Source organism: Streptomyces graminofaciens (genome assembly GCF_030294945.1).
GTDB classification, from domain to species: Bacteria; Actinomycetota; Actinomycetes; order Streptomycetales; family Streptomycetaceae; genus Streptomyces; species Streptomyces graminofaciens.
This window is the reverse complement of the sequence record NZ_AP018448.1, coordinates 2518467-2749152: the sequence shown is the minus strand read 5'-3', so window position 1 is coordinate 2749152 and position 230686 is coordinate 2518467. Positions and strand designations below refer to the sequence as shown.

Genomic DNA, 230686 nt, shown 5'->3' with positions numbered 1-230686 from the left:
TCAGCAGGTCGTTGATCCAGATCGTGGAGGCGCGGAGGTGGAGGCCGGCGAGGTGGCTTTCGGGCGTCTTGTCGTATCGAGTCGCGATGCCCCGCCATGCTTTCAGCTTGTTGATCAGGCGCTCGACGGTGTTCCTCGAACTGCGGGCTGTCGGCGGCCTGTCCTGCGGTCAGGAGGAACGACAACGGACGGCACTTGCGGTCTTGCAGCAAGATGAACCTTGGACGCCGCGCAGGTGACCGCCACCGTCGTGCGTGCCTTCGGGCAGGGCCGCGGACTGGTTCTCACGTCACTGGGCCGGCGTCGGCCGGGCGACTGCTTCCGCGGCCTCCCGTTCTTCGGCCGGTGGGCCGCCTTCGCCCCGTCGTTCAAGGGCAGTGACGCCCTCTGGGAGACCCTAGGAGTTCCGGAGGCCGGTGTATGGAGGACGCGGTCCGGGTTGTCAGGGACGTAGCCCGCGAGGCGAGGGAGGAGCGGGACGTGCGGGCGCCGCTCGACGCCGAAGCCGAGACGCCGGGTGTCCGGCGCGGGGCCGGCGCTGTCAGTCACGGGCCGCGGTGTGTGGGGGAGGGCTCACCGACAGCGGCGCGCACCCAATCGTGAGCACTGCCGGGGTCGAGGATGGCGAGAAACTCTGTGAGCGGGCCATCCCAGCTCTCGTCCGCACGTGTCGCCGCCGCAGCGGCGACCATCTGCCGCGTGTCCGTGTCCCTGCAGCGAATCAGCGTGACGGCGGCATCGGGGCCGGCTTCCGCAAGGATCCTGTGGGCTTGCTGAGCGTCGGATCCGACGTGACCTTTGCGCACTCCAGCGGCGTGGGCCCCGACCCTTGCCCCTTTCAGTGTGGCGAACAGACCCATGAATCCGGCCATCCATGCGAGGGAGACGCGGAACAGGGCGTTCATGAAACCGTTGGCCGTCAGTACGCGGGACTGGGTCACCCTCAGCGAGCCGTCGGCGTTTCCTCTGATCACCACAGCGGTCGTGCCGCCCGTGCGGGCCTTCCGGCGGAAGCCTCGTCCGAGCGACACCAGCATGCGTTCGGCGCGATGGCGATTGTCGAAGCTGGCGATGACTACCGAATCCTGCCCGGATTGCGCGACCGAGGTGGTCTCCGGCGTCATGGGGAGCGTCCTTTGCAGCCGAGGGACCGAGATCAAGACCTGGCTGAGGGCACAGCCACGCCTGCCCGATGGGCTTAATATCCCATATTTAGCTACTCAGAAGCCCTTCGCTCTATCGATCATGATGAGCGCGGGTTCGAGTGTGGTGGCTCGGCCGGGTGCTTCTCGCGCTGATCGACACATCCACGGCGCTGAGGGAGCTCGGTGTGGTCGTGACCATCAAGGCGGTTGAGGGGAACTTCCTGCAATCGTTCAGGTCAGCTGACCCGGGTGCCGCCGTGGCTGCCAGAGCCATCGTCAGCTACGTCACCCGGGTGCCGCGTCCTGCTGGTACGGCCGGCCAGCTTGGCTGACGCTGGACGGGAAAGTGCCGGCGAGGTGGGAGAGGCCATGGAACGCCAGAGCAACCGATGTGCTGTTGTTGGGATGGCCGTCATGCTCGGCTGGGCCGGTCTGACCGGCTGCTCGTCGGACGACGAGTCTTCGACCTCCCCGCTTCCTCGGCAGCTTCCGTGGTGAAGTCGGGTGCGTCCGAGCTTGCCTCTGCGGCCAGCAGCGCGGCAGCGTCCGCGGTGGCTTCTACGGCCGCTTCCGCGGAGGCGGCCGCCTCGTCCGCGCTGGATGAGGTGAAGGGCGGCCTGGACCCAAGTCGGACGTCACCCTCGGCAGCGTCGCGACGGGCTCCGACGGCAAGGCAGAGGTCCCGGTGACCATCGCCAACCACGACTCGAAGTCAAGGAGCTACATCGTCGTGGTCAATTTCAAGGACCAGTCGGGCAACCTGGCCGACGTGGCCGTCCTCGACGTCTCCCAGGTCGCCGCAGGCAAGACCTCCAAAGCCACAGCTCGGAGCAACCGGGACCTGACCGGCACGGTGACCACCGAGGTCCGCGACGCATTGCGGTACTGACGCCACACGGCCGAGGCCGAGAACGGAAAGGGTCTCGATGGACCTTGGTGGCATGGTGGCGCGGTCCCCACCCGTGAAGCGGATGCGGCGGGAGGTCAGCGGACCTCGGTGGCGGCCTGCTGGACGGCCCTGTCGACGTCCTTGATGTCCGCCCGGGACATGCCGCGCCAAAGGTGCCCGCTCACGCCACCGACGGCAGCACCGACGGCAGCCTTACCGATAACCGCCGGAGGGAACAGCAGGCCGACGACCGCACCGGCAGCGGCGCCGCCCCACGCCCCGTGCCGGGTGGCCGTCTCGTCCTTGTTGACGTGGACCTTGCCGGCCTCGTCCTTGGTGACGACCGATGCGTCGTAGGCACCGACCGCACAGACCGCATGAAGGTCCTTGAGGACGTCGTAGTCGGCTCGCGCGTCAGGTCCGCTCGGGTAGATGCCGATGTAGATGAAGACGTTTTCGCGAATCCGCCCATATCACCATGCTGCGCGCCTCATGGATCATTGGCATGCGCACCAGCCGCGTCGGGCGGTGACGCAGGCGGGCCCGCGACGCGTGTCGGTGCCGCCCTCGGGGTCCGGCCTCGCACCACACTGATCCTTGATCGGCCGTCGCGGTGCCCGAGGCTCCGATGCCCCGTGCAAGAGGCAGGTGCGAGGTGAGCGGGTCCGCGCAGCGCGCTTCCTCTGCTCCGTGGCCAATGGCTGTGCGTTGCGACAGGAAGCGTGGGATGTCATGAGTGGTGGCAGCGCCTGGACCGGAGCGGCGGTCGCGGCCGTCACCGATCTGGCCCGCTTCGTCGAGCGGCCCGAATCGCTGCGCTGACCAACTGACTGTGGCGCTACGAGTCGTCAGTGGCGAGCGCTGTGCTCAGCCGGGACGTGACCTGTGCCGTTGCGGCCCTCGTGGCACCATGTTGTCCGCCCCCATGAGGCCCCCGCTATAGGGGCGTGACACGGCGAGGCTCCTCAGAAACCGTTCCGACGGGGACCTCCGCGCGGAGCCGTGAGACGCCGAAGCCGCACCGAAGCGCTCCGGCGCGGCTTCGGCGTGAGATCGGTTGCGCTCTCACGAATGGTTCCCAGGAGCGGTGCAGGAACGCCTGCCCGAGCAGCCGACCCGCCGCAGGAAGGCACTCTCCGGTGCGAAATACTCTCCCGATGAGTTCACGCACTTCCCCGATCAGCCAGTCGATCACCATACGGAGGGCAGTCGCGAAGGATGCCAAACGGCTCACGCGGCTCGTGCGTGGCTCAGGTGCCTACGAGGGTAAGTACGCAGCCGCAGTCGAGGGCTACCGGGTCGGTCCTGATTACATCGAGGCCCACCGCGCCTTTGTGGCCGTCGGCGCTGACGAGCATGGAGGCCGGGTCCTCGGGTTCTACTCGCTCGTCCTCGCGCCACCGGAGCTCGACCTGCTGTTCGTTGCCGACGAAGCGCAAGGACGGGGTATTGGACGGCTGCTCGTGGCGCACATGCAGTCCGAGGCCCGTGCCGCCGGGCTCGACCGTCTCAAGGTCGTGTCGCATCTTCCCGCCGAGGACTTCTACCACCGCGTTGGTGCGGTGCGGACCGGGACCGCGTTTGCGAACCCGCCCGCCGTGCCGTGGGACCGTCCCGAATTCGAGTTTCGCATTCCTTCGGAATGACGCGGTGTGCCGGTTGGCAGGGCACCGGTTTCGCCAGCATGGTGGCTGGCATGCAGGAGCCGCTGGACGCCGCGCGCTCCGTGTGTGCCGTCGCCTCTGCCCTGGCGGGGTGATCGTGCCGGTGCGGGCCAGACCGCTGAACGCGCTGAGGTCGCGCGGCGGTGAGAGGCGGTCGTCGAGCAGGCTCCCGAGGAAGAGGTTGTAGTGGATGCCGGCCACGGTCGCCGTCGCACCCTCCACCACCGCGCTCCACTCGTGGAGCTGCCTCCTCTCTTCGGTACCGGCACTGCTGCGGTGACGGAACAGGTCGGTCGAGACCGCCTTGCGCCACATCGCGTGGACATCGGTGCCCTCGGGGCCGTCGTCAAAGAGAGCTCCAGTGAGCCTGGCGCTGTCGAGATCCGGGTGAGAGCCGATCACGGGATGGGTGTTGATCATCATGTCCGGACCAACGATCCGACCTGCGAGCGTGTGGGGTGCTGCATCCACGCATCGATGACCGGCATCAGATTCCCTGCCAACTCTTGCGCACCCACGCTCGCGCCCCTGTGCGCGGTCGACATCGTCGAGGGCGGACGCGTGGCGCGCGTGGCCACCGCGGCCCCCAGTCATGCCCAACGAGACCTGCTCGCCTCTCACATCCCGGTCTACGACGCCGCCGTTGGCCGCGTCCTGGCCTGCGGCACGAGCGAGGGCGCCCGCGGCACACCCACCGGGCCAGGCCCCTGGCGCGACCTCGCCCGTTACCGACTAGGACAGGCTTGCCATCGGCCGACCGGAACGCACTTCCAGACATGAATGCGCGTTCACGCAGGAGAGATCAGCGTGCTGTGGTGGAAGCCAAGACGCGGGTCGTGTCTCCAAGGGAGGCCGTCGACATACTGCTGCAGTTGCGGCATGCGCACCCGCTGCCGGACAGTGTTGGCCGGATAGTCGTAGACGGTGACGGTATTGAGTCCCCGGTTGGCGGTGAACAGCAGACTCTGGTCGGCGGAGAGCTGACAGGCGTACACCGAATCGAGCAGCGTTCCGCGCGAGACCCGCAGCGCTGCGAGGAAGTGCCTGCTGCTCGCGGCCGGCGAGCCGCGGGTGAAGGCGTCGGTCACCTGGTGCATTGCCTGCCGGCCGGCGAGCAGCTGCTCGGGCAGGCCGGGGCGCTCGTCGATGATCCGGTGGGTGGAGAAATCGTCCAGGTCGATCATGACGATGGTGCCGCTGCCGCCGTTGCAGTAGATCAGTTCGCGATCGGAGACGCAGACGTCCGAGTTGATGTGCGCCGGGGTCTCACGCGGGGCCGTCCAGTGGCGCAGGACCTGTCCGTGTTCGGCGTCGATCTCGAAGACGTACTCCTTGAGGTAGGCCATGGCCCACTCGTGCCAGTCGTGTCCTTCCTGGGGGAGGACACGGAAGGAGAGGGCGTAGAAGCGGTCTTCGCGGGGATGAACGGCCACATGCCAGCAGGTGGCCGGTAAGTCGACGCGGCGGGCTGTGCCCGTGCGCAGGTCGAAGATGCCGACCTCGCGGGCCTCGCCTCTACCGGGGTGGTCCATGCCGCCGTAGACGAGGTATCGGCCGGAGGCCGTGGTCTTCATGGCGTGGGGCAGCTTCAGGCCGTGCGGGCCCAGGCGCTCGGGACGGCCGAGCTGGTCGATGTCGAACCGCCACAGGTGCTCGCCGATCGCACCGACGATCTCCTGGTTTCCCAGCCAGGCGATGTGCGTGGTGCCTTTGATGGACGAGTCGGTGGGCTCGATCCGCAGGGTGGACAGGCGGTCGGTCTCGGCGAGGGCCGTGGTGTCGTAGAAGAGCAGGTGTTGGCCGGTGTTGCCGAGGAACCCGAGCGAGCGGTCCGGGCTGACGCTGACGGCATGACCGCCGGCGATGCCGTCGTAGTACTCGATCTTGTACGCGTACCGGCCGGTGGCGGGGTCGTAGCGGAAGACGCAGACGCCTGCCCGGCCTTCCAGGCCGTTGAGGCCGTTGCCGTCGAGGGCGATGTGGAAGGCGTACGGGTACTCGTGCGGCAGGGTGGTGAGCGGGGTCAACGGGGCTGCCTCTCGGGCCTGAAGTGACGGAAGCCGGAACTGTCGGTGTACTCGGGCCGTGTCGGCCTCCACGGGGCCAACCCGGCCAACGGGTTCAACGGCTCGGCCACGCGGGCGACGGCGTCCCGGAGCGAGAAGTCGGCGCCGGCCGTCTCCGCGACCGGACCCGTGCTGCCCTGCCCGTGTGCCGCGATGGTATTCAGGGTGGTGTGGAAGGACCTGCGGTAGGCGTCCTCCACCAGAGCGCGCCGGACCGCGGGCCACAGCGTGGGGGCGATCGCCCGCCACAACGGTGGGAGGGCGAACTGCTGATAGGCGCAGATGGTTACTCTGGTGCCGCCCGCGGTCCGGGCGAAGGACACCGAGCCGTCGTCCTGAAGCACGGAGGCGTTCTCGCTGTGGACCTGCCGCCAGCGCAGCAGTTGCTCGTCCGGGCCGTAGTCGATGGTCTCCAGCTTGCAGACGTCCAGTACGTCGGCGCCGCACAGCGCGAGGTAGGCAGGCTGGGCCCGGTTGATGCTCCGCTCGAGCTGCCGAATCGGCCTTCCGGCCTCATCGCGGGCCTGGACATCCGTGCAGCCCGCCAGATGGCCGCTGGTCAGACCGATGACCTTGCTGATGTCGAGGCGTGTGGTGAACTCGTCGAACGGCGTCGGCACTTGCCTCTCGCAGCGGAACAGGACGGCTTCGTCCAGGTAGCGCCACCGCATCCCGTCGGCACTCGGCGGGACGGACGCGATCAGCCGGTCCAGCGGTTCCAGATGGCGGGCCACGGCCTCGAACTCCGCAGGCTCGAACGCCAGTGCATCGACGCCGAGCGGTGTCGGCGCGGTGCGGGTCGGGGCGTCATTCGGTCGGCTACGAAGGGCGGACGCCAGCTCTGTCGCCAATTCCGCTGTCTGGTCGACGACCGTCAGTAGCCTTCGCAGCGCCACTCCGGCCAGGGGGATGTCGGGCATGGTTCCGCACTACCCGGTGCCACAACCTCCCATACCGGACACGCCCGCAACGTGCGCGACGGGGCGACCGGCCCGGACCCGATCGATCAGGAGTCGTTGGCCGCGCACCTCAGTCGGGTATTGGGATGGGACCTCTACCACGAGACTCTGGCCTGTGCCGTCGCCGACCACCTGGCCATCGAGACCGGTGAGCGTGTGGTGTGTCGGTGCGAACACTTCCTGTCGTCAGGGGGCGTCAGTTGTCGAGTGGTCCCGCCCAGGACTTGTCCGGTCGATCATGTTCGGAGCCAGATGGTGAGGGATGCGGCGGTTGCGGTGCCGACTCCAGGACAGGCTTGAACTGGGTGCAGTCCGCCTGCTGGCCTGGTGTGACGATCAGGGACAGCGGGCGGCAGCGGCCGTCGGCGCTCAGATGGAGTTTGGTGGTGAACCCGCCGCGCGAGCGGCCCAGGCCCTCACCTCCCGCACGATGGTGGAGTCGACCGAGATGTCCCAGTCGATTTCACCCGCCGCATCGGCGGCGGCCTGGACTTGCCGGAGCAGACGCTCCCACGTCCCGTCGCCCGACCACAGTCGGTGGCGTTCGTAGACGGTCTTCCACGGACCGAACCGTTCGGGCAGGTCACGCCACTGCACGCCGGTCCGCACCCGGTGCAAAATGCCGTCGATCACCTACCGGTGGTCCCGCCACCTGCCACAACGCCTGTTGCTGACCGGCAGGAACGGCCGCAGCCGTTCCCACTCGGCATCACTCAGATCACCCCGCCCCATGTCCACATCAACGACCCGGACACGGAGTGGTCACATGATCGACCGGACAAGTCCTAGTGGATCCTCTGCTGCTCCAACCACTTGAGGACGTCGGTCTTCTTGTAGAGAACCTTGGCATTCCTGCCACGACCCAGCTTGTAACCCTTCAGCCCAAGCTTCGAAGCTCCTCTGTAGACCCAGCTGGTGGACATGCTGAGCAACCTTGCAACCTCGGACGTGTCGATGAGAACAGGCTCCACTCGGCGGCGATCGGCCGGCGGAATGGATCGAAGGGAGACTTCGTCGGCAGCGTTGTGTGGCTTCAAGGTCGGCTTGCTCCTTGACATCGGCCGGAAGTGCAATCGGGACTTCGGCTCGACATTTGTTTCTCGTGGGTTGGGTGGCGCCTTGTTCGACCTGATGTTCGGCTGGTCGAGCCCTGCTGTGGCGATCGTCACGAAGGTCTTCGGGGGTCGTTGCGTACGCTGATCGTGGCCGTTCGTGAGGGACGCCCCCGGGACGTTAGGGCGCCCCTGAGCGCCCCTCCCAGCGCCTGAAGTACCGTCAGAAAAGTCAGCGTTCGGTCAGCATGAGTCCTGAAAAACCCAGCGAAAGCTGCCCGAACGTGCGACTCGTTGCAGAGTGTGGAAACAGCCCTTGACCTGCAAAAACGCAGGCAGGGAGCCTATTTGTGGGAGTGTCCCGATGTTGCGTACCATGTTCAAGTCCAAGATCCACAGAGTCACCGTCACCCAGGCCGACCTGCACTACGTGGGATCGGTGACCATCGACGCGGACCTCCTCGACGCCGCCGATCTGCTGCCCGGCGAACTCGTCCACATCGTCGACATCACCAACGGCTCCCGCCTGGAGACCTACGTCATCGAGGGCGAGCGCGGCTCGGGGGTCATCGGTATCAACGGCGCCGCCGCCCATCTCGTCCACCCCGGCGATCTGGTGATCATCATCAGTTACGCTCAGGTGACCGACGCCGAGGCGCGGGCCCTCAAGCCCCGGGTGGTGCATGTGGACGGGGACAACCGGATCACGGCCCTGGGCGCCGACCCGTCCGAACCGGTGCCGGGCTCGGACCAGCGGCGCAGCCCGCAGGCGATACCGGCCTGACCCCCGGACCCGCTGTTCCGAACCGACCAGGAGCTGCCCATGAGCGACACCGAGATCCGCGACGACCGGGCGGCGGGCCGCCTGGAGGCCCTGGCCGGTGAGGAACTGGCCGGCCACATCGCGTACTTCGTCCTCGAATCGCCCGCGCGAGCCCTGGTCCCCGTGCACACCATCGTCGAGCCCGCGCACGAGGGGAAGGGCGTCGCGGGCTCGCTCGCCCGGGAGCTGTACGCCATCGCCGAGCGCGAGGGCATCGTGGTCGCCCCGCTCTGCCCCTACGTCGTGAAGTGGGCCGAACGCCACCCCGAGGAGGCCCCGGCCGCCGCCCCGGAACTGCTGAGGGCCGCGAAGGACTGGCTCAGGGCCCACCCCGAGGGCTTCTGAGGGCCCTTGCTCCGCTCTGTCGGAGAGGGCCGGTGCGGCCGCCGCCCGGGTGAGTGCGCGTGCGAGTGCCGGGTACCCGTGGGACAAGTCCATGGCCGACGTGACGTACCGACTGGCTGGAGGACCCCATGACCCACCCAGACCCGGACCCCGTGAAACCGGGCCCCACCCCCGGCCCGGGCCCCGACCGCCCGGACCCCTACCCGTCCCCCGAGCCGTTCCCCGACCCGACCCCGTCCCCCACCCCTCCACCACCCCCGTCCCCGATCCCGAAGCCCCCGGGCCCGGAACCCATCCCGGGAGAACCCCAGCCAAGACCACTGGAGTAACCCCGAACACACCAACGGCGGCCGGCGTGGACTCTCTCCACGCCGGCCGCCAGGTCTTTCAGGGGCGCGGGGCACTGCGCGAGAAGCCACGACGCACCCGCAGCCGCCAACGCACCCGCAGTCCCCCCAAAGACCGCCTAGCTCTCGCTCAAAGACCGCCTAGCTCTCGATCTCCGAGCGGTCGCCACCCCACAACGTGTGGAACGACCCGTCCCGGTCGACCCTGCGATACGTGTGCGCCCCGAAGAAGTCCCGCTGTCCCTGCGTAAGCGCCGCAGGCAACCGCTCGGCCCGCAACGCGTCGTAGTACGCCAGCGCCGCCGCGAACCCGGGCGTGGGGACACCCTGGCGCGTGGCCGCGACAAGCACCTCGCGCCAGTCGTCCTGCGCCGCCGCGATCTCCTGGGCGAACCCCTCGTCGGAGAGCAGGCTCGGCAGGTCGGGCCGGGCGTCGTACGCGGCGCGGATCCGGTCCAGGAAGGCCGCGCGGATGATGCAGCCGCCCCGCCAGATCGAGGCGACCTTGCCGAGGTCGATGTCCCAGTCGTACTCGTCGCGGGCCGCGTCGATCTCGTGGAAGCCCTGGACGTACGACACGATCTTGGAGGCGTACAGCGCCTGCTCGACCCGGTCCGCGAAGGCCCCGGCCTCGGCCGCGCTCAGCGGCGTCGCCTTCGGCCCGGCCAGCGAGCGGGAAGCGTCCCGCAGCGACGCGTGGCCGGAGAGCGAGCGCGCGAACACGGCCTCGGCGATGCCGGACACCGGAACGCCCAGGTCCAGCGCGATCTGGACGGTCCAGCGGCCGGTGCCCTTCTGCTCGGCCTGGTCCACCACGACATCCACGAACGGCTTGCCGGTCGCCGCGTCCACGTGCGCCAGCACCTCGGCGGTGATCTCGATCAGGTACGAGTCCAGCCGGCCGGTGTTCCAGGTGCGGAAGATCTCCGCGATCTGCGCGGGGGAGTACCCGGCGACATCGCGCAGCAGCTGGTACGCCTCGCCGATCAGCTGCATGTCGGCGTACTCGATGCCGTTGTGGACCATCTTCACGAAGTGCCCGGCGCCGTCAGGACCGACATGCGTGACACAGGGCGCCCCGTCGGCCGCCTTCGCGGAGATCTTCTCCAGCATCGGGCCGAGGGACTCGTACGACTCGGCCGGGCCGCCCGGCATGATGCTGGGCCCGTTGAGCGCGCCCTCCTCGCCGCCGGAGATGCCCGCGCCGACGAAGTGGATGCCCTGCTCGCGCAGCGCGGCCTCCCGGCGGCGGGTGTCCGCGAAGTGCGCGTTGCCACCGTCGATGATCATGTCACCGGGCTCCAGGAGCGGCGCGAACTCCTCGATCACCGCGTCCGTCGGGCCGCCCGCCTTCACCATGACGACGAGGCGCCGGGGCCGCTCCAGCGCCTGCACGAACTCCTTGGCGGTCTCCGCCGCGATGAAGTCGCCCTCGTGCCCGTGCTCCTCCATCAGCGCGTGGGTCTTCGCCGCGGAGCGGTTGTGCACGGCGACCGTATAGCCGTTGCGCGCGAAGTTACGGGCGAGATTGCTCCCCATGACCGCGAGTCCCGTGACGCCGATCTGGGCTGTTGTGCTCATACGGTTGGCTCCTATGGATGGATCCTGGAAACGGTACTGCCGGTAGGTCCTGATATCGGTGGTGCCGTTCGTGCTTGCCAGTATTGCCCTCCCGGCCATCCTGACGTGCACCGGCCCCGTCCGCACCGCGCGGCCTGCCGGGTTTGAGTACGCAGGAAGGGCCCCACCTGCCTCAATGGGGCGCACAACCCGGTCGTTTGCGCGCCGTCCCCGGTCACTCGCGCGCCGGACAGGGGCACTTACGCGCCGGAGCACGTCGCTAACCCGCCACTCACGTGGCTGGAGCGGCTGATTTTTCGTCTTGTCATGGCCGGTTCGCGGCGCTTACTTTTGCGGCTCATGGCATATGCGAGGGGGGCTTCTCCATGGCCGTACGCGGCCGGCACCGCCGGTATCAGCCGAACAGACTCAACCGCGCCTCACTCACCGTCACCGCCGGCGGCGCCGGGATGGCGCTCCCGCTGATCGGCACCGGGGTCGCGGAGGCCGCCGACGTCGAGACCTGGGACAAGGTCGCGGCCTGTGAGTCCACCAACGACTGGGACATCAACTCCGGCAACGGCTACTACGGCGGCCTGCAGTTCACCCAGTCGACCTGGGAGGCGTACGGCGGCACCGCCTACGCAGCCCGCGCGGACCTGGCCACCAAGGACCAGCAGATCGCGATCGCCGAGAAGGTGCTCGAAGGGCAGGGCCCCGGCGCCTGGCCGGTGTGCTCGGTGCGCGCGGGGCTCACCCGGGGCGGCGACACCCCGGACATCGACCCCAAGGGCGGCGGCTCGACGCGCACGATCAAGGACGTGAAGCCGCAGACCACGCCGCAGTCGCAGGCCGGCAACGTCGAGATGTACACGGTCGTCCGGGGCGACACGCTCTCGGAGATCGCCGACACCCGTGAGGTGCAGGGCGGTTGGCGGAAGCTCTACACGGCCAACAAGAAGACGATCGGCGGCGACCCGAACCTGATCGTGCCGGGGCAGCGGCTGAGTCTGCGCCCTGCGTCGACCGACGACTCCCCGGCGGACAAGGCCGAGGAGCACACGGAGAAGAAGAAGGAGAAGAAGAAAGAGAAGCGGCAGGAGGAGACCGCCTCCTTGGTCGCCCCGGTGAGCGGCTCGCTCGGCACGCCGTACCGCGCCTCCGGTTCCTCCTGGTCGAAGGGCTATCACACGGGTGTCGACTTCCCTGTGCCGACCGGCAGCGCCGTGAAGTCCGTCGCGGCCGGCAAGGTCGTCACGGCGGGTTGGGGCGGCTCCTTCGGCTACCAGGTGGTCATCCGGCACTCCGACGGCCGCTACTCGCAGTACGCCCACCTGTCGGCGATCTCCGTGAAGTCCGGCCAGAGCGTGGGCGTGGGCCAGCGCATCGGCCGCTCCGGCACCACGGGCAACAGCACGGGCCCGCATCTGCACTTCGAGGTGCGGACGGGGCCCGACTTCGGCAGCGACGTCGACCCGATCGCCTATCTGCGGGCGGGCGGGGTCCGGCTCTGAGGCACTGACACACGGCACAGCGACGGGAGGCCCGGTGCGCGGGCCTCCCGTCGGCACGTGACCGTCAGGACACGCGAGTGCTCAGGAGACGTGGATGCTCACGACACGCGGGTGCGATGCCGGTCGGCCATCGGCAGCTCGAGGTAGGAGTCGGGGGAGAACGGCCCGAAGCGGGACGTGACCAGACTCGGCGGAGCGGCGTCGCCCTCGTACGTGTCCCGGGCCGCCGGAGCCGGTATGAGCACAGCCGCGTCCACCCCCGACTCGGCCGGGATCCGAGTCCGCGGTCCCGCGAGGATCTCCTCGACGGTGACCGGGCCCGCTCCGGCCGGCTCGGCCGGTACGTCCACCAGGTCGCCCGCCACCGGTGCGGGCAGTTCGTCCGCCACCGGCTCGTGCCAGTGCCGCACACCGTCGCCGAGTCGCTCCGTCGTCAGCAGGATCAGACCGCCCGCTGCCACGACCCCGCAGCCCAGCGCGAGGGCGGTGCCGGTGGTGCCGTAGCGGAACGTCTCACCGAACATCGTGATGCCCACGGCGGCCGCCACCACCGGGTTCACCACCGTCAGTGTGGCGAGCGGGGCCGCGAGGCCGCCGCTGCGGTACGAGGCCTGCGACAGCATCAGGCCGGCCGAGGCGAAGACACCGATGACCGCCAGCGTCGGCAGGTCGGAGACGGCGATGCCGTCCGTCCAGTCGACGGCGACCGTCTTCGTGAACACCGAGGACATACCGAACGCCACACCGGAGGCGACGGCCAGCAGCATGCTGCGCGCCGCCGGGTGCCGGTGCGCCGCGCGCGCCGCGACCATCAGCGCGGCGACCGCCCCCGCACTGATCACGGCCACCACCACCCGTTGAGCGGTGTCCAGGGACTGCGAGTCGACCGAGCCGACCAGGGCGAGCAGACCCGCGAGGCCCACCGTCGCCATGATCGCGCCCCGCCACGCCGTCGCCCCCGCCCTGCGGCCGACGAACAGGGCCGCCATCGGCAGCGCGAACACGATCGTCAGCGCGCCCAGCGGCTGCACCAGACTCAGCGGCCCGTACGCCAGCGCCACCACGTGCAGCAGACCACCGAGGCCGTTCAGCCCGACCGCCACCCACCAGCCGGGCCGACGCAGCGGCGCGTAGGTCTGACCGGGCGAGGACACCGCCACACGCTCCTGCACGATCGCCCCGCCCGCGTACGCGACCGCGGAGACGAACGACAGCAGAACGGACAACGCGAGGGCGCTCATGAGCGTCTCCTCTGCGACGGACGGGACCCCTGGGCCCGGCGTGGCGAACGGTCGGCTTTCATACTGACCACGATGCCTCGCGAAAGTGTTCGCGTCGTCGTACCTGAGCAGTCATTGAGTCCTACTGCCGATGGAGTACGAAAGGCGCCCACTCATCCCCAAGGTGGGCGACACGGAGTGCACCCCTCCGCTCAACCCGGCCCGTGTGGCCTGGTACTACTCCTCCTCGTGGACCTCGACCCCGACCTCACCGCGCTGCACGCGCTCGGCGGATTCTTCCTCCTACGCACGGGAGAACCGCGCTCTCGCCCGCCGCAGACGCTCGCCCGGGCCTACGTGGCACGGGATGCCGAGGGGGAGAACGATGTTTATGAGAATCCGATAATTTTCCGTGTCCGGAAGGTAGCGGAGAGCGTGCGGGCCCCGGAAGCGCGGGTCGCGGCCTCCATCGCCCACCTCGGTTTCGCGGCCCGGCTCTGGTCGGTCGCGCTCGGCACCGCCGCGCTGTACGGCCACATCCCCGACCTCGACCCGCGCCTCCTGCGCTGGGACCCGGACGCGAGCGCCCCCGACGATCTGTGGCTGACCGAGGTACGGGCCCTGCCCGCCGAGCGGCTCGGCGAGGTCGTACGGGACGGCCACCTCGTACCGCTCGCGGCGGCCCTGCGAGCGCACATCCCCGTCTCGGACCGCCTGCTCCGGGGCAACGCGGCCTCCGCGCTGATGGGCGCCGTAAGACAGCTCGACCACTGGGCGCGCGTCAACCGCCGCCCGGAGGTGGGTGCCCGGGCCCGCGCGCTCGCCGCCGAGATGTTCACGCACCCGGACCTGTCCGACACCCTCGACCCGGCCACACACCGGCGCCGCAGCTGCTGTCTCTACTACCGGCTCCCCGGCGGCGGACTCTGCGGCGACTGCTGCTTCGACCGGCCGCCGGGCCGCCCCTGACGGAGAGCCCGCGCCCGTAGCTCTCACCCCGGCGCGCAATCGCGGTCTTCCCCAACTGCCCCTTGTGGGTGACCATGTGGGAACCAGCCACGTGAGACAGGGGGTTCCGGGTGCGAGTCGGCCTGTTGACCCGGGAGTACCCGCCGGACGTCTACGGTGGCGCGGGGGTCCATGTCGAGTTCCTCGCCCGGGAGTTGAGATCCCTCGTCGAGCTGGACGTGCACTGCTGGGGCGAGGGCGCCGCGGGCGGCGTCGTACGCCACCGGCCCTGGTCCGCCCTCGACACCGCCAACGACGCGCTGCGCACCTTCTCCGTGGACCTCTCCATCGCGGCGGGCCTCGCCGGCCGCGAACTCGTCCACTCGCACACCTGGTACGCCAATCTCGCCGGCCACTTCGGCAAGCTGCTGCACGGCATCCCGCACGTCATGACCGCCCACTCGCTGGAGCCGCTGCGCCCCTGGAAGGCCGAGCAACTGGGCGGCGGGTACGCCCTGTCCAGCTGGGCCGAGCGCACGGCCATCGAGTCCGCCGACGCGGTGATCGCCGTCTCCGGCGCCATGCGCGAGGACATCCTCGGCTGCTACCCGGCCCTGGACCCCGACCGGGTCCGCGTCGTGCACAACGGCATCGACACCTCCCTCTACCGGCCGGACCACGGCACCGACGTCCTCGACCGCGTCGGCCTCGACCCGAGCCGCCCGTACGTCCTGTTCGTCGGCCGCATCACCCGTCAGAAGGGCGTGCCCCATCTGCTGCGCGCGGTCCGGGACATCGACCCGGCCGCGCAGGTGGTGCTGTGCGCCGGCGCGCCCGACACCCCGGAGATAGACCAGGAGTTCCGCGACCTCTTCGAGGAGCTGAGCCGCGCACGCGAGGGCCTGTTCTGGATCCCGCAGATGCTGCCGCGCCCGGACGTCATCCAGCTCCTCACGCACGCCGCCGTGTTCGTCTGCCCGTCGGTGTACGAGCCGTTGGGCATCGTCAACCTGGAGGCCATGGCCTGCGGTACGGCCGTGGTGGCGTCGCGGGTCGGCGGGATCCCGGAGGTCGTCGAGGACGGTGTGACGGGGCTGCTGGTCTCGGTCGACGAAGGCGAGGGGGCCTTCGAGGCGCGGCTGGCGAACGCCCTGGACTCGGTGCTCGCCGACCCTGACACCGCCGTGCGCATGGGCGAGGCGGGCCGGCAGCGGGCGGTGCGCGAGTTCGGCTGGGACGCGGTGGCCCGGCGCACGGTCCAGCTGTACGAGGAAGTCCTCAAGCAGGGGTAGGCGGCACACGGGGGCAGGCAGAGAACGGCGTTTGGCACAACCGGGCGTAGAGGGGCGGCGGTATGCGGCGCGGTGGACCTTCGGTGCTGGGAATCGTACTGGCGGGCGGCGAGGGCAAGAGGCTGATGCCCCTCACCGCCGACCGGGCGAAACCAGCGGTGACCTTCGGCGGGACATACCGCCTGGTGGACTTCGTACTCTCGAATCTCGTCAACGCGGACATCCTGCGCATCTGCGTGCTCACGCAGTACAAGTCGCACTCGCTCGACCGGCACATCACCACGACCTGGCGGATGTCGAGCCTGCTCGGCAACTACGTCACGCCGGTCCCGGCCCAGCAGCGGCTCGGCCCGCGCTGGTACCTGGGCAGCGCGGACGCCCTCCTGCAGTCACTGAACCTGGTCCACGACGAGCAGCCCGACTATGTGGCGGTCTTCGGCGCCGACCACGTGTACCGCATGGACCCGAGGCAGATGCTCAACCAGCACGTCGAGGGCGGCGCGGGCGTGACGGTGGCGGGGATACGCATACCGCGCACGGAGTCCTCCTCCTTCGGCGTGATCACCCCGGGCTCGGACGGCCAGACCGTCGAACGGTTCCTGGAGAAGCCGGCCGACCCGCCGGGCCTCGCCGACGACCCGGAATCCGTGTTCGCGTCCATGGGAAACTACATTTTCACCACGAAGACGCTGGTGGAGGCGCTCCAGCGGGACGCCGAGGACGAGACCTCCGTGCACGACATGGGCGGCTCGATCCTGCCCCAGCTCACCGACCGGGGCGAGGCGCAGCTGTACGACTTCAGCGCCAACCACGTGCCCGGCGAGACCACCCGCGACCAGGGGTACTGGCGGGACGTGGGCACCCTCGACGCGTACTACGAGGCCCATATGGACCTCATCGCCGAGCGCCCCAAGTTCAACCTCTTCAACCGCAGCTGGCCCATCTACACCCACTCGGGTCAGCTCTCCCCGGCCCGTTTCAACGCGGGCGGCATGGCCAGCGAGTCGATCATCAGTGCTGGGTGCCTCATTCGGGGGCAGGTCACGCGGTCCGTGCTGTCGCCCGGAGTGGTGGTCGACCCCGGGGCGGTCGTCCAGGGCTCGGTGCTCCACGACAATGTCCACATCGGCCGGGGCGCGGTGGTGCGCGGCGCGGTCCTGGACAAGAACGTGCAGGTCCCGCCGGGTGCCACGATCGGAGTCAACCCGGAACGCGACGGGGAGCTGTACACCGTCTCCAAGGGCGGAGTGATCGGCCTGGGGAAGGGTCAGCAGGTGTCGTAGACACCCTTCCGGATCACATATGCACCATGAGTCCCGCCTCTCTCCGCGAGGCGGGACTTAATCTGTTGTTAACTGTGGGTAGCTTGATCGTACTTGACCGTAATCGGGCACCGGCGATTGACTGCAGGCTCACCCGTCGTCGACGCGAGGCAAGCACTTGACTTCTGACCGGCTCGCACCTTTGGACCTGGCGTTCTGGAACATCGAGTCCGCCGAGCATCCGATGCACCTGGGCGCCCTCGGTGTCTTCGAGGCGAACTCACCCACCGCGGGCGCCCACGCTGCCGACCTGCTCGCCGCCCGCGCCGCCGCCGTGCCCGGCCTGCGGATGCGGATCCGCGACATCTGGCTCCCGGGCGGAGGGCTGCCGCTGGCGTTCGGCGGCGCGACGCGGGAACCGGTCTCCGACTTCGAGCCCTTCGACCATGTACGGCTGCACGCGCCGAGCGCCGACTTCCACGAGGCGGCCGGGCGGCTGATGGAACGCCCGCTGGAGCGCGGCCGACCGCCGTGGGAGGCACATGTCCTGCCGAGCGAGGACGGCGCGACCTTCGCCGTCCTCTTCAAGTTCCACCACGCGCTGGCCGACGGACTGCGGGCGCTGACCCTCGCCGCCGGAGTCATGGACCCCATGGACCTCCCCCAGCCCCGGCCGCGCCCCGCGGAGCCGCCGCGCAGCCTCCTGCCCGACGTACGCAGCCTTCCCGACCTCGTCCGCGACACGCTCTCCGACCTGGGCCGGGCCCTCGACATCGGTGCCTCCGTCGCCCGCACCACGCTCGGCGCGACCCTGGCCGCGCGCTCCTCGGCCGCACTGAGGTCCGAGCCCAGCGGCACCCGGCGGATCGCGGGGGTGAACGTGGATCTCGACGAGGTGCACAAGGTCCGCAAGACCGTCGGCGGCACCGTGAACGACGTTCTCATCGCCGTCGTCGCGGGTGCGCTGCGCCGCTGGCTCGACGAGCGCGGCGACGGCAGCGACGGGGTCGTGCCGCGCGCCCTGATCCCCGTCTCCAAACGCCGCCCACGCACCGCGCACCCCCAGGGCAACCGGCTCTCCGGCTACCTCGTGAACCTGCCCGTCGACGACCCGGACCCGCTCGGCCGACTCCGTACGGTCCGCACCGCCATGGACCGCAACAAGGACGCCGGACCGAACCGGGGCGCGGGTGCGGTGGCCCTGCTCGCCGACCACGTCCCGGCCCTCGGCCACCGCCTCGGCGGGCCGCTGGTCAGCCAGGCCGCGCGCCTCTGGTTCGACATCCTCGTCACCAGCGTGCCGCTGCCGAGCCTCGGCCTGAAACTGGGCGGCTGCCCCCTCGCCGAGGTCTACCCCCTCGCACCCCTGGCCCACGGCCAGTCCCTCGCGATCGCCGTATCGACGTATCGCGGCCGCGTGCACTACGGCCTGGTGGCCGACGCGAAGGCGGTACCGGACCTGGAGGCGCTGGCGAAGGCGGTGGCGCGGGAGGTGGAGATCCTGCGGGAGGCATGCGACGGCTGACGCCCTTGGGGTGCGTGGGCGCGTGCAGGTATGCCGTGGTTGCTCGAGCAGTTCTCCATGCCCCTTCAGGGGTACGCAGAACTGCTCGACAAGCCCCCACCGGCCCGCAGCCGACATGCATGCCCGGGGTCTCGGTGGCGCGGCCCCCAACTCGTTTTTGGTCCCCAGCCCCACCGCTCCGTAGAATCCCCCGTTCGAAAGCAGGCGCGGTCCGAGCGCCGCGGGTGATCAGGGAAACGGCAGCGCGATGACGGTGACAGAAGACGGCTCGGCGATCAACGACGAAGTCGCGTACGGCCCCGGCATCGACCCCGAGCGACTCGCCGTCTGCCTCGGCGTGCTCGAGGAACTCGACAAGCTGGAGGTCGACCACCCCGACGCGATCGCGGTCCGCCGTGCCACCGCCGGCGTCTACCGCACGGTCAAGCAGCGCCGCCGTCAGGAACGCCGCGCCGCCAAGACCGCCCACGACAAGGCGGTCACCGAGGCCACCGCCACCGGCTCCGCCCAGCGCATCGACGACGAGACCGAGGGCATCCTCCCGTCGTCGGTCACCGAGCAGGGCCAGATCGCGGGGATACTCCAGCGCCCGCGCTCCTGCTACACCTGCAAGACCCGGTACGTGGAAGTCGACTACTTCTACCACCAGCTCTGTCCCGACTGCGCCCGCCTGAACCGGGCCAAGCGCGACGCCCGCGCCGACCTCACCGGCAAGCGCGCCCTGCTCACCGGCGGCCGCGCCAAGATCGGCATGTACATCGCGCTGCGGCTGCTGCGTGACGGCGCGCACACGACGATCACCACACGCTTCCCCAAGGACGCCATCCGCCGCTTCAAGGCCATGGACGACTCGGCCGACTGGATGCACCGCCTGGAGGTCGTCGGCATCGACCTGCGCGACCCGGCGCAGGCCGTCGCCCTCGCCGACCAGCTCGCCGAGGCGGGCCCCCTCGACATCCTGATCAACAACGCCACGCAGACCGTACGTCGGCTGCCCTCCGCCTACGCCGCCCTGGTCGACGGCGAGAACGCCCCTCTGCCCGCCGGTGAGCTGCCCGCCCACCACGTCATCGGCGCCTTCAACTCCGGCGCGGTGGACGGCTTGGCCGGGACGGCCGCGCTGCCCGTCGGCACCAGCGGCCTCGACGCCCAGAAGGTCGCCGACCTCGCCCTGGTCGCGGGCAACGCCAGCGTCGCCCGGCACCTCGACGGCACCGCCATCGACGCGGGCGGCCTCGTCCCCGACGTCGTCGACTCGAACACCTGGGTGCAGACCATCGAGCAGATCTCCCCGGTGGAGCTGCTGGAGACCCAGCTGTGCAACTACACGGCACCGTTCATCCTGATCAGCAAGCTCCGCCCGGCCATGGCCGACGCGGCCGGGAAGGCGACGAGCGGGCGCGCGTACGTCGTGAACGTCTCCGCGATGGAGGGCGTCTTCGGCCGCGGCTACAAGGGCGCGGGCCACCCGAACACGAACGCCGCCAAGGCCGCGATGAACATGGTCACGCGGACCAGCGCCCAGGAGATGTTCCAGACCGACGGCATCCTCATGACCTCCGTCGACACCGGCTGGATCACCGACGAGCGCCCGCACTACGACAAGCTGCGCCTCGCCGAGGAGGGCTTCCACGCCCCGCTCGACCTGGTCGACGGCGCGGCCCGCGTCTACGACCCGGTCGTGCGCGGCGAGGCCGGCGAGGACGTGTACGGCGTCTTCCTGAAGGACTACGTGCCCGGCAAGTGGTGAGACGGGTCCACGGGCCGGGCAGGCGGTACCAGGGGCCGTAGGAGGCCACCCATCCGGCGCGGGGCGAAGGGTCAGGCGCCCGGCGGGTGGGACGACGCGTGTGAGGGCGACGGCCGGGCCGCCACCAGCTCCAGCACCGTGCGCCAGTCCTCCAGGACCCCGGCGTCCACCCCGGCGGTCCGGCTCGCCTCCTTGGCCTGCCGCAGCGTCAGCACGTCCTCGACGATCCCGGCGTCCGCCCAGCCGCCCGCGTGCAGCCGTACGAGGTCGTCCGGGCCCAGGGCGTGCAGCCGTACGAGGCGGGCGACCCGTTCGCCGAGCAGCGGCCGTACCGCGTCGGCGGCCAGCTCCCCGTGGCCGGTGTCGTCACCCGGACCGAGCAATGCCCCGATGGCGTGTACCAGGCCCGCCACCTGGAGTTCCTTGTCGGCGGGCCGCCCCCGGCGCAGCAGCGCGGCGGTCTGTAGCGCGTGCTCGTGGGGATCCGCGCGTTCACCCGGACGGCCGTCCGGGCCGCCCCGGCAGCCGTGCAGCAGGTCCATCAGCTCTTCGACGCTACGCAGCTCCATGCCGCCGCTCCTCCCGAGTCCGCCCGTGAGAAATGCCGTTGCGGGCCTCACCAGATCATGGTCGGCTTGCGGCTCGGCCAACAGGACCTGAACTGCGTGTCCAAGGCATCCGTCCGACGGCTCGGTCTGCCGACGCGGAGCGAGCGCTGCGCCGAACGGGTGGTAACAAAAGGGTCTCAAAGGGTCAAATCCCCACGCTGCAGAGCGTTGTGGGTGAGGAACGACTCAAGACAGTTACCTCTTGTTTTCAGCCCCATCGAGCGGGCGCCCGCTCATTTGGTTACTCTGTACCGGACGGACAGCCTTAAATGGGTTCCACCCACACCCACGGTCCGTCCCGGGACACGCCGGTCACCCGGCCTGCTCTCATCCGAGAAAACCGGCGCCACCGCGTCCGAACTGACATCGACTCAGACCCGAGCGGACGTCAGGCGCTCAGCGGCAGGCTGGGGTCGTACGTCCCGAGGGTGACCGACACATAAGGAGTGCGCGGTGACACCAGAGAAGACGAATCGCGATCAGGGCCCCGAGGAACGTACGGAGCGCGCGGGCCGTGGGCCCAAGAAGGAGCTCGGCAGCCTGGACGTGTGGGCCAGGTCCGCCCCCATCCGTCTGGCGGGCTACGAGGACGACCTCGCCGAGCCCCACATCCTGCCCAGCGTGGACTGACGGGAGCCGTCGGATCCCACCGGTAACCATCGGCTCCCACCGGGGGCCACCGGCACCGGCCGGGCAGGAAAGTCGTGATCGTCGTCTGCATGGGCGTGCCGGACTCGGCGCCCATGCGGATCAGAGAAGTCACCGCGGGGACTGGCAGCGGATCTGGCCGTTCCGGCACCGCGTCGTCGCCGCCAGAGAGAGCTACGGCTGGGACCGGGACACCTCAGAGGAGGCCGCCCGCGCCCCGCGCCCTGTGAATGGCCCTGGTCGAACGGGTGTACGTCGCGAGGGCGAGACGGGGGCCGACGCCGAGACCAACCCCGCTGTACGCCACCGTCGGCGGCGGGGCCGCCGAGGCGGTCGGCGCTCGCCCGGTTTCGATGCCGAGGCCTAAGAGGGCGATATGTGAGTTGACAGGTGATTTGTCGTCACCTGAACGTGTGGGACTGCGGCATCCCTGCCGGTCGGAGGGCTCGGGCGTGCTGGGCTGAGGACCGTGAGCGAGTGCAAGCCGTGCAAGACCGACCTGTCCGACGTGCAGTGGGCGCTGATCGAGCCGGTGATTGTCGCGTGGAAGGCCGCACACCGTTCGGTCAGCGGCCACCAGGGCCGGTACGAGATGCGGGATCGTCAACGCGCTCCTCTACCAGGGCTGCACCGGCTGCCAGTGGGACCTGCTTCCGCACGACCTGCCGCCGCGCGGCGCGGTGATGTACTACTTCGCCAAGTGGCGCGACGACGGCACCGACCAGACCATCCACGACCTGCTGCGCTGGCAGGTGCGGGAGAAGGCGCGGCGGAAAGCGGACCCGAGCCTGGTGGTGCTCGACACCCAGAGCGTGCACGCGGCGGCCGGGGTGCCCGCGGAGTCGACGGGGTGTGACGCGGCAAAAAAAGTACCGGGCCGCAAGCGCAGCCTGGCCGTTGACGTGTTGGGCCTGGTGATCGCGGTGGTGGTGCTCGCCGCGTCCGTGCACGACAACGCCGCCGGCATCGGGCTGCTGGACAAGGTCGCCGCCGACACCGACACCGTGCAGAAGGCCCTGGTCGACCAGGGCTTCAAGAACGCCGTCGTCGCGCACGGGGTGCAGGTCGGCATCGAGGTGGAGATCGTCGAGCGCAACCCGGCGCAGACCGGGTTCGCGCCGATCCCCAAGCGGTGGATCGTGGAGCGCGCCTAGGGGGGGGCTTGATGCTGCACCGCAGGCTGGTGCGCGACTACGAGCACCTGCCGCGCAGTTCGGACTCGAGGGTGTACTGGGCGATGACCGCAGTGATACTGCGCCGGCTGACCGGGGCCACCGCTGCGGCCTGGCGCAGCACATGACCGGCGGGGAGCTGACCCTCGGGGCGGTGCTGGCCCGGCTGGAGGAGCGGGAACGCGAGATCGCCGCGCAGGCCGAGACGACGGGAGAGCAGATCGAGCAGCTGACCGCACGGCTGGACGAGCTCGGCAGGGCCGCTGAGGAGATCCGGATCACCCGCAAGACACTGCTGGAACTGCCCGATCCGCAGCCACCCGCGCCGCCGGCGCCGAAGCTGCCCGACCATCCGGCCTACCAGCAGATCCTGGCAGTATTCACCGCGGCCGACGCTCCACTGCGGGCGCGGCAGGTGTGCGAGGCGATGGACCTGGAGGTCGCGCCCAACAACATCAACAACACCCGCCTCAAACTCAAACGGCTGACCGAGCGCGGAATCCTGGTCGAGACCGAGCAGGGCTTGTTCACCCAGCCACGGCCATAGCCGCCCGGCAACCCCGCGGTCAGCCCGCTTGCCCCCTCCCGAAAGACAGAAACGGACATCAACCCACGTACCGCCCTGTGACAGAGCGGCCCTGAAGTGAAGGGCCCGAGCGCGGAGTACAGGACGTGCGGGCGGCAGGCTTGCGAGGACGTACCGGCCGATGGCGCCGACGCGAACCCCGTACCGGGCCGAGCGCCGAGAGGCAGGCGCCGTCCGGGCGGCGGGTCAGGACGGGCATTCGGCGGCCGTTCTTGATCCGGACCACGACCTCCGGCCTCCGGAAGCTTCCCGCGCAGAACTTCCGGCAGTCCGTCCCGTTCTTCTTCCTGGTGTCCCCGTCCGCCTCGATGTTCTGCTGTACACCGTCAAGCAGCCGCGTCCACAGAACGGAGCTGATCCGCGACACCGGTCACCGCGGGCCTACTCGACATCTCGCCACTCGTTGTGGCTTTCCGGCTGCGCCCTGGTGCTTCGTCCAAGCAGCACCGCGCACGTACCGCTCCTTCAGCGTGGTCGGGGTCCGGTGATCACAGCCGTAGTGCCGGACCGACCCAAGGCAGCGCACGGGCGCCCGCGCGTGGATTCTCATGCCGGCCTTTGTATACGCGGGAACCACCGCCCGGCCCGCACATGGTCCGGCCACGGCCGAGTGCCCCGCTCCGTCAGCACGTTCGAAGGCATTCATCTATGGGAAGTTCGATGACCAAACGAACCACGGACACGCTTCATGCCACGACGGACAGCGTGCAGAGCCCGCCCCCGGAGCTCCTGCGCCGCCTGGAGCACGGCCTGCGGGCCGACCTGTCCGCCATGCGCATCCATACCGGGCCGGCCGCCGACCGCCTCGCCCGCAGCCTGGGCGCCGAGGCATTCGCCAGCGGATCACACGTGTTCTTCCGGCGAGGCGCCTATCGACCGCACTCCCCGTCCGGGTTCCGGCTGCTGGCCCACGAAGCCGCCCACCTCGTCCAGCAGGCCCGCGGTGAGGTCGGCGGAACCAGACGCGGAAGGTGGACCGTCAGCGTGCCCGGCGACCCCTGGGAGCAGGAGGCCGACGGCTGGGCCGACGCGGTGGTGCAGGGGCGGACGCGCAAGGGAGCCCCGGTGGTCGTGCCGCCGGGCTGCTCCACGGCGGTCCAGCGGCACGTCTCCTTCGAACACCGCATCCTCGGCGACGCCCCGACCGAGAACCTCGTCGCGATCACCACCAATGCGGGCAACCGCGACGACATCCTCGACGCCCAGATCAAGCTGCAGGACCTGTGGCGCAAGGACCCCGAGTCGGTGACGGCGAAGGACATCGGCGACCTGAAACTGGGGATCGAGACACTCCGTATCGGGCCCGGCGCCGGGCTGCTGGTCACGTACGGCGAGCTCAACGCGCTGCCCGACTACCTCGCCGACGCCGGCGCGTTCGGCACCGTGCCCAAGGAGACCCTCCTCGGGATCCTCCAGTGCATCCGCCAGGAAGGGTTCAACCACCTCACCGGCATCAGGAAGGGAAGCGCCCCGCCCAACGACGCGTTCGCGTACGCCGCCTCGGCGCCGTGGAAGCTCGGCCTGGTGAACGACATCGTCGAGACGCGCGCGCTCGACGCATGGACCTCCGGTATGGGCTTTGTCGGGGAGAACCACTACCAGGGGCTGCTGGCCCGCAACGCCTGCCACTTCGCGCCCTACTCCTGGTACCGCTGGCAGTCGTTCCACCTGGTCGCGAGGAACCTGGCCCAACGCTCGTTCCTGAACAACCAGGACCCCGAACTGGCCCGGCAGGCGCGGATGTACAACGGCTACGCCGACCACTTCCTACAGGACTCGTTCGCCGCGGGCCACCTGATCAACAAGACCCTCATCATGCAGTGGTTCATCGAGTGGGCGGCCGGGAAGAACCTGCTGCCGATCGCCGACTGGGACCGGATCAAGGACATGACCGAGAAGCAGCAGCCCGGTCTGGCGGGTCTCGACGACCTCTACGAACCGGCGTACAACGGGCCGTCGAACGACCCGCAGACGTCCCAGGAGGCGGCCACTCTCGTCCGCCGTATCCTGGGCAGCGGCCTCGTCGCGGACAAGAAACTCGGCCTCGGTGGCACGTACCAGAACTATCTGACGTTCCTCACCGGCGCGGCGGCCCAGCTCGGTTCGAGCATGCTGCACGACTACTACAACTCCACGTCGGTCTACGTGAGTTCGACGGACCATCCGGATCCCTATGCCGTCTGGGGCGACGTCACCCTCCTGACCGGCAAGAACGGCTCGGCCGGCGTCGAGGCCACCAGCACGGCGGCCCAGCAGTCGCAGCAGGCCCTGCGCGAGATCCTCTCCAAAGGGGAGACCGGCATCACGGTCCAGTCCATCCGTGACAGGTTCCCGACCCGGGCGGGAGACAAGCCGGAAGCCATGCAGGATCTGAAGTCCTGGAACACGGGCCAGAAGGAATCCTGCTTCGGTCTGTTCAGCAAATCCATTCCCGCCCTCAAGGAACTGCTGGTAGGACTTGCCAGCCCCCGGCTCGGGGTCGTCTCGCGGGACCAGAACTTCGCCAGCGTCTGGAACCGGCGCCTCCCCAATGCCAGCACGTCGTTTCCCGCGGTTCAGATCGTCGTCGCCGGCGGAAAGGCGTTCACCGGCTCGAACGGCTACGTCTACCAGATCGACCCGACCTCCGGAAAGATCCTGCACAGCCTGCTGGTGACCGACAAGATCGGGGTGGGTGACTACACCACCAGACTGGCCACCGACGGCACCAACCTCTACGCCGGCGTGCACGGCTACATCTACGCGATCAGCATCGGCGGCGATTGGAAGCAACCGCTGTGGGGCACCCCTGTCGGCGGACTGCTGGGCACGAACGCGGTCGACGTCATGGTCGCCGGCGGCAAGCTGTTCGCCGGCTCGGACGGCTACGTCGACCAGATCCACCCGACCTCCGGGAAGATCCTGCACAGCCTGCTGGTGAGCGACAAGGTCGGAGTGGGTGACTACACCACCAGACTGGCCACCGACGGCGCCAACCTCTACGCCGGCGTGCACAGCTACGTCTACGCGATCAGCATCGGCGGCAATTGGAAGCAACCGCTGTGGAACTCCAACGTCGGCGGACTGCTGGGCACGAGCGCGGTCGAGGTCATGGTCGCCGACGGCAAGCTGTTCGCCGGCTCGAACGGCTACGTCTACCAGGTCGACCCGACCTCCGGAAAGATCCTGCACAGCCTGCTGGTGAGCGACCAGGTCGGAGTGGGTGACTACACCACCAGACTGGCCACCGACGGCGCCAACCTCTACGCCGGCGTGCACGGATACGTCTACGCGATCAGCATCGGCGGCGATTGGAAGCAACCGCTGTGGAACTCCGGCGTCGGTGGCGTCCAAGCCTTCAAGTCGGTGAGTGTGAGCGTTGACGCAGGAAGGGTGTTCGCGGGCTCCAACGGCTACGCCTACGAATTCGACCCGGGTTCCGGCAAGGTCCTGAACAGTCTGCTCCTGACTCTTCCCGCCAATACGGGCGGCGACTACAGCACCGAGATTGTCGCCGACGGCTCGCTGTACGCGGGTGTCCACGGCTTTGCCTCCAAGCTGCTGGTGAACAACTCGCAACCGGACGGCATCCTGTACCACAACTGGCAGGACATACAGGGGTCCGGGCACGGGTGGGAGGCGAACTTCAACGGAGCTCCGTCCGAGGTGCAGTCGGTCACCGCAGCCGTAGGCCCCAACGCCAACCTCGAGGTCTTCGCCGTGGGGGACGGCGGCACCCTGTACCACAACTATCTGGACCCGCAGGGATCCTGGCACGGGTGGGAGGCGAACTTCAACGGAGCTCCGTCCGGAGTGCAGTCGGTCACCGCAGCCCAAGGCGCCAACGCCAACCTCGAGGTCTTCGCCGTGGGGGACGGCGGCACCCTGTACCACAACTATCTGGACCCGCAGGGATCCTGGCACGGGTGGGAGGCGAACTACGACGGAGCTCCGCCCGGAGTGCAGTCGGTCACCGCAGCCATAGGCCCCAGCTCCCACCTCGAGGTCTTCGCCGTGGGGGACGGCGGCACCCTCTACCACAACTGGCAGGACAGGAACGGCGACTGGCACGGGTGGGAGGCGAACTACGACGGAGCTCCGCCCGGAGTGCAGTCGGTCACCGCAGCCACAGGCCCCAACGGCCACCTCGAGGTCTTCGCCGTGGGGGACGGCGGCACCCTCTACCACAACTGGCAGGACAGGAACGGTGACTGGCACGGGTGGGAGGCGAACTACGACGGAGCTCCGCCCGGAGTGCAGTCGGTCACCGCAGCCATGGGCTTCGCCAACCTCGAGGTCTTCGCCGTGGGGGACGGCGGCACCCTCTACCACAACTGGCAGGACGGGAACGGCGACTGGCACGGGTGGGAGGCGAACTTCAACGGAGCTCCGTCCGGAGTGCAGTTGGTCACCGCAGCCCAAGGCCCCCACGGCAACATCGAGGTCTTCGCCGTCGCAGACGGCGGCACCCTGTACCGCAGCTATCTGGACACGCAGGGATCCTGGCACGGGTGGGAGGCGAACTACGACGGAGCTCCGTCCGGAGTGCAGTCGGTCACCGCGGCCATGGGCGGCAACTCCCACCTCGAGGTCTTCATCACAGCGACGCCATGAGCATCGGTGGCGGCGACAGCCCGCCCTCGCCACCGCCGCCACCGGTGTCCGCAATTCCACGGCTGTGATCCGCTCCATCCTCCAGCCGGTCGGCCGTACCGGATGTCCGCGCAGGCCTGCCGCCGGCGCGGGCGCCGACAACAGAAACCGCCATACAAGGAGACAGACATGAAGAAGCCGGATGACCGGTCCGCACTGAGTCGCAGGCAGATGCTCAGCAGGGCTGCCGCGGTCGGTGGCGCGGCCACGATCGTGTTGAGTACCGGAGTGACCTCCGCGCCCGGTGCTTCAGCGGCCACTGGGAACGACGTCGGCGAAGCCCTGGGAATCACCGCCGCCTACACCCTCCCCAGCAGTGAGCACGGGTACATCAGGGGCGGGGAGGTGCACCACACCGACTGGGCCGCCGGTACCAACCGGAAGATCGCGGTTCAGTTCCCGACCCTTCCGAAGGGTTTCGCGCACGGCGTGGATGCCGCCTACGTCCTGCCCAACGGCGTCCACGGGTTCATCAAGGGCGGGGAGGTGCACCACACCGACTGGGCCGCCGGCGCCATCCGGAAGATCGCGGTTCAGTTCCCGACCCTTCCGAAGGGTTTCGCGCACGGCGTGGATGCCGCCTACGTCCTGCCCAACGGCGTCCACGGGTTCATCAAGGGCGGCGAAGTGCATCACACCGACTGGGCCGCCGGTACCACCCGGAAGCTCGCCGATCGGTTCCCCACCCTCCCCACTCACTTCGCGGGCGGCATCAGCGCTGCCTACGTCCGCCCCGACTGGGCGTACGTGTTCATCAAGGGCGGCGAAGTCCACCGCACCGATCTGGGAAAGAAGGTGATCAGGAAGATCGCGGACGAGCTCCCCGAACTCCCCGAACCCTGGAAGTCGGAAGGCTGAGGTTGTGCGGTCGGCTCGGGATGCGGTGACGACGTTTGCGTCGTTCCGTTTCCCCGAGCCGCCGACCCGAACCGGACGTGCCTGTCTCCACACGTCCGGCGCTCCCCAACCGGCTGCCGGGGATGCCGTGATTCCTGCGGATCCAGATCGCGACACGGTGCCACGTGTGGCGGTCAACCGAGTAAGCCGGCCCCGCCCGGCGGGCCTTGACCGCTTCCCCCCGCAGCGGCTCCAGCTCGCCCCGCACCGCCACCTCCGGTCCCAGCGCCTCACCGATCTGCCCGGTCGAAATGGAGGGCGGCCGGCAGAGGGCGATTGCCGGTGAGTAACATCCGCTGAGCGGTGCAACACCGGAGTCTTTGCCAGGCTGCTTCGGGCAGGACTCCAACGGATCGTCCTCCGAGGCGGGGGCGGTGTGGGGGGAGCGAGTTGGCGACGTTCGGTGAGATGTTGTTGGTCTTCCGCAAGGCCGCGGAGCTGACGCAGGAGGAGCTTGCCGAGGCCTCCGGGTTGGCGGCCCGGTCCATCCGGGATCTGGAGCGGGGCCGGCGGGCGCGTCCGCAGCGCCGCACGGTGCAGATGCTGGTGTCGGCGCTGGGGCTGGGTGACGCTGACGCCGCCGCGTTGCTCGCGGCGGGCCGCTCCGGCCGGCAGGTGAGTCCTCCTGTCGACGACGGTGCGGTGGGGTCCGGCCTGCTCGGTCGTCAGGGCCAGCTGGTGATGCTGGAGCGTGCGGCCGGTGAGGCCCGGGCGGGCCGGGGCGGCGTGGTGCTGGTCCGGGCGGGCGCGGGGATGGGGAAGACCGCGCTGCTGGATACGTGGGTGGCCGTCCAGGATCCGCGGGAGATCCGGGTGGCGTCCGCGAGCGGGGCGGAGCTGGAGCAGGGCTTCGCCTTCGCGGTGCTGCGGCAGCTGGTCGAGCCTTTGCTGGCCCGAGCCGGTGACGCGGGGCGGGCGCGGCTGTTGTCGGGGCCGGCGCAGTTGGCGTCGCACGCTCTGCGTGTGGAGGGGACCGGTGAATTGTCGCCCGAGGCGTCGCTGGGCCTTCTGCACAGTCTGTACTGGCTGATGGTGCATGTCGCCGATGAGGGGCCCGTCGCCTTGGTGGTTGACGACGTGCACTGGGCGGATGTCCCGTCGTTGCGGTGGCTGGAGTACCTGGCGCGGCGTCTGCGGGGTCTGCCCTTGCTGCTGGTGCTGGTGGGGCGGCCGAACGGCGGGGCCGGGGTCGAGCCGATGCTGGAGCGGATCGCCGGACAGCCGTACTGCCGTCTGGTCGGCTTGCCCGGGTTGGACATCGACAGTGTGACCCACCTGGTGCGGGTGAGCCTGGGGCCCTGCGAACCACGGTTCGTCGCCGCGTGTGCCTCGGCCACCGAAAGCAACCCGCTGCTGCTGCACGAGTTGCTGCGGACCCTGGCCGACAACCAGGTCAGGGCCACCGACGATCAGGCCCATCTGGTGGAGGATTTCCGGGGCCGGATCCTGGGCGGAACCGTGGTCAAGCGGCTGGCCGAGGAACCGGAGCCGGTCCTCCGTCTGGCGCGGGCCCTGGTGGTGCTGGGGGACGAGGCCACCTGGAAGGTCGCGGCCGAGCTGGCGGGGCTGGGCGAGTCGACGGCACGGGAGCTTGGCCGTCGGCTGCGGCAGATCGGTGTGCTGGCGTCCGATGAGCCGGTGCGGTTCGGGCATGCGCTGGTCCGCACTGCTGTTGCCGAAGCCGTCCTGGGGCCGGTGGAGCTGGCCACCGGTCACGCGCGGGCAGCCGAACTGCTGCGGAGCGACGGCGCGGCCGATGACCTGGTGGCGGCCCACCTGCTGCTGGCCGAACCGGGCGGTGAGGCCTGGTGGGTGGACACCTTGAGACAGGCGGCGCGGGCGGCTCGTGGCCGAGGGGCTCCGGAGGTCACCGCTGCCTACCTGCGCCGGGCTCTGCGCGAGCCGGTGTCTGTTGAAGAGCGTGGTCCTCTGCTGCTGGAGTTGGGCAAGGACGAGATGCAGGTCGATGTCGGGGCGGCCAGGCATCATCTGACGCAGGCCTCGACGGCGCTGGCCGACCCGTACGCCCTGGCGGACGCGGCCTCCGCGCTCGGCAGCGCGCTGTTCCTCAGCCATGAGCACGAGCGTGCCGTCGACGTCCTCGCCCGTGCGGTGGAGGACCTGCGGCAGACCGACGACGGTACGGGCCTTGCTCGTGAGGTGTCGTGGTTCCTGCAGGCGCAGATGCTGTTGATCGGTTATGACCACCTGTCCACCCTCTCCGTCGCCCGGCAGCACGCGCGACGGCTGTGGGACCACAAGCTGGCCGGTGACACCCCTGGTGAGTGCATGGTCCTGGCCGCGCTGTCCGCCCCGGCCATCACCGGGGAAGCCAGCGCCCAGGTCGCCAACGACCTCCTCGACCGGGCCCTCCGAGGCGGCCTGGCCGCAGTGGACACTTCCCAGATGCTCGTGACCCTCGCCGGGTTGGCCCTTGCGGCCACCGACCGTCTCGACGACGCGGCAGCGCGATTCGACCGCATCGCCGACACGGGCGGCCGATGGGGCTCATTCCTATTGGTCTCGTCCGCGATGACCTGGCAGTTGCTCATCCAGGCCCGCCGTGGCCGACAGCTCCGGCTCACCGCTGACTTCGGACACCCCGCCACCACGGCCGACCAGGGCTTGGAGCCTCGGGTCAGGCTGGCGTTGACGACCCAGGTGGGCGAATCACTGATCGAGCAGTGCGACCTGACCTCGGCGACGGCAGCGCTCACCGCGGACGCCGACTTCAACCGGGTGGGCTGGACCTGGCAGGGCCCAGTGTTACTCGCACGCAGTCGCCTGCTCGCGGCGCGGGGCAATCCGGCCGCAGCCCTCGCCGTCCTGCACGAGTACGGCGCGGAGGAGAACCGCGCACGGGTCACGAATCTGGCCGGGGCGCCCTGGCGGTCGCGGGCGGCCTTGCTGCACCTCACGCTCGGACAGCGGACGGACGCGCTCCAGCTGGCCACCGAGGAACTGGAGCTGGCCCACCAGTGGGGCACCGAGCGAGCGATCGGGGTGGCCTCACGCTGCCTGGGCGTCATCCACGGCGGCCGCAAGGGACAGGCTCTCCTGCGCGAGGCCGTGGCCCTGCTGAAGCGGTCCCCCGCCCGACTGGAACTGGCCCGCGCCCACTACGGGCTGGGAACCGCCCTCATGCGCGGCGGCGAGGCCGACGAGGCCCGCCAGGCCCTCACCCAGGCGCTCCACCTCGCGGACACCTGCGGCAGCGTCCTGCTGGCCGGCCAGGTGCGCGGAGCGCTCGCCGCGGCAGGAGTGCGCCCGAAGCCGGCACCGCCGGTGGCCCCGAGCCTCTCCCTGACCGAACACCGGCTGGTCGAGCTGCTCCGCGCGGGTCACAGCGACCGTCAGATCGCCCAGGCCCTGCTCCTGACCCCGCACGACGTGACCGGACTGATCGAGCAAGCAGGCCGGAAACTGGGGGTGCCCGGCAGGGCGGAGCTGGCGTCCCCGTCCCCAGCCCAGGACCAGCCCGACCAGTAGACCAGCGGCGAGCAGAGCAGACACGCGGGTACAGGTGTGCGCACGCGCACCTGTACCCGCGGACCCGTCGCCGTCACTGCACCGGGGCCTCCCACGGGAGTGGCCGATCAAGGGCGGATCTGCTGATCGACCGGCCCGGAGTGAGGGGCTCCAGCTGACTGGCCAGAGGCTCATGAAGATCTTGGGTTCTGGCCCTGCCGCGTCAGCGGAAGGGCCGGACTCGTCATGTGGCGATGGGTGAATGGGTCGGCGAGATGGTCGGGCCGGACGTGTGGGGGACGTGCCGGGATCTGATCCCGGCCGGGAGTGTGTTCGCGTTTCTGGCCGAGCGTCGTGGCGAGCTGTTCCCGGCCGAGATGTTCGTGGACATGTATCCGTCGGCGAACGGACGGCCGAGCATGCCGCCGCAGATCCTGGCCGCCGCGATCACCTTGCAGGCCCTGCACGGGCTGTCGGACTTCGAGACGGTCCAGGAACTGCGGTGCGATCTGCGGTGGAAGGCAGGATGCGGGCTGGGCCTTCACGACATGGCGTTCGATCCGTCACTGCTGGCCTACTTCCGCCGCCGGCTGGCCCGTTCCGCCCGCCCGAACCGCATCTTCGAGGCCGTGCGCGAGGTCGTGAAGGCCACCGGTGTCCTCAAGGGCAAGCACCGCCGGGCGCTGGACTCCACCGTGCTGGACGACGCGGTCGCCACCCAGGACACCGCCACCCAGGACACCGTCTCCCAGCGCTGCTTGGGCCGACCATGTGGCCGGGCAGTCGGGGGCCCGCCGTGACAATGTCACCAAGGACCTGGTGGCGCTGACCCGGTTGTGGGCCTTCGACGCGGCCAGCCCGACCCCGGCCGGGATGCCGATGCCGCCGTGGAACCGCCTGGGCGTCGACGACTTCCTCCCCGTCCAGGCGACGGCCGGACGGGGTCACAGGGCGGTACGTGGGTTGATGTCCGCTTCTGTCTTTCGGGAGGGGCAAGCGGGCTGAAGGAGTGGCGCGGCCTGGCCGCGCGAACGGACAAGCTCGTGATCGCCTGCCAGGCCGCGCTCCACCTCTAGTCGAGCGGCGCCGTCCGCCGCCACGGGGCCGACCGCTCCAACTGGCCCGCCACCGCCAGGAGTTCCAGCTCCGAACCGGGGCGGCCCACCAGCTGCACGGCGCCCGGAGCGCCCGACGGCAGTGTGCCGAACGGCACCGACAGCGCGGGCCAGCCCGTCAGGTTCCACACCGGGGTCAGCGGCGAGTAGTACGTGTTGACCAGCAGATTAGGCAGCCAGCCCCGTTCGTGCCAGTTCGCGGCGGCGGGGGCTCGCCGCGCGAGCGCGGGAGTGAGCAGCACGTCGTGCTCGGCGAAGAACGGCTCCATCCGCCGCCGCAACTGATCCCTGCGCCCGCTCTTGCGAACGCCGTTCTCGAAACGGCGCCCCACAGCCGCGTGCACCCGGGTCCGCCGGGTCAGCCGCTGCGGATCGAGGCCCTCGGCGTCGACCGCCGTCCCCGCCGTCCAGTGCGCCAGCGACGTCGTGCCCAGCCAGAGCGGGTACGGCGGATCGGCGGGCCGCACCCGGTGCCCCGCCCCGGTCAGTGACTTCGCCGCCGCGCGGGCGGCATCGGCGTACGGGCGGGTGACGGCGACGCCGGCCAGGGGGCTGCGTACGGAGAGCGCGATTCTCAGGGCTGACGCCGCGTACTCGGACGGCGGTGCGATGTCGGAGCCGGCCTTTCCGGCGGCTTCCGCGTCGCCCGCCAGCACCCGGAACATCAGCTGGGCGTCCTCGACGGTCGTCGCGAGAGGGCCGTTCTCCGTCATCCCGAACCAGTCGCCGTGCCCGACATCCGCAGGGACGACGCCGAAGCCCGGCTTCAGGCCCAGCAGACCGCAGTTCGCGGCCGGTATGCGCAGCGAGCCCATTCCGTCGTTGCCGAGCGCGAGAGGCACGAACCCGGCGGCGACCGCGGCCGCGCTGCCGCCAGACGAGCCGCCCGCCGTACGGGTGAGGTCCCACGGGTTGCGGGAGATGCCGTGCACCCCGTCCGTGGTGCCGAAAACCCCCAGCTCGGGGATGTTGGTGAGGCCCACGACCACCGCACCCGCCGCGCGCAGCCGGGCCACGGTCACATGGTCGTGGTCCGCCGGTGTGTCCGGGGTCGCGGCGGAGCCGTGTCGGTTGGACTCGCCGCGCACCGGGAGATTGTCCTTGACGGCCACCGGCACGCCCGCCAGGGGGAGTTCGGCCAGGTCGGCGCGGGCGGCCACCTCGTCCGCCTCGGCCAGGGCGACCGCCGCGCGGACCGTGCGGAACGCGCCCACGCGCCCGTCGAGAGCCTCGATCCGCGCCAGATGCTCTGCCACCACCGCGCGCGGTGTGATCCGCTTCTCCCGAACGGCGGCGGCTATCTCGACGGCGGTCCGGCCGACCCAGCTGGTCACGGGTGCTCCCTGTCGGTGTGGTGTGCGTGGGAGCACTGTGCCCTGTGGGTCGGCACCACGTCGAGAGTCGACTTCACAGACCGGAACCGGTCATCCGATCACCTCTCTCAACTTGCGTATCCGGCAGCCCCATTGACAGGTGATGGAAACACTTCAAGGATGCAGACATCCGATGCCTTCATCTGCCTGTGAGGTGGAGTGGTATGGCCTGGTCCAGAGTGGTCGGTGTCGTGGTGGGACTGGTGCTGGTCGCGGCCCCTGTTCCCGCGGTGGCTGGGACGGCGGCCGGACCGCCTCCCGTCACGGTGCCTTCGCTTTCCAACTGGACGGCGGGACAGGGCAGTTACGCCTTCAGGTCCGGCGCCCGCATCGTGGCAGGGGACGACGCGGCCGTGGCGGTGGCCCGAACGCTCGCCGACGACCTGGGCGCCGCGGGCCACGGTGGAGTCCCCGTCGTACGGGGTGGCGCGCGGGCCGGAGACATCGTTGTCGACGTCGACCCGTCCGCGGCCCGGCTGGGCGCCGAGGGGTACGAACTCCGCGCGGGCTCCCGCCTGTCGATCACCGGCGGGACCGACACCGGTGCCTTCTACGGCACCCGCACCCTGCTCCAGCTCCTGGCCCAGAGCGACCGCGTACCCGCCGGACGGACCGTCGACGTGCCCCGGTACGCCGAGCGGGGCGTCGGCGTCTGCGCCTGCTACATCCACATCTCCACGGAGTGGCTGGAGAACCTGGTGCGCGACATGGCGTACCAGAAGCTCAACCAGCTCCTGCTGGAACTCAAGGTGAAGAGCGACGCCCACCCCGAGGCCAACACCTGGGGCTACTACACCAAGGATGAGATCCGCCGTCTCGTCGCCCTCGGCGAGAAGTACCACGTCGAGATCATCCCGGAGATCAACTCCCCGGGCCATATGGACCCCTGGATCGAGAACCGCCCCGACCTGCAGCTCACCGACGACGACGGCGACAAACAGCCCGCTCGGCTCGACGTCACCCAGCAGGCCGCCTACGACTACTACACAAGCCTGATCGACGAGTACGCCGAGGTCTTCCCGGCGGCCTCCTGGCACATGGGCGCCGACGAGTACATGCTCGGATCCGACTTCGCCAAGTACCCACAGATCCTCCGATACGCGCGGGCCAGGTACGGGGAGAACGCCACTCCGCAGGACGCCTTCATCGACTTCGTCAACCGCGTCCACACGTACGCGGCGAGCAAGGGCAAGAAGCTGCGGATCTGGAACGACGGACTCACCGGCGCCAACACCGTGCCGGTCACGGCGGGCACGACCGTCGAGCACTGGTTGAACGTGGCCGTGAAACCGAGCCGACTCATCGCCGACGGCTACCCGCTGATGAACGCCGCCTACGCCCTCTATCTCGTGCGCGGCGGCTTCCACACGGACACCAAGGGCCTGTACGACCAGCACTGGGACCCACGCAGCTTCGAGGGCGAGAAGCTCGCTTCCCCCAAGGGCATCACCGGCGCGAAGATCAGCCTCTGGCCGGACAACGGGCGCGGTGAGACCGAGAACGAGGTTTCCACCGATCTCGACCCGGCCCTGCGGCACCTTGCCCAGGCCACCTGGGGCACACCGCACCCGGACGCGACGTACACCCAGTTCACCGCCAGGGCGGCAGTGGTCGGACACGCACCGGGGTGGCGCGACCTGACCCGGGTGCCGGTCACCGACGGGACATACACCTTCCGCAGCGGGGCCGTGACCGCCGACTACACGGTGCGCCGCACCCCGGACGGATACGTGACTCTCATATCCGTCGCGAGCGGCAGATGCCTGGAGACGCGGAGCGGAAGGATCGTTCTCAACGTCCCGCTGGAGCCGGGCAGCGCGGTCACCGAGGAGATCTGCGCCGTCGGTAACACCCTGCAGCGCTGGGTGCTGGAGCCCGGGCCGGCCGGCGGTCACATACTCGTCAACGCCATCACCCGGATGGCCGTGCACATCGCGGACGGGGGACGGCTCGTGCAGTACCCACCGGACCAACAGCCCCAGGCCGTATGGCAGTTGACCGCCCGCTGAACCGAACCGAGGAGCTCTGCACGCATGTCCGTCTCCCGACGCCTCTTCGTCACGGCGGCCGTCGCGGTCGCCTCGTCCGGCGGAACCTCCCTCACCCTCGCGGCACCCGCGTCCGCCACGGGCACCCCCTTTGTACCGCCATCCCCGGCCTTCGTTGAACCCTCTTCCCGCATCCCGGTCGGCCCCGACGACACCGAGGCGGAACTCGTCCGCAAGGCCTCCCAGGTCCGGCCCACCGCACGGCAGATCGCCTGGCAGCGGCTGGAACGCACGGCCTTTTTGCATTTCGGCGTGAACACCTTCACCGGCCTCGAATGGGGCACCGGTGACGAGGACCCCGATGTCTTCCAGCCGGTCGGCCTCGACACCGACCAGTGGGCCAGAGCCCTGCGCGACGGCGGCTTCAAACTCGCCATTCTCACCGTCAAGCACCACGACGGCTTCGTCCTCTACCCCTCCCGCTACACCGGCCACACCGTGGCGTCGAGCAGCTGGCAGGGCGGACGGGGCGACGTACTCCGCTCGTTCGCCGACTCGATGCGCCGACACGGCATCAAGGTCGGCGTCTACGTCTCGCCCGCCGACGAGAACCAGTATCTGCACGGCGTCTACGCCAACGGCAGCGCCCGCAGCGAGCGCACCGTCCCCACCCTGGTCGAGGGCGACGACCGCCCGGGCGGAGGCGCGTCCTTCACGCTCCCCGCCACCGACTACGGCGCCCATATGCTCAACCAGCTCTACGAGGTGCTCACCGAGTACGGGCCGGTCGACGAGGTGTGGTTCGACGGCGCCCAGGGCCGCATCCCGCCGGACAAGGTCGAGAAGTACGACTGGGACAGCTGGTACACGCTGATCCGGACCCTCGCCCCGGACGCCACCATCGCCGTCTCCGGCCCCGATGTGCGCTGGGTCGGCAACGAGGGCGGGTTCGCGCGAGAGAACGAGTGGAGCGTCGTACCCGTCCAGGAGAAGGACAACGGGCGCATGGACTTCGCGCTCTCGTACGACGCGCCCGACATGGGAGGGCGGGCCGCCCTGGTCGCCGCGCGGCCCGTGGCCGACTACCTCCAGTGGTGGCCGGCCGAGGCCGACGTGTCCATCCGCGACGGCTGGTTCTACCACGCAGACCAACAGCCGAAGTCCGTTCAGCAGCTGACGGACATCTACTTCGGCTCGGTGGGCCGCAACGCCGTACTGCTGCTGAACATCCCGCCGGACAAGAACGGCCTTCTCCCCGCCGCCGATGTGACCCGGCTCCGGGAGTTCCGCGAGCGCATCGACCGGGAGCTGCCCGAGAACCTGGCTCTCGGCGGCCGGGTCACCACCTCACCGGGGACGATCACGGTCGACCTCGGCACCGTACGGGAGGTGGACCGCATCCGTCTCGCGGAGGACATACGCGAGGGGCAGCAGGTCGAGGGGTGCGTCGTCGAGGCCGACGGCACGGGCGGCTGGAGCACCGTCGCCACCGCGGGCACGATCGGCGCGAGCCGCATCCTGCTGCTGCCGAGGCCCGTCCGAGCCCGCAGGTGGCGACTGAGAGTGACGAGAACGCGACAGTCCGCGCGCATGGCGGAGTTCGGGCTCTACCGGTCGCGATCATGACGGTCGTCGGGCCGGATCGGGTGCGCCGCCGCCTCCCTGAGTAGGCGTGATCCGACGAATTCGACGGAAATCGGGTGGATCTTGGAGGTTTCGGGTGTTGTGGTGCCAGATAGGTCTGATGAATACTTCAGATGAGCCGAGCTCCTCGTGACGACTGAAAGGGGTTCTGTGTCGTCGACCACCGCCCGCGTCACCGCAGTCGACCCCTACGGCCTCCACGCCAAGTTCGCCATCGATACGACCGAGGATTGGGTCATCGAGTACGTCGACCATCTGCACGACCACTTCCTCGACCCGGTGGTGATCCGAGGGGGTCATCACACGGCACCCACCACGGCACCCACCACGCCGGGCTCCTCGGCCGCGAAGCGACCGGAGTCCATCGCGGAGTTCACGTTCCCCGGCGGCGCCTTCCGGGCCGCCGACCTCGCCGACACGGGCATCGACGCGCAGAAGAGGCAGGCCGCATGAGTGACTTCCAGGGGCTCAAGGCTTTGGTGACGGGTGGTGCCTCCGGCATCGGCCGGGCCACAGCGGAACTTCTCGCCGCGCGCGGCGCCCAGATCGCCGTCCTGGACCTGGACCCGTCGTCGGTCGAGAAGCCGATGCTCGCCCACCGCGCCGACGTCACCGACGACGCCTCCGTACGGGAGGCGGTGGCCGCCGCGGTCGCCGAGCTCGGCGGGCTGGACGTCGTCGTCAACAACGCGGGCATCGGCGCCCAGGGCACCGTCGAGGACAACGACGACGCCGAATGGCACCGCGTGCTCGACGTCAACGTGGTCGGCACGGTCCGCGTCACCCGCGCCGCCCTGCCCCATCTGCGCCGGTCGTCCCACGCGGCCGTCGTCAACACCTGCTCCATCGTCGCCACCGCGGGTCTCCCACAGCGTGCCCTCTACAGCGCCACCAAGGGAGCGGTCCTCTCGCTGACCCTCGCCATGGCCGCCGATCATGTCCGCGAGGGCATCCGTGTGAACTGCGTGAACCCCGGCACGGTGGACACCCCCTGGGTCGGCCGCCTCCTGGACGCCGCCGACGACCCGGCCGCAGAGCGCGCCGCCCTGGAGGCCCGCCAGCCCACCGGCCGACTCGTCTCGGCCGCCGAAGTCGCGGGCGCCATCGCCTACTTGGCCAGCCCCCTGTCCGGCGCCACCACCGGTATGGCACTCGCGGTGGACGGCGGGCTGCAAGGGCTGCGTCTGCGCCCGGTGAGCCGATGAGCGGTCCGCGAGCGAGCCCACCGGGCGGCGGCGACCTGGAGGCCGATCGCTCGGTCGGCATCGGTGGGGAGGCCGGCTCGCCGGGCGGCAGCGGCTCGGTGGCCGATCGCTCGGGCGGCGGTGGCTCAGCCGGAACCGGCTCCGTGCTCCGTCTTCCCGGCCGAACGGCCGAGGAGGGGAAACGATCGGAGCCGGTCCCGGGCGGTGCGCGCCGAGGTCGCGAGGTCAGGCCGCCTGGCCGACCTCGGCCTCGTCGAGGCGCTTGCTCCTGGGGATGAGGAGGACGAGCAGCGTGCCCAGGGCGCAGCATCCGACCACCAGCCAGAGGCCGTTCGTGAAGCCGGTGTCGAGGTAGAACTGGGTGCCGTGCATGATCGCCCCGTGCTGTGCCATCACGACGAAGGCCAGCTGGGAGACGACGATCTGTGCGACGCCCTGGCCGAGGGTCTGGGCGCCGTTGCCCAGGGCCTGTTCCTCGGGGGTGACCACCTCGATGATCATGATGGGCACGATGGCCATCACCATGCCGGTGCCGAGTCCCGCGATGAGGCCCATCCCCACGATCTGGGGGGCGCTGTGGTGCAGTTGGGTGCCGATGCCGTAGCCGAGGACGGTGAGCGCGGAGCCGGTGCCCAGGAGGATCCGTGCGTCCGTCCGGCGGGCCAGGACGCCGGTGCCGACGGCCGCAACGATGATCATGGCGCTGATGGGGCTGGTGACGATGGCGTTGTGGGTCCCTGACCAGCCCAGGCCTTCGGAGACGCCGGGGATCTTCGGCATCAGTATCAGCATCTGGATCACGACGCCGACGGCGCTGAGCGAGCCGGCCGCCACGGAGGCGGCCAGCAGGACGGTCCACACCGGGCGACGCCGGGTCATGGCCGGCGGGAACAGCGGTTCGGCGACCCGGCGCTCGACGAGGACGAAGGCGATCAGCGCGATCAGCGCCCCGGCGACATAGGCGGCGAACTCGGCACTGTCCCAGCCCCAGTGCGAGCCCTGGCCGACCGCGTAGACGAGCGCCGTGATCCCGCCCCCGAGGAGAACGCCGCCGACCCAGTCCATCCGGCCGCCCGCCTCTCGGACCGGGCTTTCGGGCACGAAGGCCGCCACCAGCACGAAGCTCACGGCGGTGCTGACGGCCATGAACCACAGCACGCCGCGGAAGCCGTGGTCGTCCAGGAGTCAGCCGGACAGGAACGGCCCGCCGAAGGCGACGAGGCCGACACCGCCGGCGAGGATCCCGCTGGCGAGTCCGACCCAGCGGCGGGGGAACACGTCACGGGTGATGGCGTAGGCGAGCGGGGCGGTGGCCGCGTAGACGCCGGCGATGCCGCGCCCGATGAGGAGGGTGCGGTAGTCCGTGGCGAGGGCGGCGATCAGGTCGCCGACGAAGCCGAGCCCGGTGGCGACGAGCAGGACGCGCTTCTTGCCGAAGAGGGCCGCGGCCTTGACCGCGAAGGGCAGGAAGAAGGTGCCGGTCAGGAGGGTCATCAGGGTGAACCACGCGATTTCCGTGGTCCGGAAGTGGATCGCGACCTCGGCCTGCGAGATGCCGGACAAGGCGGCCATGAGGGCGACCAGTTGGACGGTCCACACGAGCGCGACGACGACGAGGACGTTGCGGCCGGTGGAGGGGGATCTCTCTTCGGCCGGCGGAGCGGCGGTTCGGGTCTGGGACATCGCGGGCCTTCCATGGGTGAGCGGCGAACCGGAGAGCGGCCCCGGTCCGGGGCGTTGCATGCGGGGGAAGGGGCACCGGCACAGCCATGGGTGATGTCCGTGCGGAGCCTCGATGCGGCTGCCGGAAAGATAGACCCAACGGTCGGTACAATCAATGAGAGGTGTGCAGAAAAAGGGTCCCGCACGTTGACGGGACCTGTGTGAGACCTTCCAATACGCCTGTGACCAGGCTCTTCGTCGCAGTCCGCGGGCAAAGGGCCCTGTGCTGCCCGACCGGCCCGTGTCCCGCTCAGCGGAATGCCCACGACCTCAGGCGCTTGCTGCCGGGCAGAAGGAACCGGCCGGGCCCGGCTCGATCGCCGGGGCCCGACCGGTGGTCCTGTCAGGTCCGCCCTTGGAAACGGGGTTCTACTGGACCAGCTCCCAGTCCTGTGATCCGTCCGTGGCCGCGTTCTGCAGAGTCAGCTGCGCCCCGGCGGAGGCGCCGGTCAGGTAGAGGTTCGGGTTCTTGACGGACTGCAGCTTGTAGAACCCGTCGTCGGTCTTGACGAGGTTCCAGCTGCCCGTGGCGCTGTCGTCCACCCACTGGCCGATCTTCTGGCCGACCGTGGCGTTGCCGGTCCAGATCGCCGCCGCGCGTCCGCCCGCCTTGTTCAGCAGGGTCTTGCCACCGTTCGGCTCGGTCACGACGTGCCAGAACTGCGTGTCCGCGTTCGCCGCCGAACCGGGGGCCTCCAGACGGACGTCGGGCACGTCGCCGTTGCCGAGGTTCGCGTCGTTGGTCTTGTTCCCGGTGCCGATCACCTGGTCGGTCTTGCGGTTCACCAACTGGTAGTAGAGGCCGTCCGAGTGGCCGAGATCGATCTCGGCGAACTTGAGCGTCGACGTGCCCTGGTTGTTGAGTATCGAGATACGGCCGGTGCCCTCGACATACTGCAGGTTGCGGCTGTAGCCGGCCTGCGAGGTCGTCTGGTACTCCTTCCACACGCCGTCGGAGCGTCCGCTCTCGTTGACCCAGACGTTGCCGCTGCCCGCGGCGTTGTAGACCAGGCGCCCACCGGGAAGCCGGATGAGCACCGGGCTGCCGCCCGCCGAGAGAGCGTGGGAACCGGTGTCGACCGGCAGAGAGTTGACCCCCGTGCCGGTGGCCGAGCCGGTGAAGAACTTCAGCGGGTCGTCGGCGATCCGGTACCGGGTGTTGGCTCCGCCGCCCCAGTACTCGTAGGTGATCATCCACTTGCCGTCCGTCGTACGGACGACGTTCGTCATGCCGGGCCGTCCGCCACCGATCTCCGACTTGCCGCCACCCATGTCCTGGGTCAGACCGGCGATGTCGACGACCGGAGCGCTCCACTGCGCACTACGGCCGTCCCAGGTCTTGTGGACCAGGATCTGGCCGAGGGAGTCCTTGGAGGTGTCGTTCGCCGGGTCGAGGGTCGGGACGCCGGTGCTCGCGTCGAAGCCGGTGTAGTCGTTCTCGTCGGAGTAGTAGCAGACGAGCTTGCCCTTGTGGACCATCAGGTACGGCTCCCAGAGGGGATCCACCTGCTTGTTCGTGTTGGCGTTCGCGATGTTCTGGCCGAGCGCGCCCGCGCTGCCGCCCTGCCAGCCGCCGGTCGCGACGACGTTCTGGATTTTCCACGTCGCACCTTCGTCGGTGCTGGAGTACAGGGCGATCGCCAGGTCCTTGCGGTCCCCGTCGTTGGACGGCGCCCAGTTCGGGTCGGCCGCCTTGTGCTCCTTGTAGTAGTAGTCGTCGCCCGACACGACGGTCGCCAGGAGCAGCGTGCCCTGCTTCAGGTCACCGACGTCCTGCGGAAGCGTGTAGAGGTACGGGTTGGTCCAGTTGCTCGTGTACTTCGCGTATTTGGCGTCACTGGAGATGTACGCCGGGGCCTTGACCTCGGCCAGCGGCTGCCACGTCGTGCCGTCGTCGTCGCTCTTGTAGACCGGGAGCGTCTGCTTGTCGGCGCTGCCCGTCTCCGTCACGACAGTGGACTTCTCGAACGCCGCGACCAGCCGCCCGCTCGGCAGCTGCGCCGACTTGGGGTAGACCGCACAGTTGCCCCGCCCCTTCAGACACGGTTCGCTGCCGAGCTGATACAGGGTCCCGCCCGTCGGGCTGTACGCCTGCGCACCGGACGCGGGAACGGCCAGCAACACGGACGACGCGGCGAATGTTCCCAGCGCCTTTCCTAGCCTTCTTCTCTGCACAGTTCCTCCTTCTGGGGATGACCACGGTGATGCCCGGGCTCTCCGACTGCGGGTAAAAAGGGGGTCAGACAGTCATTCCGCGACGAGGACGCGTACGTCCCACGGGCCGAGGTCCAGCACGGTGCCGGCCGGTACGGGATGCTCGTTCAGGGCGTCGGACAGGTCCACCGGGGCCTGGACGCTCGTGGGCTCCCAGCTCCAGTTGTGCACGATGTGGACGCGACGTCCGTCGGGGGAGGTGCCGGTCGTCGCGGTCACGGACGCCGGGAGACCCTGCCACCCGCCGCGGGTGGCAGGAGCCAGCCAGGCGGCCAGTTCCCGGGCGAGGTCGCGCCCTGGCACGGTGCCCACGGAGGTGACGCGACCGGCGCCGTGGCGGCGGGTCGTGACGGCCGGCCAGCGACCGAAGTGCGGGTGGTCGTAGGAGGCCAGCACATCGGCGTCGACGACCGTGAGACCTTCGATCCAGTGCGTCGCCGTCGCGTTCGCGGGCACCTGGAGCGGGCCGCCGGGTACACCGTGCACCCGGACGCCATGGGCGAGGTTGCTGAACTCGTCGTAGGTGACGCCCGCGGCCCCGGCGAGACGCCCGGGGGCCGGGTCGAGCCGGGCACGGGCCTCATGGTCGGCGTACGCGGTGCGCGGGCCGAGCACGAGGTGGCCGCCCGCGTGGGCGTAGGCCGCGAGCCAGTCCAGCGTGGCGTCGTCGACGACGTACAGGGCCGGGGCGACGAGGACCGGATGGCGTCGCACGGCCTCCTCCGCCGTCATGCCCGTCCGCAGCTGCCGGGCGTGGACGATCCGCACCTGGCGGCCGGCGTCGAACGCGCCCCGGTAGAAGGGGTCGAAGATGCGGTGGTACGCGGCGGGGTCCGGTTCGCCCTCGGGCGTCGCGAGCGGCGGGTACTTCTGCATCAGCCACTTGCTCGGCATCGAGTAGACCATCGCGATGTCGGCGTCCGGCTCGATACCGGCGACGAGCGGGCCCGCCTTGTCGAACTCGGCTCCCAGCCGGGCCACTTCGGCGTACGTGCGGCCCGGCTTTCCGCTGTGTGGCAGGACACCGCCCCAGTACGTCTCCGCGCCGAAGCGCAGCGTCTGCCACTGCCAGTACTCGATCATGCGGGCGCCCCGAGCCACATGCGCCCACGCGGCCTGCCGCCACTGGCCGTCGTAACCGGGGCGGTTGTCCCAGGGGAAGCCGATGGAGTTCGCGTTGGTCTCGGTGACCAGGAAAGGTGCCTGGCGGGAGGAGAACATCCAGTCGGCGGTCTGGTACATCGACCACACCCCGGTGGTCTTCCACTTCTGCTCGTGCGCGTCGGGTGTCGGGTCGGGCAGCAGCAGGCCGTCCTGCATGTCGTAGTACGGGTTGCCCGACGCGATGTCGAGGCGGTCGGTCATCTCGTCGTCCTCCACCCCCTGACGGGTGTAGGAGATGCAGGTGGTGACGAAATGCTCGGGCTTGGCGTACTCACGGACGAGGTCGGCCTGCCAGCCGATGAACTCGGTGACCTGCCGGGCCTGGAACTCCCGCCAGGCGACGTCGTACTGGGGCTGCTCGTTGCCGTCCGGCGTCCACAGGTCGGCCCAGGTCGACAGCCGGTGGGACCAGTAGACGAGGCCCCATTCGCGGTTGAGGGTCTCGACGTCGCCGTACTTCTCGCGCAGGTGGTCGACGAAGCGCTGGAAGACACCTTGGTTGTGGAAGAGGTGCAGGCCGGGCTCGTTGTCCACCTGCCAGCCGATGAGCGCCGGGTGGTCGGCGTACCGGGCGGCCATCTTGCGGATCACCCGCTCGGCGTGAAAGCGGAAGGCGGGGTGGGTGAAGTCGACCTCCTGGCGGGCGCCCCAGCCGATGCGCTCGCCGGTGCGCCGCTCACCCGTGATCTCCGGGTACTGGCGGGCCAGCCACGGCGGTACGGCGTACGTCGGGGTGCCGAGCACGACGGAGATGCCGCGCTCGTGGGCGCCGTCCAGGACGGGCTGGAGCCAGTCGAGGTCGAACCGCCCGTTCTCCGGCTCCCAGGTGGACCACACCGACTCGCCGACCCGGATCACGGTGAAGTTGGCCTCGACCATCAGATCGAGGTCGGTCTTCAGCTGTTCGTCGGGCCGCAGTTCGGGGTCGTAGGCGGGCGTGTACTCGTGGTAGTACGCGGCGCCGAAGAGGACACGGGCAGGCAGAGCCGCCATGAGGGGAAACCTCCGAGGAGATGGGGAGATGTACGGGTGGTGCGCGCTACTGCTTGACGCCGCCGGAGGCCAGTCCGCTCTGCCAGTACCGCTGCAGCATCAGGAACGCCACGACGAGCGGGACGATCGAGATCAGGGAGCCGGTCACGACCAGCGCGAACATGTCGCTGCTGGCGCCCGCTCCCCCGTTCTGCGCCTGAGCGGCCCAGGAGGAGAGGCCTACGGTGACCGGGTACAGGTCCGGGTCGTTCAGCATGATCAGCGGCAGGAAGTAGTTGTTCCAGGTCGCGACCAGCGTGAACAGAAGGACGGTCACGAGGCCGGGGCTCAGCAGCCTGAGGACGATGCGGAAGAAGATCCGGGCCTCGCCGGCGCCGTCGATGCGGGCTGCCTCCAGGAGGCTGTCCGGGACGGCGTCCTCGGCGTAGACGCGCATCAGGTAGAGGCCGAACGGGTTGACGAGGGAGGGCAGGATGATCGCCCACGGGGTGTTGACCAGGCCCGCCTTCGCGAAAAGCAGGTAGGTCGGGATCGCCAGGGCCGTGGTCGGCACCATGACGGCCCCGAGCACCAGGTTGAAGGCGGCGCGGTCGCCGCGGAAGCGGAACTTGGAGAAGCCGTAACCGCCGGCGGCGGCCAGGAGTGCGGCGCCGACCGCGCTGACGCCCGCGTACATGACCGTGTTGAGCAGCCAGCGTACGAAGACGCCGTCGTCCTGGGTGAAGGTCTCCTTGATGTTCGTCAGCAGTTGAGGAGCGTGCGAGAACCACAGGCCGAAGCTGTTGAACAGGTCCTGCGTGCTCTTGGTCGAGGCGATCAGCAGCCAGAGCAGCGGGAGGAGGAAGTAGGCGAGGGCGGCCAGCATGGCGATGGTCAGCGGGGTGCTGCGGCGGCGGGCCGACGGCCGGTGCCGCTTGCGGAACTTGCCGGCTGTGCGCTCGGCGGCCGGTGCGACGGCGGCCGGGGGAGTGAGGGTGGTCACGGAGTCCTCCTGCGGTTCGCGGTGAGCAGGACGGCGTAGGAGGCGATCACGATGACGAGGCCGAGGAGGAAGGAGACGGTGGCCGCGTAGTTGACCTGTTGGCCGGTGAAGGCGAGCGTGTAGGCGTAGAGGTTGGCGGTGTAGGAGCTCGTGATGACGTCCGGGGCGATGTTCATCAGCAGCTTGGGCTCGTTGAACAGCTGGAAGCTGCCGATCACGGAGAACAGCAGGGTGAGCAGGAGCGCCGGGCGCAGGGCGGGCAGTTTGATCGACCAGGCGATGCGCCAGGCGCCGGCGCCGTCCATGGCCGCCGCCTCGTACAGCTCGGTGGGGATCGTGCGCAGCGCGGCGTACAGGATGATCATGTTGTAGCCGACGAACTCCCAGGTCACGATGTTGGCCAGGCTGCCGAGCATCCAGCCCTCGCTGAGGAAGTCCGGGACGGGAAGACTCAGCTTCTGGGCGATCTGGGCGAACGGGCCGAAGTCCGGGCCGTACAGATAGCCCCACATGAGCGAGGCCACCACGCTCGGCACGGCGTACGGCACGAAGATGCCCAGCCGGATCACCCGGGCGAGCCGCAGCAGTCCGCTGTCGAGGGCGAGCGCGAACAGCAGCGCCAGCAGCAGCATCAGAGGCACCTGGATCACGAAGAACAGTGCCACGCGGCCGACGCCGTGGAGGAACTGCGGATCGGTGAGGGCCTGGGTGTAGTTGTCGAGGCCGACGAACGCCGTGCCGCCGATCAGGCGCTCCTGGAAGAGGCTGAGGTAGGCGGCGTAGCCGAGCGGCGCGAGGAACAGCAGGAGGAACAGCACCATGAACGGTGCGACGAACAGCGGCCCCGCCGACCGGCGCCGGCTCGCGCCGCCGAGCCCGGGGCGTCTCGGCCCGTCTCGGCGCCGGCCCTTGGGAGAGGCCGTGGTTGTTGCGGTCATCGTCGGCCCTTTCTGAGAGGGATGGTGCTGGTGGGGGGACGGGGCGGGTCCCGCGTCGTGGAGCGGGACCCGGCGGGCCGTCAGGAGTGGACGGTGAAACCCTGCTTCTTGGCGTACGTGGTGAGCCTCGACTGCCAGGTCCCGAGAGCGCGGGCGGTGTCGGTGCCGTCGGCCAGTGACTTGCCGACGGTCTCGGTCCAGTCGGTGGCCGCCTGGTCGAGGAAGGGCGGCCACTGGAAGGAGGAGCTGACCGTGGAGCTGATGTCGGCGAAGACCTGGTTGACCTTCTGACCGCCGTAGAAGGTCGGCGCGTCGCCCACGAATGAGGCGTCGGTGAGCAGGGCCTTGGTCGCGGGGAAGAAGAACTGCTCGGTGGCGAACATCTTCGCGCTGGCCGGGTCGCTGTTGAGGAACTGTGCGAACTGGGCGGCCGCGATGGGGTTCTTGGTGGACCGGATGACCGCGGTGGTCGAGCCGCCCCAGTTGCCCGAACTCGGCTTCGACGCGTCCCACTGCGGCAGCGGGGCCGCTCGCCACTTGCCCGCGGTGGCCTTGGCGGAGCCGGAGAGGAACACGGGGCCCCAGGCGGCGGTGATCCAGGTGGCGTACTTGCCCTTGTTGAGCGCGGAGTACCAGGCGTCGGTGAAGTCGGGTTCGACGCCGATGACTCCTTCCTTCGCCAGGCCGCCCCAGTATGTGCCGAGCTTCTGCGAGACGGCGTCGTCGACGCTGATGGTGATGTCGCTCTTGCCGGAGGTGACGTACGGCTTGCCGCCCGCCTGCCACAGCAGGCCGTGCCATGCGGCGACCTGGTTGGCGGCGAGGTTGGTGAGGTAGACGTCGGGGTCGGCCTTGTGGAGCTTGCGGGCCGCCTCGGCGAACTCGTCCCAGGTGGTGGGGACTTCGATGCCGTGCTTGTCGAAGATGTCCTGCCGGTAGAGCATGCCCATCGGGCCGGTGTCCTGCGGGATCGCCCACACCTCGCCGTTCGTGCCGCTGACCTGTCCCCAGGTCCAGTCGACGAACGTGTTCTTCAACGCGGCGGCGCCGTAGGGCCGCAGGTCCAGCAGACTGTTGGTGATCGTGAACGTCGGGATCGCCTGGTACTCGATCTGGACCATGTCGGGGGCGCCGCTGCCGGCCTTCAGCGCCGTACGCAGCTTGGTGTACTGCGGGGTGCCCTGACCGGCGTTGACGACCTTGACCTTGATCGCCGGGTACTTCTTCTCGAAGAGGGCGACCTCCTTGGCGATGTCCGGGACCCACGTCCAGAAGGTCAGCTCGGTCGGCGTCTTCATCGCCTTGTCGATGTCGGCCTGGCTCACCGGCTTCGCGGAGGCGGAGGAGCCGCCGCCGCTGTCGCCGCAGGCGGTGAGGGCGGCGCCCAGCGAGACCGCTCCCGCTGCGGTGAGGAAGAGCCGGCGGCTCATCTGGGAGGGGCTGGGGGTGGAACGGATTCTGAACATGGTGAACTCCCGCCGATGGCTGAGGGAAGGCACGCCGGACGAGGGCATGCGGAACAAGGGGTGACGAGGGAGAGACAGGGAACGGACGTGGCGGCCAGGACACGGGTCCGACAGGGCCGGGGGTACGTCCTCGTGGCCTCACCCGGCGGGCTTACCGCTGCTGCGGCGGGAACCCGGTGGCCGGGGGAGGCAGGGGAGGGAACGGAGAGGTGCTGCGGCGGGACTGCTGCTCAGCGGCCGCGGGGTTGAGGAGAGGAGGCGAGGTGCGTCCCCGGTGCCGCGGGGTTTCCGCGGTCTGCGGGGACACGTCGGGGAAGGGACGGCAGACGCAGGGACCGGTGCGCGGGCTCGGCCTGCGATCCCGTGCCCGGCGGTGGAGGCTGTCGCCCGGGCTGCCGCGCCCAGGTCAGTTCTGGGCGGGGACCATCGTCTCCGCGGGCGGGGCGGGCCCGCACCCGTCCGGACGGGACGCGGTACGGCGACGACCACGACCCAGGGGTGCCCGGGTGGGGGGCGGCGCGGTCGAGGCGCGGAGGACGAGGTCGACCGGTGGCTCGCTCGCCGGCAAGGGGTCCGCCTGCGGGTTCTCGATGGTGTGCACGAGGCGTTTGATCCCATCCTGCGCCACGACGTCGAAAAGCTGCCGGATCGTCGTGAGCGGAGGAGTCACGTAGGCCGCGACGGGGATGTCGTCGAAGCCGACCACGCTGACGTCCTCCGGCACGCGTCGGCCGGCTTCGGTCAGGGCCCGGATGAGGCCGATGGCCATGTCGTCGTTGGCGGTGAACACCGCGGTCACGTCGCCGTCGGAGGCCAGCCGTCGGCCGGCCGCATAACCGGAGGCCGCCGACCAGTCGCCTTCGATGACCGGCGGCACCGCTCTGCCGTGCCCGACCAGCGCGGAGCGCCAGCCCTGCGCACGGTCCCGGGCGGCGAACCACCGCTGCGGCCCCGCGAGGTGATGGACCGTCACATGTCCCAGGTCCAGCAGGTACTCGGTGGCCGTCCGCGCCATGACGTCGGCGCCGACGCCGGCCACCAGCGACCTGGGCGCCGAGAACGGCGGCGCGCCGAGGACGAGGACGGGTACGTCCACGTCGAGGCGGGCTGCGAGATCTCCGTCCCGCCCGTCGTCGATCGGCTCGGAGATGACGATGCCGTCCACGCCCTGGTCGAGGAGCGAGTCCACGGCACCGACGACTCCGGCGGGGTCGCCTTCCACCGTGTTGACCACACGGAGGGCGTATCCCATGTCCCGTACGGCGCGCTCGACCCCCATGATCAATGAGGCGGGCCCGTACAGGGCGGTCCCCAGCGTCACCACGCCGATCGACCGCGTCCGTCCGGAGGCCAGCGCCCGAGCCGCGTTGTTCAGCCGGTAGCCGAGTTCCTCCGCGGCATCGAGAACACGTCGGCGCAACTCGGCGGAGACATAGGGCTCGTCGTTGAAGACGCGGGACACCGTCTTCTGGGAGACGCCGGCAATCCGGGCCACGTCCACGCTGCGCGGAGCGCCGGTACTCCCGCCCCGTCCTGTGCCTCGCGCCATGGTGTCTCCCGACGATGATGATCCGAAGCAGTGGGCCGGTCGATGCCAGTCTGACTGCGCTGCCATGTCTACGCAGTCATAAGGTGGCCGTCAAGTGTTTGGAACACATTCGTAACCGCGTGCGGGTGGGGATGGGGGGGCGTGCGGGACGGTGCGGCCTCGCTGAGCAGCGTGAACCAGAGCCTTGTTCATGGCGCGGTTGAAGGAGTTGTCCGGGGACGGGACGGTGCCCCACAGCGGAGTGACCGCCGTGTAGCTGCCGCCCTTGCCCGGCACGCCGTCGACCGTCCGGGGCCGCTGGGCGGGGTAGGTGAGGAAGCCGGGGTCGGTCGCTATGTCGGTGCCGCCGGCGACCGACGGGATGTCCGGCTTGACGGCGCTGCTGGGCACATAGGCCGGGAGCGCGGCCTTGAGCCCCTTCTTGGTGTTGGTTCCGCCGGTGCTCTGCCCACCGCCGCCGCACGCGGACAGCAACGGCGCCATCGCAGCGGTACCGGCCACGGCCGCGGCCGTGCTCAGAAGGGTTCTGCGGTTGATCTCGTCGGTCATGGTCGGGCTGCTTTCGCCGATGGGCCTGAGGAAGGGTCTTGGGGCCGCGCGGCCGGGTGCCGGCCGCGCGGCGGTGATGCGGTGGAGCAGGAACCGGGACTGTCGAAGCGCTTCGACAACGGGCCCGGGTCGACCCGCAGAGAAGCGGCGCCGACGAGGTCAGGCGGGCGAGCCGGTCACGGCGCTTCCCGACTTGGTGACGTGGTACGTCGTGGTGGCACCGCTCCAGAAGTGGAAGGTGAGCGTCACCCGGGAGCCGTCCCGCAGGGAGTTGAAGAACTCGGCGGTCAGCTTGATGGAGTCGTTGGTGTACGCCGAGAAGGCGGTGTCCCACTGCTGGTACGAAGTCCAGCTCGCCGGACCCGCGTTGCTCCCGTCGTCGTACCTGGCCTCCATGGTCGCGAGCATGTCGCCCCGGAACTGGGTGGGGATGGACAGGCCGCCGGTGCTTCCCGAGGCGTTCGACAGGACCGGTTTGTCGTAGGTGATCACATCGATCCGCCACGGGACACCGCGGGAGAACCTCGCCTCCAGCGTCGCGTTGACGCCGTACGACCGGTCGCCGGCCAACTCGGTGAGCGCGCCGGCCGTCAGGGTGAGGCGGTTGCCGGAGACGGTGTAGTCCCTGCCCCTCAGGAGATTGCGGGAGCCGTGCCGCAGTCCCTGGAAGTCGGTGCCGTTCGGGTTCAGGGTCAGGTCCTGGCCGGCGATGGCGCCCGACTTCGGGAGGAACACCATGTCGCTGGAGGCGGTCCCGGAACGCGTGGTCCAGCTCGACTTGATCTGGGCGAACAGCTCCGAGTCACGCCATTGCAGGGTGTTGCGGTTCAGGAACTGACCGGCGTCCCAGAGCATCGTGGTGAGTTGTCGCCGACGTGCGTAGTCGCCCAGGAACTCGAAGTACTTGCGCTGTTCGCCCTGTTCGATGATGCCGGGGCGGTTGTGGTCGTAGGCCAGCAGGGCGTACTCGCCGATGACGACGGGGATGCCGCGCGCGGTGAAGGTGTTGTACGCGCGGTCGAAGGTGGCGGTGAGGTCCTGCTCCGAGGTGGCGTCGAACCGGGTGTACCCGGCGATGTTCACGCTGAACGGCCACCAGCCGTAGAAGTGGATCGTCGTGGCCACCATGGGGTCGCGCAGGTCCGCCAGCTCGGTGGCCAGCGCGTCCAGGCGGCCCTGGTCGGCGTTGGTGTACAGGGTGGGCAGCACGAGCAGGCGGTCGGCGTTCCGGCCGCCGGAGTCGCGGACGATCCGATGGGTCGCCTTGTTGAGCTCGGCCAGCAGCCGGTAGTTCTCGTCGTCGCCGGACGTGTTGCTGAACGTGGGCTCATTGATGCTCTCGAACGCCAGCTTGGGCGACCTGTCCCGGAACTCCGCCGCTATCTGGGTCCAGGTGGCGCGGTAGCGGGCGAGGACGGCGTCGTGGTCCGAGGAGAGGTTGTTGACCCACATCCAGGAGTCGTGGTGCATGTTGAGCAGCACGTACAGGTCTTCGTCCAGCGCCATGTCGACTACCTGGCGCACCTTGGCCATCCAGGCCGCATCGATCTTGTAGTCGGGCGCGGAGCCCTGGTGGATGCCCCAGGTGACGGGCAGCCGGATGCTCTTGAAGCCCTGTGACTTGACCTTCTGGAAGAGGGCCCTGGTCACGGGCGGGTTGCCCCAGGACGTCTCGTCGGGGATGGCGTCGTAGGTGTTGCCCAGATTCCACCCGGGCTGCATGGCCGCCACCGCGCTGCGGGCGGCCGGGGCACTGGGCGGAGGAACGGGGGGATCGGCGGCCTGCGCGGCGGCGGGCAGCAGCGGGAGCAGGACGAGCGCCAGGACGAGTGCAGTCAGTCTCCGCGGGGGGCGCGACGACCGGCGTCGTCGCGGAAGAAGTCTTGCGAGTCTCCTCGTCATCACGTGCACCTTCTGGTTGGGGGGTGTGCGACACGTGGGGTCGGTCCGAGACCGACAGAGATACAACTCAGAGAAAGAAACTTTCGCGCTTCGCGGCGGAGAAGTTAACATGAAGATGTGCCCGAGGCCACAGATGCGGCGGTAAGAGATGCCAGAATGAACCGGGCACATCCATACGACGCTGTTCAACCGGCATTCGCGCCAGGCCTGCGCCGGGCGAGGGCGGTTCGACGATCGGGAAGACGACCTTGGCGGACAACGCAGCTGACGGGCCGGTGGACAGGAACGACGGACAGGGCGATACGTCCCGGCCGGTCACGATCGCGTTCATCGCCGAGTCTGCGGGGGTCTCGGTCCCCACCGTGTCCAAGGTGATCAACGGCAAGTCGGGCGTCTCCGCGGACACCCGCGCACGGGTCGAGGCCCTGGTCAACGAGTACGGCTACCGCAAGCCGACGGGCGCCAACCGGAACAACGTCGTGGAGCTCGTCTTCCGCGAGCTCCAGCACATGTGGGCGGTCGAGATCATCCGCGGTGTCGAGCGGGTGGCCCGCCAACACCGCGTGGGCGTCATGGTGTCCGAGTTCGGGCTGCACGACACGGACCTGCCCACCTGGGACGACACCGTCTCCCGGCGCCCGAACTGTGTCCTGTCCGTGGCCCAGCTCTCCGAGGCCGAGCGGGAGCAGCTGAAGGCGAAGGGCATCCCGTTCGTCGTCGTCGACCCGGCCACGGAACTGCCGGACGACGTCCCGTTCGTGGGCGCCACCAACTGGTCGGGCGGCCGGGCCGCGACCCGACACCTCACCGAACTCGGGCACCGCCGCATCGCCATGATCAGCGGCCCGCAGGACCAGCTGTACTGCTGCGCCCGCCTGGACGGATACCGCTCCGCGATGCAGGCGGCCGGCCTGGAGATCGATCCGGAACTCGTCGTGCACACGCCGCTCACCAGTGAGGACGGCTTTCAGGCGGCGCGCTCCCTGCTGGCTCTGCCCGAGCGCCCGACGGCGATCTTCACCGCCAACGACCTGCAGGCGCTCGGTGTCTACCAGGCGGCACGCGAGGCCGGTCTGGGCATTCCCGGCGACCTGAGCGTCGTCGGCTTCGACGATCTGCCGGTGGTGGCCTGGGTGGACCCGCCCCTGACCACCGTTCACCAGCCCCTCACCGAGATGGCCGTGGCCGCGACCGAGCTGGCGCTCACGCTCGGCCGCGGCGAGGAGGCACCCCAGGCCGGGCTGGAGATCGCGACGACCCTGACGGTCCGGGCCAGCACGGCTCCCCCCAAGAGCTGACCCGCGAGGCCATTGACCGCCAGGAGGGCCGTCACTAGCCTGCTTTGGAAACTATCCGTCGTTGGACAAGAAACTTTCGTAACAGCGAAAGGACCGATGAGGGTGTCGAGCGTGCCCGAGACGGGCAACACCGTCAGCAACCCCGTGATCCCCGGCTTCTACCCCGATCCGTCCATCTGCCGGGCGGGCGAGGACTACTACATCGCGTGCTCCAGCTTCGAGTACTTCCCCGGTGTGCCCATCTTCCACAGCCGGGACCTGGTGCACTGGACCCAGATCGGCAACGCCCTCGACCGCCCGAGTCAACTGCGTCTGCCACTGGACTCGGCTTCCTCCGGCGGAATCTACGCGCCCACCCTGCGCCACCACGACGGCCGCTTCTGGCTGATCGTCACGAACGTCAGCGGTGACGGCAACCTGCTGTTCACGGCCACCGACCCGGCCGGCCCCTGGTCCGATCCGATCCGGCTGCCCGGCGTGCACGGCATCGACCCGGACATCGCCTGGGACGACGAAGGCAACTGCTGGTGCACCACCGCCGGAGTCGGCCAGATCCGTATCGATCCCCACACCGGGGAGACGTTCGGTCCGCGCCGACAGCTGTGGTCCGGGGCGCCCGGCGCGAAGGCCCCCGAGGCACCGCACCTGTTCCGGATCGGCGACTACTGGTACCTGCTCATCGCCGAGGGCGGCACCGAGCGCGGCCACGGCGTCTCCATCGCCCGCGGCCTCGCACCCACGGGCCCGTTCGAGCCGTGCCCGGCCAATCCGATCCTGACCCACCGGAGCACCGACCACCCCATCCAGAACACCGGCCACGCCGACCTCGTCCAAGGACCCGACGGTTCGTGGTGGATGGTGCTGCTCGGCGTGCGGCCGGGCGGGGGCACCCCCGGCTGGCACGTACTCGGCCGGGAGACCTTCCTGGCGCCGGTCGACTGGGTGGACGGCTGGCCGGTTGTCGGCGAACTGTCGACCGCCCTGCCCGCACCCCCCTGGCCCCTCCAGCCGCACGACGTGGTGCCGGAGCGCCGGGACGACTTCGACACGACCGAGCTGGCCCCCTGCTGGGTCTCGCTGCGCCGGCGAAGCTCCGAGGACTGCACCACCAAGGAACAGCCCGGCTGGCTGACCCTCCGCGCCCGCGGCGGATCGCTCGACGACGCCGACGTGACATTCGTGGGGCGGCGGCAGCAGCATCCGTCGTGCCGGGTGCGTACCCTGGTCGACGCGGCCGAGGGGCAGGGTGGTCTGGCGGTCCGCCTCGACGAGCGCCATCACTACGCCGTCGAGGTCTCGTCCGGCCAGGTGCAAGTGCGGGCCCGCATCGGCCCGTTGCACACCGTCGTGGCCTCCCGGCCGACACCCCCGGGGCCTGTGGTTCTCCGTATCGAGGCTGCCGCCGTGCACACGGTGAACGATGCGCGTACGGGCCCCGACTTCGTCTCGATCGGCTTCGAGGAGGCGGACGGCACCTTCGTCGAACTCGCCTCGCTGGACGGCCGGTACTTGTCCACGGAGGTCGCCGGCGGCTTCACGGGCCGGGTCTTCGGGATGTTCGCTTCCGCCGGCTCCGTTCACTTCGACTGGTTCGACTACGAGCCGTTCGAGCACTGAGAAACAGAGGGTGCTGCCGGGCTGAGGGCAGCCCGGCAGCACCCTCGTCAGTCGGTCAGCCGGTCCGTCGGTCATCGCGTCGCGCACCAGGGCGGTGTCGACGAACTGTTCGAATCTCTGAATGCCTCATGTGAGGAGCGGGGCCACCGGTCCCTCCACCGGTCGGCCGGTGGCCCCGCCCGTCTTCAGGCCCCCGGGTGCAGTCCGAGCCAGCCGGGCGTCGGGTCGCCCTTGACCTCACCGAAGTACAGGGCGAAGGTCTGCTTCCAGCGCTCGACCGCGGCGCGGTCGGCCATGAAGCGGGGGAAGCCGTTCACGTTCGCGTTCGGGTACTCCCAGATCCGCTTCAGACCGGTCGGCGGAGTGACGTCCGTGCGCACGGACCAGCCGTTGAAGGAGCCGTTCTGCATCTCCTTCGACAGCTGCCAGTTGAGGAAGAGCTGGGCGGCGGTGGAGTTCTTGGCCTGCTTGAGAATGGCCGTGCGCTGGCCCCAGGCCATGAACGGGTGTCCGTCCGGGATGGCGAACGTCACGGGGGAAGAGCTGACCGCGGACCCCGCGGTGCCGACGCCGATCGCCTTCTGCCCGCCGAAGACCGCGTCCCCCGGCGAGTTGCTGCCCCGCGCGAACCGGACGTCCTGGGCGGCGAACCTGGCCACCCAGTCCCAGCCGTACGTGCGGGCGTACAGCGAGAAGAGGTAGAGGACCGCGTCGTCGTCGTGCGGGAACGACGAGGCGATCCCGCCCTTCCACTTCGGGTCGACCATGTCGAGCGGGGTGAGCGGCTTCTTCGAACCGACCGTCGCCGTGTTGTACATGAAGCTGAAGGCGATCGCGCCGGTGGCCACCCACGCGCCCTGCGGATCCTTGAACTCGTCGTAGACCTTGGAGAAGCCGGCCGGCTTGTAGTGCAGCAGGCGGCCCTGCTGCTTCCAGCGGTCGAAGTCCTGCAGGGTCTGGAACTGGACGACGTCCGGCACGAGGGTGTCGGTGGCGAACTGGTTGTCGACCCGCACGTCGTGGTACTTGCTGTAGTCGACGATCAGCGTCAGGTCGAGCTTGGGGAAGCGGTCCTTGAAGGCCGCCTTGGTGCCGTCCTGCTGGGTCGGGGTGTCGCCGCCCGCGTAGACGACGAGCTTGCCGCCCTCGGCGAGCGCGGCCTTGTACAGCTGGTCGAGCGTACGGGTCTCCTCGCGCCCCTCCGCACGGCGGGAGCCCGTCGGCGCGGCCGCGGCCGGACCGGTCGAGGCGCCGAACGCGCCGATACCGAGGGCGGCGCCTGCGCCGGTGGCCAGGACATTCCTTCTGCTGAAGCTGGGCACGCTGAGGAGACCTCTCTGAGGGGGGAGTGAGGAAGCCCGGCGCCTGGCTCTGCCACGGCCGTCGGGCACCCTCATCCTTGCCTCAGCGAGAAGCGATGGGCAACGTTTCCCAAAAGTTCGGTCCAACATTCAACCGAAGGGTTGAACGCCCCCCCCGCATTGTTCGGTGTCGGCCCTCACTCCGCCGGTCGTGCCGTGGACCGGCGCGGCACAAGGCTGGGGGAGAGGGTGACCTTGGCCGACGGGCGGCCGTGATCGGAGATGCGTTCCAGGAGGAGTCGTACGGCGTTCCTGCCCATCTCCTGGCCCGCCTGGTCGACGCTGGTGAGCGAGATCGGGTCGAACGCGGCGAACGTGGTGTTGTCGTATCCGGCCACCGACATGTCGCCGGGAACGGACAGGCCGGCCTCGGAGGCCGCCTGGAGCGCGCCGATGGCGACGATGTCCGCTCCGGCGAAGACGGCCGTGGGCCGGGCGGCGGCCGGACGGGACAGCAACTCCCGCACGCCCTGGTAACCGCCTTGCTGGGTGTAGCTGGTGGAGACCACGTCGATCCACTCCTCCAGCCCGTGCACCCGCATGGCCTGCCGGTATCCGTCGGCGCGCCGGGCGTTGGGCATCTCCGCGAGGCGCGTCGGGTCGGTCTCGTGATGCTCGATGTGGGCGATCCGGCGATGGCCGAGACCGGCGAGGTGACTGACGACCAGGGCCGCGCCCTCGAAGTCGTCGTCGGTCACGGTGTCGTACGCGGGAGAGGATCCGTGGCGGCCGACGACGACGGTCGGTATGGCGGTGCCCACGTGCTCCAGGTGCGCGCGCGACGAGACCGGTGCGACCAGGACGAGGCCGTCCATGCCGCGGTCGATCATCGCCTCGGTGACGCGGGCCTCCTCGTTCTCCCCGTTGCAGCCGGGTCCCAGGAGTACCTGGTAGTCGGTTTCCTCCAGTGAGGCGGTGATGCCGTCGAGGATCTCGGGGAAGAACGGGTTGCGGATGTCGGGCAGCATCACGCCGATGGTGTACGTCTGCCCGCGAAGGGCTCTGGCACCCGCGTGCGGCCGGTAGCCCAGCTCCTCGATCGCGCGGCGCACCCTGGTCTGCATCTCGGGACTGGCCCCGTACGCGTTGCGCAGCACCTTCGACACGGAGGTGACGGACACGCGGGCGTGCCGCGCGACGTCGACGATGGTGACCCTGCGGCGTGTTGCTGGCGGCTCCATCCGGTCCTTGCCTTTCGGGGAGTCGTTGGGCGGCCGAGTCTAGGACGGATTCCGCAGCTCAGCGGGTGACTCGGAGCGGGGGAGGCGCCTTCCTCGTAATGCCCCCGCAGTGTGTGCGCAACGTCTTGACGTCACGCGGGACGCTCCCTAGGGTCTGGCCACACCCTTTGGGAAACGTTACCCACAACCATTCCGGGCCGCCCGGCCCGGCGTCGGGCCCCACACCGCCCCGGCACCGAACTCCAGGATGAAGAGACCGGCGACGCTCCCGTCGAGGCGCGGTCGGAGAGTTGATCCAGCAGTTGGCTTGAATCGTTTCAAGAGAGGAGGTTCGTCAGTGACAGCCACCCCGCTCGAGCAATCTCCGCACATCGACCGGCCCCCGGGCGCGGACCCGGCTCCACGGGTGCGGCGCGCGCGAACCACCCCGCCGTGGTGGTTCACCCTGCCCGCGATGCTGCTGTTCGCCTTCGTCGTCCTGGTGCCGAGTGCGCGCGGTGTGTACTACGCGTTCACCGACTGGGACGGACTCGACCCCGACTTCTCCCTGGTCGGCCTGGACGACTACCACGGCACCCGACGTGATGTCGGTCGGGCCCGGCAACGGCAATCCGGCGACGACATACGTGCTGGCGAAGCCGGGCTATCTGCGCGACCTGTCGGACCAGCCGTGGGCCGCCGAGCTGCCGGACGCGATGAAGTCCGTCGCCCAGTACGAGGGGAAGACGTACAGCGCGGTCTTCGGACAGAACGGCATCGGCGCCGTCTACAAGGAGCAGGCCGTGAAGAAGGCGGGCCTCACCCCGCCGGACACCTGGACGGAGCTGCTGGCCTTCTGCAAGGCCGCGAAGGTTAAGGGAACCCCGGCCTTCGCAGTGGGCAACCAGGACAACTGGGTGACGCAGCTCGTGCTGTACGCGCTGGTCGCCACGACCGTCTACGGCGACGACCGGGACTTCGACCAGAAGATGCAGGCCGGCCGGGCCACCTTCGCCAAGTCCCGGTGGACCACCGCCCTGGACAAGTACCTGACGATGGAGAAGACCGGCTGCTTCCAGAAGAACCCACTGGGCACCACCTACGAAGCCGGCCAGCAACTCGCCGCCACCGGCAAGACCCTCGGCATCGTCCAGGGCAACTGGGTGATCGCCCTGCAAGCAGAAGAATCCCGAGGGCACGTTCACGCTCAAGGCGCTGCCCGCCGCCGACGACGCCTCCCGGACCCTCATACCCGCCGCGGCGGGCGGCGGATACGGCGTCAACGCGAAGGCGAAGAACGAGAAACTGGCGCTGAAGTTCGTGAACTTCGTGATGTCGCCCGAGGGCATGAACGTGTTCGTGAAGAAGCAGGGCGGTCTGCCCGCCCTGCCCGACACGGGCTTCACGGCGGACCCGTCACTCGCCGAACTCTCCGAGTTCATCGGGTCCGACCGCACAGTGCCGTTCATGGATCAGCTCTGGCCCAACCCCAAGGTCCAGCAGACCATGCTCAGCGGCCTCCAGGAGATCTTCAGCGGGCAGTCCACGCCCCAGAAGCTCCTGGACGCAATGGACGCCGACTACAGGTCCGGCTCCTGACCCCCCACATGTGAAACTGAAGGGAACACGGTGTGACCCATGCAGAGCACGACTTATTCGACGCTGACCGAGCCGGCGAGGGCGGCGACCGTCCGGGCGGACCCGCGAATGGAATCCGCCGCCGCAGCGTGCTCGCCGCGACGGCGGGCGCGGTGCCGGTAGTGGCCGGCGGCCTCGGCGGCGCGACCACGGCCCACGCGGCACCTCAGCCCCGGCCGGGCGAGAGCGCGGTGTCCGGCCTGACCGTGGAACACCGCACGGACCCCCTGGGCGTCGACGCCGACCGCCCGCGCTTCGGCTGGCGCATGCGGTCGGCGACACGAGGGCGGGCACAGGGGGCGTACCAGATCCTCGTGGCCAGCGCTCCGGAGAAGCTGACCGCCGCACGCGCGGACGTCTGGAACAGCGGACGCGTCCGTACCTCCGACTCGGTCGCCGTCCGCTACGCGGGCGAGCCGCTCGGCGCCTCGACCCGCTACCACTGGACGGTCACCGTCTGGGACACCGAAGGCCGTCCCGTCGGCGTCGCGGCCCCCTCCTCCTTCGAGACCGGCCTGATGAGCACCGACGGTGTGGCCGGATGGGCCGGCGCGCGGTGGATCGGGATGAAGGGGAAGACCCCGAACTCGCCCGGGGCGCCGATGCTCAGGAAGGAGCAGGCACTCAAGGGCGCGGGCTCCGGAAAGCACCGGCCCCGGGTCCGGGAGGCACGGCTGTACGTCTCGGCCCTCGGCGTCTACGAGGCGTACGTCAGCGGACAGCGTGTGACCGTCTCGCAGGACGGCGGCAGGACGACCGAACTGCTGCCGCCGGGCTGGACCAACTACGACGCGCGCGTCAACTACATGACCTACGACGTCACCGACCTCGTGACGCGCGGACCGAAGGTCACGCTCGCCGTCGTTCTGGGCAACGGCTGGTACAACAGCCGTGTCTCCGACGGCAGCACCTACTACGCGAAGGACGGCCATGCCCTCGCGGTCAAGGCGAAGCTGCTGATCAGGTATGCCGACGGTACGTCCCAGACGGTCGTCACCGACACGGACGGCGGCTGGCGGGCCACCGACACCGGCCCCTACCGGGCCGACGACATCTATGACGGCCAGACGTACGACGCCCGCAGGGAGCTGACGGGCTGGACCGCCGACGGATTCGACGACTCGACCTGGTCGGACGTGGAACGAGTCGCCTTCGAGGACAAGTACCCGGACGTGCGGCTGCTCGCCTACCCGGGAGAGACCGCGCGTTTCGTGCACCGCTGGGACCGACGGCCGCAGTCCGTCACCGTCGCCACCGGTGTGACGGGACAGGACGGCAGCCCCAACGGCAGAGGGCGCGTCGTCGTGGACCCGGCCCGCACGGTGACCGACCCCGCGAAGGCGGCCTCCGCCTCGGTCACCATCGGCAGTGGCGAGACCGCCGTCTTCGACCTCGGCCAGAACATGGTCGGGGTGGCCCGCCACAGCCTGCGAGGCCCGGCCGGCGCCAAGGTCGAGTTCAAGTTCGCCGAGATGCTCAACGACGACAGCGCCGGTGCGGACGGCCCCGAGGGTTCCGTCTACCGGGCCAACCTCCGCAGCGCCAAGGCCACCAGCACGTACGTCCTGAAGGGCGACCCGCAGGGGGAGAGCCATCGGGACTCCCTGACCTTCTACGGCTTCCGATACGTGTCCGTCACCTCGTCGGAGACCGTCACGATCACCCGGCTGACGGGCAAGGTCGCCACATCCGCCACCCGTGAGACCGGCACCGTCACGACGAACGACCCCGACATCAACAAGCTGACAAGCAACATCCGTTGGGGCCAGCGCGGCAACTACTTCTGGGTGCCCACCGACTGCCCGCAACGCGACGAACGCCTCGGCTGGACCGGCGACACCCAGGTCTTCGCCACGACCGGCCTGTACAACGCGGACGCGGGCGTCTTCCTCAGCCACTTCCAGGACACGGTCGTCGACTCCCAGACCATCTACGGCGCGGACAAGGCGCAGTACACCGGGCTCGCACCGGGCGGACGCTTCAACTTCCCCGGAGGCGGCAGCGGTTGGGCCGACGCCGGGGTCATCGTGCCGTGGACCGTGTGGCAGATGACCGGTGACCCGACCGTCGTCGAGCGCAACTGGCCGTCCATGGCCCGCTACCTGGACTGGATCCGCCGGCAGACCGGCGACACCTACGCCGGACAGGGATCCCTCACCGGCGACTGGCTCGCCCCGCAGAAGACCAGCGCCCAGCTGATGAGCGACGTCTACTACGGCTACTCCGCCCAGTTGATGGCGCGGATGGCCCGTGCGATCGGCCGGGCCGGTGAGGCCGAGGAGTACGAGCGGCTCTTCGGACGCATCAAGCAGGCGTTCATCACCAAGTACCTGAGCACCGAGGGCGGCCGCGTCACCGTCAGGTCCGGTCTGGGGCCGGCCTCCCCGATCGAGCCCGGCGCCGACCCCGACCAGAAGACGGAGGACAACAGCCAGAGCGCCTTGCTGTGGGTCCTCAAGCTCGGCTTCTACGAGACCGAGGCGCAGCGCCGTACGCTCGTCGGGCTGTTGGCGGACAACATCGGCAACGACGCGGCCCACAAGGAGGCGCACCCGGAGAGCATCCGGGTCAGGTACGCCGAGAACACGCTGTCCGTCGGCTTCCTCGGCGTCAACGTACTCGCCCCCGTCCTCACCGACGAGGGCCGCGCGGACCTGGCGTACAAGCTGCTGCACCAGGACGCGCTGCCGTCCTGGCTGTTCTCGGTGAAGAACGGAGCCACCACGGTGTGGGAGCGGTGGAACTCCTACTCCGAGGACGACGGGTTCGGCCCGGTCGGCATGAACTCCTTCAACCACTATGCCTACGGCGCGATCATGGAGTGGATGTACGCCTACATGGCCGGTATCGCCCGTGATCCGGACAGCCCCGGCTTCAAGCGATTCCTCCTCCAGCCCCACCCCGACCCCACGGGGAAGGTCACTCAGGTCTCGGGCACCTACGAGTCGCCGTACGGTGAGATCCGGAGCGAGTGGGCGGTCGAGGGCGGGGGCCGGACCCTCGCGTACCATGCGGTCGTGCCCGCGAACAGCGAGGCCACCCTGCGTCTGCCGGCCGCCTCCGCCGATTCGGTGCGCGAGGGACGGACTCCGTTGGCACGAGTGGACGGCGTGCGCCACCTCGGTCACTCGGACGGGGTGTCCTCGTACCGCTTGCCCTCCGGCTCGTACCGACTGACCGCCGACCTCCGCTGAGCCAAGGCGGTTGGCGCACGGCCTTCGGCCTCGGACTTCTCGTCCGAGGCCGTTTGCGTCACGGAGACCACAGGGCTCGTGCAGGTGTCGAGCTCACGGTCCACATCGACCGCGCGCTGCCCCCTGGCCGAGGCGGCCGAAGCCCTCCGCCTCAGCCAGTCCGGACGGGTGCGCGGCAAGATCGTGCTCGACGTCGGCTGACCGGGCCTTCGCCGGAGCGGGCCGGGCCCGCCGACTTCTGGTCGGCGGACCCGGCAGTTGGTGCGGTGTCGGTCCGGTGAACCGTCCCTGTGCGGTCAGTTGATGCGGACGATCTTCCAGAGCTGGTCGTCGAGGGCGGAGCTGTTCCACTGGACCACAGCAGCGCCGTCGGCGGTGGAGGACTGGGCGACGCCCGCGACGAGGGTGCTGTTCACGTTCCGGAGTTTGTAGTAGCCGTTGCCGCCGTCGGTGAGGGTCCACTTCTGGGAGTCGGCGCTGGAGGCGGTGTTCTGGACGACGACGGCCCCGGCGGTGGTGGAGCCGCTGCGGATGTCCAGGTTGAGGTTGCTGTTGACGTTCTTGATGGTCCAGGCCCCGCTGCCGGCGGACTGGAAGGTGAACATCTGGCAGGCGCAGGCGGAGTTGCGCCACTGGCCGACCGCGGTGTTGGTGGCGGTGGAGGCGTTGGGGATGTCCAGGTACTTGCCGCTGTTCTTGTTGACGAGGACGTACTGTCCGGTGCCCAGCGGCGGCAGGGCGGTCTGGGTGGGGTTCCAGCGCTGGCAGGCGCAGCTGGTACCGCTCCACTGAGCCGCGGCGGTGCCGACGGTGGTGGAGGCGCTGGGGATCTCCAGGTACTTTCCGGTCACGCGGTTGGTGATCGTGTAGCCGCCGGCGGGGTGCGGGGCGACGGCCCATTCGTGGTCGAGGGTGCCGTTGTCGTCCCACTGCAGGATCTTGGCGCCGTCGGCGGTGGACTGGTTCTGGACGCCGAGGACCTTGCCGCTGGCGACATTGAAGATCTTGAAGTAGCCGGAGGCCTGCTGCTCGAAGCGCCACTGCTGGTCGGTGGCGTTGGTCGTGGTCTGCTGGGTCGCGTTGGTTCCGTTGGTGGTGGAGCCGCCGGCGATGGTGAGCCTCAGGTCGCTGTTCGCGTTGGACAGGGTGTAGGTGGCGCCGTCGGAGATACCGCCGCCCAGGTCGATGGTGCTGTACGTGACCGGGTTGACGCCGGTGCTGCGTGCGCGGCCCCCGCTGAGCACCAGCAGGCTGTGGCCGTCGGCCAGCGGGAGCATGCCCCGGCTGTACCCGCCGGCGACGTTGGCGTTGATACGCGTCCAGGTGTCCGCGGCGCCGTTCTCGGTGTTGAGGAACAGGTCGTCCGCGCTGTTGGCGCTGACGGCGAGGGTGCCGTTCGGACCGCCGGTGGGCAGCCAGGTGATGTAGGGGGTGCCACGAGGAACCGTGCCGTCCGTCGAACGCAGTGGAATGCCCGTGACGGAGTCGAACGCCTCCGGGTCGGAGGAGATCTTGTAGTAGACGGCGAAGTTGCCCGCAGGAGAGCCGCCGTACTCGTACGTCATGACGTACTTGCCGTTGGGCAGCTTCGCGACGGTGGCCATACCCGGACGCTGGCTGTAGGTGGGCATCGCCACGTCGTCCACGACCGGGCCCCAGTTGCGGATGTCCGTGGAGACCTGGTGGACGAGCTTCTGGCCGTGGTCGGGGTCGCGCTGGTCGGAGTAGTAGACGATCAGCTTGCCGTCGGAGACGAGGAAGAACGGCTCCCACACGGGAGTGTTGCCATTGCCGTTCTGGTCGAATGCCGGGCCGCCGGTGGCGATGTTGCTGACGAAGCTCCAGGTCAGTCCGCGGTCGGTGCTGGCGTAGACATCGATCTTGATGGCTGAGCGGTCGGAGGGGACAGAAGCTCCGGCGGCCAGGATGGTGCCCGCCGGCAAACCGCCCATGGCCTGGGGCAGTTCGAACAGCTCGGGCTGCCAGCGCATGCCCCAGCCGTTCTGGGTGTCGGCGACATCGGAGATCTTCGTCCAGGAGTCGCCGTTGTCGGTGGAGCGGTATATCGGGAAGACCGGTGTGCCCGAGGTGTACTGCTCGAAGGTGGCGAGCAGGGTGCCGTTGGCCGAGCCGTTGTGCTGCATGCGCATCGCCCGCGGGTAGAACGACCCGGGCGAGGGCGCGTTGGACGGCGGGGTGTACATCGTCTGGGACGGGCGGGAGAGGGCGTCCGCCCGGCCCGCGGCGGGCAGCACCAGCGTCGCCGCGGCGACGATCAGGGCGAGCAGCAGGAACAGGAGAGTGGTGGGGCGGGGACGCGGAGCGGCGCCGGGTCTGGCGCCTCGCTGCGCAGGGGACATGTTGCGGCTCCAGCGGAGAAAAGGGGAGGGGAAGGGGAGGGGAAGGGGAAAAGGGGGTGGGTCTGGGTGTCCGACGCGGCCGGGGGCAGTTCCGGCGGAGAGCGGCGGAGTTCGGTGGGCACTGGGCCCGGGGTCCTGGGCGGGTCAGGTGGCAGCAGGTCGTGCCAGGCCCGACGGGGGCGGCGGCGGAGGTGCCGTCGAGCCGCGGACGACGAGTTCGACGGGTGGGTCGCTCGCCGGGGGCAGGGCGGTGTCGGGTTCCTCGATGGCGTGCACGAGGAGGCGGATGCCCTCCTCCGCCGCGGCGTCGAAGGGCTGACGGACGGTGGTCAGGGGAGGGGAGACATAGGCGAAGACGGGGTTGCCGTCGAAGCCGACGACGCTGATGTCATCCGGTACGCGACGTCCCGCTTCCCGCAGGGCGTGGATCAGGCCGATGGCCATCTCGTCGCCCGCGGCGAACACCGCCGTCACGGACCGGTCCGCGGCCAGCGCACGGCCCGCGGCGTACCCGGAGGCCGCGGACCAGTCGCCGTTCAGCAGCGGCGGTTCGTAGGCGCCGCGCTCCGTCAGCGCCGCCCGCCAGCCCTCGATGCGGTCCTTGGTGGCGTACCAGTGCCGGGGGCCGGCGAGGTGATGGACGGTCGTGTGTCCCAGGTCCAACAGGTGCTCGGTGGCGGCGCGCGCCAAGGGGTGGGCGCCCACGCCGACGGTCAGTGTCCGGGTGGCGGTGAAGGCGGGGGGTGCGCCGAGGAAGAGGACCGGCACGTCGATCCGGAGTGCGACGTCTCCTTCCACGATGGGCTCGGACACGACCAGGCCGTCCACACCCTGTTCCAGGAGTGACTCCACGGCACCGGCGATGCTCTTCGGGGCGCCGTCCGGTGTGTTGATCACGCGGAGTGCGTAACCGGCGTTCCGTACGGCCTGCTCGATGCCCATGAGCAGGGAAGCGGTGCCGTAGCCCGCGGTTCCCAGGGCGACCACACCGATGGAGCGGGTGCGTCCGGAGGCCAGCGCTCTGGCGGCGTGGTTCAGCCGGTAGCCGAGTTCCTCGGTGGCGGCGAGCACGCGTTCGCGGGCCTCGTCGGAGACATACGGCTCGTTGTTGAGGACCCGTGAGACCGTCTTGCGCGAGACGCCGGCCAGCTTGGCCACGTCCGCACTGCGCGGCGCGGGGGAGCCCGCGACGTGCTCGACTCCTGGTGTCATGAGGTCTCCCAAAGCCGTGTGTATCCATCTGGCGAGGTCAACGATATGACCACGCGGTCTGACCGCGCGGTCATGTCTACGCACCCACCGACCGCACGTCAAGAGTTCCCGCAATGACACTTGCGGCCCGCGTGGCGATCGGCGAGGCCGACGGGCAAGTGGAACGGGTCGTGCCGGGTGCCTGAAGAGGGCGCGTCCGAGATGAATCCATGCTGGTCAGATGGAATATTCTGAGCGAAGGGCGGATCTGGGGGTCGGCCGGCGAGCCTGGTCCGGCCGCTCGCGTCGGCGGCGTGTGGGGGATCCTGCCGCGACGGCTCACTGAACGCGGAGTCTTGACAGCGAGTCCACGGAGCGTTCACTCTTCCTCGCGTCCGCCGATCGCGTTTGTTCGATCGTGTTGGATTCTGGTCTCCTTGATGGCCACCCTCCGCCATACCTTCTTCGGGCTGACGCGCCACGCCTGTGCGCGACAGCCCTGTCAGGAGTCGAAATGCACGAATCATCCCTTGCTCGGCCCATACCTGGCCCCAGCCGCCGCACCATGCTGCGCGGCATAGGCGGCGCCGCCGCGCTCGGCGCCGGCATTCCCCTGCTCAGCGCCTGTGGTGGCAGTGACACGTCTGCCGACCCGAAGACCGTCACTCTCGGCTCCAACGCCTCGGACGCGGTGCCGAAGAAGGCGTTCGCCGAGATCTACGCGGCCTTCAAGAAGCAGTCCGGGATCACGGTCGACGTGAACACCAAGGACCACAACACCTTCCAGGAGCAGATCAACTCCTACCTGCAGGGCACGCCGGACGACGTGTTCCACTGGTTCGCGGGCTACCGCATGCAGTTCTTCGCGAACAAGGGTCTGGCCACCCCGATCGACGACGTGTGGAAGACCATCGGGGGCAACTTCCCGGACGCGATGAAGAAGCTCAGCCAGGGCGAGGACGGCAAGTTCTACTTCGTGCCGCTGTACACGTACCCGTGGGCGCTCTTCTACCGCAAGAGCGTCTTCAAGGAGAAGGGCTACGAGGTCCCGACCACCTGGTCCGACTTCATCGCGCTGTGCAAGCAGATGAAGAAGGACGGCCTGGTGCCGATCGCGTTCGGTGACAAGGACGCCTGGCCCGCGCTGGGCACGTTCGACCAGATCAACTTCCGTACCAACGGCTACGACTTCCATGTGGAGCTGATGGCGGGCAAGGCCTCCTGGACCGACAAGCGGGTCCGTGCGGCCTTCGACAACTGGGCCGAGATCCTTCCCTACCACCAGGACGGCGCGGTCGGCCGTACGTGGCAGGACGCGGCGCAGACCCTGGTGTCGAAGAAGGCGGGCATGTACCTGCTGGGCACGTTCGTGGGCCAGCAGTTCACCGACAAGGCCGACCTGGACGACCTGGACTTCTTCGCCTTCCCGGAGATCGACCCGGCCTACGGCCAGGACACCGTCGAGGCCCCCACGGACGGCTACATGCTGAGCAAGTCCCCGAAGAACAAGTCGGGCGCGGTCAAGCTGCTGGAGTTCCTGGGCACGCCGGAGGCGGAGCAGATCTACCTCAAGGCCGACCCGAACGTGGTGGCCGCCTCGACCAAGGCCGACACCTCCTCGTACTCGCCGCTGCAGAAGAAGGCGTACGAGATGATCAACGGGGCGAAGAGCCTGACGCAGTACATGGACCGTGACAGCCGTCCGGACTTCACCTCCACGGTGATGCAGCCGGCGCTGCAGAAGTTCATCCGCGACCCCAAGGGCGTCGACAGCCTGCTCTCGTCGATCGAGCGCCAGAAGAAGACGATCTTCGCGTCCTCATGAGCAGTGGAATGAGCACCGACATCAACGCGAAGAGCTCGGAGGCGGCCGCCGTGCCGCTTCCGAGCGGCCGGCCGCCGGAGAACAAGCGGGTCCCGCAGGGACATCGACGCCTGCTGACCCGCCGTGACCGCGTCACGCTCGCCTTCATGGCGGGCGTGCCCACGGTCCTGCATGTGGCCCTCGTCTGGTTCACGGCCCTCGCCTCGATCGCGTTGGCCTTCACCACCTGGGACGGCATCGGCTTCGACTCGATCAAGTGGGTCGGCCTGGACAACTTCAAGGAGCTGTTCAGCACCAACCCCCAGTTCTGGCCGGCGGTCGAGCACAACATCGTCTGGTTCGTCGTACTGATCCTGATCCCGACCCCGCTGGGGCTGTTCCTGGCCGTGCAGCTGGACAAGAAGATCCGCTTCAGCCGCGTCTACCAGACGGCGTTCTTCCTGCCCGTCGTGATGTCGCTGGCCGTCATCGGCTTCGTCTGGCAGCTGGTCTACAACCCGGACACGGGTCTGATCAACAGCGTGATCGGCGCCAACAAGCCGGGCCACTACATCGACTGGATCGGCGACCCGGACCTCAACCTCTGGGCCGTCCTCGTCGCCGCGTCCTGGCGCCACGCCGGCTACATGATGATCCTCTACCTGGCCGGTCTGAAGGGCGTCGACCCCTCCCTGCGCGAGGCGTCCTCGCTCGACGGCGCCAACGAGTGGCAGACGTTCAAGAACGTCATCTTCCCGACCCTGCGCCCGACGAACACCATCGTCCTGGTCGTCACGATCATCGAGGCGCTGCGCGCCTTCGACCTGGTATGGGTCTTCAACGGCGGCGCCCAGGGCACCGAACTGCTCTCCATCCTGGTGACGGACAACATCGTCGGCGAGTCCAGCCGCATCGGATACGGCTCCGCGATCGCCGTCGTCCTGCTGCTGATCTCCCTCGTCGTGATCATTCCGTACCTGGTGTCCACCTTCCGGAAGGAGCGGCAAGCGTGAGCACCACCGCCGCCACCGGCGCTCTCAAGGAGCGCACGTCCGTCCGCCCCGCCCGGATCCTGCTGCACGTCTTCCTCGCCGGTACGGCACTGGCGTGGCTGGCGCCCATGCTGTGGGCCCTCTACGCGGCCTTGCGCCCCTACGGCGAGACCAGTACCAAGGGCTATGTCTCCTGGCCCGACAGGCTGAGCCTGGACAACTTCACGAACGCGTTCACGCAGTCGGACATGACGCACTACTTTGTGAACACCCTCGTCATCGCCGTCCCGGCGGTCCTGCTGACGCTGTTCCTGTCCTCGATGGTCGCCTTCTACGTCAGCCGCTTCGACTTCCGGGTCAACCTGGCGCTGCTCCTGGTCTTCACGGCCGGCAACCTGCTCCCCCAGCAGGTCATCATCACCCCGCTGTACCGCATGTACCTGCTCATCGACCTGCCCGGCATCACGATGAGCGGCAAGCTGTACGACTCCGCGCTCGGCCTGGTCCTGATCCACGTGGCGTTCCAGTCCGGCTTCTGCGCCTTCGTGCTCGCCAACTACATGCGCTCCCTGCCGCACGAGCTGACCGAGGCCGCCCTCGTCGACGGCGCGTCGGTGTGGCGCCTGTACTGGCAGATCGTGCTGCCGCTGTGCCGCCCGGCCATGGCAGCCCTGGCCACCCTGCTCTCCATCTGGATCTACAACGACTTCTTCTGGGCCCTCGTGCTGATCTCCACCGGTGAGAACATGCCGATCACCTCGGCGCTCAACAACCTCTCCGGCCAGTACTTCACCGACCCCAACCTGGTCGCCGCCGGCGCCCTGCTCACCGCGATCCCCACCCTGATCGTCTACTTCCTGCTCCAGCGCCAGTTCGTGAGCGGTCTGACCCTGGGCGCCAACAAGGGCTGACGCCCACTCAAGTCACCCGATCCTGCTATCTCCCGGAGCACCACCAGTGAGCACTGAACGCCACCTTCGTCTGCCCGGCATCGCCTACGGTGGCGACTACAACCCCGAGCAGTGGCCCGAGGAGGTCTGGGCCGAGGACATGCGCCTGATGCGCGAGGCCGGGGTGAACATGGTCAGCGTCGGCATCTTCTCCTGGGCACTGCTGGAGCCCGCGGAGGGCGAGTACGACTTCTCCCGCATGGACCGCATCCTGGACCTGCTCCACGAGAACGGCATCGCCGCCGACGTCGCCACCCCGACGGCCGCCCCGCCCGCATGGTTCTTCAAGACCCACCCGGAGGCACTCCCGGTCGACCGGGACGGCCGCACCCTGTCGTACGGCAGCCGCCAGACCTTCTGCCCCAGCAGCCCCGCCTACCGCACGGCCGCGCTGCGTATCTCGACGGCAGTCGCGGAGCGATACGCCGACCACCCGGCGGTCGCCATGTGGCACATCCACAACGAGTACGGCTGCCACAACCCCGAGTGCTACTGCGACACCAGCGCGGCTTCCTTCAGGAAGTGGCTGCGGGCGAAGTACGGCGACGACCTCGACGCCCTCAACCACGCCTGGGGCACCACCTTCTGGAGCCAGTGGTACTACTCCTGGGACGAGATCCTGCCGCCCCGCGCCACCGCGGCCCCGCCGAACCCCACCCACCAGCTCGACTGGCGCCGCTTCTGCTCCGACGAGCTGCTGTCGCTGTGCACCGCCGAACGCGAGGTGCTCCGGCAGGCCGCTCCGCACCTCCCGGCCACGACCAACTTCATGGTGCTGCGCACCTTCGACTCCCTGGACTACTGGCGTTGGGCACCGGAGCTGGACATCCTCTCCAACGATCACTACCTGATGTCCGACGACCCGGAGGCCGAGATCGACATCGCCCTCAACGGCGACCTCATGCGGTCTCTCGCGGGCGCCCCATGGCTGCTGATGGAGCATTCGACCGGCGCCGTCAACTGGCAACCCGTCAACCGTGCCAAGAACCCGGGCGAGATGCGCCGCAACGCCCTCGCCCATGTCGCCCACGGTGCCGACGGCGTCCTCTTCTTCCAGTGGCGCGCGGCCAAGGCGGGTGCCGAGCAGTGGCACTCGGCGATGCTGCCGCACGCGGGCACGGACAGCCAGATCTGGCAGGACGTCGTACGACTCGGTGCCGACCTGCGCGCACTGGGCGAAGTCCGCGGCAGCACGCACGCCGCCCGGGTCGCCATCGTCTGGGACTGGGACGCCCGTTGGGCCCTGGAACTGCCCTCCCAGCCCAGCGGCGAACTCCGCTTCCAGGATCTGGTGAGGGACTGGTACACACCGCTGTGGCGGGCCGGTGTCGCGGTCGACTTCGTGCGCCCCGACGCCCCCGATCTCGACTCCTACCGGCTCGTCCTCGCCCCCAGCCTGTATCTGGTCGACGACACGGGCGCGAACCGTCTCGCCGCCTACGTCGAACGGGGCGGCACCCTGGCCGTGGGCTTCCACAGCGGCGCGGTCGACGAGAACTGCCATGTGCGGCTGGGCGGTTACCCGGGCGCCTTCCGTGAGATCCTCGGCGTGCGCGGCGACGAGCCGTTCCCCCTGCTGCCCCACCAGTCGGTCGGTCTGACCGGCCGGGTCCCGCAGGGCGCGACCGCCGACCTCTGGACGGAACGCCTCCGGCTCACCGGGGCGGAGGCCGTCGCCACATACGCCGACGGACCGCTGGCCGGCGTCCCGGCGATCACCCGCCACGCGTACGGAAGCGGAACCGCCTGGTACGTCGCCACCCACCCGGACCCCGCAACCCTGTCCGCCGTCCTGGAACACCTCCGCCGAGAAGCGGACGTGCGCCCGGAACACGAGGCGCCGGCCGGCATCGAGGTGGTGCGACGGCGTGGCGCCAAAGCCGACTACCTCTTCCTGATCGACCACGCCGGCCAGGGGGCCGAGATCCCCGCCGAAGGGGTCGAACTCCTCACCGGCAAACCGGTTGTCGGCACGGTCACCGTCCCCGAGGGCGGCGTCGCCGTGGTCCGCGAGCCGAGGTCCACCTCCAGCGGAGAGTGAGGCGAACCGGGGAGTCCGCCCTCGGCGTCGCCACGGTACGGACCGCCGGTGTCGATCGACTGTTGCGAACGACCCGGCGCCGTGACACCTCGACACTTCGGAGTCCGGCTCAGCCGGCCGGCGGCGATGCCGAATATCTGCGTCAGGGGCACAAGCCGGGCGCCGTCACCGTGAAGTGCGGGTGCGGGTGCGGGTGCGGCGCCCGGAGGCCCGAGGCCGGGTACGGCGTGGGGGTGAGCCCTCAGAAACGGTGGGTGGCCCTCGTGGTCGTGGCAGTACTAGTCCCATTTGCCGACTCGGAGTCGGACCGGGGTCTCATCCCGGTACCGTCTCACGCCGTTAGCCTGGGCCATCGGTCTCACGCCCCCGCGCATGCTTCCAGGAGAACGATGCCCGACAGCGGCTACACCTACCTCCGCACGTTCGACGTGTCGAATGCTGGCTGCACGGCTCCCGGTTCGACCTGCGCACCGGAGAGCCGCTCGATCCACCGGCTTCACGGCCGGTCCCCGTCTATCCGGTTCGCATCGACGACGGAAGCGTGTACATACGTGTGGCGGGAGAGGGCTGATGGAAGCACCGGGCTGCATCGCCGCCGACGCCGAACGAGCCGATGCCGCCCGCAACCGCGCCCGGCTGCGGGAGGCCGCCCGCAGCCTGGTCGGTGAGCACGGCGCGGAACGCGTGACCATGGAAGCGGTCGCGAGAGAGGCCGGCGTGGGAAAGGGCACCCTCTTCCGCCGGTTCGGTGACCGGGACGGCCTCCTGGTCGCACTCCTCCGGGACGCGGGAGTCGGCGGCGACCACGACATGCTCGCCCACGCCATGCTCGCCCTCACGACCATCGAGACGGCGGACTATCTGGGCGGCGAGTGCGACATCCCCGTGGAAGGCCTCCAGGCCTCCAGGCCTCCAGGCCACCTGGGCGGACCTACGACTGGTGACCCGACCGGACGGGCGGGACCGAGTGCCGACGTGACGCCGGTCGGATGTGGGATGTGGGATCCGGTGGTCGGGTCGACTGTCCAGAGCGCGACAGCAGCCGCCGCCGATCTGTCATGAGGTCGCTTCCACAGCCAGTCGCTGGTCACGGCGGTTGCGCTGGGCGATCGGGTCGGGGACGGGGGCGGCTGCCACCAGCCGCTGGGTGTACGCGTGCTGCGGCCGGTCGCACACGTCGGTGCTGCGTCCCTCTTCCACGATGCGCCCGTGCTGCAGAACCAGGGTGCGCGCGGCGAACTCCTTGACGACGGCGAGGTCGTGGGTGATGAACAGATACGCGCAGCCCAGTGTGTCCTGGAGTTCGGAGAGGAGTTCCAGGGCGGCGGCCTGGGTGGTGACGTCGAGGGCGCTGGTCGGCTCGTCGCAGATGATGAGCTTGGGCTGCCGGGCGACCGCCCGGGCGATGGCGACGCGCTGGCGCTGACCTCCGCTGAACTGGGCCGGATAGCGGTCGGCCGCGTCCTCCGGCAGGCCGACGCGGCGGAGCAACTCGCTGATGTGCTCCCGCACTTCGTGGCGTGACCGGGTCGAACCGGAGAGCAGGGGCTCGGCCAGCGTCCGGCCCACCGGCAGCGCGGGGTTGAGCGACCCGTACGGATTCTGGAAGATCGCCTGGAGGTCGGAGGACAGCAGGCGGCGGGCACGGCCGGTGAGATGGGTGATGTCCCGCCCGTCCAGCACCACGCGTCCGCCGCTGACCGGGGTGAGGCCCAGTACCGCTCTGCCGATGGTGGTCTTGCCCGAGCCGGACTCGCCCACCAGGGCGACCGTCTCGGCGCGGCCGACCTCGAACGACACGTCCTCGATGACGGTGGTCGGGGGCTTGCGGAAGCCACGGGTCGGGTAGCGGACCGCGAGGCCGTCGATCTGGAGTACGGATGTTCCGGTCACGCGATCCTGCCCTCGGTACGAGCGATGCTGGGTGTGCTCTCGATGAGCTTCTTCGTGTACGGGTGCCGGGGCCGGTAGAAGATGTCCTCGACCGAGCCCTCCTCCACGATCCGGCCCTGCTCCATCACGATCGCGCGGTCGCAGCTGTCGGCCACCACCCCCAGGTCGTGCGTGATCAGGATGATCGCCATGCCGTGCTCGTCGCGCAGCGAGCGCAGCAGGTCCAGGATTCCCGCCTGCACGGTCACGTCCAGTGCCGTGGTGGGTTCGTCGGCGATCAGTACCTTCGGTGACCCGGCCAGTGCCATGGCGATGATGACGCGCTGGAGCATGCCGCCGGACAGTTCGTGCGGATGCCGGCGCGCGACGTCGTCCGGGTCGCGCAGGTGGACGCTGGTCAGCAGTTCACGGATCCGCTGCCGGACGGCGTCCTTTCCGCCCGGCACGTCACCGGTGCGCCGGATGACCTCGGCCAGTTGGGAGCCGATGGTGAAGTACGGGTCGAGCGCCACCATGGGTTCCTGGGACACCAGGGCGATGTCGCCGCCTCGGATGTTCTGTAGTTCCCGTTCCGGCAGGCCGGTGATCCGGGTGCCGGCCAGCCATGCCGAGCCGCTCGTCACGGCCCCGTTGGACGGGAGCAGTCCGAGCAGGGACAGGCCCGTCACCGTCTTACCGCTGCCGGATTCGCCGACGAGACCGAAGATCTCACCGGGGCGGACCGTGAAGCCGATGGAGTCGACCACCGTACGCGGCTCCTGCGCGGTGGCGAAGGCGATCGAGTAGTCGCGCACGGCGAGTACCGCTCCGTCCGCGAGTACCGCTCCGTCCGACGGCCCTGCGGATTCCTGGGAGGCCGTTGCGGGAACCGGCCGCCGCAATCGGCCACCCGTGGCCTGCCGCCGGTCCTGTTCGAGGTCACGCAGCCCATCGCCGACCAGCCCGAAGGACAGGGACATGAGGCCGATCACGCCACCGGAGACGAACAGCAGGTAAGGGTCCTGCTGCATGATCTGCGCGGCCTCTCCGACCATGCCGCCCCAGCTCGGGGCGGGCGCGGGCGTGGCCAGTCCGAGGAATCCGAGGCCGGTCTGGATGGCGAGGGCGTTGCCGGAGAAGAGGAAGATCGGGACCAGCAACTGCCCTGTCAGCCGGGGGAGGATGTGTCGTGCCATGATCCGTGCCGGGCCGAGCCCGGACACCCTGGCGGCGTCCACGAACAGTTCCTCGCGCAGCGCGATGCATGAGCTGCGGATGATCCGGGCGAGGCCCGCGGAGGCGAAGAAGCCGAGCGTGAGCATGGCGGCGACGTTGCTCTGGTAGAAGATCGCGAGGACGGCGAGCGTGATGATGACCGCGGGGACCGAGAGCATGATGTCCAGCACGGCGACGATGACCCGGTCGGTCCAGCCGCGCAGGTAGCCGGCCAGCATGCCCAGCGACATGCCGAAAACGGCGTAGACCAGTACGGCCACCCCCACCCCGACCAGGGTCGGCCGTCCGCCGTAGAGCAGCCGGCTCAGCACGTCGCGGCCGAGGACGTCGGTGCCCAGCGGATGGTCCGCCGACGGACCGGACAGAGTGTGGAGCAGGTCCTGCGCCAGCGGCGGGTGCGGTGCCAGGAGCGGGGCGAGGATCACCGCGACGCTGATCCCGGCGACCACGACGAGCGATGCGGCGGCGACGGGACGGCGCCATATCCCGGCGAAGGGGTTGATCCTCGCCCGCGATCGCGCCTTCGGAGGCGCCTCGACAGTGGTCATTCCGTACGTACCTTCGGGTTGAGGAGGCTGTAGAGGACGTCGACGAGAAGGTTCACCACGATGACCATGACCGTGAAGGTGATGGTGAGGCCCTGTACGACCGGCAGATCGTGCTGGTTGGTCGCGTCCACGACCGTGGTGCCCAGACCGGGCAGGGTGAAGACGTTCTCGACGAGGATCGTGCCGGGTATGAACGTGATCATCATGAGGCCGATCGTGGTCACCACCGGCAGTCCGCAGCCACGCAGTGCGTGCTTCCAGACGATCGAGAAGGGCCGGATGCCGGAGGCCCGCAGCGTTCTGATGTGGTCGAGGCTGAGGGTGGACAGCATCGCGTCGCGAGTGACCTTGGAGATGAAGGCGACACCGCTGATCGAGAGAGAGACCACGGGCAGGACGAGGCCGGCTGCCCATTGCCCCGGTGACTCGGCGAACGGGGTGTACCCGGTGGCGGGGAAGAACGCGAACTTGACCGCGAACACCGCGACCAGCAGCAGCGCGATCCAGAAGTTGGGCACCGCGCTGCCCAGCAGGGACACGATGTCGAACAGTCGGCGGCTGACCCGGCCGCGCGTCGCGCTGTACACGCCGAGTACGACGCCGACCAGGCTCGCGAGCACGGTCCCCCCGATCACCAGCGCCAGGGTGACCGGCAGGCGTTGCCCGATCAGCCCCAGCACGGATTCACCGGTGAACAGCGAGCTGCCGAGGTCACCCCGCAGGATGTCGCGGAGGTACAGCCAGTACTGCACGGCGACCGGCTGGTCGAGGTGCATCGCGGCCTTGAGCGCGTCGTACTGCTCCTGCGTCGCGTTGATCCCGAGCACCGTTCGTGCCGGATCTCCCGGCACGAACGACTCCAGGAGGAAGGTGATCGCCGAGACGATCACAAGGAGCGGGATGGACAGCGCCAGCCTGCGGAGAATGATGGGAAACATCGGCCCTCGTCAGCGGGTGGTCCACAGGGTGTTGGAGGTCAGCTGTGCGCCGCCGTCCGGGAACTTCACCCCGCGCAGCTTGTTGTTGTACATGGCGATCGTGTCGGTACCGGACACCGGCAGGGCGAGCGCCTTCTTCACGATCACGTCGGTGAGATCCTTCGACGCCGCCTCGCTGGACTTCGGGTCCGCCGCGGCGAGCCGGGCGTAGGCGGCGTCGACGTCCGGGTCGGCCACGCCGAAGACGTTCATGATGCCCGTCTTGGTGAATGGCGGCTGTTGTGCGTAGAAGTTGGGCTCGCCACCCGTGCCGGGCGAGAGCACGGTGGCCGCGTACTTCTTCGTCAGCAGGTCGTTGATCCAGGCGCCGAAGTTCGTGGCGGCCCTCAGCTTCAGCTTGACGCCCACCTCGGCGAGCTGGGCCTGCACCGCCTGGACCATCTTGGTCGTTGAGGGGTCGAACGACCCGTAGTTCACCGGGATGGTCAGCCCCTTCCCGTAACCCGCCGCCTTCAGCAGCTTCTTGGCCTTGTCCGGGTCGTAGGGGTACATCTTCGCGGCCTCGGGGCTGTAGCCGTCGTAGCCGGGCATCTGCGGCTGGGAGACCGGCGTTCCGTAGTCCCCGTAGACCGCCTTCGTGATCGCGGAGCGATCGATGGCGAAGTTCAATGCCTGCCGGACACGTTCGTCGCCCAGTCCCTTGACGACGGTGCCTTCACGGTCCAGGAGGAACAGGCCGGCCCAGGTGGTGGGCTTCTGGAGCGTGGTGATCGCCTTGTCGCCCTTGACGGTCGGCGCCACGTCCGGCGTGCCGTACATGAGATCGATCTGCCCGGACTTGAGGGCCTGTACCTGGGAGTTGACGTTCGGCATCACCCGGACGGTGATCTTCTTGAAGTGGATGGCGGACTGGTCGTAGAAGTTCTTGTTCGGGATGTAGACGTAGTGGTCGCCGGAGACCGACTGCTGGGCGCTGTACACGTACGGTCCGGCGCCGAAGGTCGAGGAGGCCAGTTTCTTCGGCACCTTCAGCCCAGCCGGGCTGATGATGGCGCCGCCCGTGTACGGGGGCGTGAACAGGGTGCCCATGTCCGGGTTCGGCGTGGGGCTGGTGATCACCACGGTCGAACTGTCGGGCGTGGAGAACGCCAGGGGTCGGAACCAGGCGGCGGCGGGACCGCTGCCCTTCTGGAAGTACTTGAACGACTTGACGACGTCCGCGGCGGTGATCGGCGTGCCGTCGGCGAACTTCACGCCCTTGCGCAGGTGGAGCTCGAACTTGGTGTTCCCCTTGCCGACATAGCCCCACTTGTCGGCCAGCCCGGCCCCCAGGGTGCCGTCGGCCTTGCGGGTCAGCAGCGTGGCGTAGGCGGGGTCCATGTAGTTGAGGAAGGGACCGACAGCGACCTGGGCGGGGTCGAGGCTGTTGGGCGCGGAGGACAGGGCGATGGTCAGGGTCGTCTGGCCGGAGCCGCTGCCGCTGCCCGTCTGTCCACCGCCGCAGGCGGCGAGCGTGAGCGTCGCGACCACGCCGATCGAGGCCTGGAGTGCGGTTCTTCTCTTCATTGAGGGTCTCCGATGTAGAGGGGGCCGAGGCAAAAAGGAGCGAGCGCGGCTCGCGAAGGGGGGACCGCCGAGGCTGAATGCCCGGCGGGCGGATTTGCAAGTGTTCAGCTGAGGGCTCAACGGAGGAAGCCGCTGAAGTGCCTGGCGGTGCTGGTCCGATGGCCGGGCGGAGCGCGTGAGCGGTCACGCGGCGCCGGGGACGGTGTTCCCCTGCGCCCGACCGGGGCGACCGGTGATGGCGGCAGAGGGATGGCGGAGTCCGCCGTGGTCTAAAGGGCCGGCCCTGTCGACGTACCCGGAGGATCACTCCGTCTCGTGGGTGCCGCAGGCCGTCTGCTTCAATGTCGGCGACTGGATGAGTCGGTAGGGCGTCCCATCGCACAACCTCGCATCATGGCTACTTGGAGTAGCTATAACGTGTCGCTAACACGTTATAGTGGATGTCCGTAAACTAACTGTGTCTCCTGCGTTGCGCAAGAGGTTCGTGGAAGGTGGTCGTCGATGGCACCGCGAAGCGGGAGAGTGACGAGCGCGGATGTGGCCCGTGAAGCCGGGGTGTCACGGGCCACGGTGAGCTTCGTCCTCAACAACACGCAGCATCAGAAAATCACCGAGGCGACGCGTCAGCGCGTGCTGGCGGCGGCCGAGATGCTCGGCTACGCTCCGTCGGCCGCGGCGCGAACGCTCCGGTACGGGCGCTCCGACGTGGTGCTCGGCCTGCTGCCCGACTGGCCGCTCGGCTACGCGGCCGGCCAGCTGGTCCAGGAGCTGACGCTTGCGTTCGCGAAGAGAAATCTCACCTTCGTCGTACATTCCGGTATCAGAGGAGCCCGCTCGCTGGGCGAGATCTGGAAGGCCCTCACACCGGCCGCCGTGCTGGCCTTCGAGCCGTTCTCCGACTCCGACGCGACGGCGATGCGGGCCGCGGGCATCGAGGTGATCGCCGCCCTGTACGACGACGGGGGGCTCGGGTCGGGCGAGAGCGTCACCAGCGCGAACGCGATCGGTGCGGCGCAGGCACGCCATCTGGCGGCCTCCCACCGACGGCTGGGATACGCGTACCCCGACGACGAGCGGGTCGCCGTTTTCGCCAGGCCGCGCCTGGAGGGTGTCCGCCGAGTCTGCGCCGAGCTGGGACTGCCCGACCCCGACGTCCGGACCGTCCCGCTGACACCGAGCGCCGCCGCCGACGCGGTCCGGTCCTGGCTCGGCGCCGATCCCCAGGTGACCGGCATCTGCGCGTTCAACGACGACGTGGCCATGAGCGTGCTGGCCGGTCTGCGGCACCTCGGCCTCGAAGCACCTCGGGACATGGCGGTGATCGGCGTGGACAACAGCCCCGCCGCCGCGGTGTCCTACCCACCCCTGACCACGGTGGTCCAGGACCTCCCCGGGATCGCCGAGCTGTACGCGAACTCGGTGAGTGTCGCGCTCGACGGCGCGCAGGTGCCCGGAAACCCGGTGGAGCCGCAGGTCCGGCTCGAAGTCCGCGACTCGACGTGACGGCCTGAGCTGCCACGGCGGAGGTCCGCCGCAGGGGTGGCCGCAACCGGTGGCGCCGGTTGTCGGCCATCCCGGTTCCGCTGTGCCCCCAGGTACGCCTGCTGCCCCAGGCCCCCGACATCACGAAAGGCGGCCACCATGCCCCTCGACCCCTATCTCGCGGAGAGACTGCATCTCCTCGCCGGCATGGCGTTCCCCGATCTCGCCGACCCGGACGCCCGGTCCCGGTTCGGCGAGTTCATGCGGGATCCGACGCAATGGGCACAACCCGATGTCGTGGTCGAGAACCGTGAGACGGCCGGCCCGCACGGCGCGGTGCCGGTCAGGACGTACACCCCGAGGTGCCCCGCCTCGACCGCCGTCCTGTGGGTGCACGGCGGCGGTTTCCTCGGCGGCGACCTCGACATGCCCGAGGCGCACGTCGTCGCGGCCGAACTGGCGGCGCGGGCCGAGGCCGTGGTGGTCTCCGTCGACTACCGGCTGGCGACGGACGGTGTCCAGTACCCCGTTCCGCTGGACGACGTGTGCGCCGCGTGGCGGTGGCTGAGGACCGAGCTGGCCGGCGACGTCGAGCGCGTGGCTCTCGGCGGGGCGAGCGCGGGCGCCGCACTGGCTCTCGCCGCGGCCCTCCGGGACCGTGACGAGGCACTGCGGCCGGCCGATCTCCTCCTCCTCGCCTACCCGTTCGCGCACTTCCCCGTACCGGCCCTGGACAGCGCCATGGCTGCCGAAATGACGGCCCTCCCGCCGACGATGCGGTTCACCACGGCGGACGTCGAGTTCATGGTGCGGAACTACACCGGCCGGCTCACCGACCTCCCGCGCGACGCCCTCCCCGGCGCGGCCGCGCTGCACGGCCTGCCGCCCGTTCACCTGCTGGTCTCCGAGTACGACGACCTCCGGCCGTCGGCCGAACTGCTGGCGCGGCAGTTGACCGCTTCCGAGACAGAGGTCAGGACCTACCTGGCCGCCGGTATGCCGCACGGCCACCTCAACCGGACCCCGGCACTCGCCGAGGTCGACCGCTCACTCGACTTCTTCGCCGACGCCCTGCGGTGAGGCGGCACGACGCCGCTGCTCGGACACACGGGTGAACGACTTACCTGTCGACGGCCGTCACGGTCGACCACTATCACCGGTTCCGCGACGACGACGCCCTGATGCGCGAACTCGGCGTCGATTCCCACCGGTTCTCGCCGAGCCGGACCGTGCGGGACCGCGAATGGGAGCGGCCCGCTGCGTGTCAGGGAGCAGCGGGCCGCCGTCTGTGAGCCCGGTCTCCGGGACCGGGTGCGAGGGGAACCGAGGTCGGTGGGCTTCGGTTACGCCTCGCTCGTCTTCATCAGCCGATCCAGCGTCTCGGCCGGAATCGGCTTGGGGAGGAACCCGAGGAACTGACGCATCGCCATGGACGACAACAGGCGCAGGGCGCCTTCGTTGCCCTCCAGGACCTCGTCGGACTGTTCCCGGGTGAGCCCGGACGTCATCGCCGCGGTGAGGGCAGGGCCGACCGAGGGATGCCCGAACCACTCGCCGGCGGTGGAGTCGAGGGTGATCGGTCGCGGCACGCTGTCGCCCTTCAGGACGAGCGCGGCGGTGGCGGTGACGTCGTGGGCGTTGTCCGCGAGCTGCACCCGGTACTGCCCGGCGGCGACGGTCCAGTCGTCGCGGGTGATGTCCCAGTAGGCGAAGGCACGGCGGTCGAGGGCGATCTCGACGGTGGTGGACTCGCCCGGCGCCAGAGCCACCTTGGCGAAGCCGCGCAGTTCCCTGGCCGGACTGCTGACCGGGCGCCTGGGCGCGGTGACGTAGACCTGCACCACGTGTTTGCCGAAGCGGTCGCCGGAGTTGGTGACGGTGACGCTCATCGTGGCGGTGTCCGGCCCGGTGGGCGTGACCAGGAAGTCGCTCTGCTCGAAGGAGGTGTAGCTCAGGCCGTGCCCGAAGGGGTAGCGGACGGCGACGTCGGCGGTCTCGTAGTAGCGGTAGCCCACCATGACGCCTTCGCCGTAGCGGACATGGCCCTGCTCGCCGGGGAAGTTGAGGTAGGACGGGTTGTCGCTCAACCGGTACGGGATGGTCTCGGCCAGACGGCCGGAGGGGTTGACCCGCCCGGTGAGCACGTCGGCGATGGCTCCGCCGCCGGCCTGGCCGGGCAGCCAGGCCTCGATCACGGCGTCCACATCGTCGTGCCAGCCCTCCAGGGAGACGACACCGCCGTTGATCAGCACCACCACCGTGCGGTCGGCGGCCCCGGCCACGGCACGGACCAACTCGACCTGCTCGGGCGGCAGCAGGATGTGCTCACGGTCGTAGCCCTCGGACTCGTCGGCCTCGGGCAGGCCGACGACGAGTACGGCGACGTCGGCCCGCGAGGCCGCCGCCACGGCCTCCGCACGCAGTCGCGCGGCGTCGGAAAGGCCGGCGGTGCGGTACCCCTGGGCGAAATCGACCTGGGCGTCGGGCAGTACGGCACGCAGCTCCTCCAGCGGGCTGTCCACCCGGGTGGCGTTGACGTGGGAGCTGCCACCGCCCTGATGGCGCAGGGCCGTGGCGAACTCGCCGATGACGGCGACGCGGCCGGTGGGAGCGAGCGGCAGCGTCCGGTCGCGGTTCCTCAGCAGCACCAGCGAGTCGGCGGCGACCTCGCGAGCCAGCCGGTGGTGCGAGTCGAAGTCCACCGTCACGGGGTCCGCCTGGGCGCGGACTCGCCCGGCGAGGGCGCGCAGCCGGGCGACGGCCGTGTCGACGACGGCCTCGTCCAGCTCACCGGCCCGGACCGCGGCGGCGACCCGCGCATCGGTGTCGCGACGAGTGCCGGGCATCTCCAGGTCGGTTCCGGCGAGCAGTGCGGCGACGCGGTCGCCGACGGCTCCCCAGTCGGAGACGACCAGCCCCTCGAAGCCCCACTGCTCGCGCAGCACCCGGGTGAGCAGCCAACGATTCTGGGCGGCGTAGATGCCGTTGATCTTGTTGTAGGCGCACATGACGGTCGCCGGGCGTGCCTCGGTCACGATCCGCTCGAACGCGGGGAAGTAGATCTCGCGCAGGGTGCGCTCGTCGACGTCGGCGCTCACCCGCATCCGGTCGGTCTCCTGGTTGTTGGCGGCGAAGTGCTTGACGGAGGCGCCCACGCCCTGGCTCTGGACCCCGGCCACATGTGCCGTCCCCAGCACGCCGCTGAGCAGCGGGTCCTCGGAGAAGTATTCGAAGTTCCGGCCGCACAGCGGCGAGCGCTTGATGTTGACGCCCGGGCCCAGCAGTACGTCGACACCCAGGGCCCGGGACTCACGGCCGAGCGCCTCTCCCACCCGCCCGATCAGTTCCGCGTCCCAGCTCGAGGCCAGCGCGACCGCGGGCGGGAAACAGGTCGCCGGGTGACTGTCGTGCAGTTCGAGGTGGTCGGCGTCCGCGCGCTGGAGCCGGACGCCGTGCGGACCGTCGCTGAGGACGAGGGAGGGAATCCCCGCTCGCTCGGCGGGCTTGCTCGACCACATGTCCCGGCCCGAGAGCAGCGCGGTCTTCTCGTCGAGGCCCAGCTCGGCTGCGTCGTGATCGTGGGGGGTCGCCATGGGTGCGGCTCCTTGGGTGGATGACGTCTCAGGAACTGGTGACCGGACGCAGGGACAGGAGATGGCTGCCGGATTCGAGTCGGTCGACGGCCTCCGTGGAGTGCCAGCCCTCAGGGGCGCTGAACCGTCCGGTGGTGCCGGGCGGCAGAACGGCCTCCACCGTGAGGGTGTCGCGGCTGATCGACCAGGCGACGGACGCGGTGCCGTACGGAGTGGTGACCGATGCCTCGGCGGAAGTGAGCGTGCCGCCTGGGCGGGGGGCGAACTCCATCGTGCGATAGCCGGGGGCGACGGGTCGCAGACCGGCCACGGACCGGTGGAGCCAGGAGGCGACCGCGCCGTAGGCGTAGTGGTTGAACGACAGCATCATGCCCGCCTTCTCGACGTCGATGGTGCCGTCGGGACGAATGGCGTCCCACCGCTCCCACATGGTGGTGGCGCCCCGGGCGACCTGGTAGAGCCAGCCCGGGCACTCGGTGTTGAGCAGCAGTCGGTACGCCTCGTCCACATGGCCGGTGCCGGTGAGGGCGGGCAGGACGAACGGAGTGCCGAGGAACCCGGTGGCGATACGGCCGCCGTTGGCGCGCACCAGGCCCGCGAGAGCCTTGCCCACCTCGGCGCGCTCGGTGGCGGGCGCGATACCGAACTCCAGGGCGAGCGCACAGCCGGTCTGGGTGGTGCGGGCGTGGTCGCCCCACTTGCGCCAGGCGGCCTGGGCCGTACGCCGGTGCAGGGCCTCGTACCGTTCGCCGTCGTCGAGGTGGCCCAGTTCCCGGGCCGCGTCGGTGAGCAGCCGGGCGCTGTGCGCGACGAAGGCGGTGGCGACATAGGCGGAGTCGGTGGTGGCGCGCGCCGGGTCCTCCGGTGGCGCGGCGGGGTCGAGCCAGTCACCGAGCTGTGCGTTGCCGCTCCAGGTCCCGTCCTCGTCCAGGTGGTCGACGGTGAACTCGACCCATGCCCGCATCGCCGCGTAGTGGCGGTCCAGCATGCTGCGCCGGCCGTAGGCGTCGAAGAGGGCGGCCGGTACGACGGTGGCGGCGTCGCCCCAGCCCGCGGCGCCGCCCGCGTGCGGAAGCTCGGCCGGCGGCAGCTCGCCGAGCGACACATAGGGGATCACCAGCGGGACCGCGCCGTCCGGTCGCTGTTCGATGCGGAGATCGGTGAGCCAGCTGTCGAGGAAGGATCCGCTGTCGAAGGTGGCGCACGCCGTCGGGGCGAAGGCCATGATGTCCCCGGTCCAGCCGAGCCGTTCGTCGCGCTGCGGGCAGTCCGTCGGCACCGCGAGGAAGTTGCCGCGCTGGGACCGTACGACGTTGGCGTACAGCGTGTTCACGCGCTCGTCGGAGCAGCGGAACTCGCCGATACGGCGCAGGTCGCTGGCCACCACCTCGACCTCCACCGCCTCGACGGTCACGGCCGGTGAGGTGGCGATCTCGGCGTACCGGAAGCCGTGGAAGGTGAACTCCGGCCGCAGTTCGGCCGTGCCACCGGCCAGGGTGTACTGGTCGGTGGCCCGGGCGCCGCGCAGGATGCTCGTCAGCAGACGGCCGTCGCTGTCGAGAACCTCGGCGTGCCGGACGGTCACCGTGCTGCCCGCCGGGCCGCTCGCGCGGAGCCGCAGCCAGCCGGTGACGTTCTCGCCCGCGTCGAGGGCGATGGTGCCGTCGGGCAGGGTCCGCCGCTCGGGCCGGATGACCTGGACGACGCGCACGGGTGGGTGTGCCCGCTGGGTCAGCCCGGCAGGCAGAGGGAGTGTGGCGACCGGTTCCCACTCGCGGTCGTCGAAGCCGGGCAGTTGCCAGCCGTGGGGCTTGCGGCGGAGGTCGCGTTCGCAGCCGTCGTACAGGTCCGCCGCCAGCAGATCGCCGTAACCGCTTCTCCAGCGGCCGTCGGTGGTGATGGTGACGCGGGTCCCGTCGGCCAGGCCGACTTCGAGCTGGGCGAGCAGAGCCGTTGTGTCGCCGTAGACGTCGCGGTTCTTGTGCCAGGTGAGATGGCCGCGGTACCAGCCGTCGCCGACCGTGGCGGAGAGGGCGTTGGTGCCGGGCACGAGCAGGCCGGTGACGTCGTAGGTGGAGTAGAGCAGACGGTTGGGGTAGCTGGTCCAGCCCGGTTCCAGCACGTCGTCGGAGACGGGCTTGCCGTTGATTGCGGTGCGGTGCACGCCCAGCGAGGTCACGTAGAGGCGTGCGGACACCGGCTCCGCCGGGAGGTGGAACTCCCGGCGGAGCAACGGCACGGGGCCGGGGGAGGAACGGCCCCGGTCATCGGGCACATGGACGGGGCGGGCCACCCAGTCCATGTCGTCGAGCAGCGCGGCCTCCACACGGGCCGGGTCGCTCCATCCCGTCCACCCGAGATCGGTGCGGACACGGACACGCCAGTACCGGATCTCGCGGCTGTTCAGCGGCTGCGCCGGCCACGGGTGATCGGTCACCGTGTCGGACTCGACCGCTCCACTGGACGCGCTGTCGGAGAACGACGGGTCGGCCGACACCTCGATCTCGTAGGCGCGCTGCAGGACGCCCGGCCGCTCGCTCGTCAGCGACCACGACAGGCGCGGCTCGGGGTACGGGGTGGCCACCAGACCGGAGTCGTCCGCGGTGCGCAGGCCGGTGACCCGGGTCGTGGTGTCCGTCGCGGGGAGTGCCGCAGTGCTCGACGTCTTCATCGCTGGAGGTGCCTCCGGAAAAATCGCAGCGTGGACCGGTGCAGTGTGGTGCGGTGGGGGACGGTTCCCCAGGCGTGGTCCGCGCCTTCGACGATCTCGAGTTCCGCGTTGCCGTCGTAGTGGTCCAGGTAGCGGCGTACGTACTCCAGGGGAGCGGCCTCGTCCTTGTCGCCGTGCAGGATGTGGACCGGCCCGGTGTACGCGCTGGACCGCCCGTACACGTCGAGACCGGCGATGTCCTCGACGAGAGCGGGGCTCACCCGGTGGCCGTCGGCGTCGAAGTAGCCCTTCGCCGCGATCTGCGGTGCGACGCTGCGGCCCTTGAGGTAGCCCCTGCCGACCTCGAAGGGGGCGACGGCCGCCGGGGACCACAGGCACAGCGCGCCGATCCCGGGCTCCTCCGCGGCCGTGATGCCGGCGACCACGCCGCCCATGCTCATCCCGACCAGGCCGATGCGGTCGGGGTCGACGAAGTCGAGGGCCCGGACCGCCCGCAGGATCGCACGGGTCTCGGCGATCTCCTCGGTGATGGTGACGTCGAAGAAGTCGCCGTCGCTCTCCCCGTGTCCGGAGAGGTCGAACCGGACCGAGGCGATGCCGTCCGCCTGCAACAGCCGGGACATGGCGACGAAGTTCGGCAGTTCGAGCCGGTTGGAGGTGAAGCCGTGGACGAACACGACGGTCGGATGGCGGGTTCCGGCCGGACCTTCGGGGACGTGCAGCGTGGAGCGCAGCGTCAGGCCGTTGTGACGGAAGTCGTGGTGGCGGATCAAGGAGCAGCCTTTTCGGTCGTCTCGGGTACGGGAGCGCCGCTCGGTTCGGCAGGCTCCTCGGGCTGGGCGGCCCTGGGCAGGCGCGGCACCCAGACCAGGCCGATCACCGCCGAGACCGACGTGACGCCGAGGAGCAGGCCGAAGAACAGCCGGGTGTGGCCCAGGGCGAAGGCGGGCGTGCCCAGCGCCGCAAGTCCGGCGAAGGCCCGGGTGAAGGCCATGGTCACGCCGGTCGCGGTGGCCCGCAGCAGGGTGGGGAAGAGTTCCTGGGACCAGATCTTGTAGATGGACTCGCCGGCGAAGGAGTTGCCGAGGCCGGAGATGAGCATGACGGCGACCAGGGTGAACCTGCCGGGCCCGAACAGGGCCGGCAGCGCCCAGGCGATGACGATCAGGGCGGTGCCCGCCGCGAACCAGGCATGCCGGGCCGGCCTATCGATGACCCGCATGAACACCAGTCCGGCGACAAAGCCCACCGGAAGTCCGAGGAGGGTCAGCTGGGAGAACTGCGCGACCTCTCCCTTGGCCAGAGCGGTCCACAGGAAGGTGCCGAACTGACCGAGGGTGTTCGCGCCGAGGTTCCAGGTGGCGTAGTAGAGGCCCGTCGCGAGCAGGGCGTAGCCGGTCGGCGCCCGGAAGAGATCCCGGACGCGGCTGAACTCGATGGTCTCTGCGGTGGTGTTGGGATGTGCGTCGGCGGCCCGGCGGGCGGCTGCCCACTCGGCCGACTCGGTGAGGGTGAGGCGCAGGAGCAGCACGACGACGGCCACGACCAGCAGGTGCGCGAAGAGAATCCGGCCACCGGACATGCCCTGCGCTCCCACGAAGGAGCTGAGCATCAGCACGGCCACGATGCCGGCGAGCCAGAGCATGCTGGAGAACAGCACCATGGTGCCCTTCTTGCCCTCTGGCGCTTCCTCGTTGACGAGGGCCAGCGACACAGGGAGATCCGCGCCGATGGCCAGGCCCGTGGTCACGACACCTGCGAAGAGCAGAGCCGGGCCCGTCGCCACGAGAAGCAGCAGGACACCGACCGCGTACAGCACGAGCGAGAAGGTGAAGATCGCGCGGCGGCCGAATCGGTCGCCCAGCCGGCCACCGAGGAGCGCACCGGCGGCGAACGCCAGGGTCTGCAGTCCCAGCAGGGATCCGATGGTCTCGGGGCCGAGTTGGAGCGGAGCGGCGTAGTAGCCGCCGATGGCGATGCCCGACGTCACCAGGGCGGCGGCGTCCAGGTAGGACGCCATGCCGGCGAGCGTCGCGGTCTTCCACGGGTTGCTCGTGGTGCTTTTCAGGCCAGACATAGGTCCTCTTCGCTGAGTACCGGGGACGGTGGGGGCCCTGAAGCGTGGCGCCTGGGGAGAGTTATCGAATTCCACTACAGAGCGTTACTTAAACGCGCCACTTAAACGTGTAGGTTGACTGAGCGGGTAAGCTAGCCCGCAATCGCGGGGTTTGGCAAGAGGTCTGTCAGAGGGTGGGGTTGCATGGCGGGGACGTCCAGAGGCAGACGGGTGACCAGTGGGGATGTGGCGCGGGAGGCGGGAGTCTCGCGGGCGACGGTGAGCTACGTCCTCAACGACACCCCGCACCAGAAGATCGCCGAGGCGACGCGCCGCCGGGTGTGGGACGCCGCCGCTCGCCTCGGCTACGCGCCCTCGGCCGCGGCGCGCGCACTGCGGACGGGGCGTTCCGACATCGTGCTCGGCGTCCTGCCGGACTGGCCGATCCAGCATGTGCTGGGGCGGCTCATCCAGCTGCTGACCAACGCCTTCGCCGAACACGAGTTGACGTTCCTCGTGCACTCGTCGGCGCAGCCCGCCCGGCCCCTGCGGGAGGTCTGGAGAGCCCTGACACCTGCCGCGGTACTCGCGCTGAACGAGTTTCCCGAGGCCGAGGCCGACGCCATGCGTACGGCGGGCATCGAGGTCGTCATGACGATGCACGGCTCGGCACGGGGAGATGTCCGGTTCCCTCCTGTGTCCGGGGAGCGGGGGGACGTCCGGTCCCCTCTGGTGTCCGAGGAACCGATCGGCGCGACGCAGGCCCGGCATCTCGTCGACTCGCACCGCCGAATCGGCTACGCCTACCCGGACCTGCCCCGGCTCGACGTCCTGGCCCAGCCGCGACTGGACGGGGTCCGCAGGGTCTGCGCCGAACGAGGCCTCCCCGAGCCCGATGTCCGGACGGTCCCGCTGGAGCTGAATGGTGCCGTGGCAGCGGTGAAGTCATGGCTCGCCGCCGACCCGCCGGTGACGGGCATCTGCGCGTTCAACGACGACATCGCCATGGCCGTGCTGATGGCCCTGCAGTCCCTCGGGCTGCGCGCCCCGCACGACCTGGCCGTGATCGGCGTCGACGACATCCCCAGCTCGGCTCTGCTGCGACCGTCACTGACCACGGTCGTCCGCGACACCGAGACCCTCGCCCGGAGTCTTGCCCGCCGAGTCGTCGACGCCCTTGACCAGAAGGAGCTGCCCGCCGACCCCATCGAGGACCCGCTGCGGGTTCAGGTACGCGACTCCGCCTGACCGGTGCCTTCGGCCGTCGACCGGTGGCAGCGCGGGCCGGTACCGGACGCGCTTCCTCGGACGGCCAGGGGCCGCCCCACTGTCGTACCGTCGCCACGCGAAGTGGACGGTGACGCCTGCGGGAGCCCGGGGAAGCCCCGCAGGCCACAGGCCATAGGGCCCCAGCGAGGAGGGGCTGGACGGCGAACGGGGTGTCCGGTTACGGTGCCGCCCGTCTCCTCCGCGAGAGGCGTCCCGGACACTCGAACGAACGCCGAGGCCGCTGCCCGCCGCTCGGCAGGAGACGTACGCACGCGCACGGCCGGGAAGAAGCGAGCGCACTCGGCCGACCCCCGTGTGAGCCCGTACTCCAGGGCCTCGACCCCATCCCCTTCGAGGGGTGCCGCTCGCCCTCGCGGCCCCCCGGCGCTCGACGAACAGCACCATCACCGCATGACTTCGCCGCGCCGCGATGCCTTTCCATCCGGGCCGCGAGCACACCGATGACCGACCCCAGGAGGTCCAGATGACCACGCTCCCTCCGTCCCCTCCGCCCGCTCCGCCCGCTCCGCCCGCTCCGCCCTTCGACCCTGAGCTGGCCGCCGCGCTCGTCGAACTCGGCGATGTGGCTCCGACGTCGGCGACCCCGGAGGACATCCCTGCGGCGCGTGAGCAGATCAACGCCCTGGTCGCGCTCATGACGAACGACGAACTGAGCTGTGGCGGGTTCTTCGAGGTGCAGGAGCGGGCGGTGCCCGGTCCGCCGGGCGCACCGGAGGTCTCGCTGCTGATCTGCCGGCCCACCGCCGCGCCGGGCCCCCGCCCGATCGTCTACTTCACGCATCCAGGGGGCATGGTCGTGGGCACCAACCGGCTGGGCCTGCCCCTCGACTGGGCGAAGGAACTGGGCCTGGTCGTGGTGTCGGTGGAGTACCGCCTCGCCCCCGAGCATCCGCACCCGGCCCCGGTCGAGGACTGCTACGCGGGTCTGCTGTGGACGGCGGACCACGCCAAGGAGATCGGCGGCGACCCGGACCGCATCATCCTGGCAGGGGGCAGCGCGGGCGGCGGACTCGCCGCGGCCCTGGCACTCCTCGCACGTGATCGCCGGGGCCCTCGCCCCATCGGTCAGCTGCTGATGTGCCCGATGCTCGACGACCGCAACGACACCGTGTCCGCCCACCAGATGGCCGGGCTCGGCGTATGGGACCGCACGGCCAACGAGACCGGCTGGAACGCGCTGCTGGGCGAGGCCCGCGGCACCGACGACGTCTCGCCGTACGCCGCGCCGGCCCGCGCGGACGACCTCTCCGACCTCCCTCCCGCCTTCATCGACGTCGGCTCCGCCGAGACCTTCCGCGACGAGGACGTCACCTACGCCTCCCGTATCTGGCAGGCCGGGGGAAGCGCCGAACTCCACGTATGGCCGGGCGGCTTCCACGGGTTCGACGGCCTCGTGCCCCAGGCCGCGCTCTCGGTCGATGCTCAGGCGGCGCGTTTGCGGTGGCTGCGGCGGTTGTTGGGGGAGTGAAGGGTGAGTGAAGGGAGAGCTACGCGCGGATGCGCGTCGACCGTGCGGGCTGCGGGCGGGGCTCCTCGTCAGGATTGTGGGCGTGCGGTCTCGTCCGAGGCCGCTTCCCGGCTGCCGTCGGTGACGGCATCAACGATACGTAGCTCGTCCGGGCCCAGAGAGAGCCAGGCGGCGGAGGCCGAATCGGCTGCCGTCTCCGGGCGTCCGGCGCCGCTGATCGGCAAGAGTGACTCGGAGCGGTGCAGCAGCCGGGCGAGTAGCAATCGGGGGGCGGAGACGCCTCGATGTGCCGCGAGGTCCAGGAGGGGGCGGGCCGAGGCCTCGCCCGCGTCCCATCCTCCCAGCGGTGAGTAGGCCAGAAACGGAATGCCGTGGCGCTCGCATTCGCGCAGGAGTTCATCGTCGCCCCCGTTGTGCACCGAGTACGGGTTCTGAACCGCATCGATCGATGTGACCGTCCGTGCGGCGGCGAGGAGGCCACGGTCGACATTGGAGATGCCGATGGCTCGGATCTTGCCCTCGGCGCGCATCTCGCTCAGAGCACCGACACTCTCGGTGAAAGGTACGTCGGCGTCCGGCCAGTGCAGGAAGTACAGATCGACCGTCTCGCGTTTCAACGCCCGCAGGCTCTGTTCGACGTCTGCCCGCAATGCGGCGGGCCGGGCATCGTTCCTCCATTCCATCGGTCCCGCTCTGAAGTGGCCGCCCTTGGTCGCGACCATCACGGCGCTCCCGTCCTCGCGGGAGGCCAGGACATCGCCGATGAGACGCTCGTTGTGCGCCTCCTCATCGACGGTCGTGTAGGCGCGAGCAGTGTCGAGGAGGTCCACCCCGCTGTCGATCGCCGCGTTGATCGTCGAGGTCGCCGTTTCTCGGCTCAGGTCCGGTCGCAGCGACAACGCCGCTCCTCCGAGGGCGATCGGCCAGACACGGCGTCCAGCCACCGATCTTGTCGCAGGGTCGCCATGACCGTCCGATCGTCCTGCCCGCTTCACCACGCGCGTCCCTTTCCGGCCATTGCGTCGGCGCCTGCCATCGCACTGCGGCAGTACTTCGTGCTTCCGGAGCCTTTCGGATCAACAGGCGACGATACCGAGGCGAGGCCGTGGAACGAGGAGGTGAGGGCCTCCCGGCAGGTCGGAATCGCGAGCGGACCGAGGGCCGGGAGGCCGCGGCGCCACTGTGCATGGTCACAGCCCTGTTCGCGGGGACCGACAGAACCCCGGCCCGTGCGGCAGCGGCCTTGCTCACCTCAGAAACTGGCCGGCCCACCAGCCGTGACGACCACGCCGATGCCGGCGTTGGGGGTCGTCGCCTGCGCGACGTTCACATCGACGACATCCGTGATGCCGACTATGCCTCGACCGGCGGTGATCCGCGGGGTACCCAGTGTGGGGCGGCCGGTCATGAGGATGACCCCATCCAGCGGGATGTCCGTGCGGTCGAATGCTTCCGCGATCCTGCTCATTCGTTCCTCCACTCGAGTGATGTGCCGGATACCTGTCTCTCCGGTCCTCTTCCGTGGGAAACGATGCCCAACCCGGCGGCCTCCCCGCATCGGGGAAAATGCGTAACTCCCGACCGCTCACATGCGCGCGCCCGGGCGGCGCGGACGGTCAGCCGCCGAGCCGGACGTTGATCCGGTCCATCACGGACGCGTCCGTGAGCGTGGTGACGTCGCCGATCTCCCGTCCCTCCGCGATGTCCCGCGACAGCCGACGCATGATCTTGCCGGAACGCGGCGAGTGGCGCTCGTCGGCGATGACCCGCTCAGCCGGCTGCGCCTGCCGGTTGCGGTCATCAACTTCGGTGTGGCCAGGGTCGCTTACAGCCTTGGGAGCGATTGAGTTCGGGGCGTGCTGGCCTGGCGGGTTGGCTGGTGGGTGATCAGCAGGCGGCCTGCCGGGCGAGCACCAGCTCAGTGCTCGCCTTGCGGCGGGTCGCCCGCCGGGCGGAGCGGTCAGAGACCAGGGTGGCGATCGCGAGGTGAGTCTCGGCGTAGGTCTCGCGGCGGCCGGTGAACCGCTGCAGGGGCCGCCACTGCTTGTACTCGGCATTGGTGTGCTCCACACAGATCCGCGCGGAGGACTGGCGGCGTCGCTGCTCGCGCCAGGCGTGGTGCTCGCCCAGCGGCGCGTCGTCCTTCGGCTTCTTCGGCGGGGCACTGACCTGGCCGGGGAACTCGTTGGCCAGGCCCCGGTAGCCCTCGTCGACTACAGCCTTGACCTTGGGGTGCCGGAGGAACTGCTCGGCGATGCCCTCGGTGCGCACGGCGGTCTGGTCGTGCATGCGGCCCGGCCGGACCACGCCGCTGAACAGGGTGCGACCCTGCGGGTCACTGAAGGTGGTGGTCTTGATGGTGTTCTGCTTCTTCTTGCCGGAGACGAACGCCTTGCGGCCGGAGCGGTGGGCGCGGGGGCGGCGGACCTGCACTTCGGTGCCGTCGATGCGCAGGTCAACGCCCTCCGTGCCGGCGTAGGCGAACAGGTCCTCCAGCGTGCGCAGCCGCACCCCCGGCCGGTCCGGGACGGCGAAGCCGCGGGCCGCCAGCAGCGGGCGGACCTCGCGAATCGCTCCGGAGACGGTGGAGCGGTCCACTGCGTACAACTCGGCTAGAGCGGCGTGCGGGATCCCAAGCCGCAGGTGGACCAGCGTGACCAGAAGTCGGTCGACGAAGACCAGGCGCTGCTTGGGCCCGGCGCCGGCCGCCCGTCTCCGGTCTCCGCCACGCCGCTCGTGTAGCGCCGACTCCCGCGCGGCCTGCCATCGGGGCGCGAGTTCTTTGAGCAACTCGCCGAAGTGTGCGCGCGGGACCCCGGACAGGGCAGGATGGGAACAGGCCGCACGGGCCCAAATAAACCTCACAACTTACCCAACCCGTAAGGCCGTTCTCATGTCACGGGCCAGTGCCACAGCACTCTTGATCGTTTACTGAGTGGAGCCTAGGCTCCTGTGCCCATGGAGATGGGGGAACCGGACCGCGGGCGGCGGGCATGGCGCGACGGGCTGGTCAGGCGTCGTGCAGCCGTGGCTCTGCTGGCCGGGGCGGCGGGGCTGGTCGTTCTAGGCACGGTGTTCGTCGTACTGCCGGGTGTGGTGGTCGACCACGATCTCGCCGGGGCGAGCGTCGCCGCACAGGATCGACTGAAGGCGGTGAACGATGTCCGTACGACGCTTCTGCAGGTGGTCGGCGGCCTGGTCGTGCTCTTCGGCGCGTACGCCACCTGGCGGCAACTGCGGGTGAGTCAGGACGGTTTGCGCGCCACCCAGGAGGGCTACGTCACCGACCGATTCAGCCGGGCCGTCGACCAGCTCGGCAGCGACAAGCTGGATGTGCGCATCGGCGGGTTGCACGCGCTGTGGCGGATCGCCGAGCAGTCCGCCCGCGACCGGGAGGCCATCATCTCCATCCAGGCCGCGTATCTGCGTACGCACCTGCCCTGGCCACCCGCCGGGCCGGAATCACCGGCGGCAGACGTGCCCATCAACGACATCGCACCCCTGGAGACTCGCGCCGCCGACGCCCAGGTGGCGCTGACCGCGCTCGGCGTGCTGTGCCAGCACCGGGAGCAGTCCTGGGTCAATCTCAGCATCACCGACTTGCGCCGGGCCGACTGCGACGGACTCTGGTTCCCCGAGGTCAACTTCGACCGCGCTTGCCTGGAGGCCGCGGGCCTGTACCACGCCAATCTGACCCAGGCGTCCCTGGTCTCGGTCAACCTGCGGCACGCCGACCTCACGACTGCGATTCTCCGCCGGGCTCGCTGCATTCTGGCCGACCTACGGGGCGCGAAGCTGGTCGAAACCGACTTGCGTGACGCCGACTTCACTGAGACCGACCTGCGCGAGGCGAACCTGCGCAAGGCCGTCGCCCACGGAGCGGTCTTCCAACGCGCTGATCTCCGCATGGCCGACTTGCGCGGCACCGACTTGAGCACCGCCAACCTTGTCGAAGCACGCCTGACCGGCGCCGTGGCCAGCGAGCACACCCGCTGGCCCGCCGACTTCGACCACACGGCCGCCGGAGTCGTCGACACCGATGACCCTGGCCCCGAGCCCTCGCCCCTACTCCAGCCCCCGGGGATGACGTGGCAGGCGCCACCGCTGCGGTCCACTCCCTGACCAAGACACGCCGGTCAAGACAGCGGCGACCGCGATCCGCCTGACGGCACCACTCCTCCTCAGCGGCGTCCTGATCGCGCAGGGGCCCAGACCGCCAGGCAGATCCGGGGCTGGTATCGCTCCCAAGGTCGTTACTCCCGTCGGGGCGGCCGCCGACTCATGTGAGGATGTGGCCATGGCATGGCTGAGGAATCGCGGTGGGCGGACGGTCGGGCTCGTGGCCGCGGCGAGTGCGGTGCTGGCGCTGACCGCCTGCGGCACAGGTGGCGCCGGGGACGGGGGCTCCGACGACGGGAACTCCGGGGACCGCGAGGCGAAGTACAAGCGCGTCCTGCGAGACCCTCATCCGCGCCCCGCCGACGTCATCGAGATGGCCGGCGCACCCGCCGACGTGGTGCGCGCGGACGACGGCTCGCTGCTCCTGACGTACGACCTCGGCAACGTGGAGGACGACGAGGGGCCGGCCGCCACCGCCTGGCGCATCGTCAGCCGCGACGGCCGTACGGTCGCCCAGCACGCGGAGCATACGGACATGGAGGCGTCGCGGGTCTCGTTCAAGGGGGCGCCGGGGGGCTTCGTGCGGGTGCCGGACGAGGGTGCCAAGGGGGCGTACGTTCTTGATGTGCGCGGCAAGCGGCACAAGTTCGCCGTGGCCGAGAGGCCGTTGGGCACCCGCCGCGGCGACATCCTGCTCTCCGAACAGCCGTCGACCCTCGTCTACCGCCCTGCCACGCGCACGGTGGCGCCGCCGGCCGGTGTGCCGGAGGCCGCCATCGGCTTCGCCGTCGACGAGCGGGGCACGGTCTGGAGCATGGTTCAGCCTCTGACTGAGGAGCCCCACAGTGTCGTGTGGCAGCGTGACGGTCGCACTCTCGGCTCCGAGGCTGTCGCGAAGCCGTACTTGGGGGGTGACCTTGCGGCGCGGGGCGGTACCGCGGCGCTGTCCCTGGCCCAGGTGGTGGGTGAGGACGAGGACGGGCTCGAGGATGTGCGTGTGCGTGGCCTGCTGGTGACGACGGACGGCGGCAGGCACTGGCGGACGCTCCTTGCCGGTGGCATTCCCTGGAAGAAGCTCAATGCGGGGCCGGAGTCGCTGGTCCTGGAGGTGCTGTCGGACGGGCGGCTGCTCGTCGGCGGGACGGGTGGCCGTTACTGGCTGGCCGCCGACCGTGCCAACGGCGTCTTCCGCGAGCTGAGGACGCCGGCGGCGTTCACGTCGTTGACCGTCGAGGGCACGACGCTCTACGGCATCGTGGACGCGGCGACGCCGTCGTACGACCTGGTGAAGGGTGAGGGGCTGTATGTCTCTCGCGACGGCGGACGCGAGTGGCGGCGCCACAAGTAGCTCGGAGCGGTGGAACGGGGCGAGGGATCCACCGGGACCGGGAGCGGTTACGGTCTGCTCCCGGGGTGAACACAGTGGTCGTCGACCGGGCCGTCGCCCACGCACACCGCCCCGGCCTCGGCTGAGACATCTGCCTCCGGCAGTGAGACCCCGGGCGGTGTTCCCGTGGATGTCAGCTCGTCCTGCCGCTCAGCAGGGCGTCGAGCTCGGCGGCGGCGTCGGCGCCGCCGTCTTCGAAGAGGACCTTGTTGAGCAGCGTGGGCAGTCGGCCGGCCGGCAGGTCCAGGAAGGGCCCCAGCCGCCGGGCCAGTTGGGCGGAGTCGTCACCCAGGCCGTGCCGGGTCAGGACGCCGACCGTGCGCCCCCAGAGGCCGGGCTCGTCCATCAGGTCCCGCACGGTGACCACTTCGGGCGGTGCCGGGGCGAGGCAGGGATCGTCGGTGGTCCAGGTGTGCGTGCCGTGGGCCACGGTCACCGGAGGCTGTCCGGAACCGGGCAGGTGGACGGTGGCCCGTGTTCCCACCGGCACGACCGCCTTCAGGTGGAAGCGGCCGTCCTCGCGCCGCCAGCTCACCGATGCCTCGCCGTACGGAGTGAGATGCACGGCCGTGGCGTGGGTCAGTGACCGGTCCGGCAACGGGCGCACGGTGATCTCCCGGTAGCCGGGTGCGGCCGGGGCCAGTCCCGCCACCGTGCGGTGCATCCAGTCGGCGACGGCCCCGAGCGCGTAGTGGTTGAAGGAGGTCATCTGACCGGGGTTGACCGTGCCGTCGGGCAGCAGACTGTCCCAGCGTTCCCAGACAGTGGTGGCGCCCATCGTCACGGGATACAGCCAGGACGGGCAGCATTTCTCCAGCAGCAGCCGGTGGGCGAGGTCCGGGCGGCCGACGGAGGTGAGGGCGTCGGTCATCAGTGGCGTGCCGACGAATCCGGTGGCGATACGGAAGCCGTTCGTGCGGACCAGGTCGGCGAGCCTGCGTCCGGCGGCCTCACGCTGCCGCACCGTGGGCAGCAGGCCCCACTGCAGGGCCATGGCGTAGGCGGTCGGCGAGTCGCCCAGCACCCGGCCCGCCGGCGTGACGAACGCGCGGGCGAACGCCTCGCGGGTCCGGCCGGCGAGCGCGGAGTAGCGTGCGGCCTCCTCGGAGCGGCCCAGTACCTCAGCGGTGCGGGCGACGACGTCGGCGCACCGGGCCAGGCAGGCGGTGGCGACGACGTCCGGCGGCGTGCGGGCGGCGAACGGGTCGCTGGGCGGAGCGGCCGGGTCGAGCCAGTCGCCGAACTGGAACCCGCCCACCCATACTCCGTCGGTGGTGAGTGAGGCGATCTTGTCGACCCAGCCGCGGGCGCTGCTGAACTGCCGCTCAAGGACGCCCAGGTCGCCGTAGCGCTCGTACAGCACCCAGGGCACCACCGGCGCCGCGTCGCCCCAGGCCGCCGCCGTCGGGGCCTCGGTGTCCAGGACGTCGGGGATCACCCAGGGCACCGCGCCGTCCGCGTGCTGGTCGGCGGCGAGGTCGGCGAGCCAGGAGGACAGGAAGCCCGCCGCGTCGAAGAGGAAGGAGGCGGTGGGGGAGAAGACCTGGATGTCGCCGGTCCAGCCGAGCCGCTCGTCGCGCTGCGGGCAGTCCGTCGGTATGTCCAGGAAGTTGCCCCGCGTGCCCCGGACGACATTGTCGTGGAACTGCTCCAGGTCCGGATCGGAGCAGGAGAACCAGCCCGTGCGGCGCAGGTCGCTGCTCACCACCACGGCGTGCAGGTCCTCGGCCGCCAGGTCCGGTACGCCGGTGATCTCGGCGTACCGGAAACCGTGGAAGGTCAGCGAGGGTTCGAGGACGGCTTCCTCGGCGTCGGCCAGGAGGTAGGTGTCGGTGGCGTCGGCCGTCCGCAGCGGCCTGGTGCACAGCTCCTCGTTCTCCAGCACCTCGGAGTGCCGGACGACGACCTCGGCACCGGCCGTGGTGTCACGCACGCGCAGCCGGACCCAGCCGACGACGTTCTGCCCGAAGTCGACGAGCGTACGGCCGGACGGCGACTGCCAGACCTTCGACGCTGGCAGCACCTCGGTGACGCGTACCGGCGGTCCCTCCGGGGCCACGAGCCGGGCCAGGTCGGCCTCCTCGTCGGGCAGCACGTCCACCGGACCGTCGGCTGCGCTCGGCGTGAACCGCAGGTCGGTGCGCTGACCCTGGTAGAGGTCGTCCGCGAGGATTCCGGTGTCCCGGGCCCGCCACTGCTCGTCGGTGCCGAAGATCTCCACCGAACCGTCGGCATAGCGGACCTCCAGCTGCGCGAGCAGGGCCAGTCGGCCGCCGTACAGGGCGCGGGCGCCCCACCAGCCGAGGTGACCGCGGTACCAGCCGTTGCCGAGCACGACCGAGAGGCTGTTCTCACCCTTGTTCAGCAGCGGGGTGACGTCGTGGGTCTGGTACCGCAGCCGGTGGCGGTAGCTGGTCCAGCCGGGGGCGAGTATCTCGTCGCCGACCCGGGTGCCGTTGAGGGACGCGGTGTAGACACCGTGAGCGGTGGCGTAGAAGCGGGCCGAGATCACGTCCTCCCGCAGCGCGACCGTCCGTATGAGCTCTGGGGCGGGCGCGTCCAGGGAGCCGTGCCGGTGGGGGGTGATGAAGCGGGCGGTCCAGTCCTCGGGGCGCAGCAGGCCCGTCTCCATGGTGGCGGGCGCGCTCCAGTCGCTCCAGCGCGTTCCGGAGGCCACCCGGATCCGGACGCTCGCCCGGCCGCGCGAGGCCAGGGGCGCGAAGGGCCACGGCACCAGCACCTGCTCGGCCGACTCGACCCTTGCCGTCGTGCCGCCGTCCAGTTCGACCTCGTACGCCGTCTGCCGCCAGGTGGGGTCGTCGGTGCGGATCTGCCAGGACAGGCGGGGTTCGGGGGTGCCGACGCCTAGTGTGTCCGCGCGGTGCTCGAAGCGGACCGACACCACTTCGGTGCCGGGTTCCGGACGCTCAAGACTCATGCCGGCTCCTTGCTTGTGTGGAACGTTCCACGTTTGAAACGACTCAACCGTGGAGTGAAGGTGCCCGTCGCGTCAAGAGGGGAGAGGGAGTCCGGCGGATCCGAAATCCGTCCGGCACCCGTGTACTCGGTCGGTGTCGGTGTCGGTGTCGGTGTCGCGGTCGTGGCTGTGGCTGTGGCTGTGGCTGTGGCTGTGGTGTGGCCTCGGCCGTGCTCGGGGTGGCCGAAGCGCAGGCGGGTCAGCCGCGTGGTGGTGCGGTACTGCCGCGCGTCACCAGGTGTGGTGTCGAGGCCATGACGACAGCGCGGTCGCGCCGCTTCTCGATCCGCTCCAGCAGCAGCCGGGCGGCGGTTGCGCCCATCATGGCCCCGGCCTGGTCGACGCTGGTCAGGTTCACCGGCGCGAGTGCGGCGACGGAGGTGTTGTTGTATCCGGCGAGCGAGAGGTCGTCGGGGATGCGCAGGCCGAGCTCGGCGGCGGCCCGGAAGACGCCGGTGGCGGCGACGTCCGCGCCGGCGAAGATCGCGGTGGGCGGGCTGGTGGAGGTGAGCAGTTCCATGGCGCCGCGGTAGCCGCCCTCGTCCGAGTACCCGGAGTGCACCACGCGGGTCAGGTCCGCCAGGCCGTGGCGGGTCATCGCCTCACGGTAGGCGGCCCGGACGTGGTGCTCGGGCCGTTGCTCCCACTGGCTGCCGCGCACCGTGGGATGCGATATGTGGGCGATGTCCCGGTGTCCGAGGTCGACCAGGTGGTCGATGACCAGGTCGACGCCGACTCCGTCCTGATTGACCACGCAGTCGTACACCGGGGAGGGGTCGTGGTGGCCGATCACCACCGTCGGCACCTCGGCCGCGACGCGCACCACCTCGGTTCGTGGGACGGCGGGCGCGATCAGGATCAGGCCGTCCATCTGCCGATCCACCATGGCGTGGATCAGCTTGGTCTGGTCCTCCATCTCGGAGGTGCCGCTGGAGCCGAGGAGCAGCGCGTACTCGCCGTCCCGCAGGGTCGCGTTCACACCGTCCAGGAGGTCGGCGTAGAAGGCGTTGCGGATGCTCGCGAGGAGGACGCCGAGCGTGTAGGTGCGGCCCCTCATGCCGCGGGCGGCGGCGTGCGGGCGGTAGCCCAGCTCCGCCATGGCCGACTGCACCCGCTCACGCATCGCCGGGCTCACCCCGTAGGCGTTGTTCATCACCTTCGACACTGCGGAGGTGGACACACCGGCGCTGCGCGCGACATCGGCGATAGTGACTCTCTTCGAACCGCCTGCTGGTTGCACTGGGGGTCCCCACCTCCGTTGGCATGCGCCACTCTGCCCCATTTGGCGTTTCGCGAACGTTACTCGCAGATGGCTTGACGGCTGCTGCCTCTTCGCTTCAACCTTTGGGGCGTCCCTTCGTGGCACGTTACACGAAGGGGTGGAAGCGTCGACTGTGCCGCAGTCAAGGCTGCCCAGAGTCTCAGGGGCGGTCGACTGTGACCGGAGAATCCACAGCTTCCGAGTGCTGTGATCGGCCGACCCGGTCGACTCGGTGACTCCGCTCGTCACGGTGCTCCCAAGCCTGCCCGCGGACATCGACCGCCGGTGTCGCGCCGCCGAATTGAATCGTTTCATCCCCGCTCGAACGAAGGAACGTCATGAGGTCAAGCACTCTCGCCAAGAGAAGGGCGGCTGTCGCCGCAGCCGCCGTTCTGCCGCTGCTGCTCAGCGCGTGCGGCGCGGGCTCTCTCGGCTCGTCCGACGGGGATGGCGACGCCACGACGATCAAGCTGCTGGTCGACAACGCGCCCGACAACCTCCAGGCCGTCAAGCAGCTGGCGAAGGACTTCGAGGCGAAGAACCCGAAGATCAGGGTCAGCGTGGAGACGCGCCCCGGCGGAGCCGACGGCGACAACCTCATCAAGACGCGGCTGCAGACCGGCAGCATGAACGACCTCTTCGTCTACAACGTGGGCTCGCTGTTCCAGCAGATCGACCCGGCGAAAAACCTCACGCCGCTCACCCAGGACCCGTACGTCAAGAACCTCGACCAGTCGTTCGTCAGCCAGGTCACCGCCGGCAGCCAGACGTACGGCGTCCCCCTGGGCTCGGCGCTCGGAGGCGGCGTCCTCTACAACAAGAAGGTCTACGCCAAGCTCGGCCTGACGGTGCCGAAGACCTGGGCGGAGTTCATCGCCAACAGCAAGAAGATCAAGGCCGCCGGCATCGCCCCGGTCATCCAGACCTACCAGGACACCTGGACCTCCCAGCTCCTCGTCCTCGGCGACTTCCACAACGTGGCCGCCGCGGAGCCCACCTTCACCAAGGACTACACGGACAACAAGGTGAAGTTCGCCACCGACGCCAACGCGATCAAGGGCTTCCAGCACCTCCAACAGATCCACGACCTGAAGCTGCAGAACTCCGACTTCGCCTCGGCCACCCTCGTCAAGGGCCTGGAGATGCTGGCCACCGGCAAGGGCGCCCAGTACCCGATGCTCTCCACCGTCATCAGCGGGATCAGGACGAGCAACCCCGACCAGCTGAACGACATCGGGTTCTTCGCCCTGCCCGGCGACGACGCCGCCGCCAACGGCCTGACGGCGTGGTTCCCCAACGCCCTGTACGTCCCGAAGACCACCACGGGCGACAAGCTCGCCGCGGTCAGGAAACTCCTCGCGTTCGCCGCGAGCCCGGCCGGCTGCGCCGCCCAGGCCAAGGCGTCGACTCCCACCGGACCGTACCTGGTCAAGGGCTGCACCCTGCCGACGGACGTCCCGACGATCACCAAGGACGTCGCCGCCTACTTCTCCGACGGCGCCCAGAGCCCGGCGCTGGAGTTCCTGTCCCCGGTGAAGGGCCCGAGCCTCGACCAGATCTCCGTCCAGGTCGGCTCCGGCATCACGAACGCGAAGACGGCCGCCGCCCAGTACGACAAGGACGTCAAGAAGCAGGCCCAGCAGCTCGGCCTGCCGGGCTGGTAGGAACGGAAAGCCAGTGGCTCCCCGCCTCCGCAAGGGGCGCGGGGAGGCACCCGAGAGAGGTCGATCGATGACCACAGTTGTACCGACCGGGCCACCGACGGCCGAGCGGCCGGAGGCGGCGACCGGGAGGCGTCGGTCCGCCAGGACGCACAGCGCCTATCCCACCTGGTTCTACCTGCCGGCGGCGGTGATCTACGGGGTGCTGTTCCTCGTCCCGACGTTCGCGTCGTTCTACTTCAGCCTGACCCGGTGGACCATCTTCAAGTCGACCTTCATCGGGCTGGACAACTTCACCGCGTTCTTCCAGGAACCGGCCCTGGTCAAGGGCTTCGTCAACACCTTCCTCTACGCGCTCGTCACCTCGGGCCTGAAGGTGGTCCTCGGCCTCCTCCTGGGAATCCTGCTGACCAGCCAGATCCGCGCCCGCGGCTATCTGCGCTCGGTGGTGTTCTTCCCCGTCCTGGTCAGCACCGTGGGCGTCGGCATCACCTTCACCGCCTTGATGGACCCCTCCACCGGAGCGATCAACAAGACGCTTTCGGCGGTCGGCATCGACGGTCCGGGCTGGCTGACGGACCCTTCGCTGGCGCTGTTCTCGGTGGCCCTCGTCGACGTCTGGAAAGGCGTCGGCCTGGCCACCGTCATCTACATCGCCGGCATCGTCTCCATCCCGCAGGACTACTACGAGGCGGCGAAGATCGACGGCGCGGGCCCATGGCAGCTGTTCCGCAACGTCGTCCTGCCGCTGAGCTGGCCGGCCACCTCGACCGTCATCATCCTGTCGCTCATCGGCGGCCTGCGGTCCTTCGACCTCATCTGGGCGATGACGCGCGGCGGCCCGGGCTTCAGCTCCGACGTGGTCGCCTCCGTCATCTACAAGCAGTACCAGGCCGGCTTCTACGGCCTGTCGACCGCCGGAAACGTCATCCTCTTCCTCGTCGTCACGGCGGTCATCGTCCCGCTGTCCCGCTTCCTGGCGAGCAAGGAGGTGGAGCGGTGAAGAACCCCGCCCGCACCTGGCTCGCCGTCCTGTCCGTCGCCGCCAGCGTCGTCGTCTTCGTCGTCCCGTTCGCGTTCATCGTGCTCACCGCAGTGAAGGACCCGCAGCAGGCCTCACAGCTCGACTTCTCCTGGCCACACCACTTCCAACTGGTGGACAACCTCGTCCAGGTCGTGGAGGCGCGGGACTACATCCTCGTCATCGCGTTCATCAACAGCGTGATCCTGACCGTCGCCAGCGTGACGGCGATGGTCGTCCTCGGGGCGATGGTCGCGTTCGTACTGCAACGACGGGTCACCCGCTGGACGGGACTGATCAACTTCCTCGTCCTGTCCGGGCTGATCATCCCCCCGGCCGTGGTCCCCACGATCTGGGTCCTGCAGAAGGCCGGCCTGTTCGGCACCCTCCCCGGACTGATCCTCGTGGAGATCGCGTTCGGCCTGTCCTTCTCCATCCTGCTCTTCCGCGCCTTCATCGCGACCATCCCGCGCGAGCTCGACGAGGCCGCCATCATCGACGGGGCGTCACCGCTGCGGCTGTTCTTCCAGGTCATCCTCCCGATCCTGCGGTCGGTGATCGTGACCGTGATCGTCGTGCAGTCGGTCGCCGTCTTCAACGACTTCACCAACCCGCTGTACTTCCTGCCCGGCGAGCAGAACGCCACCGTCCAGCTGACCCTGTTCAACTTCCAGAGCCAGTACAGCACCAGCTACAACCTGCTCTTCATGGACATCCTGCTCATCACGATCCCGCCGCTGATCATGTTCCTTTTCTTCAACCGGCAGATCGTGGCGGGCATGACGGCCGGAGCGGTCAAGGGCTGACCGGAGCCACAGGGCTCTTCGGGGGTCGTGGGGGGACAGCTCGTACCCCGCCTTATCCACAGCGACACAAAGGAGTTTCGCATGCGCGTCCACAACCACCCGGGGCCGCGTCCCGGGATACGCGGGGGACGCGGCCGCCCCGCACTCGCGGCGGCCCTGGTGGCCTTCCTGACCGTCCTCGGCCTGGTCATCGCCTCTCCCGCACAGGCGCTCAGCGGTGACACCCGTATGCATGACCCGAGCGTGATCAAGGTGGGAAGCTGCTACTACGGCTTCTCGACCGGGTTCGAGAACGACTCCCTCAACCCCAGCGGATCCATCACCCTCCGCAAGACGTGCGGCGGCACCGCGGCCTCCGGATGGACGAAGGTGGGGAACGTCTGGGAGTCGACCCCGGCCTGGATCACCGAGAAGCTCGGCGCGACCCCGCCGAACATCTGGGCCCCGGACATCAAGTACTTCAACGGCAAGTACCACCTGTACTACGCCGGTTCCCGCTGGGGCACGAACTACGCCGTGATGGGCCTCGCCACCGCCACGAACATCGAGGGCCCGTGGACCGACCAGGGCATGGTCACGGACGTCAACTACCCCATCGACCCCAACGTCGACTGGGGACCGGACGGCCGGCTGTACATCTCCTGGGGCTCCTGGACCGGCTCCGGCACCTACATGCACGTCCTGGACCAGTCCACCGGCAAGCTGTCCACCACCGACCACAACCTCTGGCGCATCGCCGTCGACATCGAGAACCCGACGATCATCCTCAACGGCGGCTACTACTACCTCTTCGGCTCCAAGGGCCTCTGCTGCAGCGGGACCAACAGCACCTACTACACCGTGGTCGGCCGGTCCACCAGCATCACGGGACCGTACCTCGACCAGAACGGCACCGACATGGCCTCCGGCGGAGGCACGACCGTCCTCACCGGTGCCTACCCGAGGGTGGCCGCCGGTGGCGCCGACGCCTACGACGACGGCACGTCCAAGTACCTCGCCTACCACTACTACGACGGCGACAACGCCGGGCGGGAGACGCTCGACATCCGTCAGGTGACCTTCGCGGGAGGCTGGCCCGTCATCGCCGGTCCGCTCGGGGCCGCGAACAACCATCTGCTGAACCGGAACAGCGCCAAGTGCGCAGACGTCTGGTCCCTGAGCACGGCGGACGGGGCGGCGGTGAACTCCGGCAACTGCAACTCCGGGGCCAACCAGCAGTGGGTGCCCACCGCCGTCGGCTCCAACTACCGGCTGGTCAACGTCAACAGCGGCAAATGCCTGCAGATCTCCGGCGCCTCCACCGCCGACGGCGCGGTGGCCGTCCAGTCCACGTGCACCGGGGCCGCGCACCAGCTGTGGACGAGGACGGCGGTGATCGGCGGCTACGTCACCTTCACCAACGTCAACAGCGGCAAGTGCCTCCAGGTCGCCGGGGCCTCCACCGCCAACGGGGCGGCCCTGGACCAGGCGACCTGCGCCTCCGGCGCGAACCAGCAGTGGATGGTCGTCTGACCCCCGCAGGACACCCCTGGCCGACGGGGGCTCCGGACGGGCCGAAGCGCACCTCGGCCCGCCCGGAGTCGACACCTCCGCACCCCCACGACCACTGACCGCTCCTAGAAGAGACTCCCCGAAAGCAGGAACCCGCGATGCCCCCTGTAACTCGTAGGTCCATCCTGAGCTCGGCCATAGCCGTGGCCCTCGCTCCCACCCTCGGTTCCCTGGCTCTGCCCGGTCTGGCGTCCACGGCGTCAGCCGCGGTGTCCTGGACGGCGAAGTGGATCTGGGCGCCGTCCAGTTCGGCGAATCAGTGGGTGGCATTCCGCAGATCGTTCACCCTTGCTTCGGCACCGTCGAAGGCGGTCACGCAGATCGCGGCCGACTCCAAGTACTGGCTGTGGGTGAACGGCACGCTGGTGGTCTTCGAAGGCGGGCTCAAGCGCGGTCCCAACCGTACGGACACCTACTACGACGAGATCGACATGGCCCCGTACCTGACAAGCGGCAGCAACACCGTCGCGCTGCTGGTGTGGTACTTCGGCAAGCAGGGCTTCTCGCACAACAGCAGCGGCAAGGGAGGGCTGCTGTTCCAGTCGGACATGGAGGTCGGTTCGACGACCACCCGACTGGTCAGCGACACCAGTTGGAAGCACACCGTGCACCCGGGCTACTCGAACAACACCAGCGGTACCCAGGTCAACTTCCGGCTGCCGGAGTCGAACGTCCACTACGACGCCCGGGCCGCCGCCGTCGTGTCGGGCTGGCGGTCGCCCGGCTTCGACGACAGCGGCTGGAGTGCGCCGACCGACTTCGGCGCCGTCGGCTCCGCGCCCTGGAACGCCCTGGTGGAGCGGCCGATCCCGCAGTTCCGCTACTCCGGTCTGAAGTCCTACACCAATGCGTCGTCGTTGCCGAGCACCGGCCAGGGTTCCACGGCGATCTCGGCCAAGCTGCCGTCCAACCTCCAGGTCACCCCGTTCTTGAAGGTGGACGCCCCGGCGGGTGCGGTGATCGGTGTCCAGACCGACCACTACGACGACGGCGCCAACCTGACGGGCATCGAGCCCGGCACCGGCTTCAACATGCGCGCCACCTACGTCTGCGCCGGCGGGGTGCAGGAGTTCGAGTCGTTGGCGTGGATGAGCGGCACGGCCGTGCGGTACACGATTCCGGCCACTGTGACGATCCTGGAGCTGAAGTACCGGGAGTCCGGCTACGACACGGACTTCGCCGGGTCGTTCAGCAGCAGTGACGCCTTCCTGGACACCTTGTGGACCAAGGCCGCCCGCACCATGTACGTCAACATGCGCGACAACTACATGGACTGCCCCACCCGCGAGCGCGCCCAGTGGTGGGGCGATGTGGTCAACCAGCTCAAGGAGGGCTTCTACACCTTCGACACCAAGTCCCACGCCCTCGGCGAGAAGGCCATCGCGCAACTCGCGGCCTGGCAGAAGTCCAGCGGGGCGCTGTACTCCCCGGTTCCCTCGACGATCTGGACCGCCGAACTGCCCACCCAGATGCTCGCCTCGGTGTGGTCGTTCTGGACGTACTACCTCTACACCGGCAACGCCGACGCCGTCACCGTCGCCTACCCGGCGGTGAAGAAGTACCTGAACCTGTGGAGCCTGGACAGCGACGGCCTGGTCAACCACCGTGCGGGGGACTGGGACTGGGAGGACTGGGGCTCCAACATCGACGCCCGTGTCCTGGACAACTGCTGGTACTACCTGGCCCTGGACACCGCCGCCAAGCTCGCCGACCTCAGCGGCAACAGCGGGGACGTGGCCGGGTGGAAGGCCCAGCGGGACAGCGTCAAGGCCAATTTCGACCGCGTCCTGTGGAACTCCTCGAAGAACGAGTACCGCTCGCCCGGCTACAACGGCGACACCGACGACCGCGGCAACGCCCTCGCGGTCGTCGCGGGCCTGGCCCCCGCCTCCCGCCACCGGGCGGTGACGGAGGTGCTGCGTACGCACCTCAACGCCAGCCCGTACATGGAGTTCTACGTCCTGGAGGCGCTGTATCTGATGGGCGCGGCCACCGTCGCCGAGGAGCGGATGCGCAACCGCTTCGCCGCCCAGGTCGCCGACCCCGCCTGCCACACGCTGTGGGAGGTGTGGGACAAGAACGCGGGTACCGACAACCACGCGTGGAACGGCGGCCCGCTGTACGCGCTGTCCGCCTACGCCGCCGGTGTCCGCCCCACCAAGGCGGGCTGGGAGACGTACGAGGTCATCCCGCAGACCGGCACCCTCACGAAGATCAACACGGTGACGCCCACCATCGAGGGTGACATCCGCTTCGGCATTGTCCGTGACGGAACCAAGGTCACGCTGACGCTCACCTCGCCGAGCGGAACGACCGCTCGAGTGGGCGTGCCCACCTACGGCGGATCGCAGCCTGTCATCAAGGCAAACGACACCACCGTCTTCACCGGCGGCTCCTCCACCGGCGGCGTCAGCGGTCTGAGCTATGACGGCAAGGACTCCTCGTACGTCTACTTCAAGGTCCAGCCGGGCACGTGGACGTTCACGGCGACGGGCACCGGCCGCCTCGACAACCTGGCCCTGGGCCGGACGGTCACCAGCAACAACAGCCTGGAGAACAGCAACTGGGGCAGGAACCGGCTGACCGACGGCATCCTCACCAGCGTGAGTGGTGCGAGGGGCTACACCAGCAACGAGTTCTCCTCCGCGGACGTCGGCGCGAACCCGGTGTGGGTGGAGATCGACCTCGGCGCGGACACCGACCTCGACGCCGTACGCCTCTTCCCCCGGACCGACACCCCGGCTGCCGGGGGCGGCACCGCGGGCTTCCCGGTCGACTTCACGATCCAGACCCGCCCCGACGGATCCAGCACCTACACCACCGTCCGCACCCTCACCGGGCAGTCGAATCCCACCGGACTCGTACAGACGTACGGCTTCAGGACGACCACCGCCCGCTACGTCCGCCTGCAGGCGACCAAGCTCGGCACCCCCGCCTCGGACGAGAGCACCAAGTACCGTCTCCAGCTCGCCGAACTGGCAGTCCCGACCGCCGCGACCACCGTCACCGGCAACTACACGCTGGAGAACGGCGACTGGGGCAAGACCCGGGTCCTGGACGGCACCACCACCAGCGTGACCGGGGCGAAGGGCTTCACCAGCATCGACTTCCCCTCCGCCGACGTCAGCGACACACCCGTGTGGATCGAGGTCGACCTCGGCGCCGACCGGGCGATCGGCTCCGTCACCCTGCACCCGCGTACCGACACCGGTGGGGCGGGCGGCGGTTCGGCGGGCTTCCCGGCCGACTTCACGATCCAGACCCGCACGGACGGGTCCAGCACCTACACCACCGCTCGCACCGTCACCGGTGAACCCAACCCGAGCGGAGCCGCCCAGACCTACACCCTCACCTCCACCACCGGCCGCTACCTGCGCCTGACGGCGACCAAACTCGGCAGACCCGCCTCGGACGAGAGCACCAAGTACCGCCTCCAACTCGCCGAGATCCGCATCGGATAACACTCGCCGACGCGACCGACCCGGTGCTTCGCCCGCATGTCACGAAGCACCGGGTCGGGTCCGGCGGCCCAGGATCAGGGGGAAGACGCTGAGGGGCGCGGGCTCTTCGGGGCGCCGTCGGCATGGTGATGGTCGGCGCCCGGAAGACGGTGGCGTTCCGCAGCGGCCGCCTGCGGTGCGGGCCGTTCCAGGTGACGTTCTCTCGCGCGCCGACCGCCGTGAGCAGGGCGAGTTCGGGGTGCGCGGCGTGACAACAGAAGTGGGCAATATCTTCCACTTGGATAGAGTGAGCGCATGACTTCTCCCGCGGTTCCCGGCGACATCCCGGACGAGCAGGCCGGATCGGGACTGCGCGCCGACGCCGAACGCAACCGCTGCCGCATCCTGGCCGCCGCCCGCACCCTCTACGCCAGGGAGGGACTCGGTGTGTCCATGGCCTCGGTCGCCCGCGAGGCCGGAGTCGGTAAGGCCACCCTCTCCCGCCGCTTCCCCAGCAAGGACGACCTGGTCGCCGCGGTCTTCGCCGACCGCATGGACGCCTACGCCACCGCCGTCACCGTCGCCCTCGACGACCCCGACCCCTGGCACGGCTTCACCGGCTACCTCCACGCCATCTGCGCCATGCAGGCCGCCGACCGAGGCTTCGCCGACGTCCTGACCATGACCTTCCCCGCCGCCAAGGCCCTGGAGGCCCGCCGCGCCGAGGCGTACGACCGGCTGCTCGAACTCATCACCCGCGCCAAGGACACCGGGCACCTGCGCGACGACTTCACCCACCAGGACGTCGTCATCCTGCTGATGGCCAACGCCGGCGTCGTCAACGCCGCCGGCGACGCCGCCCCCGACACCTGGCGCCGCCTCCTCGCCCACATGATCCGCTCCTACGCCACCCCCGGCGCACCACTCCCCCCGTTGCCCGAGGCCCCCGCACCCGCCGCCCTCCACCGCGCCATGGTCCGCCTCGCGCAAACCGGCCAAGACCTCTCCTGAAGGTCACTCAGCCCGTGGACCGACCGCCTTCCGGAACGTCTCGTAGACGAACTCGGGCCGGGGTTCGGCGAAGGTGAGCAGGCCCTGTCATCGGCGGACGCCGCCTATGTGATCGGAGCCGGCCTGGTGGTCGACGGAGGACGGAGCGTCATGAAGGAGTCCTCGTGGGCAGCGCGTACCGTGCGGGGACTCCCTGGACAGGACTTGAGCGGAGACGGCGAACGCCTCTACTCCCGCTGGGACTTCCGCGAGGTCATGACCAGCGGCATCGCCGTCGCCCAGCCCGACCTGTCGCACGCCGGCGGAATCTCCGAGGTCCGCCGCATCGCGGCCATGGCCGAGACGTACGACGTCGCCATGGCTCCCCACTGCCCCCTCGGCCCGATCGCCCTGGGGCCAGCGTGCAGATCGCCTTCTCCGTACCGAACTTCCTCATCCAGGAACAGAGCATGGGCATCCACTACCACCAGCGGTGCGACCTGCTGGAGTATGTGATGGACCCCGAGCCCTTCCGTTTCGACGGCGGATACGCCGTCGCCGCGTCCCGCCCAGGGCTCGGCGTCGAGATCGACGAGAAGGCGGTACGCCGTCCGGCCGAGACCGGACACCGCTGGCGCAACCCCGTATGGCGGGGAGCCGACGGGGTGTTCACCGAATGGTGACCGCCGCCCGTGAACCGAACGTGCAAGGAGAGCCCGCTCCCATGAACCTGGTGGAATCGCTCCGCGCCCACCGCCTGTTGGCGATCGTACGCGGCAAGGATCCCGCCGCGGCCCTGCGCACCGTACGCACCCTCGCCGAAGAGGGTGTCGCCGCCATCGAGGTCTCGCTGACCACCGCCGACGCCCTGATCGTGATCCGGCAGGCCCGCGCCGAACTGGGCCCCGAGGCACTGCTTGGCGCCGGAACCGTGCGTTCGTCCGAGCACGCCGCCCGCGCCGTGGACGCCGGTGCCTCGTACCTCGTCACCCCGGCACTCGTCGACGGACTGGAGCCGTACGGCGTACCCGTGCTGATGGGAGCCCTGACGCCGACCGAGATCGAAGCCGCCCTCGCACGGGGTGCCGACGCGATCAAACTCTTCCCGGGTTCGCTCGGCGGACCCGGCTATCTGCGGGCCCTGCGCGACCCGTTCCCCGAGGTGCCCTTCGTGCCCGTCGGGGGAGTGGACGCGCGGGCCGCCCGTGACTACCTGGACGGGGGCGCCCTCGCCGTCGGCGTCGGCTCACCCCTCGTCGGGGACGCGGCCGACGGCGGTGACCTGGGCCGACTCCGGGCCCGCGCGGCCGCTTTCCGCAGAGTGATCGCAGAGGAGACACGGTGACGACACCGGAACACCAGGCCCCGCCCGACGTGGTGACCTTCGGCGAGACGATGGCGGCGCTCCGGGCCCATGGCGCACTGCGGCTGGGCGGCACTCTCGGCCTGTCCGTGGCGGGAGCCGAGTCCAACGTCGCCATCGGCCTCGCCCGCCTCGGGCACCGGGTGCGCTGGGCCGGCCGGGTCGGCGCGGACGAACTCGGCGCGCTGGTACTGCGCACGCTGCGCGCCGAGGGCATCGACACCGGCCACGCGGTCACCGACGACACCGGCCGGCCCACGGGACTGCTGCTGACCGAACCTCGCCTTGGCACGCTGACCCGGGTCAGTTACTACCGCGCCGGATCGGCTGGTTCGGCCGTCTCACCGGTGGACGTACTGGCCGCGCTCGACGCCGGAACCCGCGTCCTGCATCTGACCGGCATCACCCCGGCGCTCAGTACATCAGGGGCCGAGGCCGCCCTGGCCGCCGCCACGACCGCCCGCGACGCCGGCATCACCGTATGCCTCGACGTCAACTACCGCTCCCGGCTGTGGACCGCGGATCGCGCGCGCACGGCCCTGCGCCCGCTGCTGTTGTACACCGACCTGCTCATAGCCTCCGAGGACGAGCTGCCCCTGGTACTGGAACAGCCCGGCGCAGGCGAATCCGAAGCCGTGTCCCGCCTCCTGGCCGCAGGCGTCGACGAGGTGGTCGTCAAGCGTGGCGCACGCGGCGCGACCGCCTTCACCGCCGACGGGGCGACCGACAGCGCCGCGCGACAGGTCGACGCCGTCGACCTGGTCGGCGCGGGCGACGCCTTCGTGGCCGGATACCTGTCCGGACTCCTCGACGGTACGCACATCCCGGCCCGTCTGCACCGAGCGGTCACCACCGCGGCCTTCGCCGTCGCCACCCGCGGCGACTGGGAGGGCCTGCCGACGAAGGACGAACTCGGCCTGCTCGACCAGCCGGACGGCATGACCATTCGCTGAGAACGCAGGAGACGGAACATGACATCAACGACAGGGCTCGCGAGGGTCGTTGTGGACGGAGGGTACGGACTCTGACGCACCTTGAGATCCGCGCGGAATGCGGCATGGCCGTGGCGTGGTCGGTAGAGCCGGCCGGCATCAAATGTTCCGTGGTGGCGCGGTGAATCCTGGCGTTCGCGGAGCGACGGGACGGGACGTGGGTGGCCACTGGACGAGGGAATCGAGCCGTAGACTTCGGCAGTGAACGCCGACGACGTCTGGCCGTTGCGCGCGCTCGCGGGGAGGAAATCGCATGCAGGACCCTTCGGACTCGATGGAGATCGCCGAGCCTGAGGAGAACGGCCGGAGCAATACCGTCGACTCATCTGTTGTGGACGATCCGACGTCCGACTCGGACATGGACTCGTCGACGGCGTCGACGGTCCTGGTGGAGGTGCTCCCAGGGGTGGCACTCGTCGCCGGTGAGGTCCCGCCGGAGCTGAAGCCCGATCTGATCGACTTCGGGATCGTGCCGGCAGCCGACCGCAAGCAGATCTCAGCGATCCTCGCCTCGATCGGGAACGCGGCGACCGTGGTCGGCAATCTCGGAAACGCGTTCGCCGGCGTACAGGGGCTCTACAGGATCGGCGACACGGCACAGGCCCTGCTGAACAGCGGCGCGACGCTCGCCGTCAAGGACGGCGGGAACCTCGCAGCGGTGATGGTTCCTGGCCGCATCCTGCATCAGGCCCGCTTCTACTCCGTGAATGCGGTGAGCAAGGCGCAGACCGCGGCCTCGATCGGGCCGGCGCTGGCCATGGTCGGCCTTCAGATGATGCTGAGTGAGGTCTCGGGCCTCGTCAGGACCAACCTCGCGGTGACAAGTCAGGTCCTCACCACCATCCGCAAGGATCAGTGGGCCGAACTGACGGGGCTCGTCGCCGCCATCGATCGCGCGGTCGACCAGGCGCGAGAGATCGAATCGGTCCCGACATCCTTGTGGGAGGACGTCGCGGGTAGTGGAGCGCTGCTGCAGAAGCAGCTCGAGCTCTACCGAGGGAACGTCCGCGACCACGTCGGGCAGCTCGGTCGGCCCGACGCACGCAGCCACCGTGAGTATCTGCAGACGAACGCCGAGGCGATCGCCTTCGACGCCTACGCCCTCCTGTCCTCCCTCAAGGCATGGACCGGGTATCACGCGCTCCGCGCCGCGAGGGCGAGAGCCGCTGGACGCGAAGACGCCGCCGAGGCGCAGTACGCCGAGGTCATCGCGCGCGACACCCGCGCGGAGTTCGACTCCGCTCTCGCCGAGACGACGAGCCTCGTCGACGCGCTGACGCGGGAGCTGCGGATCACCGCCGAGCTCCCCGGCCCCGACGCATGGCCGCTGCCGGGGAAGCGGAAGGACGTGAAGGCAGCCCGCGAAACCTCCGCCCGTCTTCTGGAGGCGATCGAGCCTCTTGCCGATGCTCTCCATCCGCCGGCCCCTCCGCTCGAGGCTCCGGGCGTCGTCTGCGCACCCAAATCGCTGGATCTCGAGCCGTACCGTCGCATCCTGCGATGGTTCCTCGAGGACGGTGAGACCCTACGTGTCCTCGGCTTCCCCGACCAGCTCGATGCCCTCGGTCCCATTTCTGCGATCCTCGGCGGAGCGAAGGAGAAGTTGGCGGCAGCGAGGGACAAGGCCACGGTAAAGACACTGGTCGCCGTCACGGATCGCCGCATCATCACGGCCAAGACGAACGCATTCCTTGAGCAAGGCGAAATCGGTCAAGACATCCCGATCGACCGAGTGCGATACGTCCGAGCGGCGACCACACCGGACAGAAGCGCGCGCTTGGCGATCGACCTCATCACGCGCGACGAGAACATCCGGTGGCTCTTCCACGCTGACATCGACAACACTCAAGTGGACGCGCTCGCCGCCGTGCTTGCCGAGTCGATGACGATCCCGGACAGTGAACGCGATGAGCTTCAACGGCGGCGCTACGCCCCCATCGAGGCGGGCAAGAAGGACGAAAGCACTGGCACGAGGTCTACGGAACCGACTGGATCCGAGGCCACGACCTGCGATGCCGAGTAGGCCTCGAACCAATTGACGAGGGGCCGCCGCCCCGACCGCACGCACCGAGCCTGGTCACGGGGTCGACCGCGCCACTCTCGCACGCGCCGCGCCAGCGGTGTACGTCTCCTGTATCCGGGCCGTCCGGCCCGGATACCGGCAGGTCGCACCGCTCGGCCGGTCGAGCCAAGATTCCCGAAGCGAAAACATGAAAGCCGCGGTCCCGCCGCCGAGCGGAACCGCGGCCACATTTCACTGGAACTGCCAGACACTCCCGTAAATGGCCGAACCGACACCCTTGCCGTCGTCGTACACGCGCGCCTCCCAGACCGCGTCCGCAGGCAGGTGGGTGCACACGTCGGTGCCCGGCCACGGGTTGGCCTTGGCCGGCCAGTCCTCACAGCGGATCTTCTTGACCGGCTGGGCGCCGACGCGCCACCGGAACTTGTCCGGGCTGACCGTGACCCTCGGGCACGCACCGTCCTTCTTGTAGTCGACCGCGACGTACGCGTTGTACTGCCGGTTGTCGCGGAGCTCCCTCCAGCCGTCCTCGTTCTCGGTGTACACGCACAGCCGGCGGCCGGACTCGGCGTGCGCTGTCCCGGTCACGGAACCCGAGGCGACGGTGAGCGCCGCGAAGGCGACGGCGAGGATCCCTGCATTTCGGAGGGTGCGATTTACGCGGACTGTCCGCATGGCTCTCCTTGAGTCCGTGGGGGGCGGTATAAGCAGGACCGTAAATACTGGAACATCGCGGAGGCAATGGATTTGAGCTTCAGCTGAGGAAAAACAGAGAATAATTAAGAGGTTATGAAAGCCGCCTTGGAGTGACCTCCGGACTACTTCCGGGTAGCGTCAGAATCAATGCGCAACTCCCTTTTCCCGCATTCCCGCTCGCGGCGGGTGCGTAGTGAGGTCGAACTCGGGCGCGGGCGCAACGAGATCCACCACCCGCATGGGTTGCTGACAGCCCCGTCGCATAACCTCGTGCGTGGAGACGTCAGATGCCATGGGTATCCACTTTGAGGAGGCGATGGTGCTCGGTAGGGGCACGAGTCTGTTCGCGGGCGCCTTGATCGTGGCCTGCATGGTGCTGGTCGGCCCCAGCGCGCCGAGCGGTTCCCTCTTCGCCGGGTCGCTGCCGGTCGAAGCCGTCAGGGATGTCGTTCCGAACCGGGTCATGACGTGGAACATCTGCAACCCCTGCGAGGACAGCAACGTTGACCGGGCGGCGGAGATCGCCACGTATGCGCCTCAGGTCATCGGTCTGCAGGAAGCGTGCGTGCGTGATGTCGAGGGAATCCGGAACTACCTGGAGAGCCGCTACGGGCTGGTCTACCACGTCGAGTACGGGACGGTTCTTCAGAACTGGGGCCGCTGTGGGGGAGTGCCGTGGAGTCCGGGGGCCTTCGGCCAGGCGGTTCTCTCGGCGGCACCGATGACAGACGCGGTCACCGTGGAATACCCCGACGGCGGGTCCGAAGACCGCGGGTACATGGCGGTCACCACCACGGTGGGCGGCCGGTCCGTCCGGGTCTTCAACACACACCTTGCCCAGCGACGTCAGGAGGCGGTCCGAGCGGACCAGACGCGCGTACTCGCCGCAGACGTCGCCCGGCACGACCGCGCGATCGTTCTCGGCGACTTCAACGCTGTGCCGGACGCTCCCGAACTCGCCGGGATATGGGCACTGGCTGCGGATGCGGATCCCCAGTGCCGTCCCTCGCCCGTCGGCGACTGCGAGCCGACCACCGACTGGCAGAGCAAGTTCGACTACGTTTTTCTGCGGGGCATCGTCCCGCTCGAGCAACGTGTGCATCCGACCCCGTACTCGGACCACCACCTGGTGCGCACCGACCTGGACACGGCTTGAGGTGAAGAGCCTCCCGACCGCTGGCACCTCGGAGTCAACGAGAACGGCCACCCGTGATCACCAAGGCTTGTCGGATTGTCGCGGTACGGCGTAACGGCGGCGCTCGACGAGGGTGACGTCGCGCCACCGGACGAGGTCGCCTTGGCGTGTGGATGTCCGCACACGCTCTTGTCGGATGGCGCGTCAGTGGTACGCGTGGACGACGGCGTGACCCTTACCGCGGCCGATCATCCACTTGTTGACCGGGGTGGTGATCAGGAAGGCGATGGCGAAGCCGCCCAGGAGTGCCGACCAGAACAGCCCGTCGGACAGATGGGCGTCCATGGCACCGGGGACCAGGGCGATGATGCCGTTGTCGACGAGCTCCATCACGGCGATGGACACCGTGTCGGCGACGAGGGCGACCTTGATCGCGGTCTTGAAGTCCAGGCCGGCCCGGCGGACCGCGAACAGCGTGAACGAGTAGCCGAACACGAAGGCGAGCACGATCGCCAGGACCATGGTCTCGACGTTGCCCCACAGCAGGGCGGTGCCGATGACCATGCCGAGGATCTCGCCGATGGCGCAGCCGGTCAGGCAGTGCAGCGTCGCCTTCGCCGCCATGGACCAGGACGCCCCCGGCGCGTGCGGGCCGGTGTGCCCGCGGTGATGCTGGTCGGCGGCGTGGTCGTGTGCAGTGCTGGTGTGGCGCGTGTCGTGATCCATGACCGTCATCCCCATTCCGGCTCCGGTCCAGTGTGACCCGCCCTTCCGGGTCTCACAGCCTGGAACGGTATACCCCCCTAGGGTATTCCGGGAGATGGGTGTTGTTTCCGCAGGCAGGATGCGGCGGCATGCAACCGCCCGTGTGGCGTCGGCGTGGGCGGATGTGCAGGTGTGGGCAGGGGCTCGGTGTCGGTGGAGGGGTGCGGGAGGAGATCGGCCTGCTGTGCGACGCGGCCGTCGTCCTCCAGCACCTCCACCGCGGCGGCGACGATCTGCGCTGTGCTTACGGCACCCTGAACTCGATCTGGGTGATGGCCGGTCCGTCGCCTGTGACCTGGCCTTCGCTGATCGACTCCGTCCAGGAGCCGTCCTTTTGGAGCTTCGCCAAAACCGCGGGCGAAAGACTGACCGTGATCTGGATGCCGCCCCCGGAAGACGGGGCACGGTCTATGCGAATGTCGTTGCTCATGCCGACGAAGTTACATCCAACGTGCCGGTCGGAATGGGGCGTTGAGGTTTTATCCAAGGTCGTGGGGTTACTGGCTGATCCGTCCTGTCAACAGGATGGCCGTCGTCGATCATCGCCAAGCTCCAGCACCATTTGGCCAGTTCACGGGATACGGCGGCGACGGCAACGTTGGTGCTCTGCTTCCAGGCCAGGAATTTTCCGGTATGCGCATCCCGGAGAAGAATCGTGATCAACTCGCTGTGATCCATTGATCGTCGGGAGACCGACGTCGATACGGGCCCCAGCCGATTGTCCTGGACCGCGAAGAGACGGTCGGGGCGTGTCGCACCCTTCACCGCATGAATGAGCAGTCCTACGCCCGTCCTCAACTCCCCCCTCCGGTTCCCAGCGGAACGAGTCGATAGTCTCGATGGGTGATGAGGGAACCTGTGGCCGAGCTGCCGGAAGTTGAGTACCGCCGCGTCTGGGACCGCTTCCACACGGAGTTCGGCTTCCGGCCCAGCACGAATCCGTTCGAGTGGCCGGCCATCGCGGAGCCTGTCGCGTCGATCACCTGGAGCCTGGCGACGCTGCCCGACGAGCCTCCTTACGAGTTCCTCGACCGTCTGGTCGGGATGGTCGAGCAGGGGCTGACCTCCTGCGTCGGCCCACACGGCACGCTGTTCGCGCTTGATTGGCAGCACACGTCGTATCAGTTCGCCCCGCAAGAGGTCGGTGGTCCGGGGCAGCAACCTTGGCCCCTGAGCCCGTACCCCGATGGTGACTACTACATCTATTTGTCCGAAGACTTCCGCCTGGGCAGCTTTGGGCACCCCTGGGAAGAGTCCCTCTGCCTGTTCGGGCAGGAACTCCTCGACTCCGTGTCCGCTGAGGTCGACAAGATTCTTGGTCCACCGATCCGCAGATCCGGTCAGGCGGTGCGCTCCGTGTAGCGCACTGTTTTGACTCATGGGCCGGTGAGAATCCGCGCCCGCGGCAGGGCGAAAGCCCCGCGGCCATACATGATTCTCTATCTCGCCGGCGGAGGAAGCCGGCGAAGGAGCGGATCGGCCTCAGATCGCAGCGTTCGGCCTGCCCGGCCGGTGTCGTCTGCCCGGTCCGCGCAGCGGGCGTGTCGAAGTCACGCCCCACGTAACCTCTTTCCCGTGCCAGCCTCCCGCCTGCATCGCGTCGCCGTCCTTGTGCTCGAGGGCGCGAAGCCGCTCGATGTCGGAATTCCCGCGCAGGTTTTCACGACCCGCGCGAGCATGCCGTACGAGGTGCGGGTGTGCGGGGCGACACCCGGTCTCGTGACCGGCGGCGATGGCCTCGCGTACCACGTCGCACACGGCCTCGACGCGCTTGCGTGGGCCGACATCGTCTTCGTCCCCGGCTACCGGTTCCCGGACCGCGAGGACCCGCCGCGGGCCGTCGTCGAGGCACTGATCGCCGCCCACGACCGGGGCGCGCGGCTCGCCGCCATCTCGACGGGCGCCTTCGCGCTCGCCGCCACGGGCCTGCTCGACGGCAGGCGCGCCACGACGCACTGGCACTACACGCGGGCACTCGTGGCCAGGCATCCGCTCGTCCGGGTCGACGAGAACGTGCTGTTCGTAGACGAGGGCAGCGTGCTCACCTCGGCCGGCGCCGCCTCCGGCATCGACCTGTGCCTGCACATCCTGCGCGGCGACCTCGGAGTGGCCGCGTCCAACCACGCGGCCCGGCGTCTGGTCGCGGCCCCCTACCGCAGCGGCGGCCAGGCCCAGTATGTGCCGCGCAGCGTCCCCGAGCCGCTCGGCGAGCGGTTCGCCGCCACCCGCGAGTGGGCGCTGCACCGGCTCGGCGAGCCCCTCACCCTCGACATACTGGCGCGGCAGGCGGGGGTCTCGCCGCGCACGTTCTCCCGGCGCTTCGTCGAGGAGACCGGCTACACGCCGATGCAGTGGGTGATGCGCGCCCGCATCGACCTGGCCCGCGAACTGCTGGAGCGCTCGGAGCGCAGCGTCGAACAGATCGCCGCCGACGTCGGGCTCGGCACTGGCGCGAATCTGCGTCTGCACTTCCAGCGGATTCTGGGCACCACACCGAGCGAGTACCGGCGCACCTTCACCCGGGGCGAGTGACCCCGCCCGGCACCGCGTGGCGGGTGTGGCGGGATCCTTTTGAACCATGGCGATCCCGCCACTGTCAGCGGTGTCGGCCGCGGGCGAGCCTGGTGGGGAAGGGAAGGGACCCCACTCATGACTCGCATCGCCATCAACGGATTCGGCCGCATCGGACGCAATGTGCTGCGCGCACTGCTGGAGCGCGACAGCGCCCTGGAGGTCGTCGCCGTCAACGACCTCACCGAGCCCGCCACCCTCGCCCGGCTGCTCGCCTACGACAGCACGGCCGGCCGGCTCGGGCGCCCGGTGACCGTCGACGGGGACGCCCTCGTCGTCGACGGCCGTCGGATCACGGTGCTGGCCGAGCGCGAACCGGCGCAGCTACCGTGGGCCGAACTCGGCGTCGACATCGTCCTGGAGGCCACCGGCCGCTTCACCTCGGCCAAGGCCGCCCGGGCCCACCTCGACGCGGGCGCGAAGAAGGTACTCGTCAGCGCGCCGTCGGACGGCGCCGACGTCACGCTCGCGTTCGGGGTCAACACCGACGCCTACGACCCGGCCATGCACACGATCGTCTCGAACGCCTCCTGCACCACCAACGCGCTCGCGCCGCTGGCCGCGGTCCTCGACGAACTCGCCGGTATCGAACACGGGTTCATGACGACGGTGCACGCCTACACCCAGGAGCAGAACCTGCAGGACGGTCCGCACCGCGACGCCCGTCGCGCACGGGCCGCCGGCGTCAACATCGTGCCGACCACGACCGGCGCCGCCAAGGCGATCGGCCTGGTGCTGCCGAACCTCGAGGGCAAGCTGTCGGGCGACTCGATCCGCGTACCGGTGCCGGTGGGCTCGATCGTCGAACTCAACACGACCGTCGCCCGCGACGTGACGCGCGACGACGTGCTGGCGGCGTACCGCGCCGCGGCGGAGGGGCCGCTCGCCGGCGTCCTCGAGTACTCGGACGACCCGCTGGTGTCGTCCGACATCGTGGGCAATCCCGCCTCGTCGATCTTCGACTCGGCCCTCACCCGCGTCGACGGCCGCCACGTCAAGGTGGTCGCCTGGTACGACAACGAGTGGGGCTTCTCGAACCGCGTGATCGACACGCTCGAGTTCCTCGCCACCCGCTGACCGGACCCCGGGGCGGTACCCCGCCTCCGGCGACCGCTCCGGCCCGCACCTCCTCTGAGCGCTCTGGTTGACCCGTCGGGTCAACCAGAGCGCTCTTCTGCCTGTGCTGCTCTCTGTGGAGCTTTGGTGACGCGCGCGGTTCACCTTCCGGTCATCTCGAATACTCCTGGAATTACCTCGTAATTCTCAGCGCCTTCTCACATCGCACCGGTTTCGTGTGCTGCGTCGCCCGACTGGGCCGTACGACGAAGGAGGCGCATGGTGGCACTACCGGTGACCACACGGCGGAAGTCCCGGAGCCGGGAGGAAGATCAAGTCCCGGCGGAGGAACAGCCGTTGCATGTGGCCAGCAGGCTGCACGCGTTCAACCGGTTCGAGCTGAAGTACCTCGTACCGGTCGAGCAGGCGGCCGAGATCCGGGACGAGCTGGCCGAGCGGATGGACCGTGATCTGAACAGCCCTGTCGGAGGCTACGGCGTCTGGAGCCTGTACTACGACACCCCGCAGCTGCGGTTCTATTGGGAGAAGATCGAGGGCCTGAAGTTCCGGCGCAAGCTGCGCATCCGCCACTACGGCGACCTGGACGGCGTCACAGACGAGTCCCCGGTCTGCGTGGAGATCAAGCAACGCGTCAACCGGGTCACGCAGAAGCGCCGCATCACTCTCCCTTACGGTGCCGCCCGGCAGTTGTGCGACAGCCGTGAGCTGGTGGAGCACTCGCCCAAGGAACGTGCCTTCATCCACGAGGTGCTCGAACTGGTCGTACGGCTCAACCTGCAGCCCACCGCGATCACCGGCTACCAGCGCGAGGCACTGGTCGGCCGGGAGGCGGACACCGGACTGCGGGTGACCTTCGACCGGCGCATCCGCGGCCGGGACCGGGACTTCCACTTCGGCATCGCCGCACCCGAGAACCGGTTCACCATCCCACCCCACATGTCGGTGATGGAGATCAAGGTCAACGAGCGCACCCCGCACTGGATCACGGACCTTGCCGCACGCCGGAACCTCAACCTCATCCGGGTCTCCAAGTACGTGCAGTCCGTCGAGGCGTTCGGGCTGGCACCCCGATCCGTCTTCCACGTCAACGAGGCGGACTGTCCGCCGCCCACCCCCACCGAACAGTCGCTGCCCCGGCAGCGGTCGGCGCCCGAGGCGCCCTTGAAAGCAGGAGCACAGTGAACTTCGATCTGCAGGAACTCAGCGGTACGTTCAGCGTCGCCGACGTGGTCGCGGCCATGGCGCTGTCGTTCATCCTGAGCACGATGATCGGTTACGTGTACCGGTACACGCACCGCAACGTCTCCTACAGCCAGTCCTACGTCCAGACCCTCGTCATCGTCGGCATGATCGTCGCGCTGATCATGCTGGTCGTCGGGTCCAACCTGGCCCGCGCGTTCTCCCTGGTCGGAGCACTGTCCGTCGTCCGGTTCCGGAACGCGGTCAAGGAGACCAGGGACGTCGGCTTCATCTTCCTGGCCATGGCCGTGGGCATGGCCGCCGGTGCCCGTTTCTACACCCTCGCCGCGGTCGCCGCGGTGGTCATCTGCGCCGTCATCATCGTGATGTTCAAGTTCAACTGGTTCGCGCTCAACGTCCAGCGCCAGGTCGTCAAGGTCCAGGTGCCGGCCGGTGAGGACTACTCGTCCGACATCCGCGATGTCCTCATCCGCTACACCAGTGAGTTCGAGCTGGTGAGCACGGAGACGATCCGTGGCGGGGCACTGACCGAGGTGTTCTACACGGTGCGCATGAAGAAGGGCACCGAGCCCAGTGACCTGGTGACCGCGCTTCAGGAGCGGACGTCGGGCCAGCGGGTGACCGTCCTGACCGGTTACGACACGACCGACCTGTGATGTCCGGCCACAACGACACGACCCCACGGCGACGGCGCCTGCGGGACCGGATCCCCGTACGGCTGCGACACCACTGGAAGCCGGCCGGAGCCCTGTGTGCCGGTCTGGCGGTGATGGTCTATTTCTTCGGCGACGCCCGCGTCTCGCCGTACGTCACCTCCTCCTCCCGCGTGGAGGCCGACACCATCACGGAGAACGTCGAAGGCACGGTCGACCTGTACGACACCTCGGTCTCCCACTCCATCCAACTGGAGTACGACCAGACCGACTTCACCAAGATGATGAAGGAGTTCCGCGAGGACGGAACCAAGGACTACATCGAAGCGGACCTCACCATCGACGGGGTCTACCTCGAAGACGTCGGGATCCGCCTCAAGGGCAACTCCACACTGATGTCCCTGCGCGGAAGCGGCCAGGGCATGCCCGGTGGCGGCCGGACCATGCCCGAAGGAGCCGCGCAGGGCGCCCCGGACCTGCCACAGGACGGCGGGACGGGGAGCCGGGACCGCGGCCAGGGCAATGGCGGCGGTCCCGGCGGGGCCGGTGGTGCCATGGGCGGGATCACGCAGTACAACCTCTCCGACAAGAAGCCCGAGGAACTGCCGTGGCTCATCAAGGTGGACGAGTTCATCGAGGGCCGCGCCTACCAGGGCGAGCGCGAGATCTCGCTGCGCCCCGGCAGCAACGGCCAGGTGCCGGTGAACGAGGCGCTCTCGCTGAGCCTGACGGACACCACCGGTCGGAAGAACGAGAGGTACGCCTTCACGTCGGTGAAGGTGAACAGCCGTCCGGTCGCCACCCGGCTGATGGTCGAGAGCCCGGACACGGAGTACGCCGAGTCCATCGGCGACGGCAACGGAGTCCTCTACAAGGCGAGGGCCGGGGGCGGCTTCGAGTACAAGGGTGACGACCCGAGCGACTACGAGAACTCGTTCGAACAGCTCAACAAGGTCGGCAGCCAGGACCTGGAGCCGGTCATGAAGCTCATCAAGTGGGCGAACCAGGCATCGGACGAGGAGTTCGAGAAGGAACTCGACCAGTACGTGGACGTCGAGTCACTGGCCACGTACCTCGCCGCCCAGAACCTGCTGATGAACTTCGACGACATGGCCGGACCGGGCAAGAACTACCTGCTGTGGTACGACCTCGACACCAAGAAGTTCTCGGTCCTGGGGTGGGACTACAACCTCACCTTCAGCGGCGACGCGACGTCGGGTCCGGACGACGACATGGGCATGGGCGGCGCTTTCGGCGGCGGCGGAGGCGCTGCCGACGGGCAGAGCGGCCGAGGCGGCCAGGCCGCCGGTGGTCAGGGGGCGCAGAACATGCCCTCCGGAGCGCCGTCAGGGATGCCCGAAGGAATGCCCGAAGGCATGCCCTCGGGAATGCCCGAAAATCTGCCGGAGGGAATGCCGTCAGGAATACCTTCGGGCATGCCGGGTGGCGGTCAAGGCGGCCAAGGCGGTCAAGGCGAGGGCGGTGGGTTCGGCGGCCTCATGGGGCACCCCCTCAAGGAGCGCTTCCTGGACTCGGACACCTTCGATCCCGTCTACAAGAAGGCGTACAGGGAGCTGTACGAGAAGTTCTACGGCTCCGGGACCGCTCTGAAGGCGCTGAACGACATCGCCGAACAGGCGGGGAAGGCCGGTGCCGACGGCAAGGAGCTGGACTCCGCCGTCGAGAAGCTGCGCAAGACGGTCACCGAGCGCACCGACGCGCTGGCCAAGAACACGGAGGTGACCGGCTGATCTCCGACGCCCGGACGGCAGTGCCCGTGGGACGCCGTCCGGGCGTTCGGCGCACCGCGAATTTCATGACAACAAAGGAATCTCCATGCCCGTTGCGCCGTCGGCGTCCGCGCCGCCCCGACACAACGTGCTTGTCGTCGAGGACGACCCAAGCATCCGAACCCTGCTCACTTCAGCCCTGCACGCCGCCGGATACTCGGTGAGCACCGCTGACACCGGTCGGACCGCCATGTTCGAGGCGGGCCGCAGCCAGCCCGATCTGATCGTGCTGGACGTGGGCCTCCCGGACATCGACGGCTTCGAGGTGACCCGTCACCTGCGCGCGGAGGGCGTCTACACACCCGTACTGTTCCTGACGGCCCGCACCGACGTCGAGGACCGCATCATCGGCCTCAGTTCCGGCGGCGACGACTACGTCACGAAGCCCTTCCACGTACAGGAGGTGCTGCTGCGCATCCGTGCCATCCTGCGGCGCAGCGACATGCCGCCGGGCGTCGGGGCCAGACGGCCGCCGTTGCGATACGCGGATCTTGTGCTGGACGAGCAGACGCACGAGGTGTGGCGGGCGGGCTTGCCGGTCCAGCTGTCGCCGACCGAGTTCCGGCTGCTGGTCTGTCTGCTGGCCCAGCCGGAACGAGTGGTGGGCAAAAAGGAGATTCTGACCGAGGTCTGGCACTACGACTTCGCGGGTGACGCCCGCATCGTCGACACCTACGTACGTAATCTGCGGCGCAAGATCGACCGGTGCGAACCCCAGCTGATCCAGACGATCCGCGGTGTCGGCTACTGTCTGCGGGCCGCCCGTCCCGGGCCGGGAGCGGCGGCGCTGTGAGGCAGTGGCCGAGGCGACTGAAGCCGCGCTCGCTGCGGGCCCGGCTGGTGCTCGGCGCCACGCTGCTGGCCACCTCGGCGGTCCTGCTCTGCCAGGCGGCGGGGCTCGCCCTGCTCCACGCCTGGCTCACGGACCAGGTCGACGGTCGGCTCACCCGATTCCAGCCAATGGCCCGGCTCTACCAGGACGTGGCCGAAGGACGGATGGCGGCAGGGGTGACCACCAGGAACGACACCCTCCCCTCGGACTACCGCGTGTACTTCTACGACAGTGACGGACACAGGCTGGCCGGATCACTGAGTGGCGACGGGGGCGGTGCAGGGCCACGGCTGCCCCGGTCCGAGTCGGCACTCGGTCTGAAGAACGGCCGGCCGGCCACGCTTGCCGCGACCGACGGCGGCGGCACCTGGCGGGTGATCACGCGATCCGGCGCGGACGGCACCAGGGTCGTGGTGGCGCTGCCCCTGAAAGAGGTGGACGAGGCGACCTCCAGGATGCTGTGGTTCAGCCTCACCGTGGGAGTGGCCGTCGCAGTCGGCGTCGTCCTCTTCGGCAACCTGGTGGTGCGACTGGGACTACGGCCGCTGACCCGAGTCGAGCGCACCGCCCGGCGCATCGCTGACGGCGAGTCGCAGCTGAGTGTTCCGGACGGGTATGCCGTCACGGAGGTCGGCCACCTCAGCCGCGCGTTGAACACCATGCTCGACCGGTTGCGCACCGCGTTGCACCGCACCGAGGCGTCCGAGCAGCAGCTGCGCCACTTTCTTGCGGACGCCGGGCATGAACTGCGCACGCCGCTCACCTCCCTGCAGGGCTTCGCCGAACTCCTCGTACAGGAACCGGAGATGAGTCCGCAGCGACGCCAGGAGGCGCAGCAGCTGATCGTGTGGAACGCCGAGCGCATGAGCCGTCTCGTCGACAGCCTGTCCCAGCTGGCCAAGCTGGGTGATGTGCCCGCCATGCGGTGGCAGGCGGTCGACCTGCTCTCTCTGGCCGCCGACAGCATCGCTGCCGTCGCCCTGCAGCACCCCGACCGCGGCATCGGCCTCGGCGCCCTGTCGGACCCGCAGGACGATCCTCACGAAGCCGAGCTGGACGTCGTCGATGTCATCGGCGATCCTCATCAACTGGCGCAGATCCTGTCGAACCTGCTCACCAACGCCTGCGTCCACACCCCGCCCGGGACGCACGTTCAGGTGCGCTTCGGCACCCTCCGCATCCGCCCGCACGGTCGAGGCACGGATGTGCCGGACCGTACCAGCGCCAATCCGCCCCTGGCCCCTGGGACTCTCGCCTGCGCCGTCGAGGTGGCCGATGACGGGACCGGCCTCGCGCCGCCGGACGCGCGGCGGGTGTTCGAGCGCTTCTACCGCGCCGATTCCTCCGAGCGAGCAGCTGCGGGCTCCGGCCTGGGACTGGCGATCGCCTCCAGCGCCGCGGAGGCCAACGGCGGGCGTCTGGAGCTCGACACCCGGCCGGGCGAGGGCTGCATCTTCCGCCTGCTCCTGCCGTTTCGACCCGCCGCCGCGTCCACGCCCGTCCCGGTTTCCAGTACGTGCGGATGACGCCGCTCACGACATCGACGACATCAATGAAGACATCAATACCGAAGGAGTGTCACCGGTGAAGCTCAGTACCGTACGACTGGGACGAGACCGCACATCCGCCGCGCGTCTGCAGAAGAAGCACTGCGTGCTGCTGCCGTACCCGGATGTCGGGGCGTTGATCGCGTCGGGCGACGGCTGGCGGGAACGGGCCGGTGCCGAGACCGGTGAGCGCCACCGGCTGGAGGACGTCTCCTATGCGCCACTGATCGTCCGGCCGGGCAGGATTGTTCGCCTTGATCTCAACTATGCCTCCCGTGCACGGGAGTTGGGGTGGCCCCTTCCCGAGGCTCCGGAATTCTCGGTGTCGTACGGCGGCCATGTCGTCGTGGGTGCCGACGACGACATCTGCCTGCCGGCCGAGGGGCAGGACGTGGACTGGGGCGTGGAGCTCGGCCTGGTGATGGGGCGCCGGGCCCGTGAAGTGACGGCTGAAACGGCCCTGGGTCACGTCGCGGGATACACCGTGACCAGCAACATCACCGCGTGGAGCCGCCCGGACGGCATCCCCGCGCCCAGGGCGTCCGCCACCGTCACCACCCCGACGGGGCCGACCCTGGTCACCACCGACGACGTACCGATGGGCGGTCGCGGCCTGACGATGAACTGCCTCGTCGACGGGCGCGTGACGCAGAAGGCGAACACGTCGGAACTGCTCTTCGACGTCGCGACCGTCATCGCGCACGTCAGCACCGTCGTCACCCTGCGGCCCGGCGACCTGATCACGACGGGAACACCGGCCGGGGCGGGCACCGGCCGTGAGCCCGACGTAGCTCTGCGGATGCGCACCGAAGTGGTCAGTTCGATCAAGGGCGTCGGCGAACTACGCAACACCCTGGTGCGGTAGTGCTCCCGGTGGACCGCGGCAGCACTTTCGGCCATTGATCTGACTCTCCGTCAGTTCTCGGTATTCTCCCCCCACCCCCACAGGCGAGACGGCAACAGTGAGGCCGCGGCCCTCGACCAGGGCCTGTGAGCCGCAGTCTGCCGTCCCCTCATGCCTGAGGAAGCCATGACTCCCACCCCCCACCTCACCGAAATCGCCGCCCGCGTGGAGCGTCCCGCCCCCTTCCAGCCCGTAGAACGGTCGCTTCTCCCACACGCCGGTACCGCGACGGTGGACATCGTCGTTCCGGTCTACAACGAGGAGCGAGCCCTGCCCGGGTGCCTGCGCACGCTCCACGCCCGTCTGTCCCAGGGCTTCCCGTTCCCCTGGCGGATCACCGTCGCCGACAACGCCAGCACCGACGAAACCCTCGCCACCGCCCGTCGTCTCGCGGACGAGCTGCCCGGCGTCGGCGTCGTCCACCTGGACCGCAAGGGCCGCGGACTGGCGCTGCGCACCGTCTGGGGCGCCAGCGACGCGGACATCGTGGCGTACATGGACGTGGACCTCTCCACCGGCCTCGACGGACTGCTCCCGCTGGTCGCGCCCCTGGCCAGCGGCCACTCGGACGTCGCGATCGGCTCCCGGCTGGCTTCCGGAGCACGCACGGTGCGCGGGCCGCGCCGCGAGTTCATCTCCCGCTGCTACAACGGCATCATCCGGCTCACCCACGGAGTCCGCTTCACCGACGCCCAGTGCGGATTCAAGGCGGCCCGCACGGAGGTACTCCGGCCACTGCTGGAAGTGACCCGCGACGACGCGTGGTTCTTCGACACCGAGCTGCTCCTGCTCGCCGAGCACAACGGACTGCGTATCCACGAGGTCCCGGTCGACTGGGTCGAGGACATCGACACCCGGGTGGACGTGGTGAGCACCGCCACGGACGACCTGCGGGGCCTGTGGCGCATGGCGCGGCTCAAGGCGTCCGGTGACGCCCGGGTCGAGGTGCGGCCACGCCCCGAGCCGGCCGCCGAACACCCCGACGCCGTCCTCGCCCCCTCCACGCGACGCGGTGTGCTGTCGTGGGAGGTCGGCTGTTTCCTCGCGATCGGTGTCGTCTCCACGGTCGGACAGGCCTTGCTGTATTGGCTGTTGCGCGGTTGGTGGTCTCCGGCCGTCGCCAACCTGATCTCGCTGTTCGCCCTCACCGTCCTCAACACCGAGGCGAACCGACGCCTCACCTTCCGGCACTCCACCACCCCGCCCGCACGTGCGCACCTCGGTGCCGGAGGTCTGTTCGTCCTCGGCTATCTGGTCACGTCCACGGCGGTGCTGTGGTTCAAGTGGCTCGAACCCGGTGCCTCACCGGCCGCGGAGACCGCCGTCCTCGCCACGGCGTCCGTCGCGGTCACCTGCGTGCGCTTCGCCGCGCTGCGGCTGGCTGTCTTCGCCGCCCCCCGTAGCCGTACCCGTTGACGAGAGCGAATCCTGACATGACCAACTACGCGCACATCAGGCCCGCACCGGCGGCATCGGCACACGACGGGAGGCGCACGAGTACGTCCGTCCGCTCGCTCCCCGCCTGGGCGGCACCCGCGGCGCTCGGAGCCGTCCTCGTGCTCGCTGCCGTCCTGTACGGATGGGCACTGGGCTCCCTGGGGTGGGGCAACAGCTACTACTCGGCGGCAGTGAAGTCGATGGGGAAGAGCTGGACCAACTTCCTCTTCGGAGCCTTCGACCCGGCGGGCGTGATCACGGTCGACAAGCCCCCGGCCGCGCTGTGGCCGCAGGTGATCAGCAGCAAGATCTTCGGGATGCACGGCTGGGCGCTGATCCTGCCGCAGGTCCTCGAAGGTGTGGCCGGGGTGGTGGTGCTGCACCGCACCGTGCGCCGCTGGGCGGGGGAGGGGGCGGCACTGATCGCGGCTCTGGTGCTCACCCTGACGCCCATCACCGTGGCCATCAACCGGGACAACAACCCGGACACGCTGCTGGTCCTGCTGCTGGTGTCGGCGGCGTACGCGCTCACCCGTGCGCTGCAGGCCGAGGGCCGGGCCGAGACCTGGTGGCTGTGCGCGAGCGGCTTCCTCATCGGGTGCGGATTCCTCACCAAAATGCTCGCCGCCTGGATGGTCATTCCCGCGTTCGCCGTCGCCTGGCTCGTGGGAGGAAGCGGCGCCTGGATACCGCGAGTGCGGCGTCTGCTGGGCGCGGGAGCCATCCTGGCGGCGTCCTCCCTGTGGTGGGTCGCCATGGTGGCCCTGTGGCCGGGCGACCGCCCCTACATCGGAGGCAGCAAGGACGGCTCGGCCTGGGACCTCGTGATCGGCTACAACGGGCTGGGGAGGGTCTTCGGCTCCAGCGGCGGAGCATCCCAGACGCCGGGCGGATTCACCGGGGGATTCGGCGGGCAGGCCGGCCTGGGCCGGCTGTTCGGCGAACAGGTGGGCGGTCAGATCAGCTGGCTGCTGCCGGTCTGCGCGCTGGCCCTGGCCGTCGCCGTCGTCGGCCTGGTGCTGCGCCGACGCGGCGGACTGCCCGACTCCGCCGTACTGCCGGCATCCGGCTGGCTGCTGTGGGGAACCTGGCTGGTGGTCTGCGGCATCGTGTTCTCGACCCAGAAGGGCATTTTCCATCCCTACTACACCACTCAGCTCGCCCCGGCGATCGCCGCCCTGTGCGGCGGACTGATGGCTGCCCTCGTCCGCGTCCACCGCGCCGGCCCGCGCTGGGCGCCTCTGGTGGGCGCCGCCGCGGTCGTGGTGAGCGTGTCCTGGGCCGTGACGCTGGTCCGCCGCGCGCCCGACTGGAACGGCTGGCTGGTGTGGCCCGTGCTGTTGGTCGGCTCCGCCGCGGTCGTCCTGCTGGTGCTGTCACGACGCAGTGGCCGACTGCTGACGGTTGCCTGTTGCGCCGCGGTCGCATCGGGTCTGCTGGCGCCGGGAGCCTGGGCGGTGACCGTACCCGGCTCGACCGACATGGGGGGCTCCAACCCGACGGCCGGTCCCCTGTCCGCCGGATTCGGCGGTGGCGGTGGCATGCCCGGGCAACGCCCGAACGGTGGAGGCCTTCCCTCGGGCATGCCGTCCGGGATGCCGTCGAACATGCCGGGCCTTCCCGGCGGTGACGTCTCTTCGGGGCGGTCCGGCCAACCCTCGTCCGGCGGATTGCCGTCCGGGATGCCGTCCGGGATGCCTTCCGGCATGCCCACGCAGGGAGCGGACGGCATGCCCGGTGCGCCCGGAGGTTCGAGCTCGAACGACCGCGGCACACCGTCGTTCCCGGGTGCCGGCTCTGGAAGGGCACCTGGTGGGCGCGGCGGCTTCGGCAGTGGGGAACTCACCGCTGACCAGCGCAAGATCGTTCAGTACGCCGTCGAGCACGCACCCGACGCACGCATCAAGCTCGCCGTCGAGGGCGGCGCCCTCAACGCCAGCGCCTTCATCCTGGGCACCGAGGAGACCGTGATCGGCATGGGAGGCTTCACCAACAGCGACAACGCGCCGTCGGTGGCCCAGTTGGAGAAGTGGACCAAGAACGGCGAACTACGCTATGTCCTGGGCTCCGGCACGAACGGCGGCGGCCTGCCGGGCCTGTCCGGCGGATACACCGAGCAGCGCTCCGACTGGATCGCCGACCACTGCACCATGGTTCCGGCGTCGGCCTACGGCGGCACCTCCGGCACGTCGTCACAGAACAACGGCGGCGGTGCGATGGGATTCGGAGGAAGCAACGTGCTCTACGACTGCGCCGCCAAGTGACCGACGCCCGAGCGACGGTCGCGACACGGCAGAACGGACCAGCAGACGCATGACCGAGCAGCCCGCAGCCGCGCGGCCGCGACATCGGCTCCTCGTGGTCGAGGACGAGCCCAGCATTCGCACCCTGCTGGAGGCGACGCTTCGCCTGACCGGATACGAGGTGAGCAGCACCGACACCGGACAGGCGGCCCTCCTGGAGGTCGAGCGCCTGGAACCGCATCTGGTGCTGCTGGACGTGATGCTGCCCGACCTGGACGGCTTCGAGGTGACCCGCAGGCTGCGGGCGGCAGGCAACGACTGTCCGATCCTGTTCCTGACCGCCCGCACCGGCACCGACGATCGCATCACCGGCCTCAGTGCCGGCGGGGACGACTACGTCGCCAAACCCTTCAGCATCGAGGAGGTGCTGCTGCGCATCGAGGCCATTCTGCGTCGCACGGCGCCGGCCGCCGAACGGCAGGTGGCGCCGAGTGTTCTGCGCTACGCCGACCTCGAACTCGACGAGGGCGCCCACGAGGTGCACCGCGCAGGGCAGTACATCGCCCTGTCGCCAACAGAGTTCAAGCTCCTGGCCTACCTCCTGTCGAACGCGGGCCAGGTGGTGACCAAGGTCCAGATCCTCGACCACGTCTGGAGCTACGACTTCGCCGGTGACTCCCGGATCATCGAAACGTACGTCAGGTACCTGCGCAGGAAGATCGATTGCTTCGAGCCGCCACTGATCCATACTGTGCGGGGCGTCGGCTACTGCCTGCGGCTTCCCCGCGACCACGCAGGGCCGTCGGACCATTGACCCGGTTCCTCCCCCGGCCGCCCAAATCGCTGCGGCGCCGCCTCATCCTCGGCGCCGCTCTGCTCGCCACCGTGGCAGTCCTGACCTCCCAGGCGATCGGCTATGTGGTGCTTCGGTCCTGGCTGCTGGACCGCGTCGACGAGCAGCTGGTCGAGTTCCATCCACCGGCTCCCGCCTTTTACGACGCGCTCCAAGGCAGGCTCCCGCACCCGGGAGAACGGCCGGACGTGCTTCCCTCGGACTTCCACATCTACTTCTACGACTCCTCCGGGCACCGTCTGCACGACTCCCTGGGCTCCGAGACCAAGCCAGGGCCTCGGTTGGCCGATCACGCGGAGGACCTCGGGCTGCAGGACGGGCACCCCGAAACCGTGCCCGCCATCAGTGGTGACGGCCGCTGGCGGGTGCTGCTGAACCCCGGTCCGGACGGCATGAGCGCGGTGGTCACCCTTCCGCTCGACACCGTCGACGGCGCCACATCGAAGCTCCTGTGGCTGAACGCCGTGCTGCTCGCCGTCACGATCGTCGCCCTGATCGCCCTGGGCCGGTGGGTGGTTCGTCTGGGGCTGCTGCCCCTGACCAGAATGGAACGGACGGCTCAGGACATCACCGCAGGCCGGCTCGATCTGCGGTTGGCCGACACCGATGCGCGTACCGAGATCGGACGACTCGGCCGGGTCCTGAACTCCATGCTCGACCGCCTGCAGAAGGCGCTGTTGGCCCGAGAGGCATCGGAGGCCCGCCTTCGCCGGTTCGTCGCCGACGCCGGGCACGAACTGCGCACGCCGCTCACCGCCATCCAGGGCTACGCCCAACTTGCCCTCCGCCCGGAACAGCGCTCGGCCCTCGAACGAAACGAGGCCAACCGGTTCATCGCACAGAACGCGGAACGCATGAGTCTGCTCGTCGACGACCTCCAGTTGCTCGCGACCCTGGACAAGGAACCTTCCTACCGCAGGGAGCGGGTCGACCTGCTGTCCCTCGCGGCGGACGCCGTCAGCGCCGCCGCCGTCCACAGCGAGTCCCACCGCGTCGACCTCGGCCCGCTGCGCACCCCGGCCGATCCCACCGGGGCCGAGGAACTCGACATCGCGGAGACCGTCGGCGACCCGCACCGATTGCGTCAGATCGTGGAGAACCTGCTCTCCAACGCCCGCACCCACACCCCGCCGGGCACCCGCGTCCACGTTCGTGTCGGCACGACCGAGGCGGGTCCCGGAACCGGAGGCACGGACCGACCCGGACGCACCACCGCTTCACCGCCCTTGCCGGAGGGCCTGCCGATCAGCGTGATCGAGGTGGCGGACGAAGGGCCGGGCCTCGAACCCGTCCACGCCGAGCTCGTTTTCGAGCGCTTCTACCGCGCCGACCCCGCCCGCTCCCGCATCCACGGCGGCAGCGGCCTCGGCCTGGCCATCGCCGCGACCATCGCCGAGGGCCACGGCGGCCGCCTCGAACTCGACACGACCCCCGGCCGCGGCTGCACCTTCCGCCTGGTCCTGCCCGCAGCCGCCTCGGGCCAGGAACCCAGCTGATCACGGTTTCCGGCGAGACCTCCCGCAAGACGCGTGATGCGGTAGACAGGTCAGTTCGCGTCGCTGCGGGCAGCCACAGCCTGATCGAGCATGGTCCGGTCGGCCCAGTTGCCGTGGAAGCCGAAGGGCACGCGGCTGGGCAGTCTCACCCGGGCCAGAGGGGTGCGTCGCAGGTCGGCAGCGTCGTGGATGAGGAGTTCGCTCAGGCCGGTCTCGCGGTTCCACCACAGGGTGAGCAGATAGCCGTCGTCCTCGGCGACGGCGTTCTCGCGGGCGACGAAGACCGGCTCGCCGGGGTTGGTGAGGTGGTCCGGTCCCTCGACGACCGTGGTGGAGTCGCGCAGGGCGTCGTGCTTGGCGAGACCGTCGCTCATGGTGTCGTCGGCCAGGTAGCGGGTCGTGACGAAATAGCCGTAGCGATGACGCCGGCCGGTGTAGGCGTCGTTGATCCTCGGGAACTCTCCGGCGACGCCGCCGACCATCTCCTCCGTCGCCCGGCCGGTCGCCAGGTCCACGCGCCAGCGGTGGGGCAGCGACGGCGGGAACCAGGAGTGGGACGTCACCGGCGTCTCCAGCCGGTCGGCCGGTGTGCCGAGGCGGGTGATGCGGTGTCCGTCGATGACGACCTGTCCGTCGTCCTCGTAGGCGTTGTAGAAGTGGGTGTTGGCCCAGTGGCCGCCCACCTCGTGCCGACTGACGGCGTGTGTCTGCCGGTTCATGAGCACGATCTGCACGCCGTGCGGCAGCGACGCCTCGTCCCAGACCACGCCCGGCTCGCCCCGCATGATGTGGTCCAGGCGGAACTGCGCCGGGGTGACGAAGAAGATCGCGTAGTTGTCGCTGACGGCGAAGTCGTGCATCAGCACCGGCACCTTGATGTCGAAGCTGTGGCTGTCGACGACCTGCCCGGTCTTCACGTCCGCCCGGTACCAGGTGATGATCGGCCCGGTCGCGGCGAAGAACAGCATGTCCCCGGTGTCGGGGTCGATCTTGTAGTGGGCGGTGCAGAGGACGTCGATGCCGCCGTGGAAGTCGTAACTGCCGTACGTCTCCAGCGTTTCGGGGTGCATCGAGTACGGCAGGCCGCCCTCGAAGTAGACCAGCAGGTGGTCGTCGAAGATGCCCACGTTGGTGTTGGCGACATTCTTCGCGGGCGGGGCCGCCGCGGGGAGTGGAGCGGTCGTACCGCCGTTGGCGAAGCCGCTGTAGACCGCCTCGCCCTGCTCGACCTCGAACTTCATGGAGTCGGTCATCACCCAGCGGGTGCGGTAGGCGGCGCGCCCGTCACGCAGGTAGAGGCCGCAGACCATGCCGTCGCCCTCCCACCAGTGGTAGCGGTCGGGATCGCGCGGCTGGAAGCGGGGGTTGGAGGAGATGCGAAACAGGGCTCCGGCGAGGTCTTCGGGGATCTGGCCGTCGACCTCCAGGTCGTACGCGCCGCTCTCCTCCGTCCAGGGGGTGAACGGGCCTTCCAGGAACTTGTTTCCGGGCGCCCAGCCGGCGGCGTCCTGGGCGAGCCGTGGGGTCGGCGGGTGCCCGGTGGCACGCGGCGCGATCGTCATGGGATCGGGCAGGGACGGGCCCTGCCGCGAAGGAGGTGTCATCTGGAGCGCTCCAAGTGCGGGTGAAACGTGGGTGAGAGGCCAGGACGGAGATCGGAGCGGGTTCAGAAGGGGTAGTCGGGGATCTCGCCGCGAACGGTGACCCACTGCTGTTCGGTGAAGGCCTCGAGGTTGGCGACGCTCCCTCCGTGACGGGAGCCGTTGCCGGACTCGCCGACGCCGCCGAACGGGATGGTCGCCTCGTCGTTCACGGTCTGGTCGTTGATGTGGACCAGTCCGGTGGGGATACGGTCGGCCAGTGCCAGGCCCTTGGCCACGTCCCGGGTCAGGATGCCCAGCGACAGTCCGTACTCGGTGTCGGTGGCCAGCCGGACGGCCTCGTCGAGGTCACGGAAGGGCACGACCGGGGCGACCGGACCGAAGATCTCCTCCGTGTAGGCGCGGGCGGCGAGCGGCACGTCGGCCAGCACCGTCGGCCGGTAGAACAGCCCCTCGTAGGTGCCGCCGGCAGCCAGACGCGCACCGGCCGCCACGCTGTCGGTGACGATGGCGTGGGCGGCCTGCAGCTGCCGTTCGTCGATCATCGGGCCCAGAGCGACCTTCCCGGTGGCCGGATCCCCGACCGGGGCGGCGTTCGCATGCTGTGCCAGCAGATCGGCGTACTCCTCGGCGACCGAGGCGTGCACCAGGTGGCGGCTGGTGGCCATGCAGACCTGTCCGGCGTGGTGGAACGAGCCGAACGCGCCGGCGGAGACGGCCTTCTCCAGGTCCGCGTCGTCGAGGACGATCAGCGCAGAGTTGCCGCCGAGCTCCAGGTGCACGCGCTTCAACCGTTGCGCCGCCGCAGTGGCGATCTCCTTTCCGGCCCGGGTGGAGCCGGTGAACGCGATGACGGGCACGCGCTGGTCGTCCACCAGCGCGGCGCCGACGTCGGCGCCGCCGGGCAGCATGTGCAGCACGCCTGCGGGGAGTCCCGCCTCCTCGAAGACGCGGGCGATGGTGACACCGCCGCAAATGGCGGTGCGCGGGTCGGGCTTGAGCACGACGGCGTTGCCCAGCGCCAGGGCGGGGGCGACGGCGCGCATGGCCAGCACCATCGGCGCGTTGAACGGGGAGATCACTCCGACCACGCCCACCGGGCGCCGCCGCGCGAACGACAGCCGGTCCTCGACGGACCGCAGGACCTCTCCGTACGGAGCCGCCGCCAGCGCCGCGGCCTCGTAGCACTCCTCGGCCGCCCCGTTCGAGGTCTGGAAGTCGGCGAACGGCCGCAGGGCACCGGACTCCCGCACGATCCACTCCGCGATCTCGGCCTGGTGCTCCTCGAACAGGCGCGCCGCCCGCCGCAGCACCTGGGCCCGCTCGACGTACGGCCGCGCCGCCCAGTCGCGCTGAGCCTGCGCCGCACGCTCCACGGCCCGCTCCAGGTCGGCGGGGGTGGCGGAGCCGACTCGGCCCAACGTCTTGGCGGTGGCCGGCTCGGTGGAGTCGTACGACTCGCCGGCCGCCTTGATCCATTCTCCCGAGAAGATCCGCTCCTGCCAGTCGCTGGCATCCAGAAAAGTCATGATGTCCCCTTCTCTGCAGGACAAGGTATTTGAGTGTCCTGCTTTTCCGGACAAGTGATCTACTATCTAGGACACTCCCGCTTTTGAGGAGATGTCAAGCGCCACATTGACGTGCACTGTACGGTACAGTTTAGTTAGCCGCATGGCTACATCAACCGAGCAAGAGCCACGCATCAACAAGCGTCTCGTCGACCGGTTCCACACCGATGTCTTCGGCGCGAGAAACGCCGACGCGGTCGCCGAGTACGTCGCCCGGGACCTGGTCCAGCACGGTGCCGACGCCCCGGACGGCGCGCAGGCGTTCGCCGATCTCCTGCGCCGTGAGTTCGACCGTGGACCGACGGGGGACCAGGGCGCGGCCGATGCCCCCGGGCGGCGGGACCCGGTGTTCGTCATCGGGGAGAAGGACCTGGTCTGTGTCTGCCACTACGTGCCGCAACCGGACCCGGAGGCCCCCGGCTCCACCTTCGACTACTACGCGTTCACCACCTACCGGATCCGCGACGGACGGATCGCCGAGCGGTGGCCGTCCCTCAACAAGATCGCCCCACCGCGGCCCCCCGCACCGGGTACGCCGACGCGGGCGACCACCGTCTCGTCATCCCCCTCGATCGACATCGAGGCGAACAAGCGCCTGGTGGTGGACTTCTACCGCTGCGTCTTCGACGCGCAGAACCCGGATGCGGTCAAGGACTTCGTCGCCGAGGACTACCTCCAGCACGTCTCCCACTACCCGCCCGGCAGGGCGGGGCTGGAGGAGTTCGTGCGCAGCCGATGGCCGGACGGCCCCGTTCCCCCGCCCGCCGAACCCCTCAACCCGCCCGCGCTGATCGTCGCCGAGGGCGACATCGTCGTCGTCGCCGGACTGCTTCCCCAGGCCGAACCCGACGGAAGCGGCGCGCTCTACCCGTACTACGTCTACGACGCCTACCGCGTGCGCGGGCAAAGGCTCGTGGAGCACTGGAGCGGCATCACCAAGTCCGCTCCGCCCAAGCCCCCCGGCCCTCCGGCCGACGCCCGGACCTGATCGGTCGTCGGCTCCCCGGCCCGGTCGTACTGGAACCCACACATACCCGGAAAGGCTCACCCATGCCGAAATTGCACGTTGTCATCGGAAGTACCCGTCCCGGCCGACTGGGACTTCCCATCGGCCAGTGGGCGGCCCAGGCCGCGAAGGAGCACGGTGGCTTCGACGTCGAACTCGTCGACCTCGCCGAGTTCGGCCTCCCGCTCCTGGACGAGCCCGGTCATCCGCGTGCGGGGCAGTACACCCACGAGCACACGCTCAGGTGGAGCGCCACGGTCGACGAGGCCGACGCCTTCGTCTTCGTCACGCCCGAATACAACTCCGGTCCTCCTGCCGCGCTGCTGAACGCCCTTTCCTTCCTGTACCGGGAGTGGCTCTACAAGCCGGTCGGATTCGTCAGCTACGGCGGCGTCGCAGCCGGCCTGCGCTCCGCGCAGGTGCTCAAGGAGGTCGCGACGGCTCTCAAGATGATGCCGATTCCCGAGGCCGTGGCCATACCGTTCGTCTTCAAGTTCATGGGGGAGGGCGGTTTCCGGGCCGACCAGCCGCTGGAGGCCGCAGCCACGATGATGCTCGACGAACTGCTGCGCTGGACCGAGGCGTTGCAGCCCCTGCGCCTGAACCCGCCGCAGGCCCCCGCCGGGCCGCCGGCGCCGGGAGCGCCCGTGTCGCGGGTCTAGTTCTAGGGCGTGTTTCGAAAGTAGCGTCGTCCGCCCGGAGGGCGGGGCAGACGGGACTTTCGAAAACGTCCTAGCGCCGGCTGGGCCCTGTTGACGCCCGGGAGGGCACGCGCAGCGCGTGCCCTCCCGGGATCTTTTGTGCAGCCGGCGGTTACAGGTTGCTCATGCGGTCGTCGACGCGGCGGGGTTCCGGCTCGCCGGCGTCCGGGCTCGGGGCGGGGCTCGGATAGCGCGGCAGGATGAGCGACAGGGCAAGGACGATCAGGCTCGCGGCGGTGAGCGCGATGAGCGTCGCGGTGTATCCACCGGTGCTCTCCGCGGCTCCCTGCGCCAGCACCGGGAAGACTCCGATGCCGACGAGGCTGACGACGCCCAGCGTGATGCCCTGGATCTGGGCGAAGGCCCGCATGCCGAAGTAGCACCCCACGAGGTACGGCCCGGTGGTGGACTCCGCGCCGGTCACGACACCCAGCAGGCCCATGGTGAGGAACAGGGCCCACATGTCTCCGGTGGCGGCGAAGACCATGATCATGCCGAGCACCAGGCACACCATGAACGGCACGAAGGCGCGTGGGGTGCGCGACCGGTCGAGGACCATGCCGGCGAGGATCTGCCCGGCGACGGATGCCACCAGCATGACCGACACGGACAGAGACACCTCGGTGGCGGAATAGCCCTGCTCGCCGAAGAGTGACACGGCGTTCAGACGCACGCTCATCGCCACACCTGCCGCCACGGTCAGCACCAGCACCGTGTACCACCAGGCCCGGGTCTTCAGAGCCCGGCCCAGGGGGAGGCCGGGCAGTTCCTGGTGCGCCGGCCGGCCCTTTCCCTTCGACGGAACGGCGTTCCCAGGGGCGAGCGGTGCCGACGCGGGCTCGTACATCAGGAAGTACTGGGCAGGGAAGACGATCAGCAGGATGCATCCGCCGATCAGCAGGTAGGTCGTCCGCCAGCCGAAGTGGTCGATGGACAGCTGGCTCAGGGGTGACAGGGCGGCACCGGCAAGGCTGGAGGTCGCGCCGATGAGCAGGGAGTAGCCCAGCCCGCGGTGGTGGGGGAACCACTCCGAGACGACCTTGTAGACCACGCCGAGAATGGAGGTGTATCCCAGAGCCGTGCTCACCAGCAGGACCGAGGTCAGTACGAGTCCGTTCGCGCCTACGAGCGCCACCGCGGCCGTCGAGAGCGCGTAGAGGGCGGTGCCCGGAACGGCGACCGCCCGGGCGCCCCAGCGGTCGACCAAACGGCCGGCCAGGGGGAGTACGAAGGGGGCGGCCACGGTGGGGATGTTGAAGATGGTCAGCGTTTCCGAGTGGGACCAGCCGAAGTCCTTGGCGACCGGGTCGACGAGGAAGGTGACGGCTGTGACGAGAGCCGGGGGACTGAGGACCATGGCGAGCACGCAGGCGATCGCCGCTTTCCAGGCCGGTGTGGGATAGCCGCGCAACGCGGACAAGGACTCCCGCAGGGAGGCGGGGGCAGGGGCATCCGGCTGACCGGGCGGAGCGAATTCCGTGTGGGGCTGGGGCGGGGACATCGTCGTCCTTCCTCACGCAAGGAGGTGGTGGCCGTCGGCTGAGCGGGCGGGGCGGTCTCGCGCGGCCGGTGGCTCGCCGAGGGCGCCGAGCGCCGAGCGGCACTCCGATCGATGAACTGTACGGTCCAGTGCATTCCATAGGTCAAGAGGCCTGCATGAATCGAATTGCCATCGCCGCCCCGAAAGGGGAGCTCGGGAGAGGTCAGAGCGTGCGGGGTCCGGGCATCCCGCAGGAGTGCTCGGGAACGCCGTGGCGCGGAAGGTCCCGTCTTCCGCGCCCGGCGCGTGTCAGGAGCTCGCCCGCGACAGCCAGGGGAAGACCTGGTGGATCGCGGAATCGGGTACATCCGGCCGGTCGTCGGCGCTCAGGCCCCGCAGGAAGATGGCCGTCGTCCATCTGGCGTACGCCGCCAGGTGCTCCGGGTCGCGGTCGGCCTCCAGATCCAGCAGCGCGTCCATCTGCGGTCCGGCCGCCGTCATGCGCACGAACAGTCCGGCGTAGGCCTCCGCGTCGGAAAGGGCATAGCCGCGCTGCCGCGCATCCTCGCGGAGCGCCACGGCCACCAGATCGACGACATGGGGTACGCCGAGGGACCGAATCGTCTCGGTCAGCTCGGGGCGGCGGGCCGCCTCGACCGTCAGGACGCGAATGAAGGCCAGATAGTTCGGGGCGGTCGTGGCCTGGAGGAGCTTCAGGGCGATGCGCGCCAGCCTCTCCTGGGGATCGTCGACGGAGGCCAGCATCGTCTGGTCCAGATCGAAGTCGAGGGAGGCTCCTCCGCGGGCGATCACCGCACGGAACAGCTCCAGCTTGTCACCGAAGTGGGCGTAGACAGTCGTCTTCGAGACACCGGCTTGCGCCGCCACGGCATCCATCGAGGTTTGATCGAAGCCGAGTTCGAGGAACAGCTCGACGGCGGCGTCGAGAATGGATTCCCGCTTGCTCCGCCCACCTGCGCCCGCGCGTTGAGGACGCCCCTGCTCAGCCATTTCACTCCTCGTCGAGTCCCGGCCCCGGTCTGAGCCGGTACGCATCTCATCTCTTGACCTTTCAGTGAACCCTACCGTACGGTTCAACTGGACTGAACGGTGCAGTTCAGTTGAAGCGTTTAGGAGCCCTCATGAGCAAGCCCCCCTCTCCGACCCCTCCCGGTGCCGAGTCGGTCGCCTCGGCGGCCGATCGGCGCCCCTCTCCGCACCTCAGCGACCGCGGCCGGCGGATCCGGGACGAGACACGCGCCCTCATCCCCCTGCTGCGGGAGGAAGCACAGGAAGGGGAAGAGCTCGGAGCCCTGCCTCCCGAGACGCTGAGGGCGATACACGAAGCGGGTGTCTTCAAGACCGCCCTGCCCGTCGAACTGGGTGGCCACGCTCTCGGGGCGCGAGACACCGTGGAGATCATCACGGCGCTCGGCGAAGGCGACGGATCCGCCGCCTGGACGGTCTTCGTGGCCGGCGGCATCCGCAATGTCCTCGGCTTCCCCCAGCAGACCGTCGACGAGATCTTCAAGGAGATCGACACCTGGATCGGTCCTCTGGTCGTCGGTGCCTCCGTGTTCTCCACCAGCGTCGGATCGGCACGCCGGGCGGACGGCGGGTGGCAGGTCTCCGGGAAGTGGGCGTTCGGCAGCGGCTGCAAGCACGCGGCCTGGGCGGCCGTGGGCGTGACCTACGAGGGCTCGGACGGCCGACCGGGCCGGGCGATGGCACTGCTGAGCCGCGAGCAGTACACGATCCTGGACGACTGGAAGGTCATGGGCCTGAAGGCCACCTCCAGCAACAGCATCACCGCCGAGGAGGAGGCGTTCGTCCCCGACCACCGCTTCGTCGACCTGGCCGACTTCCCCGCGGTCATGGACAGCGTGCGGGATCGCTACGCCGGCATCGGGTTCCGCAACGACACACGCGCGCTCATGCTGATCACCTGTCTCAGCAACGTGGCCGTCGCACTCGGCATGGCCCGCGGCACCCTGGACTGCTTCGTCGAGCAGGCGAAGGCCCGCAAGCCGTTCAACCTGCCCTACCCGACCGTGGCGGACATGCCGTCGACCCAGGTGGCCGCCGGTACGGCCCGCGCGATGATCAACGCCGCGGAGGCGACCATCCTCGGCCACGCCGACGAGGTGGACCGCCGCGCCCTGGCCGGGACCGAGTTCACGGGCGCCGAGGAGTCCGAGATCACGATGGACCTCGTCTACGCGGTGCGGCTGTGCGCGGACGCCATCGACAAACTCCAACTCGCCATCGGCTCCTCCACGGTGAGCCTCAAGAACCCGATCCAGCGCTTCGCGCGGGATGTGCGCGTGCTGGCCACCCATGGCGCGATCCGCTTCGACCCGTTGGCCGAGCTGAGCGGCCGTCAGCTCCTCGGACTCGAACCGTTTCCCATGTTCGCCGGAGGCGTGCCCCAGGTGGGCTGAGCCGACCGCCGCACAGGAAGAAGGAACGTGATGACCATGTCGATCAATGAGCACGGGCCCCATGGGCCCCAGGGGCTCATGGATTCGGGCTCCGGCCTCGAGCCGCAGCCCACACCAGTGGCACCGACGGACGCGCAGGCCCTGCGGGAAGCGTTCGGCCGTTTCCCGAGCGGGGTGATCGCGGTGTGCGGAATGGTGGACGATCGCCCCGTCGGAATGGCGGTGAGCTCCTTCACGTCCGTCTCGCTGGCTCCGCCCCTCGTCTCGGTGTGCCTTCAGACCTCGTCCCGCACCTGGCCGAAGCTCAGGCAGCTGCCACGGCTGGGCCTGAGTGTCCTGGGCGAGCAGCAGGGTGAGGTGTGCCGCGGGCTGGCAGGTGCAGAGGAGACCCGGTTCGCCGAGGTGCACTGGGAGGCGACAGGAGAAGGAGCGGTGGTCCTTCCCGGGGCGGTCACCTGGTACACCTGCACGCTCCGCGCCGAACTCCCGGCGGGCGACCACACCATCGCCCTGCTGGAGATAGATCGCCTGTGGACGCTGCCGTCGGCCGAGCCCCTGGTCTTCCACGGAAGCCGCTTCCGGCGGCTCGACGACGGCGACAGGTCGGCTGTCCCCGCCTGAGAGGGGCTGCCGCCAACTCGCCCACCCCTACGGATCAGTTCGTTGTTTTCGCCCCATCTCAATGAGGAGAGCCGATGATGCCCGAGCACACCGCCCCGGAGGTCGGGGCAGTCGAATCGCCGTGGCTGACCGACGCCGGACGTGAGCTGCGCGACCGGATCCGCGACCTCGTCCCGCTCATCCGGTCGCGGGCGCGCGAGGGGGAGCGGATCGGGGCGTTGACTCCCGACGTGCTTCAGGCACTGGACGAGGCGGGCGTCTACCGCATGACGATGCCGGTCGAGTGGGGTGGCAGCGCGCTGGGCGCACGGGACCTCGTCGAGGTCGTCGCGGCCCTGGGTGAGGCCGACGGGTCGGCGGCCTGGAGTGCCTTCGTCGGCGTCGGACTGCGCAACTTCCTCGGGCTCCAGCCGAAGCTGATCGAGGAGATCCGCAAGGACGTCGAGGGCTGGGTGGGTCCGGCTCTCGTCGGCGCCTCCGTGTTCGCGACCACGGTCGGGAACGCCCGCAAGGTCGACGGCGGCTGGATGGTCGACGGCCGGTGGGCCTTCGGCAGCGGCTGCAAGCACGCCCGCTGGGCGATGGTGGGGGTCGCCTTCGACCCCGCGGAGGCCGGAGGCACCGGCCGCGGCGTGGTGGTGCTGGAGCGGGAGCAGTTCGAGATCCTCGACGACTGGCACGTCATGGGGCTCTCCGGAACGTCCAGCAACAGCCTGCGGGTCACCGAGGAGATCTTCGTCCCGGACCACCGCTTCCTCGACCTCGTCGAGTTTCCGCCGAGGCTCGACCGGATCCGACACCACTACAGCGGCGCCGCCTTCCGGCAGAGCGGCCGGGCGCTGTTGATGACCGTGGCGCTCAGCAACACCTCGATCGCGCTGGGCATGGCGCGCGGTGCGCTGTCGTGCTTCGCCGAACAGGCGATCAGGCGCAAGCCGTTCACCCTGCCCTACCCGAGCGTCGCCGAGATGGCGTCGGCCCAGGTGGCGGCCGGGCGCGCCCAGGCGATGATCCTTCTCGCCGGCTCGACGATCGAACGCTACGCGGACCAGGTGGACGCACGCACCGATGCCGGTCTCGAGTTCAGCGACGACGAGGAGTCGGAGATCAGCCTCGCCGTCGCATACGCGGCGAACCTCTGCGAGGACGCGATCAACCTGCTCCAGAAGACGCTCGGCTCATCGACCATCTCGCTGTCCAACCCGATCCAGCGCTTCGTCCGCGACGCGCGCGTGGTCACCTCGCACGGCGCGATCCGCGTGGATCCGCTCGCCGAGCAGAACGGCCGACGCCTCCTCGGACTTGAGCCCTTCCCCATGGTCGGCGCCGCAGTGCCGCAGCGCGGCGTCAACGCCCCCCGCCCTCCACTGGGTTGAGGCCGACGCCTCTGGGTGACCTCGCGCTCTATTTTTCCGACCTGTTCATCTTCATGTCCACAATATGCACTGAACTGTGCAGTACGTATAGAGAAGAGATCGGCTCGTCCACCGTGAGCCTGTCCAACCCCATCCAGCGGTTCGTCCGAGACGTCCGCGTACTCACGTCGCACGGCGCGATCCGCGTCGAACCCGTCGGCGGAGCACAACGGGCGCCGGCTCCTGGGCCTGCCCCGCTTTCATGATCGGCGGCGCGTCCCCGAACGCCGTGCCTCAACAGATTTCTCCCGAGACAAGGAGCCCATCCGCGCATGAACGACTTCAGCATCGTCGACGGCATCGCGCACATCAACGATCCCGCGCTGTACGAGACCTGGCTCGACCACGAGGACTACAAGGCCGCTGTCGCGCAGGCCGACACGCCCGAACGGACCGCCGTCAAGCGTCTGCTGGTCGACTTCGAGGCGGACCTCGCGCGCATGGTGCGCGACGGCACCGTGCAGGAGAACGTCGTCGACGTGATGAAGCGTTACGTCGTCGAGGACTACGTCCAGCACGACCCGAACGCGCCCGGCAACGGCCTGGACAACCTCATCGAGCACTTCCGACACGTTCCGACCGGCAACGGCACTCCGCCGCCGGTGGTGAGCGTGGTCCTGGAGGGCGATCTGGCGTGCGTCATGATGAAGGCGCCGACGCCGGATCCGTCGAGCCCCGGCGAGACCTACGACTGGTACATCCTGACGGTGTTCCGCGTGCGCGACGGCAAGCTCGCCGAGCACTGGAGTGCCTTCCGCAAGATGGCCGCGCCGCTGCCGGGGAACTGAGAGGCGAGCCCGGCCCCGTCGCAGATCATCGCCGCAGCACCCGCTCCGGCCGCGCCGCCCGCTCCCCTCGCAGTGGACGTACAACCGCGCGGCCCGTAGTCGACGCCGCCGGGCCGAGGCGCTCCCTTCCCTGCATCGCGCTCCGCCGCCGCCCGTGCGCCGTGATGAACGCGTCCGGCGATGCCCAAGGATGAAGAAAGAGAAATGAGATGACCATGACGTTGCCCAAAGCGAGCAGGTTCCCCGAGTCGCCCTATCTGAGCGAGGAGGGACGGCGCATGCGCGACGCGGTGCGCGCGGCGGCGCCCGGCCTTGCCGAACGTGCCCGCGAGGGGGAGTTGCGGGGCGCACTCGCACCCGAGACGGTCTCGGTGTTGCACGAGATCGGGGTGTTCCGCATCACCGTCCCGGTGGAGCTGGGCGGGTTCGCATCCGGCGCCCGCGACACCGTGGAGGTCGTACGTGAGCTCGGACGCGTCGACGCGTCGGCCGGCTGGACGGTGATCGTCTCCAGCGCGACCCGAAGCGCGCTCACCTTCAACGACCGTGTGAAGGACGAGGTCTTCGCCGACGTCAAGACCTGGCAGGGGCCACTCCTGTTCGGCGCCACCGTCTTCGCGCCGAAGGTCGGCGACGGCCGCAAGGTCGAAGGCGGATACATGGTGAAGGGGAAATGGTCCTTCGGGAGTGGCTGCAAGATCGCGAAGTGGGCCTCGGTCGGATTCGAGTACGAGGACCCGAACACCGGAGAACGGCGTCGTGCGATGGGACTCCTCACCCCGGACCAGTACACGATCGTCGACGACTGGCACGTCATGGGATTGAGCGCCACGTCGAGCAACAGTGTGCGGGCCGACGAGGAGGTGTTCGTCCCCGAGTACCGGATCATCCACACCATGGACATGCTCGCGCGCATGGAGGCCCTGCGGGGCAAGTACCAGGGACTCGGATTCATGCACTCCTCGATCGGAACCATGGTCGCCACCACGGCGGGGTTCGCGGCGCTCGCCCTGGGCATGGCCGAAGGTGCTTTCAAGGCCTTCGTCGAGCAGGCCGCCAAGCGGCCGCCGTTCAACCTGCCGTATCCGACCATGGCCGACATGGCCTCGACTCAGGTCGTGGCGGGCAAGGCGAGGGCCGTCATCAACACGGCCGCGGCGCTCATCGAGCGGCAGGTCGACGAGATCGACCGGCGCGCACTGGCGGGCGAGGACTTCCACCCGTCGGAGGAACCTGAGATCACGATGGACCTCGTCCATCAGATCCACGCCTGTCTCCAGGTGATCGACGGGCTCCAACTGGCACTCGGTTCCTCGACCGTCGGCCTGTCCAACCCGATCCAGCGCTTCGTCCGGGACGTGCATGTGCTGGCGACCCACGGTGCGTTCCGCATCGATCCGATGGCCGAGATCAACGGTCGGGACATCTTCGGGTTGGAGCCGCTACCGGTGATAGCCGCCCTCGCGTCGCCCCCTCCCGGGAAGATGCCCTCGCACGCGGCCAACGGCAACTTCCCAGGCCCGGTGCCGCGCCCCGCGTGAACCGATTCCACATGAGGGCTGCGGCGATACCGGCGAATGCGAGCACGTGCTCAGCCACACGCTCGTAGTGACGCCGGAGCGGGGTCACCCGGGGGCCCGGTGAGCCGAGCGGCGGTGCCCCGCCGGCCCGACAGCGGCGCGCCACCCGGCCCGAGGTCGGCGCCGGACCGGTCGCGGTGACCGGCTAGTGCATGGGCGGCCTCCTGGCGATGCGCACCGCCGCGGCCCACCCTGCCAGGTGGCCGCCGTCGCCGGATTCCACGGCCCCGTGGGCGCCGACGGGCCGGACAGCCTCGCCACCGCAACCGCGCCCTGCTACTGACGGCGGCCGCCCGACTGGTGGCGGAGCGGGGGGCCGAGCACGTGACGATGCAAGCCGTCGCCGAGGCCGCCGGCGTGGGAAAGGGCACGCTGTTCCTCCGGTCCGGTGACCGTGACGGTCTCCTGCTCGCCCTCCTGGGCGATGCCGAGGCCGAGTTCCACGAGGCGTACACCTCAGGGCCCCCGCCGCTGGGCCCTGGAGCACCCGCGACGGAGCGGCTGACGGCGTTCGGCAGTGCCCTTGTCGAACGCGCCGCCTCCGATGCCGACCTTGGGGCGGTGTTGGGCCGCCAGGTGATCTGCGAACGCCGCCACGCCTCGGACCCGGCCGGCAGCTTCACTGTCACGTCTCCACTCTCGTGCAGGAGGCCGGAGTTGAGGGCGATCACGACATGCTCGCCCATGCCTTGCTCGCCTTCCCGAGCTTCGAAGTGACGGACTACCTGCACAAGGAGCGCGAGGTACCCGTCACACGCTTGCAGGCCACCTGGGTGGACATGGTGCGGCGGATGACCCGACCCGGCGGAGGGTGACCCGAGAGCTCCCCCGGAAGTGTTCGCTGTCTGAGCGGACCCGCACGGTACAGGCGCGGTCGGCCGTGATCGGCAGGTCACGGACGCATCGGCCGATCCCCTCCGACGCGCGGGCTGCCACCGGACAGGGTGCCGTCGACGGGACGGCCCACGTAGCCGGCAGCAGGTTCCTCCGGCGTGGGACGTGATGAACTCGTGGAGAATTGACGAGAGTTGTAAAAGGTGACAAGAATTCAGCTCGCTTCGCTGTGCATGAAGTGAGCGAAGTGACGCGCGTGCTCCGGTCGCGCACGCCTTCGATCGTTTTCCGTTCGTGCGCCTCCCTCTCCTCGCGCTCTGCCACCCCCACATATTCACTTCCGTAGAGGTCATCTTGTCGCGTTCGCAACAATTCAGAAGTCTGTCCGCTCTCGCCGCCACCGCCTTCGTCGCCGCCACCGCTACGGCTCTGCCGCTGCTCGGTGTCGGGACGGCAAGCGCCACGACGTCCGGCGCGTGCGAGTCCGCCACGGTGCAGTACCGCATCGTCGGTGCCGACGGGAACATCGTCGGCGCGGACTGGACCTCCCAGGGCGGGCTCTACCTCTGGAAGACCGCTCCCGGAACCGTCGAGGTCCGGCTCGCTCCCGGCCAGACGGTCCGGGACGGCTGCAAGTACCCCGTCTCCCTCGCCGAATACACCACCGAAGGGCCCGACTGGAACACCTCGGGCCGCCAGACGCTGGTCGACAAGGCCACCGTCTACCTCACCGCCGCGGACGTCGCCGGTGCGGAAGACGCCAAGCGGACCTGGCAGAAGTTGAACGTGAAGACGCCCGACTGCTACGGCCAGATCGACCTGTATGGCGATGACGTCACCTACGACGGCGGGACAGGCGAAGGGCACGGCCCCGCTCCCTATGAGCCCGACGGCGTCGTGACCCCCTACCACCTCATAGCGGCGTGGAACGGGGGCGAAAAGCCGTGCACCCCCAGCAGGCCGGAAAAGCCCACCCCGACCCCGTCGCAGCCGACCCCGAGTTCTCCCGCCACTCCCACCACCCCTGCCGGAGACGAGCCCCCCGCGGAGACGACGACCCCGCCGACCACGCCCAGAACCTCCACGACACCTCCCACGACCCCGGACGTTCCTCCGCTGTCGTCGACGCCGCCCACCACGCCGAAGCCGACGCCCAGTGACAGCACCCCGCCACTGGCGGAGACCGGCTCCAGCGCCCCGGTCGGTCTGATCGCGGGCGGTGCCGCCCTGGTGGTCGCCGTCGGAGCCGGCGCGATGTTCGCGGCCGGCCGCGCGCGCCGCTCATGACGAGGGCACAGCAGGGCACCTTCCTGCCCTAGGGCCTGACGGCTCTGCTCCGGCACTCGTCATGAGCAGAGCCGTCTTCGCCGCCGGCTTCCGCCCACGACCGGCCGATTCCGCGGGGACCATGACAACCGAAGGATGAAATGGCGCATCGGCTCCTGATGGGCTGCCATATCCCGGGTATGGCGCATCGGCTCCGCATCGGCTCAAGCGGTATGACGGGAAGCGCGACCGTGTGATTCGACCAGAAGTAAACGCGACTAGACAAATTCGATCGGGTGGACGCGTCGAAGAGTGAATGTTCCGGCGCCCCGCTGTCAAGACCTCGCTGATGACGTGCCGTGCGGGGCGATCCCTGCGAAGACGCTCGGTCCGACAGTCGCGGCGGGCGCTCAGGGGTGTCGGCCGACGCTGCTCTGTTCGGGTATCCATCGCCTCGCCAGCGGTGATGCGTGACCGGGTGTCGCATCGCGAGTCGGTTGCGACGGCCCTCGGCGCGCGTGCGCCGACCTCCGGAAATGTCGCGTGGACGGAATCGGCGCTGTGCTTTCTCTTGACGGGTGACCATCCGGCTGTCTAGATATGACCGCGCGGTCAGTGACCGCGCGGTCATACTGCTGACCTTGCCTGATGCAGGCATGCGGCCGACAGGAGCTCTCATGGCCCGGGTGGTGGGGCGGCGCGCGGGTGTGTCCGTGCCGCGCGGCGAGGACGTTGCCCGGGTGGCCGCTGTCTCGCGCAAGACGGTGTCGCGGCTCCTCGACAACGAGCCGTATGTCTCCGACGAGGTCCGCCGACGCGTCTTCGACGCCGCTGAGGAACTCGGTTACCGGCTGGATCCGGGGCACACGACCGTTCACCACGTCGCCGGTCCCGGTCGCTGGTACGCGTCCAAGGACCGTACGGAGGGCTGGCGGGCGCCACTGGCGGCGCGGGAGGCGTACGAACCCCCCGTGATCGAGGGGGACTGGTCACTCGACTCCGGCTACGAGGCAGGCCGCCGGCTGGCTGCGGACACCTCCGTGACCGCGGTGTTCGCGGCGGGCGACGAGATGGCCGTCGGCCTGATCCACGCCCTGCGGGAGGCCGGACGCCGTGTGCCGGAGGACATCAGCGTGGTCGGTTTCGACGGCGACCCCGTCTTCGCCCACGTCACTCCACCGCTGACCACCGTGCGTCAGCCCTTCGACGCCGCGGCACGGGAAGGGATCAAGTTACTCGTGCACGCCATCGAGGGGCCGCAGACCGAGCAGCCCGCGGCGAGCGAGCCACTTGTCGAACTCGTCGTCCGCGGCTCGACCGCACCCCCGCCGACCCCGCACGGCCGGACGGTACCTCCGGCCGTCTGAGCAGCACCACCCCCGTCTTCGGCAGGGCACCCGGCCACACGCCCGATCCGCCCTGTGCCGTCCCGACGGCCGCCTCACCGCGCGGCCGTCGGGCGGCATCAACACCGCGACGCCGTCCGCACCCCCGCGTCGCACCGGCTGACGCCGCTCATCGACTCCGCCTCCCCGCCTGGATCACCGCGGGCTACGGCGGGCACCGAAAACACCCCGTCCCTTCCCCTGGGAGCCGCACATGTCCCCTGCGCAGACAGGCGCCAGACCCGGCGCCGCTCCGCGTTCCCGTCCTCTCTCCCTCCTCACATTGATGTTGTCCCTGATCGTCGCGGTAGGGACGCTGGCCCTGCCCGCCGCGGGCCGGGCGAAGGCAGAGGTCCGTCCGTCGCAGACGCTGTACACGCCGCCGTCGGACGCGCCCTCGCCCGGTTCGCTCTATCCGCGGGCGCTGCGTCTGCAGCACAACGGCTCGGCCAACGGCACGATTCTGTCGACGTTCGAGCAGTACACCAACGGCACACCGGTCTTCCCGATCTACCGCAGCACCGACAACGGCAACTCCTGGACGAAGATCTCCGAGGTCGCCGACACCCAGAACGGCTGGGGCATGCGCTGGGAGCCCGAGCTGTTCGAACTGCCCACGGCCATGGGTGGCTTCCCGGCGGGTACCATCCTCGCCGCCGGCGACTCCGTGCCCGGCGACCGGGCGGCAACCAAGATCGACCTCTACGCCAGCACCGACCGCGGGCAGACCTGGAGCTTCGTCACCAATATCGCCACTGGTGGACGGGCGATATCCAGCAACGGCTACACGCCGGTCTGGGAGCCGTTCTTCCTGATCTCCGGCGGCAAGCTGATCGTCTACTACTCCGACCAGCGCGACCCCGACCACGGCCAGAAGATCGTCCACCAGGTCTCCACGGACATCCGCAACTGGGGCCCGGTCGTGGACGACGTGGCGATGCCCACCTACGCCGCCCGCCCCGGCATGCCCGTGGTCACCCGGCTGCCCAACGGCAACTACGTCATGACCCACGAGTACTGCGGCGCGCCCGAGGGCGGCTGCTCCGTGTACTACCACATCTCCGCCGACCCCGAGAACTTCATCTCCGCCCCCGGCCAGGTGCTGCGGTCGACCGACGGCACCATCCCCAGCGGCGCGCCCTTCGTCACCTGGCTGCCCGCCGGCGGCCCGAACGGCACCCTCGTCGTCAGCGGCGACACCCAGGACGATCTGTTCGTCAACACGCAGAACGGCGCGGCGAACGCCTGGACCCGTATGCGTTCCAACGTAGCCAGGGGCTACAGCCGAGGCCTGCTCCCGCTGGCCGACGGCCACAGCCTGATGGTGCTCAGCGGGGGCCGCGGGCGAAGCACCGGCCTCAACCCGGTCACCTACAGCGTCGTCGACCTGGGCGGCGGCATCTCCAGCGGCGCCACCTACACCGTGTCCAACGCGAACAGCGACCTGAAGCTCACCATCGCCGGCGGTTCCACCGCCAACGGCACCGGCGCGACCCAGCAGCCCACCACCAACGGCACCGACCAGCAGTGGCGCTTCGTCCAGCAGGCCTCCGGCTACTTCAAGATCTTCAACGTGGCCAGTGGCAAGGTACTGGGCGTCCAGAGCCAGTCCACCGCCGACGGCGCCAAGATCCTGCAGTGGGACGACAACGGCACCCTCGACCACGAATGGGCCGTCGCCCCGCACCCCGCCGGCGGCTACACGATCACCAACCGCGTGACCGGAAAGTACCTGGAGATCCCGGGTGCCTCCACGGCCGTGGGAACGCAGGCCGTCCAGTGGAGCGGCACCAGCTGTGACTGCCAGCGCTGGGACTTCACCCAGACCGCCCTGCCCCCGCTGGGCACCGGTCAGTACGTCCTGGCCAACAAGAACAGCGGCAGGTACCTCGACATCCCGCAGGCCTCCACCGCCACCGGCACGGCCGTCCAGCAGTGGAACAACTCCGCCTGCTTCTGCCAGCTGTTCACCTTCCAGTCCACGGGCAGCGGAGCCTGGAACATCAAGAACGTCAACAGCAACCTCAACCTGGACATCGGGAGCGGCTCCACCACCGCGGGAGCCGCCGTCGTCCAGAACACGCCCTCCACCGCCGACTCACAGAAATGGACCCTCACCGACGCGGGCGACGGCTACTACAAGCTCAAGAACGTCAACAGCGGCTTCAACGCCGGTGTCGCCGGGTCCTCCACCAGCAACGGCGCTCCGGTCGTCCAGTGGAACGACCTGAGCAACGACGACCAGCTCTGGAAGATCGTCCGCATCAACTGAGCGGCCGCGTCAACCGAGTGGCCGCGTCAATACGTCGCCCGACCGGCCCGATGGGCCTCCTGTCAGCTCGGGATCGCCATGCGAACCGAATGCCAGGAGGCCCTGGCGCCGTCGTCATTCATGGCACCGACGGGACTGCGCAGAGCGGGCGTGAAAGTACGCCCGCTCTCCGCGTCCGGGCCCCTTCTGGGCTCGTTGAAACAGCCCGAACGACGGGGCCGCTGTCGCTCGACTGGTCGAGCCGACATGATCGGTACGGTGGTACCGGGACGACGAGAGGGGCGGCGCGGCCGTGGGCGAGGAAGCGGAGATCAGGACGGCGAAGGAGGCCGCCGACCACGAGCTCGTCCTGGCGTTCGGACGGCTGCAAGGGGCGGCGAACCGGCTGGAGTACATCCTCGGCCGAGCGCTGGAGGTGGAGTGCGGCATCAGCCATCTGGTGTTCGAGGTGCTACTGATCCTCGGCCGGGCGGGGGAGCCGGGGCTGTCGATGCGGGCCATCGCCCAGGAGCAGGTCCTGACCACCGGCGGCGCCACCCGGCTTGTGGATCGTATGGAGGCGGCGGGTCTCGTGACACGCGCGGAATCTCCCGACGACCGGCGCGGGAAGCTCGTGCGGCTCACCCCGCTGGGAGAGGAGACGGCCGTGCGCGCGTCCCTGCTGCACCTGGAGAACATCAAGCGGTACTTCGTGGAGCCGCTCCCCGCAGCGGACCGCGAGAGGTTTGCGGAGGATCTTCGGATCCTCAGTCATACGGCTCGTGACGTCCTGCCCCGGCTGCCTTGACCCTGCGGACCGGCGGCACCGCTGGTGTAATGACCTCAGCCACACCCGTGTGTCCCACTTCACACGAGTCCAAAAGTAACTGACGCATCAGGTACTGTCTTGTCAGATGATCGCTCGCAACCGGCGGGCACGTATTTCTGCCGAGGTCCTCGATGAAGCTCGTCTACGTCTTCGACGCCTACTGCGGCTGGTCCCACGGCTTCTCCGCCACCCTCCGCGAGGTAGTCTCCCGCCACCCCGGGCTGCCGGTGGAGGTGGTATCCGGTGGTCTGTTCACGGGATCGCGCCGGGTGCCGATCCGCGAGTTCGGCTACGTCCAGGGCGCGAACGCCCAGATCGCGGAGGTGACCGGTGCCGAGTTCGGTGAGGCGTACGAGCGGCTGATCGCCGACGGTTCGTTCGTGATGGACTCCGAGGCCGCTGCCCGCGGTGTCGCGGCCCTGCGTCAGGCTGCCCCCGAACGCGCGCCAGAACTCGCCACGGCTCTCCAGCGCGCCTTCTATGTCGACGGCCTCAGCCTGTCGGAGGCGGCCACCTACCGCGCGGTCGCCCAGGCGGCAGGGCTGGACGCCGACGCCGTGGTCTCCGCCTTCGAGGGCCGCGGTGCGCCGAATGCGGCAGCAGGCGACTTCCACCGCACGGCCGAACTGGGCGTCACAGGCTTCCCCACCCTGCTTGCGATGGTCGGCGATGCCGTCACCCCTCTGGCTCATGGCCACGCCACCGCCGACAAGGTCGATCAGCGACTCGCTGTCCTGGCTACCGCCTGACTTCCTTCTTCTGTTCCATCCCCCTCAAGGAGGCTCCGCATGAGCACGCTCGACTTCAAGGTCCTCGACCTGGACTTCCCGGCCGGCAGCAAGAACAAGACCGCCACCCTCGTCACCGGCGAGAACGAAGCCCTGCTGGTCGACGCCGCCTTCACCCGCGCCGACGGCCACCGCCTCGCCGCCGAGATCCTCGACTCCGGCAAGCAGCTGACCACCGTCTTCGTCAGCCACGCCGACCCCGACTTCTACTTCGGCGCCGAAGTCATCGCCGACGCCTTCCCCGACGCCGTCTTCGTCGCCACCCCGATCGTCATCGACCACATCCAGCACTCCTACGAAGGCAAGCTCAAGGCCTGGGCCGCGCTCGGCCCCAACCTTCCCACCCGCCTGGTCGACCTGACCCCGCTGACCGGCGACCTCACCCTCGAAGGCCACCGCTTCGAACTCAAGGGCGGCCCCGCCGCCCTGCCCGACCGCCACTACCTGTGGCAGGCCGAGCACCGCGCCCTCCTCGGCGGCGTCCTGCTCTTCCAGCAGGAACACGTCTGGGTCGCCGACACCCCCACCCCCGGCGACCGCGCCGCCTGGACCGACCTGCTCGACGAAATGGCCGCCCTCGACCCACAGCTCGTCGTCCCCGGCCACCGGCTGCCCGGCACCCCGGCCGACGCCTCCGCCATCACCGCCACCCGCGCCTACCTCCTCGCCTTCGAGGAAGAGCTCGACAAGGCCGCCGACGGCGCCTCCCTCACCGACGCCCTCGTCAAGCGCTACCCCGACCACGGCATGCTCATCGCCGCCCAGATCGGTGCGAAGGTCGCCAAGGGCGAGATGAAGTGGGGCTGAACATGAGCGAGTTCGCCACCTCCACCGCACCCGCCGACGTCGTACGCCGCCAGTACCTCGCCTCCGCAGCCGGCGACCTGGAAGCCCTGCGGGCCACCCTCGCCCCCGACGTGGAGTGGACGGAGATGGCCGGCTTCCCCCTCGCCGGCACCTACCGCACCCCCGACGGCGTCACCGCCAACGTCATGGAGAAACTCGGCCAGGACTGGGACGGCTGGATCGCCCACGACGACACCTACGTCGTCGACGGCGAGAACGTCGTCGTCCTCGCCCGCTACACCGCCCTCAACAAGGCCACCGGCAAACCGATCGACGTCCGCGTCGCTCACCACTTCGTCGTACGCGGCGCACTCATCGTCCGCTTCGAACAATTCGTCGACACCGCCCTCGTGCGCGACGCGATGAGCGCCTAGACATACCACCCGAACCACCGCAAGGCGGGAGATCTCCGTGTCCGCTGCTGACAACAAGGCGCTCGTGATCGCCTTCTACGAGCAGGCGTTCAACGACCACCAGCCGGAGCTGGCCGTTGCCGCGCACCTCGGCGAGACCTATACCCAGCACAACCCCGAAGCGCAGGACGGCCCGCAGGCGTTCGTCGGCTACGTTCACTGGCTGCGCGGGCAGTTCCCCGAGCTGCGCCTGGACATCAAGCGCGCGATCGCCGAAGGGGACCTCGTGGTCACCCACAGCAATCTGCACCTCAAGCCCGGCGACCGTGGCATGGCCGTCGCCGACTTCTGGCGCATCGCCGACGGGAAGATCGTCGAGCACTGGGACGTGATCCAGGAGGTGCCTGAGAAGAGCGCCAACGACAACACCATGTTCTGAGGTCCGTGGAGGCATCCGCGCCGGCACCGGGTGCGGATGCCACCTCCTGCGCCTGCGACGGCCCGCCGTTCAACCGATGTGCACCATGTGGTGTGCATGGGGGCTCATCTCGCGGTGCAAACGACCATGCGCACTCATTGAATCTTCGACCCACTGCGGGAGCGGCTCACCGCCCGCGGCATGGCGTCCCGTGGTGTGCAGTTGCCCAGCAGTGACCCGGACAGTGCCGAGACCCAGGGGCTGACCGAGGCGTCGCGACCGTACGCGCCGAGATGGCTCCGTCGACGGTCCAGTAGTTCTGGCTGCCCACTCCTCGACAGCCGATTTTCGGCGTCGACCCCGACAGGGCCGACGAAGCTGTCGAACGACTGAACCGGCAGGGTGCAGGCGCCTTCACGCGGATGCTCGGCGCCGCCCCCACTCGCCTTCCGCTCCGTCACATCGTGGCCACCGCGGGGCCGGTGCTGCCGTCGGCCGTCCAGGAGGAGTGGGCCGTCCCCGCCGCGCACCGCATCCCTGGGCCCCTCCGGCCACTCACCGAATCTGTCTTCCTGACCTGGTCGCGGCCGTCCCGGCCGAGGCCGCCCTTCGTGCTGCCGGCGCCGCGCAGTACTCCAGCTCTCCGCCGGACCAGCGCTTCTTTCCCCCATCAGAAAGGTTTCCCCCCATGACCAGCCTTCCCAGCCGACGCCGTCTGCTCGTCACCGGCGCGGGTGCCGCGCTCGGCTTAGGCGCGGCCGCCGCCACAGCCTCCCCCGCCGCGGCGTCCACCACCGCCCGGACAGCAGGAGGCGTCGAGGAGACCCGCACGCTCGACGAGCTGTACCAGGCCGCCCTCGCGGAGGGCGGAAAGCTCGTGATCTACGCGGGCGGCGATGTCTCGACGCAGGCGGACGGCCTCCGCAGCGGCTTCAAGAGCCGCTTTCCCGGGATCGATCTGACGGTGGTCGTCGACTACAGCAAGTACCACGACGTCCGCGTGGACAACCAGCTCGCCACCGGCACCCTCGTGCCCGACGTCGTACAACTGCAGACTGTCCAGGACTTCGTGCGCTGGAACGACCAGGGGCGTCTGCTCACCTACAAGCCGGCCGGATTCTCCAAGGTCTACGCCCCCTTCAAGGACCCGCACGGTGCCTGGGTCGCCGTCCAGGTGGCAGCCTTCAGCTACATGTACGGCCCGGCGGCGGTCGGTTCGGACGTGCCCACCAGCCCCCTCGATCTCGTCGACGCCAAGTGGAAGGGGAGGATAGCCTCCTCCTACCCCCACGACGACGACGCGTCCCTCTACCTCTACACGCTCTACGTGCAGAAGTACGGCTGGGACTGGCTGGCCCGACTGGCCGCGCAGGACGTGCAGTTCGCCCGCGGCAGCTTCACTCCCCGAGACGCCGTCACCAGTGGGCAGAAGGCGATCGGCGTCGGCGGCTCCGGCGCGGCCCTGGCCACCGGGCCCGTCAAGTGGGTGCTCCCCGACGAGAAGACGCCGTTCATGTCCTGGGGGCAGCGGGCCGCGATCCTGAAGCAGGCCAAGAACCCCACCGCCGCCAAGCTCTACCTCAACTGGCGGCTGTCCACCGGGGAGCAGCAGGCCGCCACCAACGGCTGGTCGGTCCGCACGGATGTCACCCCGCCGACGGGCCTGAAGCCCGTCTGGCAGTACCCCAACGGAAACCTCGACGGGTTCCCGAAGTTCATGGCCGACCGCGCCGCGATCGAGCGCTGGAAGCAGACCTTCGCTCTCTACCTCGGAGAGGTCAAGGGAGACCCGTCGCCGGGCTCGCTCGGGCTGCACCCGGGAGCCTGACCGAACTCCGGCAGAACCTGGGCAGGCCGTTCCCTCCGGTAGGGGACTGCCTGCCCAGGCAGGTCCGAGTTGCCTCGGCCGCAGCCCGTTCCGTTGCGGACAGCCCCGAAGCCCGGCTGGGGACTGGCCTGGCCCTCGACAAAGCCCTCGCCGCATCGCGCACGGAGCACCCTCGGCAGGACTCCGGCAGGACTCCGGCAGGACTTCGACCTACCGCGCCGCTCGGAGCGGAGAGACAGGGCCCCCGGGCACTCGGATCGTTTCGCGAACCGAGCTGCCCGGAGCCCCTGCCTTCATACGCGGTCCCTCAAGAGATCACGCACCCGGAGCCCCTGTTCTGAGTGCCCCCGTGGGCGCTCACGTCTGCTCCGCGAGGGGTCTCACGGCTCCGCCCTCACCCGCATGCCCCGCCCGAGCCTCCGCTTCAGGTGTGCGGGGAACCAGGCCGATCAGCAGAGCGCCGATGATGCCGGGCACGGCCAGCGCGTAGAAGTTCCACTGGAACGCCAGCCCGGCACCGATGATGAGTCCGAGCAGCGGCGGAGCGAGCATGGAGCCGAGGCGGCCGAAGCCCAGCGTCCAGCCCAACGCCGTGGCGCCCATCCGTACCGGATAGTGCTTGGAGACGTAGGCGAGGACGAACGTCTGCGTTCCCATGGCCCCGACCCCGCCCAGTGCGACGGCCGCGTACAGGACTGTTGTGGGCAACCGCAGGCTGAGCAGGATGACGGCCACGCTGGACACGAGGAAGGTCGTGGTGATGATCGGCTTGGAGCCGAGCCGGTCGGCCGCCAGGGAGATGACGAGCGTGCCCACGACGGCTCCGAGGTTGAACACGAGGAGGAAGCCGAGCGAGGAGCCCGCGGAGTAGCCGGCACGCCGCATGATCTCCGGGAGCCAGGTGTTGAAGCCGTAGATCATGAACAGGCACAGGCACGTCATCAGCAGGAAGCACAGAGTTGCTACGACGTAGCTGCGCGAGAAGAGGGCCCGCACCGGCGACATGCTGTCCGACTCGGTTCCGGACTGGCCTGGCTCGGACGCCGGGACGGCCTTCCGCTCGTCGTCCAAGGTGATGTTCCAGCGGTCGGCGGTCCTCGCCGCCTCGGCGTGCCGCCCTTGCGCCTGGAGGAAGGAGATCGACTCGGGCAGGAGCTTGAAGGCCAGCGGCACGACCAGGAGAAGGGGCAGGAGGCCGAGCAGGAACATCGCCTGCCAGCCGAACCGCGGAATCACGAAGATCCCGGTGAGAGCCGCGATGATGCCGCCGACGGGAAAACCACTGAAGAGGATCGCGAAGACCAGGTTGCGCGACTTGGGGTGCGAGTACTCACCGCTGAGTGCGCTGGCGGTCGGGAGCACGCCGCCGAGGCCGAGGCCGGCGAGGAACCGGAAGAGACCGAACACCTCCGGAGAGGTGGCCGTCGCGCACAGGCCCGTCATCACCGAGAACCAGGCCAGACAGCAGATGAGCATCTTGCGGCGGCCCAGTCTGTCGGTGAGCGTGCCGACCGTCGTAGCTCCGATGAGCATCCCGACCAGGGCGAAGGAACCGATCAGACCCGCCCCGGCGGGAGACAGTCCCCACCCGGGTTCGTGGAGAAGGGACGGAATCACCGCACCGTAGATGACCACGTCATAGCCATCGGAGATGACGGTGATGCCACAGATCGCAAGGACGAGCAGTGTCACGGGAGGCCAGGTGGCGTTGGAGCGACTTCCTCTGTGACTGTTTTCGTGCATGACGGTTCCTCTCACATGGCTTCGCTTTTCGGTGAGGGTTCTTTCGCTTCGGGTGTGCCGGGTGTGCCGGGTGTGCCGTGTGGACGTCTTCGTGAGGGCGTCCGCCGGGGCCACCCGCACGTGCGGGGGTGAAGACATGCCCGCTCGGATCAGCGGGTTCGAATCTTGGATAGGGGCCGCCGGGGCGGCTGGGCGCCTCGGCTCATGCGAGGACGACGGCTCTCCTCGCTCATGTCGCGTCCCGTCCGGAGGGCTCCGGGCCGCGACCGCTGGTTCCTGGCTGCATCGTCCGCGACTCACCTCGCACCGCTAAGTGTGCACAGTATGACGGGCCTGTAAAGGGCTGGGTGCAGGAATCCTGCGTGCAGGTGGTCGAAAACCGCGTGATCATCTCTTGTTGTCGCCGGGTGTGGCCGACCCTTCGGGGTGGTCTCGACTACTGCCTGGGAGGTGGCGCCCATTCAAGGCGTCACATATCGCGATGGCTGCATGAGCGGCGGTAACGCGGCTCGCGCTGCCTGGGAGGTGTGGACAGCGGCGCCGCCTCGGAATTGAGCGCAGGCCTGTGGTCACGCGTTGGCTGCGGAACTCTTCGCGAGGGGGCGGAGTTGGACTGTTCGACTCTGACGGGTCGGTTGCACTCCGGAAGTAATCAAAAGTGTATGCATTTCCGGGCCGGCGTGGCCGTGTGGACCCCGTTGAGCGTTCTCACGTCCCGTCGCCGGACCCCAGGCCCCGGGAGATGCCCCGGCCGGCCAGTACGACCGCAGGCGCGAGCAGATGGGTACGGGCGTCGGCGCCCACCACGGACAGAGCCGCGACCACGCGGCCTTTCGAGTCGGTGACCGGCACCGCCACCGAGATGCGAATCAAAGGCATTCGCAGTTCTCATGCAACGGCCTGGATGAGCTGCCTGCGCAGCCACGCCCGCCCGGGGTCGCCGGCGGTGCGCGGATGCCACACCAGATCCACTCCGAGCTTGGGCAGGGGCACCGGCGACTCCATCACCCGCAGCCCGTTCGGAGCCGCCACCCGCTCCGCGAGCCGGCGCTGCAGCAGCGCGACCATCAGGGTGCCGCTCACCACCGAGGGGATCATCAGAAACTCGAAGACGACGACCCGCACCACGAGATCGGGGATCAGCTGGGCGAGTACCTGCTGGGCGCCGACTCGCACCCCTTCCGACTCGAACACCACGTGCGGCAGTCGGGCGAGGTCGTCGGCGGTCAGTGTCGCGCCGATGCGGTCGTTGTTCGCGTCGGCGACCACGACCCAGTCCTCCTGGTAGAGCCGCTCCCTCGGCAGCGTGGTCGGCACGGCGTCGGGCAACAGCACCACGTCCGCGGTCGACTCGCTCAGGGTGAGGACCGTCGAGGGCTCGAACGCCGTCACATCGAGGCGGACACCTGGTGCGGACGCGGCGAGCGTGGCGCTCAGGGCCGGAAGGACGGTCAGGGCGGCGGCACTGGCCGTCCCGATGCGGAAGGTGCGCTCCGAGGTCGCCGGATCGAACACCGGAGAACTGAGCACCTGGTTGGTCGCGGTCTCCAGGATCAGGTTGACCGGGCCGATCAGCGCGCCGGCGCGCGCGGTGAGTACGTACTCCCGGCCGACCCGCACGAGGAGTTCATCACCCAGCGTGTGCCGCAGGCGCCTCAGGGCGTTGCTCATGGCCGGTTGCGTCAGCCCGACCGCCTGGGCGGCGCGCGTGACGCTTCGGTGCTCGAGGAGGGCGGCAAGCAACGGGAGCAGATTGAGGTCCACGCGGTGCAGGCCGGACATCGTGCTCGTGAACCGCGAAGAAGTATTCACTGCATCTATATATCGCATGGACAACAGTCATTCGACTGATCGATCGGTTGGTGACTACGGTCGATACCGGTCAATGAGGAGTCGAGGAGTCGAGGAGTCTCTACGAAGGCCTCCTCCTCATCGCCGTGCCGGCCTCGACGGGCCTGAGCGGCTGAGGCATCGAGACCCAGCCCCCCGCCGAGTCAGGGCCGAAGCCGCCATCTCACGCAGAACGGGAGTCCTCGGTGTCGAAGATCGAGACGGACAGGCACGAGCTCCGTGCACTCGTGGAGAACTGGGCACTCTGGCGCGACGCCGGCGACTGGGAGCGGTTCGCCGCCGTCTGGCATCCCGTCGACGGCTGGATGACGGCCACGTGGTTCCAGGGGTCGGCGACGGACTTCATCGCCGTCAGCCGGGAGGGCTTCGACCACGGCGTCAGCATCCTGCACTTCCTAGGCGGACACACAGCCGACGTCGTCGGCGACCGCGCCGTCGCCCAGACCAAGATGACCATCAACCAGAGGGCCCAGGTGGACGGGGTCGAGGTCGATGTCGTCTGCACGGGACGGTTCTACGATTTCTGCGCCCGCCATGAGGGCGCGTGGAAGATCGTGCGGCGGCAGCCGATCTACGAAAAGGACCGCCTCGACGTCGTCGATCCGTCCGCGACGCTCCATCTGGACCCGCAACTACTGGGCCGTTTCCCCGTCGGCTACCGCCATCTCGGCTATCTGCAGACCAAGGCCGGGTTCACCGTGAAGACCGGACTGCCGGGCCTGACGGGTGAGGTCGTGCGGCGCCTCTACGACGAAGGGGCGAAGTGGTTGGCCGGCTCGAGCGCTCCGGGCGATCCGCACTGAGCGGCTTCGCCCCGCAAGCCGGTCTCTCTCAGCCTTTTGACACGAAGGAAGAGTCCCCATGCAAGATGCCCGAACGTCTGCCGATCGCCGAAGCGTCGACCGCGAGGTGTCCGGTCCTGCCACGGTCTCCGCGCTGAAAACGCTCCGGGGGGCCGGCGAGCCCACCCGACGGCTGACCGTGGGTGTCTTCCCCGGCGCCGGGGGCGTTCATCTGTACCACGCTCTCGACTCCGGCTACTTCCAGCAGGCCGGACTGGAAGTGAACCTCGTCGAAGTCATCTCCTCCGACCAGCAGATGACCGGCTGGAACGACGGCGACTACGACATCATCCACACCTCTCCCGACCACCTGCTGAGAGGAATCCTGAAACGGGATCCGGTGGCCGTCCGGGCCGAGGGCATCGGCGAACTCGCCGTTCACCGGCGTCCCGGCGCACCGCTGCCGACGGACCGGTGGGCCGTCGACAACGCGCACAGCGCCTTCGCGTACGTGCTGCGTGCTGTACTCGCCGACGTCGCCGGCTCTCCCGTCACCGACGGCCAACTCGTCCCGGTCGGCGGAACCCTGCAGAGGTTCCATGCCCTGCCGACAGGCGCCGTCGACGGGACCACACTCCATCCGCCTTTCGACGTCCTCGCCACCGGGAAGGGATACCCGCGTCTCGGCGGCCACCTTCAGGTCGCACCCGACCTCATCACCAACGTGGTCGTCACTCCGCGCGCCACGGGCCACACCTGGCATACCCGCGCCTACCTCGAGGTCTGCCGCACAAGCACCGCGGAACTACTGACCTCCGGGGCGGGGGGCATCGAAGCGGCTCTGGTACGGCACGGTCTGCCGGTGGCAGCCGCCCGGGCCGCGGTCACCGGCCTCCTCGGGCCCGCCGGCCTGTCCACCTCCCCCGATGTGACCCTGCGTGGCATGGAAGCGGTGGCCGACCTGCGCCGCCGCTTCAATCCTGGCTGGGAGCCCTCCTGTTCGCTCCTGTCCCTGATCGGTCCCGGCCAGGAGGGCTGAGCAGGAACCGCAGTCGTTCGATCCGGCCGATCACCTAGCCCGGGGCCTAGGTGAGTGCATACAGTGCACGCCTGCTGCATCAGGCCGCATCAGGTCAGCGAGGCATGATCCGCCTCTGCCTTCCCTTCTGTTCACCCGACCTGCATACACCTGGGTAGACTCCTGGCATGGACAGGCGAAGTAACGTGCCCGAGGAACGGTCGGCGGAGAACGGAAGCAGGGCGCAGGTCCCATCCGAGCCGTCGAGCGGTGCACCCGGGCAGGCCACGGGCGGACGCCGACTCGCACTCGACGTACACGGACAGCTGCGGGACATGATCCTCAGCGGTGAACTGCCTCCGGGGTCGGCGCTGCTGCAGGCCGAGATGGCGCGGCAGCTGGGCGTCAGCCGCACGCCGATGCGTGAGGCGTTCCGGCTGCTGCAGGAAGAAGGGCTCATCGACGCCCAGCCCGATCAGCGAGCCAGGGTGCGGGCAGTGGATCCCGAGGACCTCGACGGCGTCTACGGGGCCCGCATCATGCTCGAAACACTCGCTGTGAGCGTGACGGCCAAGACGCTCAGGGCCGAGGATCTCGAGCGCATGAGCGAAGCGCTGCAGCGCATGCAGGAACTGGCGGGCAGCGACCAGTTGGACGAGTGGCACGCCGCGCACAAGGAGTTCCATCGTGTCGCGACCCAGTCCGTGGCGCCGCATCTGCAGCGCATGATCGCGTCGCTCGGCGAGCACGCCGAGCGCTACATCCGGCTGGCCCAGCTGGGTGTACCTAGCTCGTGGGCCCGGGCGCACGCGGAGCACGAAGCGCTGCTGGAGACGCTGCGGCTGAAAGACCCGGCAGAAGCGGCACGCGTGATCGCCCGGCACCTCGCGCGTACCGCGTTGAACGTCCTGGCCGACATCGCCCCGGAGTACGAACCGGCGGCCACGCGGACGGCACTGGGGATCGCGGGCAACGGTCAGTCCTGATGCCGCGTCCGGCCCGACGGTGATGTCACTGCCATGCCGTCGGGCGGGTGGCCGCCGCGCGGTCGGCAGGTGCGACGCGGATGAGGGCCGCTCTGAGTGCTGAGAGCCCTCGGCCCGGGGCCGGCGAGTGCGTTTCCGGGCCCGGGTCCGCAAGGAACAGAGGGCAGCTTCTTGGAGCCCTCCTCGGTCAGGCGGGCCCTTGCTCCTGGTTGGTGATGAAGTCGGCCGGCATCTCGGGGCACCACACGGCGGCCGGGCAGTCCCAGTCGCTCGGCTTCCAGTCCTCGGTGATGCGGTCCATGTCGCCGGAGTACTCGATCCAACTGCCCCAGGGGTCCTGGACGTAGTGGAAGAGGTTCGAGCCGAGGGTGTGACGGCCGAGGCCCCAGCCCTTCGTGTAGCCCGCCGCCGCCATGTTCCGGGCCCCCATGGCGATCTGGTCGATGTCGGCCACCATCCAGCTGGAGTGGTGCAACCCGGGCTGCGCCGCCGGGACGAATCCGAAGACGTGGTGGTCGCCGGGCCCTGAGTTCATGAAGGTCGCCATGCCCGGGATACGGTCCGACAGGCCCAGCCCGAGGGTGCGGGTGTAGAAGGCCTCGGAGGCGTCCAGATCGGAGCTGAAGATCAGCATGTGCCCCAGCCGCTGGGGGCGGGGCTTCTCGGTCGCGGTCAGCCAGCGGGCCTGGTCGATCCGGCGCACACGGTCGCCGATGTTGGCGTCCTGCGCGTCCGTGGTGCCGAATTCGCGCCAGGGAGCGAGGCCCTCGTCACGGAGGTTGACCAGGTTGCTCTCGTGATCCCGGAACCACAGCCCGCCGGGCACGTCGGCCGGCGCATCGAGCAGCTTCAGCCCGAGGCCCTCGAGGTGCTGCTGCCACTCGGGCAGGGAGTCGGGCTCCACCGCGAAGGCCACGTGGTGCAGCCGCTTGGTCGGCCCTTCCATCAGCACCGTCTGGTCCTGCTCCCGGCCGTCGCAGCGGATCACCACCGCGTTGCCGCGCTCGGCCGTCTCCAGTCCGAACGCGTTGTAGAAGCTCGCGCCCGTATCCAGCGAGGGCACCTGGAGTCCGTAGTGCAGAAGGCCTTTGACACGCAACATGCGCTCTCCTCAATGTCCGGGCCCACGTTCCCACGAGCCCTCTAAGTGTGTACACCTACATCAATGTAACGTCCAGGCATTCTGGGGGCTTTTTCTGATTCGGAGCCGCAGGCCATGCCTGTCGTCTCCCGGGCGTCGCGGGCCTCTCGCCCAGGGGTCCAGATGGCCCGAGCCTGTGATCGCCCGAGGCGCTGCGGTGGTGATGGCCGTCCTGAGTCGCACGGAACGGTGCGGTTTCCTGGAGGCGGTGCTCGCCGCGCCCCGCATGTGAGGCGATGGTACGTCGACCGGTGAGCGTGCGTCGGGCGACCGGGATTCGCTGGGTCGCACACCCCCGTGCGATGTAGACTCTCGGACTTCCCATCCCAATGTGTATGCACTATGGTCCTGCTGCTACTAACAGAGCCGCCTTTCGGAGGAACTCATGACACCGCCTGAATGGGCCTTGGTGCAGTACCGGGTGGACGACTCGGAGAAAGTCGCCGTCGGTGTGAGCGTCAACGGGACCGTGGTCCAAGGGCCACCGGGCACCGAAGGCCTCACGCTGATGGAAGTACTGGGCCGATGGGACGCGCTCGCGCCACTGTTGCGCGACTGGACGCCGAAGGCGTCGGACGCCGTCGCCGGTGCCCGGCTCGCTCCGCCGCTGACGTATCCGGGCAAGGTGCTCTGCGCGGGCGCCAACTACTGGGACCACATCGCCGAGATGGGCTGTGACCGCCCCGACGAGCTGAGCGAACCGTTCTTCTTCCTCAAGCCGCCGACGACGACCGTGACGGGACCGGGTGACCAGGTGCCGCTGCCCGCCCACCCGGGCTCCCGCGTCGACTGGGAGGCCGAACTGGCCGTCGTCATCGGCCGAGGCGGCCGCAACCTGACGCCCGAGCAGGCCATGGAGCACGTGGCCGGCTACCTCGCGGCGAACGACATCTCGGCCCGGGACCGGATCAAGGCCCTCAACCCGGTCGCCGATCCGTTCTCCTTCGACTGGCTCGCGCACAAGGGTCAGGACGGTTTCTGCCCGCTCGGCCCCGGCATGGTGCCCGCCTGGCAGATCCCGGACCCGCAGAACCTGCGGATCCGGTTGAGCATCAACGGCGTGCTGAAGCAGGATTCCTCCACCGCGCAGATGATGGTGAAGATCCCCGAGGTGATCGCGGCGGCCAGCCGCCTGACCCGGCTGGAGCCCGGGGACGTCATCCTCACCGGCACACCGGCCGGCGTCGGTTTCCCCCGTGGGGAATTCCTCGCCGCCGGGGACGAAGTAGTCGTCGAGATCGAGGGCATCGGCCTCCTGGAGAACACGGTGGTGGCGTCATGAGCAGCACTTCGACCGCTTCTGAGCTGGGCTGGCCGGAACCGTCCGTGGTTCCCGCGACCATGCGAGCCATGCTGTTCCGCCGTTTCGGACCCCCCGACGTCCTGGAGCAGGCCACGATCGACGCGCCCCGCCCCGGCCCCGGCGAGGTTCTCGTGCAGGTCGCCGCGGTCGGCATCGGCCGGCTGCTCGACCTGACGGCCCGCGCGGGCAACCACCCCTACGCCACCATCACGCCGCCCCACGTCCTGGGCGCGGACCACTCCGGCGTCGTCGCCGCGCTGGGAGAGGGCGTGGACTCCGTCCGGGTCGGGGACCGCGTCGCTGTGCTGCCCGGGGTCTCGTGCGGTCACTGCGGCCTCTGCCGGGAAGGCCGCGAGGAGGTCTGCGACGAACTGACCGTGATAGGCACGCACCGCCCCGGCGCCTACGCGGAGTACTGCGCGGTGCCCGCCCGCAACGTCCACAGGGTGCCGGACGGCATTCCGGCCGCGATGGCGGCCTCGCTGGCGCTTCTCGGCGCGGTGGCCGCCAACCAGCTGACCCAGGCGGGGCTCCGTCCCGGGCACTGGGTACTCATCCAGGGCGCGGCCTCCGCGCTCGGCGCCACCACGGGCGCCTTCGCCCAGCACCTCGGCGCAAGGATCATCGCCACCTCCCGCTCGCCGGAGAAGCGGCGGGCTCTGGCCGCCGCGGGTGCCGACGCCGTACTCGACGGCACCGACCCGGACTTCGTGGAGCGGGTGCGCGAGATCACCGGCGGCCACGGCGTCGACATCGCCGTCGACAACCTCGGTGACCCGGCCATCTGGGACGCCACCATAGGCACCCTGGCCCGCGGCGGTGCCGTGGTCACCTCCGGCGCCTTCCTCGGGGGCCAGGTCAAGATAGACCTGCGGAGGGTGTACTCCGACTGCCACCGCATCATCGGCGTACGAACCGGGAACGCGGCCGCGGTGAAGGAACTGTGGACGCAGGTGGAGCACGGATTCCGTGCCGTCCTCGACCGCACGTTCCCCATTGCCCGTGCCGCTGACGCCCACCGCTACATGGAGGACGACAACAACATCGGGCGGGTCGCACTCACCCTGGAACCGGGGGACTGGGAGGCCTGAGAACACGGCCCCGGCGGATATCGGAGCGCCGCAGTCGGAGCCGGCACGACACCGTCGCCTCCGCGTCCTCCTCCCCAGACGCAGGACAGCCGCCACCAACAGCCGCCACATGGCCCGTTGGTCGGCGCATCCGTGGCGGCTCGGCTCCCTCCTCGGCCCGATCCTCGCAGGACGCGGCGCAGCCTCGCCCCGAGGACCCGGGCCGCCTCTCGTCGTCGGACACCCGGGACAACGCCATGAAGCGACCCTCCGCCCGGCAGGGACGAGGTGAGGCCCGGTGGAAGCCCCTTTCCCCGCGCGTGCGGGCTGCCTCCTGTGCCGGTATTGATAGGCCCGGCCTATACGGGGCATCGATTTTTGGTCGTGGACCCCTCACCTGCGGCCCGGTTCACTGTGGCCCAAGCTGGCGCGTACCGATCGGGCTCGGTCGCGCGATCAGGGAGGCTGCAATGACGCAAACCCCGGAAAACGCGAGAGTCGCACAGGCCGCGCGCATCGCGGCGAAGCCGTGGTACCGGCAGTTGTACGTCCAGGTTCTGGTGGCGATCGTGATCGGCATCGTGCTGGGTTGGCGGCGGCCGGATATCGCCACCGACATGGAGCCGCTCGGGACGACGTTCATCACCGCGATGAAGATGCTGATCGGCCCGATCGTGTTCCTGACCATCATCGGCGGCATCGCGAGCGTCGCCGACCTGAAGAGGGTCGGGCTCACCGGGGTCAAGGCGCTGGCGTACTTCCAGGTCGGCACGATCGTCGCCATGGCGGCGGGCCTGGTGGCGATCAACGTCTTCCGGCTCGGCGACGGCGTGCACGCCGACCCGTCGACCCTGGACACCTCCGGCGACGCGGGCGAGTACATAGAGAAGGGCGAGCACCAGCAGTGGTGGGAGTTCCTCACCCACATCGTGCCGAACAGTTTCTTCGGCCCGTTCGTCGAGGGTGACATCCTCCAGGTGATCTTCCTCGCGGTGATCTTCGGCGTCGCGCTGAAGGCGGTGGGGAAGGCGGGCGAGCCGGTCATCGCGGGTGTGCACCGGCTGACCGAGGTCGTCTTCAAGGTGCTGTCGTACGTCATGAAGGTCGCGCCGCTGGGCGCCTTCGGCGCGATGGCGTACGCGATCGGGAAGTTCGGCCTGTCCACGCTGACCAGCCTGGGCTCGCTGATCCTGCTCTTCTACGTCACCTCCGCCCTGTTCGTCGTGGTCGTGCTCGGCGGGGTGCTGGCCGCGTACGTGAAGCTGAACATCTTCCAGGTCTTCCGCTACTTCAAGGAGGAGTACTTCCTGATCCTGGGCACGTCCACCGCCGAGCCGGCGCTGCCCGGGCTGATGCGCAAGCTCCAACACATGGGGACCGACAAGTCCACGGTCGGCCTGGTCGTGCCCACGGGCTACAGCTTCAACCTCGACGGAGCGGCGATCTACCTCTCCCTCGCGACGCTGTACATCGCCCAGGCCACCGACACCCCGTTGTCCGTCACCCAGCAACTCGGGCTGCTCGCCGTCATGCTGCTCACCTCCAAGGGCGCCGCGGGTGTCGCGGGCGGCGGTTTCATCGCCCTCACCGCGACCCTGTCGACGGTCGGTACCGTTCCCGCCGCCGGCATCATGCTCGTCTTCGGCATCGACAAGTTCATGTCCGAGTGCCGGGCCATGGTGAACTTCTCCGGCAACGTCGTCGCCACCCTCTTCATCGCCCGGTGGGAGAACACCCTGGATCTGGCGCGGGCGCGCGAGGTGCTGGCGGGCCGGGTGGTGGAACCGCCGGTGGCCGCCGTGACAGAAGCGGAGACAGAAGCCGAGACGAAAGCGGAGACGGAATCGGAGACGGAAACGGTCAAGGACCGGCCGACCGTGGCTCAGGGCGCCGAGGCGGCGTCCTGATGGTGTCCGTCCTGGTCGCCCCGGACAAGTTCAAGGGCTCCCTCAGCGCCGACGAGGTGGCCCGCGCGCTGGAACACGGGCTGTCGGAAGGCGCCCCGCACGCGCGGGTCCGGCGGCTCGCGCTGGCCGACGGGGGCGAGGGCAGCGTGGCCGCCGCCTGCGCGGGCCGCTTCCGTCCCGAGAAGGTCACCGTGACCGGGCCGACCGGGCAGCCCGTCACTGCGCCCGTCGCGGTGCACGGCCGTACCGTCCTCATCGAAGCAGCGGCCGTCTGCGGACTCGGCGTCCTGCCGGGCGGCCGCGAGGCACCGCTCACGGCCACCAGCCGAGGCATCGGGCAGGCCGTCCGGTACGCGCTGGCGGGCGAGGCCGACACGATCGTCCTCGCCCTCGGCGGTGTCGCCACGACCGACGGCGGCGCGGGACTGCTGCAGTCCCTCGGCGCGGTACTGACCCGGGAGGACGGCACTCCGATCGGCCCGGGCGGCGCAGGGCTCGCCGACCTCCACACCGCCGACCTCGCCGAGGCCCACGCCGCGCTGGCCGGGGTCGACCTCGTCCTCGCCACCGACGTGGACAACCCGCTGCTGGGACCGACGGGCACGGCCGCCGTCTACGGACCCCAGAAAGGGGCGACCGCGGACGACGTACGGGAACTGGACGGCGCGCTCGCCGGTTTCGTACGGCGGCTGGAGGCAGCGGGAGTCGCGGGGGCGGTACGCCATGCCGACGCCCCCGGTGCCGGGGCGGCCGGCGGGCTGGGGTACGCCGGGATGCTGCTGGGCGGGCGGGTGTGCTCGGGGGCCGACTACTTCCTCACCCTGCTCGGAGCCGACGACCTGCTGGCCGGGAGCGCCTTCGTCGTGACCGGCGAAGGCAGCCTCGACGAGCAGTCCCTGTCGGGCAAGCTGCCGGTCGCGCTCGCCCGACGGGCCCGCCGACTGGGCGTGGCGGTGCACGCGGTGGCCGGACGCTGCACCCTGCCCGCGGACCGGACCGCCGCCCACTTCCGTTCCGTCCAGGCACTCACGGACCTGACCGACCAGGACTGTGCGCAGGACAGCGCCCTGTCCGCGCGGCTGCTCGCCCAGTGCGGGCGGAACCTCGCCGACCGCTGGATCGGACACGGAGGAACGGAAACCGGCAGGTAGGCTCGCTCCGCCTGTCGTACCAGTACAGAGCGGGGGAGGCACCGTGGACGCCCGGCAACTGGAGTACTTCCTCGCCATCGTCGAGCACGGTGGTTTCAGCAAGGCCGCCGCCGCCCTCCACGTGGCCCAGCCGTCGCTGTCCCAGGCGATGGCGAACCTGGAGGCGGACCTCGGGGTGGCGCTCTTCCACCGGGTGGGGCGGGGCGTCGTACTGAGTGACGCAGGTGCGGAACTGCTGGAGCCGAGCCGTCGCGTGCTGCGGGACCTGGCCGCCGTCCGGGACACCGCGGCCGCGCTCGCCGGGCTGCACGGCGGCAGCGTAGAGGTCGCCACCATGCCCTCGCCCGGTATCGAACCGCTCACGACCCTCATCCACCGCTTCACCGAGCTGCATCCGTCGGTGACGGTGAGTACCCAGGCCGCCTTCACCCCGGACGAGGTCGTCTCCCTGGTCCGCAGCGGCGCCTGCGAACTGGGTCTGCTGGGCAGCGCCGCCCCCGTGCATCCGTCCGGGCTGGACGTCCTGCACGTCGAGGACCAGCCGTTCGTGGTCGTCGCCGCACCCGGCGGGCCGATCGAGGACGACGTCACGATCCGGCCCGAGGACCTGGCCGGCCAGAAGCTCATCGCGTCCCGCACCGGCAGCCTGATGCGCAGCATCGTCGACGACATCACCGCGGGCGGCACCGGAACGGGGATCGTGACGGTCGTCGACCACCGCACGTCGATCCTGCCCCTGGTCCTCACCGGCGTCGGCGTCGCCGTCCTGCCCTCCTCCTGGACCCGGCTGGCCCGCCGCTGCGGCGCGGTGGTCGCCCCCATCGAGCCCACCGCTCATCTCCACGTGGCGATGATCAGCCTGCCCGCGCACCTCACGCCGGCCGCGCGTGCCTTCCGCACCCTCACCGAGTCCTTCGCCCAACGACGAGCCCATGGTGCCTGACGCAGGACCGATCGGCTGTGCCTATACGTCGTATCGAAAGCACGTCTTGGACGCGCCATGACGTCGGTGTGTTGACTCGAAACCGACCGCACGACAGCGAGCCGGAGGCACCCATGACAGCCGCACCCCGCACGTTCCGCATCGCCGCCATCCCCGCCGACGGGGTGGGCAAGGAGGTCGTCGCCGCCGGGCGGGCCGTCCTGGACGCCCTGGCCGAGGACTCCGGCGGCGCCTTCGCCTTCCGGTGGGAGGAGTTCCCCTGGGGGTGCGCGTACTACGAGCGCACGGGCCGGATGATGGACGAGGACGGGCTGGAGCGGCTCAAGGACTTCGACGCCGTCTATTTCGGCGCCGTCGGCTGGCCCACCGTCCCCGACCACATCAGCCTGTGGGGCCTGCGGCTGAAGATCTGCCAGAGCTTCGACCAGTGGGCAAACGTCCGCCCCGTCCACTTCCTGCCGGGCGTGCAGAGTCCGCTGCGCAAGGCCGACGACACCGAGCTCGACTGGGTGGTCGTCCGGGAGAACAGCGAGGGCGAGTACGCGGGCCTCGGCGGCCGCAATCTCTCCGGCCGTGGGCAGGGCGGCGAAGTCGCCGTCCAGTCCGCGCTGTTCACCGAGGTGGGCTGCGAGCGGATCATGCGGTTCGCGTTCGACCTGGCCCGGACCAGGGCGCACAAGAAGGTCTCTTCCGTCACCAAGAGCAACGCCCAGCAGTACGGAATGGTCCTGTGGGACGACGTCTTCAAGCGGGTCGCGCTCGACTACGCGGACGTCGAGACCGAGAGCGTGCTCGTCGACGCGATGTCCGCCAAGTTCGTCCTGCGTCCCGAGGACCTGTCGGTCGTGGTCGCCTCCAACCTCAACGCCGACATCCTGTCCGACCTCGGCAGCGCGCTGGCGGGCAGCCTGGGCCTGGCGGCGAGCGCCAACCTCAACCCCGAGCGCCGCTTCCCCAGCATGTTCGAGCCGGTCCACGGCTCCGCCCCGGACATCGCGGGCCAGGGCCTCGCCAACCCGATCGGGGCGGTCGGCAGTGCCGCCCTGATGCTGGAGCACTTCGGCCTGCCCGACCAGGCGGCCCGCCTGAACAAGGCGATCGAGGCCACGACCGCCGCCGGCATCCTCACCCGCGACGTCGGTGGCACGGCCACCACGGAGGACGTCACCAAGGCCCTGATCGACGCGCTCGACACCTGAGGTCCCAGACGGCCTTCGGCTTCGTCCGACGACCCAGCGACTCCCTGCGATCGTCTCCCGCTCGCACGAGCCTCAAGGCCGGAGTCGACGCGCACGCGGTCATACCCGCACCGAGTCCAACGGGATCGTCCGGTACATGGGCGGCTCCTGGTCGGGAGTCAGCGATGTGGGGCCGTAGACCCAGTCCATGAAGGCGTAGTCGTAGGTGTCGCGGGCGCGCATCACGGCGTTGCGCTGTTCCCGCTTGGTGCCGGAGTGGTGCCACAGTTCGCCCCAGGATCGTGCGGTGAGGACGACTCGGCGGCAGTGTTCGGGGCGTACGGCCTCGTAGGCGGCGAGTGCCGTCTCCCAGTCGACACCGGACCCCCGCACGGACCGCTTCGCGAGCTGTGCGCCCACGTGTTGGGCCAGCACCCAGCCGTCCTCGACGGCCATGACGGCGCCCTGGGCCATGTACTGCAGTGGCGGGTGGGCCGCGTCGCCGAGCAGGGCGATGCGGCCGGTGACCCACTTCGTGAGCGGCTCACGGTCGAACATCCGCCACCAGCGGTCGCGCCACATCGACGGCAGGCCCTTCTGGACAGGGCCGCACGTTCCCTCGAAGGCCCGGTCGAGTTCGTCCGGGGTGCCCCAGTCGTCCCGGCCGGCCAAGGCCTTCGGCGACCGGAACACCGCGACCTGGTTGAACATCCGGCCGCCGCGCAGCGGGTACTGGACGAAGTGGCAGTGCGGTCCGACGTACAGCACGACGTCCTTCTCGTGCACGTCGTTGGCGGCGACCCGCTCGAAGGGGACCGCGCCACGGTAGGCGACGTACGCCGAGTTGACGGGTTCGTCGTCGACGAGCAGGGTTCGCGCGACGGAGTGCAGCCCGTCGGCGGCGAGGACGATCTCGGCCTCGTCGCTCCGCCCGTCGGCGAAGGTGACGCGCGCGCCGCCCTCGATGTTCTCGTACGTCACACAGCGCGCGCCGGTCACCAGCTCCACGCCTGCCCGCTCGCAGCCGCGCAGGAGGACGCCGTGCAGGTCGCTGCGGTGGGTCACCAGGTACGGGAAGCCGTAGCGGCGTTCCATGTCCTTGAGGTCGACCCGGGTCAGCTCGCTCGCGTCGAGGGCGTCCTTCATGATCATGTGCTCGGGCAGGAAGCCGAGTCGGACGACCTCGCCCAGGAGCCCGTAGTCGTGCAGGATCCTCGTGCAGTTCGGCGCGAGCTGCAGTCCTGCCCCGACCTCGCCGAACTCACGGGCCTGCTCATAGAGGCGGACTCGCAGGCCCTGGAGGGTGAGTGCCAGCGCGGCCGAGAGACCGCCGATTCCGCCGCCGACGACCAGCACGTCGGGGCGGGGGGCGTCGGTGGTGTTCATGTCTCGCTCCCGCTGGTCACAGCCACGGAGCCAGGGGTTCGGCCGGGGAGCCGTCGTCGGTCGTCACGCCGGTGTACGAGCGGCCTGCCAGATAGGCGGTGATGTCGGCGTCGCTGCCCTGGACGGCGGGGACGGTGTCGCTGCCGCGCTTCCCGACGATGTCGTGGCGCAGTTCGGCGAGGAACTCCCCGGGCAGGTCGGTGAATCGGATGCCCGTGGCGAGGTCGACGGCATGCACCATGACCTCCCTGGTGCGCATCCACGGGACCTCGCTCGCCGGAACGGTCCGCCCTTGCGCGGTCAGAACCTCCGCCCGCCACTGCTCCTCGGTCAGTTCGGCCATCGCGTGGGCCAGCTGCTGCGCCGACTCCTCGAACCATGCGGTGAGCCGTGCGGCGGGCAGCCCGGCGCCCGACTCGATGTCCGCCAGGCGCTGTTCCGGCGAGCTGTACATCGGGGTGGGCTCACCGGTGCGTGCCCAGTGCACGAGGTTCCTGAGGGCCCGGGCGTTGGCGGCCACATGGGCCACCACGTGCCCCCGGGTCCAGCCGGGGAGCGACGAGGGCGCGCGGTACGCCTCCTCGTCGAGGCCGGCGACGGCCTTGCCGCACAGCGCGGTGCCCTCGGCCACCCAGGCCAGCGTCGTCCGCAGGGTCCTCATCACGTCCCCTCGGAGACGACGCGGTTCTCGAGACGGCCCAGGCCCTCGATCTCGGTGACGACGGTGTCGCCCTCGCGCAGATACACCTGGGGCTTGCGGGCGTGGCCGACGCCGCCGGGGGTGCCGGTGGCGATGATGTCGCCGGGGTTGAGCCGGATCATCGTGGAGACGTAGCGGACCAGGTGAACCGGGTCGAAGAGCAGGTCGCCGGTGTTGTCCTGCTGCATGACCCGTCCGTTGACCTCGCAGCGGATGTCGAGCGCGGGGCGCGGGCCGCCGACCTCGTCGGTGGTGACCAGGAACGGGCCGAGCGGGGTGGTGGAGTCCCAGTTCTTGCCCTGGAGCCACTCGCGGGTGCGGAACTGCCAGTCGCGGCAGGTGACGTCGTTGAGGACGGTGAAGCCCGCGATGGCGGCCTCCGCCTCCGCCTCGTCGGCGCGCCGGACCTGACGGCCGACGACCACGGCGAGTTCGGCCTCCCAGTCGAACTGCTCGGTCTCGACCGGGCGTCGGACATCGTCGAGGGCGCCGATGAGGGTGTCCGCGAACTTGCAGAAGAGGGTGGGGAATTCAGGCAGGTCGCGGCCCATCTCCTTGATGTGCCGCTGGTAGTTCAGGCCGACGCAGACCACCTTGCTGGGGTGGGGGACGAGCGGGGCGAACGCGGCGTCGGCACCGGTGTACCGACGACCGTCGGCCGCTGCCGCGGCTTCGAGGCCGCCGGCCGACGCCAGTACGGCGCCCACGTCCGGCAGGCCGAGATCGACGAGGGTGTCGCCGTCGACGCGCACCGCGGTGGTGGTGCCGTCGCCGAGACGGATGGTGGCGAGCTTCACGCGTTCTCCTCGATGTGGGTGCGGAACAGGTTGAGCTTGGTGAACAAGGGGGCGTCGCTGAACTGGAACAGGTCCAGCGCGCCGGAGTCGGAGTCGGACGGCGACGCCTCGGACCGGATGGACAGCGGCTGCCAGGACGGGACCACGAAGAGATCGCCGCGCCGGACCGACCAGGAGAAGTCGCCCACGGTGACCCGGCCGGAGCCGTCGAACACCTGGTAGACCGACGAACCCGTCTCCCGGCGGGGGGCGGTCTCCGCGCCGCCGACGATGCGGTGGAACTGGGCGCGAATGGTCGGCAGGACGTCGTCGGCGGTGGTGGGGTTGGTGTAGCGCACCAGCGCGTGGCCGGGTGCGACGGTGCCGGGGTGGCCCTCGCGTTCCAGCTCCAGCTGGTCGGTCAGAGCCGCGTCCGTGTCCGCCCAGCGGTAGCACAGCAGCGGAGTGCCCTCCCTGCGCCCCAACTGCGAGACCGGCACCAGCCCCGGGTGCCCCCACAGCCGCTCGGAGCGGGACCGGTCGGGCGTCGCGTGCTCCTCCTCGGTCAGTTCGTCCCGCCCGAAGTCGAAGAACTGCGCCTCGACGTCGTACTGGAAGGGGATGTCCAGGCCGTCGATCCACGCCATGGGCTCACTGGCCGAGTTGTGGTGCGCGTGCCAGTTCATCCCGGCCTGCGGCAGGAAGTCCCCGCGGCGCATGGGTACCGGGTCACGCTCCACGACCGTCCACACGCCCTCGCCCTCCACCACGAACCGGAAGGCGTTCTGGGTGTGGCGGTGCTCGGGGGCGTCCTCACCGGGCATGAGGTACTGGATGGCCGCCCACAGGGTCGGAGTCGCGTAGGGCCTGCCACCCAGGCTCGGGTTGGCCAGGGCCATGGCCCGACGCTCTCCGCCGCGGCCCACCGGCACGAGGTCGCCGGACCGGGCGGCCAGCTCGATCAGCGCCTTCCACTCCCACCGGTGCGGCTGCGCCTTCGACTGCGGACGCTCGGGCATCAGGTCGCCGATCCGGGTCCACAGCGGCACCAGGAGGGCCTTCTCGAAGTCCCGGTAGAGGTCCTTGAGCCCGGGCGTGACGGGCGGCTGGTCCGGCCGGTCCTCGGCGGTGAGGTGCAGGGGGGAGACGACGTCGTCCTCTTCGGTCATGCCACCACCGTGCTTCGCCTTCCCCTCTCCGGAACAGTAGATTCTGTTCAGCAGAACACATCTCCGGGAGGCGGCAGCCGTGGCCAAGTCGATGAAGAACCCGCCTGCCTACGGGGTGACGAGCGTGGACCATGCCCTCCAGCTGGCGGTGATACTGCAGGTGGAGGGGCCGCTCACCGTCTCGGAGGCCGCCCGGCGGCTCGGGGTGGCCCGCTCCAGCGCCCACCGGCTGCTCTCCACGCTCGTCTACCGGGACTTCGCCGTGCAGAACGCTGACCGCAGCTACCGGGTCGGCCCGGTCCTGGAGATGGCGGCCAAGGCCCAGTCGAACGTCAGCGCCCTGCGGTCCGCGGCCCTGGGCCCGCTGCAGACCCTCGTCGACACGGTCGACGAGACCGCGAACGTCACCATCCGCACCGGCCGCACCGTTCGCTTCATCGCCTCGATCGAATGCCGGCAGGCCCTCCGCGTCGGCAACAGGGAGGGCATGGTCTTCCCCGCACACCAGGTGAGCGGCGGGCTGGTCATGCTGGCCGCCCTCAGCGACGACGAGTTGACCGCGCTCTACACACACCTCCCGGCCGACGCCACCGAAGACCGCCCGGACCTCACGGAGCTGCGCGCTGAGCTGCGTGCCGTCCGGCGAAGCGGCGTCGCCGTCAACCTGGAGCGATCCGAGCGCGGAGTCGTCGCCATCGGGCGCGGCGTGACCGACACGAGCGGCACCACGATCGCGGCCGTGTCGGTGTCCCTGCCGAGCGTGCGGTACTCGGCAGGCCGGGTGAAGAAGCTGGTGGCGGCCCTGACCGTCGCGGCGGACAGTGTCTCAGCCGCACTGGACGAGGACGGACGCGACTCCCGGCACTGATCAGTGGACGAGGACGGACGCGACTCCCGGTACTGATCGGGCCTGCCGCGTGCGACTGGGGCCCCTGGCCCGGGACCCCGACAGCTCCTCAGCCGACGGCCACGTAGAACTTTCGCAGGGGGGAGCGGACCTCACACTCGGCCCGTTCCCCCGCGTGCAGACGTACGACGACGCCGGGGGTGAGCTCGACGCTGTCCCCGGTCTCGATATCGCACGGTCGCGTCTCCCTCGAGCACGACGAAGACCTCGTCGACTTCGACGTCGCGGACGGTGCCGACCGTGGACGCGCGCATACGGGAACTGCTGCGCCGCCACGTCGAACCGCTCGTCCCCGCCGAACGGGTCGACACCACGGTCGACCTGCTCCGGGTGCTGGCCAACGGTCTCGTCCTGTCGGCTGTGGAGCACCACCACGACTGGCCGCCGGAGCGCCAGCTGGCGGTACTGGACGAGGCACTGGCGGCGTACGGCTTGTAAGGGTGCGAGGGGACGGCGCGAGGGGACGCGAGAGGACGGCACGAGGGGACGGTACGAGGGGACGGCACGAGAGAGAGGACCGATGCCGTGGAAGTCTCGTATGTGCACCACTCAACGGTTCGCCACGTCGCTGACGTGCGCCCCTGGACCTCCACGGTCCATGAGCCGATCATGTATTTGTGAGGGCACGGATGGGTGAGTCGGTCCTGTCGCGGGCTGTGCGGATCCTGGAAGCGTTCACGCCGGACGAGCCGGTCCTCACCGTCTCGGAGATCTCCCGGCGTACGGGTCTGCACTTGGCGACCGCGTCGCGGCTGGTTGCCGAGTTGACGGCGCACGGGTTCCTTGCCCGGGACGCGGACCGCCGGGTGCGGATCGGCGTACGACTGTGGGAGCTGGGGACGCGGGCCTCGCCCACGCTGTCGCTGCGGGACACGGCGATGCCGTTCATGGAGGGCGTGCACGACGTGGTGGGGCACCATGTCCAGATCGGCGTGCTGGACGGCGGCGAGGTGCTGTTCCTGGAGCGGCTCTCGGCGCCGGGAGCGGTCGTCAACTACACCCGCATCGCAGGCAGGCTGCCGCCGCACGTGTCCTCCAGTGGTCTGGTGCTGCTCGCCCACGGGCCTGCTGACCTGCAGGAACGCGTCCTCGCAGGGCCGCTTCCCGCGTACACGCGGCACACCATCACCACCCCCGCCCTGCTGCGGTCCACGCTGGCCGCCGTCCGGCAGCAGGGGTATGCGTACTGCCCGGGGCACTTCCACGAGGACGCCCTCGGTATCGCGGCCCCGGTGCGCGACGGCGGGGGAGGGGTGGTGGCCGCCCTGTCGGTGATCGTCCCCAACGACGCCGGGGCCGCTTCCGTCGTGCCCGTGGTGCGGACCGCCGCGCGCGGCATCTCCCGGGCCATGGCCGCGCGAGGTCCCCGCGGCCTGACCGGCTGAGGGGCCGACAAGTTCGTCTCTCATTGAATGAGAGTGCCGTCGCGCCTCCTCCACACCCTCGCGCATCCTTCCGTCAACCCAACGACGGGAGGCGACGACGTGGTCGTGACTCTGGAGGTCTCCGCAAAGGAGACCGTGGCCGAGGGCGTGGTCACGCTGACCCTCACCCATCCGGCGGGCGCCCGGCTGCCGGACTGGACTCCCGGCTCCCACATCGAACTGGTCCTGCCCGAGGGGACGATCCGGCACTACTCGCTGTGCGGGAACCGGTGGGACGCGTACACCTATCGGATCGCCGTCCTGCGCGAGCCGCTCGGCCGTGGAGGTTCCTCGTACGTGCATGACGCACTGCGCGTGGGCGACCGGGTCGGTGTCGGCGGGCCGCGCAACCACTTCCCGCTGGTGCCGTCGGAGAAGTACCTGTTCATCGCGGGCGGCATCGGCATCACCCCGCTGCTGCCGAAGGTCCGGCAGGCCGAACTGCTCGGTGCCGACTGGCAGTTGCTGTACGGCGGACGGACCCGGGCGTCCATGGCCTTCGCCGAGGAGCTGGCAGCCGCCCACGGCGAGCGGGTGCGCATCGCCCCGCAGGACGAGTGCGGACTGCTCGACCTCGTCTCCTGGCTCGGCACTCCGCGCCCCGACACCAAGGTCTACTGCTGCGGTCCCGCCCCGCTCCTCGCCGCCGTGGAGGCCGCCTGCGCCCACTGGCCGCCGTACACGCTGCGCACCGAACGGTTCACCGCCGCCGACCGGTCGGCACCGGTGCGCGACACCCCCTTCGAGGTGGAGCTGCGCCGGACGGGACGCACCGTCACCGTCACCCCGGAGGTCTCGGTCCTGGACGCGGTGCGCCGGGTGGGGGCGGAGGTGCTCTCCTCCTGCGAGCAGGGCACCTGCGGCACCTGCCTCACCCCGGTCCTCCAGGGCCGGCCCGACCACCGCGACTCGATCCTCGCCGACCACGAACGCGCCGCGAACACCTGCATGTTCCTTTGCGTGTCCCGTTCCTGCGACGACCGCCTGGTCCTCGACCTCTGATCCGTCCGCTTACGAGCCGTACTCAGGAGTCGCCATGCCCGAAACCACCGAGCGGGCCACCACGGTGCCCGTCCGCGACGCAGATCCCTTCGCCCCCGACGTGCTTCAGGAGCCGGAAGAACTCCACCACGAGCTACGGGCCGCCGGGCCCGTCGTGTACCTCTCCCGGTACGACGTCCACGCCCTGGCGCGCTACGAGGAGGTGCACGCCGCCCTGCGGGACTGGCAGCACTTCGAGTCCGGCGCGGGGGTGGGGCTGGCCAACTTCCGGCACGAGAAGTCGTGGCGCCCGCCGAGCGTGCTGTTGGAGGCCGACCCGCCCCGGCACGACGCCCCTCGCCGAGTGCTGCGGGAGATCCTGGCCCCACCCGCGCTGCGCCGTCTGCGGGAGACCTGGCAAACCGCCGCCGACGAACTCGTCGACCAAGTCCTCGCCGAAGGCCCCGAGTTCGACGCCTTCGCACAGTTGGCGCGGGCGTTCCCACTGAAAGTCTTCCCCGATGCCGTGGGTCTCGGCCCCCATGGCCGGGAGAACCTCCTGCCGTACGGCAACATGGCCTTCAATGCCTTCGGCCCGGTCAACGACCTGGTCACCGCGGATCTCCACCGCCTGGCCGACCTGTCGGCCTGGGTGATCACGCAATGCGCCCGGGACGCCCTGGCCGAGGACGGGTTCGGGGCGGTGATCTGGGCCGCGGCCGACCGCGGGGACCTGACGCGAGAGCAGGCTCCGCTGGTGGTGCGCTCCTTGCTCACGGCCGGGGTCGACACCACGGTGCACGGCCTGGCGGCTTGCCTGTACGCGTTCGCCACCCACCCGGAACAGTGGCAACGGCTGCGGCAGCGGCCCGAGCTGACGCGGGTCGCCTTCGACGAGGCGGTGCGCTGGCAGTCGCCGGTGCAGACGTTCTTCCGTACCGCCACCACCGACGTCAAGATCGCCGACGCTGTCATCCCCGAGGGCACGAAGATCCTCATGTTCCTCGGCGCGGCCAACCGCGACCCCGCCTGCTGGACCGACCCGGACCGCTTTGACCTGACCCGCGACCCTTCCGGGCACGTCGGCTTCGGCATGGGCATCCACCAATGCGTCGGCCAACACGTGGCCCGCCTGGAGGCCGAGGCCCTGCTGACCGCCCTGGTCCGCCGCATCGAGCACATCGAACTCACCGGTCCACCGATCCGACACGTCAACAACACCCTGCGTGCCTGGACATCCCTGCCGGTACGTGTCCGTCCCGCCGCCTGATCACCTTCGTTCGACCCGGTGAGCGGCGCGAACGTGGCGTCCGGTCAAGCCGGGGGGTTGGGGGACAGCGGTCCTTGGGGGACTGCGGGTCCCCGAGTGACGGCCGGGTGCCCGGGCAACCCGGGAGCATCGTGCAGACACCCGTCGAGGGATGGCTGCGCACCGATGACATCGTCCGAGTCGACGAGCACGGGCAGCCCTCCGCACCGCGACCGGCCTCGACGAGATCAAGGCCCTCGCCGACGTCTCAGGCAACCACCGTCCGGCCCGCTGCACGACGAGGCCGCTCTGCTCACCGGCTACCTCCCTGTCCGCCTCTACTGGGGCCAGGACAAACCGCGCAACTTCACTCAAGACGGCCTCATTGGCGATCCCACCTGCGGTGGCGCACCTCTCGTGTCTGCAGTTCATCCGGGCTGCGGCGCCTGATTGTTCACTGGATGAACACTGTCGTTGTGCGTGCCGACCGGCCTTCTGATACTTGCGTGGCAGTGTCGGCCGCGGGCCAGCAGCCGACCGTCTCAAGGGGATGCCGACGTGATCATCCAAGACGAAGACCAGCTCACCGCCGCGGTACTCGCCGAGACAGAGCGGGCCGGCGACCCGCGCGTCAAGGAGATCATCCAGGCACTGGTGCGCCACCTGCACGACTTCGCCCGCGAAGTACGGCTGACCGAGAAGGAGTTCGACACCTCCATCAACATCGTGACCAGGCTTGGCCAACTCACCACGCCCAGCCACAACGAGGTGAGGCTGATGGCGGGCTCGCTGGGCCTGTCGACGCTGGTTGCCCTGATGAACAACGGGAGCGAGGACAAGCCGACCTCGGCGAACCTGCTCGGTCCGTTCTGGCGCCAGGGCAGCCCGACGATGAACAACGGCGAGTCGATCGTCCGCTCGCCGACAGATGGACCGCCGCTGTTCTTCACCGGCCGGATCGTCGACACCGATGGAACGTCGGTCGTCGGCGCGGAAGTCGACGTCTGGCACGCATCACCGGCCGGCCTCTATGAGAACCAGGACCCCGAGCAGGCCGAGTGGAATCTCCGCGGCAAGTTCTTCAGCGATGAGGAAGGTGTGTTCACCTTCCGCAGTATCAAGCCTTCCGGTTATCCGATACCGATCGGCGGGCCGGTGGGAGATCTCCTGGCCGCGCTCGAACGCCATCCCTTCCGGCCGGCGCATCTCCATGTGCTGATCTGCAAACAGGGTTACAAGACGATCGCGTCCCAGCTCTACAGCCACGACGACCCCATCCTGGAGACCGACGCGCAGTTCGGCGTCGTACAGAGCCTCATCGGCACGTATGTGCGCCACGAGAACGAGTCGGCGCCGGATGAGGACGTAGTCGAACCCTGGTACAGCCTCGAGTTCACCTTCGTCGTCGAGCCAGGTGAGGCCTGGCTGCCGACCCCGCCCGTGTCGGCCAAGCGCGACAGCAAGCCCGACAGCGCATGACGTGACCGTGTCGTCGTCCGGCAGGTGCACGCCCCGTGCCGTCGAACGCCACGCGACGGCACTCCGTACACCCCGAGAGGAACCCGGTGATCACCGAAGCAGAACGTCGCGCAGCCGCAACCGCTCTCATGCAGGCAGACCGTGAGCGTCAACCGATCACCCAACTCAGCCGCACCTATGCCGATCTTGAGATCGTCGACGCCTACGCCATCCAGCAGCTCTGGGCGGCGGAGCGTGTGGCGGCCGGCGCCCGGCTCGTCGGGCACAAGATCGGACTGACGTCTCGCGCCATGCAGATGGCCTCGCAGATGACGGAGCCCGACTACGGCTTTCTCACCGACGACATGGTCGTCAACGACGGCGCCTGTCTCGCAGCGAACCGCTACATGAAGCCCCGACTGGAGGTCGAGCTGGCGTTCGTGCTCGGCGCCGACCTGCATGGGCCGGACCTGCGCGTCCATGACGTCCTGCGGGCGACTGAGTACGTCGTCCCCGCGCTCGAGGTCATCGACTACCGCACCGAGGTGCCCCGCGCGATCACCGACACCATCGCGGACAACGCCGCCGCCGCGGCGATGGTCGTCGGCGGTCGCGTCGTGCGCCCGATGGACGTCGATGTCCGGTGGGTGGCCGCGACGTTGGCGAAGAACGGTGTGATCGAGGAGTCCGGCGTCTCGGCCGCCGTCATGGGACACCCGGCGGCAGGCATCGCCTGGCTCGGGAACAAGCTCGCCGCGGTCGGCGAGCACCTCAGAGCCGGTCAGCTGCTGCTGTCGGGCTCGTTCACCCGACCGGTCTCGGTCGAAGCGAACACCGTCATCCACGCCGACTTCGGCCCGTTGGGTTCGATCGGGGTGTCGTTCCGGTGACCGTGCACCACCCGCAGACCGGCGCATCGCAGCCCGCACCGGGCCAGTGGCCTCCACCGGCGAACGTATTCAAAGCGAGGCTTGCCCGAGGCGAGCAGATGATCGGCCTGTGGTGCTCGCTGGCCGACGCCTACCCGGCCGAGATCGTCGCCGGCGCCGGCTTCGACTGGCTGCTTCTCGACACCGAGCACTCGCACGCTGATGTCGCGATCGTGCTCTCACAACTCCAGGCGGTCGCCCCGTACCCCTGCTCGGCAGTGGTGCGTCCTCCGGTCAACGATCCCACCGTGATCAAGCGGCTCCTGGACGTCGGCGCGCAGTCGTTGCTGATTCCACAGGTCGAGTCGGCCGAAGAAGCGCTCGCCGCGGTCGCCGCCACCCGTTACGCCCCCGTGGGCGTCCGCGGCGTGTCGGCACTGACCAGGGCCACCCGGTTCGGTCGGGTCAAGGACTACGCCGAACTGGCGCACACCGAACTGTGCGTGCTCGTCCAGGTCGAGTCGCGGCACGCCCTCGAACAGATCGGGCAGATCGCGTCCGTCGATGGCGTGGACGGGATCTTCATCGGCCCCAGCGACCTGGCCGCCAGCCTCGGTCACCCAGGAGACCCGAACGCGCCGACGGTCATCGCGGCAGTGGAGGAGGCGATCGGGCGGGTGCGCGCGGCAGGCAAACCGGCCGGCGTGCTGACGACCAACCCGACGTTCGCGCGACGGTGCATCGACCTCGGGACCACGTTCACCGCCGTCGGCGTGGACGTAGGCCTGCTGGCACGCGGCGCCGACGCCGTCGCCCGGAGCTTCACACAACAGGCCGCGGCGACTGCTGCGCCTGTCGCCGCGGACCAGGACCTGCTATGAAGTCCCGCGTTGCGCCCGGGGCGCATGCGCGCGACGGAGAACGACCAGTCGCCCGGCCGGAGTGATTCCCGGAGCGTGCCCCGTCCTGGGACGTGCCTTCCGGGACATGATTTTCACGAGGTTTCGCGGGTGCCTTCGTGCTCGATGCCCAACTGCTCGATGGCCGAGGTCATGTGCCTGTGCAGGATTTCCTGGGCGGCCGTCGCGTCTCCGCGCGCGATCGCGTCGGCGATGGGGGAGTGGGATGTCGCGGACATGGCCACGTCACGGCGGTCGCCGGCTGCGCTCATGATCACCACCCGCATCGGACCCTCGAGCTGTCGCCAGGTCTTGAGGAGGATCGAGTTGCCGGAGAGTTCGCACAGCAGAAGGTGAAAACCGAGATCGGCCTCGACCTTCGCGGTCAGGTCTGCCCCTGATTCGAAGGCGTCGTGGAGCTTTTCCAGGGCCTCGCGCAGCGCTTCGGCCGCTTCCTGTCTGCGCGGTGACGCGATGATCTGTGCCACTGCGAGCCCTTCGAGGGCCTCGCGGACCTGGAAGAGTTCCCGTACCTCGGTCGGTGTCAGCCGTGACACGCGCAGCATGCCGCGCGCTCCCGCGGTGACGAGCCCCTCCTGCTGGAGGTGGCGCAGGGCCTCTCGTACCGTGCCGCGGCTCACTGACAGATGCTCGGCGATCTCCACCTCTCCGAGGTGGTCGCCCGGGCGGTACTGGCCCGTGGTGATGGCGGTACGTAGGGCCACGAGCGCGCGCTCACGGAGGGTCGTCGAGCGGGTGAGACTTGCGAGCCCCTGACCGGCCACGGTCCAGCCCTCCTTCGATCCACGGGCGATCATATTAGCCCGCCCGCTGTCATCTGTTGACAGTCGGCAGATTCGATCCGTCTTCGCTCCACGGGTTGACACCTTTCGTCCTCGGGCTCAGCATCTCTCTCGACTGTTAACAGTCAACAGCCGACAGTGGGGCCCGGGACGGTTCCCGCTCGCGATCAAGGAGGATCGGCATGGCTGAGGCCAAGGCGCCGCACCAGGCGCCGCAGGGATCGCCCGAGCGTCTGAGAGTCGCCGTCGGATGCGGCGTGGGCGCGACCATCGAGACGTACGACTTCATCGGCTTCGGAACGGCCGCCGCTCTTTACTTCGGGGACGTGTTCTTCCCGGACTCCGACCCGCTCTCCGCCACCCTGCTGTCCTTCGCGACCCTGGGGATCGGCTTCGCGGCGCGGCCGCTGGGCGGCATCGTCGCAGGTCACCTCGGGGACCGCGTCGGCCGCAAGCCCGTCCTGGTCGGATCGCTGCTGCTGATGGGCGTCGCGACGGTGTTGATCGGGTGTCTGCCGACTTATCAGATGGTCGGGATCTGGGCGCCGGTCCTGCTGGTCGTCGTCCGCGTGATCCAGGGGCTCGCCTTCGGCGCCGAATGGGGTGGCGCCATCCTGATGACCTTCGAGCACGCCCCCTGGCGGCGGCGCGGTCTGTACACGGGCATCACCCAGGCCGGGTTCCCGGTCGGTCTGCTGCTCGCCAACCTCGCCTTCCTGTTCAGCCGGCACACCTTGGACGACACCTGGGCCTGGCGTGTGCCGTTCCTGCTCAGTGCCGTCCTGATCGCAGTGGGCATCTTCATCCGGCTCAGGATCGACGAATCACCCCAGTTCGAGGCGCTCAAGGAGTCCGGCGAGGTCGTCAAGAACCCGCTGCTGGAGGTGATCCGGGAGGACTGGCGCAACGTGCTGCGGGCGTTCTGTCTGCGCATCACGGAGACCGCCGGATACGCCGTCTCGGTCACCTTCGTCCTCTCCTACCTGGACGACGGCGACGCCCCCGACGTCACCAGCACCACCACACTCACCGCCCTGGTGACCGCCGCGGCCGTCGGCATCGCCGCCACCACGCTCTGGGGCCGCCTGTCGGACCGGACAGGCCGCCGCCCGGTGTACCTGCTGGGCTGCGCGGTGAGCCTCGCCTGGGGCATCCCGCTCTTCCTGCTCGTCAACACCGAAGCCGCCTCCCTCGTCCTGCTCGCCTTCCTGATCAGCTACGCCGTCTGCCAGAACTCGCTGGCCGGCGTCCAAGGAGCCTGGTTCTGCGAGCTGTTCGCCACCAGGACCCGCACCGCCGGAACGTCCCTGGCCTACCAACTGTCCGCGGTGGTCTCCGGGTTTACGCCCATGATCGCCACGGCGCTCTACTCCGCCACCGGATGGACCGGCCCCGCGGTCCTCTTCAGCTGCTACGGCCTCCTGGGCCTCGTAGCGGCGCTGGTGACGCGCGAGACATGGGGCCCGGAAGAGCGCCGGGAGGCCGGCCGGGCCATGACCGCGGTCGCCGAACCCGCCCTCCCCACCGCTCACTGACAGAGACGAGGACCAACGTGCTCTCCACTCAGGCACCCGGAACAGCGGATCCGTCCACCCGGCGCGTCAGCGCCCTGCAGGACTCCGCCCACCGCATCCGTATGCACGCGCTGGACATGGGGGAGACCCAGGGCCAGGGATACATCGGACAGGCACTGGGCGTGGCCGACATCCTGGCCGTCGTCTACCGGGACGTCCTCAACCACCGTCCCGCCGAGCCGGACTGGCCGCAGCGCGACCGGTTCCTGCTGTCGATCGGCCACTACGCGATCGCCCTGTACGCGGCGCTCGCCGAGGCCGGCGTGCTGGACGTCGGCGAACTCGCCACCTACGGCAGCGACGACTCGCGCCTGCCCATGTCGGGCATGGCCTCCTACACGCCCGGCATGGAGATCTCCGGCGGTTCACTGGGCCACGGCCTGGGCGTCGCCACCGGCATGGCGCTCGGCCTGCGCCACCAGGGCAGCGACGCACGCGTCTACAACCTGCTCTCCGACGGCGAACTGGACGAGGGCTCCACCTGGGAGGCGGCACTTGCCTGCGCCCACCACGGCCTGGACAACGTCACCGCCATCGTCGACGTCAACGCCCTGCAGGCGGACGGCCCCACCAAGGGCGTACTGCGCACCGAGCCGGTCACGGCCAAGTGGGAGGCGTTCGGCTGGCATGCCGTCCGCGTGGACGGCAACGACATCGAGGCACTCGTCGCTGCCTTCGACGACCTGCGCGGGCACCGCGGTTCACCGGCGGTGCTGATCTGCGACACCCGGATCGGCTGCGGCGTACCGATGCTGGAGACGCGGGAGAAGGCGCATTTCATGCGCGTCGAAGAGCACGAATGGCAGCTCGCGCGCGCTCAGTTGACGGAGCGTCACTTCAATCGACCCACATCCGACCGCGCCCGCACCCAGGAAGAGGGACTCGCCCGATGAACACCTCCGCGTCGACTCGGACCGAGCCCACGCCGACCGGGGCTCCGAAGCGCAGGCTCACCACGTCCGCGATGATCGCCTCGATCGCCGAAGAGGGGCAGCGCACCACCAAGGCACCCTTCGGACACGCACTGGCCCGGCTCGCCGACGAACGCCCCGACGTGGTCGGTCTCTCCGCGGACCTGGCCAAGTACACCGACATGCACGTCTTCCGCGAAGCTCACCCCGATCGCTTCTTCCAGATGGGCATGGCGGAACAGGTGATGCTGGGTGCGGCAGCGGGGCTGGCCGAGGTGGGCCTGACCCCGTTTGCCTCCACCTACTCCGTCTTCGCCACCCGCCGCGCCTACGACTTCCTGTGCCTCGACATCGCCGAGCCGCAGCTGAACGTCAACGTCGTCGGCGCCCTGCCCGGTCTGACGACCGGCTACGGACCCAGCCACCAGGCGACCGAGGACCTGGCGATCCTGCGCGGTATGCCCGGCCTGACGATCGTGGACCCCGCGGACTCGGTGGACATCGAACAGGCCGTGCCGGCGCTGGCCGCGCACCCCGGGCCCACCTACATGCGGCTGCTGCGCGGGACCGTACCCACCGTCCTGGACGAGTACGACTACCGGTTCGAACTCGGCAGGGCTGCCCAACTACGCGACGGCCGCGACGTGTTGTTCATCTCCACCGGACTGATGACGGTACGCGCCCTGACCGCGGCCCAGGAACTCGCGCACGACCACATCGATGTCGCCGTCCTCCATGTGCCGACGATCAAGCCGTTCGACCGCGAGACGGTGCTGCGGGAGGCCTCGAAAGGACGCCTCGTGGTGACGCTCGAGAACCACAGTGTCGTCGGTGGCCTCGCCGAGTCCGTGGCCTCGTGCCTTGCCTTCGCCCAGCAGTCGGCGCGCATGGTCCCGATCGGCCTGCCGGACGAGTTCCTCGCCGCGGGTGCGCTGCCGACGCTCCACGACCGCTACGGCCTCTCCGTCGCGGCGATCAAGGAACGCGTCCGCCGTGAACTGTGAGCCCCGCACGAAGACCCGCTCGCGGCACTTGTTTCCTCGGCCTCTTCCCACTCCTCAGGAGCACCGCATGACCACCCAGCACACCCCCCGCACCGCCGTCGTCACCGGGGCGGGCTCCCGTCGCGGCATCGGACGCGCCACCGCGCACGCCCTGGCCGCCGCCGGCTACCACATCGCCGTCCTCGACCTGGACAAGGAGGCCGCCGAGGACGCCGCCCGGGAGGTCGCCGCTCGGCACGGTACGGAGGCTTTGGGCCTTGCGGCGGACGTCACCGACGCCGACGCCGTCGACGCCGCCGTCGGGGCGGTCGAAGCGGCGCTCGCGCCGATCGGCGCCCTGGTCAACAACGCGGGGATCACGTCCCCGACCCCCTTCCTCGACGTCACCCCGGCCGAGTGGGACCGGATCTTCGAGGTCAACGTCCGCGGCAGCTTCGTGGTCACCCACCGCGTGGCTTCCGGGATGGCCGAGCGGGGATTCGGCCGCATCGTCTTCCTGTCGTCCGTCTCGGCCGAACGCGGAGGCGGGGTCTTCGGGGGAGTGGCCTATTCCGCCGCCAAGGCCGCCCTGCTGGGCTTCGCCCGGGCCCTCGCCCGCGAACTCGGCCCGTCCGGAATCACGGTCAACTCCGTCGCGCCGGGCCTGATCGACACCGACATCACCCAGGGCAAGCTGGACGAGGAGCGCAAGGCGGCGATGATCGCGGACGTTCCGGTACGCCGTATCGGCGGTGTCGAGGACGTGGCTGACGTCATCGCGTTCCTGGCCCGGCCCGAGTCGGGCTACCTCACCGGCGTGACGTACGACGTCAACGGCGGATCCCACATCCACTGACCTGTACGGCGTCGGCGGGAGAAAGCGCCCTTCGAGGCGAAGAACGCGAGGGCCGGTCCGCAGGACGGGACGGCCGCTGCCGCGAAGACCGTCGACCGCAAACGGCCGTAGCCACGAGGTGTTCGAGGTGGCCGACGAACGCGGCTACTTCGTTTCGTCGAGACCCCGGGCGCTTTGTCCGACGTCGCTTCAGATTGCCGTCGCGGGCACCCCCGAGCTGGTCCGATCGGTGCTCGCGTCGGCGAGTCGAGCGGCCCGGAGCAGTGCGCACGGCTGTCCCCGTACCAGCACGATCGGGCCGCTGAGCTGCTGTTGTGACGCGTCAAGCAGGCGCGCGTGGTTGGTCGCGGTGAAGCGCTTGCTACGGCCTTTGGTCTGCCCGCGGCCGAGGCGGATGCGGTAGATCAGTGCAGCGGCGGCAACCAGCCCTGCGGGCCGGCCTGTCCGTGTGTTCAGTCAGGGAGGCCCTCCGGCGTCGCCGCGGCCGGGCAGCCGGGCCCGTGGATGGACGCCCGGTCAGCGTGAGGGGTCTCGGCGGTGGTCGCCGTCGCCGTGCTCGGGGTCGATGGCGTGCAGGATGCGCTGGCCGACGTGGCCGAGTTGTTTGACCTGTGCCTTGGTCAATGGGTCGAATACCAGTCGGCGCACTTCCGCGACGTGGGCGGGAGCAGCGCTGACGATCTTCGCGTACCCCTCGTCGGTCAGGGTGGCCAGGGTGTAGCGGCCGTCGGCCGGATCTGGGCGGCGGTGGACGTACCCCTTGCGTTCGAGGCGGGCCACGACCTGGGAAAGACGGGAGAGTGAGCCCTCGGCGTACGCCGCGAGGGCGCTCATGCGCAGTTCCCGCTGCGGCGACTCCGACAGCGCCGCCATCACCCCGTACTCGAAGTGCGTCAGCCCTTCGTCGCGCAGTTGCGTGTCGAGTGCGTGTTCCAGCCGCCGCATGATGCCGACAAGGCCGAGCCAGGCGCGGCGCTCCTCCTCGTCAAGCCAGCGGGGCGCCTCGTCAGCCGGGGTGTTCGTCATGCCCTCCACTGTACCGACACTTCATGCTTGAAGTGAATCCACCCCGCTCGCCACTTGAAGGTTGAAGTCATTGCCGCTACTTTTGAGTTAAAGCTTGAAGTGACTGCCCGGGTTCCGAGCACCCAGAAGCTGGTTGCCCGGCGCGGCCTCGTCGTCGACGGCGTCCTCAACGCCGTCGTCGCCGCGATGGCCCACGCCGTCGGCGCCTCGGACGACTTCCAGCACCCAGGACCGACCATGCATCCCGCCCGGGCCCAGGCAGCCCCATCCCTTCATGTCCCACTTCCCGCGCAGCCACATCTGCGTCCTTTCGAGAAAAGTGCGATGACCCATATGGAAATCTCCGCGACAGTTCCCACGCCAACCCTCCTGAAGAAGCCGTCCACGCTTGCGGCGGTGATCGCCGCGGCGGCCGTCCTCGCCTCGGCGCCGTACGCGTCCGCAGCGACACAACAGGCGTCCTCCAAGCCGGTCGTCACCGACGTGAGAACTCTCGCCGCATTGGACTTCGCCGCCGGCGACTCCCCGGAGAACATCACCGTCAATCCGGACAACTCGCTGACCGTCTCCACGCTGGGCGGGCACACTGCGGCGGGCGAGCGCCCGGCACTGTTGCGGATCGACCCGTCCGGGCGCAGCACGGTGATCGTGGCCGGGCAACAGGGCGACGCATTCAGCGGCATCACGCGCGACCGCGACGGCACCATCTACTACAACGTGGCCTCTGATGACGCCTTTCGGGCCGGCGTATGGAAGCTGCCCCCGGGCGGCACCCCTCGCCGCGTCGCCGCCCTGCCCACCGACGGACTCGCCAACGGCCTGGCCCTCGACCCCGCCGGGCGCACCCTGTACGTGGCCGACAGCAGCAAGGGCACCGTCTGGGCCGTCCCGGCCTCCGGCGGAAAGGCGACCGCCTGGCTGACCGACCCCGCCCTCGCGCCCGACCCGTCCGTCCCGTTCGGCGCGAACGGGCTCCGCTTCCACAGGGGCGCCGTCTGGGTCTCCAACAGCGCGCAGGGCACCCTGCTGCGGATCCCGGTCACCGCCACCGGCGCCCCGGGCCGGATCCACACCGTGACCAGCGGCCTCACCAGCGTCGACGACTTCAACTTCCTCAACGACCGCACCGACGTGGTGTTCGCCGCGCAGAACGGCCTCAACCAGGTCGCGGTCGTCCACCCCGACGGGACCACGAAAACCGTCCTGACCGCCTCGGACGGCCTCGCTTCACCCACCTCCATCGCGGTACGCGGAAACCGGCTCTACATCACCAACGCCGGTTTCGCCGAGCCCCACGACGCGAAGGTGCAGCGCGGAACGATCAACCCCGCCGCCCAGAACTGCGGCCCGACCGCCTGAACCCGCCGCTGCCGGGACCGGCAGCAGCCCTGCTGCGGATTCCGGCAGCCAGGTGCAGCGGATGACGATGAGCATGGTCACCCACTCAACCAGGCTGTGAGGCAGGTCGAGTGCGGCGTGACAGAAACCAACGAGGCTCCTGTGCCGATGAGTTGAGGCGTCGAACCCCTCTCTCAACGGCACGGGAGCCTGCGAGAGGGCCGGGAGTGCGAGGCCGTTGGCGAGCGCCGTGACCGCCATGTACACGGTCAGCAGGCGAAGGGCGTCGTGATGGGTGCCGTGGACAGCAGAAGCAGCCCGGCGGCGGCCGGCACCAGGCCGGTGGAAACGGTCCACCGGTCGCCCCAACGGCCGGTCAGGCGCAGGCCGATCCGGATGGCCACGACGATTCCGGCCGCGAGGGGCAGCCTTCCGAACCCGGCCTGCAACGGGGAGAAGCCCTTGGCCTACTGGAGGAACCGGGTGTTGACGTAGAAGAAGGCGAACATGCCGGAGAAGACGGCGGCCACCCCCACGGTTCCCGAACGCACCGCGTGCACATGGAAGAGCAGCCCCAGACCGCTCAGCAGCACGCCCTTGCGGCCGAGTCGGTTATTGAGCGCCCCGGCGGGGACAACAGAGCCGCGAACACGATGACGTAGGAGTCGACGATGCACAGCAGCCCGGTGGGCGCCGGATGCAGGCTGCTCGCCGACAGCTCGGGTATCGCGAGGTCGACGGGGGCGACGAGCGACTGGACGGTCATCACGCAGCCGCACATCACCAGCAGTACGCCTCGCATCCTGCCGGGTGGCGTGCTCGTGACGGCGTCCGCTGTCAGGTCGGCGGACGCCGTCACCGCCGTCGCCCGCCGCCCACCGCGACCGCGAGGAGGCCGCCGGGCCAGGGCGAGATTCTTGAGGAAGTCGCCCTGCCGGCAGGCCTGTTGCGGGCCCTATGGCTGCGTCCGGAACGGGAAGGCCGCAAGGGGCGTGGGCACCAGCGGGCCGGCGAGCGCCGTGGCGGAGGCCGCGGGAGCGATGCCGACGGCGGCACCGCTTGAGGAAGGTCTCCGTCCCTGCGCCGGACCGTCCGGGTGCTGCCACACGTGGCGGCCTCCGGAGAGGAAGACGGCGGCGAGCGCGGGACGGGACAAGGCGCGGCCGATGTCGTCGTAGCGCGGTGGTGTCTCAGGCGTTCCAGGGGTCCGCTCGCAGGTGGCGGTCGAAGAAGCGCTCGATCAGCGCGGGGGTCAACCGCACGGAGTCTTCGGCGTCCGGAGTGCGGGAGGAGAGCACGGTGGCCGTCATGGGGTTCAGTTCCCAGCCGCCGGTGTTGAGGAGGCCGTGGTCGGCGCCGTGCACCAGCAGCAGGTGGGACTCGGCGCCCGCGGCGATCAGGGTGTCGTGGAGGCGGCGGCTCTGTGCCGGGCCGATGAGGAGATCGGCGTCGCCGTGCAGCAGGAGCACGGGCGGCACCCGCGGGTGGGCCTGCCGGGCCGGGCTGGCCTCGACCGCGGCGGCGGCCCGGTCCGACGGGGGTCCGCCCAGCAGTCCCCACGCCGGATCGGACGGATCCACGCCCAGCATCCCACCGGGCAGCGCGTCGTCATTGAGACGGAGCAGATCGGTCGGGGGATAGCCCGCCACCACCGCGCGTACGCCGGACGCTGCGGGGGAACCGTAGGCGTCGGTGGCGAAGGCCGCGAGCAGCGCGAGGTGCGCGCCGGACGAGCTGCCCCACAGGCCGATCGACGCCGGGTCCAGGCCGTGGGTGTCCGCGAGGTCGTGCAGGTGGTGCAACGCGGCCTGGACGTCGTGCAGTTGCGCGGGCCATACGGCGACTTCGGAGGAGCGGTACTCGATGTCCGCCATGGCGTATCCGCGTTCGGCGAAGAGCCGGGGCAGGCGGGGCCCGTAGCCCCGGCGTTGATGCCGCCAGCCGCCACCCGCCAGCCACACGATCACGGGGGTGGGGGCCGTTGCGGACGGCGGTAGGTACAGATCCATCCGCAGGTCCGCGCCCGGTGCCGCGCCGTATGAGATGTCGCGCACCACCCGGACGGGAGTCGGATCGACCCTTTCGGGCGGGAGCGGTGCCCGGCTGAGCCCTTCCATGAAGCGGCCCATGACGGCGGCGTTGTTCGCCGACGCGGCCGTCAGGTCGGAGGTGTGTGGCTGCTGTGAAATCTCACTGGTCACCGGCTCGTCCTGTCCTGGTCACGGCGAGGAGGGGGAGGGTTCGACGCTTCTGTAGACGATGTTCGTCGAGCCGTTGCCGGTAGTGCGGTGCGAGCCTGTCCGGGGTCCAGTCGAAGTCGTCCGCCAGCCGCACGTCCACCGCGCAGACTCCGGTCAGAGCGGTGAGCCGGACCTGTGCCTCGGTCGCGAACGAGCCGATGAGCACGCAGCTCGGCTCGGTCACGCCGACGGTGACCGCGATGCGCTGGCCGCCGGCGCCGTCGTCCTGTACGTGAATGTCACTGACGAGTCCCATGTCGTCGAGTCCCGCGGGGACTCCCGCAGTGATGCTGCACGGATCGAGGATCTCGTTGAGTGTCGCGCGGATCTGGGTTTCCGTGACCGTCATCGCGCACCGGCCGGTGCTTCGTCGACCGAAGCGACCCGTCCGCCCCAGGGCTCCTGGAGTTCGGTGGTGTCGAACTCGTCGCCGCGGATGCGCTCGCGGAGGTCCTTCTCGTCGATGCCGTGCATCCGCAGGAAGTTGCGGCCGAGGATGTCGGCTTTGATCTCCTTGGTGAGCTCGGGCAGCCCGTACTCCTCGACCAGGTCACGGGGCATCTCGAAGTTCCAGAACGCCTCGATCGCCGGCCGGGGGTGGACGGCGTCGCAGCCGGTCGCCCAGATGATCCGCTCGGCGGCACCGGCCTGTAGGAAGGCACCCATCGCCTGTGCGAAGCGGCGGGGTGCGTAGACCGCCATGAATGACGTGGCCTCCAGGTTGACCCATACGTTGCGGAAGGACTCCAGTTGGAGGGCCGTCTCCTCGACGAAGGCCATGCCGCCGTGGACGACCTCGAAGGTGAGGTCGGGGAAGGCCAGCGCGGCGGTCTCGACGTCGCTCATCCCGAGGGCGGAGGTCGGCCCGGGCCCGACCGGGAGGGCCTTGTGGATGGCCACGACCTTCAGACCGTGCTGACGGGCCCGCTCGAACAGCGGGAAGCAGATCTCCGGGTCACCCATGTCCAGCGCGGTCACCCGGCCCTCGACGACGTCGATCGGATAGAGCTTGAGAGCGTTGACCCGGTGCTTCTCCACCAGCTCGTCCACCCGGTCCAGGGCACCGGGGCGCAGCGGGGACACCGCGCCGTAGATCAGCACGCGCTCCGGCCACTTCTCGCGCATCTCCAGCCCGAAGTTCAGCGCCGAGCCCCCGTCCCGGAAGTGGCCGTAGATGGGCGTCTCGTGGTAGGCGATCACGTCGGTCTGGCTCTCCGCGAGCAGGGCCCGGCCGATGATGTCCGCGCCCGCACCCTGCATGTAGGTGGAGCGCTCGAGGGTGTATTCGGGGCCGCTGACCCGCTTGTGCAGGCCGTAGAGGTGTTCGCCGATGGCCGCCCCGATGTGCGGGTTGACGCAGTTCTCGGGCCGGAAGTTGTAGTTGTGGGCCACGCCCTCGACGACGAGAAAGTCATCGATCACGGTCGTTCTCCTTTGGGTGTCACGGGTGTCACGGGTGTCACGGGTGGTACGGGCGCTCAGGCGAGCAGGTCCTTCAGGCCTTCCAGGGCGCGGGAGGCGAGTCGTTCGTCGGTCTCGCCGTCGGCTCCGCCGACGCCGACGGCACCGATGACCTCGCCGTTGTCCACGGTGATGGGCACCCCGCCCGGCACCGGCAGGAGGTCGGCGTCGACAAGGTGCACGGGCGCGAGCGCCATCGCGGGGGACGCGGCGAAGTCGGCGAACTTCGAGGTCGGGATGCCGGTGACGGCGGCGGTGTAGGCCTTGCGGCGCGCGGTCTCGATCCCGATGGGGCCGACTCCGTCGTCGCTGAGCAGCACCTTGGTGATGCCGCTGCGGTTGACGACGGCCACGCAGATGCGCGCGCCCTCGGCCCGGGCCGCCTCCAGCGCGGCCTCGGCCGCCCCGTGCGCGATGGCGTAGGTCAGGGCTTCCCTCATCCCGCGGTCCTCTCACGGAGCGGGGCGCCGGTGGCGCCGGTGGCGCCGGTGGATGCCGGGATCCCGCGCATCAGGTCCGAGGCCTTCTCGGCGACGGCGATGACGGTGGCGGCGATGTTCGCGCCGGGCACGCTCGGCAGCACCGACGCGTCGACGACGCGCAGTCCGTCGATGCCGCGCACCCGCAGCTCGGGGTCTACGACGGCGGTCTCGGAGGTTCCGATGGCGCACGTGCCGCAGGCGTGGTTGGCGGAGTAGCCGGTCTCCCGGAAGTAGCGCTCGAAGTCCTGGTCGGTGCGTACGTCGGGGCCCGGTGCGAGCTCCGCCCGGATCATCGGGGCGACCTCGGGGCTGCGCAGGACGGCCAGGGTGGTGCGCACGGTCTCCCGCAGCGCGGCGACGTCCTCCGGCTCGGTGAGCAGGTTGAGCGTGATCCGCGGTGGAGCGACCGGGTCGGCGGAGCCCAGCCGTACCACGCCGCGGCTGCGGGGGGTCGCGACGGCGTTGAGGGCCACGCAGTGCCGGTCCTTCAACGGCCGGATGCCGGGAAACCAGGGCCGGGCGTCGAAGCCGCCACCCAGGATGCCGAGGAATCCGTCGGGACGGTCAAGGTCGGGGCGGGTGCGGACGTAGGCGGACAGGAACTCGGGCATCTGGGCCAGTGGACCGCTCCCGGCCAGCAGCCAGCGGACCGCGCCCAGGACCAGCCGGTCGGCACGCAGGTGCTCGTGGAAGGTCACCGGATCCTTGACGTCGAACAGCACGGGCGCTGCCGGGTGATCCTGCAGGTTGGCCCCGACTCCGGGAAGGTCCAGTGCCGCATCGACGCCCAGCTCGCGCAGATGGTCCGCCGGACCGATGCCCGAACGCATCAGCAGCTGCGGTGAGTTGTAGGTGCCGGCGCACAGCACGACCTCACGGGCGGCGCGGATCACCCGGCTGCGTCCGCTCTTGACGACACGGACGCCGCTCGCACGCCCTCCCTCCAGTACGACCTTGTCCACCAGTACCCCGGTGAGCAGGGTGAGGTTGGGCCGCTGCCGCAGGACGGGCCGCAGGTAGGCGGCGGCGGTGCTGTGCCGTCGGCCGCGATGGATGGCGTTCTCGACCTGGCCGGCTCCGGTGGGGTCCCCGCTCTGGGTGTCGTCGGGGAACTCGATGCCCAGCGATCGGGCGGCGCGGTCCAGACGCCGGCCGAAAGGACCTCGTCGGACGGTGGTCGAGACGGTGACGGGTCCGTATCCGCCGTGGTGTTCGGTGTCCCCGCGCCAGCTGCTCTCCGAGCGGCGGAAGTAAGGCAGCAGGTCGTCCCAACCCCAGCCTGTCGCACCGGACTTGACCCAGTCGTCGTAGTCGAGGCGGTGTGCGCGGACGTGGGTCGAGCCGTTGATCGACCCGGTGCCGCCGACCAGCCGGCCACGCGGTACGGGGATCCGTCGGCCGTTGAGGCCCGGCTCGGGCTCCGACTCGTAACCCCAGCTGATGTCCTTGCGTCCCGACAGCAGCCCGACCCCGAGGGGCAGCTGCACGAGCAGGCCGCGATCCGCGGGCGGGCCGGCCTCGATCAGCAGCACCCGTGTCCCGGTGTCCGCTGACAGGCGCGCGGCGAGGACGCAGCCGGCCGTACCCGCGCCGACGACGACGTAGTCGTACTCGGCGCCGTGCCCGGCGCTCATACGGAGGGTCCTGCGGGGGGTCCGGACATTGCGTCTCCTTCGACTCTGGACGAACGCGCGCTGGAGGAGCTGCGGAAATCGCGGGGGAGGCGGTCGCCGGCTCGGCACGTTCTCAGGTGTGGTCGCGAGGTGCGGCGGACTCCGCGAGCGGCTCGTCACCTCGGTGCCGGGTCACCGTAACAAGGCATCCGGCGATCCGACAGAGGTCTGCAAGTAATTCATCAAACCAGGTCAGAGTCATTGACAGTTTTTCATCAGAGCCGTACAACGGCATGAACGCCCCATGGGCGCACACCGCTCGCCGTGCCTGTCCGAGCACGCCGGAAGAGTCGCCGCACGCTCGTGCGGCGACGCCTCGCGACAGCGCGAAGAAGCCTCGACCGCAGGCTGTCCGAGCCCGAGCGGCCCTCATACACGCGTCCCCGCTGCCTCAATGCCGAGGAGATGGTTCAGCATGACCGACACGACCGTGACCGACACGGGAACCGGCTACGGCCGGGGGCCCTCCTCCCACGACGCCCGCCTGACCGAGGTCGGCCCCGGCACACCCATGGGCGAGGCGCTGCGCCGTCACTGGCAGCCGATCGCCAGCTCCACCGCCCTGACCAGCGACGTCCCGCACCGTGTCCGCCTCCTGGGCGAGAACCTGATCGTCTTCCGGGACGGCCAGGGCCGCCCCGGCGTCGTCTTCGAGCGGTGCGCACACCGCGGCAGCAGCCTCTTCTACGGCCGCGTCGAGGAGGACGGCATCCGCTGCTGCTACCACGGCTGGAAGTTCGACGTGCAGGGCCACTGCCTGGAACAGGCCTGCGAGCTCGACGGCGGCCGCCGACGCAACCTCGCACGTCAGCCGTGGTACCCGGTGGAGGAGGCCTACGGCCTGGCCTTCGTCTACATGGGCCCGCCCGAGCTCAAGCCCCCGCTGCCGCGCTACGACAGCCTCGAACCCCTGGGTGAGGGCGAGAGCTACCACACCAGCTGGATGGTGCCCGGCGCCGAGGTCATCGGCCTCGAGCAGGACTACAACTGGCTCCAGCTGTTCGAGAACGCCGTCGACCCCGTGCACGCGGCGTGGCTCCACTCCAACCACAGCGGGTTCCAGTTCCAGGGCACCGGTACGACCGGCTTCCCCGAGCACTACTACGACCCCCGCACCGCCGCCGAGCGCACCACCTACCACCGCACCGGCAACGGTGTGAAGTACATCTGGCGCTACCAGGACAACAAGGGCGCCGACGGCGCGCTCGTGGACCTGGAGTGGTCGGTGGAGTGCATGCTGCCGAACATCATCGCCCTGCCCGACTTCATCCGCTCGACCCCCGACGTCCGCAACGACATGCTGATCTGGGTGGTCCCCGCCGACGACACCCACCACCGGCTGGTCTTCTCCATTCGCTCCGCCGACCCCGATCGGGCCACGTCCTTCATGTTCGGCATCAAGCAGAACGGCAAGGACGGCTGGCAGCTGAGCGAGGAGGAGAAGCAGCGGTTCCCCGGCGACTACGAGGCCCAGTGGTCGCAGGGCCCCATCACCCAGCACTCCGAGGAGACCCTGGCACCGTCCGACAAGGGCGTCGTCATGCTCCGGCGCATGCTGCGCACGATGCTGGACGACGTCGAGGCCGGACGCACCCCGCTCGGCGTGGCCACCCCCGGCGAGCCGGTCCGCCGTGTGGAGGCCGGCCTCGTCACCCGGCCGGAGGCGCCCACGGGGACGGACCTGGCGGCCGCGCCCACGGCGGCAGGGGCGTGAGCGAAGCGTGAGCACCACCTGGACGGACGCGGTCGTCGTGGCCCGCTACGACGCCACGCCGAGAATCGCGGTCTTCGAACTCGCCCGGGCCGACGGCGACGAGCTGTGGGAGTACGAGCCCGGCGCCCACATCGACGTACAGCTCGGCGAGGCGGCACTGGTGAGGCAGTACTCCCTGTGCGGGCCGCCGGGCATCCGCAAGCAGTACCGGATCGCGGTCCTCAACGAGGCCGCCTCGCGCGGCGGTTCACGCGCCATGCACGCCCTCGCCGAGGGCGACACGCTGCGCATCGCCGAGCCGCGCAACCGCTTCAGCCTGACGTCCGCGCGCCGACACCTGCTTCTCGCGGGCGGCATCGGCATCACTCCGCTGCTGTCGATGGCCCAGACCCTCGACGCCACCGGGGGCGACTACCACCTGCACTACTGCGCCCGCAGCCGGAGCGAGGCGGCCTTCCTCGCCGAGCTGGAGAACCATCCGCGGGTCACCCTCCACTTCGACGACCAGGCGCCGGAGCAACTCCTGCACCTGGAGCGCGACTTGGGGGACCCCGCCCCCGATACCACGGTCTACGTCTGCGGTCCCGGCGGGTTCATGGACTACGCGCTGGGGCGGGCCGCCGAGCTGGGATGGCCCGCGTCCGCCCTGCACAAGGAGCGCTTCAGCGCCTCGCCGGCCGCCGCCGAGCCCGACGGGGGAGGGGAGGGCGGATTCACCCTGCGCGTGTCCTCGACGGGAGCGGAGTATCTCGTCCCCGAGGACCAGAGCGTCCTGGACGTCCTGCTGGCGAACGGGGTCGAGGCGCCGTACTCCTGCGGGCAGGGCATCTGCGGCGAGTGCATCGTGCGGGTACGGGCCGGCGAACCCGATCACCGAGACGACATCCTGACCGACGAGGAGCGTGCGGAGGGCCTGTTCACGCCGTGCTCGTCGCGATCCCGATCCCCGATCCTGGAGCTCGAACTTTGACCGACTCACTGACAAGGGCGACAGCGGAGACCGCCCGCTCCGCCCCGGCCACGGTCGAGGACGCCGAGGCCGCCTGGCTCGCCGCGCAGACGCTCCCGGACCCGGAGCCGGCGATCCGTGCCCTGCTGCATCCCGGCTGCGTCGTCGTGCACTCGGCGGTCGGCCACATCCACGGCACGGACGACTGGCTGGTGTACGCCGAGCGCATGGGCCGCACCAGCCGGGTGGACACCTTCGACGTGACCGTGCAGAGGTTCGGCACGACAGCCGTCGTCAGCTGCCTGCAGGAGATGCGGGTCGCCATCGTGCCCGACCTGCCCCCGTTCGTCATCCAAGCCGCTGTCACCAGGGTCTGGGTGCAGTCCCCGTCGGGCGGCTGGCAGTTGGCGCATCTGCAGATGGCCCGGCGGCTGCCGCCGGGCTGAGCATCCCGGCACCCGGAAGCCGGTGGCCGTCAGTGCTGGGGCTCGCCGTTCTCCGGCGAGCCCTCGACCTGTGTCGCTTCCGCGAGTGCGGAGATGATCTGGCCCAACTGGTCCGCGTAGTGGTCGATGAACTCCGGTGAGGCGGGGTCCTGCCGGCCGAGTTCACGAGCGATCCACGGGATGGCCACCGGAGCGATCGAGGCGGCGAAGAAGACGAGGGCCACGGCCCCCACGTCGAGGTCACTGCGGAACTCACCGCGGGCCTGCCGCTCGCGGAGCTCCTCGACGTGCTTGAACAACTCGGCGGCCCGCTCGTCCTCGGCGGGCGGGCGCGTGCCGGGGTCTTCGCGGGTGACCATGTGCACCCACCCCGGGTCCTCATGCGCCCAGTGGACGTAGCGCCGCACGGCCTCCGCGAAGGTGTGGGTCTGGCTGACGCGCATGGACTCCTCGAGCCACTGCTCGCTCAGCGCCTCGTACAGCCCGCGTTTGCCCCCGAAGTAGTAGGTGATCAGCTGATGGCTGACGCCGGCCGCCTCGGCGATCCGTACGACCCGGGCCCCGTCGAAACCGTGGGTGCCGAACTCCGCGGCGGCGGCCGTCAGGATGGCCCGCCGTGTGCCCACCGGGTCCCGCTGGCGGTCGGGATTTGTGGGGTGCCTGCGGCGCTGCTGCCGGCCCGACGGTGATTCCGGCTTTCCCGACGTCGTTTCCTCCGCTGTCACAGGGTCGACCTTACCGGCGCTCTTGTTGGACAGGCCAACTACTTGCGGCGCCCCCGTGCTCGCGGCCAGGGCCCGCCCCTCGCTGGTGATCACCGCTGCCTCGCCGCCCGGGTGCTCGAGGGAGGAGATAACGATCTGCTCGAAGGCGGCCACCGGGGATGGACAGGCCGGCGCAGTGCAGGCCGGCGTACGGTCCCATGACCGTGCCGTGGCCTTCGGCGCGGTGGATCACGAACAGGCGGCGTCGGCGAGCCCATCAGGTGCCATGACCACACCGGTGCCGTCGAACCCACTGGCCGGGCGGCCTACCGCTGAACGGTCCCACCCCCCCCGGTTCCGCACGCCGCGAGCGGCCTTCCCATGCGGGAACCGGATCTGGTCGGAACCGATGACCCAGGTACGCAGGGGGCGCGCCGCGTGCCGGAGAGCCCTGGTAACTCCGCTACCAGGGCTCTCCGGCGCCTTGCCATGCACGGCACCAGACCACGCGACCTCATCGGCCGGTCATGGTGCGAGGACCCCTCAGCGGCGCGTGCTTCCGCCGTCCGCGACGATGATCTGCCCCGTGATGAACGCGGCGTCGTCGGAGGCGAGAAACGCCACGACACCCGAGACGTCGGCCGGCATCTGCACACGCTTGATGTTCTGGATCTGCACGGTCTGCTCGAAGAAGAACTCGCTCGTCTTCTCCTCGGCCGCAGCCGTCCGGACCAGACTCGCCGCGACGCCATTGACGGTGATGTGGTGGGCGGCCAGGTTGGCGGCCAGAACGGAGGTGAATCCGTTCAGCGCGCCCTTGGCGGAGACATAGGAGACGAAGGGAGGCGGCGGAGTCCAGTAGCTCGAGGACGTGATGTTGATGATCCGTCCTGACCCGGACTCCCTCAGGTCCGCCAGGAACGCCCTGGAGGCCAGGAAGGGGCCGTCCACGTTGACGGCGAAGGTGCGACGCCACTCGTCGAAGGTCACGTGGTCGATATCGGCCGGCAGAACAACGGCCGCGTTGTTCACCAGGATATCGACGGCACCGAGCTCACTTCGGACCCGAGCGGCAAACCCGTGGATCGCGTCCTCATCCGAGACGTCGACCTTGTCACTGAAGAATCGCTGACCGGTTTCCGCAACGAGTTCCCGTGTCTCGTCGGCCGGATCGACGTCCGCGACCGCGATGGCCGCTCCCTCTGAGGCAAGCCTACGAGCGATCTCCTGCCCGATACCGGCACTGCCCCCGGTCACGACGGCGGTCTTGCCCGTCAGTCTCCCAGCCATGGCTCATTTCTCCTTGGTCAGCGCTCGAACGGAACCGGAGCGATGCGCAGCGTCACGTAGCGACCTCTCCACAGAAGCGATGCGCTTCGTGGCGCCACCGAGCCCCGTCGGCCCCGGCAACGGGGTCACCCACGGATTGTGCGCGTCGAGGCTGCGGACAAATGGTGGCCTGTTCGTCCAATGAACATGCCCATTGAGCGTGACGGAGGTCGTTCCTACCTTGTCGCTGCTCGGCGGGTCGGCCACCAGGGCCGAGCGTTCTGGATCAGGTTTGGTCGATGAGCCACGCGGAGGCGCTCCGCAAGGCCCCTGGGGCGGTTCGGCAGCGGTGTTGCCGGGATGACCGCGACAAAAGCACCCACAGCAAGGTCCGACGGCGAACGTCGGTTCCGACAGCAGCGCTCTGCGCGCAAGGAGTCATCCATGGTTCAGACCGATTCACCCAGTGCGGCAAAGGGAGAGGGTGGCAGATACACCCTGAGCCCAGGCACTTTGACGGCGGTGGTTCTCGCCGTGTGCCTTGCACAGATAGCCCTTTCCGTCCCCTCGCTCATCAACGGGCTGATCCAGCAGGATCTCGCGCCGTCCTCGGCCCAACTGACGTGGATCACCGAGGCCTTCATGCTTCCCGTCGCCGCCCTGGGACTGGGCTTCGGCGTGTTCGGCGACCTCTTCGGCCGTAAGCGCCTGCTCGTCGGGGGCGCCGCGCTCATCGCTGTGGGATCGGCTCTCGCGATCCTGGTGCCGGGTACGGGATACTCGTCCGACACCCGGGTGACGTTGCTGATCCTTGCCCAAGTCCTCGGTGGTATCGGGGCCGCGGCCATCTTCCCGACGAGCCTGGCCATGGTGGCGGCCGGTACGCACACCACCGCCGCCCGCGCGCGTGGCGTGGCGATCTGGGCCACCGCGCTCTCGGTCGGCGGCTTCCTCGGACCGCTGCTGGCAGGCCTCGCCGCCAAGATCGAACTAGGCTGGGCCGGGAACGCGAACTGGCGATGGGCCTTCGTCGGCGTCCTTGCCATCGCCGCGGTGAGCGTGGTCCTGTCGCTGGCCCTCGCCCAGAACTCCGCCTCGCCCGAGGGTCGCTCCGTCGACTGGCCGGGGCAGATCACTGCCGCGCTCGGCCTGTTCGCTCTGATGTACGCCGTGATCCAGGGCTCGGAGACCGGCTGGGGGAGCCCTCAGATCTCCATCGCGTTCATCGCCGCGGCCGTCTTCCTCGTGCTGTTCGTCTTCGCCGAGAGCCGTGCGGCCGCGCCGCTGCTTCTCCTGAGCGTGTTCCGGAACCGGGCGTTCGCCATGAACTCGGTGGTCACCCTGATCGGTATGTTCGCGTTCCTCGTGATCATGTACAGCACCAGTATCCGCCTCACCATCATCCAGGGATTCAGCCCACTGCAGAGCTCCGTCGCCTACCTCTTCTTCGGAGGCATCGGCTTCGTACTGCTGCCCCTCACCTCCAAGCTGCTCGAGCGCTACAACCCCCGGTGGGTTCTCTGCACGGCCCTGACGCTCATCGGTGCCAGCGGGCTGTGGTTCGCCGTCATCCCGACGACCAGTCGGTCCATCGGCGCCATCGTCGGGCCGCTGGTCCTCGCCGGTGTCGGCTCGGCACTCGCCTTCGCCTCCATCACCGCGGTCGCGGTCAACACGTTGCCCAACCACCTCGCCGGTATGGCGAGCGGTGTCACGAGCACGTTCCGGGACCTCGGGTTCGCCCTCGGCCCCGCGATCGCCGGTGCTGTCGCACTGGGCCGGGCCTCCGACGAGATCGCCCGCAAGCTGGCCGGCGATCCCGGACTGAGCAAGGCCTACGAGGCCTTCCAGGCATCCGCGGCCCATGCTCCCGCGGATCAGAGAGCACAGCTCGAGGCAGCGGTGCACGCCGTGCAATCGGGCCCGCTCGGCGCCAACTCGGTGCCGGCCAGCATCACACTGCCGGATGGTCAGGTGGTGCCCTTCAACCCGCTCAAGGACGTCGCTTTCGACGCCCTCAGCAGCAGTTACTCCATCGCGTACGTGCTCGCCGGCGTGGCGGCTCTCGTGGCGGCGGCGCTCATTCTCGTCGGAGTGCGCGGCGGCGTGGACCAGGCTCATCTCGATGACGACCCGCACACCCTCGCCGACTGACCGCATGACGAACGCGCCGGGGCCGGGACACGGGTAGCAGGTCGGCCAGGCCAACCAGAGCGCCCGCCGCAACTCCTCCTCGCGAGCAGCAGTTGCGGCGGGCCACGGCGTACAAGGCACAACGATCAACAGACGCACTCAGACAGGAGTCGAACAATGACCACCGCGCACCAAGGGGCGAGCAGTGTGAACGACGTCCGCATGCCAGACACCGTTGCTCAGGCGGAGGCGGCGTGGCTCGTCGCGATCACAACCGGCGACGAGGAGCAGCGTGACCTGATGCTCCCCGACTGTGTGATCGTTCACGGCCCGGTCGGGAATGTCCATGACCGCGAGCGCTTCCTCAGTTACAACGCCTCCATGGGACCCACCGTCGAGGCTGAGACCAGCGAGGTGACGTGCCGGCAGCGAGGGGGACGGGCCATCGTGACGTGCTTTCAGAAGATGCGCGTCCGGCGCTTGCCCGACCTGCCGCCGTTCCTCGTGCAGGCCGTGGCCACCCGGGTGTGGTTCTCGACCGACGAGGGATGGCGCCTCGGCCACATGCAGCTCTCCCGGCGGCAACCGCCGGTATGACGCGCCGGTTTCCTCGCCCCACGAAGGGTTACGAGGTGCGAATGGGGATGCCCGGCCTCCAGCCGAGGCTCCTGGACAATCCCAGTCCGCTCGCGACCAGTGAGGGAACGGCCGCTTGCAGTTTGATCGAGCCCGCGGCCACCACGACGGACAGAGCCGCGACGACTTTGCCGCGGCCGTCGACGATGCGCGTCGCGACCGACTCGGCCCCTTCGCTCAGCTCTTCCTTGACAACCACCGTTCCGGTTGAGCGGCAGGACGCCAGTTCGCGACGCAGTTCGGCCGGCTCCACGATCGTCTTGGGAGTGAAGCGCTGCAGCCTTCCCGCCAGCACCTCATCGATGAAGGCCGGACTGCTGTGGCTCAGAAGCACCTTGCCGACGCCTGAGCAATGCAAGGGCAGAAGGCCGCCGACCTGCGACGTCAGACCGACGGCGTTGACAGCCGACAGTCGCTCGATGATCACGGCATGGTCGCCCTGGAGGACGGCCAGTTGCACATGCTGGCGAAGAGCCGTGTACAGGTCCTCCATGAACGGCTGCGCGGCGCTGCGGAGTGTCTCGGCGCGCGGTGCGAGCGTGCCGAGACGCCACAGACGCAGGCCGATCGCGAAGCGGTTGTCGCTGGTGCGCTCCAGCGCGCCGGCCTCCACGAGTTCGAGCGTGAGGCGTCTGGCGGTGGCGTGTGGCATGCCGGTACGTCGGGCCAGGTCAGCGAGGCTCAGCTCGGTGTTGTTGGGGTCAAAGGCAAACAGCAGATCCCATAGTCGAGAGCTGACTGTGCGTCCTGGTTCGTTCGCACGAGGCATGGGCCTCTCCTTCATCATGCGTGACCCCATTCACTCTACCTTCTATGTTCGTTGGATGGATGAGGGTGTTCTTTCAGCGCGCATTTTGCCGAACTCTTACAGGCAGCCAGTTACCACCTCGCTCGAGGTCCACGGGAGTGAAAGAGCATGATGACTACGGGAGTAGGCCCTAAGATCGCGATCCTCGGTGGCGGCATCGGGGGCCTCGCTACCGCGGCTTTCCTTCGCGAGAAGGGCTTCGACAGTGACGTCTACGAGCAGGCGGCCGCCCTGACCGAAGTTGGTGCCGGCCTGGTGATCGCGCCCAACGCCGCTCGCCTGCTACGGCGTCTTGGCGTGCTGGACCGGTTCATCGAGCGCGCGGTCCGGATGGAGATCGGTTGGGAGTTCCGGCGCTGGGAGAACGGCGCCGTCCTCTCGGCGGAGAACCTGGATGAGGGGTGCGTGCGCCTGTACGGCGAGCACACCTACGCCGCCCACCGCGCCGACCTGCTGGACGCCTTGAGGTCGGCTGTCCCCGAGCACTCGGTCCATCTGGGCAAGCGCTGCGTCTCGGTCGAGTTCGAAGGCGACCAGGCGGTTCTGCGGTTCGAGGACGGCGAGACGGTTCGCCCGGACATCCTCATCGGCGCCGACGGGGTCCACTCACGAGTGCGCGGCGCCATCGTCGGGCCGACTCATGCCAGGGAGTCAGGCATCTGCGCCTTCCGGGCCCTCGTACCTGCCGAGAAGGCACCCGACTTCGCCAGGCGGCGCGCCCAGACCCTCTGGATCGGCCCCGACCACCACCTCGTGCACTACCCGGTCTCCGGTGAGGAGTACGTCAACCTCGTCGCCTTCGCACCGGCCGGGTCGGGCAGTGTCGAGTCATGGACGGCCACCGCGACGCTCAGGGAACTACTCGACGAGTTCGCGGGTTGGGATCCGCGTCTGGTCGAGCTGATCAGGTCGGCCGACACGCCGGGGCGCTGGGCGTTGCTCGACCGCGAGCCCCTCGACCACTGGAACCGTGGAAACGCGACCCTGCTGGGTGACGCGGCCCACCCGATGTTCCCGTTCTTCGCCCAAGGCGCTGCACAGGCGATCGAAGACGGCGCGGTCCTGGCCCTCTGCCTCGCGGCGGACCCGGACAACCCGATCACGGCGCTGGGGCGCTACGAAGAGCTCCGTCGACGCCGCACGGCACGCCTGCAGGAGGTGTCGCACGGAAGGTCTCACATCAACCACCTTCCGGACGGCCCTGAGCAGCAAGCGCGCGACCTGGCGTACTCGCAGGCCGACCCGCTCAGGGCGAACGGCTGGATCTACGAGTACGACCCCGAGGTCGCTGTCTCAGCCTCGGTGTGAATCAAACCCGGGAGGCACATGTGCATCCCGGGCGACACGGCTGGAAGCAAGGGTTGGTATCCCTCTCGGCTGTGGCGTCATCACGGGTCGGGCTCGGTTCGGTCGACGGGGTCTCGACCTTTCCAGGTCGAACGAGGCGTTGACCATCCAACGAACACGGCCATTGTCGGCACCCAGGCCACACCCGAGACTCCGGTACGGACGGCCCGGGATACGGCCCTGTCCCAGCGAATTTGTTGAAACCCTGAGTACGTCCAGAAGGGCGGATCATCAATGGCAACCGCAACCGGTAGTGGGCTCGTCGTGCGCACACTGCAGCGAGCCGGAGTCAACGTGGCCTTCGGCCTGCCCGGAGCGCACATCGACGGCATCCTCCAGGACGCCCTGGATGCCAAGCTACGGATCGTCGACGTGCGCCACGAGATGAACGCCGGCCACGCCGCCGAGGGATATGCGCGGGTCACCGGGGACCTGGGTGTCGCCGTCGTGACAGCGGGTGGCGGCTTCACCAACGTCCTGACCTCCATCGCCAACGCCCATCTCGACCGGACCCCCGTCCTCTACATCGCGGGCTCCGGTCCTCTCGAAACGGACCAGGTCAACGACCAGCAGGCCGGATTCGACCAGGTCGCCATGGCCACCCCGGTGACCAAGTTCGCGCACCGCGTCACCCGTACCGAGCTGATTCCCCGTCTGGTCGCCCAGGCCATCCGCATCGCGCAGTCGGAGCCCAAGGGCCCGGTGCTCCTCGACATCCCCTGGGACGTCCTGCGTCAGCAGGTCGATGTCGACGAGGTCGAGGACTACCGAGTCGAGATCGACGGCACCGGCATCGCCCCGGCCGGTGGCCTCGACCGGATCCTCGAGGCACTCGGCACCGCGCGTCGGCCGATCGCGCTGGTCGGCAAGTCCTTCGTCACCGCCGAAGCACGCGCGCAGTTGCACGAGTTCGCCGCCCGTACCGGGGTGCCCCTCTTCTCCGACTGGGAGGGACTCGGTGCGATCGTCGGGTCCGAGCAGCACGTCGGTCTCCTCCAGACCCTGGCCACCGTCCCCGAGGACGAGCGGCCCGACATGGTCCTGCTGCTCGGGCTGCGCTTTGGACTGGCCACCCAGTTCGGCACGGGCCGACTGCTCCCGAAGAGCTCGCGGATCTTCCAGATCGACCCCGATGGCCGTGAGCTCGGCCGTCTGCAGGATGTCGAACTCGGCATCCAGGCAGACCCGATCGGCACGATCGGCCTGCTGAACGAGCGCCTGGGCGCCAGCCCCGTTCCCTCAGGGCGCGACGACTGGCTGGGGACTTTGCGGGACGTCTCGGCCACCCGACGGTCCGCGCTTGCCGCCGAAACCGAGCAGCACGAGGGCGCGATCCACCCGTACCTCGCGGTCCGCACGATCGCCGAGAGCGTCCCCGACCAGGCCACCGTGGTCGTCGACGGTGCTCTGACCGAGCTGTGGCTCTCCGAGACGATCGCGCTCGCGCCTCTGGCCCACTACCTCGGGCACGGCTACCTCAGTTCGATGGGCAGCAACTTCGGCGTGGCCCTGGGAGCGCAGTACGCGACCCCCGACAAGGCGACGATCCTCGTCACCGGCGACGGTGCCGTCGGCTACAGCCTGGCCGAGTTCGACTCCCTTGTCCGGGCGGGGCTCCCGGTCATTGTGATCGTCCTCAACAACCAAGCGTGGGGCGCCACTCTGCACACCCAGCAGTTCTTCTTCGGACAGGACCGTGTCACCAACAACCGTCTGGAGAACGGCTCCTACAGCAGCGTGGCACGAGCTCTCGGCGCGGACGGCGTCGACGTCACAGAGCTGGACCAGCTCGGCCCGGCGATCGAGGCCGCCCTCGCGGCCCGCCGACCGACGTGCATCGACGTGCGCGTGAGCCTTGCGCCCATTCCTCCGGAGGAGCGCGTCCTGAATGGCGGAGCTCCCTTCGGCGGCATCGAGATCGACGCATGAGCCACCACTCCTGACCGACCACGAAGAAGAACCGTGGACGGCACGACTGACGCCGGAAGTCGCGACCTGGTCGTCGAGGACCGGCGTCAGCGTTTCCTCGGGAAGACCTGTGAGCTCGCCGACGCCGTGTTCTTGCTGGCCTCACCCCAAGCCAGCCACATCACAGGTGCGGCCCTCCCTCCCCGACCTCACTGCCGGGATGCGTTGGTGGACCGACGAACTCGGCGATGGGCCCTGGTTCGTGAACGGGAGGATCGGCGGCGAGGGCTCCACCTACCGCGGTGAGCCGGGGAAGGCCGAGTTCGCCATCGCCCTAGCCTTCTCGGGCACATGATGGTCGAGCTCGTCCAGACCCTCGACGACGAGCCCTTCATCTACAAGGACGCCTACGAACGCCTTGGCTACGGCTTCCATCACGTAGCCAAGGCCGTGCCGAACGTCAAGGAAGAGGAGGAACGTCGTGAGGCGAGCGGAGCGTCGGTGCACTTTCACGATCTGCCCCCAGGGCGTGACGTCTACTTTCTGGACGCAGGTGAAGATGCCCCAGGGATGATCGAGCTCGTCCAGGACAACGAGATCACGTGAGAGATCTTCAAATCGTCTGGCGGCCATCAGCCGATTGGGATGGGGCGCGACCTCTGCGCGACTTTGCGGAGTTGCTGTCGGCCTGACCATTGCGCGAGGTGAAGTCGCCACCGACGTCCTCGACCACGGGGAACTTCGCGCGCTGGTCGTCCGCGAGGTTTGCACCCACCGGCGGCCCAGGTGGGGCAGGCGCCGGCCCAGAGCGCGAGGAGGGTCTGCCGTTCACGGACCACTTGGTAATGGCTCAGGCCTGCGCCGCGTCTCTTGGAGATCGTGCCAGTCGTTGCAGGGTGCAGAAGGCGTGGGCGGCGGAGACGAGGGTGACGTGGTGGTGCCAGCCCTGGTAGGTGCGGCCTTCGAAGTGGGCCAGGCCCAGGGCCTGTTTCATCTCGCGGTAGTCGTGCTCGATGCGCCGGCGGAGCTTGGCCGGCCGCACCAGGGTGGCCGGCGGCATTCCGGAGGGCAGACTGGAGAGCCAGAACCGCACCGGCTCGCTCTCGTCGTCCGGCCATTCGGCCAGCAGCCGGCGTTCGGGCAATTCCACTTCGTCGGTGGCCCGGCGGATGCCGCGGCCGACGGGGCGGATACGCAGGGCGACGAACCGTGAGTACATGCGTTGAAGCCACTGACCCCCTTGCCGGGCCGGGAGCCTTCCCGCCAGGACACCGGCCTCACGGCCGTCCGGCCGGCCGCGATGACCAGCTCTTTCACGGTCTGCGCAGGCTCGGGGTACTGCACTTTCGGTGGTCGGCCGGTGCCCGCGTAGACGGGCAGGACGGGCCGGGCGGCGGCCGGATGGGCAGTATGACGGGAGGAAGTGCATCACCGTATCCGGCGTCCGCGACCGCCAGGGGAACGCCGATGCCCCACGACTGCGTCTCCTCGATCATGTCCAGGGCCAGCTGCCACTTCTCCACATGCCCCACCCCGGCAGGGATGCCTCAGCGGCCGCGGCGAGCGACCTTGACCGCATCGGCCTCCGCAGAGGCGGGATCCCACGCAGCAGGCAGGAACAGTCGCCAGTTCACCGCCGCCGAGGCAGGCTCGCGCGCCAGGTGCAGCGACACTCCCACCTGACAGTCGGTGACCTTGCCGGCCGTACCGGTGATCGCGGACTTCTACAACAGCCGCAGGAGACACAGCGCCACGGCACATGGCAGTAACACGGAACGGCCCAGCTCAGGGCCGAAGTGGCATGACAACGTCTCTACGCTTCCAGGGCTTTGACGGCGGACCGCGCTCGTGTCGAACGATCAGATCGGTGAAAGTACGGTCGGATGGTGAGCGGCCATGCGTACGCCTGCGCCACTCTGCGTCCACACTGTCAGCGAGACGTTGTGCATGGGCGACGGTCGGCACCTGGGTGATGACGGTCGCACTCACTTCGATCCACAGCAGCGCCAGTTGGCCGACCACATGGAATCCTGTCGGACCAGAGGCCATCTCCGGGTGGGTGAGGGCGCCGGCTCGTAGTTTGCCCAGGTGCTCCGAGGATTGCTGCGAGGGAGTCGGGGTTCCCTCGCAGCCATCGCGACGCCACGGGCCGCCTCCGCTGCAAGAACTTCCTTCCTCCTCGGTCGGAGCGGCAGGCACGCTCATATGCCCGCGGGGGCGAGGACGATGTCGAAGCGCACACGGCTCCACGTGCCGTCGATGACGCGGCCGTCGGGCGTCGGCGTGCCGGCGGGCTGCCGCTCGAACCGCTTGATCAGCGAGTCCTTCACGCCGAAGACGGTGTCCTTGCGGCCGATCGGGTCGCCCTCGGGGAAGATGTGGGTCACCAGCGTGCGCGCCCCCTCGTGGGACACCATGAAGTGCAGGTGGCTGGCGCGCAGCGGCGAGCGGCCGACCGCGTCGAGCATCTTGCCGACGGGTCCGTCGTTCGGGATGGGGTACGGCGTCGGGGTGAGGCCCCAGAAGCGGTATCCGCCGTCGGCCGCGGAGAAGAGATGCGCCCGGCCTGCGCGCTTGCCGGCCTCGTACTGCACGTCGTAGAGCCCGTCCTCGTCGGCCTCCCAGACCTCGATCCGCGCGCCGGCGAGCGGGGTGCCGTCGGTGTCGGTGACGGTGCCCTCGACCCAGCAGGGCTCGCCGGGGGCACCGAAGGCCAGGTCACCGCCGAGTTCGATCGCCGGGGAGTCCTCGACGAAGAACGGCCCGAAGACGGTCGCCTCAGTGGCACCCTTGTAGGCCTGGTTGTTGACGTTGATCGTCTGCATGCTCGCGCCGAGGGTGTCGGACAGCAGGATGAACTCCTGCCGGACCTCGTCGGTGATGTGGCCGGCCCTGGTGAGGAAGTCGATCGCCGTCCCCCACTCCTCCTCGGTCAGCCGGACCTCGCGGATGAAGGAGTGCAGGTGCTTGACCAGGGAGATCATGAGTTCCTGCAGCCGAGGGTCCTGGCAGGCGTCGAAGGAGGCCACGACGTTGTCGACGAGTTGCTGCTCGACCGCCTGCTGCTCCGATGACACCTCGCGGTAGACCGTGCCGTGGGCGCCGGCCTGGGCCGAGCCGGGGTTGACGTAGGTAGCCATGACGGCCTCCTTCAGCTGATCGGGTCGCCGGCCCATGCCGCCTTCAGCAGCGCGGTCAGGTTCTCGTCGTTGACGGGGGTGGGGTTGTTCACCGGGATCGCCTGCGTGATCGGCCCCAGCGCCTTGGCGATGCCGTCCTCGGGCATGCCGTAGTCGCGCAGCGCCCTCGGCGCGTCCAGCGCGTGACGCAGGGCGGCCAGGCCGGCGCTCGCCGTCCGGGTGGTGCGGAAGACCGCGCCGAACGCCTGGGCGATGCGCGCCTCCGCCTCGGGTGCGTGCGGGGCGTTGAAGGCCAGCACGTGGGGCAGCACGACCGCGTGGGTCTGTGCGTGGGGGAGGTTGAACATGCCGCCGAGGACATGGCAGATCTTGTGGTGCATCCCGGAGCCGGCCGAGGCGAACGCGACGGCGGCCAGGTAGGCGCCGTACAGCGTCTGTTCGATGCCCTTGACGCTCGTCGAGTCGTCGGCCACAGTCGGCAGGCCGGTCGCCAGTGCGCGGATGCCCTCCTGCGCCAGGGCCCGGTCGATCGGGTCGCTGCGTGGCCCCCACATCGAGTCCACGCAGTGCGCCATCGCGTTCAGGCCGCTGGCCACGGTCATCTCGCCGGGGAGCGTGGTCAGCAGACCTGCGTCGTACACGACCGACGCGGGCAGCACCTCGTCGTCCACGCCGGTGGTCTTGGTCTCGCCCTCGGTCAGGCCCCAGACATTGGTCGCCTCGGAGCCGGCGTATGTGGTGGGTACCGCGACGATCGGCAGCCCGGTGGTCATCGCCACCGCCTTGGCCAGCCCCGTGGTCGAGCCGCCGCCGACGCTGACCAGGATGTCCGCGCCCGCGTCGGCCGCCGCCCGACGGGCTCGCCGGGCGACCTCGACCGGCACGTGCATCACGACCTCCTCGTGACGCAGCACGACCGGGATCTCCTTGGCGATCGGGTCGGCCAGTTCCTTCTCGCGCTCCGACGCGATCAGCATGACCTTGGAACCGCCGAGCGCCTCGACCTCCGCCGCCACGGCGGCGGGTGACTCCCCGGCTGCGAACACCACCCGCTGGGAAAGGGTTTCGTGTGTGAACTTCATCAGGCCTCCGCCAGCCATTGCTTGCCTTCGCCGTAGAGCTGCTCGACTGCTGTGCCGGTGAGGCCGGGAAGCCCGTCCTTCACCGTGAAACCCGCCTTGGTCTGCAGGTAGGCCAAGTGCCGGTAGCCGGTCGGGAAGCGGTTCAGGAGTTCGGGGTCCAACATCAGTGAGGCCGCGGGGTCTACGACGTCGAGCCGGTCCTTCTCGTAGATCGGTTGCCGACGCACGATGGTCCAGCGACTCTCGTGGCGGGAGAGGAAGTCGTAGAAGCGGCCGGTGCAGACGACATCGACCTCGACGCCGTCGATGGTCGCGCGCTGGTTGATGGTCATCTTCGTTTGGGCGATGGCTCGGTCTCCGGCGACGTCCGCAGTGTGGCCACCGAGGAAGTGGAGGATGCTGACTCCGTTGTCGAAGCCTTCACGACTGGCCTTGATGAAGTCGGTGGCGCTTCCCTGGAACCAGGTGGCGCTCATCCGGCCGTCGCGTGGATGCCAGACCGTGGCGAAGCGGCCCCAGTCCCCGGCATCGCGCCACAGCGCCCAGTTCTCGACGAGTTGCCGGATCTCGTGGCGGTCGTTGTCGGTCTGCGACATTGTTCGAATTCCGCTCTGGTCTCGTTCTGCGGGGTGCGAGTAGCCGGTAACCGCGACCGGATCCCGTTGCAGCAGGGAGAGTCGGGCCCGGCGCACGCCGTGTCACGTGCGCCGGACGCCCTCGTCGCAGCATTCAGATGGGGTAGTGGCGGGATCCGGACTGGATGGTGATCCAGCGCAGCTCCGTGAACTCCTCCAGCGCGGCGCGGGAGCCGAAGCGACCCCAGCCGCTGGCACCGACTCCACCGAAGGGCATCTGGGGCTCGTCGTGCACGGTGGCGCCGTTGATGTGGCAGATGCCGGACCTGATCCGGCGAGCCACGTCGAGCGCGGCGGCCGCGTCCTTGCCGAAGACCGCGGCGGAGAGCCCGTACTCGGTGTCGTTGGCGACCGCGACGGCTTCGTCGGTCGAATCCACCTCGATGATCGAGACCACCGGTCCGAAGGACTCCTCACGGTAGATGAGCATGTCCGGCGTGACACCGCGCAGCACCGTGGGCTTCACGAACAGGCCGTCGGCCGTGCCACCGGCCAGGACCTGCGCACCCTTGGTACGGGCGTCCTCGATCAGTGCGACCACGTGGTCCCGGGCGCCGGTGTGGACCAGCGGACCGATCTGTGAGGTGGGGTCGCTCGGGGGGCCGACCACAAGCTTGGCGGCACGCTCAGCAAGGCGGGAGCAGAGTTCGTCGGCCACAGTCCTGTCGACGATGACGCGCTCGGTCGACATGCAGATCTCGCCCTGGTTCATGAAGGCGCCGAAGCTGGCCGCGGCGGCGGCCTCCTCCAGATCCGCGTCGGGAAGCACCAGGAACGGAGCCTTGCCACCGAGTTCGAGGACCACACGGGTCAGGTGGCGGCCACCGAGTTCGCCGATGACGCGGCCGACCCGGCTGGATCCGGTGAAGTTCACGCGGGTCACGGCGGGGTGGGCGATCAGAGCCTCGACGACACTCGGACCGTCCTCGGGCGCGTTGCTGATGAGGTTGACCGCTCCGGCGGGCACACCGGCATCGTGCAGCACCTGGACGATGGCGGCCTGGGTGAGCGGTGTCTGCTCGGAGGACTTCAGCACCACGGTGTTGCCCCACACCAGCGGCCACACGATGGCGCGCACGCCGAGGATCAGCGGTGCGTTCCACGGTGCGATGCCGACGACGACGCCGACCGGCTGACGCACGCCGAGGGCGGTGAGGCCGGGCACGTCCGACGGAATGACCTCGCCGACGGCCGAGTACGCCTGGGCCGCCGCCTCGACGAACATCCCCTTCGCGACGTGCACGTTGAAGCCGCACCACGGGAGAGTGGCGCCCATCTCGCGGCTCATCGTGGCGACGATCTCGTCCGTGCGCTCGCCGAGCAGGACGGCCGCGCGCTCCAGTACCTTGCGCCGGGCGGCCGGCGGAAGGTTCGACCACTCCGGAAGGGCGGCCGCCGCCGCGTCCACCGCGAGGTTGACGTCCTCGACGGAGGCTGCCGCGACCCGTGCGATCGGTTCACCGGTCAGGGCCTCGACCGTCTCGAAGTAGCGGCCGTCCTGGGCCGCGACGTGCTTGCCCGCGATGAGGAGGTCGCTGGTCCGGACCACGCCGGACGTGGGTGCCTCGATCTCAGTGGCTGACATGTGTTGCCTCACCTCTACAACAGCGGCGACCGCCGCACGAACCCTGCATGTCGAACTCTCCGCCTCAGGCGTCCCGCCCTGAACCCTCATGTCCGTTCATCGAACAGCCGCGTGCGGGTGAGGTGGTCGGCCGTTGTGGGCCTCAGACCGGGGGCATGCGCTTGGCCTGGTGCATGTGCGCCAGGCGCCAGCCCTCCGAGGTCTCCTCCCAGACCCGTGTCACCGTCTCCTGGACCGGGAACGGAGGGAGGTTTTCGTCGAAGATGATGTGCATCTCCTGGAGGCACGTGGTGATCGCGGTGTTGCCCCGCACGGTGATGCTGAGCTCCTCGGCCTTCGCGAAAACCATGCGGCGGCGGGTCCAGGTGAAATGTGAGAACGTCTCACGGTCGTCGATCTTCCCGACCGGGCCGTGGATGGCCCGGCTGTCCTCGAGCATGAGCGCGGTCATCGCTTCTTCGCCCTCGGTGAGGGCCACGAGCCATGCGGCCTCTGCCTGCTCGATCGCCTGCACGGCCGTGGCGGTTGCGGTGGATGTCGTGGTCATAGGTCCAGCTCCAGAATCGGTGAGTGTGCTCGCGATGAGCACGTGGTGAACATGCCGTCGGCGCGCTCACGGTCGGTCAGGATGTCGTCGCGGTGGTCGGGCTCTCCGGCGATTACGCGCACGATGCACTCGCCGCAGATTCCCTGCTGGCAGGAGTAAGGGGTGTCGACGCCGCCCGCGAGCAGGACGTCGAGGACGCTCTCGCCTTCCTTGATCTCGTACTCGCCCCCGGACTTGGCGAGCCGCACGGTGAAAGTCCCGCCGGCCGTGTGCGCGGCGGCGTCCTCCACGGGTGCGAAGCGCTCCTTGTGGATCGCTTCGGCAGGCCATTCCGCTCGGCGTGCGGAGGAGATCACGAAGTCCATGAAGCCCCCGGGACCACAGACGTAGATCGCCGCCTCGGGGTCGGGCGGGCCGATGTCGGTGGCAGCGTCGAAGCGCTGGTCGTCCGGGCCGTCGTCGAAGTGGAGCCGAACGTGGGGGTTGTGCTCCAACTCGTCGAGGAACGCCGAATCCGTCCGGCTTCGAGCGCAGTAGTGCAACTCGTACTCCGCGCCCCTGGCTTCGAGCGCGTGCGCCATGGCCAACAGAGGGGTGACGCCGATTCCCCCGGCCACCAGCAGATGGCGACGTGCCTCGTCCGAGACCCCGAACCTGTTCCGCGGACGCGAGATCCGCAACCTGTCGCCTTCGCGAAGTCGATGCATCCCCAGCGAGCCGCCGCGCGACGCCGTCTCGGCCAGCACCGCCAGCCGGTAGCGGGCGCGGTCGTGCGGCGTTCCGCACAGCGAGTACTGGCGGACCAGGCCGGCGGCACTGTCCACCAGTACGTCGACGTGGGCGCCGGCGGCGAACTCCGGGAGCTCGACGTCGTCGGCACTGACCAGTTCGAGCACCATGATCCGGGCAGTCGCGTCGCGCCGGGTGACCACGATGGTGTCGAGCCACTCGTTGCTCATGGTTCCTGCTCAGATGCCGGCGGCGGCCGGGGCGTCGGCGTTGTCGCCCGCCGGGCGCTTGCCGATGGTGAAGAGGCCGGACTGGGTGCGGTGGACCTCCGACGCGTCGCGGATGATGTTGATCGGGTCGCGCCCGGCCTCGACGTCGTCGGCCATCGTGAGAAGCATGCGTCGCAGCATGACGACGCCACGGTCTCCGGTGGCCAGGGTCTCCTCTGAGTCCAGGGTGATCGCTCCCTGCGAGCCCTGGGCCTCCGTGTCACCGGGGAATCGCTGGCGCTCCTCATCGGTCAGCTCGTGGTTCTGCTTGCCGTTCTGCGTGATGCCGATCACGAAGCGGACCATGCGCTCGGGATCGTTCGTGCGGATCGAGAAGAAGAGCCGGTGGCTGGTGTCGTCGGAGGGCACGACCCACAGCAACTGGTCCGGGCGCTCGTCGGGGGTCACCTTCACGTAGTCCGGCAGGCCGAAGACGTTGGGAAGCTGTTGCTCGACCGCGAAGCCGTACTCGGTGACCTCGCCGTCCTCGCCCTCGACCTCGAACCGCTGGGTGTACTTCACACCGTGGTCGGTGCGTTCGTATGTCAGGCGCTCGGCGATGGTGGCCGGGTCGAAGAAGTTCTCGGGGTAGCCGAAGGTGCCGGTGCCCAGCATCTGATACCCGCTGTGCGTGGAGTGGAGCCAGGTGACGTGCGTCGGGTCGGCGGAGTTCTCGTAGATGTTGAGCCAGCTGAAGTCCGCCGGCATGCCGAGGACCGCGGCGTGCGGGACCGGCCAGCTGGCGAAGTACTTCTCGTCCTCAGCGGGATCCTCCAGCGCGTCGTAGCGGGGGAGCTCGGGTTTGAGCTCGGGCGGGCCCATGTAGACGAAGACCAGGCCGTAGCGCTCCGCGACCGGATACCACGGCTGACGGGCGGCGTCACGCCTGCGCCCCAGGCCCGGCTCGCACGCTTGCTCGATGCAGTGGCCCTGCACGTCGAACTTCCAGCCGTGGTAACAGCAGCGGATGCCGTCGTCCTCGACCCGCCCGTAGAAGAGGCTGGCGCCGCGGTGGGTGCAGCGCTCGATCACGACACCGGGGTTGCCCTGCCCGTCCCGGAACACGACCAGGTCCTCGCCCAGTACGCGGGTCTTCTGCGGCAGGGCGCCGGCCAGGAGCGTTTCCGAGCTGGCGATCGGCTGCCAGTAGCGGCGCAGTGCCTCGCCCATGGGCGTACGGGGCCCGACTTCGCGGAGGCGGGCGTTGTACGAGGGCTTCGGGCGACCGTAAGCGGTGCCTTTGTCGACCTCTGGAGTGGTGGTCATCGTTCTGTCTCCCGTGCGGCTCGGGCGCACAGCCGGTGGCGCGCGCAGGTGCTGTGGAGCGATCACCTGCGAGGGCATCACCATGCGCAACCCTCGAAAATAAAACGTGATTCACATTCGCATTTCTTCTCGCGGACCGTCAAGGGTCTTGTTCAGGCACCCCCTTGATCGCGAGAGGGCGGTAACCCGACGGGGGGCCTCGGCTGCGGGCCGGTCGAGCCTGGTGCCGCCCATGTGTGCCGCTCGCCCGCCGACCTGATCGCGCCGCTCTCCACGGCCCGGCAGCGCAAGGTGCGGGGGCCGCCGGAGCGGATGCCGTCGGCGTATACGCTTGGGCGGTGAGTAGCGAACCGTCACTCGAGCTGCCGCCGGCGCAGCAGGCGCGCAGTCGGCTGACCCAGCAGCGGATCCTGGAGGCAGGTACGGCCCTCCTCGAAGAGGGCGGCACCGAGGCGCTCACTGTCGCGGCCGTCGCTGCTCGGGCGGGCGTCTCGGTCGGCAGCGTCTACCGACGGTTCGCCGGCAAGGACCGCCTGATCGCGGCTCTGCAGTACGACATGATCGATCAGTTTCGCAATGACATCATTCGCCGCTTCACTCCGCTGCACACAGATCCGACCGTGCTGGTCGCCTCGGCGGTCGCCGGGCTCACCGAGACGTTTCAAGCGCACGCGCGCCTGATGCGCGTCTTCATCACCGCGGGCACCACCGATCCCGCAGTGGCTCGCATCGGGTCCGAGGCCAGCATCGACGCCGGCCATGTCTTCCGGCGATTCCTGGAGCCGATCGTGCCCATGATCGACGGGCCGGAGCCGGAACTGCGTCTGGATGTCGTCTATCGCCTGGTGTACGGGGCCTGCATGAACCGCGTGCTGCACGGTGAACAATTCGAGTCCGAACGGCCGCTGACGTGGCGTCAACTCACCGATGAGCTGGTGGATATCGCCTGTCCGTACCTGCTCGGCGCGTCGGCGCGGTAACCTCCGAGCCCTGATGCGAATGCGAGGATCGCTTCACATTCGCGTTGGGTGGCGACATACTGAGCGGGCTCCCAGCGCCTCCGGAATCAGCGATCGTCCGCGCCGAAGGTGACCGAGGACTCCACGGAAGACGGCCGGTTGACCGTTCCGGTCATCAGGGAAGGAACCGCTCAATGCGAGAGCCGCTCAGCTACGAGATCGCGCACGGCGCCGCACTTGCCGCTCTGGAAGCAGGAAGGGCTGACGGGCACAAGGTGTGCGCTGTCGTGGTCAACCGAAGTGGCGTCACGAAGGTTCTTCTCAGTGACGACGGCGTCGGCCTTCTCAGCGTGGAGACCGCGCGACGCAAGGCCTACACCTCGGCCGTGAGCGGTGTCCCGACGGACAAGTTCGCGGCCTTCGCCGCATCCCCTCGGATGCAGGTGGCGCCTCCCCACCTGGTCGATTCCAACCTTCTGGCGGTCGCCGGCGGTGTGCCGATCGTGACGGCCGACGGGGAGGTCATCGGCGCCATCGGCGTGGGCGGGGCGGACGACGTCACTGACGACCGCATCGCGAATCAGGCTCGCGACTCCGTCGCGAAGATCGTCGCGTAGGTCTTCCTCCTGGTCGGTACGGCGGCAGTGTCGAGCCTCGCTGGGAGTCGCCGCGAACCATGGGTATGGCTGACTCGCGTGTGCCTCTCGGCGTGCCTGACCTCGCGCCGCGCGACCACGCGCCGCCTTTCCCTCGAACGTCGCCCCAGATCGATGTGATGATGACGCTGCCCACGCGGACAGGTGAGCTGGAGTTCGTAGCCGAAGCGCATGTACGCCGGAGTCACGCCGAGGTCGGACGAAGCAGTGATCACGAGCCGCGCTTCGCATGTGAGGGATCGGCTCTGCGTCGTTCCGCCGCGGTCACTCACGGATCGTCTGTCTCGACTCCGGTGCAGCGTCGGCACCGCGGCCTCGCGCCTTCCGAGGCGCAACCATTGGCCACGTGCCGGCAGGTCACGTGCACGCCCGATGGCTTCGCTGTGTCTGCCAGGCCGGTCGGCCGGTCGGACCCGATGAATGTGCCCGTCCTGACACTCGTGGATCGCCCCTCGAATGCGGCGGAGTCATACCCAGGCGGAGGTCCCGCTGATCGAGTTGGTACGGCGACTGCCTTCCCTCCCGCGACGTCCGCGATACTCATCGACCTCGACCACCAGGGTCGGCTCGACTTGGACGTCTTCGTGACCGAGGAGATCGCCACACGCCGGGCGCGGTATGCCGTGAGCGTGCCCGGCACCACGGTCAACCGGCTGTGCGGCTCCAGCCTCGACGTGGCGATGACCGCGAGCCCGACGATCGAGTCCGGCGACGCCGAGGTGGTGCTGACCGGTGGCGTGGAGTCGATGACGCGTGCGCCGTGGGTGCTGCCCAAGTCGGCGAAACCGTTCCCGGCCGACGACGTCACCGCGGTCTCGACCACGCTCGGCCGGCGGCTGGTCAACCCGCGGATGCCGAAGGAATGGACGGTCAGCCTCGGTTGGTGACCTTCGGCGGGTGGCCTGCCGCCATGGCCGTGTACTCGCCGCCATCCAGGTCGGTGAAGGCATAGCCGCCGTCCTGGCGTACGTAGTTGCCCGCGCCCGGCGCGTCCACCGTGTACGAACCGTCCGGGTGGGTCACCACGCGGCCCACCTGCCGCCCGCCCAGCGAGATCAGGGTGACGACTGCCTGCGGCACGGGCGCCGACTCGGCGCCGATGACGTGGCCGCTGACCGGGACGCCGCCGGAGGACCGGACCGCGGCAGCGGCACTCGCGGTCGCCGCGCGGTCGAGAGCGGCTGAGCGAAAGGCGCCTGACGGGTGAAAACCCAGGTCAGGCGCCTTTTTTCGTGCGTCTAGAAGAAGCCCAGCTTCTTCGGCGAGTACGACACCAGGAGGTTCTTCGTCTGCTGGTGGTACAGGCTCGCCATAGCCTCTGACCTGAGGCTATGGGTGGACTTGACTGCGGCTGAGCCGAGTTGGGCCGTGCCTGGTCCGGATCTTGGTCCGGCCTGTGGCGTCGGAGTGTGAGGCCGGGGTCGAAATGGCGCATATTCTCCGGAAAACTGCACAACGGATCTCGCCGGAGCAGGGTCGACGACGCCCGTCGTGCGCGGTTGGTTACCTTGGGCCTACATCTGCTAAGAGGAGCATGTGCTGGCCCGCCTCCTGACCGGCGGGGTGACCGTCTGAGTGGGTTCAGGGCGCGTGGGGTCGAGCAGGCATCATGGCAGGGCCCGAACCGTCTTCGTGCTCATGCGGTGCAGTCTGTGACGGTTGCGGGGCGATGCCTTTGCCCAGTGACCAGGGTCCATGCGTCGATGTCCTGATAGCGCCGCGGGCCCGGGTGGCCACTTGCCGTGCTGCCGACCAAGTGGAGACGTGCGGTCTGCCAAGGGCGTCCGCTGACGCCGTCGAGGCCTGCGGCCGCCGACGTTACGGACGCGTTGTCGTAGCGGCGAGCGCGGGCCAGCGTGAGGTGGGGACGCAGCGGGCGTTCGGCGAAGGCGACGTCGCAGTCCCTGATCCGCGCCCGTACCGCTTCGCTCAGCTCGTGCAGTTGGTCGAGATCGCCCGCGACGCCGCTCCACAGCACTCGCTCGTCGAAGTGTCCGCCACCGAGCAGTGCCAGTTCGAGAGAGGGGCGGGAAGCCGCCAGGTCGGCGAGGGGTGAACGAAGCCGCTCGATGGCCTGCACCGGCAGCTCGCCCAGGAAGGCCAGAGTGATGTGCCAGTCTTCGATGCGGTTCCAGCGCAGGTTGGGATAGGCGGCGTAGGCCGGGCTCAGCGCGTGTGCCAGCTCGTTCTTCGCATCGTCGGGCGGCGCGAGGGCGATAAACGCGTGCTGGGTGGCGGTCTGGGGCGGTTCGGTCACGGATGTCTTCTTACCTCATGCGTCCGCGGGACTTCATCTGCGTGTATACCCAGGGCGCGGACGCGTTGGATGAGGTTGTCTGGATTCGGCTGGCGCCTAAAGGGTAACTGGGCAAGCGAGTCCGAGGCCCTGCCCTCTAATCGATGCGCCGTGGTGGACGCTGCACGCCCGTGCGGCGCTGATTGCGGCGCAGGCAGACCTACTCGATGACGACACGGCCGTCGCCCATCTCACCGCACTGCTGGCTCTGACTGAGCGCGGCAGAACGGGCAAGTTGATGGAATCCCCACTTCGGCACCTCACATATCAGGCCGCACGCAGCGCCTGTGCTCTTGGGGCGAGAGGAACGCTGGCTCAGGCCCAGACTCTCCTTGACCTGCTTGCTTCCGATGTGCCACGAGGACCTCATCAATACCGCTTCTCTGACTACGGACACGCAACGGCGTGTGTTGCCATAGCCAGGGCCCACCCCTGCCGCACAGTGAATGCCCTCACGCGACTCTTCGACCTGGCCGATGGCGGGCCGATGAGGCACTGAAACTCACGAGGCAGTCGCGGCCGCGCAGGCTCGGGATGCCCAGCCCGTTCTGCCATCGGCGACACCAGCCGTCTCGGAGCCTTCAGACGGTCGGTCAGGGGGGTGCCGGTGGAGCGCGGGCAGTGGTCGCGGGGCGAGGCCCGGGCCCGACTCACCGGCTGCGAGCACCACCCGGGCTGCAGTTAATCACCTCAGCTGACAGCCCCGTTCTGCCAGACCATGCCCTTCACTTGCCGGCCCAGCGGCTCGTACGTAACGTCGACGAGGTCGCTTCCTCTCCGGAGTGTCAGGGATATGTCCGTCAGCCTCCCCGCGTTTATCCTCTCTGGCGGCGGAGCGTGCACGATGGTGTCGCCTTCGCGTACGCCGGCCTTCGCCGCAGGACCGCTGTGGACGATGCCGGAAACGATGCCGGCCTTGAAGCTGCTGTAGTCGAAGCCGACGTCCAGCTGGTGGATCTCGACTTCCTTGGCTTGGAAGTACGGCATGAGGCAGTCGAGGTCCGGGAGGATCCACTCCCCGGACATCATGGCCTCGTGTGCTGTTCGCGCGGCATCCCCCACTTCCTGGGTGACGAGTGTCGTCCAGTCCTCGAGGGTGGCCTTGTGGCCCGCGCGCTTGCGTTCCAGAAGAGCCAGAACCACGTCGTCGAGGCTCCGCGTCCCGTGTGTGGCTTGCCGAATGCGGTGGTCCATGTCGATCAGGTGGAACAGCCCGCGGCCGTACGGCACCCTCTGGGCGCGCCAGTCCTTCCAGTAGAGCTCGGCGGCTTCTGCCGAGGTGAGGGTCTGCAGCGGGTTTCCGTAGTAGCCCCGGGCTCGCTGGTTGAGTGAGTCGAGGAAGGCCTCATCGCTGATCAGGCCGACTCGGTGCGGGAGGAAAATCGAGTAATACTCGGCGACTCCCTCGTTGTACCAACTCACCTGACTGGGATCTTCCCATCCGTCCAACAGTGGCCAGTTGTGGACCGTTTCGTGGGCAAGCAGCCGCGTCAGCTCCTCGATCGTGTGTGTCTCGGAGTCGCTCCACCCGAACATGTAGCCGCGTGAGCCGGGAAGGAGGCTTCCGCCGAGGCCGCGGTAGGGATGCTTCCGGACGAACACGCGGAAGCCGGGGGCCGGTTCGCGGAAGAACCGGCACATCTCCTCGTAGAGGATCCGGCTCTGTCGGCCGATCAGGGCTGCGTCGAAGGTCGGCGGGGAGAGCCAGAACATGCCGAAGGTCGGGTGCGGCTCTGGCGGGTGGGAATGCAGGACGCCGGCCATGAAGAAGGTGCAGGCGACGGATTCCAGGGTGGTGGTGCGGCGTACGGTGCCCTCACCGTGGCTGCTGACCCCGCGGGCTTCGGAGGGGAGTTCCTTGAGGTCCCAGCGCACCTCGGTGTCGAAGGTTGCCTCCAGTTCGGGCAGGGCGAGGAAGCTGATGCCGGCGCCGCTGATGCCAGCGCCCTCGGCGCGCAGGTCGAAGAGGGGACCGTTGGCGGTGGTGGCGTCGACGATGCGTACGGGTGCGACGTAGTCCACCGTCACGTCGCCTCGGGTGTCCCTCTGCACGGTCCAGCGCCGGTAGGTGAAGGAGGGCGTGGGGTCGTCCAGGGTGTGGGTGAGCGGAATGACGCCGAGGTCATCGGTGGCGCGGATGCCGTCGGAGGCGACCTTGGCCGCCTCCACCCCGAAGAGAACTTCGGGGAGCTTGCACAGGGCCTGGCCGGCTGCGAACCGGAGTCCGCCGATGGCATAAGTGACCCGCACGCCAGATGCCGCGTTCCCGGCCAGGCACGGTGTGAGAGTCACCCGGAGGGTGGGACGGCACATGGGGATCACCTTTCGTCCGGCGCACCGAGCCACGCCGTCGCGGCTACGACGAGCGCTTGAATACCGGTGTGCAGGGTGGGCTCTACTACGGGGGCGAAGTGCGGTGAGTGGTTGGTCGGCAGACTGTCCTGTCTGCCTTCCTCGACGGCGGCGGCGAAGTCGGCCGGGTCGAGGCCGCCGAGGAACCAGAAGACGGTGGGAGCCTTGCAGGCCGCGCCGAAGACACCGACGTCCTCGCTGCCCGTGACCGGAGGCATCACGGTGATGCGCTGCTCACCGAAGTGCGACATGAGAGACGCGATCGTGATGGCGGTGGCATCGGGGTCGTTCTCGGTCACCGGGGCCGCGATCGTCCACGTCACCTCCGGGGGCCGGGGTGCCCCACTGGCGTCGGCTTCACTGCGGATGATGCGTTCGATGGCCCGGCGTATGGTCGTTCGCGTGCTGGTGGAGAAGCTCCGGACGCTGATTCCCAGCTCGGCGGTGTCCGGGATGATGTTGTCCTTGGTACCCGCGGCGAGCCGTCCGACCGTCACCACCGCGGCCTCGGAAGCGGCGATCTCGCGCGAGACCACGCCCTGCAGCCGGGTGACGATGTGCGCCGCCATCAGAACGGGGTCGACCGTGGTCTCCGGGCGGGATCCATGTCCGCCACGGCCGTGCAGGACGACTTGCGCCGCGTCCATGGCGGCCATGATGGCGCCGGACCCGTAGCCGATGGTTCCGACCGGGGTGGGAATGACATGTTGCCCGAGCACGACGTTCGGTGTGGGGAAGCGTTCGAAGAGGCCGTCGTCCACCATGTTCTGTGCGCCGCAGGCGAGTTCCTCTGCCGGCTGGAACACCAGCATCAGGGTGCCGGACCAAGCGGCGGTGGCTTGGGCGAGCAGGGTCGCCGCGCCGATCAGGCACGTGATGTGCATATCGTGACCGCACGCGTGCATCACCGGTGTTTCCAGCCCGTCGAGCCCTGTCGCCCGCACGGTGGAGGCGAAGGGCAGCCCGGTCTTCTCCAACAGGGGGAGGGCGTCGAGTTCCGATCTCAGCATCACGACGGGGCCCTCGCCGCGCCGGAGTACGCCCACGACGCCTGTCCCGCCCACCTGCTCGGTGACCTCGTAGTCCAGCATGCGCAGCCTCTGGGCCACGCGTTCGGCGGTGCGGTGTTCCTGCAAGGGCAGTTCGGGATTCTGGTGCAGGTCCTGGTACAGGACTTGCAGATCCTTGACGAGTTGGGGCAGCCCTGTCCACAGCGTTGTTGTCACGATCTGTTCTCCTTGATCACGGCTGTGCGGTCATGAGCCGTCACCCTGAATGACGGTCGGCGGCGTACTGAAGGGCCTGATCCCGAGTTCCGTGTAGATCTCGTGCGGGTAGTAGACGTCCCCGTTCTTGACGACCATGCGGACGTCGCGGACCACGCTGATGTCCTCAAGGGGGTCGCCGTCCAGCAGCACGAAGGAGGCGTTCCTGCCGGGTTCGACGCGGCCGTGGCTGTGTCCCAGGCCGAGGTGATCGGCACAGTCGCGGGTGGCGATGCGCAGCACTTCCGCGGCCGGGAGCCCGGCCTCCACATAGAGTTCGAGTTCGCGGTGGACGGTGAAGCCTGTGGAGTCGTCGGTTCCGGGCCACAGAGCGATGCCGTGATCGTGCAGGCGCTTCAGGACCTTGAGGACCACAGGGAAGGACGTGTCGTACTCGCTCAGGTCGTCCTCGCTGGTGAAGGGGACGTAGGTGCGCTTGCGCTGACGCTGGTAACCGGCGGGCATGTGGCTCAGGAACGGAGCGTCGGCCGACAGGACCGTCCGGGCGCGGCTGAGCATGAGCCGTTCGACGATGACGGCAGTGGTGTCGAGGCCGATGTTCCTCTCCCGCATCAGTTTCAGGGTGTGCCGGACCGCGTCACAGTCCAGGTCGAGGTCCTTGGCGCGCGTCATGGCGGTGAGCCTGAGCGGTGTGCGGGTGTCCTCTCCCTCGTCCAGGAGCCAGCCCAGCATGAGCTGGTTGACGTGTGTGATCTCGTCGTAGCCCGCCTCGATCATCCGGTCGGGAGTGGTGAAGGCCGGGATGTGACCCACGGCCCGCAGGCCCAGGCGGTGTGCCTCCGCGGTCAGCGCCGGCACCCAGTCGGGATTCATGGAGTTGTAGATCTTGATCTGGTGGTAGCCGCGTGCGGCGTACCAGCGGACCGCGTCCAGTGCTTCCTCGAGGGTCTCGGGGATGAACCCGAACAGTGCGGAGTGCGGGCTGCGGCCCTCGATGAACCCCGAGGGCACGACGGTGGGTCCGGCGATGGCGCCCGTGTCCCAGCTGGCGGTCAACGACAGCAGTGCCTCGTTGGCGTTGCCCATGTCGCGGACGGTCGTGACACCTGCGGCGAGATAGAACAGGCCGTCGATCGGCCGCACATGGGCGTGCATGTCGTGCAGCCCGGCCACCAGGGTGCCCCCAGCGCCGTCGATGACGACTTCCCCGGCGACCGCCACGCTCTCCTCGTCCGGTGCCATGCCGGTGATCCGGTCGCGGAACATCGTGACCGACATGGGTTCGGTGAGGGTCAGGCGGTCAGGGTCGAAGACGCGGACGGCGCGGATGCGGACCGGCGCGTCGAACCGGTGGCGGATCCGCTCTTGCACCTGGTGCAGGTAGGCACGCGTGAGAGTGCCTTCCAGCTTCGCCAGTGCGGGGTACTGCTGCTCGAAGGGGGCACGGACCAGGTCGCTGCCCATGGCGAGACAGGCGATCAGTTCGCCTTCGGCGTCGGTGAGGACGTATTCCGGCGTCAGGGCGATGCCCCTGACGGCATGGACATCGACGGGCACCGGCCCCCCAGGACCGTCGAGTTGCGTGCTGTGCAGCAGATCGGTCCGGACATGGCCGTGGGGCAGTGCCTCCACCGAACCGCCCGCGGCCAGCGCCGCCCGGGCCGCTATCCAGGTGCTGTAGGGGCTTGAGTCCGCCGGAAGGTACAGCCTGGGTGTGCCGGAGTGCTCGCCGGCCTCGGCCTGGCTCGTCCACGTCTGAGTGAGGCCGTCGGTGACGAAGCGTTCCTGTACCTGACCACCCATCAGCGAGGTGCCCTCCACCGTCCACTGGTGGGGCAGCTGCCCGTCTTCGCCGACGGAGATTCGTTCGTGCAGTTCGGCCCCGCGGCCGTTGTTGGACACGGCGAAGTCGGTGCGGAGTTCGCCGTCGGGGTGGTGTGTCACGACGAGCTCGCCGCACCGCTCTCCCGCCCCGAAGTAGGTGAACCGCTCAGTGTGGCCGGCTGCCGGCATCAGGCGGTGTCCTCACGGACGGCGACGCAGGTGACCTCGAGGTTGGCTCCGGCGGGCAGCTCGGCCACGCCCACCACGGCTCGGGCAGGGGCGGATTCCGGCTCGAAGCAGGTGGAGTAGATCTCGTTGAACGTGGGCCAGTCGGAGACGTCACGCAGGTAGGCGGTGACGCTGACGATGTCCGACATGCTGTACCCGGCCTCACCGATGACGGCTTCGAGGTTCTTCATGGTCTGCCGGATCTCTGCTTCCTTGCCTCCTTCCACCAGCTGGGATGTGCCGGGGAGAAAGCCGCCGGTACCGGCCACGTAGCAGTGGTTGCCGACGATGACCGCCTGCGAGTAGGGGCCCAGCGAGGAACCGTTCTGGATGATCCGCTTGGACACTGTCGTCCCTTTCAGGTCGCCGTGGGAGAAGTGCTGGACAGAGCGCCGAGCAACGCGTCGACCTCGCTGTCCAGCGTGTAGAAGTGGGGTGAGACGCGCAGGTTGCCGCCGCGCTGCGCGGTGACGACGCCACCGTGCCCGAGCCGCGCGACGAGCTCGTCGGCCGCGTCGGCGGACAGTCTGAGACTGACGATCGTTCCCTGGCCGTCGTGGGACGCGAGGGCGTGACCCAGGTCGGCCGCCTCGGCCCGGATGCGGTCGGCGAGGTCGTGTGCCCTGCGGGAGATGCTCTCGAGGCCTATGGTGTGACGCAGTCGCGCGGCGGCGCCGAGGGCGTGGATGCCACTCAGGTTCGGGGTACCTACGGCCAACTCGTGCGAGGGCGGGATGTTGCCGTGTCCCAGGAGCGTGGGGGAGAGGTGTTCCCGAACCGTCGGCTTGGTGATGACGAAGGCGATGCCGAACCCGGCGAGCATCCACTTGTAGCCGGTGGCCACGAGGAAATCCACGTCGTTCGCGTCGACGGGGACGACCCCGGCGGACTGGGCGGCGTCGCACAGCAGCAGAGCGCCGGCCTGGGCACAGGCTCGGCCGAGCGCCGTGAGGTCGATCAGGGTGCCCGTTACGGAGTTGACGTGGGAGACCGCCACGAGCCGGGTACGCGGGTTGATCGCCGTGAGGAGGGCGCCGAGGCGGTCGTCGTCCGGCCCCGGCTGCACCGTGACCAGACGTACTCCCGGAAGCCTGCTCCAGGGGAGGAGCGTGGTGGGGAACTCGTCCGCGAGGACCAGCACCTCGTCGTCGTCCCGCCACGTGATGGCGCGGGCGACGGCGTTGACGACCTCGCCGGTGGAGGAGGCGAAGGTGATGTCCTGGGGGGCGCAGTTGAACTCCGAGGACAGCAGTTCCCTGGTCTGCTCGACGGCGGAGCGGGTGCGTGCCATCCCGCGGACCCCCGCGCCGAGCGCCTCGTAGCACGCGCCGACGGCGGTTCGCACCGCCTCGGGCACCAGGCCCACAGAAGCCGTGTCGAGGTAGGCACAGGACGGCTTCTCCGGAAAAGCCTCCTGCACGAACCTGCGGTGGGAGTCGGCGGACAGCG

General features: G+C 69.4%; 192 protein-coding genes and 12 pseudogenes (1 of these 204 running past the window's edge). 120 read left to right on the top strand and 84 right to left on the bottom strand.

The window, feature by feature from the left end; genetic code table 11:
* Nucleotides 1-545: 545 nt before the first annotated feature.
* Nucleotides 546-1124 (bottom strand): hypothetical protein, encoded by a 579-nt coding sequence (locus SGFS_RS12045; protein WP_286249841.1) that lies wholly within the window; start codon nt 1122-1124, stop codon nt 546-548.
* A gap of 158 nt (nt 1125-1282) precedes the next feature.
* On the opposite strand from SGFS_RS12045, the gene SGFS_RS12040 reads away from it, so the two are divergent.
* Nucleotides 1283-1477 (top strand): hypothetical protein, encoded by a 195-nt coding sequence (locus SGFS_RS12040; RefSeq protein WP_286249840.1) that lies wholly within the window; start codon nt 1283-1285, stop codon nt 1475-1477.
* 353 nt (nt 1478-1830) lie between these two features.
* Nucleotides 1831-2034, top strand: coding sequence for a hypothetical protein (locus SGFS_RS12035; protein ID WP_286249839.1), 204 nt, complete (start codon nt 1831-1833; stop codon nt 2032-2034).
* A 95-nt stretch (nt 2035-2129) separates the two neighbouring features.
* On the opposite strand, the gene SGFS_RS12030 is transcribed toward SGFS_RS12035, so the two are convergent.
* Nucleotides 2130-2468, bottom strand: coding sequence for a DUF1269 domain-containing protein (locus SGFS_RS12030; RefSeq protein WP_286259894.1), 339 nt, complete (start codon nt 2466-2468; stop codon nt 2130-2132).
* Between the two features lie 723 nt (nt 2469-3191).
* Between SGFS_RS12030 and SGFS_RS12025 the strand changes: the two genes are divergently transcribed.
* Entirely contained in the window at nt 3192-3680 is a 489-nt protein-coding gene (locus tag SGFS_RS12025) for a GNAT family N-acetyltransferase (RefSeq protein ID WP_286249838.1), read from the top strand.
* Between the two features lie 495 nt (nt 3681-4175).
* The gene (locus SGFS_RS12015; RefSeq protein ID WP_286249837.1) at nt 4176-4478 is read left to right on the top strand and encodes a hypothetical protein; all 303 of its coding nucleotides are present in this window, start codon (nt 4176-4178) and stop codon (nt 4476-4478) included.
* Nucleotides 4479-4486: 8 nt separating this feature from the next.
* Here SGFS_RS12015 and SGFS_RS12010 read toward each other — a convergent pair whose 3' ends face one another.
* The 4 genes and pseudogenes from SGFS_RS12010 to SGFS_RS11995 form a co-directional block, all read right to left on the bottom strand.
* Nucleotides 4487-5725, bottom strand: a complete 1239-nt coding sequence (locus SGFS_RS12010) for a hypothetical protein (protein WP_286249836.1) — start codon at nt 5723-5725, stop codon at nt 4487-4489.
* Nucleotides 5722-6684: a hypothetical protein gene (locus SGFS_RS12005; RefSeq protein ID WP_286249835.1), complete on the bottom strand. Its 963-nt coding sequence runs from the start codon at nt 6682-6684 to the stop codon at nt 5722-5724. The genes SGFS_RS12010 and SGFS_RS12005 overlap by 4 nt, the downstream gene beginning before the upstream one ends.
* A gap of 265 nt (nt 6685-6949) precedes the next feature.
* Nucleotides 6950-7455, bottom strand: a pseudogene (locus SGFS_RS12000) (IS5 family transposase); the annotation flags it as partial.
* Nucleotides 7456-7508: 53 nt separating this feature from the next.
* The gene (locus SGFS_RS11995; protein ID WP_286249834.1) at nt 7509-7892 is read right to left on the bottom strand and encodes a helix-turn-helix domain-containing protein; all 384 of its coding nucleotides are present in this window, start codon (nt 7890-7892) and stop codon (nt 7509-7511) included.
* Between the two features lie 247 nt (nt 7893-8139).
* Here SGFS_RS11995 and panD point away from each other — a divergent pair, with 247 nt between their 5' ends.
* Together panD and SGFS_RS11985 are read left to right on the top strand one after the other, a co-directional pair.
* On the top strand, nt 8140-8559 hold the full coding sequence (panD, locus tag SGFS_RS11990) for an aspartate 1-decarboxylase (protein WP_286249833.1): 420 nt from the start codon (nt 8140-8142) through the stop codon (nt 8557-8559).
* 39 nt (nt 8560-8598) lie between these two features.
* Nucleotides 8599-8943: a GNAT family N-acetyltransferase gene (locus SGFS_RS11985; RefSeq protein WP_286249832.1), complete on the top strand. Its 345-nt coding sequence runs from the start codon at nt 8599-8601 to the stop codon at nt 8941-8943.
* Between the two features lie 488 nt (nt 8944-9431).
* Here the strand turns inward: SGFS_RS11985 and gndA are convergent, their stop codons facing one another.
* Nucleotides 9432-10871 carry an NADP-dependent phosphogluconate dehydrogenase gene (gene gndA / locus SGFS_RS11980; RefSeq protein WP_286249831.1) on the bottom strand — a complete coding sequence of 480 codons (1440 nt, stop codon included), beginning with the start codon at nt 10869-10871 and terminating at the stop codon, nt 9432-9434.
* 365 nt (nt 10872-11236) lie between these two features.
* Here gndA and SGFS_RS11975 point away from each other — a divergent pair, with 365 nt between their 5' ends.
* Entirely contained in the window at nt 11237-12364 is a 1128-nt protein-coding gene (locus SGFS_RS11975) for a transglycosylase family protein (protein WP_286249830.1), read from the top strand.
* Between the two features lie 98 nt (nt 12365-12462).
* Here SGFS_RS11975 and SGFS_RS11970 read toward each other — a convergent pair whose 3' ends face one another.
* Nucleotides 12463-13605 carry a DMT family transporter gene (locus SGFS_RS11970; RefSeq protein WP_286249829.1) on the bottom strand — a complete coding sequence of 381 codons (1143 nt, stop codon included), beginning with the start codon at nt 13603-13605 and terminating at the stop codon, nt 12463-12465.
* Between the two features lie 228 nt (nt 13606-13833).
* Between SGFS_RS11970 and SGFS_RS11965 the strand changes: the two genes are divergently transcribed.
* The 5 genes from SGFS_RS11965 (at nt 13834) to SGFS_RS11945 (ending at nt 20361) form a co-directional block, all read left to right on the top strand.
* Entirely contained in the window at nt 13834-14553 is a 720-nt protein-coding gene (locus tag SGFS_RS11965; RefSeq protein ID WP_286249828.1) for a (2Fe-2S)-binding protein, read from the top strand.
* Nucleotides 14554-14663: 110 nt separating this feature from the next.
* On the top strand, nt 14664-15824 hold the full coding sequence (glgA, locus tag SGFS_RS11960) for a glycogen synthase (RefSeq protein WP_286249827.1): 1161 nt from the start codon (nt 14664-14666) through the stop codon (nt 15822-15824).
* Between the two features lie 62 nt (nt 15825-15886).
* Entirely contained in the window at nt 15887-17107 is a 1221-nt protein-coding gene (gene glgC, locus SGFS_RS11955) for a glucose-1-phosphate adenylyltransferase (protein WP_286249826.1), read from the top strand.
* Between the two features lie 157 nt (nt 17108-17264).
* The gene (locus SGFS_RS11950; RefSeq protein ID WP_286249825.1) at nt 17265-18611 is read left to right on the top strand and encodes a wax ester/triacylglycerol synthase family O-acyltransferase; all 1347 of its coding nucleotides are present in this window, start codon (nt 17265-17267) and stop codon (nt 18609-18611) included.
* A 247-nt stretch (nt 18612-18858) separates the two neighbouring features.
* Nucleotides 18859-20361, top strand: a complete 1503-nt coding sequence (locus tag SGFS_RS11945) for an SDR family NAD(P)-dependent oxidoreductase (protein ID WP_286249824.1) — start codon at nt 18859-18861, stop codon at nt 20359-20361.
* Nucleotides 20362-20432: 71 nt separating this feature from the next.
* On the opposite strand, the gene SGFS_RS11940 is transcribed toward SGFS_RS11945, so the two are convergent.
* Nucleotides 20433-20930, bottom strand: a complete 498-nt coding sequence (locus tag SGFS_RS11940; RefSeq protein ID WP_286249823.1) for a hypothetical protein — start codon at nt 20928-20930, stop codon at nt 20433-20435.
* A 492-nt stretch (nt 20931-21422) separates the two neighbouring features.
* On the opposite strand from SGFS_RS11940, the gene SGFS_RS11935 reads away from it, so the two are divergent.
* The 7 genes and pseudogenes from SGFS_RS11935 to SGFS_RS11900 all read left to right on the top strand — a co-directional run.
* Nucleotides 21423-21599 (top strand): hypothetical protein, encoded by a 177-nt coding sequence (locus SGFS_RS11935; protein ID WP_286249822.1) that lies wholly within the window; start codon nt 21423-21425, stop codon nt 21597-21599.
* A gap of 487 nt (nt 21600-22086) precedes the next feature.
* A pseudogene (locus SGFS_RS11925) lies at nt 22087-22917 on the top strand (IS5 family transposase).
* Nucleotides 22914-23336, top strand: coding sequence for a hypothetical protein (locus SGFS_RS11920; protein WP_286249821.1), 423 nt, complete (start codon nt 22914-22916; stop codon nt 23334-23336). The pseudogene SGFS_RS11925 and the gene SGFS_RS11920 overlap by 4 nt, the downstream one beginning before the upstream one ends.
* Before the next feature lie 699 nt (nt 23337-24035).
* Nucleotides 24036-27968, top strand: a complete 3933-nt coding sequence (locus SGFS_RS11915) for an eCIS core domain-containing protein (protein WP_286249820.1) — start codon at nt 24036-24038, stop codon at nt 27966-27968.
* 168 nt (nt 27969-28136) lie between these two features.
* Nucleotides 28137-28865, top strand: a complete 729-nt coding sequence (locus SGFS_RS11910; protein ID WP_286249819.1) for a hypothetical protein — start codon at nt 28137-28139, stop codon at nt 28863-28865.
* A gap of 429 nt (nt 28866-29294) precedes the next feature.
* On the top strand, nt 29295-32393 hold the full coding sequence (locus tag SGFS_RS11905) for an AAA family ATPase (protein ID WP_286249818.1): 3099 nt from the start codon (nt 29295-29297) through the stop codon (nt 32391-32393).
* Nucleotides 32394-32626: 233 nt separating this feature from the next.
* Nucleotides 32627-33109: pseudogene (locus SGFS_RS11900) on the top strand (transposase); the annotation flags it as partial.
* 335 nt (nt 33110-33444) lie between these two features.
* Here SGFS_RS11900 and SGFS_RS11895 read toward each other — a convergent pair.
* Nucleotides 33445-34821 carry an amidase gene (locus SGFS_RS11895; RefSeq protein ID WP_286249817.1) on the bottom strand — a complete coding sequence of 459 codons (1377 nt, stop codon included), beginning with the start codon at nt 34819-34821 and terminating at the stop codon, nt 33445-33447.
* Nucleotides 34822-35024: 203 nt separating this feature from the next.
* Between SGFS_RS11895 and SGFS_RS11890 the strand changes: the two genes are divergently transcribed.
* The 4 genes and pseudogenes from SGFS_RS11890 to SGFS_RS11875 all read left to right on the top strand — a co-directional run bounded on the left by SGFS_RS11890 (nt 35025) and on the right by SGFS_RS11875 (nt 39697).
* The gene (locus SGFS_RS11890) at nt 35025-36869 is read left to right on the top strand and encodes a family 20 glycosylhydrolase (RefSeq protein WP_286249816.1); all 1845 of its coding nucleotides are present in this window, start codon (nt 35025-35027) and stop codon (nt 36867-36869) included.
* Nucleotides 36870-36893: 24 nt separating this feature from the next.
* Nucleotides 36894-38474 carry an alpha-L-fucosidase gene (locus SGFS_RS11885; protein ID WP_286249815.1) on the top strand — a complete coding sequence of 527 codons (1581 nt, stop codon included), beginning with the start codon at nt 36894-36896 and terminating at the stop codon, nt 38472-38474.
* Between the two features lie 237 nt (nt 38475-38711).
* Nucleotides 38712-38945 (top strand): annotated as a pseudogene (locus SGFS_RS11880) (fuconate dehydratase); the annotation flags it as partial.
* On the top strand, nt 38942-39697 hold the full coding sequence (locus SGFS_RS11875; RefSeq protein ID WP_286249814.1) for an SDR family NAD(P)-dependent oxidoreductase: 756 nt from the start codon (nt 38942-38944) through the stop codon (nt 39695-39697). The pseudogene SGFS_RS11880 and the gene SGFS_RS11875, both read left to right, overlap by 4 nt.
* Nucleotides 39698-39922: 225 nt before the next feature.
* Here SGFS_RS11875 and SGFS_RS11870 read toward each other — a convergent pair whose 3' ends face one another.
* The 12 genes and pseudogenes from SGFS_RS11870 to SGFS_RS11820 form a co-directional block, all read right to left on the bottom strand.
* Nucleotides 39923-40843 (bottom strand): MFS transporter, encoded by a 921-nt coding sequence (locus SGFS_RS11870; protein ID WP_286249813.1) that lies wholly within the window; start codon nt 40841-40843, stop codon nt 39923-39925.
* 39 nt (nt 40844-40882) lie between these two features.
* Nucleotides 40883-41380, bottom strand: coding sequence for an MFS transporter (locus SGFS_RS11865; RefSeq protein ID WP_286249812.1), 498 nt, complete (start codon nt 41378-41380; stop codon nt 40883-40885).
* 408 nt (nt 41381-41788) lie between these two features.
* A complete protein-coding gene (locus SGFS_RS11860; protein ID WP_286249811.1) occupies nt 41789-43594 on the bottom strand; it encodes an RICIN domain-containing protein in 1806 nt (601 codons plus the stop codon).
* A 72-nt stretch (nt 43595-43666) separates the two neighbouring features.
* Nucleotides 43667-45790 (bottom strand): beta-galactosidase, encoded by a 2124-nt coding sequence (locus tag SGFS_RS11855; protein ID WP_286249810.1) that lies wholly within the window; start codon nt 45788-45790, stop codon nt 43667-43669.
* A 46-nt stretch (nt 45791-45836) separates the two neighbouring features.
* Entirely contained in the window at nt 45837-46772 is a 936-nt protein-coding gene (locus SGFS_RS11850) for a carbohydrate ABC transporter permease (protein ID WP_286249809.1), read from the bottom strand.
* Entirely contained in the window at nt 46769-47710 is a 942-nt protein-coding gene (locus SGFS_RS11845; protein ID WP_434026835.1) for a carbohydrate ABC transporter permease, read from the bottom strand. Before SGFS_RS11845 ends, SGFS_RS11850 begins: the two co-directional genes overlap by 4 nt.
* Before the next feature lie 80 nt (nt 47711-47790).
* Nucleotides 47791-49176, bottom strand: a complete 1386-nt coding sequence (locus tag SGFS_RS11840) for an ABC transporter substrate-binding protein (protein WP_286249808.1) — start codon at nt 49174-49176, stop codon at nt 47791-47793.
* A gap of 406 nt (nt 49177-49582) precedes the next feature.
* Nucleotides 49583-50725, bottom strand: coding sequence for a LacI family DNA-binding transcriptional regulator (locus SGFS_RS11835; RefSeq protein WP_286249807.1), 1143 nt, complete (start codon nt 50723-50725; stop codon nt 49583-49585).
* Between the two features lie 90 nt (nt 50726-50815).
* Complete coding sequence (locus SGFS_RS11830) at nt 50816-51274, bottom strand: hypothetical protein (protein ID WP_286249806.1); 459 nt, start codon at nt 51272-51274, stop codon at nt 50816-50818.
* A gap of 159 nt (nt 51275-51433) precedes the next feature.
* A complete protein-coding gene (locus SGFS_RS51820; RefSeq protein ID WP_434028191.1) occupies nt 51434-51964 on the bottom strand; it encodes a X2-like carbohydrate binding domain-containing protein in 531 nt (176 codons plus the stop codon).
* A 156-nt stretch (nt 51965-52120) separates the two neighbouring features.
* Nucleotides 52121-52996 (bottom strand): annotated as a pseudogene (locus SGFS_RS51815) (glycoside hydrolase family 5 protein); the annotation flags it as partial.
* A gap of 247 nt (nt 52997-53243) precedes the next feature.
* Nucleotides 53244-53537, bottom strand: coding sequence for a hypothetical protein (locus SGFS_RS11820; protein WP_286260456.1), 294 nt, complete (start codon nt 53535-53537; stop codon nt 53244-53246).
* Here SGFS_RS11820 and SGFS_RS11815 point away from each other — a divergent pair.
* Nucleotides 53452-54474: a LacI family DNA-binding transcriptional regulator gene (locus SGFS_RS11815; RefSeq protein ID WP_286259892.1), complete on the top strand. Its 1023-nt coding sequence runs from the start codon at nt 53452-53454 to the stop codon at nt 54472-54474. The genes SGFS_RS11820 and SGFS_RS11815 overlap by 86 nt on opposite strands.
* 96 nt (nt 54475-54570) lie before the next feature.
* Nucleotides 54571-56091, top strand: a complete 1521-nt coding sequence (locus tag SGFS_RS11810; RefSeq protein ID WP_286249804.1) for a glycoside hydrolase family 43 protein — start codon at nt 54571-54573, stop codon at nt 56089-56091.
* Nucleotides 56092-56276: 185 nt separating this feature from the next.
* Here SGFS_RS11810 and SGFS_RS11805 read toward each other — a convergent pair whose 3' ends face one another.
* Together SGFS_RS11805 and SGFS_RS11800 are read right to left on the bottom strand one after the other, a co-directional pair.
* Entirely contained in the window at nt 56277-57413 is a 1137-nt protein-coding gene (locus tag SGFS_RS11805; protein ID WP_286249803.1) for an ABC transporter substrate-binding protein, read from the bottom strand.
* Between the two features lie 176 nt (nt 57414-57589).
* Nucleotides 57590-58633 (bottom strand): LacI family DNA-binding transcriptional regulator, encoded by a 1044-nt coding sequence (locus SGFS_RS11800; RefSeq protein ID WP_286249802.1) that lies wholly within the window; start codon nt 58631-58633, stop codon nt 57590-57592.
* A gap of 584 nt (nt 58634-59217) precedes the next feature.
* Here SGFS_RS11800 and SGFS_RS11795 point away from each other — a divergent pair.
* The 4 genes and pseudogenes from SGFS_RS11795 to SGFS_RS11780 form a co-directional block, all read left to right on the top strand.
* Nucleotides 59218-59727, top strand: a pseudogene (locus SGFS_RS11795) (extracellular solute-binding protein); the annotation flags it as partial.
* 100 nt (nt 59728-59827) lie between these two features.
* The gene (locus SGFS_RS11790) at nt 59828-60211 is read left to right on the top strand and encodes an extracellular solute-binding protein (RefSeq protein WP_286259891.1); all 384 of its coding nucleotides are present in this window, start codon (nt 59828-59830) and stop codon (nt 60209-60211) included.
* Between the two features lie 128 nt (nt 60212-60339).
* The gene (locus SGFS_RS11785) at nt 60340-63444 is read left to right on the top strand and encodes an alpha-L-rhamnosidase (protein WP_286249801.1); all 3105 of its coding nucleotides are present in this window, start codon (nt 60340-60342) and stop codon (nt 63442-63444) included.
* An 84-nt stretch (nt 63445-63528) separates the two neighbouring features.
* Nucleotides 63529-63645 (top strand): zinc-binding dehydrogenase, encoded by a 117-nt coding sequence (locus SGFS_RS11780; protein WP_286249800.1) that lies wholly within the window; start codon nt 63529-63531, stop codon nt 63643-63645.
* Nucleotides 63646-63740: 95 nt separating this feature from the next.
* On the opposite strand, the gene SGFS_RS11775 is transcribed toward SGFS_RS11780, so the two are convergent.
* Nucleotides 63741-65804: an RICIN domain-containing protein gene (locus SGFS_RS11775; RefSeq protein ID WP_286249799.1), complete on the bottom strand. Its 2064-nt coding sequence runs from the start codon at nt 65802-65804 to the stop codon at nt 63741-63743.
* 144 nt (nt 65805-65948) lie between these two features.
* Nucleotides 65949-67016 carry a LacI family DNA-binding transcriptional regulator gene (locus tag SGFS_RS11770; RefSeq protein ID WP_286249798.1) on the bottom strand — a complete coding sequence of 356 codons (1068 nt, stop codon included), beginning with the start codon at nt 67014-67016 and terminating at the stop codon, nt 65949-65951.
* Nucleotides 67017-67509: 493 nt separating this feature from the next.
* Here SGFS_RS11770 and SGFS_RS11765 point away from each other — a divergent pair, with 493 nt between their 5' ends.
* The 6 genes and pseudogenes from SGFS_RS11765 to SGFS_RS51380 all read left to right on the top strand — a co-directional run bounded on the left by SGFS_RS11765 (nt 67510) and on the right by SGFS_RS51380 (nt 73844).
* Nucleotides 67510-68820 (top strand): ABC transporter substrate-binding protein, encoded by a 1311-nt coding sequence (locus tag SGFS_RS11765; RefSeq protein ID WP_286249797.1) that lies wholly within the window; start codon nt 67510-67512, stop codon nt 68818-68820.
* A gap of 8 nt (nt 68821-68828) precedes the next feature.
* On the top strand, nt 68829-69812 hold the full coding sequence (locus tag SGFS_RS11760; RefSeq protein WP_286249796.1) for a carbohydrate ABC transporter permease: 984 nt from the start codon (nt 68829-68831) through the stop codon (nt 69810-69812).
* On the top strand, nt 69809-70702 hold the full coding sequence (locus tag SGFS_RS11755) for a carbohydrate ABC transporter permease (RefSeq protein WP_286249795.1): 894 nt from the start codon (nt 69809-69811) through the stop codon (nt 70700-70702). The genes SGFS_RS11760 and SGFS_RS11755 overlap by 4 nt, the downstream gene beginning before the upstream one ends.
* Nucleotides 70703-70748: 46 nt before the next feature.
* Nucleotides 70749-72782, top strand: coding sequence for a beta-galactosidase (locus SGFS_RS11750; protein WP_286249794.1), 2034 nt, complete (start codon nt 70749-70751; stop codon nt 72780-72782).
* Nucleotides 72783-73209: 427 nt separating this feature from the next.
* Nucleotides 73210-73353: pseudogene (locus SGFS_RS11745) on the top strand (nitrite reductase (NAD(P)H) small subunit); the annotation flags it as partial.
* Nucleotides 73353-73844 (top strand): TetR/AcrR family transcriptional regulator, encoded by a 492-nt coding sequence (locus tag SGFS_RS51380; RefSeq protein ID WP_350283993.1) that lies wholly within the window; start codon nt 73353-73355, stop codon nt 73842-73844. The pseudogene SGFS_RS11745 and the gene SGFS_RS51380, both read left to right, overlap by 1 nt.
* On the opposite strand, the gene SGFS_RS11735 is transcribed toward SGFS_RS51380, so the two are convergent.
* From SGFS_RS11735 to SGFS_RS11720, 4 genes are read right to left on the bottom strand one after another with little or no spacing between them, the layout of a single operon-like run.
* Nucleotides 73839-74675: an ABC transporter ATP-binding protein gene (locus SGFS_RS11735; RefSeq protein ID WP_286249793.1), complete on the bottom strand. Its 837-nt coding sequence runs from the start codon at nt 74673-74675 to the stop codon at nt 73839-73841. The genes SGFS_RS51380 and SGFS_RS11735 overlap by 6 nt on opposite strands.
* Nucleotides 74672-76438: a dipeptide/oligopeptide/nickel ABC transporter permease/ATP-binding protein gene (locus SGFS_RS11730; RefSeq protein WP_286249792.1), complete on the bottom strand. Its 1767-nt coding sequence runs from the start codon at nt 76436-76438 to the stop codon at nt 74672-74674. Before SGFS_RS11730 ends, SGFS_RS11735 begins: the two co-directional genes overlap by 4 nt.
* Entirely contained in the window at nt 76435-77376 is a 942-nt protein-coding gene (locus SGFS_RS11725; RefSeq protein ID WP_286249791.1) for an ABC transporter permease, read from the bottom strand. The genes SGFS_RS11730 and SGFS_RS11725 overlap by 4 nt, the downstream gene beginning before the upstream one ends.
* Before the next feature lie 9 nt (nt 77377-77385).
* Nucleotides 77386-78942 (bottom strand): ABC transporter substrate-binding protein, encoded by a 1557-nt coding sequence (locus tag SGFS_RS11720; RefSeq protein WP_286249790.1) that lies wholly within the window; start codon nt 78940-78942, stop codon nt 77386-77388.
* Nucleotides 78943-79443: 501 nt separating this feature from the next.
* On the opposite strand from SGFS_RS11720, the gene SGFS_RS11715 reads away from it, so the two are divergent.
* The 3 genes from SGFS_RS11715 (at nt 79444) to SGFS_RS11705 (ending at nt 81716) form a co-directional block, all read left to right on the top strand.
* Nucleotides 79444-80445, top strand: a complete 1002-nt coding sequence (locus SGFS_RS11715) for a LacI family DNA-binding transcriptional regulator (RefSeq protein ID WP_286249789.1) — start codon at nt 79444-79446, stop codon at nt 80443-80445.
* Nucleotides 80446-80583: 138 nt separating this feature from the next.
* Nucleotides 80584-81504 carry an alpha/beta hydrolase fold domain-containing protein gene (locus SGFS_RS11710; protein ID WP_286249788.1) on the top strand — a complete coding sequence of 307 codons (921 nt, stop codon included), beginning with the start codon at nt 80584-80586 and terminating at the stop codon, nt 81502-81504.
* A gap of 44 nt (nt 81505-81548) precedes the next feature.
* Nucleotides 81549-81716, top strand: a complete 168-nt coding sequence (locus SGFS_RS11705) for a family 1 glycosylhydrolase (protein ID WP_286259890.1) — start codon at nt 81549-81551, stop codon at nt 81714-81716.
* Between the two features lie 51 nt (nt 81717-81767).
* Here the strand turns inward: SGFS_RS11705 and SGFS_RS11700 are convergent, their stop codons facing one another.
* From SGFS_RS11700 to SGFS_RS11685, 4 genes are read right to left on the bottom strand one after another with little or no spacing between them, the layout of a single operon-like run.
* Entirely contained in the window at nt 81768-84017 is a 2250-nt protein-coding gene (locus SGFS_RS11700) for a glycoside hydrolase family 3 C-terminal domain-containing protein (protein ID WP_286249787.1), read from the bottom strand.
* A gap of 28 nt (nt 84018-84045) precedes the next feature.
* The gene (locus tag SGFS_RS11695) at nt 84046-86688 is read right to left on the bottom strand and encodes an alpha-L-rhamnosidase (RefSeq protein ID WP_286249786.1); all 2643 of its coding nucleotides are present in this window, start codon (nt 86686-86688) and stop codon (nt 84046-84048) included.
* Nucleotides 86685-87461, bottom strand: a complete 777-nt coding sequence (locus SGFS_RS11690) for an alpha/beta hydrolase family protein (RefSeq protein ID WP_286249785.1) — start codon at nt 87459-87461, stop codon at nt 86685-86687. The genes SGFS_RS11695 and SGFS_RS11690 overlap by 4 nt, the downstream gene beginning before the upstream one ends.
* A complete protein-coding gene (locus tag SGFS_RS11685; RefSeq protein WP_286249784.1) occupies nt 87458-88765 on the bottom strand; it encodes an MFS transporter in 1308 nt (435 codons plus the stop codon). Before SGFS_RS11685 ends, SGFS_RS11690 begins: the two co-directional genes overlap by 4 nt.
* Nucleotides 88766-88975: 210 nt before the next feature.
* On the opposite strand from SGFS_RS11685, the gene SGFS_RS11680 reads away from it, so the two are divergent.
* Together SGFS_RS11680 and SGFS_RS11675 are read left to right on the top strand one after the other, a co-directional pair.
* Nucleotides 88976-89992, top strand: coding sequence for a LacI family DNA-binding transcriptional regulator (locus SGFS_RS11680; protein ID WP_286249783.1), 1017 nt, complete (start codon nt 88976-88978; stop codon nt 89990-89992).
* A gap of 505 nt (nt 89993-90497) precedes the next feature.
* Complete coding sequence (locus tag SGFS_RS11675) at nt 90498-91502, top strand: alpha/beta hydrolase (RefSeq protein ID WP_286249782.1); 1005 nt, start codon at nt 90498-90500, stop codon at nt 91500-91502.
* A 68-nt stretch (nt 91503-91570) separates the two neighbouring features.
* Here SGFS_RS11675 and SGFS_RS11670 read toward each other — a convergent pair whose 3' ends face one another.
* From SGFS_RS11670 to SGFS_RS11660, 3 genes are all read right to left on the bottom strand, one after another.
* Nucleotides 91571-92446, bottom strand: coding sequence for an aldo/keto reductase (locus tag SGFS_RS11670; protein WP_286259889.1), 876 nt, complete (start codon nt 92444-92446; stop codon nt 91571-91573).
* A gap of 308 nt (nt 92447-92754) precedes the next feature.
* Nucleotides 92755-92970 (bottom strand): hypothetical protein, encoded by a 216-nt coding sequence (locus tag SGFS_RS11665; protein ID WP_286249781.1) that lies wholly within the window; start codon nt 92968-92970, stop codon nt 92755-92757.
* Nucleotides 92971-93389: 419 nt separating this feature from the next.
* Nucleotides 93390-94292, bottom strand: a complete 903-nt coding sequence (locus SGFS_RS11660; RefSeq protein WP_286246902.1) for a transposase family protein — start codon at nt 94290-94292, stop codon at nt 93390-93392.
* Nucleotides 94293-94460: 168 nt separating this feature from the next.
* Between SGFS_RS11660 and SGFS_RS11655 the strand changes: the two genes are divergently transcribed.
* Together SGFS_RS11655 and SGFS_RS11650 are read left to right on the top strand one after the other, a co-directional pair.
* A complete protein-coding gene (locus SGFS_RS11655; RefSeq protein ID WP_286246900.1) occupies nt 94461-95624 on the top strand; it encodes a pentapeptide repeat-containing protein in 1164 nt (387 codons plus the stop codon).
* A 175-nt stretch (nt 95625-95799) separates the two neighbouring features.
* Entirely contained in the window at nt 95800-96969 is a 1170-nt protein-coding gene (locus tag SGFS_RS11650) for a beta propeller repeat protein (protein WP_286249780.1), read from the top strand.
* Nucleotides 96970-97141: 172 nt separating this feature from the next.
* Here the strand turns inward: SGFS_RS11650 and SGFS_RS11645 are convergent, their stop codons facing one another.
* Nucleotides 97142-99946 carry a family 78 glycoside hydrolase catalytic domain gene (locus SGFS_RS11645; protein WP_286249779.1) on the bottom strand — a complete coding sequence of 935 codons (2805 nt, stop codon included), beginning with the start codon at nt 99944-99946 and terminating at the stop codon, nt 97142-97144.
* Between the two features lie 238 nt (nt 99947-100184).
* Nucleotides 100185-101267, bottom strand: coding sequence for a LacI family DNA-binding transcriptional regulator (locus SGFS_RS11640; protein WP_286249778.1), 1083 nt, complete (start codon nt 101265-101267; stop codon nt 100185-100187).
* Between the two features lie 317 nt (nt 101268-101584).
* Here SGFS_RS11640 and SGFS_RS11635 point away from each other — a divergent pair, with 317 nt between their 5' ends.
* From SGFS_RS11635 to SGFS_RS11590, 10 genes and pseudogenes are all read left to right on the top strand, one after another.
* Nucleotides 101585-102910 carry an ABC transporter substrate-binding protein gene (locus tag SGFS_RS11635; RefSeq protein ID WP_286249777.1) on the top strand — a complete coding sequence of 442 codons (1326 nt, stop codon included), beginning with the start codon at nt 101585-101587 and terminating at the stop codon, nt 102908-102910.
* 67 nt (nt 102911-102977) lie between these two features.
* Nucleotides 102978-103910: a carbohydrate ABC transporter permease gene (locus SGFS_RS11630; protein ID WP_286249776.1), complete on the top strand. Its 933-nt coding sequence runs from the start codon at nt 102978-102980 to the stop codon at nt 103908-103910.
* Nucleotides 103907-104734: a carbohydrate ABC transporter permease gene (locus tag SGFS_RS11625; protein WP_286249775.1), complete on the top strand. Its 828-nt coding sequence runs from the start codon at nt 103907-103909 to the stop codon at nt 104732-104734. The genes SGFS_RS11630 and SGFS_RS11625 overlap by 4 nt, the downstream gene beginning before the upstream one ends.
* Before the next feature lie 81 nt (nt 104735-104815).
* A complete protein-coding gene (locus SGFS_RS11620; RefSeq protein ID WP_286249773.1) occupies nt 104816-106246 on the top strand; it encodes a family 43 glycosylhydrolase in 1431 nt (476 codons plus the stop codon).
* A 137-nt stretch (nt 106247-106383) separates the two neighbouring features.
* A complete protein-coding gene (locus SGFS_RS11615) occupies nt 106384-109746 on the top strand; it encodes an alpha-L-rhamnosidase-related protein (protein WP_286249771.1) in 3363 nt (1120 codons plus the stop codon).
* 294 nt (nt 109747-110040) lie between these two features.
* Nucleotides 110041-110736, top strand: a complete 696-nt coding sequence (locus SGFS_RS11610; protein WP_286249770.1) for a TetR/AcrR family transcriptional regulator — start codon at nt 110041-110043, stop codon at nt 110734-110736.
* 216 nt (nt 110737-110952) lie between these two features.
* Nucleotides 110953-111398, top strand: a pseudogene (locus SGFS_RS11605) (enolase C-terminal domain-like protein); the annotation flags it as partial.
* A 41-nt stretch (nt 111399-111439) separates the two neighbouring features.
* Nucleotides 111440-112060 (top strand): bifunctional 4-hydroxy-2-oxoglutarate aldolase/2-dehydro-3-deoxy-phosphogluconate aldolase, encoded by a 621-nt coding sequence (locus SGFS_RS11600; protein WP_286249769.1) that lies wholly within the window; start codon nt 111440-111442, stop codon nt 112058-112060.
* Complete coding sequence (locus SGFS_RS11595; RefSeq protein ID WP_286249768.1) at nt 112057-113031, top strand: sugar kinase; 975 nt, start codon at nt 112057-112059, stop codon at nt 113029-113031. Before SGFS_RS11600 ends, SGFS_RS11595 begins: the two co-directional genes overlap by 4 nt.
* A 292-nt stretch (nt 113032-113323) precedes the next feature.
* Nucleotides 113324-115093 (top strand): hypothetical protein, encoded by a 1770-nt coding sequence (locus SGFS_RS11590; protein WP_286249767.1) that lies wholly within the window; start codon nt 113324-113326, stop codon nt 115091-115093.
* Between the two features lie 231 nt (nt 115094-115324).
* Here the strand turns inward: SGFS_RS11590 and SGFS_RS11585 are convergent, their stop codons facing one another.
* On the bottom strand, nt 115325-115768 hold the full coding sequence (locus tag SGFS_RS11585; RefSeq protein WP_286249766.1) for a hypothetical protein: 444 nt from the start codon (nt 115766-115768) through the stop codon (nt 115325-115327).
* Nucleotides 115769-116105: 337 nt separating this feature from the next.
* Between SGFS_RS11585 and SGFS_RS11580 the strand changes: the two genes are divergently transcribed.
* Nucleotides 116106-116945, top strand: coding sequence for an endonuclease/exonuclease/phosphatase family protein (locus tag SGFS_RS11580; protein ID WP_286259888.1), 840 nt, complete (start codon nt 116106-116108; stop codon nt 116943-116945).
* 183 nt (nt 116946-117128) lie between these two features.
* Here SGFS_RS11580 and SGFS_RS11575 read toward each other — a convergent pair whose 3' ends face one another.
* The 3 genes from SGFS_RS11575 to SGFS_RS11565 form a co-directional block, all read right to left on the bottom strand.
* Nucleotides 117129-117650, bottom strand: a complete 522-nt coding sequence (locus SGFS_RS11575) for a DUF4396 domain-containing protein (protein ID WP_286249765.1) — start codon at nt 117648-117650, stop codon at nt 117129-117131.
* 283 nt (nt 117651-117933) lie between these two features.
* Nucleotides 117934-118119, bottom strand: a complete 186-nt coding sequence (locus SGFS_RS11570; protein ID WP_286249763.1) for a hypothetical protein — start codon at nt 118117-118119, stop codon at nt 117934-117936.
* A complete protein-coding gene (locus tag SGFS_RS11565) occupies nt 118116-118367 on the bottom strand; it encodes a hypothetical protein (RefSeq protein WP_286249760.1) in 252 nt (83 codons plus the stop codon). The genes SGFS_RS11570 and SGFS_RS11565 overlap by 4 nt, the downstream gene beginning before the upstream one ends.
* Before the next feature lie 180 nt (nt 118368-118547).
* Between SGFS_RS11565 and SGFS_RS11560 the strand changes: the two genes are divergently transcribed.
* The 13 genes from SGFS_RS11560 to SGFS_RS11500 all read left to right on the top strand — a co-directional run bounded on the left by SGFS_RS11560 (nt 118548) and on the right by SGFS_RS11500 (nt 134292).
* Entirely contained in the window at nt 118548-119051 is a 504-nt protein-coding gene (locus tag SGFS_RS11560) for a DUF2716 domain-containing protein (RefSeq protein ID WP_286249758.1), read from the top strand.
* Nucleotides 119052-119264: 213 nt separating this feature from the next.
* Entirely contained in the window at nt 119265-120221 is a 957-nt protein-coding gene (locus SGFS_RS11555; protein ID WP_286249757.1) for a GlxA family transcriptional regulator, read from the top strand.
* A gap of 117 nt (nt 120222-120338) precedes the next feature.
* Complete coding sequence (gene gap / locus SGFS_RS11550) at nt 120339-121337, top strand: type I glyceraldehyde-3-phosphate dehydrogenase (protein ID WP_286249755.1); 999 nt, start codon at nt 120339-120341, stop codon at nt 121335-121337.
* A gap of 258 nt (nt 121338-121595) precedes the next feature.
* A complete protein-coding gene (locus SGFS_RS11545) occupies nt 121596-122519 on the top strand; it encodes a polyphosphate polymerase domain-containing protein (protein WP_286249753.1) in 924 nt (307 codons plus the stop codon).
* A complete protein-coding gene (locus SGFS_RS11540) occupies nt 122516-123193 on the top strand; it encodes a DUF4956 domain-containing protein (protein WP_286249751.1) in 678 nt (225 codons plus the stop codon). The genes SGFS_RS11545 and SGFS_RS11540 overlap by 4 nt, the downstream gene beginning before the upstream one ends.
* Nucleotides 123193-124941 carry a CotH kinase family protein gene (locus SGFS_RS11535; RefSeq protein ID WP_286249749.1) on the top strand — a complete coding sequence of 583 codons (1749 nt, stop codon included), beginning with the start codon at nt 123193-123195 and terminating at the stop codon, nt 124939-124941. The genes SGFS_RS11540 and SGFS_RS11535 overlap by 1 nt, the downstream gene beginning before the upstream one ends.
* Nucleotides 124942-125026: 85 nt before the next feature.
* Nucleotides 125027-125773 carry a response regulator transcription factor gene (locus SGFS_RS11530; RefSeq protein WP_286249747.1) on the top strand — a complete coding sequence of 249 codons (747 nt, stop codon included), beginning with the start codon at nt 125027-125029 and terminating at the stop codon, nt 125771-125773.
* The gene (locus tag SGFS_RS11525; RefSeq protein ID WP_286249745.1) at nt 125770-127338 is read left to right on the top strand and encodes a sensor histidine kinase; all 1569 of its coding nucleotides are present in this window, start codon (nt 125770-125772) and stop codon (nt 127336-127338) included. Before SGFS_RS11530 ends, SGFS_RS11525 begins: the two co-directional genes overlap by 4 nt.
* 58 nt (nt 127339-127396) lie before the next feature.
* Nucleotides 127397-128224 (top strand): fumarylacetoacetate hydrolase family protein, encoded by an 828-nt coding sequence (locus tag SGFS_RS11520; protein WP_286249743.1) that lies wholly within the window; start codon nt 127397-127399, stop codon nt 128222-128224.
* Between the two features lie 165 nt (nt 128225-128389).
* Complete coding sequence (locus SGFS_RS11515) at nt 128390-129679, top strand: bifunctional glycosyltransferase family 2/GtrA family protein (RefSeq protein WP_286249741.1); 1290 nt, start codon at nt 128390-128392, stop codon at nt 129677-129679.
* 17 nt (nt 129680-129696) lie between these two features.
* Nucleotides 129697-131964 (top strand): glycosyltransferase family 39 protein, encoded by a 2268-nt coding sequence (locus SGFS_RS11510; protein WP_286249739.1) that lies wholly within the window; start codon nt 129697-129699, stop codon nt 131962-131964.
* A 49-nt stretch (nt 131965-132013) separates the two neighbouring features.
* Entirely contained in the window at nt 132014-132757 is a 744-nt protein-coding gene (locus SGFS_RS11505) for a response regulator transcription factor (RefSeq protein WP_286249737.1), read from the top strand.
* Nucleotides 132754-134292, top strand: coding sequence for a sensor histidine kinase (locus tag SGFS_RS11500; RefSeq protein ID WP_286249735.1), 1539 nt, complete (start codon nt 132754-132756; stop codon nt 134290-134292). Before SGFS_RS11505 ends, SGFS_RS11500 begins: the two co-directional genes overlap by 4 nt.
* 50 nt (nt 134293-134342) lie before the next feature.
* On the opposite strand, the gene SGFS_RS11495 is transcribed toward SGFS_RS11500, so the two are convergent.
* A complete protein-coding gene (locus SGFS_RS11495) occupies nt 134343-135896 on the bottom strand; it encodes a carotenoid oxygenase family protein (protein ID WP_286249734.1) in 1554 nt (517 codons plus the stop codon).
* 62 nt (nt 135897-135958) lie between these two features.
* The gene (locus SGFS_RS11490; protein ID WP_286249732.1) at nt 135959-137422 is read right to left on the bottom strand and encodes a benzaldehyde dehydrogenase; all 1464 of its coding nucleotides are present in this window, start codon (nt 137420-137422) and stop codon (nt 135959-135961) included.
* Between the two features lie 142 nt (nt 137423-137564).
* On the opposite strand from SGFS_RS11490, the gene SGFS_RS11485 reads away from it, so the two are divergent.
* Together SGFS_RS11485 and SGFS_RS11480 are read left to right on the top strand one after the other, a co-directional pair.
* Nucleotides 137565-138449 carry a nuclear transport factor 2 family protein gene (locus SGFS_RS11485; RefSeq protein ID WP_286249731.1) on the top strand — a complete coding sequence of 295 codons (885 nt, stop codon included), beginning with the start codon at nt 137565-137567 and terminating at the stop codon, nt 138447-138449.
* A gap of 62 nt (nt 138450-138511) precedes the next feature.
* Nucleotides 138512-139129: an NADPH-dependent FMN reductase gene (locus SGFS_RS11480; RefSeq protein ID WP_286249729.1), complete on the top strand. Its 618-nt coding sequence runs from the start codon at nt 138512-138514 to the stop codon at nt 139127-139129.
* 151 nt (nt 139130-139280) lie between these two features.
* On the opposite strand, the gene SGFS_RS11475 is transcribed toward SGFS_RS11480, so the two are convergent.
* Both SGFS_RS11475 and SGFS_RS11470 read right to left on the bottom strand, forming a co-directional pair.
* The gene (locus tag SGFS_RS11475; protein ID WP_286249728.1) at nt 139281-140669 is read right to left on the bottom strand and encodes an MFS transporter; all 1389 of its coding nucleotides are present in this window, start codon (nt 140667-140669) and stop codon (nt 139281-139283) included.
* Nucleotides 140670-140957: 288 nt separating this feature from the next.
* On the bottom strand, nt 140958-141659 hold the full coding sequence (locus SGFS_RS11470) for a TetR/AcrR family transcriptional regulator (RefSeq protein ID WP_286249727.1): 702 nt from the start codon (nt 141657-141659) through the stop codon (nt 140958-140960).
* Nucleotides 141660-141790: 131 nt separating this feature from the next.
* On the opposite strand from SGFS_RS11470, the gene SGFS_RS11465 reads away from it, so the two are divergent.
* The 18 genes and pseudogenes from SGFS_RS11465 to SGFS_RS11380 all read left to right on the top strand — a co-directional run bounded on the left by SGFS_RS11465 (nt 141791) and on the right by SGFS_RS11380 (nt 158291).
* Nucleotides 141791-143089 (top strand): acyl-CoA dehydrogenase family protein, encoded by a 1299-nt coding sequence (locus tag SGFS_RS11465; protein WP_286249726.1) that lies wholly within the window; start codon nt 141791-141793, stop codon nt 143087-143089.
* A 36-nt stretch (nt 143090-143125) separates the two neighbouring features.
* Nucleotides 143126-143710: a flavin reductase family protein gene (locus tag SGFS_RS11460; RefSeq protein ID WP_286249723.1), complete on the top strand. Its 585-nt coding sequence runs from the start codon at nt 143126-143128 to the stop codon at nt 143708-143710.
* 74 nt (nt 143711-143784) lie between these two features.
* Complete coding sequence (locus SGFS_RS11455; RefSeq protein ID WP_286249722.1) at nt 143785-145086, top strand: acyl-CoA dehydrogenase family protein; 1302 nt, start codon at nt 143785-143787, stop codon at nt 145084-145086.
* A gap of 53 nt (nt 145087-145139) precedes the next feature.
* Nucleotides 145140-145331 carry a hypothetical protein gene (locus SGFS_RS11450; RefSeq protein ID WP_286249721.1) on the top strand — a complete coding sequence of 64 codons (192 nt, stop codon included), beginning with the start codon at nt 145140-145142 and terminating at the stop codon, nt 145329-145331.
* Nucleotides 145332-145397: 66 nt separating this feature from the next.
* Nucleotides 145398-145913 carry a nuclear transport factor 2 family protein gene (locus SGFS_RS11445; protein ID WP_286249720.1) on the top strand — a complete coding sequence of 172 codons (516 nt, stop codon included), beginning with the start codon at nt 145398-145400 and terminating at the stop codon, nt 145911-145913.
* Between the two features lie 215 nt (nt 145914-146128).
* Complete coding sequence (locus SGFS_RS11440; RefSeq protein ID WP_286249719.1) at nt 146129-147454, top strand: acyl-CoA dehydrogenase family protein; 1326 nt, start codon at nt 146129-146131, stop codon at nt 147452-147454.
* 143 nt (nt 147455-147597) lie between these two features.
* Nucleotides 147598-147764 (top strand): annotated as a pseudogene (locus tag SGFS_RS11435) (dienelactone hydrolase family protein); the annotation flags it as partial.
* A gap of 59 nt (nt 147765-147823) precedes the next feature.
* The gene (locus SGFS_RS11430; protein WP_286259887.1) at nt 147824-148210 is read left to right on the top strand and encodes a hypothetical protein; all 387 of its coding nucleotides are present in this window, start codon (nt 147824-147826) and stop codon (nt 148208-148210) included.
* Nucleotides 148168-148308: a hypothetical protein gene (locus SGFS_RS11425; protein ID WP_286260455.1), complete on the top strand. Its 141-nt coding sequence runs from the start codon at nt 148168-148170 to the stop codon at nt 148306-148308. The genes SGFS_RS11430 and SGFS_RS11425 overlap by 43 nt, the downstream gene beginning before the upstream one ends.
* A gap of 373 nt (nt 148309-148681) precedes the next feature.
* A complete protein-coding gene (locus SGFS_RS11420) occupies nt 148682-149614 on the top strand; it encodes a hypothetical protein (protein ID WP_286249718.1) in 933 nt (310 codons plus the stop codon).
* A 656-nt stretch (nt 149615-150270) separates the two neighbouring features.
* A complete protein-coding gene (locus SGFS_RS11415; protein WP_286249717.1) occupies nt 150271-150960 on the top strand; it encodes a LacI family DNA-binding transcriptional regulator in 690 nt (229 codons plus the stop codon).
* Between the two features lie 232 nt (nt 150961-151192).
* Nucleotides 151193-153250, top strand: coding sequence for an RICIN domain-containing protein (locus tag SGFS_RS11410; RefSeq protein WP_286249716.1), 2058 nt, complete (start codon nt 151193-151195; stop codon nt 153248-153250).
* A 292-nt stretch (nt 153251-153542) separates the two neighbouring features.
* A complete protein-coding gene (locus tag SGFS_RS11405; RefSeq protein WP_286249714.1) occupies nt 153543-154037 on the top strand; it encodes a MarR family winged helix-turn-helix transcriptional regulator in 495 nt (164 codons plus the stop codon).
* Between the two features lie 152 nt (nt 154038-154189).
* Nucleotides 154190-154807 carry a DsbA family protein gene (locus SGFS_RS11400; RefSeq protein ID WP_286249712.1) on the top strand — a complete coding sequence of 206 codons (618 nt, stop codon included), beginning with the start codon at nt 154190-154192 and terminating at the stop codon, nt 154805-154807.
* Nucleotides 154808-154846: 39 nt separating this feature from the next.
* Complete coding sequence (locus tag SGFS_RS11395; RefSeq protein ID WP_286249711.1) at nt 154847-155653, top strand: MBL fold metallo-hydrolase; 807 nt, start codon at nt 154847-154849, stop codon at nt 155651-155653.
* Between the two features lie 2 nt (nt 155654-155655).
* Nucleotides 155656-156066: a nuclear transport factor 2 family protein gene (locus tag SGFS_RS11390; RefSeq protein ID WP_286249710.1), complete on the top strand. Its 411-nt coding sequence runs from the start codon at nt 155656-155658 to the stop codon at nt 156064-156066.
* Nucleotides 156067-156103: 37 nt separating this feature from the next.
* Nucleotides 156104-156484, top strand: coding sequence for a nuclear transport factor 2 family protein (locus tag SGFS_RS11385; RefSeq protein ID WP_286249709.1), 381 nt, complete (start codon nt 156104-156106; stop codon nt 156482-156484).
* A 667-nt stretch (nt 156485-157151) separates the two neighbouring features.
* Nucleotides 157152-158291, top strand: coding sequence for an ABC transporter substrate-binding protein (locus SGFS_RS11380; RefSeq protein WP_286249708.1), 1140 nt, complete (start codon nt 157152-157154; stop codon nt 158289-158291).
* 357 nt (nt 158292-158648) lie between these two features.
* On the opposite strand, the gene SGFS_RS11375 is transcribed toward SGFS_RS11380, so the two are convergent.
* From SGFS_RS11375 to SGFS_RS11365, 3 genes are all read right to left on the bottom strand, one after another.
* Nucleotides 158649-160034: an MFS transporter gene (locus tag SGFS_RS11375; RefSeq protein ID WP_286249707.1), complete on the bottom strand. Its 1386-nt coding sequence runs from the start codon at nt 160032-160034 to the stop codon at nt 158649-158651.
* A gap of 708 nt (nt 160035-160742) precedes the next feature.
* Nucleotides 160743-160913, bottom strand: coding sequence for a hypothetical protein (locus SGFS_RS11370; RefSeq protein WP_286249706.1), 171 nt, complete (start codon nt 160911-160913; stop codon nt 160743-160745).
* 9 nt (nt 160914-160922) lie between these two features.
* Nucleotides 160923-161846, bottom strand: a complete 924-nt coding sequence (locus SGFS_RS11365) for a LysR family transcriptional regulator (protein WP_286249705.1) — start codon at nt 161844-161846, stop codon at nt 160923-160925.
* A gap of 224 nt (nt 161847-162070) precedes the next feature.
* On the opposite strand from SGFS_RS11365, the gene SGFS_RS11360 reads away from it, so the two are divergent.
* The 3 genes from SGFS_RS11360 to SGFS_RS11350 all read left to right on the top strand — a co-directional run bounded on the left by SGFS_RS11360 (nt 162071) and on the right by SGFS_RS11350 (nt 164671).
* The gene (locus SGFS_RS11360) at nt 162071-162688 is read left to right on the top strand and encodes a nuclear transport factor 2 family protein (RefSeq protein ID WP_286249703.1); all 618 of its coding nucleotides are present in this window, start codon (nt 162071-162073) and stop codon (nt 162686-162688) included.
* A gap of 58 nt (nt 162689-162746) precedes the next feature.
* A complete protein-coding gene (locus SGFS_RS11355; protein ID WP_286249700.1) occupies nt 162747-163706 on the top strand; it encodes an ABC transporter substrate-binding protein in 960 nt (319 codons plus the stop codon).
* A 167-nt stretch (nt 163707-163873) separates the two neighbouring features.
* Nucleotides 163874-164671 carry a GntR family transcriptional regulator gene (locus SGFS_RS11350; RefSeq protein WP_286249698.1) on the top strand — a complete coding sequence of 266 codons (798 nt, stop codon included), beginning with the start codon at nt 163874-163876 and terminating at the stop codon, nt 164669-164671.
* Nucleotides 164672-164858: 187 nt separating this feature from the next.
* On the opposite strand, the gene SGFS_RS11345 is transcribed toward SGFS_RS11350, so the two are convergent.
* Nucleotides 164859-165773 carry a VOC family protein gene (locus SGFS_RS11345; RefSeq protein ID WP_286249697.1) on the bottom strand — a complete coding sequence of 305 codons (915 nt, stop codon included), beginning with the start codon at nt 165771-165773 and terminating at the stop codon, nt 164859-164861.
* A gap of 424 nt (nt 165774-166197) precedes the next feature.
* On the opposite strand from SGFS_RS11345, the gene SGFS_RS11340 reads away from it, so the two are divergent.
* From SGFS_RS11340 to SGFS_RS11315, 6 genes are all read left to right on the top strand, one after another.
* Nucleotides 166198-167094 (top strand): fumarylacetoacetate hydrolase family protein, encoded by an 897-nt coding sequence (locus SGFS_RS11340; RefSeq protein ID WP_286249695.1) that lies wholly within the window; start codon nt 166198-166200, stop codon nt 167092-167094.
* Nucleotides 167091-168206, top strand: a complete 1116-nt coding sequence (locus SGFS_RS11335) for an alcohol dehydrogenase catalytic domain-containing protein (protein WP_286249693.1) — start codon at nt 167091-167093, stop codon at nt 168204-168206. The genes SGFS_RS11340 and SGFS_RS11335 overlap by 4 nt, the downstream gene beginning before the upstream one ends.
* Before the next feature lie 449 nt (nt 168207-168655).
* On the top strand, nt 168656-170092 hold the full coding sequence (gene dctA / locus SGFS_RS11330; protein ID WP_286249692.1) for a C4-dicarboxylate transporter DctA: 1437 nt from the start codon (nt 168656-168658) through the stop codon (nt 170090-170092).
* The gene (locus SGFS_RS11325) at nt 170092-171243 is read left to right on the top strand and encodes a glycerate kinase (RefSeq protein WP_286249691.1); all 1152 of its coding nucleotides are present in this window, start codon (nt 170092-170094) and stop codon (nt 171241-171243) included. Before dctA ends, SGFS_RS11325 begins: the two co-directional genes overlap by 1 nt.
* 43 nt (nt 171244-171286) lie before the next feature.
* A complete protein-coding gene (locus SGFS_RS11320) occupies nt 171287-172186 on the top strand; it encodes a LysR family transcriptional regulator (protein WP_286249690.1) in 900 nt (299 codons plus the stop codon).
* A gap of 113 nt (nt 172187-172299) precedes the next feature.
* The gene (locus SGFS_RS11315; RefSeq protein ID WP_286249689.1) at nt 172300-173385 is read left to right on the top strand and encodes a tartrate dehydrogenase; all 1086 of its coding nucleotides are present in this window, start codon (nt 172300-172302) and stop codon (nt 173383-173385) included.
* Between the two features lie 99 nt (nt 173386-173484).
* On the opposite strand, the gene SGFS_RS11310 is transcribed toward SGFS_RS11315, so the two are convergent.
* Genes SGFS_RS11310 through SGFS_RS11295 form a run of 4 tightly spaced genes read right to left on the bottom strand, consistent with a single transcriptional unit; the run spans nt 173485 to nt 177395 of the window.
* Nucleotides 173485-174750 carry an FAD-dependent monooxygenase gene (locus SGFS_RS11310; RefSeq protein WP_286249688.1) on the bottom strand — a complete coding sequence of 422 codons (1266 nt, stop codon included), beginning with the start codon at nt 174748-174750 and terminating at the stop codon, nt 173485-173487.
* A gap of 16 nt (nt 174751-174766) precedes the next feature.
* On the bottom strand, nt 174767-175411 hold the full coding sequence (locus tag SGFS_RS11305; RefSeq protein WP_286249687.1) for a maleylpyruvate isomerase family mycothiol-dependent enzyme: 645 nt from the start codon (nt 175409-175411) through the stop codon (nt 174767-174769).
* Nucleotides 175411-176247: a fumarylacetoacetate hydrolase family protein gene (locus SGFS_RS11300; protein ID WP_286249685.1), complete on the bottom strand. Its 837-nt coding sequence runs from the start codon at nt 176245-176247 to the stop codon at nt 175411-175413. The genes SGFS_RS11305 and SGFS_RS11300 overlap by 1 nt, the downstream gene beginning before the upstream one ends.
* On the bottom strand, nt 176244-177395 hold the full coding sequence (locus SGFS_RS11295) for a cupin domain-containing protein (RefSeq protein WP_286249684.1): 1152 nt from the start codon (nt 177393-177395) through the stop codon (nt 176244-176246). Before SGFS_RS11295 ends, SGFS_RS11300 begins: the two co-directional genes overlap by 4 nt.
* Nucleotides 177396-177474: 79 nt before the next feature.
* Between SGFS_RS11295 and SGFS_RS11290 the strand changes: the two genes are divergently transcribed.
* From SGFS_RS11290 to SGFS_RS11255, 8 genes are all read left to right on the top strand, one after another.
* Nucleotides 177475-178263 carry an IclR family transcriptional regulator gene (locus tag SGFS_RS11290; protein ID WP_286249683.1) on the top strand — a complete coding sequence of 263 codons (789 nt, stop codon included), beginning with the start codon at nt 177475-177477 and terminating at the stop codon, nt 178261-178263.
* Nucleotides 178264-178542: 279 nt separating this feature from the next.
* Nucleotides 178543-178740 (top strand): TetR family transcriptional regulator C-terminal domain-containing protein, encoded by a 198-nt coding sequence (locus SGFS_RS11285; RefSeq protein WP_286249682.1) that lies wholly within the window; start codon nt 178543-178545, stop codon nt 178738-178740.
* Nucleotides 178741-178931: 191 nt separating this feature from the next.
* Complete coding sequence (locus SGFS_RS11280; protein WP_286249681.1) at nt 178932-179687, top strand: IclR family transcriptional regulator; 756 nt, start codon at nt 178932-178934, stop codon at nt 179685-179687.
* A gap of 99 nt (nt 179688-179786) precedes the next feature.
* Entirely contained in the window at nt 179787-180728 is a 942-nt protein-coding gene (locus SGFS_RS11275; protein ID WP_286249680.1) for a PDR/VanB family oxidoreductase, read from the top strand.
* A 34-nt stretch (nt 180729-180762) separates the two neighbouring features.
* The gene (locus tag SGFS_RS11270; protein WP_286249678.1) at nt 180763-181977 is read left to right on the top strand and encodes a cytochrome P450; all 1215 of its coding nucleotides are present in this window, start codon (nt 180763-180765) and stop codon (nt 181975-181977) included.
* A 459-nt stretch (nt 181978-182436) separates the two neighbouring features.
* On the top strand, nt 182437-183435 hold the full coding sequence (locus SGFS_RS11265) for a dioxygenase family protein (protein ID WP_286249676.1): 999 nt from the start codon (nt 182437-182439) through the stop codon (nt 183433-183435).
* A 128-nt stretch (nt 183436-183563) separates the two neighbouring features.
* The gene (locus SGFS_RS11260; RefSeq protein WP_286249675.1) at nt 183564-184304 is read left to right on the top strand and encodes a fumarylacetoacetate hydrolase family protein; all 741 of its coding nucleotides are present in this window, start codon (nt 183564-183566) and stop codon (nt 184302-184304) included.
* Between the two features lie 98 nt (nt 184305-184402).
* A complete protein-coding gene (locus tag SGFS_RS11255) occupies nt 184403-185164 on the top strand; it encodes an aldolase/citrate lyase family protein (protein ID WP_286249674.1) in 762 nt (253 codons plus the stop codon).
* Nucleotides 185165-185277: 113 nt separating this feature from the next.
* On the opposite strand, the gene SGFS_RS11250 is transcribed toward SGFS_RS11255, so the two are convergent.
* On the bottom strand, nt 185278-186069 hold the full coding sequence (locus SGFS_RS11250; protein ID WP_286249673.1) for a GntR family transcriptional regulator: 792 nt from the start codon (nt 186067-186069) through the stop codon (nt 185278-185280).
* 98 nt (nt 186070-186167) lie between these two features.
* Between SGFS_RS11250 and SGFS_RS11245 the strand changes: the two genes are divergently transcribed.
* From SGFS_RS11245 to SGFS_RS11230, 4 genes are all read left to right on the top strand, one after another.
* Nucleotides 186168-187520 (top strand): MFS transporter, encoded by a 1353-nt coding sequence (locus SGFS_RS11245; RefSeq protein ID WP_286249672.1) that lies wholly within the window; start codon nt 186168-186170, stop codon nt 187518-187520.
* A gap of 17 nt (nt 187521-187537) precedes the next feature.
* Complete coding sequence (locus tag SGFS_RS11240) at nt 187538-188452, top strand: transketolase (RefSeq protein ID WP_286249671.1); 915 nt, start codon at nt 187538-187540, stop codon at nt 188450-188452.
* Entirely contained in the window at nt 188449-189474 is a 1026-nt protein-coding gene (locus tag SGFS_RS11235) for a transketolase family protein (protein ID WP_286249670.1), read from the top strand. Before SGFS_RS11240 ends, SGFS_RS11235 begins: the two co-directional genes overlap by 4 nt.
* Nucleotides 189475-189541: 67 nt before the next feature.
* Complete coding sequence (locus SGFS_RS11230; protein WP_286249669.1) at nt 189542-190309, top strand: SDR family NAD(P)-dependent oxidoreductase; 768 nt, start codon at nt 189542-189544, stop codon at nt 190307-190309.
* Between the two features lie 516 nt (nt 190310-190825).
* On the opposite strand, the gene SGFS_RS11225 is transcribed toward SGFS_RS11230, so the two are convergent.
* Both SGFS_RS11225 and SGFS_RS11220 read right to left on the bottom strand, forming a co-directional pair.
* Nucleotides 190826-191335 (bottom strand): MarR family winged helix-turn-helix transcriptional regulator, encoded by a 510-nt coding sequence (locus tag SGFS_RS11225; protein ID WP_286249668.1) that lies wholly within the window; start codon nt 191333-191335, stop codon nt 190826-190828.
* A gap of 87 nt (nt 191336-191422) precedes the next feature.
* Nucleotides 191423-191668 (bottom strand): hypothetical protein, encoded by a 246-nt coding sequence (locus SGFS_RS11220; RefSeq protein ID WP_286249667.1) that lies wholly within the window; start codon nt 191666-191668, stop codon nt 191423-191425.
* On the opposite strand from SGFS_RS11220, the gene SGFS_RS11215 reads away from it, so the two are divergent.
* Nucleotides 191660-192694 (top strand): SMP-30/gluconolactonase/LRE family protein, encoded by a 1035-nt coding sequence (locus SGFS_RS11215; protein ID WP_286249665.1) that lies wholly within the window; start codon nt 191660-191662, stop codon nt 192692-192694. The genes SGFS_RS11220 and SGFS_RS11215 overlap by 9 nt on opposite strands.
* A 248-nt stretch (nt 192695-192942) precedes the next feature.
* Here SGFS_RS11215 and SGFS_RS11210 read toward each other — a convergent pair whose 3' ends face one another.
* The 8 genes from SGFS_RS11210 to SGFS_RS11175 all read right to left on the bottom strand — a co-directional run bounded on the left by SGFS_RS11210 (nt 192943) and on the right by SGFS_RS11175 (nt 198490).
* Nucleotides 192943-193077 (bottom strand): hypothetical protein, encoded by a 135-nt coding sequence (locus tag SGFS_RS11210; protein ID WP_286249662.1) that lies wholly within the window; start codon nt 193075-193077, stop codon nt 192943-192945.
* A 63-nt stretch (nt 193078-193140) separates the two neighbouring features.
* On the bottom strand, nt 193141-193266 hold the full coding sequence (locus SGFS_RS11205) for a hypothetical protein (RefSeq protein ID WP_286249661.1): 126 nt from the start codon (nt 193264-193266) through the stop codon (nt 193141-193143).
* A complete protein-coding gene (locus SGFS_RS11200) occupies nt 193257-193532 on the bottom strand; it encodes a hypothetical protein (protein ID WP_286249660.1) in 276 nt (91 codons plus the stop codon). Before SGFS_RS11200 ends, SGFS_RS11205 begins: the two co-directional genes overlap by 10 nt.
* A gap of 331 nt (nt 193533-193863) precedes the next feature.
* The gene (locus SGFS_RS11195; protein WP_286249659.1) at nt 193864-194874 is read right to left on the bottom strand and encodes an alpha/beta hydrolase; all 1011 of its coding nucleotides are present in this window, start codon (nt 194872-194874) and stop codon (nt 193864-193866) included.
* Nucleotides 194864-195262: a metal-sulfur cluster assembly factor gene (locus SGFS_RS11190; protein WP_286249657.1), complete on the bottom strand. Its 399-nt coding sequence runs from the start codon at nt 195260-195262 to the stop codon at nt 194864-194866. Before SGFS_RS11190 ends, SGFS_RS11195 begins: the two co-directional genes overlap by 11 nt.
* Nucleotides 195259-196335 carry an amidohydrolase family protein gene (locus tag SGFS_RS11185; protein ID WP_286249656.1) on the bottom strand — a complete coding sequence of 359 codons (1077 nt, stop codon included), beginning with the start codon at nt 196333-196335 and terminating at the stop codon, nt 195259-195261. The genes SGFS_RS11190 and SGFS_RS11185 overlap by 4 nt, the downstream gene beginning before the upstream one ends.
* A 56-nt stretch (nt 196336-196391) precedes the next feature.
* On the bottom strand, nt 196392-196814 hold the full coding sequence (locus SGFS_RS11180) for a GlcG/HbpS family heme-binding protein (protein WP_286249655.1): 423 nt from the start codon (nt 196812-196814) through the stop codon (nt 196392-196394).
* Nucleotides 196811-198490, bottom strand: coding sequence for a GMC family oxidoreductase (locus SGFS_RS11175; RefSeq protein ID WP_286249654.1), 1680 nt, complete (start codon nt 198488-198490; stop codon nt 196811-196813). Before SGFS_RS11175 ends, SGFS_RS11180 begins: the two co-directional genes overlap by 4 nt.
* Before the next feature lie 454 nt (nt 198491-198944).
* Between SGFS_RS11175 and SGFS_RS11170 the strand changes: the two genes are divergently transcribed.
* From SGFS_RS11170 to SGFS_RS11160, 3 genes are read left to right on the top strand one after another with little or no spacing between them, the layout of a single operon-like run.
* Complete coding sequence (locus SGFS_RS11170; RefSeq protein WP_286249653.1) at nt 198945-200243, top strand: aromatic ring-hydroxylating dioxygenase subunit alpha; 1299 nt, start codon at nt 198945-198947, stop codon at nt 200241-200243.
* Between the two features lie 7 nt (nt 200244-200250).
* A complete protein-coding gene (locus SGFS_RS11165; protein ID WP_286249652.1) occupies nt 200251-201213 on the top strand; it encodes a PDR/VanB family oxidoreductase in 963 nt (320 codons plus the stop codon).
* Nucleotides 201210-201638 (top strand): nuclear transport factor 2 family protein, encoded by a 429-nt coding sequence (locus SGFS_RS11160; RefSeq protein ID WP_286249651.1) that lies wholly within the window; start codon nt 201210-201212, stop codon nt 201636-201638. The genes SGFS_RS11165 and SGFS_RS11160 overlap by 4 nt, the downstream gene beginning before the upstream one ends.
* Before the next feature lie 29 nt (nt 201639-201667).
* On the opposite strand, the gene SGFS_RS11155 is transcribed toward SGFS_RS11160, so the two are convergent.
* Together SGFS_RS11155 and SGFS_RS11150 are read right to left on the bottom strand one after the other, a co-directional pair.
* Nucleotides 201668-202516, bottom strand: a complete 849-nt coding sequence (locus SGFS_RS11155) for a TetR/AcrR family transcriptional regulator (protein ID WP_286249650.1) — start codon at nt 202514-202516, stop codon at nt 201668-201670.
* Between the two features lie 369 nt (nt 202517-202885).
* Complete coding sequence (locus tag SGFS_RS11150; RefSeq protein ID WP_286249649.1) at nt 202886-203632, bottom strand: SDR family NAD(P)-dependent oxidoreductase; 747 nt, start codon at nt 203630-203632, stop codon at nt 202886-202888.
* Nucleotides 203633-204133: 501 nt separating this feature from the next.
* Here SGFS_RS11150 and SGFS_RS11145 point away from each other — a divergent pair.
* Entirely contained in the window at nt 204134-205765 is a 1632-nt protein-coding gene (locus SGFS_RS11145; RefSeq protein ID WP_286249648.1) for an MFS transporter, read from the top strand.
* A 156-nt stretch (nt 205766-205921) separates the two neighbouring features.
* Nucleotides 205922-206341, top strand: a complete 420-nt coding sequence (locus tag SGFS_RS11140) for a nuclear transport factor 2 family protein (protein ID WP_286249647.1) — start codon at nt 205922-205924, stop codon at nt 206339-206341.
* A 28-nt stretch (nt 206342-206369) separates the two neighbouring features.
* Here the strand turns inward: SGFS_RS11140 and SGFS_RS11135 are convergent, their stop codons facing one another.
* Nucleotides 206370-207149: an IclR family transcriptional regulator gene (locus SGFS_RS11135; protein ID WP_286249646.1), complete on the bottom strand. Its 780-nt coding sequence runs from the start codon at nt 207147-207149 to the stop codon at nt 206370-206372.
* A 147-nt stretch (nt 207150-207296) separates the two neighbouring features.
* Here SGFS_RS11135 and SGFS_RS11130 point away from each other — a divergent pair, with 147 nt between their 5' ends.
* The 4 genes from SGFS_RS11130 (at nt 207297) to SGFS_RS11115 (ending at nt 211049) form a co-directional block, all read left to right on the top strand.
* On the top strand, nt 207297-208496 hold the full coding sequence (locus SGFS_RS11130; RefSeq protein WP_286249645.1) for an FAD-dependent monooxygenase: 1200 nt from the start codon (nt 207297-207299) through the stop codon (nt 208494-208496).
* A gap of 273 nt (nt 208497-208769) precedes the next feature.
* Nucleotides 208770-210464, top strand: a complete 1695-nt coding sequence (locus tag SGFS_RS11125) for a thiamine pyrophosphate-binding protein (RefSeq protein WP_286249644.1) — start codon at nt 208770-208772, stop codon at nt 210462-210464.
* Nucleotides 210465-210663: 199 nt separating this feature from the next.
* Nucleotides 210664-210798 (top strand): hypothetical protein, encoded by a 135-nt coding sequence (locus SGFS_RS11120; RefSeq protein WP_286249643.1) that lies wholly within the window; start codon nt 210664-210666, stop codon nt 210796-210798.
* Nucleotides 210795-211049, top strand: coding sequence for a VOC family protein (locus tag SGFS_RS11115; protein WP_286249642.1), 255 nt, complete (start codon nt 210795-210797; stop codon nt 211047-211049). Before SGFS_RS11120 ends, SGFS_RS11115 begins: the two co-directional genes overlap by 4 nt.
* A gap of 244 nt (nt 211050-211293) precedes the next feature.
* Here the strand turns inward: SGFS_RS11115 and SGFS_RS11110 are convergent.
* The 8 genes and pseudogenes from SGFS_RS11110 to SGFS_RS11075 form a co-directional block, all read right to left on the bottom strand.
* A pseudogene (locus tag SGFS_RS11110) lies at nt 211294-212155 on the bottom strand (IS701 family transposase); the annotation flags it as partial.
* 489 nt (nt 212156-212644) lie between these two features.
* The gene (locus tag SGFS_RS11105; protein WP_286249641.1) at nt 212645-213583 is read right to left on the bottom strand and encodes a dioxygenase family protein; all 939 of its coding nucleotides are present in this window, start codon (nt 213581-213583) and stop codon (nt 212645-212647) included.
* Between the two features lie 11 nt (nt 213584-213594).
* A complete protein-coding gene (locus tag SGFS_RS11100) occupies nt 213595-214665 on the bottom strand; it encodes a maleylacetate reductase (RefSeq protein ID WP_286249640.1) in 1071 nt (356 codons plus the stop codon).
* Nucleotides 214665-215261, bottom strand: a complete 597-nt coding sequence (locus SGFS_RS11095; protein ID WP_286249639.1) for a nuclear transport factor 2 family protein — start codon at nt 215259-215261, stop codon at nt 214665-214667. The genes SGFS_RS11100 and SGFS_RS11095 overlap by 1 nt, the downstream gene beginning before the upstream one ends.
* A gap of 133 nt (nt 215262-215394) precedes the next feature.
* A complete protein-coding gene (locus SGFS_RS11090; RefSeq protein WP_286249638.1) occupies nt 215395-216885 on the bottom strand; it encodes an aldehyde dehydrogenase in 1491 nt (496 codons plus the stop codon).
* A 142-nt stretch (nt 216886-217027) separates the two neighbouring features.
* On the bottom strand, nt 217028-217432 hold the full coding sequence (locus tag SGFS_RS11085; protein WP_286249637.1) for a nuclear transport factor 2 family protein: 405 nt from the start codon (nt 217430-217432) through the stop codon (nt 217028-217030).
* Nucleotides 217429-218391 (bottom strand): PDR/VanB family oxidoreductase, encoded by a 963-nt coding sequence (locus SGFS_RS11080; RefSeq protein ID WP_286249636.1) that lies wholly within the window; start codon nt 218389-218391, stop codon nt 217429-217431. Before SGFS_RS11080 ends, SGFS_RS11085 begins: the two co-directional genes overlap by 4 nt.
* 9 nt (nt 218392-218400) lie before the next feature.
* On the bottom strand, nt 218401-219696 hold the full coding sequence (locus SGFS_RS11075; protein ID WP_286249635.1) for a Rieske 2Fe-2S domain-containing protein: 1296 nt from the start codon (nt 219694-219696) through the stop codon (nt 218401-218403).
* 338 nt (nt 219697-220034) lie between these two features.
* Here SGFS_RS11075 and SGFS_RS11070 point away from each other — a divergent pair, with 338 nt between their 5' ends.
* The 3 genes and pseudogenes from SGFS_RS11070 to SGFS_RS51810 form a co-directional block, all read left to right on the top strand.
* Complete coding sequence (locus SGFS_RS11070) at nt 220035-220676, top strand: TetR/AcrR family transcriptional regulator (RefSeq protein WP_286249634.1); 642 nt, start codon at nt 220035-220037, stop codon at nt 220674-220676.
* Nucleotides 220677-220849: 173 nt separating this feature from the next.
* Nucleotides 220850-221272, top strand: a complete 423-nt coding sequence (locus tag SGFS_RS11065) for a GlcG/HbpS family heme-binding protein (RefSeq protein ID WP_286249633.1) — start codon at nt 220850-220852, stop codon at nt 221270-221272.
* 656 nt (nt 221273-221928) lie between these two features.
* Nucleotides 221929-222192 (top strand): annotated as a pseudogene (locus tag SGFS_RS51810) (thiolase family protein); the annotation flags it as partial.
* A gap of 85 nt (nt 222193-222277) precedes the next feature.
* Here SGFS_RS51810 and SGFS_RS11055 read toward each other — a convergent pair.
* From SGFS_RS11055 to SGFS_RS11025, 7 genes and pseudogenes are all read right to left on the bottom strand, one after another.
* Nucleotides 222278-222448, bottom strand: a pseudogene (locus SGFS_RS11055) (carboxypeptidase-like regulatory domain-containing protein); the annotation flags it as partial.
* 499 nt (nt 222449-222947) lie between these two features.
* Complete coding sequence (thpR, locus tag SGFS_RS11050; RefSeq protein ID WP_286249632.1) at nt 222948-223568, bottom strand: RNA 2',3'-cyclic phosphodiesterase; 621 nt, start codon at nt 223566-223568, stop codon at nt 222948-222950.
* A gap of 729 nt (nt 223569-224297) precedes the next feature.
* A complete protein-coding gene (locus SGFS_RS11045; protein WP_286249631.1) occupies nt 224298-225920 on the bottom strand; it encodes a M61 family metallopeptidase in 1623 nt (540 codons plus the stop codon).
* A gap of 5 nt (nt 225921-225925) precedes the next feature.
* The gene (locus SGFS_RS11040) at nt 225926-227185 is read right to left on the bottom strand and encodes an amidohydrolase (protein WP_286249630.1); all 1260 of its coding nucleotides are present in this window, start codon (nt 227183-227185) and stop codon (nt 225926-225928) included.
* A 30-nt stretch (nt 227186-227215) separates the two neighbouring features.
* On the bottom strand, nt 227216-229198 hold the full coding sequence (locus SGFS_RS11035) for an amidohydrolase family protein (RefSeq protein WP_286249629.1): 1983 nt from the start codon (nt 229196-229198) through the stop codon (nt 227216-227218).
* On the bottom strand, nt 229198-229584 hold the full coding sequence (locus tag SGFS_RS11030) for a RidA family protein (protein WP_286249628.1): 387 nt from the start codon (nt 229582-229584) through the stop codon (nt 229198-229200). The genes SGFS_RS11035 and SGFS_RS11030 overlap by 1 nt, the downstream gene beginning before the upstream one ends.
* A gap of 11 nt (nt 229585-229595) precedes the next feature.
* Nucleotides 229596-230686, bottom strand: the 3' portion of a protein-coding gene (locus SGFS_RS11025; protein ID WP_286249627.1) for an aminotransferase class V-fold PLP-dependent enzyme. The gene runs 4 nt beyond the window's last position; the window shows 1091 of its 1095 coding nt (coding positions 5-1095); its start codon lies off the right edge, out of view; its stop codon occupies nt 229596-229598.

Coding starts and splice junctions, on each gene's coding strand:
- SGFS_RS12045 (WP_286249841.1), bottom strand. CDS start 1,124: ATGACGCCGGAGACCACCTCGGTCGCGCAATCCGGGCAGGATTCGGTA.
- SGFS_RS12025 (WP_286249838.1), top strand. CDS start 3,192: ATGAGTTCACGCACTTCCCCGATCAGCCAGTCGATCACCATACGGAGG.
- SGFS_RS12015 (WP_286249837.1), top strand. CDS start 4,176: ATGACCGGCATCAGATTCCCTGCCAACTCTTGCGCACCCACGCTCGCG.
- SGFS_RS12005 (WP_286249835.1), bottom strand. CDS start 6,684: ATGCCCGACATCCCCCTGGCCGGAGTGGCGCTGCGAAGGCTACTGACG.
- panD (WP_286249833.1), top strand. CDS start 8,140: ATGTTGCGTACCATGTTCAAGTCCAAGATCCACAGAGTCACCGTCACC.
- SGFS_RS11985 (WP_286249832.1), top strand. CDS start 8,599: ATGAGCGACACCGAGATCCGCGACGACCGGGCGGCGGGCCGCCTGGAG.
- gndA (WP_286249831.1), bottom strand. CDS start 10,871: ATGAGCACAACAGCCCAGATCGGCGTCACGGGACTCGCGGTCATGGGG.
- SGFS_RS11975 (WP_286249830.1), top strand. CDS start 11,237: ATGGCCGTACGCGGCCGGCACCGCCGGTATCAGCCGAACAGACTCAAC.
- SGFS_RS11970 (WP_286249829.1), bottom strand. CDS start 13,605: ATGAGCGCCCTCGCGTTGTCCGTTCTGCTGTCGTTCGTCTCCGCGGTC.
- glgC (WP_286249826.1), top strand. CDS start 15,887: ATGCGGCGCGGTGGACCTTCGGTGCTGGGAATCGTACTGGCGGGCGGC.
- SGFS_RS11945 (WP_286249824.1), top strand. CDS start 18,859: ATGACGGTGACAGAAGACGGCTCGGCGATCAACGACGAAGTCGCGTAC.
- SGFS_RS11940 (WP_286249823.1), bottom strand. CDS start 20,930: ATGGAGCTGCGTAGCGTCGAAGAGCTGATGGACCTGCTGCACGGCTGC.
- SGFS_RS11920 (WP_286249821.1), top strand. CDS start 22,914: ATGACCGGCGGGGAGCTGACCCTCGGGGCGGTGCTGGCCCGGCTGGAG.
- SGFS_RS11915 (WP_286249820.1), top strand. CDS start 24,036: ATGACCAAACGAACCACGGACACGCTTCATGCCACGACGGACAGCGTG.
- SGFS_RS11910 (WP_286249819.1), top strand. CDS start 28,137: ATGAAGAAGCCGGATGACCGGTCCGCACTGAGTCGCAGGCAGATGCTC.
- SGFS_RS11890 (WP_286249816.1), top strand. CDS start 35,025: ATGGCCTGGTCCAGAGTGGTCGGTGTCGTGGTGGGACTGGTGCTGGTC.
- SGFS_RS11885 (WP_286249815.1), top strand. CDS start 36,894: ATGTCCGTCTCCCGACGCCTCTTCGTCACGGCGGCCGTCGCGGTCGCC.
- SGFS_RS11875 (WP_286249814.1), top strand. CDS start 38,942: ATGAGTGACTTCCAGGGGCTCAAGGCTTTGGTGACGGGTGGTGCCTCC.
- SGFS_RS11870 (WP_286249813.1), bottom strand. CDS start 40,843: ATGGCCGTCAGCACCGCCGTGAGCTTCGTGCTGGTGGCGGCCTTCGTG.
- SGFS_RS11865 (WP_286249812.1), bottom strand. CDS start 41,380: ATGTCCCAGACCCGAACCGCCGCTCCGCCGGCCGAAGAGAGATCCCCC.
- SGFS_RS11855 (WP_286249810.1), bottom strand. CDS start 45,790: ATGGCGGCTCTGCCTGCCCGTGTCCTCTTCGGCGCCGCGTACTACCAC.
- SGFS_RS11845 (WP_434026835.1), bottom strand. CDS start 47,710: ATGACCGCAACAACCACGGCCTCTCCCAAGGGCCGGCGCCGAGACGGG.
- SGFS_RS11840 (WP_286249808.1), bottom strand. CDS start 49,176: ATGTTCAGAATCCGTTCCACCCCCAGCCCCTCCCAGATGAGCCGCCGG.
- SGFS_RS11835 (WP_286249807.1), bottom strand. CDS start 50,725: ATGGCGCGAGGCACAGGACGGGGCGGGAGTACCGGCGCTCCGCGCAGC.
- SGFS_RS11830 (WP_286249806.1), bottom strand. CDS start 51,274: ATGACCGACGAGATCAACCGCAGAACCCTTCTGAGCACGGCCGCGGCC.
- SGFS_RS11810 (WP_286249804.1), top strand. CDS start 54,571: ATGAGGGTGTCGAGCGTGCCCGAGACGGGCAACACCGTCAGCAACCCC.
- SGFS_RS11800 (WP_286249802.1), bottom strand. CDS start 58,633: ATGGAGCCGCCAGCAACACGCCGCAGGGTCACCATCGTCGACGTCGCG.
- SGFS_RS11775 (WP_286249799.1), bottom strand. CDS start 65,804: ATGTCCCCTGCGCAGCGAGGCGCCAGACCCGGCGCCGCTCCGCGTCCC.
- SGFS_RS11770 (WP_286249798.1), bottom strand. CDS start 67,016: ATGACACCAGGAGTCGAGCACGTCGCGGGCTCCCCCGCGCCGCGCAGT.
- SGFS_RS11765 (WP_286249797.1), top strand. CDS start 67,510: ATGCACGAATCATCCCTTGCTCGGCCCATACCTGGCCCCAGCCGCCGC.
- SGFS_RS11760 (WP_286249796.1), top strand. CDS start 68,829: ATGAGCACCGACATCAACGCGAAGAGCTCGGAGGCGGCCGCCGTGCCG.
- SGFS_RS51380 (WP_350283993.1), top strand. CDS start 73,353: ATGGAAGCACCGGGCTGCATCGCCGCCGACGCCGAACGAGCCGATGCC.
- SGFS_RS11730 (WP_286249792.1), bottom strand. CDS start 76,438: ATGACCACTGTCGAGGCGCCTCCGAAGGCGCGATCGCGGGCGAGGATC.
- SGFS_RS11725 (WP_286249791.1), bottom strand. CDS start 77,376: ATGTTTCCCATCATTCTCCGCAGGCTGGCGCTGTCCATCCCGCTCCTT.
- SGFS_RS11720 (WP_286249790.1), bottom strand. CDS start 78,942: ATGAAGAGAAGAACCGCACTCCAGGCCTCGATCGGCGTGGTCGCGACG.
- SGFS_RS11715 (WP_286249789.1), top strand. CDS start 79,444: ATGGCACCGCGAAGCGGGAGAGTGACGAGCGCGGATGTGGCCCGTGAA.
- SGFS_RS11710 (WP_286249788.1), top strand. CDS start 80,584: ATGCCCCTCGACCCCTATCTCGCGGAGAGACTGCATCTCCTCGCCGGC.
- SGFS_RS11700 (WP_286249787.1), bottom strand. CDS start 84,017: ATGGCGACCCCCCACGATCACGACGCAGCCGAGCTGGGCCTCGACGAG.
- SGFS_RS11695 (WP_286249786.1), bottom strand. CDS start 86,688: ATGAAGACGTCGAGCACTGCGGCACTCCCCGCGACGGACACCACGACC.
- SGFS_RS11685 (WP_286249784.1), bottom strand. CDS start 88,765: ATGTCTGGCCTGAAAAGCACCACGAGCAACCCGTGGAAGACCGCGACG.
- SGFS_RS11675 (WP_286249782.1), top strand. CDS start 90,498: ATGACCACGCTCCCTCCGTCCCCTCCGCCCGCTCCGCCCGCTCCGCCC.
- SGFS_RS11665 (WP_286249781.1), bottom strand. CDS start 92,970: ATGAGCAGGATCGCGGAAGCATTCGACCGCACGGACATCCCGCTGGAT.
- SGFS_RS11655 (WP_286246900.1), top strand. CDS start 94,461: ATGGAGATGGGGGAACCGGACCGCGGGCGGCGGGCATGGCGCGACGGG.
- SGFS_RS11650 (WP_286249780.1), top strand. CDS start 95,800: ATGGCATGGCTGAGGAATCGCGGTGGGCGGACGGTCGGGCTCGTGGCC.
- SGFS_RS11645 (WP_286249779.1), bottom strand. CDS start 99,946: ATGAGTCTTGAGCGTCCGGAACCCGGCACCGAAGTGGTGTCGGTCCGC.
- SGFS_RS11640 (WP_286249778.1), bottom strand. CDS start 101,267: ATGGGGCAGAGTGGCGCATGCCAACGGAGGTGGGGACCCCCAGTGCAA.
- SGFS_RS11635 (WP_286249777.1), top strand. CDS start 101,585: ATGAGGTCAAGCACTCTCGCCAAGAGAAGGGCGGCTGTCGCCGCAGCC.
- SGFS_RS11630 (WP_286249776.1), top strand. CDS start 102,978: ATGACCACAGTTGTACCGACCGGGCCACCGACGGCCGAGCGGCCGGAG.
- SGFS_RS11620 (WP_286249773.1), top strand. CDS start 104,816: ATGCGCGTCCACAACCACCCGGGGCCGCGTCCCGGGATACGCGGGGGA.
- SGFS_RS11615 (WP_286249771.1), top strand. CDS start 106,384: ATGCCCCCTGTAACTCGTAGGTCCATCCTGAGCTCGGCCATAGCCGTG.
- SGFS_RS11610 (WP_286249770.1), top strand. CDS start 110,041: ATGACTTCTCCCGCGGTTCCCGGCGACATCCCGGACGAGCAGGCCGGA.
- SGFS_RS11600 (WP_286249769.1), top strand. CDS start 111,440: ATGAACCTGGTGGAATCGCTCCGCGCCCACCGCCTGTTGGCGATCGTA.
- SGFS_RS11590 (WP_286249767.1), top strand. CDS start 113,324: ATGCAGGACCCTTCGGACTCGATGGAGATCGCCGAGCCTGAGGAGAAC.
- SGFS_RS11585 (WP_286249766.1), bottom strand. CDS start 115,768: ATGCGGACAGTCCGCGTAAATCGCACCCTCCGAAATGCAGGGATCCTC.
- SGFS_RS11580 (WP_286259888.1), top strand. CDS start 116,106: ATGGTGCTCGGTAGGGGCACGAGTCTGTTCGCGGGCGCCTTGATCGTG.
- SGFS_RS11575 (WP_286249765.1), bottom strand. CDS start 117,650: ATGGATCACGACACGCGCCACACCAGCACTGCACACGACCACGCCGCC.
- SGFS_RS11570 (WP_286249763.1), bottom strand. CDS start 118,119: ATGAGCAACGACATTCGCATAGACCGTGCCCCGTCTTCCGGGGGCGGC.
- SGFS_RS11565 (WP_286249760.1), bottom strand. CDS start 118,367: ATGGATCACAGCGAGTTGATCACGATTCTTCTCCGGGATGCGCATACC.
- gap (WP_286249755.1), top strand. CDS start 120,339: ATGACTCGCATCGCCATCAACGGATTCGGCCGCATCGGACGCAATGTG.
- SGFS_RS11545 (WP_286249753.1), top strand. CDS start 121,596: ATGGTGGCACTACCGGTGACCACACGGCGGAAGTCCCGGAGCCGGGAG.
- SGFS_RS11535 (WP_286249749.1), top strand. CDS start 123,193: ATGTCCGGCCACAACGACACGACCCCACGGCGACGGCGCCTGCGGGAC.
- SGFS_RS11530 (WP_286249747.1), top strand. CDS start 125,027: ATGCCCGTTGCGCCGTCGGCGTCCGCGCCGCCCCGACACAACGTGCTT.
- SGFS_RS11515 (WP_286249741.1), top strand. CDS start 128,390: ATGACTCCCACCCCCCACCTCACCGAAATCGCCGCCCGCGTGGAGCGT.
- SGFS_RS11510 (WP_286249739.1), top strand. CDS start 129,697: ATGACCAACTACGCGCACATCAGGCCCGCACCGGCGGCATCGGCACAC.
- SGFS_RS11505 (WP_286249737.1), top strand. CDS start 132,014: ATGACCGAGCAGCCCGCAGCCGCGCGGCCGCGACATCGGCTCCTCGTG.
- SGFS_RS11495 (WP_286249734.1), bottom strand. CDS start 135,896: ATGACACCTCCTTCGCGGCAGGGCCCGTCCCTGCCCGATCCCATGACG.
- SGFS_RS11490 (WP_286249732.1), bottom strand. CDS start 137,422: ATGACTTTTCTGGATGCCAGCGACTGGCAGGAGCGGATCTTCTCGGGA.
- SGFS_RS11485 (WP_286249731.1), top strand. CDS start 137,565: ATGGCTACATCAACCGAGCAAGAGCCACGCATCAACAAGCGTCTCGTC.
- SGFS_RS11480 (WP_286249729.1), top strand. CDS start 138,512: ATGCCGAAATTGCACGTTGTCATCGGAAGTACCCGTCCCGGCCGACTG.
- SGFS_RS11475 (WP_286249728.1), bottom strand. CDS start 140,669: ATGTCCCCGCCCCAGCCCCACACGGAATTCGCTCCGCCCGGTCAGCCG.
- SGFS_RS11470 (WP_286249727.1), bottom strand. CDS start 141,659: ATGGCTGAGCAGGGGCGTCCTCAACGCGCGGGCGCAGGTGGGCGGAGC.
- SGFS_RS11465 (WP_286249726.1), top strand. CDS start 141,791: ATGAGCAAGCCCCCCTCTCCGACCCCTCCCGGTGCCGAGTCGGTCGCC.
- SGFS_RS11460 (WP_286249723.1), top strand. CDS start 143,126: ATGTCGATCAATGAGCACGGGCCCCATGGGCCCCAGGGGCTCATGGAT.
- SGFS_RS11455 (WP_286249722.1), top strand. CDS start 143,785: ATGATGCCCGAGCACACCGCCCCGGAGGTCGGGGCAGTCGAATCGCCG.
- SGFS_RS11450 (WP_286249721.1), top strand. CDS start 145,140: ATGTCCACAATATGCACTGAACTGTGCAGTACGTATAGAGAAGAGATC.
- SGFS_RS11445 (WP_286249720.1), top strand. CDS start 145,398: ATGAACGACTTCAGCATCGTCGACGGCATCGCGCACATCAACGATCCC.
- SGFS_RS11440 (WP_286249719.1), top strand. CDS start 146,129: ATGACGTTGCCCAAAGCGAGCAGGTTCCCCGAGTCGCCCTATCTGAGC.
- SGFS_RS11430 (WP_286259887.1), top strand. CDS start 147,824: ATGCAAGCCGTCGCCGAGGCCGCCGGCGTGGGAAAGGGCACGCTGTTC.
- SGFS_RS11425 (WP_286260455.1), top strand. CDS start 148,168: ATGCTCGCCCATGCCTTGCTCGCCTTCCCGAGCTTCGAAGTGACGGAC.
- SGFS_RS11415 (WP_286249717.1), top strand. CDS start 150,271: ATGGCCCGGGTGGTGGGGCGGCGCGCGGGTGTGTCCGTGCCGCGCGGC.
- SGFS_RS11410 (WP_286249716.1), top strand. CDS start 151,193: ATGTCCCCTGCGCAGACAGGCGCCAGACCCGGCGCCGCTCCGCGTTCC.
- SGFS_RS11400 (WP_286249712.1), top strand. CDS start 154,190: ATGAAGCTCGTCTACGTCTTCGACGCCTACTGCGGCTGGTCCCACGGC.
- SGFS_RS11395 (WP_286249711.1), top strand. CDS start 154,847: ATGAGCACGCTCGACTTCAAGGTCCTCGACCTGGACTTCCCGGCCGGC.
- SGFS_RS11390 (WP_286249710.1), top strand. CDS start 155,656: ATGAGCGAGTTCGCCACCTCCACCGCACCCGCCGACGTCGTACGCCGC.
- SGFS_RS11380 (WP_286249708.1), top strand. CDS start 157,152: ATGACCAGCCTTCCCAGCCGACGCCGTCTGCTCGTCACCGGCGCGGGT.
- SGFS_RS11375 (WP_286249707.1), bottom strand. CDS start 160,034: ATGCACGAAAACAGTCACAGAGGAAGTCGCTCCAACGCCACCTGGCCT.
- SGFS_RS11370 (WP_286249706.1), bottom strand. CDS start 160,913: ATGCCTTTGATTCGCATCTCGGTGGCGGTGCCGGTCACCGACTCGAAA.
- SGFS_RS11355 (WP_286249700.1), top strand. CDS start 162,747: ATGCAAGATGCCCGAACGTCTGCCGATCGCCGAAGCGTCGACCGCGAG.
- SGFS_RS11350 (WP_286249698.1), top strand. CDS start 163,874: ATGGACAGGCGAAGTAACGTGCCCGAGGAACGGTCGGCGGAGAACGGA.
- SGFS_RS11345 (WP_286249697.1), bottom strand. CDS start 165,773: ATGTTGCGTGTCAAAGGCCTTCTGCACTACGGACTCCAGGTGCCCTCG.
- SGFS_RS11340 (WP_286249695.1), top strand. CDS start 166,198: ATGACACCGCCTGAATGGGCCTTGGTGCAGTACCGGGTGGACGACTCG.
- SGFS_RS11335 (WP_286249693.1), top strand. CDS start 167,091: ATGAGCAGCACTTCGACCGCTTCTGAGCTGGGCTGGCCGGAACCGTCC.
- dctA (WP_286249692.1), top strand. CDS start 168,656: ATGACGCAAACCCCGGAAAACGCGAGAGTCGCACAGGCCGCGCGCATC.
- SGFS_RS11325 (WP_286249691.1), top strand. CDS start 170,092: ATGGTGTCCGTCCTGGTCGCCCCGGACAAGTTCAAGGGCTCCCTCAGC.
- SGFS_RS11315 (WP_286249689.1), top strand. CDS start 172,300: ATGACAGCCGCACCCCGCACGTTCCGCATCGCCGCCATCCCCGCCGAC.
- SGFS_RS11310 (WP_286249688.1), bottom strand. CDS start 174,750: ATGAACACCACCGACGCCCCCCGCCCCGACGTGCTGGTCGTCGGCGGC.
- SGFS_RS11305 (WP_286249687.1), bottom strand. CDS start 175,411: ATGAGGACCCTGCGGACGACGCTGGCCTGGGTGGCCGAGGGCACCGCG.
- SGFS_RS11295 (WP_286249684.1), bottom strand. CDS start 177,395: ATGACCGAAGAGGACGACGTCGTCTCCCCCCTGCACCTCACCGCCGAG.
- SGFS_RS11280 (WP_286249681.1), top strand. CDS start 178,932: ATGGGTGAGTCGGTCCTGTCGCGGGCTGTGCGGATCCTGGAAGCGTTC.
- SGFS_RS11270 (WP_286249678.1), top strand. CDS start 180,763: ATGCCCGAAACCACCGAGCGGGCCACCACGGTGCCCGTCCGCGACGCA.
- SGFS_RS11260 (WP_286249675.1), top strand. CDS start 183,564: ATGCAGGCAGACCGTGAGCGTCAACCGATCACCCAACTCAGCCGCACC.
- SGFS_RS11255 (WP_286249674.1), top strand. CDS start 184,403: ATGATCGGCCTGTGGTGCTCGCTGGCCGACGCCTACCCGGCCGAGATC.
- SGFS_RS11245 (WP_286249672.1), top strand. CDS start 186,168: ATGGCTGAGGCCAAGGCGCCGCACCAGGCGCCGCAGGGATCGCCCGAG.
- SGFS_RS11235 (WP_286249670.1), top strand. CDS start 188,449: ATGAACACCTCCGCGTCGACTCGGACCGAGCCCACGCCGACCGGGGCT.
- SGFS_RS11230 (WP_286249669.1), top strand. CDS start 189,542: ATGACCACCCAGCACACCCCCCGCACCGCCGTCGTCACCGGGGCGGGC.
- SGFS_RS11225 (WP_286249668.1), bottom strand. CDS start 191,335: ATGACGAACACCCCGGCTGACGAGGCGCCCCGCTGGCTTGACGAGGAG.
- SGFS_RS11215 (WP_286249665.1), top strand. CDS start 191,660: ATGACCCATATGGAAATCTCCGCGACAGTTCCCACGCCAACCCTCCTG.
- SGFS_RS11220 (WP_286249667.1), bottom strand. CDS start 191,668: ATGGGTCATCGCACTTTTCTCGAAAGGACGCAGATGTGGCTGCGCGGG.
- SGFS_RS11190 (WP_286249657.1), bottom strand. CDS start 195,262: ATGACGGTCACGGAAACCCAGATCCGCGCGACACTCAACGAGATCCTC.
- SGFS_RS11180 (WP_286249655.1), bottom strand. CDS start 196,814: ATGAGGGAAGCCCTGACCTACGCCATCGCGCACGGGGCGGCCGAGGCC.
- SGFS_RS11175 (WP_286249654.1), bottom strand. CDS start 198,490: ATGAGCGCCGGGCACGGCGCCGAGTACGACTACGTCGTCGTCGGCGCG.
- SGFS_RS11170 (WP_286249653.1), top strand. CDS start 198,945: ATGACCGACACGACCGTGACCGACACGGGAACCGGCTACGGCCGGGGG.
- SGFS_RS11150 (WP_286249649.1), bottom strand. CDS start 203,632: ATGGCTGGGAGACTGACGGGCAAGACCGCCGTCGTGACCGGGGGCAGT.
- SGFS_RS11140 (WP_286249647.1), top strand. CDS start 205,922: ATGACCACCGCGCACCAAGGGGCGAGCAGTGTGAACGACGTCCGCATG.
- SGFS_RS11135 (WP_286249646.1), bottom strand. CDS start 207,149: ATGCCTCGTGCGAACGAACCAGGACGCACAGTCAGCTCTCGACTATGG.
- SGFS_RS11130 (WP_286249645.1), top strand. CDS start 207,297: ATGATGACTACGGGAGTAGGCCCTAAGATCGCGATCCTCGGTGGCGGC.
- SGFS_RS11125 (WP_286249644.1), top strand. CDS start 208,770: ATGGCAACCGCAACCGGTAGTGGGCTCGTCGTGCGCACACTGCAGCGA.
- SGFS_RS11120 (WP_286249643.1), top strand. CDS start 210,664: ATGCGTTGGTGGACCGACGAACTCGGCGATGGGCCCTGGTTCGTGAAC.
- SGFS_RS11115 (WP_286249642.1), top strand. CDS start 210,795: ATGATGGTCGAGCTCGTCCAGACCCTCGACGACGAGCCCTTCATCTAC.
- SGFS_RS11105 (WP_286249641.1), bottom strand. CDS start 213,583: ATGGCTACCTACGTCAACCCCGGCTCGGCCCAGGCCGGCGCCCACGGC.
- SGFS_RS11100 (WP_286249640.1), bottom strand. CDS start 214,665: ATGAAGTTCACACACGAAACCCTTTCCCAGCGGGTGGTGTTCGCAGCC.
- SGFS_RS11095 (WP_286249639.1), bottom strand. CDS start 215,261: ATGTCGCAGACCGACAACGACCGCCACGAGATCCGGCAACTCGTCGAG.
- SGFS_RS11090 (WP_286249638.1), bottom strand. CDS start 216,885: ATGTCAGCCACTGAGATCGAGGCACCCACGTCCGGCGTGGTCCGGACC.
- SGFS_RS11085 (WP_286249637.1), bottom strand. CDS start 217,432: ATGACCACGACATCCACCGCAACCGCCACGGCCGTGCAGGCGATCGAG.
- SGFS_RS11080 (WP_286249636.1), bottom strand. CDS start 218,391: ATGAGCAACGAGTGGCTCGACACCATCGTGGTCACCCGGCGCGACGCG.
- SGFS_RS11075 (WP_286249635.1), bottom strand. CDS start 219,696: ATGACCACCACTCCAGAGGTCGACAAAGGCACCGCTTACGGTCGCCCG.
- SGFS_RS11065 (WP_286249633.1), top strand. CDS start 220,850: ATGCGAGAGCCGCTCAGCTACGAGATCGCGCACGGCGCCGCACTTGCC.
- SGFS_RS11045 (WP_286249631.1), bottom strand. CDS start 225,920: ATGTGCCGTCCCACCCTCCGGGTGACTCTCACACCGTGCCTGGCCGGG.
- SGFS_RS11035 (WP_286249629.1), bottom strand. CDS start 229,198: ATGCCGGCAGCCGGCCACACTGAGCGGTTCACCTACTTCGGGGCGGGA.